This is a genomic window from Leifsonia soli (assembly GCF_013408745.1).
GTDB classification, from domain to species: domain Bacteria; phylum Actinomycetota; class Actinomycetes; order Actinomycetales; family Microbacteriaceae; genus Leifsonia; species Leifsonia soli.
The window spans coordinates 170,270-392,250 of the sequence record NZ_JACCBJ010000001.1; the positions used below are offsets into that span (position 1 = coordinate 170,270).

Below are 221,981 nucleotides of genomic sequence, written 5' to 3' on the forward strand. Positions count from 1 at the left end.
CTGGGACGCCTTGATCGTGCAGATGATCAGCAGCATCCAGCCGGACTCCACCAGGATCGAGCTCTCGAACACACTCGTGACGAGCAGGGCGACCAGTACGAGCGGGGCCCAGGCGTAGACGACGCTCCGACGATTGGATGCGAGGAGCCAGGAGCGGCTGAACGCCAGCGCGATCAGGACGATGAACAGCAGCAGACCGATGATGCCGACCTGGAGGTACACGTCCAGATAGGCGTTCAGGCCGTCGGAGTGGTAGACCCCGGTGTTCGCCTGGATGGCCGTGAACGGGTAGAGGTCCGTCGGCCAGGCGCCGACCCAGCCCCATCCCACCGTCTGCTGCACCGGGATGAGCTCCCAGATCTGGATCCAGAGCTGGTAGCGCACCTGGAAGTCGGAGCGCGCGTTCAGGATGTCGATGACGCGCGTGCGGTAGATGTATGCGACGACGAGCACCGCGACGGTGAGGATGGCGAGCCCCCACTGATAGTACGGCCGCTGCTGCGCCCGCGCCTTGCGCATCAGATACAGCGCAAGCGTGGCGAGCCCGACGACGACCGACACGGCGGCGATCACGGGGGAGTGGGCGAGCAGGATGCACACGCCGGCGAGTGTGATGGAGTACGCGGCGACGGGCGGACGCACCGATCGGGTCCGGAGTTCGACGAGGAACGTCACGAACGCGATGAGGGCGACGATGCTGAGCTGGTTGCGGGTGCCGAACAGTCCCTGGATGGGACCGCCCAGCCCGATGTTGCCCTGGATGCCGAGGAAGCGGATGGGCGCGTCGAGCAGCAGTCCGCTCAGCACCTCGAGCGAGAGCGAGAGGGTGAGCAGGAACCGCAGGGCGTCGCCGACGACGCGGACGATCTGGATCGCGTCGCGCACGAGCGCGATGTAGACGGCGAGGAACGCGAAGATCAGCTGGTAGATCACCCCGGTGAGCGTCGCCCACTGGTACTGGCTCCACAGGATCGAGGCGGCGCACCATCCGACGAACACCAGGGCCGAGATCGGGAGCAGGCCGTGCCACTCGATGAGCCGCCACTGCGCCGCGAACGACAGGGCGGCGAGCACCACAAGCACCGCGAGGGCGCCGATCAGTCCTGGCCAGCCGATGAGACCGCGGATGGCGTGGGTGGAGAAGCCGGTGATCACCGCGAGCAACGCCAGGGTGGAGGTGAAACGGGCGGAGCCGAGGAACTCGATGGCCGCGGGCGGCACCAGGGTTCGACGGGGCGTTGCCATGCTCACAGACTACGGGGCGGGGGCGTTCGCCGCCCGCTTGGTGGCGACCGAGAGCGCCACCAGGAGCGCCCAGCCGCCCTCGATGAGGATGCGGCTCTCGGCGAAGCTCTGAGCGATCAGAGCGCCGAGCACCAGCAGGGGCAGTAGGGCGACCGCACGGTACGGCTGGTCGTCGGCGATCGTGGAGCGCGGGCGGTCGATCGCGAGGAACCAGGCCCGGCCGAACGTGGTGAGCACCAGCAGGATGAACACGACGAGTCCGACGATGCCGAGCTGCAGCCACACGTCGAGCCAGGCGTTGTGCGCTTGCAGGTACTCGACGCCGTTCCGGGTGGCGAGCCCGTCGAAGGGCTTCACCCACGGAGCCCAGTAGCTGACCCATCCCCAGCCGAACGCCGGGCGCTCTTGCGCCAGACGGGTGACCGCCGCCCAGATGTCCAGGCGGCCGGTCAGGTCCTCGCTCTTCCCGAACAGCGCGGGGATGCGCGAGGAGAACAGCGAGACGCCGACGATCGCAGCGGCGACCACGACGATCGCCACCAGGTAGACGGGCCCGCGCCGGTCGGGGCCCGCCCGGCGCGCCCACAGTGCGAAGCCGAGCACGACCGCGGTGACGAGGGCGGCCGCGATGACCGTCGCGGACCGGGTCAGTGCCAGGGTGAGGACGGCGACGACGAGCCATCCCAACGCCGAGCCGTGACGCGTCGTCCGGTCGGCGACCTGGATGCCGAACACGACGATCGCCAGGAGCGCGATCATGGCGAGCAGGTTGCTGTTGCCCACGATGCCCTGGACCGGGCCGCCGTGGAAGAGCAGGTCACGGCTCCAGTAGAAGGCCTGGGGCAGCTTCCCCTGCGGCACCGCGTAGACCGGAGTGAGGGGGAGGACCGGCTGCCGCACGAAGATCGCGACGACGAGCTCGAAGACCAGCGACAGCCCCAGGATCCAGCGGAACGCGTTGCCGAGCGCGCTGAGCAGTCCCGGCCATCCCAGCCGCAGCCCGAGGAAGACGCCGGCGATCGTCGTCACCAGCGTCGAGAGGGCGCCGAGGGCGCTGGCGCCCGGGTACGCCGACCAGGCGATCGAGACGACGGCCAGCGCCAGGAAGAGCACGAGGGTCTTCGGGGTGGTGCGCCAGCGGAACCGCGGACGCGACCGGATGATGAGCGCCGCGCTGACGACGGCGAGCACCGCAGCCAGGAGGAAGTAGCCGGGCCAGCTGATCGTGTTGCGCCAGAAGTCTCCGGCGAACAGGGTGAAGAGCACCAGTGCGGCGAACGCGTTCTCCGCCGTGCCCGTCGCGGTGCGCGCGAAGGCGATGCGGGCGGGGAGCGTGGCGCGGGGCGTTGTCACCTGGGAAGGATAGCCGACAGCCGCCCGCGATCCCCTCGGAGGCTCAGGAGTTCGGGTGCGCGACGAACACCGTGCCCCGGCCGGTGACGGTGAGCTCCGTCTCGTCGGTGATGACCGCGGCCTCCCCGCGCGCCAGGGTCACGGAGCCGGCGCGTCCGCGGAGTTCGACCTCGCCGTCGGTGACCAGCGCGATCGCGGTGCCCGGGAGGGCCACGGTGGCGGACGCGGTCGCGGCCGTCAGCGCGATGTGCTCGAGGGCGAAGTCGGGCACGTCCGGGCGGAAGGTCTCCACCCCGGCCGCCGGGTGCTCCGGCGCGAGCGGCGTCGCCCGGATCGGCGTGAAGTCGAGCACGCTCACCAGTTCGGGCACATCGATGCGCTTGCGGGTCAGTCCGCCGCGCAGCACGTTGTCGGAGGCGGCCATGAGCTCGATGCCGAGACCGCGGAGGTACGCGTGGATGTTCCCGGCCGGCAGGTAGAGCACCTGCCCGGGGCGCAGGGTGGCGCGGTTGAGCAGCAGTGCGAGCACGATCCCCGGGTCGCCGGGGAACGCGTCGTCGAGCATGCGTACCGTGTCCGCGTCGCGGTCGTCGGGGAGCGCACGTGCCGCGCGGACCACCTCGGCGACGAGGAGGTCGACCTCCGGGTCCTCGCCGAGAAGCCACTCGGTCGCCCGCCGCAGCACGGCGCCCGGCTCGCCGACGAGGGTGCCGGCAAATCCGGCGAGGACGGCGCCCCCGGTCGTGGCCGCGGCGAGACGCTCGAAGGCGGCGCGGCTCTCCTCCGGATCGCGGAAGCCGCACAGCGCCTCGAAGGGGTCGCTCAGGGCGAAGATGAGCTCCGGCTTGTGGAACGGGTCCTTGTAGTTGCGCTCCGCCGAGTCGGCCGGAAGCCCCGCCGCGTTCTCCCGATCGAAGCCGGCGCGGGCCTGCTCGGGGGAGGGATGCGCCTGCAGCGACAGCGGTCCTGCGGCGGCCAGCACCTTCAGCAGGTAGGGGAGGTTCTTCGTCCGCTCCCAGGAGGCCAGGTCGGCCGCCCCGTCTGCGATGGCGGGATCGAGCACCCGCGCGGGAGAGCCGGGATGCGCGCCCAGCCACAGCTCCGCCTCCGGTCCGCCGCTCGGCCGCGTGCCGAGCAGGCCCGCGATCGCGGTCGTGGAGCCCCACGCGTAGTCGCGCGGGGTGTTGCCGATGCGCACAAACATCCGTCGCCGTCCCTTTCGTTCCGTTGGACCAAACTACCAATCGCTTTGTCCGCGCCGTGCCGGGTCCTTAGGCTGGCGGCGGCCCGACCATCCCTGTGGACGCACTGGAGCACACATGCCCTTCGAGACCATCGCCGGCGACTTCTACGGCTTCGAGACCCTCCTCTCCGACCGGGAGAAGGACTTCATCACCACCCTGCGCGCACAGCTGGAGTCCGAGGTGAAGCCGATCGTCAACGAGTACTGGGAGAAGGCGGAGTTCCCGCACCAGATCATCGACGTGCTGCACCGCAACGGCGCGATCGGCCTCGGTTTCCCGGAGACCGCCCCGTTCGAGAACTCGGCGGTGTTCCGCGGCTGGGTCGCGCTGGAGCTGGCCAGGGTCGACGCGTCGGTGAGCACCTATGTCGGCGTGCAGAACGGCCTCGCGCTCGGTGCGGTCGGCGTCTGCGGCTCGGACGAGCAGCGGGCGGAGTGGCTGCCCAAGCTGGCGAGCGGCGAAGTGCTCGGAGCGTTCGGGCTGACGGAGCCCACGTCCGGCTCCGACTCGGCGCAGGGGCTCAAGACCGTGGCGACGCGCGACGGCGGCACCTGGATCCTGAACGGCTCGAAGCGCTGGATCGGCAACGCCACCTTCAGCGACATCACCGTGATCTGGGCGAAGAGCGCGGAGGACGGTCAGGTCAAGGGCTTCATCGTCCCCACCTCGACCCCGGGCTACACGGCGACGAAGATCGAGGGGAAGCAGTCCCTCCGCATCGTGCAGAACGCCGACATCACGCTCGAGAACGTCGTCGTGCCCGAGTCGCTCCGGCTGCAGAACGCGAACAGCTTCAAGGACACGGCCCGCGTCCTCCGCCTCACCCGCGCCGAGGTCGCCTGGGCCGCGGTCGGCGTCGCGGTCGGCGCCTACGAGGCCGCGCTGCGCTACACGAAGGAGCGCGTCCAGTTCGGCAAGCCGATCGCCTCCCACCAGCTGATCCAGGACCTCCTGGTGAAGTCGCTCGGGAACATCACCGCGTCGATCGGCCTGTGCACCCGCGTCTCGCAGATGCTCGACGACGGCGAGCAGCGTGACGAGCACTCCGCCCTGGCGAAGGCCTTCGCGACGGCACGCATGCGCGAGACGGTCGCCTGGTGCCGCGAGGCCCTCGGCGGCAACGGCATCGTGCTCGACTACGACGTCGCGCGGTTCTTCGCCGACGCCGAGGCGCTCTACTCCTACGAGGGCACGCGCGAGATGAACACGCTCATCGTCGGCCGGGCGATCACCGGGCAGGCCGCGTTCGTCTGAGCCCCTCCACGTCCTCCGTCGGAAACGGAGGACGTCCCTCCCACACGCGCGCCGGACTCCTCCCTTCCTGAACATTGAGGCGGTTATCGTCCCTCTTCACCTCCCTTTTTTCCGCGAGTCGGCACGAGCGAACTCGCATCTCCCGCTGCGCTGAAAGGGAGGATGTCGCGCTCGACACGCCGGGGATGGTCGGGCAAGGGAGGACAGCGGCGGGAGGCGGGCCGGGAAAGCCTCCGTTTCTCCGGCCGATAGGGTGGGCGAAGGCCGGATGAGGAACGAGGAGGACCCCCGTGGCGTGGTTGGTGACCGGAGGCGCAGGCTACATCGGAGCGCACGTCGTGCGGGCGTTCCGCGACGAGGGGATCGACGTCATCGTCGTCGACGACCTGTCGAGCGGTCATGAGGAGTTCGTCCCGGAGGATGTTCCGTTCTACCGGGGCACCATCCTCGACGCCGAGCTGCTCGCGCGCATCTTCGCCGAGAACACCGTCAGCGGTGTCGTGCACGTCGCCGGCTTCAAGTACGCGGGCGTCTCCGTCCAGCGTCCGCTGCACACCTACGAGCAGAACGTGACGGCGACCGCGGTGCTGCTGGGGGCGATGCAGGACGCGGGCGTCGACGCCATCGTGTTCAGCTCCTCCGCGGCCGTCTACGGGACGCCGGACGTCGACATCGTCACCGAGACCACGCCGAAGAACCCCGAGTCGCCCTACGGGGAGTCGAAGCTGATCGGGGAGTGGCTGCTTCGCGACCAGGGCGTCGCAGCCGGTCTGCGGCACACCTCTTTGCGCTACTTCAACGTGGTCGGATCGGGCGATCCGAGCCTGCGCGACACCAGCCCGCACAACCTGTTCCCGCTGGTGTTCGACGCACTGGTCGCCGGGCGAACGCCGCGCATCAACGGGGACGACTATCCGACGCCGGACGGCACCTGCGTGCGCGACTACATCCACGTCGCCGACCTCGCCGTCTCCCACGTCGCCGCCGCGAAGCGCCTCGACGCGCACGACACGATCGAGCCGGTCTACAACCTCGGGAGTGGCGACGGCGTCTCCGTCGGGCAGATCATGGCGACCGTCGCCGAGGTGACGGGAATCGCCTTCACCCCAGAAGTGGGGCCTCGACGGGCGGGGGATCCCGCGAGGATCGTGGCATCCGGAGAGCTCGCATCCCGCGATCTCGACTGGAAGATGCGCCACTCGCTCGAGGACATGGTGCGCAGCGCCTGGGAAGCACGCCAGGCGGCGTCCTGACACCGCTCCCCGGCACACCCGTCAACCGGGCGTGTCGGGATTGTTGTCGTTCTCCGGCGCGTCGCGAACTCTCGACCAGCGGTCAAGGCTTTACGATTCGCGACTTGACGTGAGCGAATGACAACGGTGTAATTAGGGCAACGCGGGAATCTCGTGTTTCAGCAGTTCATGGGTGGGGAGACCGATATGCCAGTTCCTGAATATCGTTCTGGGGTACCCGACGACTGGTTCATCGACCCGGTCCGGCTCGGGGTCCCGGGCGTCCGTCCGGCGGAGGTCGAAGACGACAATCCGCTCGCGTGGCAGACCGACGCTCTGTGCGCCCAGACGGATCCGGAGGCGTTCTTCCCGGAGAAGGGCGGCTCCACCCGCGACGCGAAGCGCATCTGCACCTCCTGCGAGGTGCGCTCGCAGTGCCTCGAGTACGCCCTCGCCAACGACGAGCGCTTCGGGATCTGGGGCGGACTCTCCGAGCGCGAGCGCCGCAAGCTCCGCAAGCGCGCCGTCTGACCCGGCCGCCGAAACCACGCCGCGCCCGACCCAAAGACGGGATCGGCGCGAGGCCGACCTAGGCTGACTGGCGATGTATCCGAGAGTCACCGCCATCGTCGTCGCCCACAGCGGCGGCCCCCGCCTGCAGCGCACTCTCGACGCCCTCGCGGAGCAGACCCGTCGACCGGACGCCGTGATCGCCGTCGACTGTGCGACGTCGGACGACGCTGCGCGCCTGCTCGCCGAGTCCCGGCCCACCCAGTTGCTCAGCGTGCCGGAGAAGCTGCCGTTCGGTGCGGCCGTCGCCACCGCCGTCCGCGTCCTTCCCCCCGCATCCGACGCCGGGCAGCTCCTCTGGCTCCTGGCGCAGGACACCGCTCCGGAGCCGCAGGCGCTGGAGGCGCTGCTCGCCGCTCTCGAGGTGTCGCCCTCTGTCGCCGTGGTCGGACCCAAGCTGGTGGACTGGGACGACCCGGCGCTCATCCGCGAGTTCGGCGAGGCGATGACGCCGTTCGGCGCCTCGGTTCCTCTCGTCGAGAACGAGCTCGATCAGGCGCAGCACGACGGCCTCAGCGATGTTCTGGCCGTCTCGAGCGCCGGGATGCTCGTCCGGCAGGCGCTCTGGGAGCGGCTCGACGGCTTCGACCCGGCCCTCCCGACCGTGGACGACGGCCTCGACTTCTGCACGCGGGCCCGCCTCGCCGGGTTCCGCGTCACCCTCGTCGCCCAGGCGCGCGTCGCCATCGCGGGCGACGGTGTCGCGGGCCCGAACCTGTCGTCCAAGTGGACCGTGCGCCGCCGTCTCTCGGGGGAGCGCCGCAGAGCCCAGCTGCACCGCCGGATGGCCTACGCTCCCGGCTGGGCCGTCCCGCTGCACTGGCTGACCCTGGTGCCCCTCGGCATCCTGCGCGGGCTCGTACGCCTGCTGCGCAAGGAGCCCGGCTCCGTCGGCGGAGAACTCGGCGCCGCCTTCCGGGTCGCGTTCTCCGGCATGGCGGTGGGCAGCGCCCGCCGCAGGCTCGCATCCGCACGCGAGGTGGGCTGGGCGGCGGTGGCTCCGCTGCGCATCCCCTTCCCCGAAGTTCGCCGCGCGCGTGCCCTCAAACGCGAAGCCGCGATGGTGCGCCAGCAGGGCGAGAAGCAGGACCTCGACTTCTTCGGGACGGGCGGTGGATGGGCGGTGCTCGCCGCGCTCCTCGTCGGCGTCGCCCTGTTCTTCCCGCTGATCGGCTCTGGCGCGCTCGCGGGAGGCGGACTCCTCCCGCTCGACACCTCGGTCGGCCAGCTGTGGGCGAACCTCGGGTACGGCTGGCGCGACGCCGGCCTCGGCTTCGTGGGCGCCGCCGACCCGTTCTCTGCGGTGCTCGCCGTGCTCGGAACGCTCACCTTCTGGCAGCCGTCGCAGTCGCTCGTCCTGCTCTGGGTCCTCGCCGTCCCGCTCGCGGCGCTCGGAGCCTGGCTGGCGGCAGCGCGGCTGACGACCCGCGCCACCCTGCGCGCCTTCGCCGCTCTGGCCTACGCCCTCGCGCCGACCCTGCTGGTGGCGCTGCAGGGCGGGCGCCCATCGGCCGTGCTCGCGCACATCCTGCTGCCCTGGCTGTTCTTCGCCGGCCTGGCCGCTCGCCGTTCGTGGGCGGCCAGCGCCACGACGGCCCTGCTCGCAGCGGCGACCGCCGCGTGCGCGCCCGTCCTCATCCCCGCTCTCGTGATCGCCTGGATCGCCGCGATCGTCTTCGCCGGCCGTCGCGCCGCGCGGATCGCGTTCATCCCGTTGCCCGCCGTCGTGCTGTTCGCGCCGCTCGTCTGGCAGCAGGGAGCACGGGGAGCGTGGCTGTCGATCTTCGCGGATCCCGGCGTTCCGCTGGATGCACGCCAGACGCCGGCCTGGCAGCTCGCGCTCGGCTTCCCGGACGGCGCCCTCGGCGGCTGGCACGCGCTCGCCACGTCGCTGCATCTTCCTTCGGCGTCGGCCAGCCTGATCGTCCCGATCCTGCTGGCGCCCCTCGGCGTGCTGGCCATCCTCGCGCTGTTCCTGCGGGGGACGGTCCGCGCGATCGTCGCCCTGCTCGTCGCCCTCGCCGGCTTCCTGACGGCCGTCGCCGCCCTCCATGTGCAGATCGCCGTCTCGGGTGCGACCGTCGTGCCGATCTGGCCGGGCAGCGCGGTGAGCCTGTACTGGCTGGGGCTGATCGCCGCGGCCGTGCTGGCCCTGTCCGCCGTCGGACGTGCCGCCGTCTACCCGGCGTGGGTCGCGATCGTCACACTGACCGTCGCGATTGTTCCGGTCGGAATCGCCACCCTCACCGGCCATTCCGACGTCCAGGAGAGCGACGGCCGCACCATGCCCGCCGTTGTCACGGCGAAGGCGGCGACCCAGCCGCGCACCGGGACGCTGCGCATCGTCCCGCAAGGACAGGGCGGCATCCGCGCGGAGATCGTGCGGGGGAGCGGTCAGACGCTCGACGACCAGTCGACGCTTGCCGACACCCAGCGCTCGATGACAGCCGACCAGCGGGCGCTCGCTCAGCTGGCCGGCAATCTCGCCTCGCGCAGCGGGTACGACGCCTCCGCACAGCTGAAACGTCTCGGAATCGACTTCGTCCTGCTGACTCCCACCGAGACGGCCCTCCCTGGTCAGGACGACGCCGCCGGCGTCGCCACACGATCGCGCGCAGCCGTCGCGATGGATGCGAACCCCCTGCTCGCGCCCGTGGGCATCACCTCCTCCGGCCGGCTCTGGGCGTTCGACCGCGGGACCTCCGATCTCCCGGCCGCCGCGCAGATCCCGGCCGACGCCGGCGGCATCTGGCGCGTGCTCGTGCTGCTCGTCCAGGGCATCGTCATCGGTGTCACCGTGCTGATGGCCATCCCCACCACCCGGTCCGCCGACCGGGTGTCGGAGCTGTCCGCCCGCCGACCGGAGCGGCGACGCGACGACGAGACCGCGGTCGAGCCCGACGACGAGCCGGAGGAGCCGGCCGTCGCCGACGGCGTGGCGGCCGAGAGCCTCGACGAATACGAGGCGGAGCCCGACGACGAGGCGGTCGTGGAGTCCGCCGAGGTCGACGACGTCCCCGAAGTCGAGCCGGTCGCAGAGGTCGAGCCGGTCGCGGAGTCCGAGCCGGTCGCAGAGCCGGAGCCGGTCGACGAGGCCGAGCCGGTACCCGAGCCGGAGACGGCCGCGGAGCGTCCGGAGGATGCGCCGGCGTCCGCCGAGGACCCGGCCGCCCCCTTCGACGAACCCGGCGTCCACGACACCGATCGCCCTGTCGAGCGGGACGTCGAGCGTGTGACGACGCCTCCCGCGCCGACGACGCTCGAAGACGGACTGGAGGAGACCATCATCCGACCCCGACGAACCTCCGACGGAGGCGACCGTGGCTGACCGCAGAGGCCTCGCCCGCATCGGCGTCCGCGCGGTCGGCGGGGTGATCGGCGTCGGCATCGCCGTCGCGGCGGTCGCGGGGGCGACCCTGCTCCCCCTCCCGGACTTCGCGATCGGGGCCCCCGCCCAGACCGTCACCCCCGTGCCCGCCGATCAGCAGCGTGTCTGCCCCGGCCCTCTCCTCCAGCTGGCGGCAGACGCCGGAGAGGCCACTCGCCCGAGCGCCGTCGGCACCCCCACCTTCGCGTCCGCCGCCGACGACGCGGACGTGGACATCACCTCCCTGAAGCCCGATGCGGACACGGCGTCGCGGGATCAGGCTCCGCAGGTCGCCTCCGTCGCGACTCCGCGGAACGCGACGAAGCCGCCCCTCTTCGCGGCCGCTCAGATGCAGAGCGCGGACGCCGACGATCTGGCCGGCCTGGCGGCCGCCGCCTGCGCGGAACCCGCAGCCGATACGTGGCTGGTCGCCGGCTCCACGGCTCTCGGGCAGACCAGTCTCGTGCTGCTGAGCAACCCGAGCGAGGTCGACGCGACCGTCGACCTGACGGTCTTCACCGAGACCGGGGCCGTCGACGCCCCCGGTGCGGCGGGGATCCTCGTCCCGGCTCGGTCTCAGAAGGTCGTGCCGCTCGCCGGCCTCGTCCCGTCCGCGGCGGCGACCGTCGTGCGTGTGCAGACCACCGGCGGCCAGGTCGCCGCCACGCTCCAGCAGAGCTTCGAACAGGGCATCCAGCCGCGAGGGGCCGAGCTCGCCGGCCCGACCGGCGGTCCCGCGCGGCAGCAGATCGTTCCCGGCGTGACGATTACCTCCACGGACGCCATCCAGGGCGAGCAGTCGGCCGAAGGCGTAGGGTTCGCCTTCCCCGTCGTGCGGTTGCTCGCCCCGGGGCAGGCCGACGCGCAGGTCACCGTCGGGGCCGTCGGAGAGACGGGGACGGCCGTCGGCAACTCGTACGCGACCACGGTCAAGGCCGGACAGGTCGCCGAGATCCCGCTCGATCACCTCAAGGACGGCAGCTACACGGTGACGGTGAACTCCAACGTTCCCGTGGTCGCCTCCGTCCGCACCTCTGTGATCGGTACGAAGGCGCGCGATTTCACCTGGTTCGCGTCGGCGCAGGAGTTGCAGGACGACCTGCTGGCGTCCATCCCCTCCGGGGCCGATGCGACCATCCACTTCGCCAACGCCGGCGAAGCGGACACGACGGTCACGGTGTCCCGCACACGTCCGGGAGGCACGCCGACGAAGATCGTGGTTCCCGCTGAAGGGGGATCGCACGCCCGTCTCGGCCCCGGCGCCTACGGCATCACGGGTGCCGACGGGCTGCGGGGCAGCGTCAGCTTCGCGGCGGACGGTCGCGCGAGCAGTTTCGCGCTCAGCCCGCCCGGACCGCTCGCCGCGCCGATCACGGTCTACCCGAACTGACGTAGGCGCGGAGGGCCGCCGCCGGTCAGAAGTGCCGGTACCGGTCTGGCGCGAGGTCCCACGGGTCCTTGCCGAGAAGCTCGGCGACGGCGCGGAAGACGCATCCCTCGATGTACATGCGCCGGTGCAGCTCGTCGTCGTGGTGCAGCTTGGTCAGACGCTGGATGGGCACCCGGTACAGCACGATCCGCCTGCGGGCCGCATCCACGCGCCACCGGTCGACGCCGTCGGCGCCCGAGTTGCCGATGGGGGTCGCCGCGACCTCGAAGTGGACGTTCGCCAGCTCCTCCGGCCAGACGCCCTTGAGGTAGTCGGCGGTGGACGCGACCGTCATGTCGAAGAAGTCGATCCGGTTCTGCAGCATCGGGAGGTGCGGGCCGGTCACCGGCCCCCGTGCGCCCCGGCCGTGCCTGCTCCGCCAGCGGCTGGTCGCCGGGGTCTGACTGCTGGTGCGGCGGTTGCGGGGCATGTCGCCATCCTACGTCGGACGCTGTCGGGTAGTCTGAGCCCGATGTTGAGCCGCCCGTGTTCCCGTGTCGCGTGTCCGCGCGACGCCGTGCAAACGCTCACCTACGTCTATGCCGACTCGATGGCCGTGCTCGGACCCCTCAGCCTGAAGCACGAACCGCACTCCTACGACCTGTGCGCGATCCACGCGGAGCGCCTCTCCGCTCCCCAGGGTTGGCAGATCGTCCGTCACGTCAGCGTCACCGACGCGTGAGGCGGTCGTCGCGGTAGGTTAGGGGCCATGAGCATCACCGACCCGCGCCTGCAGTCCGTCGTCAAGACCTACGACATCCGTGGACTGGTCGGGAAGGACCTCACGGAGGAGGTCGTCGAGGCCATCGCCGCGGGGTTCGTCGACGAGGTGCAGGCCGCGGGGACCGACGTCATCGTCGGCCACGACATGCGCGACTCCTCTCCGGCTTTCGCTGCGGCGTTCGCGCGCGGCGCGCAGACCCGCGGGGCCGACGTCGTCTCGATCGGGCTGTGCTCCACCGACGAGTCCTACTTCGCCTCCGGTTACCTGCAGGCGCCCGCCGCGATGTTCACCGCGAGCCACAACCCGGCGACCTACAACGGAATCAAGCTGTCCCGGGCCGGTGCGCAGGGCCTGAGCATGGACACGGGCCTCGGCGCCGTCCGCGACCGGGCCGCCGAGTACCTGCGCGACGGCATCCCCGCCGTGGAGCGTCCGGGGACCTTCCGCGAAGAGGATGTGCTGGAGCGCTACGTCGCGTACCTCCGCTCGCTCGTCGACCTCAGCGGCATCCGGCCGATCACGGTCGTCGTCGACGCGGGCAACGGGATGGGCGGGCTGACCGTCCCCGCGGTCCTCGGAGAAGCCGCCGGGCTCCCCGCGCTGCCCATCACGGTCATCCCGCTCTACTTCGAGCTCGACGGGACCTTCCCCAACCACGAGGCCAACCCGCTCGAGCCGAAGAACATCGTCGACCTGCAGCGCGCGGTCGTCGAGCACGGGGCCGACCTGGGACTCGCCTTCGACGGCGACGCCGACCGCTGCTTCGTCGTGGACGAGCGCGGGTCCGCCGTCACTCCGTCGGCCGTCGCCGCGATCGTCGCCGTGCGGGAGATCGCGCGTGCCCGCGCGGAGGACCCGGACGCGGAGATCACGGTCATCCACAACCTCATCACCTCGAACATCGTGCCGGAGACCATCGAGGCGGCGGGTGCCGTTCCGCTGCGGACGCGCGTCGGCCACACCCTGATCAAGGATGCGATGCGCCGCTCCGGGGCCGTGTTCGGCGGCGAGCACTCGGCGCACTACTACTTCCGCGACTTCTGGAGCGCCGACAACGGGATGCTCGCGGCGATGCACCTGCTCGCCGAGTTCGGCGCGCAGGACCGCCCGCTGTCCGAGCTCTCCGCCCGCTACACCCCGTACGCGATGTCGGGAGAGATCAACTCGACCGTGGACGACGTCCCTGCCGCGTTCACGCGGATCGTCGAGGCCTTCACGCCGCGCGCCGACTTCGACGAGCTGGACGGCCTCACCGTCACCGGCCGCGTGGCGCAGGACGAGCCGTTCTGGTGGTTCTCGGTGCGTCCATCCAACACGGAGCCGCTGCTGCGGCTCAACGTCGAGGCGGCCGACCAGGCCACCATGGCGCGCATCCGCGACGAGGTGCTCGCGCTCATCCGCGGCTGAGCGTCATGCCCGGCTCAGAACGGGGAGGGCATGCCACAATAGAGCCCATGCCAGCTAGCGCCACAACCGCCCTGCCGTTCAAGGTCGCCGACCTCTCCCTCGCCGCCGCGGGACGCCACCAGATCCGCCTCGCCGAGAACGAGATGCCCGGCCTGATGGCCCTCCGTGCCGAGTTCGGCGACGCGAAGCCGCTCGCCGGAGCGCGCATCGCCGGCTCGCTGCACATGACCGTGCAGACAGCTGTGCTGATCGAGACCCTGGTGGCTCTCGGCGCCCGCGTGCGCTGGGCGAGCTGCAACATCTTCTCCACGCAGGACGAGGCCGCTGCCGCGATCGCGGTCGGGCCGACCGGCACCCCCGGCGCGCCCGCCGGCGTTCCCGTGTTCGCCTGGAAGGGCGAGACGCTGGAGGAGTACTGGTGGTGCACCCAGCAGATCTTCGACTGGTCGGCCGAGGCCGCCGCCGACGGAGCCGACTACCTCGGCCCGAACCTCATCCTCGACGACGGCGGCGACGCGACCCTGCTCGTCCACAAGGGGCGCGAGTTCGAGCTCGCGGGAGCCGTGCCCGACGACGCTGCCTCCGACAGCCACGAGTACCGCGTCATCCTGGCCGCCCTGCGCGAGTCGCTCGCCGCATCGACGGACCGCTGGACCCGCATCGCCTCCGACATCCTCGGTGTCACCGAGGAGACCACCACGGGCGTCCACCGGCTGTACGAGCTGGCCAAGGAGGGCGGGCTGCTGTTCCCGGCGATCAACGTCAACGACTCGGTCACCAAGAGCAAGTTCGACAACAAGTACGGCATCCGCCACTCCCTGCCGGACGGCCTGAACCGCGCGACGGACGTGCTCATCGGCGGCAAGGTCGCCTTCGTCGCCGGCTACGGAGACGTGGGCAAGGGCGCCGCTGAGGCGCTGCGCGGACAGGGCGCGCGCGTCATCGTCAGCGAGGTGGACCCGATCAACGCGCTCCAGGCCGCCATGGACGGCTACCAGGTCGCCCGGCTGGAGTCGGTGATCGACCAGGTCGACATCCTCGTCACCGGCACGGGCAACGTGAACGTCGTCACGCTCGACCACCTGCTCGGCCTCAAGCACCTCGCCGTCGTCGCCAATGTCGGCCACTTCGACAACGAGATCGACATGGCGTCGCTCGAGGCGCTCCCCGGTGCGGAGAAGGTCGAGATCAAGCCCCAGGTGCACGAGTGGCGCCTCCCCACCGGCCGCAGCATCCTCGTCCTCTCCGAAGGGCGCCTGATGAACCTCGGGAACGCGACCGGCCACCCCAGCTTCGTGATGAGCAACTCCTTCACCAACCAGGTGCTCGCCCAGCTCGAGCTCTACGTGTCGCCGGAGAACTACCCGGTCGGCGTCTACGTGCTCCCCAAGCACCTCGACGAGAAGGTCGCGCGTCTGCACCTCGACGCGCTCGGGGTCGAGCTGACGACGCTCACCGACGAGCAGGCCGCCTACATCGGCGTCCCGGTCGACGGACCGTACAAGGTCGACCACTACCGCTACTGATGGCCCTCGACTTCGCCGACCGGGAGCTCCCCGGCGGCCTGATCCTCCGGGTGCGGAGAGAGCAGGACGCCGGTGCGCTCGCCGCCGCCTACCAGCGCAACCGCGGCCACCTCGCCCCGTGGGACCCGACCCGCACCGAGGACTTCTTCACCGAGGCGGGACAGCTCGCCCAAACCCGCGAGCTGCTGGCGCTGCGCGAGATGGATGCGGCCCTCCCGCTGGTGATCGCGGAGGGCGACCAGATCGCCGGCGGGTTCACGCTCAGCCAGCTGGTCCGCGGCGCGTTCCAATCGGCGAACGTGGGGTACTGGCTCGACCGCGACCACGTGGGCCGGGGCCTCGCCTCCGCTGCGCTCATCACCCTGGTCGATGCCGCGCGCGACGACTACGGCCTCCACCGCCTGCAGGCGGCGACGCTGCTCGCCAACCATGCGTCGCAGTCGGTGCTGACCCGTGCCGGGTTCGAGCGCATCGGGGTCGCCCCGAACTACCTCAACATCGCCGGCCGCTGGCAGGACCACGTCCTGTTCCAGCGCATCCTGCACGACTGACCGCCGGCGCGTCAGCGCCGCCGTCAGTCTGCGGCCGGCAGCTCCGCGTAGGCGCGCACCGGAAAGGTCCCGAATCCTTCGATCGCCGGAGGGGCCGCCGTGAACAGCGCTCCGTGCTCCGGCACCCCGGCGAGCCCCGTGAGGTGCTCGACGACGTGGACGCCCGCGGCCAGCAGGATGCTGTGCGCCGGCCGGCTGCCGCCCGACTCGGTGTCGTCGATGTTGAGCGCGTCGATTCCGACCAGCGCGACACCGGCGTCGGCCAGCATCCGGGCGCCCTCCTCGGTGAGGTAGGGCGAGCCGGTGGCGTAGGCGGGCGTCCCGAAGTGCTCGTCCCAGCCGGTGTGCAGCAGGACGGCGCCGCCCGGTTCCGTGCGTCCTTCCAGAGCCGACACCGGGATGCCGCGCTCCCCGCGCCCGGTCAGACGGATGACCTCCGCGGGCAGACCGACCAGAGTCTCGAGGTCGAGACCGGCGAGGTCCGGTCCGTCCGCGTAGCGGTGGAAGGGGCTGTCGAGGTACGTGCCGGTGTTCCCGATCAGGGTGATGACGTCCATCGCGAACTCGGTCCCCGGGGCGTACAGCTGCCGGGACGCCTCGCGCGTGAGGTGCGGCTCGATCGTGGGCGCCGGGAGGCCGGGATAGGTCACGAGGCCGGCGCGGATGCGGTGGCTGAGGTCGACGATGCGGCGGTGGTGCGGCATGCGCTCTCCGATCGGAGTGGGCGGTGGGCAGAGAGGATCGCGTGGTTCGCCGGTCAGCGGTCGGGGAAACCGTGCGGCAGGGCGCCGAGCACCGGCTCCAGCCGGTCCAGGCGCTGCTTCTCGAGCGCCAAGCCGCGGGCGTCGCGGTCGCGACGCAGCACGGCCACGGCGACGAGGAAGGTCTCGGCATCGACCGGGGGCAGCGGCGAGACGTACGGGGCCGCCTCGCGGGCGAGCTCGGTGCTCAAGCCGTGCCGGGCCGCCGGGGTGAGGTCGGGCGCCTGGCGCACGAACTGGGCGATGCGGCGCGAGAGCCGGTCGGGGAGGCGTGCCACATCCGCTGTGGCCGCCCAGGCGGTCAGGTGCGGCGCCAGGTAGAGGGGGAGCGGCTGCGGCCGTGGCACGCGAACCAGCTGGCTGTATGTGCCCGCGAGCAGGTCGCCGAGGCGCTTCGACCGGCTGTTGAGGAGCCCGGTCAGCGCGGCGATCGATCCGAACGTCAGGAAGATCTCGAGCACGCCGACCAGGGCGCGGATGAACGCGTGGCGGAACCCGGTCGCGCCGCCGTCGTCGCGGACGATCCGTGCCCCGACTGCCAGCTTGCCGAGGGACCGGCCGCGCGACAGCAGTTCGACCGTCGTGGGCAGGACGACCATCCCGAACACCAGGATGAGGATGACGAGGGCCCGGGCGATGGCCTCGTCGAGCCCGGCGCCCGTGGAGACGAGCAGCATGATGCACCCGAACATGACGAGCAGGTAGGTGAGCCAGTCGATGATGGTGCCCGCGGCCCGGAGGATGTAGCTGGCGGGCTTCACGTCGAGCGCGACGGCCTCGCCGGTGATCAGCTCCCGGTCGTCCTGAGACCCGTTCCCCGCCCCGGCCTGCATCATAGATATCATCTAAGCAGATGGACCTCGACGCTTACACCGCCGCACGCAGCGCCGACTGGGAGGAGCTCTCCCGGCTGGCGTCGAAGCGACGCCTCGACGGCCCGGAGACGGACCGCCTGATCGACCTCTACCAGTCCGGAGCGGCCGACCTCTCGGCCATCCAGACGAGCGCAGGCTCGACCGCGGCGGGCGACCGGCTCTCGCTCGCGCTGTCGTCCGCCCGGTTGCGGTTCACCGGCGCCGGAGCGAACCTGTTCGCCCAGCTGCCGCGCTTCTTCGTGCTGCAGCTGCCCGCAGCGCTCTACCGGCTGCGGTGGATCGTGCTCGGTGTGGCGGTCGCCACGATCGTGATCGCCACCCTGTACGCGCTGTGGATCACCGGCAACCCGGATGTCCTGCGCAACCTGGGTGACGACGCGAACCTCCGGAAGTACGTCGAACACGACTTCATCGACTACTACTCCAACAACCCCGCGGCGTCGTTCGCCGGACAGGTGTGGACCAACAACGCGTGGATCGCGGCGCAGTGCATCGCCTTCGGGATCACCGGCCTGTACGTGCCGTACGTGCTCATCCAGAACGCCGTCGGCGTCGGCACCGCGGCGGGCGTGATGTTCGCCTACGGGCGCGGCGACGTGATGTTCTCGTACATCCTCCCGCACGGGCTGCTCGAGCTCACGAGCGTCTTCGTGGCCGCCGCGGCGGGCCTGCGCATCTTCTGGGCCTGGATCGCCCCGGGCGCACGCACCCGCGGACAGGCGCTGGCGGAGGACGGCCGCGCTCTCTTCGCGGTCGCCGTCGGGTGCGCGATCTCGCTCTTCGTCTCGGGACTCATCGAGGGCTTCGTGACACCGTCCGGGCTGCCGGTCTGGGCGAAGATCGGCATCGGCGCCCTCGCGCTCGCCGCCTTCCTCGCCTACATGCTGGTGCTGGGCCGGCGCGCGGTGCGTGCGGGCGAGACCGGCGACCTCGAGGAGTTCGAGGCGGGCGCGCGCCGCATCGTCGCCGCCTGAGGGCGGGTCACACGTGCGGCTCAGAGCCGTCCCGCCGCCTTCAGGGCCAGGTAGCGATCGGCCAGCGCAGGCGGGAGATCGGCAGGGGAGCCGGTGACGACGTCTCCGCCGAGGCGCCTGACCGCCGCGGCGACGCGGCTGACATCGAGCAGTGACCGTTCCGCCGCCGCAGCGCGGTACACCTCGGTGCGGTCGCGCCGCTGAGCCGTGGCCGCGAGCGTGTCCGGATCCGTCACGCTCGCCACGACCACCAGGTGCTTCGCCGTGAGCTGCGGGAGCACGGAGAGCAGACCACGGGAGCCGCCGGGGGACTCGATGGAGGTCAGCAGGACGACGAGCGAACGCTGCGACGTCAGCGAGGACACGTTGGCGGGGATGGCGGACCAGTCCATCTCGATCAGCGCGGGCTCGATCACGGCCATCGCATCCACCATCCGCGACAGCAGCTCCGGACCGGTCGCCCCGTGCACGCGCCCGCGCACCATGCGGTCGTAGGCGAGCAGATCGACGCGGTCGCCCGCGCGCGAGGCGAGCGCCGCGAGGAGGAGGGCCGATTCGAAGGCGGTGTCGATGCGCGGCTCGTCGGCCACGCGGGCGGCGGAGGTGCGGCCGGAGTCGATGACGACGATCACCCGGCGGTCCCGCTCCGGACGCCAGGTGCGCACCATGACACGGGCGCCGCGCCCACCGGACGGATCGTGGCGCCGGGCCGTCGCACGCCAGTCGATGGATCGCACGTCGTCGCCGCGCACGTACTCGCGCAGCGAGTCGAACTCCGTACCCTGGCCGCGGAGCAGGACGCTCGTCGTGCCCTCCAGCTCCTGAAGCCGTGCCAGCCGCGACGGCAGGTGCTTCCGGGCGGTGAACGGCGGGAGGACGCGGATGCGTCCCGGAGCGTCGAGGGTCGCCTGTCGTGCCCAGAGGTGCAGCGGACCCCACGATCGGACCGTCACGTTCGTCACCCGGCGCTCGCCGCGGCGCCATGGGCGGAGCGACGCGACGAGACGGCGTCGCTCGCCGGGCGGGATGTCCACCCCGGTCCGCGTCGGCTCGGCGGCGGCCGATGGCTCCCACGCGTCGCGGACCGTCCCGCGCAGCGTCCGCCGGCCGGTGTTCGTCACGAAGAGCTCCGTGGGGGCCTCGGCGCCGAGCCGCACGCGGGCGGGCACGGTGCGCTCGAGCGCGACAGCGCGCGGGGAGGCGGCCAGCAGGAGATCGAGCAACCCGAGCAGAACGCACAGCACCAGCCATCCGCCGAGCACGGCGTACGCCGTCCCCGTCGCAGCGCCGAGGAGCACGACAGGGAGCACGCCGAGCGCGAGCAGGGCGACGAAACGTCCGGATACGGTCATGTCGGGACTTAGATCGGTACCTGGACCTGCTGCACGATCGACCGCAGGATCGCGTCAGCGCCGACGCCTTCGAGCTCGGCCTCGGGCCGGAGCTGGATGCGGTGCCGCCACACGGGCACCAGCATCGCCTGCACGTGGTCAGGGGTGATCGAGTCGTAGCCCGAAAGCCAGGCCCACGCCTTGGCGGCGGCCAGAAGAGCGGTGGTGCCGCGCGGGCTCACGCCGAGGCGCACGGACGGGCTGCGCCGGGTGGCGCGCGCGAGGTCGACGATGTAGGCCAGCACATCGGCGTTCGCGCCGACGCGGGCCGCCGACTCACGAGCGGCCTGCAGCTCCGCGGCGCCGAGGACCGGCGTCACGCCGGCGGCGGCGAGGTCGCGCGGGTTGAACCCGGCGGCGTGACGGCGGAGCACCTCCACCTCGGTGTCCCGTTCCGGGACATCGAGCGTGAGCTTGAGCAGGAACCGGTCGAGCTGCGCCTCCGGGAGCGAGTACGTGCCCTCGTACTCGATCGGGTTCTGCGTCGCGGCCACGATGAACGGGTCCGGCAGGCGGCGGCTGACGCCGTCGACGCTCACCTGGCGCTCCTCCATCGCCTCGAGCAGCGCGGACTGGGTCTTCGGCGGCGTCCGGTTGATCTCGTCCGCGAGCAGGATGTTCGTGAACACAGGTCCTTCGCGGAACACGAAGCCGCCGGTCTGGGCGTCGTAGACCAGCGAACCGGTGACGTCGCCCGGCATCAGGTCGGGGGTGAACTGGACGCGCTTGGTGTCGAGGCTGAGCGCCTGGCTGAGCGATCGGACCAGCAGGGTCTTCGCCACGCCGGGCACGCCCTCGAGCAGAACGTGGCCGCGCGCCAGCAGGGCGATCATGAGGCCGGTGACCGCGCCGTCCTGGCCGACGACCGCCTTTCCGACCTCCGTCCGCACGGCGGCGAGAGCGGAGCGGAGGCGCGCCGCGTCAGCGGGTGCGCCGGGGGAGGAGGGGGACGCCGTCCCCGTCGTGACGTCTGTCATTCATCCATTCTTCCGGTCGGGCCCTGCAGAGGGCGAAACGGCGGAGGCGGTGGCTCTCTCGAGCTCCGCGAGATCGTCGGAGAGCGCGACCAGGTCGCGGTCGGTCTGGGGGATGCGCTCCACCAGCACGTCGCGGACGGCCAGCCGGTCGCGGCGCGTGAGTGCGGCGACCGCCTCGGCGACCTCGGCGACGGTGGCGGTCGTCGGCAGGCCGGCCAGGGCGGAGAGCCGGCCGATGGTGCCGACGCGCAGCGCGTCGGCCGCTCGGAGCCGCGCCGACGACCGCTGGTAGAGCCGCGCCCGGCCCTCCCGCGTCTCGCCGGCGCGGACGATCACCGGCAGGTTCTCGACGACGAGCGGGCCGAAGCGGCGTCCGCGCCAGATCGCCGCCGCCACGAACACGGCGACGAGGAGCAGCATCACCGGGGTCACCCAGCCGGGCGTCAGCTGGGCGATGTCCGGCGGCCCGCTCACCGGGCGGTCGTCGAGCGACGGCAGGTACCACACCAGGGTGCGGTGGCCGCCGAGCAGGTTGAGCGCGAGAGCCGCGTTGCCGAGACGGTCGACGCCGTCGTTGGTCAGCACGGCCGCCGACCCGAGCAGATAGACGGGGGAGGCGTTGAAGGAGGTGCGCACGAGCGAGGCGCGTCCACCGGCGTCGGCGAAGCAGGTCGCCGCGTCGTCGGACACCCGGAAGGTGCCGGGCAGAGCGATGTCCTCCGTGGCGGTCGTCGCTCGGGGGTCGATCCGCTCGGCGCGTTCGGCCGCAGGAACGGTGCAGCCGGCGCTCGCCGTTCCGCGCGGGGCGCCCGCGGCCGTCACGTCACGGTCGAGGGTCTGCAGCGCCTCGAAGTCCGGCTCGACCACCACCAGGGTCCGTCCCTCTCCGGTGAGGGCGCGATAGCCGTCGGAGGTCAGGTTGCCCAGCGGGTCGTAGACCAGCACGGTCGCGCCATCGGCGGCCGCCGCGGTGGCGCGGCCGATAGTGGACACCGTCCGTACGTCGACCCCCTGGCTGCGCAGGACCTGGGCGACCGCCTTGGCTCCCGCGGGGGCCGCATTGGTCGCATCGAGGGTGGTCCCCGGCCCGACACGGCCGCCGGTGAGCAGCGAGCCGCCGAGCGCGATCACCACGGCGATCAGCGCGAGCACGATCCAGGGGACGGCCCGCCGCGCGGTCTGCCGGACGGTCGGGGTCTGCGCCGTCGGAACCGCGGGACCGGGGCGCGCTTCGCCCAGCGTGTCCGGTCCGCGGACGGGGGCCGGGGCGCTCACGCGGTCACCGCCGGCACGGAGACGCGCACCCGCTGCAGTCGCTGATCCAGCGCGACCAGATGCTGATACGCGCTCTCGCTGCCGGGCCGGTCGAGGTAGCGCACCTCGTCGAACGCGCGTGCTGCCCGACGCAGCGCCTCGCTCTCGTCGGTCGCGATCCGGGCGGTCTGCAGCGCGAACTCGTTCGCCGTCGTGCCGGGTGTCACGTGGACGAGGGTGCGCTCATCGAGCGAGACGGCGATCGCACGGAACTGTTCTTCGACGGCGGTCACCCAGTCGCCCTGCCGTGCCGCCTGCTCGGCCGAAGCCCGGAGGTCGGCGGCGCTGCGTGCCTCGTCGGCGCCGAACAGCGCGCGGCGGTCCAGAGCGGACCGTCGATTGATCCGGGGCCGGCCGAAGAGGAAGAACGCGGCGACGATGAGGCCGGCGATCACTACGACGACGACCAGCAGGAGAACGGGGGCGGCATCGCCGCCCGGGCCCTGGAACAGCGAGCCGATCCAGTCCTGAACCGCCTTGGAGGCGAGATCGAACCAGGTGGGCTTCGCCGACTGGTACTCCGGGCGCGACAATTCTCCGCGCAGCCAGTCCTGCGCTTCCGGCGAGCTGGGGTCGACCGGGACGTCGAAGCGGATCACGGTCTGGCGGTCGGCCATCCCGCGGGTGGCTGCGGGGGCTGGTACGTCTGCTGCGGCCGCTCAGTCGGCGGAAGGTACGGGTCGGGGAGGTCCTGACCGGTCTGCCGGCCTTCGACGAAGCGCACGAGCTGGAGGTCGAGGCCCTCCTTGCGCATCCGGAGGTCGATGTAGAGCAGCGCCACGGCGGCCGTCTGGATGACGCTGCCGATCGCCCCGATGATCGACGTGACGATGCTCGAGAGCACGTTGACGCTGAGCTGGGTGACGAGCACCTCCTGCATCGGATCGGCCGAGGTCGCCGAGGTCGGGGCGAACACGCCGCCCGCCAGGCCGCCGATGATGCCGAACGGGATGGCGACCGTCTGCGTGATGGCATAGACGATGACGCCGACCAGCAGGATGATGCCCAGCGTCCGCCAGAAATAGCCGGTGGTGAGCCGCCACGACCGCGCGACCGCCTGCGTCAGGGGCAGTCGCTCCAGCACGATCACGCTCGGCACCATCGCGAGCTTGGTGTTGATCCAGAAGGCAAGGGGGATCAGGGCGAGGCCGCCGATCACTCCCACCAGCACCGCTCCGATCGCTCCGGCCGTCCCTCCGATCGCGGCGAGGGCGACGACGACGGCGACGACCAGGGCGATGGCGACGATCCAGGCGAGGGCGTACAGCAGCGTCCAGCCGATGAGCGCGCCGATCCGCCCGCGGACGAGCTGCCACAGCGCGCGGAAGGTCAGCTTCTCTCCGAGGGATTCGCGAGCGATATCGCCGACGATGACACCCTGCAGCAGGGCGCTGAACACGGTGGAGATGACGATCGAGAGCACGCCGAGCAGAATCGTGCCGCCGATGAATCCGGCCTGGAGCGTCGGCTGGTCCTGGGCCTCGCCCGAGAAGACACGGCCGGCCAGCAGACCGATACCCCCGGCGATCACCACGCTGACCACGATGGACGGGATGCCCTGCAGCAGAAGAGCCGCGCCGACGGTGATCCGCGGATTGCGTCGGAGTGCCTGGAACGGTGCGGCGAGCAGCGGACCGAGCGTCAACGGCCGCAGCGGGATCAGACCGGGCTTCGGCGGGGGAGTCCACGCCGGCTGCGTGCCGCCCTGCGGGGAGGACTGCTGCCAGCCCGGCTGCTGGCCGTACTGCCCGTACTGCGGAGGCTGCTGCTGCCCGTACTGCTGCGGGGAGGGCGCGCCCTCCGGCGCGGGCCCGCTCGAGCCGGGCGCCTGCCAGTTCTGTTCGTCGCTCACGCCGTCCCTCTCGTCCCCCGTGCGTTGCTCCCATGCTGGCACAGTCGTTCCCGAGCCCGCTGTCCCATCCACAGGGCACGTCGTGCTTTCATTCAAGCTGGTAGCAGACTGCTCCATTACGCTGTTGATGTCACTTCACGGCCTGAGGCCGCTCGAGAGGGGTTCGGGGAACTTCGCACATGACTAGTCGCATCCTGGTTGTCGACGACGACACCGCGCTTGCGGAGATGATCGGCATCGTTCTCCGGACCGAGGGATTCGACCCTGTCTTCTGCGAGGACGGAGCACTCGCAGTGGACATCTTCCGGTCGTCCAAGCCCGACCTCGTCCTGCTCGACCTGATGCTCCCGGGCCTCGACGGCATCGAGGTGTGCGGTCGCATCCGCTCGGAGTCCGGTACGCCGATCATCATGCTCACCGCCAAATCCGACACCGCCGATGTGGTCAAGGGACTCGAGTCCGGTGCAGACGACTACATGGTGAAGCCTTTCAACCCGAAGGAGCTCGTGGCCCGCATCCGCACCCGGCTGCGTCCGGCCCCGGCCGCCCCGCCGACCGACGAGCTGTCTGTTGGCGACCTGGTCGTCGACGTCGCCGGGCACGAGGTGCGGCGGGGAGAGACCCGCATCGCTCTCACTCCTCTGGAGTTCGACCTCCTGCTCGCGCTCGCCTCCAAGCCGCAGCAGGTCTTCACGCGCGAGATGCTGCTCGAGCAGGTCTGGGGCTACCACTACAAAGCCGATACCCGGCTCGTGAACGTGCACGTCCAGCGGCTGCGCGCCAAGGTGGAGCAGGACCCGGACAACCCGAAGATCGTCATGACCGTGCGCGGCGTCGGCTACCGCGCCGGCGCGGCGGCCTAGCGACCGGAGGGCCGGATGGGCGCGCGGTGGCCGACGCGGGACTGGTGGCGCCAGACGCCCGCCCGTCTCGCCCGGCTGTGGCGCAGTTCGCTGCAGCTGCGGACCGTCGCCATCACGCTGCTCCTGACCGGCGTCGCCATCCTCGTCACCGGCATCTACATGTCCCTGAGCATCAGCAACGACCTGTACCAGTCGCGGCTCGACCAGGCGCTCCGCGACTCCAGCCGCGCGACCACAACGGCCCAGTCGACGCTGAACGCCTCCGACGTCTCCTCCGGGGATGCGGGCAAGAACCTGTTGAACACCGTCCTGCAGAGCGTCCAGGCGTCGACCTCGAGCCGTCTGGTCGCGGCCTACCGGGTGCCGGGACAGGACACGGGCATCCTCGCGCCCCCCGACCGCGGCAGCCCCGCCATGAACTCGGTCATCTCTCCCGAGCTGCGCGAGAAGGTGCAGAACGGCGGCTCGAAGCAGTACTACCAGTCGGTGGCGCTGCCCGCCGGGAGCGACAGCGATCCCGGCATCGTTGTCGGGTCGCAGCTGACCCTTCCGTCCTACGGCGAGTACGAGCTCTACATCGGATACAACCTGCGCGACTCGGAGAACACCCTGCTCTTCGTGCAGAACACCCTGCTGCTGGCCGGCCTTGCGCTCATCCTGCTCATCGGCGCCATCACCTGGGTGATCGTGCGGTTCGTGGTGGAGCCGATCCGGGTGGCCGCGCGCACCAGCGAGCGGCTCGCCGCGGGCGATCTGGCCGTGCGCATCCCGGAGCGCGGGGAGGACGTGTTCGCGTCTCTCGCCCGCTCGTTCAACGGCATGGCCGACAGCCTCCAGAGCCAGATCAACCAGCTCGCGACGTTGTCGCAGCTGCAGCAGCGCTTCGTGTCCGATGTGTCCCACGAGCTGCGCACCCCGCTGACCACCATCCGCCTGGCGGGTGACGTGATCTACGACCAGCGCGAGGGCTTCGCGCCGGCGACGGCCCGCACGGCCGAGCTGCTGCACACGCAGATCGAGCGGTTCGACCGCCTGCTCTCCGACCTGCTCGAGATTAGCCGCTACGACGCGGGCTCCGTCGTGCTCGACGCAGAACCCACCAACCTGGTCCGGCTCGCCGAGGACTGCGTCGACGAGCTCAGGACGCTCTCCGAGCAGAACGGCTCGGAACTGACGCTGGACGCCCCCGGCGGCTACTTCGACGTGCCGATGGACCCGCGGCGCATCCGCCGTGTCGTGCGCAACCTCATCGGCAACGCCATCGAGCACGGCGAGGGACGTCCGGTCGTCGTGACGGTCGACAGCAACGAGAGCGCGGTCGCCCTCACCGTCCGCGACTACGGCATCGGGATGAGCCCGCAGGACACCGGCCACGTCTTCGACCGGTTCTGGCGGGCGGACCCGTCGCGCAAGCGGACCCTCGGCGGCACGGGCCTCGGGCTCGCGATCTCGCTCGAGGACGCGACCCTCCACTCCGGCTGGCTGCAGGTGTGGTCGGCGCCGGGCGCCGGCTCGTGCTTCCGGCTCACCCTTCCGCGGGTGGTCGGTCGGGAGATCACCGCGTCGCCGCTGCCCCTTCCGCCGGCCGACGCGGGCGCGACGATGCCCCAGGAGAGCGGGACCCCGACCGGGAGCGAGGCCCACGCATGAGCGAACGCACGCGATCCTGGGGCCTGCGCGTCGCGGTGGCATCGGTGACCGCCCTGGTGCTGGTCGCGCTCGCCGCCTGCGCCAGCATCCCGGACTCGGGGCCGGTGCGTCAGGGAGCGCCGGTCGCCCAGGTGAACGACCCCCTCGACCTCGATTTCAACCCGTCGAAGCCCGAGAAGGGCGCGAGCCAGCAGCGGATCGTTCAGGGGTTCATCGACGCGGCCTCCAGCCCGAAGAACAATTTCGCCATCGCGCGCGAGTACCTGACGCGGTCGATGGCCGCGAACTGGAACCCGGACGAGTCGGTGACCGTCGACGACGGGCGCAACCGGAGTTACGACGATCAGGGCACTCTCTGGCGCGTGGAGGTCACCCCGGTCGCCAACATCGACTCCATCGGCATGTACCACCCGGTGAGGAGCACGGCTCCCGTCGGTCTCAACTACCAGCTGGTCAAAGAGGACGGGGAGTGGCGCATCTCGGTGGCACCGGACGGCGTGGTCATCGACGATCCGACGTTCCGCGCCGTGTACACGCAGCAGACCTTGTACTTCTTCAGCCCCGGCTATTCCTACCTCGTGCCGGATGCGCGCTGGTTCCCGGCCCGGGTGGCGTCGGCGGCGACGCGCGTGGCGAGCTCGCTGCTCGCCGGGCCGGCGCCGTGGCTGAGCGGGGCGGTGACGACGGCGTTCCCCAAGGGCACCCAGCTCGCCGTCCCCTCGGTGACGACCGCCGGCGGTGTCGCCCGGGTGGACCTCAGCTCGGAAGCGGGTCAGGCCGACCCGACGCAACTGCAGCGGATGCAGTACCAGCTGGAGCAGTCCCTGGGCAGTCTCGCGCAGAGCGTCCAGTTGTCCATCGAGGGCAACGCCCAGCAGGTCCCGTCGCTCAGCACCGCCGCTCTGCCCATCCGGAACCCGTCCGTCGACGCGCATCCGTTCGTGGACCGCGGCGATGTGTTCGGCCCGCTCAACGGGGACACGGTGGCAGCGCTCAGCGGCCTGAGCGACAAGGTCGTGTCTCTGCACCCGTCGGCCGTCACCCTCAGCGCGTCGCGCGACCAGGCCGCTGTCCTGTCGCAGGCGGGCGTGTACTCGGTCCGCAAGAGCGGCGATCCGGTCCGGGTGGATGCGCGCCCCGGTCTCATCGGTCCGTCGCTGGACGCCGACGGCTGGGTCTGGTCGGTGCCGGCGGCGGCCCCGAACGCGATCCAGGTCGCGTCCGCCACCGGAGGAGAGCCCCACGCCGTCACCGTCAACTGGCCGAACGCGACCGCCATCCTCTCGCTCGCCGTCTCGCGGGACGGCACCCGGGTTGCGGCCCTCGTTCAGACCGCGACCGGCTATTCGCTCATGGCAGCGGGGATCGTCCGCGGCGGAAACGCATCGCCCGTCTCGCTGACGGAGCCGGTCGAGCTCGCTGTGCCGACGTCGGTGCCGCGCTCGGCCGCCTGGACGAGTGATCTCACCATCGCGGTGCTCAGCTCGACCAACGGGGAAGCGACCAGCATCGCGCAGCAGACCGTCGGCGGCGAGCAGACCACGACCTCCGGTCCTGCGGGCGGTCGCGTGATCGTCGGGGCGTCCGGACTGGCGCCCTACGTGGTGCTCGGTGCGGATGGCACGCTGCTCGCGCCGACGGGCACCGGCTGGCAGGCGCAGATCGACAAGGTCGGGGCCGTGGCCGTGCAGCAGGGTCAGCCGTAAACCGCTCTCCCTGCGTGTCCACAGCCGCCGCCACCAGCCGGTTCTCCACAGATTCCGCCTCGACGGCCCGCCCGGAACCGCGCCCCGGGATGCTCGAACCATGACAGCCAACACCCTGGTCCGCGAATCCCTGCTCGACGCCGCCGCGATCGTCCTCCCTGTGCGATGCGCCGGGTGCCGTCGTCCCGACCGCTCTCTCTGCGACGACTGCGACGCGGCGCTGCGCCCGGTCGCCCGGCTCGATGCGATAGGCGACATCCCGGTCTGGTCCGCGCTCAGCTACGAGGGCGTCGCGCGGCGCGTGCTGCTGGCCTACAAGGACGGCGGCCGGGTGGACGTGGTGCGAGCGCTCGCGCGCGCCCTGCGCTGTGCGGTGGCGGAGGCGCAGAGGCAGACCGCCCGCGCGCCCGGCGAAGCCGACGCCGGCGACGCGGCCCTGCTGCCCGTTCTCATCCCGTCCACCCGGTCCGCCTGGCGCCGGAGGGGCTACCACCCGAGCCGCTCGGTCCTCGCCCGGGCGCACATCCTGGTCCCTCCGCTCTGGCGAGCGCTGCGACTGTCGCGCCAAACGGCGGACCAGGCCGGGCTCACGGCCACGCAGCGTTCCGGGAACCGGCGGGGCAGCTTCGTCGCCTCGAGGCGGCTGGCCGGCCGCACCTGCCTGATCGTGGACGACATCGTGACCTCTGGGGCGACCATCGCCGAAGCGGCCAGAGCGATCCGAGCCGTCGGCGGCCGGGTAGCGGGTGCGGCCGCGATCGCCCGGACGCCGCTCCGCGGTGGAGGGCGTGTCCAGCAACCACACAGCGGACCCTGGGGAGATGCCGCCTGTTTTCCGGTTTCTAAATGAGGTCGGCGGCACTACGGTAGTCGAAAAGGTGTGGTCGATCCGCCCTTCGTGATCCGGGCGGTCGTCACGCCGGAACAGGGAGGTCTCCATGGACATCAACATCATCGGACGCAACCTGGGTATCACTGATCGCTTCCGGGAGTACGCCACCGAGAAGTCCGAGAAAGTGGCGCATCTGGCCGAGAGGGCGATCTCGTTCGAGATCAAGGTCAGCAGGCACAACGAGAAGCTGGGCAGCCAGAACGGCGACGATCGGGTCGAATTGACCCTCGTCGGTCCGAAGGCCGTCGTGCGGTCCGAGGCGACAGGGCAGGACAAGTACGCCGCCTTCGACATCGCCCTCGGCAAGCTCCTCGAGCGCGTGAGGCGAGCGAAGGACCGACGCAAGGTCCATCGCGGGCAGCACCGACCGACCTCGTTGCGTGAGGCGAGCACGGACGGTTTCAGTGCGGTCGGACTCGCGGCGGCTCCCGTCGCAGTGCTCGACCAGGTGAGAACCGGCGCGATGCCCGCCGTGTCCGATGAAACGGAGGAGAAGGCGGAGGCGGAGGAGGAGTACTCTCCCGTCGTCATCCGCAAGAAGGTGTTCGCCTCCGTACCGATGACCGTGGACGACGCTCTGTACTACATGGAGCTCGTCGGACACGACTTCTATCTGTTCGTCGACCAGGAGACCATGCGTCCGAGCGTCGTCTACCGCCGCAAGGGCTGGGACTACGGCGTGATCGCGCTCGACGACGAGGCCGAAGAGCTGCAGGAGGTCGCGACCGCGGCCCGCAAGCTGGGCTGACCGCGGCGCACGCCGTGGAAGCGTCGATGGCGGCCGCCCGGGCGGCGGCCGCCATCGACTCGCCCGATCAGCATTCCCGAGGCTGCGCCGAGCGGGCGTCCAGACTCCTCTCAGGCCGGGCAGGTCGAACGTCAGGGCGGAACAAGTAGCATGTCTCTAGCGTCGGCGGAGTATGCCGTCCGGCGTGCGTCCGCCGGGGCGCCGGGCTGTCCGCCCGACCGAGCGTAAGTGGAGTGCATCAGTGGCCTCAGTTCTTGAAAAGGTCCTCCGTGTTGGCGAGGGCCGAACCCTCCGTCGGCTGGAGGCGTACGCGAAGGCGGTCAACGCCCTCGAAGACGACTTCAGCGAACTCACCGATGAGGAACTCGCGCACGAGACCGTCGAGCTGCGCGAGCGCTATGGCAACGGCGAATCGCTCGACGACCTGCTCCCCGAGGCGTTCGCGGCCGTCCGCGAGGCGGCGAAGCGCACCCTCGGGATGCGTCACTTCGACGTGCAGATCATGGGCGGCGCCGCGCTGCACCTCGGCAACATCGCCGAGATGAAGACGGGAGAGGGCAAGACCCTCGTCGCCACGACGGCGGCCTACCTGAACGCGATCGCCAGCCGCGGCGTCCACATCGTCACGGTCAACGACTACCTGGCGAGCTACCAGTCCGAGCTGATGGGCCGCGTGTTCCGCGCCCTCGGGATGACCACCGGCGTGATCCTCGCCGGCCAGACGCCGGAGGAACGCCGCGAGCAGTACGCGGCCGACATCACCTACGGCACCAACAACGAGTTCGGCTTCGACTACCTGCGCGACAACATGGCGTGGCAGGCGAGCGACATGGTGCAGCGCGGCCACTTCTTCGCGATCGTGGACGAGGTCGACTCGATCCTGATCGACGAGGCCCGCACGCCGCTCATCATCTCCGGTCCGTCCTCCGGCGAGGCGAACCGCTGGTTCAACGAGTTCGCGAACCTGGCGAAGCGGCTCACCCCCGACGTGGATTACGAGGTCGACGAGAAGAAGCGCACCGTCGGCGTGCTGGAGCCGGGCATCGAGAAGGTCGAGGACTACCTCGGCATCGACAACCTGTACGAGTCGGCCAACACCCCGCTCATCTCGTTCCTCAACAACGCCATCAAGGCGAACGCGCTGTTCAAGCGCGACAAGGACTACGTGGTGATGAACGGCGAGGTGCTCATCGTCGACGAGCACACCGGCCGCATCCTGGTCGGCCGCCGCTACAACGAGGGCATCCACCAGGCGATCGAGGCGAAGGAGGGTGTGGAGGTCAAGGCCGAGAACCAGACCCTCGCGACCGTCACCCTGCAGAACTACTTCCGTCTCTACAAGAAGCTCTCCGGCATGACTGGTACGGCCGAGACCGAGGCCGCCGAGTTCATGAGCACCTACAAGCTCGGCGTCGTCCCCATCCCGACCAACAAGCCGATGCAGCGCATCGACCAGTCCGACCTCGTCTACAAGAACGAGAAGGCGAAGTTCGATCAGGTGGTCGAGGACATCGTGAAGCGGCACGAGAAGGGCCAGCCGGTCCTGGTCGGCACGACCTCCGTCGAGAAGAGCGAGTACCTGTCGCGGCTGCTCGCCAAGCGCGGCGTGCGGCACGAGGTGCTGAACGCGAAGAACCACGCGCGCGAGGCCGCGATCGTCGCCCAGGCCGGGCGCCTGGGCGCGGTGACCGTCGCCACCAACATGGCCGGCCGTGGTACCGACATCATGCTCGGCGGCAACTCCGAGTTCCTCGCCGTCGCCGAGATGAACGCGCGCGGCCTGTCGCCCGTCGAGACGCCGGACGAGTACGAGGCCGCCTGGGAGGGCGTGTTCGACAACGTCAAGGCGCAGGTCGCGGAGGAGGCCGAGAAGGTCATCGCGGCGGGCGGGCTCTACGTGCTCGGCACCGAGCGCCACGAGTCGCGGCGCATCGACAACCAGCTCCGCGGTCGTTCCGGCCGACAGGGCGACCCGGGCGAGAGCCGGTTCTACCTGTCGCTCACGGACGACCTGATGCGCCTGTTCAACGCGGGAGCCGCCGAGAGCCTGATGGGCCGCAGCAGCGTCCCGGACGACATGGCCATCGAGTCGAAGGTCGTCAGCCGCGCCATCCGCAGCGCGCAGTCGCAGGTCGAGGCCCGCAACGCCGAGATCCGCAAGAACGTCCTCAAGTACGACGACGTGCTCAACCGCCAGCGCGAGGCGATCTACAGCGACCGCCGGCACATCCTCGAGGGCGACGACCTGCACGAGCGCGTGCAGCAGTTCCTCACCGACGTGATCGACGACATCCTCGACCAGCACACCGGCGAGGGCAGCGGCGACGACTGGGACTTCGACGCCCTCTGGGCCGAGCTCAAGACGCTGTACCCGGTCGGCGTGAGCATCGACGAGGTGATCGCCGAGGCCGGCAACAAGGGCAAGATCAACCGCGAGTTCATGCGCCGCGAGATCATGTCGGACGCCCGGATCGCCTACCAGCGTCGCGAGGAGTCGCTGGGCGCCCCGGCGATGCGCGAGCTGGAGCGTCGTGTCGTGCTGTCGGTGATCGACCGCCGCTGGCGCGACCACCTCTACGAGATGGACTACCTGAAGGACGGCATCGGCCTGCGGGCGATGGCGCAGCGCGACCCGCTGGTCGAGTACCAGCGCGAGGGCTACGCGATGTTCCAGCAGATGATGGGGGCCATCCGCGAGGAGACCATCGGCTTCCTGTTCAACCTGGAGGTCGAGGTGAACCAGGCACCGGGAGAGGTCGAGGCGCCCGCGGTCGCCGCGAAGGGACTGGCCCGCGGCGAGAGCGACACCGCGCTCAGCTACTCCGCCCCCGCCGAGCAGGGCGGTGTCGAGGTGCGCAACCAGCGCGGCCAGCTGGAGCAGGCTGCGACGGCCCGTGCGCAGCGGGCGCAGCAGCAGGCCGCCCCGGCGGCTCCGCCGGCGCAGGCGGGCAACCAGCGCGGTGCGTTCGGCCAGCGCGTCGAGAACGCCGACGACGCGGCTCCCGTCAACCGCGCGGAGCGCCGCGCCCAGGCGAAGAAGCGCTGATCGGGAACTGATCGCACGACGATGGCGGCCCCGCGGGGCCGCCATCGTCGTCTCCGCCGCTACAGGACGTTGATGGCCGTGGCGCGCCACCGGGTACGGTGGCGCTCCAGCCGGATGGCAACGGCCCGTGACCGACCGGGCTGGTGCACCATCACGACCGCTTCGACGACGCCCTCGACCGGGAACGCCAGCAGAGGATCGCCGATGGTCATACGCGGTCGCAGCGGATTGTCGGCCGCGGTCGTCCGCGCCTGGACGGTCAGCATGGTGCGACGCAGAAGGTGGACGTAGACCGAGTCGCTCACCCAGCGGCCGATCTGATCGAGCGGGCGGGCTCCCGCGAGGATCTCCACCACCGACCGCGCGAGGTTCGAGCACAGGGTCGCCGGACTCGGCTCCCCGTTCGTCGGAAACTCGACGAGGTCGCCGGGGCGCCCCTCCCGTCGTGCGATGACCCTGTCCATAAGCCCCGCGTCGGCCAGCGGCTGGGCCGGCGGCCGGTCCGATGACGGATCTCCGAGGAGAGCGCCCGGACGGCCGGCGGCTGCCGGCCGTCCGCCGGGCAGTGCCGAGGGGGACGGGGTCGCGGGGGCGAGGGCGAGGTGGTGCATGTGATCTCCCGGAGGGGTGTGTCGGTGGTCTGTGCTGAAATAGAGTCGTGATATGTGCGATTCCTCACTCAAACAGGTCGACGGGCGTCGGACCAGGGCACAAACGCGTTGTGGATAACTCTCGTCATCCCTGTCGGAGCGCCGTTTAGGATGGGGAGGTGTCGACCCTCAGCGATCTCGTCCATGCCCATGGCCGCTCCTCGGAAGAGGACGTCGAGTGGCTGCACGGCCTCGTCGGCGACTGGCAGCTCCTGGCCGATCTCGCCTTCGCGGACATCGTGCTGTGGGTGCCGACCGCCGACGACGACTTCGTCGCGGTGGCGCACGCCCGCCCCTCCTCGGCGGCGACGCTCTTCTACCGGGATTTCGTCGGCCAGCGCATCAAGCCGGAGTGGCGCCAGCAGGTGACCGACGCGTACCGGTCGAAGCAGATCATCGACACGTCGGCTCCCGACTGGTACGAAGAGACGCCGACGCGCGTGCGCGCGGTGCCCGTGATCCGCCGGCTCACCGTCCACTCGCCGGACACCGCTCCGGAGCCCGTTGCGGTGATCACGCGCCACACCAATCTGAGCGAGGCGCGCACCCCGAGCCGCCAGGAGCTCACCTTCAACGAATGCGCCAACGATCTCTTCAACATGATCGCGACGGGCGACTTCCCCGACCTCGGAGCCCCGGCTGCCCCTCGACGCGGCGCCCCGCGCGCTGCCGACGGCCTGATCCGGCTCGACGTCGACGGCATCACCACCTTCGCCAGCCCCAACGCGCTGAGCGCCTTCAACCGCATGGGCTTCACCGGCGAGCTGGAGGGCGAGTCGCTCGCCACGGTGACGACCGGCCTCCTGGCGGGCACCATCACCGTCGACGAGTCCCTGCCGCTGGTCGTGACCGGCCGTGCGCCTTGGCGCACCGACATCGAGGCGCGCGGCGTGACGGTGTCGCTGCGTGCCATCCCCATCCGCAACCGCGGCGAGCGGGTCGGCGCCATCGTGCTCTGCCGCGACGTCTCAGAGCAGCGGCACCAGGAGCGGGAGCTCATCACCAAGGATGCGACGATCCGCGAGATCCACCACCGCGTGAAGAACAACCTGCAGACCGTGGCATCCCTGCTGCGCATCCAGGCGCGCCGCACCCACTCGGAGGAGGCGCGCGAAGCCCTCAGCCAGGCCATGCGGCGCGTGGCGGCCATCGCCGTGGTGCACGACACCCTGTCGACGGGCCTGGCGCAGATCGTGGACTTCGACGACGTGTTCGATCGCGTGCTGCTGCTCGTCGCCGAGGTCGCGGCGAGCCACACGACGACGGTGCATCCGAAGAAGTCGGGGACCTTCGGCAAGCTGCCGTCGGAGTACGCGACACCGCTGGCGCTGGCGCTCACCGAGCTCGTGACCAACGCCGTGGAGCACGGCCTCGCCGGCCGCGAGGGCGAGGTCGAGATCGTCGCCAACCGGTCGGAGGAGTCGCTGACCGTCAAGGTGGTCGACAACGGGTCCGGCCTCCCGGAGGGCAAGGTCGGGACGGGTCTCGGAACCCAGATCGTCCGGACGCTCATCCAGGGGGAGCTCGGCGGAGCGATCGACTGGCACACGATGATGGGGCAGGGCACCGAGGTGACCATCGAGGTCCCGCTACGGTACCTGACCAAGATCTGACCGGCGGACGCTCCCGCAGAAAGAAAAATGCCGAGGGGCGCTCGGTGCTAGGTGTGTGAGCGCCGCCTCGGCTGTGTCGGACGCGCGGGTGGGTAGGGCCCGCGCCGACGATGGGGGATGGGGTGGAGCGTCAGGATGCGCGACGTGCGCGTGCGGCGCGGCGCTTGAGAGCGCGGCGCTCATCCTCGGAGAGACCGCCCCAGACGCCCGAGTCCTGTCCGGTCTCGAGGGCGTACTGCAGGCAGATCTCGGTCACGGTGCAGCGTGCGCAGACCGCCTTGGCCTTGTCGATCTGGTCGACCGCAGGGCCGGTGTTGCCCACCGGGAAGAAAAGCTCAGGGTCCGCGGTGAGGCAGGCGGCTTTGTCGCGCCAATCCATGAAGATGTGCTCCTTGTTTACTGGGGTTCCTGACCCGAGAGGGCCATAGAATGCAGATAAGCAGTCGGGTTGCAGGGTGCTTAGATCCGTGGGGAATCAGACCTGCCCACGACCCTGTGAGCGTTAACTCGACCGTTGAATATGCTCCCATAGCCCTTATTGCGAATCAATAGTTTTGTATGGGATAACGCTGAGAACACGAGCCGGAAACGTCAGGATGCTATAGTGCCCGACCCCCAGAACGCCCCGGAGGCGGCCGCTCAGCACCGCCCGGCGCGCCCGCCCCTCCTCACGGTGCTGACCGTGATCCTCGCGCTCGAGACGGCCCTCGTGGCCGGTGTGGCGTGCTGGCTGGTCTACGAACTGCTCACGCAGACGCCGGAGTCGTACCCCTCCGCGGTCGCCATCGTGATCCTCGTCCTCCTCGCCGCGGCCTGGCTGATCGCGACACTCGTCGGCCTGCTGCGCCGCCGGGGCTGGGCGCGTGCGTCCGCCCTCACCATCCAGATCCTCCAGCTCGCGGTCGCCGTCGGCTGTTTCCAGGGCTTCTATGCGCGCCCGGACGTCGGCTGGGCCCTCCTGGTGCCCGCGGTCGTCGCCGGCGTCCTGGCCGTCTCCCCGGCCGTGGTCCGCGCCACGGCGCGCAACACGGAGCAACACGAATAGCGTCCGGCGGGAACAAGCCGGAGACTCGAATGGTTATGTCCGGCATCGTGACTGATATCTCCACACAGACCTCGGCGTCCACCGCGACCATCGAGCGTGCCCGCGCAGGCTGGGACGCCTGGCGAGCGGGCCGGCTGAGCAGCGTGACCGCGCCCACCGGCAACCTCGCCCTCATCGAGACGCGGTGGCTGCCCGCCGGCCACACCACGACGCCGGACGAGGCGCTGGCCGGGCAGCCGGAGTCGGTCACCGCGACGGAGCTCACCCGTCGCAGCCTCGAGACCGGCGAGGTCGAGCGCGGCATCCGGCTCTGGGATGCCGCATCTCCCGCCATCCGCGACTTCGAGACCATCGACGTCTTCCCGTTCGACCCCAGCTGGGTCGTCGAGGCCACCTTCACGCCGGTCAGCGACGACCGCACCATCCCCTTCGAGCACATCCGCGACAACGGGCTCACCCGCGACCTCGTCGTCCCCGGCGACATCGCCTTCCGGCGCGATGGCGTCGAGTACACCCTGAGCGCCTTCGACGACGACGGCACGCTGCTTCTGGTGTTCGGCGACCCGACCAACGGCGCCGACGGGGAGGACGGGACCTACGCGTCCGGCCGGTTCCTCTTCGTCGAGCACGTGGACGACCACGTCGTCCTGGACTTCAACCGCGCGTTCGTGCCGCCCTGCGGGTTCTCGGACCAGTACAACTGTCCGCTGCCGCCGCGCAACAACCGCTTCCCCGTCGCGGTCACCGCTGGGGAGAAGCGCGTGGCGTTCCGCGGCGGCGCACACCACGAGGCGGCGCACACCCCCTGACGGGCCGAGCGCCCGGACATCCTTCGCATTCACCCCCACAGCACTGGAGAACCACCGTGAGAAAGACCCCCTTGTTCGCTGCGCTCGCGATCGGCCTGGCGACGGCCCTGACGCTCGCCGGCTGCGCGGGCGGCTCGTCGTCCGCCGGCGGAAGCGATGCGACCATCGCGATCGGCTCGCTCTACGAGCCGGTCAACCTCGACAACACCGCGGGCGGCGGTCAGGGCGTCACCGAGGCGCTCAACGGCAACGTCTACGAGGGCCTGTTCAAGCTGACCGACCAGGGCAAGGTCGAGCCGCTGCTCGCGACGAAGTACACCACGAGCGCCGACGGCCTGACCTACACGTTCACGCTGCGCGACGGGGTGAAGTTCCACTCCGGCAAGCCGCTCACGAGCGCCGACGTCAAGCGGAGCATCGAGCGCGTGACCTCCGACGACTCGCAGTCGGCGCGCAAGTCCCAGCTCGAGGTCATCAAGAGCATCGACACCCCGGATGACAAGACGGTGACCATCACCCTGTCGTCCCGCTCCATCTCGCTGCCCTACAACCTCAGCTACATCTGGATCTACGGTCCGGGCACGTCGAACTACAAGACCGCCGAGGACGGCACCGGCCCATACACCCTGGGCACGTGGAAGCGCGGGAGCTCGCTCAGCCTCGAGCGCTGGAGCGGATACTGGGGCGACAAGGCCAAGAACAAGGAGGTGGAGTTCGACTACTTCACCGACGCCTCCGCCCTGTCGAACGCGCTGCAGACCAAGCAGGTCGACATCGTGACGAGCATCCAGAGCCCGGACGCCCTCAGCACGTTCACGGGCAACAAGGACTACACGATCTCCGACGGGAAGTCGACGACGAAGGAGCTGCTGGCGTTCAACGACAAGGTCGCCCCCTTCGACAACGTCCAGGTCCGCAAGGCGGTCTACTCGGCCATCGACACCAAGAAGCTGCTCAACTCCATCTGGGGCGACTACGGCACGCTCATCGGTTCGATGGTTCCGCCGAGCGACCCCTGGTACGAGGACCTCACCAAGGTGAACCCGTACGACGTGAACCTGGCGAAGAAGGAGCTGGCCGAGGCCGGGTTCGCGAACGGCTTCACGTTCACGCTGGACACGCCGACGTACGACCCGCACCCCGCGGTGGCCGAGTTCCTGAAGAGCGAGCTGGCGAAGGTCGGCATCACGGTGAACATCAACTCCATCTCGGCCGACGAGTGGTACACGAAGGTGTTCAAGAACCACGACTTCACCGCGACGCTGCAGGAGCACGTCAACGACCGCGATGTGGTCTGGTACGGAAACCCGGACTTCTACTGGGGCTACGACAATCCCCAGGTGACCGCCTGGGTGAACGAGGCCGAGCAGGCCACGACCACGGCCGAGCAGACCGCCAAGCTGAAGCAGGTCAACGAGCAGATCGCGAAGGATGCGGCCAGCGCCTGGCTGTACCTGTACCCGCAGATCGTCGTGGCGGACAGCGACGTGAGCGGATACCCCGTCAACGGCCTGAACTCGCAGTTCTTCGCCTACGACATCGTCAAGAAGTAGCCGGTTCTCCACAGGAACCGTCTTCCACCACCCGAGTGCTCGGGGAGCCGACCGGCTCCCCGAGCACCTACGCTTAAAGGACCATGGCCCTCTATCTCGTGCGTCGCACCGCGTTCCTCGTGGTGTCGCTGCTGCTGGCCATGGTCGTGCTGTTCTTCCTCCTCCGGGTGCTGCCGGGCGACCCGTCGAACGCCCTGCTCTCCGTCGGAGCGACGAAGGAGCAGATCGCGGCGGCTCAGCGCCAGGTGGGCAGCGATCAGCCGCTGCTGCAGCAGTTCTTCTCGTGGTTGGGCAGCCTGCTGTCGCTGAACCTCGGCGAGTCGTTCATCAGCTCGCTGCCCGTCGGCCCCGAGATCGCGGCCCGTCTGTCGGTGACCATTCCGCTGACGCTGCTCTCGTTCGTGCTCGCCCTCGTTCTCGCCCTGCCCATCGGGTTCGTCGCGGCGTGGAAGGCCGACCGCTGGTACGGCATCCTGCTGTCCGCGTTCTCCCAGCTGGGCATCGCCGTCCCCGTGTTCTGGGTGGGCATCCTGCTCGTCGATGTGTTCGCCATCACGCTGGGCTGGTTCCCGTCGGGCGGCTTCCCACGCGACGACTGGTCCGATCCCGCCGAGGCCCTCACCTCCCTCGCCCTCCCGGTCGTCACCATCGCCCTCGTGATGAGCGCGTCCATCTCCCGCTACGTGCGGAGTGCGACGCTGGATGTGATCGGCAGCGACTACCTGCGCAACGCCCGCGCGCTGGGGTCCGGATTCGCCGGCGCGATGTGGCGTCACGGTCTGCGCAACGGAGCGGTTCCGGTGATCTCCGTCCTGGGCATCGAGCTGGCCACGACGTTCCTCGGCGCCGTCGTCGTCGAGAGCGTCTTCACGCTCCCGGGTCTCGGCAGCATGCTGCTGAAGGCCATCGAGCAGCACGACTACCCGAACATCCAGGGCATCCTGTTCGTCTCGACGCTGCTGGTCCTGATCGTGGGCTTCCTGGCCGACGTCGCCCAGCGCCTCGTCGATCCGCGACTCCGTCGCAGTATCTCGGGGAACGCATGAGCGCGATCGTGGAGCAGGCGGCGGAGGCCGCCGCGCCGGACGCCGCGCACCGGCGGCGACGTCGCCGGTCGCTGACCCTCGGCATCGGCCTCGTGCTGGTCGGTCTCGTCGTCATCGTCGCCGTCGTCTCGTTCTTCTGGCTGCCCTACGCGCAGTCCGACACGTCCGGGACACGGCTCGAGCAGCCCAGCGCATCCCACTGGCTCGGCACGGACCGGTTCGGCCGCGACCTGGCGACCCAGCTGATGATCGGCGCGCGGATCGCCCTGGCCGTCGGCCTCGGATCCGTTGCGATCGGTGCGGTGGTCGGCGGTACGCTCGGCCTGCTCGCCGCGTTCGCCACGAAGTGGCTCGACGACACGCTCTCGGCCGTCCTCGACATCCTGATCGCGTTCCCGACGCTGCTGCTGGCCATGCTGATCGTGGCGGCGCAGGGCGCCTCGCTCGGCACCGCCATCGTCGCGATCGGGCTCGCCATGTCCGCGGTCGTCGCCCGGCTGACGCGTGTGCTCGCCAAGCGGGTGCTCGCACAGCAGTTCGTGACGGCGGCGCGAACCTCGGGCACTTCGTGGTCCGGGATCATCGCGCGGCACATCCTGCCGAACATCTGGCCGACCCTCAGCGTGAACCTGGCCCTGCAGTTCGGGGTGGCCGTGCTCGCCGAAGCGAGCCTGTCGTACCTCGGGCTGGGCGCCCCGCCTCCGAACGCGTCGTGGGGGCGGCTGCTGCAGGAGGCGCAGGGCACGGTGTCCACCGCGCCCGCCGGCGCGATCGCACCCGGTGTGGCCCTGGTGGTGCTGGTGATCGGCGTCAACCTGGTCGCCGACGGCCTGCGGGATGTGGCCGATCCGACGCGGAGGAGGTCACGATGAGCGCGAACACGGTGGGCGCGCAGAAGCAGGCGACTCCGCGGCTCCTCGAGGTCGACAACCTGACGGTCACGACGCGCGGCGGTGACGTCCTCGTGCGGGACGTGTCGTTCCGTCTGGACGCGGGGGAGCGGCTCAGCCTGATCGGCGAGTCCGGCTCGGGGAAGTCTCTGACATCGTTCGCCCTCACCGGTCTGCTTCCGGACGGACTGCAGGCGACGGGCAGCGTGCTCCTCGACGGCGTCCCGGTGATCGGGGCGCGGGAGCGCGACCTGGTCGCGCTGCGCGGCCAGGTGGCGTCGACGGTCTTCCAAGAGCCGATGACCGCCCTGGACCCGCTCATGCGCCTCGGCCGGCAGGTCGGCGAGCCTCTCCGCCGCCACCTCGGGCTGCGCGGGGACGCGCTGCGGCGGGCGGTGCACGACGCGCTCGCCGAGGTGGGCCTCCCGGAACCGGAGCGCATCGCGCGCGCCTACTCGTGGGAGATCTCCGGCGGCCAACGGCAGCGCGTCGCGATCGCGGCGGCCCTCGCCTGTCGTCCGCGGCTGCTGATCGCCGACGAGCCCACGACCGCGCTCGACGTCACCGTGCAGGCCGACGTGCTCGCCCTGCTCGAGCGCCTGGTCGCGGAGCGGGGAATGGCGCTCCTGTTCGTGAGCCACGACCTGGCCGTGGTGTCCCGCATGGCGCAGCGCGCCATCGTGCTGCGTCAGGGCCGCGTGGTCGAGGAGGGCGCCATCGGTGGGCTGCTGTCGGAGCCGCGCGATCCGTACACCGCGGAACTCGTGCGGAGCGCCCGCGAGCTGGATGCCGCACTGGAGCTGCCATGACCCCGATCCTCGAACTCCGCAACGCAGGCTTCCGCTACCGAAAGGCCGCCACCGCTGCCCTCGACGACGTCTCGTTCGCCGTCGAGCCGGGTCGCAGCCTCGGCCTGGTCGGCGAGTCGGGAGCGGGCAAGACGACGGCGCTCTCGCTCCTGCTGGGGCTGACGACGCCGACGAGCGGCTCCGTGCTCTTCGACGGCGAGCCCCTGAACCCGCGCGACCGGGCGCAGCTGCGCGCCTTCCGCCGCAGCGTCCAGCCGGTGTTCCAGGACCCGTACTCCTCGCTCGACCCGCGGCAGAGCGTCGGCCGCATCGTCGGGGAGCCCCTCGCGTCCCTCGGGCTCGCGAGCGGCGAGGAGGCGCGCGAGCGCATCGCTCACGCCTTGGACTCCGTCGCCCTGCCCGCCGACGCGGCGCGCCGCTACCCGCACGAGTTCTCGGGAGGCCAGCGGCAGCGCATCGCCATCGCCCGGGCGATCGTGTCCCGCCCCCGGGTGCTGCTGGCCGATGAGCCGGTGAGCGCGCTGGATGTGACGACGCGCATCCAGATCATCGACCTGCTGGGAGAGCTCGCCGCGAACGAGGGGATGACCGTCGTCATGGTGTCGCACGACCTCAGCGTCGTCGCTGCGCTCTGCGCCCACACCGTCGTGCTGCGCGGCGGCCGCATCGTGGAGCAGGGCGCGACCGCCGAGGTCCTCAGGACGCCGAGCGACGACTACACGCGCCGTCTGCTGGCGTCGGTGCCGCGCCTCCCCGCTTAGGAGTCGATGCCGAGCTTCTTGCGCAGCGATGCGACATGGCCGGTGGCCTTCACGTTGTACAGGGGCAGCCGCACCGTGCCGTCCGGGTCGACGACGAAGGTCGACCGGATGACACCCTCTACCGTCTTGCCGTAGAGCTTCTTCTCGCCGTAGGCGCCGTATGCCCGGTGCACGGCCAGGTCCTCATCGGACAGCAGCGGGAAGTTGAGGCCGTCCTGCTCCTGGAACTGCTTGTTCTTCGCCGGTGCGTCCTTCGAGATGCCGATGACCTGGTAACCCGCCGACTTCAGCGAGTTCAGGTTGTCGCGGAAGTCGCAGGCCTCCGTCGTGCATCCCGGCGTCATCGCGGCCGGGTAGAAGTACACGATCACGTTCTGGCCGGCAAAATCGGAGAGCGAGACGGCGGCGCCGTCCTGGTCGGTGAGCGTGAAGGAGGGAGCCGGTGTTCCGGCCTCGAGTCGAGCGTCAGTCATGGCTCCATTCTCCCAGCCGGAGGACCGTTCAGCGCGCGAAAGTGGCGAGCAGGCGCTGCAGCGAGTCGAGGCGCGCCCGGCCGGCCTCGCCGAGCTTCCCCGCCTCGACGGCCTCGATGATCGCGCAGTCCGGAGCGTCGGGCAGGTGCGTGCACCCCCGCGGGCAGTCCTCGGCGAGCTCGGCGAGGTCGGTGAACGCCTTCAGGATGCTGTCGGTGTTCACATGCCCGAGCCCGAACGAGCGGACGCCCGGGGTGTCGATGACCCAGCCGTGGCGGCCCTCGTCGTCTTCGACGCGGAGGGAGACGGTCGACGAGGAGGTGTGCCTGCCGCGCCCGGTGACCACGTTGACATGACCGGTCGCGCGGTGCGCGCTGGGGACGATGGCGTTGACCAGGGTCGACTTGCCCACCCCGGAGTGGCCGACGACGACCGTGTCGTGGCCGATCAGCGCCGCTGTGATGTCGTGCAGGGGGATGTCGTCCTGGCGGCTCGTGAAGACCGGGAGGTCGAGGCCGGCGAAATTCGACAGGAACGGCTCGGGGTCGGCGAGATCGGTCTTCGTGACGCACAGCATCGGCTCGATGCCGGCGTCGTAGGCGGCGACGAGATAGCGGTCGACCAGCCGTGTCCGCGGCTCCGGGTTCGCGGCCGCGACGACGATGAGCATCTGGTCGGCGTTCGCGACGACGATCCGCTCCACCTCGTCCGTGTCGTCCGCGCTCCGCCGAAGCAGCGTGGTGCGCGGCTCCACCCGGACGATGCGGGCGAGGGTGCCCTCTTCGCCCGTCGTGTCGCCGACGACTGCGACGCGGTCACCGGTGACGATCGGATTCCGCCGCAGCTCGCTGGCCCTGGCCGCCGTGACCTGCCGCTCCTCGGGGGTGTCCTCGTCGAGCAGGACCGTGTACCGGCCGCGATCGACGCCGAGCACCCGGGCGATCTGCGCATCGGCGTGCTCGGGGCGCGTCTTCGTCCGGGGGCGGTTGCCCTTCGGATTCGGGCGGCTGCGGATGCTGGACTCGTCGTAGAGGTCGAGCTCGTCGTCGTCCTCGTCGTCCGCCCACCAGGAGCCGCTGTTGTCCGTCACGCGATGCCGGCGCCCTTCTGCAGCATCCGGGTCCAGAGCTGCGTGAACTGCGGGAGCGTCTTCGCCGTGGTGGCCACGTTCTCGATCTCGACCCCCGGCACGACGAGCCCGACGATCGCCCCGGCCGTCGCCATGCGGTGGTCCTCGTAGCTGCGCCACACGCCGCCGTGGAGCGGGCGCGGGTCGATCCGCAGGCCGTCCTCCAGCTCCGTGACGGCGCCGCCGAGGCCGTTGATCTCGGCGGCCAGGGCGGCGAGGCGGTCCGTCTCGTGATGACGGATGTGCCCGATGCCGGTGATCTCGCTCGGGCCGTCCGCGAGGGCGGCGATCGCCACGAGCGCAGGAGCGAGCTCGCCGCCCGTCGTCAGATCGAGGGTGACGCCGGTCGGGCGCTCCGGGCCCGTCACGGTGAGCCGGTCGCCGTCACGCGTGACCGTCGCCCCGAACAGCGGAAGCAGGTCGGCCAGGTCTGCGCCGACCTGCGTCGTCGACGCGGGCCAGCCGGTGATCGTCACCGTGCCTCCGGTCGTGACGGCCGCGGCGAGGAACGGGGCGGCGTTGGAGAGGTCCGGCTCGATGGCGACGTCGCGGGCGGCGATCGTGCCGGGGGAGACGATCCAGCGTCCGACCTCGGGCGACTCGACGGTCACTCCACGGGCGGCGAGGGCCGCGATCGTCATCTCGATGTGCGGCAGGCTCGGCAGCCGCTCGCCCTTGTGCGTCAGGTCGAGGCCGTCGTCGAAGCGGCTGGCCGAGAGCAGGAGGGCGCTCACGAACTGGCTGGAACTGGACGCATCCACCCCGATCGCGCCGCCCGCGACGCGACCGGTGCCGTGCACGGTGAACGGGAGGGAGCCGCGGCCGTCGTCGTTCACGTCGACCCCGAGCGCGCGGAGTGCCGCGATGATGGCGCCCATCGGGCGGCCGCGCGCCGAGTCGTCCGCGTCGAACATCGTCGGGCCGAGGGCCAGCCCGGCGATCGGCGGGACGAACCGCATCACGGTGCCCGCCTGTCCGCAGTCGATCGTCGTGCTGCCGAGCAGCTCCTCGGCCGGGGTCACCAGCAGGTCGGCGCCGAACTCGCCGTCGCCCGCGCGCTCCTCGATCGTGACGCCCAGAGCGCGGAGGGCCTCCACCATGTTGGCGCTGTCGCGTGAGTGCAGGGGAGCACGGAGCAGCGACGGCCCGTCGGCGAGGGCGGCGAGCACCAGCTCCCGCGCGGTCAGCGACTTCGAGCCGGGGAGGGACACCGTCGCGACGACCGGACCGTCGGCCACAGGGGCGGGCCACAGCGTGTTCGGCTCCTCGACGCGGTTGTCGCCGTACGGGTCGAAGTCGGGGGCGGAATATTTCGAGATCAGCATTGTTGTCCAGATTATCCGTGTTCCCGGTATCAGGAAGGATCCGCCCGTGGCCGCCACCGCCGTGCTCGACGCTCCCAGCGTCACCCCGCACGGCCTCGTCGACCCCGATGGCCTTCTCAGCACGTCGCTGGCGTCGCAACTAGACTGGCCGGTGATGAGCACCGAGACCGAGGATCTGGGCCACCTCTTCGAGGATCAGGCCCTGCCTTTCATGGACCAGCTGTACGCGGCTGCCCTGCGCATGACACGCAACCCGTCCGACGCGCAGGACCTCGTACAGGAGACGTTCGTGAAGGCCTACGCGGCGTTCGGCCAGTTCCAGCAGGGCACGAACCTGAAGGCGTGGCTGTACCGCATCCTCACCAACACGTTCATCAACACGTATCGCAAGAAGCAGCGCGAGCCCTACCAGGGGACGATCGACGAGCTCGAGGACTGGCAGCTCGGCGGCGCGGAGTCCATGTCCTCGTCGTCCAGCCGCTCGGCCGAAGCCGAGGCGATCGACCATCTGCCGGACAGCGCCGTCAAGGACGCGCTGCAGGCCATCCCGGAGGACTTCCGGCTGGCCGTGTACCTCGCCGATGTCGAGGGATTCTCCTACCAGGAGATCGCCGACATCATGAAGACCCCGATCGGCACCGTGATGAGCCGCCTGCACCGCGGCCGCCGGATGCTCCGGGAGCTTCTGACCGACTACGCGCACGAGCGCGGCCTCTCCGCCGTTCAGGGAGACCGGGCCGTGCAGACCCCCAGGAGCAAGAAATGACCGACTGCGGCTGTGAGAAGGCGAAGGCCGAACTCGAAGAGTACCTGCGTAACGAACTGTGCAGCGAGGATGCTGCCGACGTGCGCGAGCACCTGGCGAACTGCACCGGATGCTCCGACGAGGCCCACCTGAACGTCGTGCTCACCGAGGTGGTGCAGCGGGCGTGCAAGGAGACGGCGCCCGAGACGCTGCGCACCGAGGTGCTGCTGCGCATCCGCTCGTTCCAGGCGAGCGTCCACTGAGCGTCCACTCGTGACGAATGGGCGCGACTGGTGACGAATGGGCGCGATTCGTGACGAATGGACGCCACGCGTGACGAATCGTACCGAGGTGCTGCTGCGCATCCGCTCGTTCCATGCGAGCGTGCACTGAGCGCCCATTCGTGACGAATGGGCGCGATTCGTGGCGAATGGGCGCGATTCGTGACGAATGCGCGAGCCTGACGAATGCGTGAGCCTGACGAACGGGCGCGATTCGTGACGAATGGGCGCGATTCGTGGCGAATGGGCGCGATTCGTGACGAATGCGCGAGGGTGACGGCGCTAGGCGCCGCCGCCTGTTCCGACCTCGTGGAGGAAGAACAGGCCGCCCAGCGGGTCGGTGACCTGCGCGAAGCGGCCGAACTCGCTGTCCCAGGGATCGCGGATGACGGTTCCGCCCAGGTCGATCACACGCTGTGACGCCGCTGCGGCGTCGGCGACCCCGAAGTAGACGACCCAGTGCGACGGGACGCCCTCCGGCAGCATGCCGTTCGCGTCGTACACGCCGCCCGCCGGCGCATCCGGGTCGCCGAAGGTGACGTACCGGAAGTCGGCGGTGTCGCCCAGGACCTGGGTCCTCCAGCCGAACACGCGGGTGTAGAAGTCGACCTGCACCGCGTAGTTGCGCGCGTACAGCTCGTGCCAGGCCAGGCCGCCCACCGCGGCGACCAGTTCGTAGCCGCGGTGCTGCTCCGGCTCCCAGAGACCGACGACGGCCCCGCCCGGATCGGCGATCACGGCGAGCCGGCCCTGGTCGCCGACCGTCATCGTCGGCGCGATCACCTGGGCGCCGTTGTCCAGCGCGGCCTTCTCGGCCGCGTCCGCATCCTCGACGAGCAGATGGGTGAGCCAGGTGTTCGCCTGGGCGTCGCCCATCCGCGGGCCGAGGCCGGCCACCCTCCGGCCGTCGCGGCGGAAGGTCACGTAGCCGCCGTACTCCTCGCCGGCGGTCTCGGCCGTCCAGCCGAACAGGGCCGTGTAGAACTCGGTCGCGCGCGGGACATCGGAGGAGGTGTAGTCGACCCAGCAGGGCTCGCCGAGGCGGTGGGTGGTGACGACGGTCATGGGCTCACCATACGCCGCGGTCCGCCGGGCGTGCCAGCCGCACCAGGGGTCTGTCCGGGAGCGGCATCGGGTCGCTAGCGTGAGGCCATGGACGACATGGTGGCCCTTCCGGGCGGACGGTTCCGGATGGGCTCCGCCGAGTTCTTCCCGGACGAGCAGCCCGTGCACGAACGCACGGTGGCCGCCTTCCGCATCGACCGGTTCGAGGTGACGAACGCCGACTTCGCGGCGTTCGTGGCGGACACCGGCCACGTGACCGTCGCCGAGCGTCCGCTCGACCCGGCCGAGTTCCCGGAACTGCCCGACGACGACCTCCTTCCCGGAGCCCTCGTGTTCACGGCCACGGACGGTCCGGTCGACCTCACCGACTGGCGGCAGTGGTGGCGGTGGCAGCCGGGGGCCGACTGGCGGCATCCCGAGGGCCCCGCATCGGACATCGACGCCCGGATGGACCGGCCCGTCGTCCAGGTCGCGTACGCGGACGCCACGGCGTATGCGGAATGGGCGGGGAAGCGCCTCCCGACCGAAGCCGAGCACGAGTACGCGGCACGCGGCGGAGTCGACGGTGCGCGTTTCGCCTGGGGCGACGAGGCCTATCCCGGCGGAGAGCCGCAGGCGAACTCGTGGATCGGGCCCTTCCCGTACGAGAACCGGGGTCGCTTCGGCGCGACGCCCGCGCCCGTCGGTTCGTACCCGGCGAACGGGTACGGACTGTACGACCTGATCGGAAATGTCTGGGAGTGGACGAGCGACTACTACGCACCGCGCCACATCGTGCCGGGCCAGCGGGCGCCGGAGGTCGGCGGGCGGGTGAACCTGCTGGGTGCGAGCAGCGCGGAACCCGGCTCGGACATCCCGCGCCGGGTCTTGAAGGGCGGCTCGTACCTGTGCAGCCCCGAGTACTGCCTGCGCTTCCGTCCAGCGGCGCGCTCACCGCAGGCGGAGGACAGCGCGACGACGCACATCGGTTTCCGCTGCGCCGCCGACGCCTGAGCCGCGGGCGGAATGACGGGAGCCCCGATCCTGTTCGGACCGGGGCTCCCGTGATTCTGTCGCGGACTACAGCGTGAGCGCCCGCTGGATCAGCACCTGCTGCTCCTGCGCGTGACGCTTCGCGGAACCCGCGGCGGGCGACGCCGACGGCGGGCGCGACACCACACCGAGCGGGCGCGGGCCCAGCTTCGACGTCTCGAGGATCATGAACGGCCACGCGCCCTGGTTCTCCGGCTCGTCCTGCACCCACACCAGCTCGGCGTTGGGATAGGAGTCCACGACCGCCTTCAGCTCGGCGGCAGGGAGCGGGTAGTACTGCTCGACCCGCACGAGCGCGATCTCGGGGTTGGGGTTCTTCTCGAGCTCGTTGAGGAGGTCGTAGTAGAGCTTGCCGGCCATCAGCAGCACCCGCTTCACGGAACCCTTGTCGGCGATGCGCGCATCGTCGATCACCGGCTCGAAGCGGCCGTTCGTGAAGTCCTCGACGTTGCTCGCGGCTCCGCGCAGTCGCAGCATCGCCTTCGGGGTGAAGACGATGAGCGGACGGCGCGGGCGGGCGTAGGCCTGGCGGCGCAGCAGGTGGAAGTACGACGCCGGTGTGGACGGGCGTGCGACGGTCATGTTGTTCTCGGCGCACATCTGCAGGTACCGCTCGATGCGGGCACTGGAGTGGTCCGGCCCCTGACCTTCGTAGCCGTGGGGGAGGAGCAGCACCAGCGACGAGCGCTGGCCCCACTTCTGCTCTGCGGACGAGATGAACTCGTCGATGATCGTCTGGGCGCCGTTGGCGAAGTCGCCGAACTGCGCCTCCCACAGCACCAGCGCGTCCGCGCGCTCGACGGAGTAGCCGTACTCGAAGCCCATGGCGGCGTACTCGCTGAGGAGCGAGTCGTAGATCCAGAACTTCGCCTGGTTGTCGCTGAGGTTCGCGAGCGGCAGCCACTCCTGGCCGTTGACCCGGTCGTGCAGCACCGCATGGCGCTGCACGAACGTGCCGCGGCGCGCATCCTGGCCGGCGAGGCGCACCGGTGTGCCCTCCACCAGGAGCGAGCCGAGCGCGAGCAGCTCGCCGAAGCCCCAGTCGATGCCGCCGTTGCGGCTCATCTCGCTGCGCTTGTTGAGCAGCTGCTGCAGCTTCGGGTGGACGGTGAAGCCGGCGGGCGGGTTGTTGAACGCGTCGCCGATCATGCCGATGACCTGTGCGCTGACCGCGGTCGTCTCGGGCTCGCCCACGTTGTCGTCCTCGGTGGCCGTCTGCGCGAGGTCGCCGGAGCCGTCGGCGTCCAGAACGGGCGTCGAGTTGGTCTGAGCCGCGTGCGTCTCCATGAACGCGCGCTCCAGGCGGTCCTGGAAGTCGCGGTGCGCCTGCTCGTACTCCTCCTCGGTGATGTCGCCGCGGCCGACGAGCGCCTCGGTGTAGAGGCGTCGCACCGAGCGCTTCGCCTCGATGAGGCTGTACATCAGCGGCTGGGTCATCGAGGGGTCGTCGCCCTCGTTGTGCCCGCGGCGGCGGTAGCAGACGAGGTCGATGACGACGTCGCGCTTGAACTCCTGCCGGTAGGCGAAGGCGAGCTCCGCGACGCGGACGACGGCCTCGGGGTCGTCGCCGTTCACGTGGAAGATCGGCGCCTGGATGGTCTTGGCCACGTCGGTGGAGTACACCGAGCTGCGGGCCTCGCCGGGAGGGGTGGTGAAGCCGACCTGGTTGTTGATGTTGACGTGAATCGTGCCGCCGGTCTTGTAGGCGCGCAGCTGCGACATCTGCATCGTCTCGACCACGACGCCCTGACCGGCCATCGCCGCGTCGCCGTGGATCAGGATCGGCAGGGTGGGGAACGTTCCGGCCGGGCGGCGGTCCTGCTTGGCGCGGACGATGCCCTCCAGGACGCCGTCGACGGCCTCCAGGTGGGAGGGGTTCGCGGCCAGGTAGACCGGGATCTCCTCGCCGCCCGCTCCCTTGAAGGTGCCCTCGGTGCCGAGGTGGTACTTGACGTCGCCGGAGCCCTGCACGGTGCGCGGGTCCTGCGTCCCCTCGAACTCGCGGAAGATCTGGCCGTACGTCTTGCCCGCGATGTTGGTCAGGACGTTGAGGCGGCCGCGGTGCGCCATGCCGATGGCGACCTCGTCCATGCCGGCCTCCGCCGCGCCCTGCAGGATGGAGTCGAGCAGCGCGATCGTGGACTCGCCGCCCTCCAGGCTGAAGCGCTTCTGGCCGACGTACTTGGTCTGCAAGAAGGTCTCGAACGCCTCGGCCTCGTTGAGCTTGCCGAGGATGCGAAGCTGCTCGTCGTGGGTCGGCTTCTCGTAGGGCCGCTCCAGCTTGTCCTGGAACCACTTGCGCTGGGCCGGGTCCTGGATGTGCATGTACTCGATGCCGACGGTGCGGCAGTACGAGTCGCGCAGGACACCGAGGATGTCGCGCAGCTTCATCTTCCGCTTGTCCCCGCCGAACTGGCCGGTGACGAACTCGCGGTCGAGGTCCCAGAAGGTGAGGCCGTGGCTCTCGATCTCGAGGTCCGGGTGCGACCGCTGCTTGTACTCCAGCGGGTCGATGTCGGCCATGAGGTGGCCGCGAACGCGGAACGAGTTGATCAGCTCCTGCACGCGGGCGGTCTTGTCGACGGCGCTGGCCAGGTCGACGCTGATGTCCGGGTTCCAGTGGATCGGCACGTAGGGGATGCGCAGCTCGGCGAAGATGTCCTCGTAGAAGCTGCGCTTGCCGATCAGCATCTCGTGCACGATCTTGAGGAACTCACCAGAACCGGCGCCCTGGATGACGCGGTGGTCGTAGGTGCTCGTCAGCGTGATCGTCTTGCCGATCGCGAGTCCGGCGAGGGTCTTCTCGCTGGAGCCCTGGAACTCGGCCGGGTACTCGAGGGCGCCGGCGCCGATGATGCAGCCCTGGCCCTTCATCAGGCGCGGGACCGAGTGGACGGTGCCGATGCCGCCCGGGTTGGTGAGCGAGATCGTCGTCCCGGCGAAGTCGCCGGCGGCGAGCTTGTTGTTTCGGGCCTTGGCGACGAGCTCCTCGTAGGCGGCGAGGTACTCGCCGAAGCGCATGGTGTCGGCGCGCTTGATGCTGGGGACGAGCAGAGCGCGGGTGCCGTCGGGCTTCGGGATGTCGATCGCGATGCCGAGGTTGATGTGGGCCGGGGCCACCACCGAGGGCTTGCCGTCGACCTCTTCGTAGTAGACGTTCTGGCTCGGGAACTCCTTGAGCGCCTGGATGAGCGCCCAGCCGATGAGGTGCGTGAACGAGACCTTGCCGCCGCGCGCGCGCTTCAGGTGGTTGTTGATGACGATGCGGTTGTCGATCATCAGCTTGGCCGGGATGGTGCGGACGCTGGTCGCGGTCGGGACGGTGAGCGACGCGTCCATGTTGGTGGCGAGTGTCTTGGACATACCGCGGAGCGGCGTGACCTTGTCCTCTTCCGTCGCCTCGAGGGTCGCGTTGGGGGCGGTCACCGGCGCGTCAGCCGGAACCGGCTGCGGCTTGGCCGCCACCGAAGTGGTGCGGGCGACGGGCTGCTGGCCGATCACCGGGATGGGAGTCGTGACGGGCTTCGGCTCGTTCGGGTGCGGGGCGGGCGCTCCGCCCGCCGGGGGAGCCGGTGTCGACGGCTCGGACGGGCTGGGCGCCGTCGGCTCCGCCGGGCTCGGGACGGAGGGTTCGGCCGGGCTGGGGACCGTCGGCTCCGACGGGGCCGGCACGCCGGGCTCCGACGGGGTCTCGGTGGGGGTCTCACCCGGCGACGGGATCGACTCGTCCTTCACCGCCGGATGGTAGTTCTCGAGGATGGGCCACCACGACCTGTCGACCGAGTTCTTGTCGTGCACGAACTGCTCGTACAGCTCGTCCACCAGCCATTCGTTGGCTCCGAATTCGCCCGCGGCGCCGTCTTCGGTCCCTACTCCGGTCAATTGGCTCGACACAGCCGATCGCCCACTCTCTCCATCGATTCGTCGTGACCGGGCGGCCTGTCACCGCCCGCTTCCATCCGATCCTCAAGCCTAATCCCATCGGTGCTCGCGTGCGGGCGCTCAGCCGAGCGGGATAGCGTTATTCCCATGCAGTTCTATGGAACATCGCCGCGCCACGATCTCACCTACTCCGATGTGTTCCTCGTGCCGTCGCGGTCGAACGTCACGAGCCGTCTCGACGTGTCCCTCGCCCCCAACGACGGCACCGGCGCGACCATCCCGATCGTGTCCGCGAACATGAACTCGGTGACAGGCAAGCGGCTCGCCGCGACGCTGGCCCGCCGCGGCGGTCTCGGCGTCCTCCCGCAGGACATGCACCTGCAGGACCTCGACGACGCGATCCGCTGGGTCAAGGCTCAGCCGGTGATGTACGACACCCCGTACGAGGCGCACCCCGACGAGAGCGTCGCCGACGTGCTCCGCCGCATCCCGGCGGTCGAAGGACACGGGATTGTGGTCACGAATGCGGACGGCGCGTACCTCGGCTGCCTCGCGGCCGTCCAGCTCGGCTCTGCGCTCGCGGACGCGCGGGTCGGCGACCTGCTGCACGGCGCGCTGACCTCGCTCGACGCCGAGGACCTCTCGGACGGGCGTCAGGCCTTCCAGGTGATGGATGCTGCCGGCATCGACTTCGCGCCGGTGCTCGACCACGGTCGCGTCGTCGGCACCCTGTCGAAGCGCAGTGCCCTCCGCTCCACGATCTACACGCCCGCACTGGATGCGCACGGCCGGCTCCGCGTCGCCGCGGCCGTCGGGATCAACGGCGATGTCGCGGGCAAGGCGAAGGCGCTCGCGGCAGCGGGCGTCGACGTGCTCGTCATCGACACCGCGCACGGCGACCAGGACGGCATGGTCCGCGCTATCCGCACGGTCAAGGAGCTGGGCCTCGGGCTGCCCATCGTGGCGGGCAACGTCGTCACCGAGCAGGCCGTCCGCGACCTGGTCGCGGCGGGCGCCGACATCCTCAAGGTCGGCGTCGGCCCCGGCGCCATGTGCACGACGCGCATGATGACCGCGGTCGGCCGCCCGCAGTTCTCCGCAGTGCTCGAGACCAGCGCGGCCGCACGGGAGCTCGGGGCGCACGTCTGGGCGGACGGCGGTGTGCGCTATCCCCGCGACGTCGCGCTCGCGCTCGCCGCGGGCGGTGCGTCCGTCATGATCGGCTCCTGGTTCGCCGGCACGATCGAGGCGCCCGGCACTCTCGACCGGGACGCGAACGGCGGCCTCTACAAGGAGAGCTGGGGCATGGCGTCCACCAAGGCGGTGAAGGGCCGCTTCGAGCGGCTCGACGCCTACGAGCTCGCCCGCAAGGAGCTCTTCGCCGAGGGCATCTCCAGCTCTCGCATCTACCTGGACCCGCTGCGGCCGTCGGTCGAGGATCTGCTCGACATGATCACGACCGGGGTGCGCAGCTCGTTCACCTACGCCGGCGCGCGCACCCTCGCCCAGTTCCACGAGCGAGCGCTCGTCGGCATCCAGTCCGCCGCCGGCTACGAGGAGGGCAAGGCGCTCCCCGTCAGCTGGTAGCCCCCCGTCGCCCCCACCGTCGAGTACGCACAAACTGCACGCCGAGCGGGTGTCCGGCGTGCAGTTTGTGCGTACTCGACGGAGGGGTCAGTTGGAGCGGGAGCGGACAAGTGCCGTGATCGCCGCTCCGACGACCGCGAGCACCGCGACGCCCAGGAACAGCAGGAGGAATCCGCCGGCGGCGGCGTCCGCCGCGCCGCTTCCCGCGTCCAGCAGTGCGGAGGTGCGGGCCGAAGCGATGCCGCCGAGGACGGCGAGGCCGAGCGCGCCGCCGATCTGCTGAGCGGTGTTGACCAGGCCGCTGGCAAGGCCGGACTCCGACTCCGGCACACCGCGCACGGCGAGCTGGGTGACCGTGACGAAGGAGGCACCCAGACCGAGACCGATCACGATGCTCGGCAGGATGAACCCGGCGACGAATTTGGTGCTCCCGGCGAGGGCGAACCAGACGACCCCGGCGGCGAGCACGACGAGCGCACCGGCCAGCGTCGTGCGCAGCCCCGCCCGGGCGACCACGGCCGGGATCACGCCGGCGATCGCCACGAGTGCGACGGCGAGCGGCAGCTGGCTGAGTCCGGCCGCCAGAGCGTCCAGGTGCAGCACCTCCTGCAGGTAGACCGAGAGGGCGAAGAACAGCGCGACCGTGGCGCCGCCGACCAGCAGCATCACGATGTCGCCGGCCAGGGCGTCGCGATTGCGGAAGAAGGAGAACGGCAGCAGGGGGTGCGCGGTGCGGCGTTCGATCAGCACGAACGCGGTGAGAAGGACGACAGCGGCGGCAACGAGCCCCAGGACGATCGGGTTCGTCCAGCCGAGCGTGCCGCCCTCGCTGAGGGCGGCGACGGCCGCCGCGAGTCCGAGGGTCGCGGTCGCGGCTCCCGCCGCATCCATCCGCTCGGCTCGTGCCGCCGGGTCGCGGCCGATGAGGAACGGGATGACCGCGAGCACGAGGATGCCGACGGGCACGTTCACGAAGAAGACGGCGGACCAGCCGAATGCTGCGGTGAGCACCCCGCCGAGCAGGACGCCCGCCGCGCTGCCCATTCCGGCCACAGCACCCCACAGGCCCAGGGCCTTCCCGCGCGCTTCGGCGTCGGGGAAGAGCTGCGTGAGGAGTGCCAGGGATGCGGGCGCCAGCAGGGCGGCGAACGCCCCCTGAACGGCTCGTGCACCCAGAAGCATGGTGCCGTTCGCTGCGAGACCGGCCGCGAGCGACGCCAGTGCGAAGCCGGCGACGCCGATGAGGAACACCCGGCGATGCCCGAACCGGTCCGCGAGACGTCCGCCCAGCAGAAGGAGACCGCCGAAGGGCAGGACGTAGGCCGTCACGACCCAGGCGAGCGCTGCGGTGTCGAGTCCGAGCGCGGTCCCGACGGTCGGGAGGGCGATGTTGACGATGGATGCGTCCAGCACCACGAGGAACTGTGCGAGGGCGAGAACGCTGAGCGCCCACCAGCGGTGCGTGCTGCGGGGGGTGGGAGCGGCGAGAGGTGCCGCTGCGGTGGCGAGAGGCGTTTCCATGAGACTGTCCTTTCGTTGTGAGTGATCGATCAATCACTCTCGGGAGCCGGGTGATGGCGAGGGGAGGGAAGGGGGATCAGGGGTGCTGGATGCCGTTCGTGAGCGTGCGCGCCCACTCCTCGGGCACATCCTCGAGGCCGGCCGTGACCACCAGGTGGCACAGCTGCCCGTAGGCGATGAAGCGCTGGACCTCGTCGGGCGATGCGCCGGAGCGGATCGCCGCGAACCGGGTGATGCGCGCGAGCCCGCGCCGCAGGGCCTCGCGGATCTCCGGGACATCGGACGCGGACTGGGCGTGAACCTGGAGCATGAGCAGCGAGCGGTCGCCGATGAGCTCCGCGTACGCGTCGCCCATGCGGTCGAGGATCACCGTCGGCGTCTCGCCGTCGGCCCCGCGTGCACCGGCCTCCAGCGCCTGCTCGATCCGCTCGAAGCAGCGCTCGAGAGCCGCCACGAACAGCCCCTCCTTGCTGGGGAAGAGCTTGAAGACGTACGCGGGCGAGATGTCCGCGTCCTTGGCGACCGCGGCGATCGGAGTGCCGAGGTACCCGCCGACGGCGAAGACGGCGATGGCGCTGTCGAGCACCGCTTCGCGGCGGTCGTCGGCGGTGGAGAGGGTTCGTGGCATGTGAGTGACTGTACACTCACTCTTCCTGTCGAGTCAAGCAGCTCAGCCTCAGGTGGCCTTTCCGAAAGCACACGCAGTGCACAGCGCGCCGAAACATAGTAGATTGAACGTGTTGTTCCCCGCCGTCTACGGATTGGCGGGGATTTTTTTATCCCGGGAGCGATAGTGCTGCGAACATCCGTGGTGATCGATTATCAAAACGTCCACATGACAGCTCACGACGTGTTCGACCCGCGGGGTGAGCTGCACGAATCGCTCATCCATCCGGTGCAGTTCGCCAACCGCGCTGTCCGGGAGCGCAACGATCGTCAACGAGCAGGCATGGACCCCGCTGTGCTGGCTCGAACGATCGTCTACCGCGGGCGCCATCACGTCGACCACCATTGGGAGCAGCACCGACGCTGCAATGACCAGGCCGAGCAGTGGAAACGCGACGGTGCGATTGTCGAATTGCGGGATCTCAAGTACACCTATGAGCTAGGCGCCGACCGGGCGCCGATTCGCGACATCACCGGCAAGAAGGTTCCGAAGGGGCGGCCAAAGGAGAAGGGCATCGATGTCCTGTGTGCCTTGGCATTGGTGCGCGAGGCGGCACGTCCGGATATCGACGTCGTAGTCCTCGCCTCTCGCGACACAGACCTCGTGCCCGCCCTGGACGAGGTCTACGACCTGCGCGGAGCAGACCCTGCCAGATACGCCAAGGTCGAGACTTTCGCCTGGTACAACCGACGGTTTCGAGAGGAGGACACCGTCTCCGGCGGCGGTCTGAGACCGACGAGCCCCCGCCGCATCTGGAACACGAATCTCGATCGGGCGTGCTTCGAATCCTCAATCGATCGAAACCAGTACCGATAGCGGCGGACTCAGCTGCGCCGGGTCGCGTCCTGGACCTCGCCGACCAGCTCCTCGATGATGTCCTCCAGGAACAGCACGCCGGCCGTGGCGCCCTCCGCATCCACGACGCGGGCCAGGTGGCTGCCCGAGCGGCGCATGGTCGCCAGGGCGTCCTCGAGGTCGCTTCCGGCGAAGACGGTCACCAGCCGGCGGATGCGCTTGGCCGGGACGGGGAGCTCGAAGCCGGTCTCCTCCAGGTCGAGAACGTCCTTCAGGTGCAGGTAGCCGGTGGGCTCTCCGTCGGCGTCCGGCACGACGTAGCGCGAGAAGCCGTGCTTGGCGACGGCCTTCTCGACATCAGCGGGAGTGGGGGCGGCCGGCAGGGTCACCAGCGCGTCGAGCGCGACCGCCACATCCCGCACCTTCTTCTCGGTGAACTCGAACGCCGCCGTCAGCGCGCCGGTGCGGTCCGTGAGCACGCCCTCGCGCGTCGACTGCGACACGATGGTCGCGACCTCGTCGAGCGTGAAGGTGCTGGCCGCTTCGTCCTTCGGCTCCACTCGGAAGAGGCGGAGCACCGCGTTCGCGGTCGCGTTCAGGGCGACGATGATCGGGCGGACGGCGCGGCCGATCCCGACCAGCGGGGGCGCCAGCAGCAGCGCGGCCTTGTCCGGCATCGAGAACGAGATGTTCTTCGGGACCATCTCGCCGAACACGACGTGCAGGAACGACACGACGACCAGCGCGACGATGAACGCGATGGTGCCGATGACCTCCTCGGACCACCCGGTCGCGTGCAGCGGCACCTCCAGCAGGTGGTGGATGGCCGGCTCCGACACGTTCAGGATCAGCAGCGAGCACACGGTGATGCCGAGCTGCGTCGTGGCGAGCATCAGCGTCGCGTGCTCCATGGCGTAGAGAGCGGTCTTGGCGCTGCGCTTCCCGCGCTCCGCCAGCGGCTCGATCTGCGAGCGGCGTGCGGAGATGACGGCGAACTCCGCGCCGACGAAGAAGGCGTTGACCGCGAGCAGCACGACCAGCCAGGCGATTCCGGCCCAGTCACTCATGGGAGGCCCCCTCTCCGTTCGCGCTCTCGGCGACAGGCACCGGATCGGGTGTGTAGCGGATGCGGTCGACCCGGCGGCCGTCCAGGCGCTCGACGCGCAACGTGCCCCCGTCGATCACGACCTCGTCTCCGACCTTCGGCAGCCGGCCGAGCTCGTTCATGACGAAGCCGGCGACCGTCTCGTACGGGCCCTCCTCCGGGACGGTGACGCCGGCGCGCTCCTCGAGCTCGTCCGGGCGCAGGATGCCGGGGAAGGTGATCGAGTCGCGTCCGCGGATCACGCCGGCGCGGGTGCGGTCGTGCTCGTCCGCGACCTCTCCGACGATCTCCTCGACCAGGTCCTCCAGAGTGGCGATGCCCGAGGTCCCGCCGTACTCGTCGACGACGACCGCGAGCTGGTATCCGCGGGCCCGCAGCTCGCCGAGCAGGGTGTCGAGGCCCATGGTCTCCGGTACGCGCAGCGGGTCGGTCATCAGGGCGGACGCGGGGACCCGGGAGCGCCGCTGCCGGGGAACGGCGACGGCCTGCTTCACGTGGACCACGCCGAGCACGTCGTCGATGTCGTCGCCGATCACCGGGAACCGGGAGTAGCCGGTCTTCCTGGCGAGCTCGCTGACCGCCTGGGCCGGGTCCGTGCGCTGCACCGCCTCGATGCGGGGCCGGGGCGTCATCACGTCGGACGCGGTGCGGCTGGAGAAGGCGAGCGTCCGGCTGAGCAGGGTGGCCGTGTCCTCCTCCAGCACCCCCGCGCTCGCCGAGCGGCGCACCAGCGACGACAGCTCGTCCGCGGTGCGGGCACCGGACAGCTCCTCCTTCGGCTCGATGCCGAGCAGGCGGAGGAACCCGTTGGCGGTGCCGTTCAGCAGCGCGACGAACGGCCGGAACACCGCCGTGAACACGGTCTGGAACGGGATCACCAGCTTGGCCGTCGCGAGCGGGAGGGCCAGGGCGAAGTTCTTGGGCACCAGCTCGCCGAGGATCATCGACAGCAGGGTCGCCACCACGATCGCGACGATCGATGCGATGGGCGTCACGGCGCCCTCCGGGAGGCCGGTGGAGGTGAGCGGGCCGCGCAGCAGCGAACTGATGGCCGGCTCCATCGTGTAACCGGTGAGCAGCGTGGTCAGCGTGATGCCGAGCTGGGCGCTCGACAGATGCGTCGAGGTGATCTTCAGCGCCGCGATGGTCATGGCGAGGCGCGACTCGCCACGCTCACGACGCGCCTCCAGATCGCCGCGATCCAGGTTGACGAGGGCGAACTCGCTGGCGACGAAGAGCCCCGTCCCGACGGTCAGCAGGAGACCGACGCCGAGCATGATCCACTCAGAGAGCACGGCCGTCACCTCGCTCGCATCCCAACGGGCTCGATCCGGGCAACGGGCTGGCAGAGGGAGGGTCGTCCATTTGCCCGCAAGTATATCGAGGGGGGATGCCGGGGGACCGTGGATTCCGGGGCGGATTCCCAGGCGGCGTAGACGCGGGATTCCAGTGGCCCCGATACCGGTGCATGCGCGTATGGTGCCGCCTGGATGAAGGAGGATCACCATGTTGGAGTCGTATGTGACGTACTCCGTCCTTCCTGCCTCCGACCTGCAGCGGGCCGTCGAGTGGTACCGCGACAAGCTGGAGCTCGAACCGGAGCGGACGACCGAGGGCGGGGTGCTGTACGGCACCGGGTCCGAAGCGAAGATCTACGTGTACGAGACCGGGAACGCCGGGACGGCGCAGAACACCGCGATGTGCTGGCTCACGCCCGACATCGAGGCCACGATGGCCCATCTGAGGGAGAGGGGTGTCGTGTTCGCGGACTACGACTTCCCCGGTCTGCACACCGAGAACGGGATCGCGACGGACGACATGGGCCGGTCGGCGTGGTTCCAGGACAGCGAGGGCAACTACCTCTGCCTCACGCAACCGGCCTGACCGGCCCCGTCGCTCAGCGCCAGCGGGCGCGGAGGTACTGCGGCGGCCAGTAGCCGATCTCGACGCCGAGCTCGTGGGCGGCCCGCAGGGGGAAGTGCGGGTCGCGCAGGAGCTCGCGCGCCAGCATCACGGCGTCCGCCTGACCGCTCTCGACGATCTCGGCCGCCTGCTGGGGCGAGGTGATGAGACCGACCGCGCTCACATCCACGTCGGAGGTGCTGCGCACGTGGTGCGCGAACGGCACCTGGTAGCCCGGGCTGAGCGGGATGCGGATGCCCGCCTGGATGCCGCCGCTGGAGATGTCGAAGAAGTCGGCGCCGGCCTCCTGCGCCCAGGTGGCCACCGTCGCGGTCTGGTCCTCGTCCCAGCCCCCCTCCGTCCAGTCGCTCGCCGAGAAGCGCACGAAGAGGGGCGCGTCCGGCGCCTCCTCGCGGACGGCCGCGATCACGCGCAGCAGGAGTCGCGCGCGGTTCTCCAGCGAGCCGCCGTACTCGTCGGTTCGCCGGTTGGAGATCGGGGAGAGGAACTGGTGCAGCAGATAGCCGTGCGCCGCGTGCAGCTCGATCACCCGGAATCCCGCCTCGGTCGACCGGCGCGCCGCCGAGCGGAAGTCGTCGACGACCGTGTCGATCCCGGCAGCATCCAGCTCGTCCGGGACATCGAGCCCGTCGAACGCGATGGGCGACGGAGCGACCGTGCGCCAGCCGCCCTCCGTCTCCGGGACGGAGCCGGTGCGGCCGTCGAAGCCCCACGCCGGCCACGACGACGCCTTGCGGCCGGCATGGCCGAGCTGGATGCCGGGAACGGCGCCCTGGCTCTCGATGAATGCGGTGATCGGCTTCCACGCGTCGCGCTGCTCGTCCGTCCAGATGCCGGTGTCGCGCGGGCTGATCCGACCCTCCGGGTCGACCGCGGTCGCCTCGGTGAAGACGATTCCGCTGCCGCCGGTCGCGAACGACCCCAGGTGGATCAGGTGCCAGGTGCCGGGGACTCCGGACTCGTCGAGCACCGAGTACTGGCACATCGGGGAGGTCCAGATGCGGTTGCGCGCGGTGACGCCGCGCAGGGTCAGGGGGTCGAAAAGAGAGGGCATATGACCATCTAAGCCGCGAGACCGTCCAGATATGCCCGGAGGTCGCTCGGCGACGTGAAGACGTGCCCGGCGATGCCGAGGGCTTCCGCCCCGCGCACGTTCGCCTCCTTGTTGTCGATGAATACCGTCTGCTCCGCCGTCACGCCGAGCTCGGAGAGCACGTGCTCGAAGATCTCCGCGCTTGGTTTGATCGTGCCGAGCTCGCCGCTGACGAACACCTTCTCGAAGAGGTCGCCGAGGGTGCCGTGGCGGAAGTAGGAGCCGAAGTCGCGGCCGGCGTTGGAGAGCAGCGCCATCCGCGTTCCGCCCTCCTTGAGGTCGAGGAGCACCTGGAGCGTGTCGTGGTCGATGGTCAGCCAGCTCCGGAAGTCGGCGAGCCACAGGCGGTGGATCTTCGCATCGCCCCAGTTCTCGCCGAGCTCGCGCTCGATGCCGCGCCAGTACGACTGGATGCTCAGCGTGCCCTGGTCGAGCGCGTCCCTGTGCCGCCAATAGGCCGGCCAGAACACCTTCGGGTCGCCGCCGGCGAGCTCGGTCAGGGCGGTGCGGTCCTCGTCGGACGGGGTCACCGAGATGACCTCGCCGTAGTCGAACACGATCACCTTTCCGGGGATGCTGATCGCCATGTTCACAACCTATCGTGAGGTCGGTAGGGGTTCGATGGGCCCGGGTCGCGGTGCGCGGCCGACGGGAGCGACGACGGGAGGCGCCGGTGAGCGACTGGCAGAGCTGGGACGAACGGGATGCCGCGGCGTGGATCGCCGTTCCGCAGGAGTCGAGCGACAAGTACTCGCGTGGCGTGCTCGGGGTGGTGACCGGATCCGACCGCTATCCGGGCGCTGCCGTGCTCGGGGTGGAGGGCGCCTCCCGGACCGGGGTGGGGATGATCCGCTACCTGGGCGCCGACCGTCCGGCCGAGCAGGTGATGCGCCGCCGCCCGGAGGTGGTGACGGCTCCCGGGCGCGTCCAGGGCTGGCTGATCGGCTCGGGGATGGATGCGGCGAGCCGCCCGGCGGACGACGCGCATCGCCTGCGCTCGGCGCTGCGTGACGGCACGCCGCTCGTCATCGATGCGGGAGCCCTCGACCTCGTCGGCCGTGCTTCGGCCCCGGTCGTCGTCACGCCGCACTTCCGCGAGCTCGCGACGATGCTCGCGGCCGGAGCGGACGACGACTCCGACGCGGTGACGGCCGACGACATCGCCGCCGATCCAGCCGCGTGGGCGGTCCGCGCGGCCGAGAGCCTCGGTGTGACCGTCCTGCTCAAGGGCCACACGACGTACGTCGTCGCGCCCGGCGGACCGCGCTACGCCGTGACCGCAGGACCCGCCTGGCTGGCGACGGCCGGGAGTGGGGACGTGCTCGGCGGTGTCCTCGGCGCCCTGGTCGCGACGCACGCCCGCGAGATCGACGAGGACGGCCACGCCGCGCTCGCCGCCCTGGCGGCGACAGCGGCCTGGATCCACGGGCGCGCGGGGGAGCGGGCGTCGGACGGCGGTCCGATCGTCGCCCTCGACATCGTCGGGGAACTCCCTGGCGTGGTGCGCGAGCTGGTGCGCGCGGCCGGCTGATCGGTTCAGGGACGCGTCAAGCGCATCCCCTAGGATGTGGCGCTATGGGGATGGATGCGGTGCCGCTGAGCGCCGCGCCGACCCCTCGGGCCGAGGCCGGGCTGTTGCGCCGCGTCGCCTTCAGCCCGCTGTCGCTCTGGATCGCGTTCCTCGCCGTCCACCTGATCATCAGCGGCCTCGCGCTCGACCAGGGCAAGGGCCTCGGCGACGTCTTCCTCGTCTACAAGCCGTGGGCGCAGCTCGCCGCCCAGGGCACCCAGATCGTCGGCGTCGACTCCGACTGGGTGTACCCGTTCGGCGCGATCGTCCCGGTCATGCTCCCTCTGCTGTTCGGCGCGGACGGTTATGTCTGGGCGTGGCTCAACATGGTGCTGCTGCTGAACGCGGCCGCCTTCGCGGTGCTGATCGTCGGCCGCGAGCCGCGTCGGCTGATCGCGGCCTGGTGGTGGCTGGGCTTCCTGCTCCTGCTCGGGCCGATCGCGGTCGGGCGGCTGGACTCGGTCTCGGCCTCCCTCGCGATCGTCGGGCTGCTCTGGCTGACGCTCCACGAGCGGGCGGCGGTCGTCGTGCTGACGGCGGCGACCTGGGTCAAGGTGTGGCCGGCGGCGATCCTGCTGGCCGCCGTCGTCGCGCTGCGCTCGCGCTGGCACATCGTCCTCGTCGCCGTGACGACCTCGGCGGTGATCGCGGCCGTGCCGCTGATCTTCGGCGCCGGGTGGCACATCCTGAGCTTCATCACCATGCAGACCGACCGCGGCCTGCAGATCGAGGCGCCGGTGAGCACGTTCTGGATGTGGCAGGCCGCGTTCCACGTGCCGGGCGCCGAGGTCTACTACGACCGGCAGCTGCTCACCTTCCAGGTCAGCGGTCAGGGGACGGCCACGGCCGGAGCCCTGATGAACCCGCTGTTCGCCTTGACGGCGATCGTCGTGCTGCTGATCGGCGTGCGGGCGTACCGGAGGGGAACGCCGTACACGCGCATCCTGCCGGAGCTGTCGCTGGCTCTGGTGACCGCCTTCATCGCGTTCAACAAGGTCGGCTCCCCGCAGTACGTCGTGTGGCTGGCCGCTCCCGTCGTGGTCGGGCTCGTCTACCAGGGCCGCGGTTTCCGCACCCCGGCGGTGCTGGTGCTGATCACCGCGGCGCTCACGCAGGTCTTCTACCCGTTCCTGTACGACTGGCTTCTGGTGCCCGATCCGAGCATGGTGGCCGTCCTGACCGTGCGGAACCTCATGTACTTCGTGATACTGGGCTGGACCGTCGTGGCGCTCTGGCGCCGGCGCCACCGCCAGGAGGCGGCCGGCGACCTGGTCCCGGCCCACGCGTGGCCGTTCCGCTCGACCCCCGGGGCTCACCCCGAACCGGTCGGCGGAAGCGCACGCTGAGAGAAGGAGGAACACATGCTGGTGGCATTCTCTGTCGCGCCGAGCGGTGGCGAAGGGGCCGACGCGTCCGTCCATGACGCGGTCGCTGCGGCCGTCCGCGTCGTGCGCGAGTCGGGCCTCCCGAACCGGACGGACGCGATGTTCACGACCATCGAGGGGGAGTGGGACGAGGTCTTCGATGTCGTCCGCCGCGCCACGGAGGCGGTCGGCCGCTACGGGACGCGGGTCTCCCTGGTGCTGAAGGCGGACATCCGGCCGGGGTACTCCGGCGAGCTCGACGGCAAGGTCGAGCGGCTCGAGGCCGCCCTGGAGCGGGGCGACTGACGTGGATGTCGACACCCTCCTGCTTCTGCTCTTCGGCATGTTCGTGCAGTTCGGGCCGTTCCTGATCATCGTCGCGGTGCTGGTGGGCGGCGTTCTGCTCGGCTGCGTCGTCGTCGCCATCGTGGGCGCCGTGCGCGCCGGCGTCTCGAAACCGGAGGAGACCCGCGACGTGGACGTCGCCCAGTTCTTCGAGGAGCAGGCCGCCGAGGCCGGGGCCGCGCCCTCGGCCCCCTCCGCACCGCGCCCCTAGACGCCACCGGCCGAGATGTGCGCCACATCGCGGTTCTGAGCCGCCCATTCGCGAGATGTGCGCCAAATCTCGTGCTGTGGAAGAGGGGTGCGGCGGCGGGTCGAAACGATTCGATATAGGCTGAGCGGGTGACCCCGCTTATCGACGGGCCGACGAAGCTGTCGTCGGCCCGTATCCGTCTTGCGCTGCTGGCGCTCGCCCTCGGTGGATTCGGCATCGGATCGACCGAGTTCGTCGCGATGGGCCTTCTGCCCAACATCGCCCACGACCTGCTGCCGCAGCTGTACGCCGCCTCGCCGACCGACGCCAACGCGCAGGCCGGCTGGATCATCTCGGCGTACGCGCTCGGCGTCGTCGTCGGCGCCCCGACGATCGCGGCGGTCGCCGCCCGCTGGCCGCGGAAGAAGCTGCTGCTCTGGCTGCTCGTCGCGTTCACCGTCGGCACCCTGGCGTCGGCGGTCGCCCCGACGTTCCAGCTGGTGATGGTCGCCCGCTTCGTCTCCGCGCTGCCGCATGGTGCCTACTTCGGCATCGCTTCGCTCGTCGCCGCATCCCTGATGGGGCCGGGCAAGCGCGGGCGCGGGGTCGCCTTCGTGCTGTCGGGGCTCACGATCGCGAACGTGATCGGCGTTCCGACCATCACCTGGATCGGCCAGCACAGCGGGTGGCGCATCGCCTACCTGGTCGTCGCGGCCATCTTCGCCCTGACCTTCGTGGCCGTCGCCCTGCTGGTGCCGTGGCAGGCGGGCGATGCGAAGGCGACCATGCGGAACGAGCTGCGGGCGTTCACCCGGCTGCAGGTGTGGGTGGCGCTGCTCATCGGGGCCGTCGGCTTCGGCGGCTTCTTCGCCGTCTACACGTACATCGCCCCGATCGTCACGACCATCACCGGGATGCCGGAGTCGACCGTTCCCCTCGTGCTCGTCCTCGCCGGGCTCGGGATGACGATCGGCAACATCCTCGGAGGCCGCGCGGCCGACCACAGCGTCCGGCGCAGCATGCTGCTGTTCTTCGTGATCCTGCTGGTGGGCCTCGCGGCGCTCTGGCTGACCGCATCCACCGTCGTCGGCCTGCTCATCTCGGTGTTCGTCGTGTCGGGCGCGTGCTCGGCGCTCTCGCCGACCATCCAGACCCGGCTGATGGATGTTGCACGTGACAGCCAGTCGATCGCCGCCGCGCTCAACCACTCGGCGCTCAACATCGCCAACGCCGCCGGTGCCTTCTTCGGCGGCCTCACGATCGCCGCGGGGCTCGGCTACCTGTCGCCGGTCGTCGTCGGAGGGCTCCTCGCGCTCGGCGGCATCGCGCTGGCGCTGATCTCGTTCGGCATCGACCGCTCGCGCATCCGCCGCGGCGTCGCCACCGGCTCGGTCGCGGCTCAGCGGCCGGCGGAGCGGACCCCGGTCTCCGCGCCCATCGACTGACGGACGCGGACGGCCGTCAGTCGTTCTGGAGCAGGATGCCGTCCTGGATGGCGCGCTTGCGCAGGGCGACCTTGGTGCCGACGTCGTAGCCGGCCACGCGGTACTTCTCGCGGATGCGCTTGAGGTAGCTCTTGGCGGTCTCGTCCGAGATCCCCAGCTGGAAGGCGACGGCCTTGACCGGCTCGCCTGCGCCGTAGAGCGCCATCACGCGCCGCTCCTGCGCGCTCAGCTTCGGGGCCCCGCCGACCTCGCCGGCGTTGAGCGCCAGGTCGAGCTCGGCCGAGATGAACGACTCGCCCATGCGCGCCGCGCGGATCGCCTCGACGATCATCTCGGCGTCCTCGCTCTTCACCAGGTAGCCCATCGCCCCGGCCGCCAGGGCCTCGCGGACGACCGCAGGCTCCGAGTACGTGCTCATGAGAACGGTGGCGACCCCGGTCGTCTTCAGCGTCGAGAGCTTCAACGAGATCGGGATGTTGTCCTTCAGGTCGAGGTCGAGGAGGACGACATCCACCGGGAACTCGGGATGCGTCAGCAGCTCCGGCCAGCTGGCGACGGCCGCGACCATCCGGATGTCGTCCGCCGCACTGCGGATCCACTCGGTCAGTGCTCCCAGCAGCATCTTGTGGTCGTCGACGATCGCGATCCTGATCGGGGGTTCCTCGCCCATGGGGTGCCTCTCTCTGTATCGAACCGGCTGGATCAGACCAGCTCGGCTGATGTGTCGCTCACCGTGGTGATCTCGATGCGCAGGGTCGAACCCGAGAACGACTCGACGTAGCGGCCCACCTTACGGATAGCTTGCCATGCCGCAGGGTCTACCCCGTTTCGCGGCACACCGCTGGTCGAGATCACGATAGCCATTGTGGCCCCCGGATTGGCGGTACGCGGGTAGGTGCCGACCGGCCGTGTCAGATCCAGGGTGAGCGTGCGCGGCTGGCCGGCTCCGCTGCGGACGGGGTCGCTGATCAGCAGCCAGACGGCGGTGAGCAGGCCGTCGCGCTGGTCGCGGCTCAGCCCGGCGGCGAGCCCGTCCGGATCGGTCAGGGTCACCGACGGGCCGAGGAGCGCCGATTCGGTGACGGCGTGGTAGAGCCAGGTCTCGCGGCGGCCCTGGATGAGGTGGAGGCGCAGCTCCGTCGCGATGGAGGCGGCGGCGTCCGCGGTGTCCTCGTCGAGCGGCAGCGCCGTGCGGCCGGTGGCGACGCCGTCCAGCAGGCGCTCAGCGGCGAGGTCGAGGCGGGCGAGCTCCTCCGAGGCCAGCATCCCGATGGCGTAGCCGGGCGAGACGACGGTGCTCTGCACCTGGACGAGGTCGAGCTCCAGCTGCACCAGGGTGCGCAGCGACCGCACGATCTGCACGCCGACGAGCGGCGGCGCCACCGCGATGGCCACCGTGACCAGCCCGGGGCCGAGGAGCTGCATGTCCGGCAGCGACCTCCAGACCTCGACGACCGCGAGGACGACGCCCAGCACCGCGGTGGCGAGGACGATGTCGCGCGCCGGGCGGACGGGAACGCACAGCAGAAGGGCCGGCCCGACGGCAGCGGCGGCGGTCAGGGGCACGATGGCGCCGCCGACCGGCCATGTCCCAGCGATGTCCAGCGCGACCGCGGCTGCCCAGACGCCCAGGGCGCCGAGGAAGAGCCAGGTGGGCAGTTCGTCGGGGAGCCGGAAGCGGAGCACGAGCGCGGCCACCAGCGTCACGGCCATGAGCACCCACGCGGTGACGGTGAAGCCCAGCAGCGGGTACTCGGCGATGTTCAAGCCGAACAGGGTGACCAGGAATGCGATCAGGGCGACCGTGGCCACGTTGAAGCCGAGGTCGAGGCGTGCGCGGCCGAGCGCATCCCGCTCGTCCCCGGCGGCGCCGCGTGCCAGCGGGCTGCGCGGAACCGTCCGCTCGTCGACCCCGGTCACTTCGGCACCTCCAGCACGACGGTCGTCCCGCTGCCGGGCGACGAGAAGAGGCGCGCGTTGCCGCCGACATCGCGCAGCCGCGCCACGATCGACTCGGTGAAGCCCAGCCGGCCGGTGTCGATGGATGCGACGTCGAAGCCTTTGCCTGCGTCCGTCACCATCGCCCGCACGTTCGTCTCGTCGTCGGTGATCGTGACGTGCGCCTCGTTGACGCCGGAATGCCTGCGCACGTTCTCCAGGCACTCGCCGAGGGCGAGCAGGAACGCGTCGAGCACGTCGCTCGGGAGCAGCACCTGGCCGGCGCCGTGCCAGTTCACCTCGAGTCCCATGCGGCGGAAGCGCTGTTTCACCGACTCGAGGGTGTTGCCGAGCGTCGACTCCTCCACCGGCTTGAGCTTGTAGTCGCCCGACCGCGCCGGGTCGGGGGTGAAGCCGAGGCGCAGCTGGCGCAGCAGCGCGGCGTCCTCGGCGGCCTGCTCCCGCAGCGCTCCGTGGCTGACGCCGACGCCGGAGTGCGCGAGCAGGGTGAGGGTGGCGAGCACCGTGTCGTGCAGCAGCCGGGCGCTCTGCCGGCGTCGCGCCTCGGTCTCGCTCGCCTGGCGCTCGACCCGATAGGCCCGGCTCATCGTCGAGATGCGCTTCAGGGTGCGCGGGACCGTGCGGGCCAGCCAGACGCCCGTCGCGGTCAGGGCGATCCAGCCCGTCACGGTGAAGACGAGGGTCTCGACCATCCGGGAGTGCGTCATCCCGAGCGTCACGCCCTGCGCGGTGACGGTCGCGGCCGCGGCCGCCACCAGCAGCACCAGACGACTGCGCGAGCTCACGCCGACCACGCACACGCAGGCGACGGAGGCGGCGCCGATCACGCTGACCGCACTGATCGCCGACGGCCCGAGTGCGGTCCCCGGCAGCAGGTGGATGAGGATGAGCGCGACGCCCGCGACGACGATGACCCACATCCACAGGGTCAGCCGCAGCAGGCCGGCCAGCTGCCACTGCGCGTAGCCGAGGCACACGATGAGGACCAGGGACGCCAGGTACAGGGGGAGGGGGAGCGAGCCGGGGATGCTCAGGCAGAAGAGCGCCGTGACCGTGGCCGTCAGCCCGACGGTGCGGGCCGTCGCAGCGAGGAGACGATCACGCTCCTTCTGGATGCGCGACATGCCCCTCCGTCCTCCATCACACGTCGAGCAGTCGCCTCAGCTGGGCGCTGACGACGTCGTCCTCGATCAGGAACCCGTCGTGGCCGAAGTCCGACCGGATCACCACTGGAACTCTACCGTCCAGCGTGTCCGGAACATGGTAGGCGATCTGCTCCTGTCCTTCGACGGGGAACAGCCGGTCGCTGTCGATGCCGACCACCAGGGTGCGTGCGGTGACGCGGGAGAGCGCTGCAGCGATTCCGCCGCGCCCGCGGCCGACATCGTGCGAGTTCATGGCCTCCACCAGCGTGATGTAGCTGTTCGCGTCGAAGCGGCGGGTGAACTTGTTGCCGTGGAAGTCGAGGTACGACTCGACGGCGAACCGTCCGCCGCCTCCGAGCGGGCTGATCTCGCTCTGCCAGGCCCGCTGGAAGCGCTCGTTCAGCTCGGACGGGCTGCGGTAGTTGAGCAGGGCCATGCGCCGGGCGAGCGCGAGCCCACGGTGCGGTCCGTCGCCGTCCTCGGCGTCGTAGTACTGGCCGCCGCGGAACAGCGGGTCGGTGCGCACCGCCTCGATCTGCACCGAGTTGAGGGCGATCTGGTCGGCGGTCGAGTACGGGGGAGCGGCGATGACCGCGAGCCGTTCGACCCGCTCCGGGAACATGACGGCCCACTCCAGCGCCTGCATCCCGCCCATCGAGCCGCCGACGACCGCGGCCCAGCGGTCCAGGCCGATGGCGTCGGAGAGGGCGGCCTGCGCGGCGACCTGGTCGCGGATGGTCGTGAACGGGAACCGGGCACCCCACTCGGCGCCGTCGGGCGCGAGCGACGCAGGACCGGTCGTCCCCTGGCAGCCGCCCAGCATGTTCGGGGCGACAACGAACCAGCGGTCGGTGTCGATGGCCTTTCCTGGTCCGATGATGCCCTGCCACCAGCCGGGCGTCCGGTGGCCGCGACCGGCGGGGCCGGCCGCGTGCGAGTCGCCCGTCAGCGCGTGCAGCACCAGCACGGCGTTGTCGCGCTCCGGCGAGAGGGCCCCCCACGTCTCATACGCGACACGGACGAACGGCAGGGTCTCGCCGCTCTCGAACGAGAAGGCGCCGATGCCCGCGAACTGCCGATCGCCCGCCGGGTCGGACTCCTTCCAGGCGCCGCTCGCCGGAGGCTTCCCGAGCAGCGTCCTCGCCTGCGCCTCCGTGATGAAACTCGACGGCGCCGTGTCGGCGGATGTCTGCCACTCCATAGCGACCATTCTCCCGGACCCCGCGCCGACCGCCCGCTCTGTTACGCCGCGCACCGCGCCCACCGTCGAGTACACAAAAACTGCACGCGAAACCGGAGTTTCGCGTGCAGTTTTTGTGTACTCGACGGGGGCGCCTAGGCGCGGGCGGCCTCGGCGACGGAGCGGGCGGCGGCCAGGCCGGCGCTGAGGTCGGCCTTCAGGTCGTCGACGTTCTCGAGGCCCACCGACAGGCGGACCAGGCCCGGCGTGACGCCGGCGGTCAGCTGCTGCTCGGGGGTGAGCTGCGAGTGCGTTGTCGATGCCGGGTGGATGACGAGGCTGCGGACATCGCCGATGTTGGCCAGGTGGCTGAACAACGAGAGGTTGTCGACGAGAGCGGCTCCCGCATCCACCCCGCCCTTGAGCTCGAACGAGAGAACGGCGCCGACGCCCTTCGGGGCGTACTTGTTGGCGGCCGCGTACCAGGGGCTGGTCGGCAGGCCCGAGTAGTTGACCGACGCGACGTCCGGGTGCGACTCGAGGAACTCGGCGATCTCCTGCGCGTTCTGCGTGTGACGCTCGACGCGGAGCGACAGCGTCTCGATGCCCTGGATGAGCTGCCAGGCGCTCGCCGGGGCGATCGCCGCTCCGAGGTCGCGGAGCAGCTGCACGCGCGCCTTGATGATGTAGGCGAGGGCGTCGCCGACCGCGGCGGTGTAGCTCGCGCCGTGGTACGACGGGTCCGGCTCGGTGAGGCCAGGGAACTTCTCGACGTTCTTCGACCACTCGAACGAGCCGCCGTCGACGATGATGCCGCCGATGACCGTGCCGTGGCCGCCGAGGAATTTGGTCGCCGAGTGGACGACGATGTCGGCGCCGTGCTCGAACGGACGGATCAGGTACGGCGTGGCGATCGTGTTGTCGACGATCAGGGGGACGCCGGCCTCGTGCGCGACCTCCGCGACGAGGGCGATGTCGAGGATGTTGATCTTCGGGTTGCCGATGGTCTCGGCGAAGAACAGCTTGGTGTTCGGCCGGACGGCGCGGCGCCACTCCTCGGCGTCGTCCTGGTTCTCGACGAAGGTGGTCTCGATGCCGAGCTTCGCGAGCGTGTACTTGAAGAGATTGTAGGTGCCGCCGTAGATCGAGCTGGAGGACACGATGTGGTCGCCCGCCTGCGCGATGTTGAGGACAGCGAAGGTCTCAGCGGCCTGACCGGAGGCGACGAGGAGGGCGCCGGTGCCCCCTTCGAGCGCGGCGACGCGCTCCTCGACGACCGCCTGGGTCGGGTTCTGGATGCGGGTGTAGATGTTCCCGAACTCGGCGAGGGCGAAGAGGTTCTTCGCGTGCTCCGCGTTGTTGAACACGTACGAGGTGGTCTGGTAGATCGGGGTGGCGCGGGCGTTGGTCACCGGGTCGGGAGCAGCGCCGGAGTGGATCTGCTTGGTTTCGAACTGCCAGTCGGCGGCGTCGGTCATGGCGTCTCTCCTTCGGGTCTGTGAGCGCGCGATGCGCACGGTATGCGAGCGGTCGGCCACCGCCGTTGTCAGCAGGCTAGACGCGCCGTCGCACCCGGGCAACGTATCCGAAACACGCCGTAACCCGCGACAATGAGGGCATGAACAGACGTGTGGTCGTGACGGGAGCGAGTTCGGGCATCGGGGCGGCGACGGTCCGCGCTTTCCGGAGCGATGGCTGGGACGTGGTCGCCGTCGCCCGCCGGGAGGACCGCCTGCGCGCGCTGGCCGACGAGACCGGCGCCGAGTTCGTCGTCGCCGATCTGACCAGGCAGGACGACGTGGATGCGCTCCGCGACCACCTGGCGGCGACCGGCGGCATCCACGCCCTCGTGAACAACGCGGGCGGTGCGCACGGGCTCGACTCCGTCGAGTCGTCCAGCGTCGACGACTGGGTGTGGATGTACGAGATCAACGTCATCGGCACCAAGCGGGTGATCTCCGCCCTCCTGCCGCTGCTGCGGGCGGGCGCGGCCGGGACCGGCCACGCCGACATCGCCGTCGTCACCTCCATCGCCGGCCTCACCGCCTACGTGGGAGGCGGAGGGTACAACGCCGCGAAGTTCGCCGAGCACGCCCTCACCGAGGTGCTGCGGCTGGAGCTGAACGGCGAGCCGATCCGTGTCGTCGAGATCGCGCCGGGGATGGTCGCGACGGAGGAGTTCTCGCTCGTCCGGTTCGGCGGCGACCAGGCGCGCAGGGACGCCGTCTACGAGGACGTGCCCGAGCCGCTCTCGGCCGAGGACGTGGCCGAGACGATCGTCCACGCGCTCACCCGCCCCCGCCACGTCGACCTCGACCTGATCGTGGTCAAGCCGGTCGCCCAGGCGGCGCCGTACCGGCTGCACAAGGGCGAGCTCCGGGTGAAGGGGTGAGATGGACGACGACGACGAGAAGCGCGAACGCTGGGAGCGGGCCACCGCCTGGCCGGGCATCACGGCCAGCGCCCTCTTCCTGGTGGCGTACTCCTGGAACATCCTGGATGAGACCAAGCCCCAGGCGCTGAAGGTCGCGCTGCTCGCCGTCCTCCTCGTCGTGTGGCTGTTCTTCCTCGTCGACTACGTCGTCCGCTTCTCGCTCGCACGGCACAAGCTCCATTTCGTCCGGAAGTATCCGATCGACCTGCTCTCGGTGTTCCTCCCGATGACCCGGCCGTTCCGCCTGCTGACCACGCTGCGGCGCATCCCGGGTCTCCGTGGGAACACGGCGTCCCACCTGCGCCGGCGGGTGCTGATCATCGCGGCGAGCTTCGTGCTGATGTTCCTCTACGTGATCGCGCTCGCCGAACTGCAGGCGGAGCGGGGCGCGCACGGAGCGAACATCCTCACCTTCGGCGACTCCCTGTGGTGGGCCTGCGTCACCCTGGCGACCGTCGGCTACGGCGACTACTACCCGGTGACCCTGCAGGGGCGTCTGCTCGCCGTGGTGCTGATGGCCGGCGGCATCGTCATCGTCGGAACCGCCAGCGCCACGATCGTGAGCTACCTGGCGGATCACACCCAGCACCTCCGTCGTGCCGGGGCGCAGCAGGAGGACGCGGAGCACCCGCACGACGGCAGGAACGACCGGGGCTGAGCACCCTCTCCCGGCCGGCCGTCAGCCCTCGGCGACCGCCACGCACGAGCGCAGCAGCGCGAGGGCCTGCCGGGCGTCCCGCACCGTGAACTCCTGGCGCTCGCCCGCCCGGTCGCGCACCGTCCGCTCCAGCAGCTCGGCGTGCTCGGGCCAGCGTTCCGCGGCGAACGTGGCGGCCGCCGTCTTCGAGAGCACGTCGCCGGTCTCGATCGTGGCGACCAGCCGGATGGGGCCGAGCGCCACCCAGCGCACGGTCTCGGACCGCACCGGGCCGTCGTCGGGCCGGTCGGCGATCTCCGCCTCGAGGCCGTCGCCGATGCGCTGCCAGTAGTCGAGGAGGTTGTCGCGCGAGAACGACACGATCCCTTGCGCGGTGCGCGGGTGGCGGTCGGCGACCGGCGACCAGATCACATCGCCGCCGTCGACGATGCCCTGAACGCCCGACTCCAGCTCCCGCCAGGTGATCCAGCTGAGCTGCGCGCCGGCCAGAGCGGAGACGAGGACGCCCTCGACCACCTGCGGAGCGGTCTGGACCACGTCGGGGCCGCGGGCGATCTCGGACTCGGTCAGGTAGACGCCGTCGATGTGCGGCTGGGATGCGGCGTGCAGCTCGGCGAGGGCGGGGAGGTCGTCGACCGGGTCGCGGGTGACGATGAAGACCACGTCGATGTCGCTGACCCCGGGATGCCAGTCCCCGGCGACGGCGGATCCGGTGACGACCGCGCGGCTCACCAGCCCGGGCGCGATGCGTCTCTGCTCCAGCAGGAACGCGGTGAGGGCGTCGGCGACGGCGGGTGGAAGCTGCTGCTCGGTCATGGTCACTCCAGGGCGGGTTCCGGATCCGCGAACGCGAGCCGCGGCACGAAGAAGAGCAGCACAGCGGCGACGAGTGCGCCCAGACCGCAGATGGTCCAGACGAGCATGTAGCCGACGAGGCTGGCGGCCGTGGCCGTCACGGTGGCGGCGCCCGCGAGCAGCACGACGCCGAAGACGGCGGACGCGAACGACCCGCCGATGGTCTTGGTGGTGTTCGTCAGGGCGGTCGCGACGCCGGTCTGCCCCCGGGGCGCCGCCGCGGCGGCCGCGGCGGGGAGCGCGCCGACGAGGGCGCCGGAGCCGATGCCGGCGATCGCCATGTTCGTGAACACCTGCCACGTCTCGAGGTGGAACGGCAGGAACATCAGGTACCCGACCGCCACGAGGAAGGCGGCGCCGATCAGGGTCACCCGCGGCGTCAGCCACGACGACACGAGCGGGAACAGCAGCGCCCCCACGATCATCGAGATGAGGTACGCGCCGATCAGGATGCTGCGCTGGCCGGCCGAGAGCCCCAGACCGTAGCCGTTGGCCGGGTCGGTGCCTGCGTAGGTGCTGAGCGGCGCCTGCGCGCCGAGCAGGCTGATCCCGATCAGACCGGCCGTGAGCTGCACCGGCCACATGGTGGGGCGGCGGAGCACACGGAGGTCGATGGCGGGATCGGCCTGGCGCAGCTCCCAGCGGCCGAACGGCACGAAGGCAAGCACCCCGACCGCGATCAGCACCCACACCCACCACGTGCCGACCCCGTTGAGCCGGAGGAACGTCAGGCCCGATGTGATGAGCAGCAGCCCGAGCGCCAGCAGCGTGAACCCGACGCCGTCGAGGCTGCGGCCGGGGACCGGTTCGGACTCGGGCACGCCGAACAGGATCGCGAAGAACACGAGCGTGACCGCGACGGCCGGCACCATCAGCGTGAGCGCGACACTCCCGCCGAGCGCCTCGAAGAGCAGTCCGGCGCCGATCGCGCCCACGATCGCCCCGGCCTCCAGGGCGACGACGAGCAGACCGGCGGCGCGCCGGGTTCCCGATGCGGCCGTCCCCGTGCGGCGTCCGCGATCGAAGATGAGCGCGACCTCCAGGGGAAGCCACACCACGTAGAACCCCTGCAGCGCGAACGCCAGCAGGTAGGTCGTGAAGTCGCCGGCGAAGGCGAGCCACCAGGTCGACAGCGCGGTGAGGGCGGTGGCGATGAGCAGGATGCGCTTGTGGCCGAACATGTCGCCGAGCTTCGCCAGCACGGGGACGACCAGGGCGGAGACGAGCAGCTGGGCGGCCTCGAACCAGTTGTAGTCGGCGTCGTGGATGCCGAGGTGCTTCACGATGTCGGAGATCAGCGGGACGTAGTAGCCCTGCAGGATGCCGCTGGTCAGCTCCACCAGGGCGAGCCAGCCGATCAGCCCCGCCGTGGTGCCGATGACGACCGCCGCCCGGCGTTGGGCCGACGTCTTCTCCGAAGTCATGCGCGGATGCTAACACCCGGGCGGCCCCGGTACGGTAGAGCAATGGCCAGCGAACTCGACGATTCCGGTGCAGACGTCCTTCAGGAGGCGGAACGGGAGGTCCTCGGCTGGTTGGAGTTCGGCGAGGCATCGCGTCATCTGGCCGGCGAGGTCGTCGAGTCCGGGTTCGAGCCGGACATGGTGGTCGCGATCGCGCGAGGCGGACTGCTGCTCGCCGGAGCCATCTCCTACGCGCTCGGCATCAAGGCGTGCGGCGCGCTGAACGTCGAGTTCTACACGGGTGTCGATACGCGGCTCCCGGAGCCCGTCGTCCTCCCGCCGATGCTCGACTCGGCAGCGCTCCAGTCCAAGCGCGTCCTGCTCGTCGACGACGTGTCCGATTCGGGCCGGACCCTGGCGATGGTCGTCGACCTGATCGCCGCCTCCGGCGCCGACGTCCGCACGGTGTGCCTCTACTCCAAGCCGCGGACCGTGCTGGAGCCCGACTTCGTCTGGCGCCGCACCGATCGCTGGATCACGTTCCCGTGGTCGGCCCTTCCGCCCGTGACGGCCGCGACCCACTGAGCGGCACCGTGCCGAAGACGCTGGCGGAGCTCGCCGCCGACGGTTCGATGGATCCGGGGTGGGCGACCGCCCTCGAGCCCGTCGCCGACCGGATCGCCGCGATGGGGGAGTTCCTGCGCGCCGAGGTCGCCGCGGGGCGGCACTATCTGCCCGCCGGCGACGCCGTCCTCCGGGCGTTCCGGGCTCCACTCGCCGATGTCCGCGTGCTGATCGTCGGCCAAGACCCGTACCCGACGCCCGGGCATCCGATCGGGCTCTCCTTCGCCGTCGAGCGGCACGTGCGGCCCCTCCCGCGCAGCCTGCAGAACATCTACCGGGAGCTGCGCGACGATCTGGGCATCACGCCGCCCCCGCACGGCGACCTGAGCGCGTGGTCCGACCACGGGGTCATGCTGCTCAACCGGGTGCTCACGGTCCGCCCGGGGGAGCCGGCGTCGCACCGCGGACAGGGCTGGGAAGCCGTCACCGAGCACGCCATCCGCTCGCTCGTCGCGCGCGGCCGCCCGTTCGTGTCGATCCTGTGGGGGAGGGATGCTGCGACCCTCCGGCCGCTCCTCGACGGCAACCCCGCGATCGAGTCGGCGCACCCGAGCCCTCTGTCGGCGTCACGCGGCTTCTTCGGTTCGAAGCCGTTCTCGCGAGCCAACGCGCTGCTCGCCGAGCGCGGCGGGAAACCGGTCGATTGGTCGCTCGAACCGTAACGCGCCCGCAATGCGGGCGACGTAGGCTGGACGGGTGCTGGAAGAGGAATACCAGGAGCGTCGGGTGCTGCCGCGGCACCTGCGCAAGCCGCCGCCCGCCGAGGCGCCGTTCGAGTACGCGATCCGCGAGGCGCGACCGGAGGACCTCCCGCACATCCGGGAGATCTACAACCACTACGTCGCCAACAGCACCGTCACCTTCGACGAGGATGCGATGACGCTGCGGGAGTGGAAGAGCAAATACGCGTACCTGACGAAGCTCGGGATGCCGTTCATCGTCGCGGAGTCGCCGACGGGGCAGATCCTCGGGTACGCGCTCGTGCAGCCGTGGAAGCAGAAGCGCGCGTACCGGTTCACGGTCGAGAACTCGATCTACCTGGGTGCCGCGTCCACCGGCAAGGGGCTTGGGCCGGTGCTGATGCAGGAGCTGATCGACCGGTCGAAGGCGGCCGGCCTCAAGGAGATCATCGCCGTCATCGCCGACAAGGGCGCGGAGGCGTCGATCCGGATGCACGAGAACTTCGGCTTCACCGAGATCGGCCGCATGGGCCGCGTCGGCTACAAGTTCGACCGCTGGCTCGGCACCGTGCTGATGCAGAAGTCGCTCAAGTGACGCGTGGTGGCGGCTGTGCGGCGCTAGGCTCGCCCTCGTGACCACCGTCAATCCCGAGACCGCCACCGGGACGGCTCAGGCCCCCTCCGCGGCGACGCCCGTGAATCTGCCCCTGCGCAAGCGGCCCTTCGACATCTTCTTCATCGTGATGTTCTCGCTGTTCATCGTGACGTGCATCATCAGCGATGCGATCCCCACGCTGGGGATCCCGCAGACGGCGACGACGACGAACATCCTGGCGCAGTGGAACTACACGTACTCGTCGCAGTACGACCCGCTCTACATGCAGGAGCCGCTGTGGCTGCGGTTCATCACCGGCACCAGCGCCTTCGTCTACCTGCCGTTCTACGTGCTGCTCGTGATCTGCCTGGTGAAGGGGTTCAACTGGATCCAGCTGTTCGCCGTGATCTACGCCACGATGATCATCAGCCTCACGGCGATCCCGATCTTCGGCGTCGAGTTCTTCGGTCCGGTGGGGCAGCGCACGCCCAACCCGGTCGTCTTCCTGCTCTACAACGGGCCGTACGTGCTGGTGCCGTTGCTGCTGCTCATCCGGATGCGCAAGCCGCTGCCGTTCACGAGGAGGTTCTGATGCCCCTGCTGGAAGACCTGACCGTCTACGAAGACGGCGACCGGTACGACGTCTACGACCACTCGTTCCCGGATGAGGACGCCGAGCTCGGCCGCGGCCGGCTGCTCGGCGCGGTGACCGTCACGCCGGAGGGGGAGTACGTGCCGACCGGCGAAGGTGCGCGCTACGAGTACATCGCCCCGGCCCGGACCCTGGACGAGGCTCTCGGGGCCTTCGTCGGCTCCGCCTGACGCGCCGTCAGGCCGGGTGCTTCGCGCCCAGCTCCAGCAGGCCGACGCCGCCGATCACGAGCACGAGCCCGGCGATCTGCACCCAGGTGAGCGACTCCTTGAAGAACACCCAGGAGATGATCGCGATCGCCGCGACGCCGACGGCCGACCAGATCGCGTAGGCGATCCCCAGCGGCACGCCGCGGCCGAGCGCCAGCGAGAGCGCGAAGAACGACGCGACGTACCCGACGACCACGATGACGAACGCCCACCACTTGGGGTTGTCGCCGGAGGTGAACTTCAGGAAGGTCGTCGCGACGACCTCGGTCGCGATGGCGACGGCGAGAAACAGGTAGCCCAGCACGGAACACACGCTAGCGAACGACAAAGCGCTCTCTGGCATCCCGCTATGAGTTCACCGCACGTTCTGTCGCGCGTCGCCGCAGCGGCTTAGCCTGACGGCGACGACATCGTCGGACGGCGTGGAGACCGCGCCGGCCGAGTGAGGCCGATGGCATGAAACCGTGGCCGGGAGCGCGAGACTCCCGGCCACGTCCATGTCCGGCGCCGGAACCCTCAGCTGCGCCGGACCCCTCAGCTGCGCGGGGTCGCCCGGCCCAGCACCGCGTACCCGGCGACAGCGGCGAGGGCGGTCGGCAGCAGCAGCCACGCCGTCACGCCGATCGGCCCGTTCGCGGCGAACCAGTCGCCGACCGCCGGCCAGCTCTGCGTGAATGTGATCAGCGCGATCGCGCCGACGACCAGGAGGGCAAACGCCGCTCCGGCCGCGAGGATGCCGTTCATCCGCCACCGCATGAAGAGCGCGGCGGAGAACGCACCGACGGCGAAGAAGAACAGCATGGCGGCGAACACGGTGAACAGGCGCCCGCCCAGGCTCTCCCCGGAGAAGTACACCGACGTGAACAGATGGCCGCCGAGGCCCCAGCCGTTCGTCCACTCCTCGATGGCCGAGAGCAGAGTGAAGCCGACGGCGTATCCGGCAGCGAGAAGCAGGAAGGTCAGCCCGGAGCCGAGCGCGAAGTCGCGTCGGGTGCTGCTGTAACCGAGCGCGAAGGGGAACGTCGCCGAGATCACCTGGATGCCCACCACCAGCATGTAGACGAAGATGTAGAACGCGCCGCCGCTCCACTGCGTGCCGTCCATGGCGTCGGCGCGGTCGGCGGGGGCGGTGGCGGCCCAGATGATCCACCAGATCAGCCAGTTCACCACCCCGATGAAGAACATGATCATGGCCGGGATCCAGATCACCGTCCACTTGTTGACGAGGTTGAGGCGGACGACGCGCCAGATGCGGCGCCCCGCCGGGGGCGCGGCGATCAGCGCGGGGGCCGGGGTCGCGGTGGTCATGCGGTCTGCTCGATTCCTGTGTCACGGACGTCCGTCCTGCGGACGATCAACTGCTGGAGGGACACCGGCGCGAGCTCGAGGCCCGCCGCCGCTGCCTGGGAACGCTCGGAGGCGCTGAGGCCGGCGACCGTCACGGAGGCGAGGCCTCCGATGCCGTCGCGATGCAGCACGTCCCGTGCGTGCACGAACTCGTCGACGGCCTCGCGCGGGCCCACGACCGTGGTGGCGGAGGTGCGTAGCGTCTCGGCGTCCTCATCCATCAGGATGCGGCCCTGGTCGATGACGATGACGTGCTCGAGGAGGTTCGCCACCTCGTCGATCAGGTGCGTCGACAGCACCACCGTGCGCGGGTGCTCGGAGAAGTCTTCGAGCAGCCGGTCGTAGAACAGCTGGCGGGCCACAGCATCGAGGCCGAGGTACGGCTCGTCGAAGAAGGTCAGCGGAGCGCGCGACGCGAGCCCCACGATGACCCCGATGGCGGAGAGCTGGCCGCGGGAGAGCTTCTTGATGCGCCGGGTGAGCGGCAGCCGGAACTCGTCGACGAGCTGCTCCGCGTACTCGGCGTCCCAGTTCTCGAAGAACCAGGGCGCGCTGCGCAGCACGTGCTTCGGCTGGAAGTCCTCCGGGTAGCGCTGGCTCTCCTTGATGAAGCAGAGGTTCTGCAGCACCCGCGCGTTCTCGGTGGGCTTCTCGCCGAACACGTGGATGTCGCCCTGCGTGGCGAAGTCCTGCCCGGTGATGAGCTGCATCAGGGTGGTCTTCCCTGCGCCGTTGCGGCCGAGGAGGCCGTGGATGCGGCCGGGCGTGATGGTGAGGGACACGTCGTCGATCGCGGTGAACGATCCGAACCGTTTGGTCAGGCCCGACACCTGCACCGCCGGGGTGATGGAGGTCGGGGCGGGGGCGGCGCTCATGCGCGCACTCCTTTCGACGGGGACGCCGCCGACGGCGTCGTCCGGGGTTCCGGGGTGGCCGGCCGCTGGTCCGCGGCCGCCTGGATCATGTGGGTGAGCTGCTCCGCGCCGATGCCGAGCTTCGCGGCCTCCGCGAGGAGCGGGCGGAGGTACTCGTCGCTGAACGCGTCGCGTCGTTTGGTGACGAGCCGCTCGCGTGCGCCGTCGGAGACGAACATGCCGATGCCTCGTTTCTTGTAGAGGATTCCGTCGTCGACCAGGAGGTTCACGCCCTTGCCCGCGGTCGCCGGGTTGATCCGGTAGAAGGCGGCGAACTCGTTCGTGGACGGCACCTGCGTCTCGGCGGGGTAGACCCCGTCGATGATGTCGTCTTCGATCTGCTCGGCGATCTGGACGAAGATCGGCTTGCCTTCGTCGATCACGCGAGCTTCACCGGTTCATTACTCATGTAACTAACCAACCAGGCGACCTCGCGTTTGTCAAGAGCCGGCTTCCGCGTCACGAAGCGGGTCCTCGGTGCGTCCCCCGGGTATGGGCTGGATTCTCGTGACTCTCGCAGCGCTCGGCCTCGCGTGGGCCGGCGTGCTGTGGGGCGTGCGCAGTGCAGGACTGCGTCTGGCGCGCGCGGTGGTCCGGCCGCGCGAGCGGCGGGCGACCCGCATCCACCGGATCTCCGACACCAGCGTGACGCTCGACGCCGACCGCCGGACCCTGCACCGCGGCCAGTTCGGGCTGTGGTTCGGAGACGGCGGTCACGCGGTGATCGGCCACCTGCGATCGCACGACGTCCGCGCGCGGACGGTGACGCGTGAAGTGCTGACGGTGACCGGCGACCTGGCGTCGGCCGGCGCCGGCTACTGGACGGGGCACCTGCATGCGGGCCCGGCCGCCCTCGGGCGCGACTTCCAGGAGGTGCTGCTGGCGGTGCCCGCCGGCACCGCGCCGGCGTGGCTGATCGAGCCGGCGCGGCCGGCGCTTCCGGCGACCTGGGCGGTGCACATCCACGGACGCGGGACCAGCCGGGTGACCAGCCTGCGCTCCGTTCCGGCGGTCGACGCGCTGGGCATGGTCTCGCTCGTCGTCAGCTACCGCGGAGACGGAGAGGCGTCCCCGTCGCCAGGAGGAGCCTCGACGCTCGGGCTGCGGGAGTGGGAGGACGTGGATGTCGCGATCGGCTACGCCGTCGCCCACGGCGCCCGGCGCGTGGTGCTGGTCGGGTGGTCGCTCGGCGGCGCGATCGCCCTGCAGCTCGTCGAGCGCAGCGCCTTCCGCGCGCTCATCCACCGGTTGGTGCTCGTCGGGCCCGTGACGGACTGGCGGGCCGCGATCCACTCCGGCGCGGCCGAGCGCGGGCTGCCACGATGGGCCGGGACCGCGGCCATCCGAGCGCTCTCGGACCCGCGCAGGAGCACAAGGCTCGGCCTCCCCGAGCCGATCGACTTCGAGCGGCTGGACTGGTCGCGTCCTGGGCGCCTCCCGGTCCCGACGCTGGTGATCCACTCCGAGGGCGATCGACAGGTCCCCCTCGCCTCGTCCGTCCTGCTGGCCATGGCGAACCCGCGGACGGTCCGGCTGGTCGAGCTCTCGCCGGCCGACCACTGCTGGGAGTACAACGTCGACCCTGCGGCGTTCAACCGGGCGGTGATCGACTTCCTCCAGGCCGACCACGACCTCGGCTAGCCTGGCCCCATGGCCGACCTCCACGAGCTGACCGCGCTCGCACTCTGGCAGGAACTCCAGTCCGGGCGCGTGTCGCCCCGTGAGCTGGCCTCGCACTACCTGGACCGCATCGAACGCCTGAACCCCGAGCTGGGAGCGTTCGTCACGGTCACCCGGGAGCTCGCGCTCGAACGGGCCGACGAGGTGACCGAGCGGGTGCCGAAGACCGCGCCGCTGTGGGGGCTGCCGTCGGGCGACAAGGACCTGTGGATGCGCGCCGGCGTGCCCACCGGGTTCGGCTCCCGTGCGATGGCCGGCTTCGTGCCGGACACCAGCGACGAGATCGTCGAGACGCTCGACGCGGCGGGGGCGGTGAGCCTCGGCAAGACCAATGCGCCGGAGTTCGGACTCCCCGCGTACACGGAGTCGCTGGCCGCGCCGCCCGCGCGCAACCCGTGGAATCCGCAGCTCGGCGCGGGCGGATCGAGCGGGGGAGCGGCGGTCGCCGTGGCGGCGGGGATGCTGCCGTTCGCGCCGGGGTCCGACGGCGGCGGCAGCATCCGCATCCCCGCCGCCGCGTGCGGGCTGGTCGGGCTCAAGCCGTCGCGCGGGCTGGTGCCCGCCGGCAGCGGGATCGATTCGCTGGCGGGGCTCGTGGTGGATGGCCCGATCGCCCGGACGACAGCGGATGCGGCCCTGCTGCTGGACGGGATCATCGCGAAGCGCAACGGCCGCATCGATCACCACTACACGCTACGCGCGCCGTACGACGACGACGGCCCCTTCCTCGGAACGGCCGTGCGCGGCGAGGGCCGGTTCCAGCTCGGGGTGATGACCACCTCCGCCTGGGACGGCGCGTACGACATCCGGATCGCTCCGGAGGCGCAGGAAGCGCTCGCCGTGGCCGTCGACGCCGTCAGCTCCTTGGGCCACGGGGTCGAGGAGACCGCGCTCGAACCCGACGACACCTACGCTCCGGCGTTCCGCACGATCTGGCAGGCCGGTGCGGCGCGCATCCCGGCCGAGGGGGACGCGCTCGCCCTGCTCGAGCCGTTGACCGCGTGGCTGGTCGAGCGCGGTCGCTCCCTCAGCGCACGGGAGCTGAGCGAGGCGCTCTCGGCCCTCACCGCGTACGAGCGGAGCTTCATCCGCCAGTTGTCGTCGTTCGACGCCGTCCTGACGCCCGCGATGGCCCTCACCCCGCGTCCGGTCGGCTGGTACGACCAGGAGGACGGGGAGCGGAACTTCGAGCAGCAGGTGCAGTACACGCCCTTCACCTCCATGCTGAACGTCACCGGCCTGCCGGCGATCGTCCTCCCGGTGTCGCAGACCGCCGACAGCCTGCCGATGGGGGTGCAGTTGATCGGCCGCCCCGGCGGCGAGCGGACGCTGCTCTCGCTGGCCGCCCAGCTGGAGCGCCGCCTCCGCTGGGCGGAGCGACGCCCGCCCGTCTGGTGACGAGATGCTCGCAGGTGCTGCCTTCCGCCCCGAAAAGGCAGCAACAACGAGCACCTCGGCGGCCACTAGCATGCGCGTGTGAGTGATCGGGAGGGATTTCGGGAGCCGCTCGCGGAAGCGGTGCGGTCGGCGGAGCGGTGGCTCGACGGCGTCCGCGACGGACGCATCCCGCCCGAGGCGGACGTGGAGCAGGTGAAGGATGCGCTGGGACGCGCGCTGCCCGACCGCGGGCCGGCCCCGGTCGAGGTGATCCGCAGGATGTCTGCGGCGATCGAGCCGGGCCTGATGCGCATCCACTCGCCGCGCTTCCACGGCTGGGTGATGGGAGGGGCTCAGCCGGTCGCGCTGGCCGCCGACTGGCTGACCTCTGCGTGGGACCAGAACAACGGCCTCCGCTCCGTCACGCCCGGGGTCGCCGGCGCGGAGGAGCTCGCGGCGGAGTGGCTTCTCGACCTGCTCGGGCTGCCCGATACCGCGGAGGTGGGGTTCGTCACGGGCGCCACCGTCGCGAACGTCGTCGGGCTGACCTGCGGCCGGGACGAACTGCTGCGACGGGCCGGATGGGACCCCGGCGACGGACTGGCCGGGTCTCCGCGCATCCGCGTCCTGGCCGGCGCGGAGCGGCACGGCTCGGTGGACAGCGCCGCGCATCTCGCCGGGCTCGGACGCGCGCGGGTCATCGTGGCGGACACCCAGGGGCGGATGCTGCCCAACGCCCTGCGCGAGGCGCTGGCGGACGGCGACGGGCCGGCCCTCGTCGTGCTGCAGGCGGGCAACATCCACTCGGGAGCGTTCGACCCGTTCCCCGAGCTGATCCGGATCGCGCGCGACGCCGGCGCCTGGGTGCACGTGGACGGCGCGTTCGGCCTCTGGGCGGCCGCCGCCCCCGGGCTGCGCGCGCTGACCGACGGGATCGACGGCGCGGACTCCTGGGCGACGGATGCGCACAAGACGCTCAGCGTCCCCTACGACTGCGGTATCGCCGCCGTCGCCGATCCGGCCGCACTGCACGGCGCCATGGCGCAGCACGCCGCCTACCTCGCCTCCTCCGCCGACGTGGCCGACCCGAGCGACCGCGTCCCGGAGCTGTCCCGCCGCGCCCGCGGGCTGACCACGTACGCGACGCTCGCTCAGCTCGGCCGCCTCGGGGTCGCCGACCTGGTCCAGCAGCTGGCGGACGCGGCGGCGGTGATCGCCGACGGCATCCGCGGCATCCCCGGTGCGGAGGTGCTCAACCAGGTCGTCTACACGCAGGTGTGCGCGTCCTTCGGCAACGACGACCGCACCCGTGCGGTCGGAGCGGCGCTCCTCGCCGACGGGGCGGCGCTGGCATCCCCGTCGACGTGGCAGGGCAGGGCGGTGCTGCGCTTCTCGGTCAGCAACTGGCTCACCGACACCGAGGAGGCCGGCCGCACCGTGGCAGCCGTCCGCCGCGCGGTGGACGCGGTGGGCTGACCGGCGGGTGGGCTGACCGGCGGGTGGGCTGACCGGCGGGTGGGCTGCGGCGCGCGGGTCGACCGGGGTTCTCAGCGTCCCGCGGCGTACCCCTGCTGGCCGCGGGGGTTGGCTGCGGCCGTGAGCACGCCGGTCTGCGGGTCGCGGCCGACCGACGACAGACGGCCGAGCGTCCAGTCGCCTGCGCGGGTGACGCGGTGGCCGCGCGCCTCCAGTCCCGCGATGACGTCGTCGCCGAGGCGATCCTCGACGACCGCGCCGGCCGGCTCCCAGGTGCGCGGCCAGAACGACTCCGCGATGGCCGTCGTGTGCAGCGCCGGCGCATCGATCGCCTGCTGCGGGGAGTAGCCGCCCACGATCGTGCGCAGCAGGTACAGCAGCTGCCACTGATCCTGCTGGTCGCCGCCGGGGGAGCCCAGCGCGGTCACGGGGACGCCGTCGCGCAGCACCAGCGTCGGCGTGAGCGTGGTCCGCGGTCGGCGGCCGGGCGTGAGCGTCGACGCCGATCCCTCCTCCAGCCAGGTCATCTGCAGGCGGGTGCCGAGGCAGAATCCCAGCTCCGGGATGGTCGGCGACGACTGCAGCCAGCCGCCGGACGGCGTCGCCGAGACGATGTTGCCCCAGCGGTCGACCACATCGATGTGGCAGGTGTCGCCGCGGGTCTCGCCGGTCCGCGAGACGGTCGGCTCGCCGACGCCCGCCGTCGTGACGCCGGACGGCGGGGTGTACGCGGTGCGCAGCGGCGGCGCGAAGGGCTCGCGGCCGGGCAGCGCGCCCGGACGGAACCCGGTCGAGGCGCGATCGCCGATCAGGGCGCGGCGCTCGGCGGCGTAGGCGGGCGACAGCAGCGTGTCGAGCGGCACGTCGTCGTCGCCGAAGTAGGCGTCCCGGTCGGCATAGGCGAGCTTCTGCGCCTCCAGAATCGTGTGGGCGCCGAGCTCGGTGGACGGGTCGAGTCGGTCGTCGTCGAAGCCGTCCAGGATGGCGAGGGTCGCGAGCAGAGCGGGGCCCTGACCCCAGGCGGCCGTCTTCGCGATCGTGTGCCCGCGGAACTCCGAGGTGATCGCCGGTTCGTAGGACGCCCGGTACGCCGCGAAGTCGGACGCGGCGATGACACCCGCGTGGTCGCCGCCGTCGGAGTGGCGGTGCGGCGTTCGCACGAACGCATCGACGGCCTGCGCGACGATTCCCGTCGCCCACTCCGTGCGCGCTGCCTCGATGCGCTCCTCCCGCCGCGCCGCGCCGTCGCCCGCGGCGATGAGGCGGCGCAGCACCCGCGCGTACGCCGGGTCGGTGATCAGCTCGCCGGGCTGCGGGATGCGGCCGCCCGGCATCCACCGCTCCGCCGACGTCGGCCAGTGCTCGGCGAACAGCGGTGCTACGCGCTCGATCGTCGCGCACACGCGTTCCAGCACGGGATGGCCGCCCTCCGCATAGCCGATCGCGAACGCGAGCACGTCCGCGAGCTCCCAGGTGCCGTGATCCTTCAGCAGCAGGAGCCACGCGTCCACGGCGCCCGGGACCGCCGCGGCCAGCGCGCCGGAACCCGGGACCAGCTCCAGTCCCTCGGCGAGGTAGTGCTCGCGGGTCGCCCCCGCGGGCGCCGGCCCCTGGCCCGAGAGCACGACCGGGGCCGGGTCGTCCGCCGTCGCGACGAGGGCGACGAGGTCGCCGCCCGGTCCGTTCAGGTGCGGCTCGACGACGTGCAGCACGAAGGCGCCGGCCGCCGCAGCGTCGAAGGCGTTGCCGCCGCGCTCCAGCACGGCCTGCGCGGCGGCCGTGGCGAGCCAGTGCGTCGACGCGCTCATTCCGAACGTGCCCTGGAGGGTGGGGCGCGTTGTGAACGCGGGAGGCGGCGTGAACGCCATGGTCAGCTGACCGGGCCGGTGTACTTCTCGCCCGGCCCCTTGCCGATCTCGTCCGGGATCGCCGATGCCTCGCGGAAGGCCAGCTGCAGGGAGCGGAGGCCGTCGCGGAGGCTCCTGGCGTGCTGGTCGCCGACGTGCGGCGCGCTCGCCGTGACCAGGCCGGCGAGGGCGTCGATGAGCTTGCGGGCCTCATCCAGATCGGTCTGGTGCTCCGGGTCGTCCGCCAGCCCGCACTTGACGGCGGCGGCGCTCATCAGGTGCACCGCGGTGGTGGTGATCACCTCGACGGCGGGCACCTCGGCGATGTCGCGGGTGGCCTCGGCCACGCCGTCCTCGCCGTGGCCGGAGTCGTCGAAAGTGAAGGATGTGTCGCTCACTGCATTCCTCTGTTAGAATCGTTGGGCTCCGGGACTTCTGTCCCGGTACGAAAGTGGAGATTCCTCCCACCCGCGCTTGACCGTTTTCTAGGTTACCGGGTCGTTGCACTCCGCCACCGCGTGCGAACGCAGGGGTAGTCAGGGTGTTGTACCAGGCCTGTGATCCTCGGATCGCAGGCCGCGCTGGTGCGTGGAACCTCCTCTTTCGCCGGAACGTCACCGACGATCCGTGGCTCGCGAAGAATCGCTTGATCAGAGGAGACAGACATCAGCGAACCCCGTACGAATGACCGTATCCGCGTCCCCGAAGTACGACTCGTCGGCCCCAGCGGAGAGCAGGTCGGTGTCGTCAAGATCGAGGTCGCACTGCGACTCGCGCAGGAGGCCGACCTCGACCTGGTCGAAGTCGCGCCCAACTCCAAGCCGCCGGTCGCCAAGATCATGGACTACGGCAAGTTCAAGTACGAGGCTGCGCAGAAGGCCAAGGAGGCCCGGCGCAACCAGGCGAACACCATCCTCAAAGAGGTGCGGTTCCGCCTCAAGATCGACAAGCACGACTACGAGACCAAGCGCAAGCGCGCAGAAGGCTTCCTGAAGGCCGGCGACAAGGTGAAGGCCATGATCCTCTTCCGAGGCCGTGAGCAGTCGCGTCCGGAGCAGGGCGTCCGTCTGCTGCAGCGCTTCGCGGAGGACGTCGCCGAGCTCGGCACGGTGGAGTCCAACCCCACGATCGACGGGCGCAACATGGTGATGATCATCAGCCCCGTGAAGAACAAGTCCGAGGCCAAGGCCGAGGCCAACGCAGTACGTGCCGCATCCAAGGCGCGCGCCCAGGGGCGCGACCAGGACGCGGTTGCTGAGACAGCCGACGCTGCTCAGTCCGATGAGAGTTCGCCCGCCCAGGCGACGAACGAGGAGAAGTAATGCCCAAGCAGAAGACCCACTCCGGCGCCAAGAAGCGCTTCAAGATCACCGGCAGCGGCAAGGTCATGAAGCAGCAGTCCGGTATGCGCCACAACCTGGAGCTCAAGTCCAGCCGTCGCACGCGCCGGCTGAACCAGGAGCAGGTCGTCCCCGAGGTGGACGCCAAGGTCATCCGCCGGATGCTCGGCAAGTAACTCGCCCGCTCAGATCTTTTATCAGCACTAAGGAAATCGACTAATGGCAAGAGTGAAGAGGGCGGTCAACGCCCACAAGAAGCGTCGGGTCATCCTCGAGCGCGCCGAGGGCTACCGCGGTCAGCGGTCGCGCCTCTACCGCAAGGCCAAGGAGCAGGTCACCCACTCCCTCGTCTACGCGTACCGCGACCGTCGTCAGAAGAAGGGCGACTTCCGCCGTCTCTGGATCCAGCGGATCAACGCGGCGAGCCGCGCCAACGGCCTCACCTACAACCGCTTCATCCAGGGCCTGGGCCTGGCGGGCGTCGAGGTCGACCGTCGCATCCTCGCCGACCTGGCCGTGAACGAGCCCGCGACCTTCGCGGCTCTCGTCGAGACCGCCAAGAAGGCGCTGCCGGCCGACACGTCGGCCCCGAAGGCGGACGCCGCCGCGTAACACGCGCATCCACGAACGGCCCGGTCGACTCACGTCGGCCGGGCCGTTCTGCGTCTGTGCAGCGGTCAGTCGCCCGCGATCGCGTCGAGCCGCTCGACCTGGTCGTCGGTGAGGCGCACGGAGCCGGCGGCCACGTTCTCCTCCAGGTGGGCGACGCTGCCGGTGCCGGGGATGAGCAGGATGTCCGGTGCGTGCGCGAGCAGCCAGGCGAGGCCCACCTGCGCCGGCGTCGCGCCGGCCTCGGCGGCGACACTCCGCACCACCGCGTGGTCGGCGACCTTCGGCAGCCCGGGGAAGCCGCTGCCGAGCGGGAAGTACGGCACCCAGGCGATTCCTTCCGCGCGGCACAGGGCCACCATGTCCTCGAAGTCGCGGGTGAGCACGGAGTAGCCGTTCTGCACGCACGCGATGCCGGCGGGAAGCGCCCGCCGGACGGTGTCCACCCGGACGGCGCTCAGGCCGATCCCGCCGATGACGCCGGCGTCGCGCAGCGCCATGAGCTCGGCGAGCTGGTCGTCCAGATCGACGAGTTCGTCGTCGGGCACGGTGAGGCCCGGTCCGACCTCCGGGCGGCGCAGATTGACGACGTCGAGATGGTCGCGACCGAGCGTGCGCAGGTTGGCGTGCACCTGATCCCGCAGCTCGTCGGGCCGCTGGGCGAGGGCGAGCGGAACCGGCGCATCCACCCGCACGGCGCCGACCTTCGTGGCGACCGCGATCGCCGGGTCGTCGCCGAATGCCCGCCGGATGATGTCGTTCGAGACGCTGCGACCGTAGAAGTCGGCCGTGTCGAGGTGGTCGACGCCGAGCTCCGCCGCGCGATGGAGGAGCGCCGTTCCCGCCTCCGGCTCGTGCTCGAATCTCTCGAGGGCCATCGCGCCGTACCCGATGCGGGCGACCTCCCGGCCGCCCAACCGGTACACGCCGCCGGGTCGGATGCTGCTCGCGGTCATGGAACCTCCTACACTGGGATGAAAGCGGAGGAGCCTCCGCTATTCCGACCGTAACACTTAACCGGAGGGACCTCCACTTTGACGGAGACGCCGGCGCATCCCCGACGCCCGCGAGCGGATGCGGCGCGCAACCGCGCGGCCATCCTCGACGCGGCACGCGACGCACTGACGTCGTCGGGGGAGGACCCCGCGCTCGAAGCCATCGCACGCGCCGCGGGCGTGGGGATCGGGACGCTGTACCGCAACTTCCCGACCAGGGAGGAGCTGGTGGCCGCGGTCTACGCGAGCGAGCTGGACGCCGTGCTCGGCACGGTGGGACCGCTGCTGGAGAGGATGCCGGCGGACGCGGCGCTGCGGGAGTTCATGCGCCGGTACGCCGGGTTCATCGCCACGAAGCGCGGAATGGCCGAGTCGGTCCGTGCCGGAGCCCTCCGCTCGGCCGCGGCGTCGGCCGACACGCGGCGCCGGGTCAACGAGGCGATCGGGCTCTTCCTCGCCGAGGGAGCTCAGCAGGGCGTGCTCCGTTCGGACGCCGTCGCCGACGACGTGACCGCCGCCATGATCGGGGTGTTCCTCTCGACGGCGCAGAGCTCCGACCCCGGTCAGGTGGACCGGCTGCTCGACCTGGTGGTGCGCGGCCTGCGGGTGGACGGGTGATCCGCCCGTAGCCCCGCGGGGTCAGTCGTCGGCGCCGTGGCCGCCTGAGCCGTGATCGTCGCCCGCGTCGTGACCGGCGGGATCATCCGCGCCGTGGCCGCCGGACCCGTGGTCGTCGCCGAGGTCATGGGCGGCCGGGTCGTCTGCGCCGTGGTCGTCGGGTGCCGGAACCGATACCGCCGTGGGCGGATCGCTCGGCGTCGGGCGCTGAATACGGTCATCGAGCACCGGCGACGGTGTCCCGCTCTGGTGGACACTGTGGAGACGATCGTCTCCGCCGGCACCGGCCGTCGCGGCCACCGCCGCGGCCGTCCCGAGACCCAGGGCGACGACCGCCGCGCCGCCGATCCACGCCATCCTGATGCTGTTCCTCATCGTTCAGCCTCCATCCGTTCTCCCTTAACACGAGACGCGAGGCCGTCCGGATCACCGGCACCCTAAGCTGGTGCCATGCTGGACAACCCGCGCTCGCCGCGCGTCAGGGCCGTCGCCAAGCTCGCCAAGCGTCCCGCCCGTGCCGAGACGGGACTGTTCCTCCTCGAAGGGCCGCAGGCCGTTGAAGAGGCGCTCGCGTTCCGGCCGGAGCTCGTCGTCGACCTCTTCGCCACTCCGACGGCGCTCGAGCGGTATCCCGAGATCGCCCGCGCGGCGTCCGACGCCGGCATCGAGGTGGAGTTCGTCTCAGAGCACGTGCTGGATGCGATGGCCGACACTGTGACGCCCCAAGGCTTCGTCGCCGTCGCGCGCCAGTTCCCGACCTCGATCCGCGACATCTTCGCCGGGTCTCCGCGGCTCGTCGCCGTGCTGGAGGAGGTGCGCGACCCGGGCAACGCCGGGACGATCATCCGCGCAGCCGACTCGGCCGGAGCGGATGCCGTGGTGCTGAGCGGCCGGACGGTCGACCTGTACAACCCCAAGGTGGTGCGGTCGACCACCGGCTCCCTGTTCCATCTGCCGGTCGCGGTGGGGGCCGACCTGGCCGACGTCGTCGGACGCGCGCACACCGCGGGCCTGCAGGTGCTCGCCGCCGACATCAAGGGGGAGGACCTCCTCTCCGCGCGCCGGGACGGCGAGCTCACCCGGCCGACCGCGTGGGTGTTCGGCAACGAGGCGCACGGGCTCGACGACGAGCTGCTCGGGCTGGTGGACCGCGTGGTCACCGTCCCGATCTACGGGAAGGCCGAGTCGATGAACCTGGCGACGGCCGCCTCGGTGTGCCTCTACGAGTCGGCGTTCGCGCAGCGCTCCTGAACGGTCCTTCTCCACAGGCGGGCACCATCCACAGCCCGGGCTCCGCGCTGAGTCGACGCCGTCGCGCCGACTAGACTGGGTGACCGTGTCAGATTCCACGGAGATCACCGAATCCGCGGTCGAGTCGGCGGTCGGTGCGGCGCTCGCCGCGATCGATGCCGCGCACGACTCGACGGCGCTGAAGGCGGTGCGCCACGACCACACGGCCGAGGGTTCGCCGCTCGCCCGGCTGAACGCGAGCATCCGGTCGCTCCCCGGCGACCAGAAGGCGGCGGCCGGCAAGCTCGTCGGCGGTGCACGCGCACGCGTGAACCAGGCGTTCACCGCCAAGGAGGCCGAGATCGCCGCGGCGGAGGAGGCCGCGCAGCTCGCCGCCGAGACCGTCGACGTCACGGCGCTGCCCTCGCGCTGGACGCCGGGCGCCCGCCACCCGCTGAGCCTGCTCCAGGAGCGCATCGCCGACGTCTTCGTCGGGATGGGCTGGGAGGTCGCGGAGGGGCCGGAGCTCGAGAGCGAGTGGTACAACTTCGACGCCCTCAACTTCGACGCCGACCACCCGGCGCGCGCGATGCAGGACACCTTCTTCGTCGAGCCGACGGACGCGCACCTCGTGATGCGCACGCACACCTCGCCGGTCCAGCTGCGTGCGCTGCTCGGCGACGACCTGCCCGTCTACCGGATCGCTCCCGGCCGCGTCTTCCGCACCGACGAGTTCGACGCGACGCACCTCCCGGTGTTCCACCAGACGGAGGGCATCGCGGTCGACAAGGGCCTCACCATGGCGCACCTGCGCGGAACGCTCGACCACTTCGTGAAGACGCTGTTCGGCGACGAGGCGCGCGTGCGGCTGCGCCCCAACTACTTCCCGTTCACCGAGCCGAGCGCCGAGCTCGACCTGTGGCACCCCACCTTCACGGGCGGCGCCCGCTGGATCGAGTGGGGCGGCTGCGGCATGGTCAACCCCAACGTCCTGCGCTCCGCCGGGATCGACCCGGACGTCTACTCGGGCTTCGCGTTCGGGATGGGCGTCGAGCGCGCCCTGATGTTCCGCAACGACGTCAAGGACATGCGCGACATGGCCGAAGGCGATGTCCGTTTCTCCCAGCAGTTCGGAATGGTGGTCTGATGCGCGTCCCCCTGAGTTGGCTCGGCGAGTTCGTCGACCTGGAGCCCGGCACGACGCCGGAGGAGGTGCACGCCGCCCTCGTGTCCGTCGGGCTCGAGGAGGAGGACATCCACACCTTCGAGCTGAGCGGTCCGATCGTCGTCGGCCAGGTGCTCGAGTTCGTCGAGGAGCCGCAGAGCAACGGCAAGACCATCCGCTGGTGCCAGGTGCGCGTCGCCCCCGATGGTGAGAAGGCGGCCGACGGCGGCGCCGACGTGCGCGGCATCGTCTGCGGCGCCCGCAACTTCTTCGAGGGCGACAAGGTCGTCGTGACGCTGCCCGGCGCCGTGCTTCCCGGACCCTTCCCCATCGCGGCACGCAAGACGTACGGGCACGTGTCCGACGGCATGATCGCCTCGGCCCGCGAGCTCGGCCTCGGTGAGGACCACGACGGCATCCTCCGCCTGTCGACGCTCGGCCTCGACGCGGAGGTCGGCACGGACGCGGTGAGCCTGCTCGGGCTCGACGACGCGGCCGTCGAGGTCAACGTCACGCCCGACCGCGGCTACGCGTTCTCGATCCGCGGCATCGCGCGCGAGTACTCGCACGCGACGGGTGCGGCCTTCCGCGACCCCGCCGACGCGGTCCCGCTCGGCTCCGTCGCCGACCACCCGAGCGGCTTCAGCGTCACGGTGGACGACACCGCTCCCATCCGCGGTCGTGTCGGCGCGAGCGTCTTCGTCACCCGCGTCGTCCGCGACGTCGACGGCTCACGCCCCACCCCGCCGTGGATGATCGCGCGGCTCACGCTCGCCGGCATCCGGTCGATCTCGCTCATCGTCGACATCACGAACTACGTGATGCTCGAGCTGGGGCAGCCCATCCACGGCTACGACCTCGACAAACTGTCCGGCGGCATCGTGGTCCGCCGCGCGACGCCGGGGGAGACGCTGGTCACCCTCGACGGCCAGACCAGGAAGCTCGACCCGGAAGACCTCGTGATCGCGGACGCCTCCGGGGCGATCGGCCTGGCCGGCGTCATGGGCGGAGCATCCACCGAGATCGGCGACGGCACCCGCACCGTGCTCGTCGAGGCGGCGAACTTCGACCCGGTGTCGATCGCGCGGACGGCCCGCCGCCACAAGCTGCCCAGCGAGGCGTCCAAGCGCTTCGAGCGCGGTGTCGACCCGCAGGTCGCCGTGGCCGCGGCCGCGCGCGTCGTGCAGCTGCTCGAGCAGCTCGCCGGCGGTCGTGCGGACGAGCTCGGCTCGCTGCTGGACGACTCCGAGGCCGCCGAGCCCATCCGCCTGCCGAAGGGGTACATCGCCTCGCTCGTCGGCGTCGAGTTCTCCGACGACGAGGTGCGCGGAGCGCTCGCCGAGATCGGCGGCACGGTGACCGAGACGGCCGACGGCCTGCTGGTCGCCCCGCCGACCTGGCGCCCGGACCTCCGCGACAAGTCGGACCTGGCGGAGGAGGTCGCCCGCATCGTCGGCTACGACCGCATCCCGTCGGTGCTGCCGGTCGCGCCTCCCGGCCGCGGGCTGACGCGCGAGCAGCGCCTCCGTCGCGCGGTCGCCCAGACGCTCGCCGACAACGGCGCCACCGAGGTGCTGTCGTTCCCGTTCGTGAGCGAGGCCCAGAACGACCTGTTCGGCTCCGCCGAGCCCGGCGGCGTCCTCGCGGTCCGCCTGGCCAATGCTCTCGACGCGACCGCGCCGTACCTGCGCACGTCGCTGCTCCCCGGCCTGGTGGATGCGGCGAAGCGGAATCTCGCGCGCGGGCTCGTCGACCTCCGCGTCTACGAGCTCGGCACCGTCTTCCGGCCGTCGGAGGGGTCGATCGGCAGCGAGACGCTCCCGCCCGGCGCCGCGCTGCCCGGTGCCGACATCCTCGCCGGACTGAATGCGGGCATCCCGGCGCAGCCGCGACACCTCGCCGGCCTCGTCGTCGGCAACGCCGTCGAGAAGCAGCCGGGGCTCGCCGCCGTGCCGGCCGGCCTGGTCGACGCGCTCGACATGGTGCGCCAGACCGCTGCCGCCGTCGGCGTGACCGTCGACCTGGTGCAGTCGTCGCACCAGGCGCTGCACCCGGGTCGCACCGCGCGGCTCGTCGCCCGCGGTGCCGACGGGTCCGAGACCCCGGTGGGATACGCGGGCGAGCTGCTCCCGGCGCTGGCCGACGACCTCGATCTGCCGCGCGTCGTCGCGGTCTTCGAGCTCGACCTCGACGCCCTGATCGCCGTCGCCCCCGCCGACATCGTCGCGGGCGTCATCGCGGGCTTCCCTGCCGCGACGCAGGACCTGTCGCTCGTGGTGCGGGAGGACGCCCCGGCCGGCGAGGTGCTGCGCGCCGTCCGCGAGGGTGCAGGGGAGCTGCTCGAGGACGTCCGGCTGGTCGACGACTACCGCGGACCCGGCCTGCCGGATGCGCACAAGAGCCTGACCTTCGCCCTGCGCTTCCGCGCGGCGGACCGCACCCTGACCGCCGCAGAGGCGAGCGAGGCGAAGCTGGCCGGCGCGGCCCGGGCCGGCGAGCTGTTCGGCGCGGCGATCCGGGAGTAACCGCCACGAGCCCGGTTGCCGCCACCAGCACCCCTGGCCGGTCCCTGACCGCAGCGATGCACCCGCATCCGCTGCGCGACGGGGCCGGCCGCGTGCGTCCCCGCCCGGATTTGGTGGCCGCCGGGGAAGGGGCGCTAGGGTTGTCCCATGCTTTCCGTCCGGCGCACCGCTTCGACGCGTGCGGCTCTCGCCGCTCGCGCGATGCGCCGACGCCTGCGCGACCGCCGAAGCTAGGCGGCGTTCCGGGCGGTCCTGACCAGTGGATCGACGTGGGCGCCGCCGTCGCCGAGACAACCGTCGTCCACTCGAACAAGGAACAAGCATGACTTTCTCGGTCGCCGTCGCAGGCGCTTCCGGATACGCGGGCGGTGAGCTGCTGCGCATCCTCGCCGGGCACCCGGAACTCGAGGTCCGCACCGTCACCGCGCACCAGAACGCGGGCCATCCGCTGATCGCGCACCAGCCGCACCTGCGCTCGCTCGCACACCTCACCCTGCAGGACACGAGCGCGGAGACCCTGAGCGGGCACGATGTCGTCTTCCTGGCGCTGCCGCACGGCACCTCGGGCGAGATCGCCGCTCAGCTCCCGGCCGACACGATCGTCGTCGACTGCGGCGCCGATCACCGGCTGGAGGACCCGGCCGACTGGGCGGCCTTCTACGGCGGCGAGCACTTCGGCGCCTGGGCCTACGGTGTTCCGGAGCTCCCCATCGGCGGGAGCGCGGGGGGGCCCGGCAAGCAGCGCGACCACCTCGTCGGGGCCCGGCGGATCGCCGCCCCCGGCTGCAACGCGAGCGCGGTGTCGCTCGCTCTCGCCCCGGGCATCCAGGCCGGGCTGATCGACGACGAGGACATCGTCGCGGTGCTCGCAGTCGGCCCGTCGGGTGCGGGCAAGTCGCTGAAGACGATGTACCTGGCGAGCGAGATCCTCGGGTCCGCGAACCCGTACGCGGTCGGCGGGACGCACCGGCACATCCCCGAGATCCAGCAGAACCTGCGGAAGGCGGGCGCAGGATCGCCGACCGTGTCGTTCACGCCGGTGCTCGTCCCGATGTCGCGCGGCATCCTCGCGACCTCGACCGCGCGCGTGAAGCCCGGCGTCACCGCCGAGCAGGTCCAGGCCGCCTGGGAGGACGCATACGCGGGGGAGCCGTTCGTGCACGTGCTGCCCGCCGGAGTCCTGCCGCGCACGTCCGATGTGCTCGGGGCCAACACCGTCCTGATCGGCGTCGCCCTCGACGCCGCCGCCGGCCGGGTCGTGACCGTGCTCGCGATCGACAATCTCTACAAGGGGACGGCCGGAGCGGCCATCCAGTCCGTCAACATCGCCCTCGGACTCGACGAGACCGCGGGCCTGACCGTGAACGGAGTCGCACCGTGACGCGTACGCCAGCCATCGCACCGACGGCGACGGGAGCACGGTCGTGAGCGTCACCGCCGCATCCGGGTTCGCCGCAGCGGGCGTCGTCGCCGGCCTCAAGGCGAGCGGCCGGCGCGATCTCGCCCTCGTCAGGAACCTCGGCCCGCTGAACGCCGCTGCCGCCGTCTTCACCACCAACCGCTGCAAGGCGAACCCGGTGCTGTGGAGCCAGCAGGTCATGCAGGACGGCGTGGTGTCCGCGATCGTCCTCAACTCGGGCGGTGCCAACTGCTACACCGGGTCGCAGGGCTTCCAGGTCACGCACGCCACCGCCGAGGCCGTCGCGACCGAGCTGGGCGTCTCAGCGGGTGACGTCCTGGTCTGCTCCACGGGCCTGATCGGTGAGCAGCTGCCGCTGGACAAGCTGGTCGCCGGAGTCACGACGGCCGCCAACGCGCTCGCCCGCGACGCGGGGCTCGGAGCGGCGGAGGCCATCATGACCACCGACACCCGGGCCAAGGAGGCGCAGTTCCGGTCGCCGAACGGCTGGACGGTCGGCGGCATGGCGAAGGGCGCCGGGATGCTCGCGCCCGGGCTCGCCACGATGCTGGTCGTCGTCACGACCGACGCGGTGCTCACCTCCGGACGGCTGGATGCGGCCCTGCGCCGTGCGACGCGGGTCACCTTCGACCGCCTCGACTCGGACGGCTGCATGTCCACCAACGACACCGTCGCCCTCCTGGCCTCCGGCGCCAGCGGCGTGGAGCCGGGCGACGAGGAGTTCGCGCTGGCGCTCACGGCCGTCTGCCGCGACCTCGCCGAGCAGCTGCAGGCGGACGCCGAGGGCGCGTCGCACGACATCGCGATCGAGGTCGTGAACGCCGCGAGCGAGGACGACGCGGTCGTCGTCGGCCGGGCCGTGTCGCGCAGCAACCTGTTCAAAGCCGCGATCTTCGGCAACGACCCCAATTGGGGCCGCGTGCTCGCCGCCGTCGGCACGACCGACGCGGAGTTCGACCCGTACGGCATCGACGTCGCCATCAACGGCGTCCAGGTGTGCACGTCGGGCGAGCCCGACCAGCCGCGCGACCTGGTCGATCTCACGCCGCGCGCCGTCCACGTCCTCATCGACCTGCACGCGGGCGACGAGACGGCGACCATCCTGACCAACGACCTCACGCACGACTACGTGCACGAGAACAGCGCGTACGCCAGCTGATGACGACGACGGACGACATGGACACGCCGGCGACAGGCACCGACGAGGCAGCAGAAGCCGCCGAACGCGACCACGCGGATGCGGCGGCGAAGGCCGAGACGCTGATCGAGTCGCTGCCCTGGCTGAAGACCTTCCACGACCGCATCATCGTGGTGAAGTTCGGCGGTAACGCGATGGTGAACGAGGAGCTGCAGCGCACCTTCGCGGAGGACATGGTCTACCTGCGCTACGTCGGTCTGCGGCCGGTCGTGGTGCACGGAGGCGGCCCGCAGATCTCGGCCATGCTCGACCGGCTCGGGATCGACTCCGAGTTCCGCGGCGGCTACCGCGTCACGACCCCCGAGGCGATGGAGGTCGTCCGGATGGTGCTGACCGGGCAGATCAACCGCGACATCGTCGGCAACATCAACAAGCATGGTCCGCTCGCCGCCGGTCTCTCCGGCGAGGATGCGGGGCTCTTCCAGGGCAGACGGCGCGCAGCGGTCATCGACGGGGAAGAGGTCGACCTGGGGCTCGTCGGCGATGTCGTCGCGGTGGACCCGGAGGGCGTGCTCGCGCAGCTGGCGGCGGGGCGCATCCCCGTCGTGTCGTCGATCGCGCCGGACATCGACGACGCGGGCCAGGCACTGAACGTCAACGCGGATGCGGCCGCGGCAGCGCTCGCGGTCGCGCTCGGCGCGGCCAAGCTGGTCATCCTGACCGACGTGGCCGGGCTCTACAGCGACTGGCCGAACCGCGACTCGCTGCTGTCGAAGATCGGGGCGGACGAGCTGCGCGAGCTGCTGCCGTCGCTGGAGTCGGGCATGATCCCGAAGATGGCGGCCTGCCTGGACGCGGTCGACGGTGGAGTGGAGAAGGCGGCGATCATCGACGGGCGGGTGCCGCACTCGATCCTGCTCGAGGTGTTCACGCAGTCCGGCATCGGGACGGAGGTGGTGCCCGCGTGAGCGAGGACCAGGAATTGAACAGGACCATGACGGAAGAGCCCGAGAACCGGGTGCCCGGTGCGCAGTGGCGTGACGGGGCCTGGCGTGCGCCGTTCGGCGACGCGATCATGCGCACCCTGGCGACGCCCAAGGTGATGCTGTCGCGCGGCGAGGGCTGCCGGGTGTGGGACGTCGACGGCAACGAGTACCTCGACTTCCTCGCCGGGATCGCCGTGAACTCGCTCGGACACGCGCATCCCGCCCTGGTGGATGCGGTGGGCCGGCAGGTCGCGACGCTCGCGCACGTCTCGAACTACTTCTCGACCGCTCCGCAGCTCGAGCTCGCCGGGCGCCTCCGGGCCATCACGGGTGCGGGCGACCGCGGCCGGGTGCTGTTCGGAAACTCGGGCGCAGAGGCCAACGAGGCGGCGTTCAAGCTGGCGCGGCTGAACCGCGGACCGCACGGGCGGAAGACCCGCGTCCTGGCCCTCCACAACGCGTTCCACGGCCGCACGATGGGGTCGCTCGCGCTCACCGGCAAGCCGCCGATGCGGGAGGCCTTCGAGCCCCTCCCCGGCGGTGTCGAGCACATCGACTCCACCATCGCCGCTCTCGAGGCGGCCATCGACGACCATGTCGCCGCGCTCTTCGTCGAGCCGATCAAGGGCGAGGCCGGCGTCCTCGACCTGCCTGCCGGCTTCCTGAAGCGGGCGCGCGAGCTCACCGAGCAGCACGGCGCCCTGCTGATCATCGACGAGATCCAGACCGGCGTCGGCCGCACCGGCGCGTGGTTCGCGTACCAGCACGAGGGCATCCTCCCGGACGCGGTCACCGTCGCGAAGGGCATGGCCGGCGGCGTCCCCATCGGCGCTCTCGTGACCTTCGGCTGGGCCTCCGACCTGTTCACCCAGGGCCAGCACGGGTCGACGTTCGGCGGCAACCCGCTCGCGACCGCGGCGGGCAACGCCGTACTCGCCGAGATCGAGCGCTCCGACCTCGTCGGCAACGCGGCGCGTCGTGGGGAGGAGCTGAAGGCGATCATCCGGTCGCTCGAGTCGCCTCTGATCGACGATGTCCGCGGCCACGGCCTGCTCATCGGCATCGGCCTGACGGACGGCGAGGCGCACCGCCTCTCGGACGCCGCGCTCGCCAACGGGCTGATCATCAACGCGCCCAACGAGTCGAGCATCCGGCTGGCGCCGCCGCTCATCGTCGGCGACGCCGAGCTGGCGGAGTTCCGCGACCGCTTCGCGCGGGCTCTCGCCGCCCTCTGACCCCGGGCCGACCAGCGGCCGACCACCCCCACATCCACGAAAGGGCCAGCATGACCCGGCACTTCCTCCGTGACGACGACATCACGCCCGCCGAGCAGGCGGAGATCCTGGACCTCGCGGCCGAACTGAAGCGCGACCGGTTCTCGGCGAAGCCGCTCGCCGGCCCGCAGACCGTCGCCGTGATCTTCGACAAGACCTCCACGCGCACCCGCGTCTCGTTCTCCGTCGGCATCGCAGACCTCGGCGGCAGCCCGCTGATCATCCAGAGCGGCGAGAGCCAGCTCGGCGGCAAGGAGTCGCTCGCCGACACCGCCCGGGTGCTGGAGCGCATGGTCGCGGCGATCGTCTGGCGCACCTACGCGCAGGCGGGGCTGGAGGAGATGGCCGAAGGGACGCGGGTTCCCGTGGTCAACGCGCTGTCGGACGACTTCCACCCGTGCCAGATCCTCGCCGACCTGCTGACCGTGCGCGAGCACAAAGGACGCACCGCGGGCCTCGTCATGAGCTACTTCGGCGACGGCGCGAACAACATGGCGCACTCGTACCTGCTGGGCGGGGCGACGGCGGGCATGCACGTCCGCGTCGCGGCGCCGGCAGGCTACGCGCCCGCCGCGGCCATCGTCGCGGACGCGCGGGCGATCGCCGAGCGCACCGGCGGCTCGGTCACGGTGCTGACCGACCCGGCCGAAGCGGCGGCCGGCGCGGATGTCATGGTCACCGACACCTGGGTGTCGATGGGCAAGGAGGACGAGAAGGCCGAGCGCGTCGCCGTCTTCGGCGACTACACGGTCGACGCGCGCCTCATGGGGCTCGCCGCCCCGGACGCCGTGTTCCTGCACTGCCTGCCCGCCTACCGCGGCTACGAGGTGACCGCCGACGTGCTCGACGGCCCGCAGTCCGTGATCTGGGACGAGGCCGAGAACCGCCTGCACGCGCAGAAGGCGCTGCTCGCCTGGCTGCTCGCCAAGAACGAGGAGGCCGCAGCATGAGCGATACGGAGCAGACCGGCGGAGTCGGCCGGACCGGGGAGGGCTCCCTCTGGGGCGCGCGCTTCGCCGGCGGGCCGTCGCCAGAACTCGCCGCGCTGAGCAAGTCGACGCACTTCGACTGGGAGCTCGCGGTCTACGACATCGCCGGATCCCGCGCGCACGCCCGCGCCCTCGCCGCGGCGGGGTACCTCTCGCCGGAGGAGCTCGACGGCATGCTGGCCGCCCTCGACAAGCTCGACCGCGATGTCGCCTCCGGTGCGTTCGTGGCGGCCGAGACCGACGAGGACGTTCACGGCGCCCTCGAGCGCGGCCTGATCGAGCGGGCGGGGGCGGAGATCGGCGGAAAGCTGCGCGCCGGCCGCAGCCGCAACGACCAGATCGCCACGCTGGTGCGGATGTACCTCCGCGACCACGCGGGTGTCATCGCCGAGCAGCTCATCGCCCTGATCGACGCGATCGCCTCCCAGGCGGACGCGCATCCCGCCGCCGTGCTCCCGGGGCGCACGCACCTCCAGCACGCCCAGCCCGTCCTGCTCGCCCACCACCTGCTCGCGCACTGCTGGCCCCTGGTGCGCGACCTGGACCGCCTGGCCGACTGGGACCGCCGGGCGGACGTCTCGCCATACGGGTCGGGGGCGCTCGCCGGCTCGACGCTCGGACTCGACCCGCTGCTGGTCGCCCGGGAGCTCGGGTTCGCCCGCAGCTCCGAGAACTCGATCGACGGCACCGCCGCCCGGGATGTGGTGGCCGAGTTCGCATTCGTCGCCGCCCAGATCGGTGTCGACCTCTCGCGGTTCGCCGAGGAGATCATCCTCTGGAACACCCGGGAGTTCGGGTTCGTCACCCTCGACGACGCGTACTCGACGGGCTCGTCGATCATGCCCCAGAAGAAGAACCCGGACATCGCGGAGCTCGCGCGCGGCAAGGCCGGCCGGCTCATCGGCAACGCCACGGGCCTGCTGACCACCCTGAAGGGCCTGCCGCTCGCGTACAACCGCGACCTGCAGGAGGACAAGGAGCCGGTGTTCGACTCGGTGCGGACGCTCGAGACGGTGCTGCCGGCGTTCACCGGCATGGTCGCGACCCTGCGCTTCCACACCGACCGGATGGCGGAGCTCGCTCCCCAGGGCTTCTCGCTCGCGACCGACGTCGCGGAGTGGCTCGTGAAGCAGCACGTCCCGTTCCGGACCGCGCACGAGCTGAGCGGCAGCCTGGTGCGCTTCGCCGAGGAGAACGGACTGGAGCTGCACGAGGTCGACGACGAGCAGCTGGCGGCTATCTCGCCGCTGCTCACTCCCGAGGTGCGCACGGTGCTCTCGGTGGAGGGGTCCGTCGCCAGCCGCGACGGTGTCGGCGGGACGGCCCCTGCCCGGGTCGCCGAGCAGCTCGCGGCGCTCACCGATCACGTGAGGAAGGCCGCGCTGGCCCTCCGCGCATCCAGAAGGGACCTGGTCTGATGGCGCGTTTCGAACCGGAGCGGAAGCGGCCGTGGATCATCCCGGCCGTCGTGGTGCTGGCCGTCGCGGTCATCGTGATCGGCCTGGTCGTCGCCGTCGCCGCGGGCGGCCGGATCTTCTGACGTGACGCTGTACCGCCCGGAGCGCGACATCTTCCTGGCGTCGTCGCTGGAGGTCGCGCCCCGGCTCCTCGGCGCCGTGCTCCGGCACGAGACGCCCGAGGGCACGGTGGGGCTGCGGATCACGGAGGTCGAGGCGTACATCGGCGACGGCCTCGACCCCGGGTCGCACGCCTTCCGCGGCCGCACCCGGCGGAACGCGGTCATGTACGGGCCGCCCGGTCACCTCTACGCCTACTTCACGTACGGGATGCACGTGTGCGCGAACATCGTCTGCTCGCCGGAGGGGGAGGCGTCCGCTGTGCTGCTGCGAGCGGCCGAGGTCGTCGAGGGGGTGGATCTCGCCGAACTGCGGCGCATCGGGACGAGCGGCCGCACCATCCCGCATCGCGACCTCGCGCGCGGGCCGGCGAGACTGGTCGTCGCCGCGGGCATGAGCCTCGCCGACGACGGCGCGGATCTCTTCCTCCCGCCGTTCGAGCTGCTGCTGCCGACGGAGCAGGCGGAGTTCTCCACCGGGCCGCGGACCGGGGTGTCGGGCGCGGGCGGCGGGGCGGCCTATCCCTGGCGCTACTGGCTGACCGGCGACCCGACCGTGTCGCCGTACAAGCGGCACCCCCGGTCGGACGACTGAGCGGATGGCGTCCGGGCCGGCGTCAGCCCGCGACGATCCGGAAGACGGCCGCGCAGGCGCACGCCCAGATGATGCTCGTCAGGGTGCCGATGATGAAGCGCTCACGCGCCTCGGCCTCCTCGAGCTCCGTGAACCGGCCGACGCCCTTGATGGCGACCAGGACGGCCAGCCCCTCCGGGAAGCCGGCCATGATCGTGCCGGCGGCCGCCAGCCGCTCCAGCAGGCCGATGGTGGTCCCGCCGCGGAGCACCTCGCGGGTGGTCTCGCCCTCGGGCGTCATCGCCCGGACCAGGATGCCGCCGTGCGCGCTCGGCTCGGTCGTGCTCCGCGTCGCCAGGGCCAGAACGAGCTGGGAGACCGGCCAGCCGCCGAGGACGGCCAGGGCGAGGGCGGCGGCGCCGATCAGCAGGCGCAGCGCGAAGGGCGCGTGCTGCGCCGGGATGAGGACGACCACGAGAGAAGCGGCCAGCAATCCGGTCGCGCAATAGACCAGGGGGCGGCGCGGCGTCCGCAGGGTGGCGACGATGCAGCCGAGGGCGGCGAGCAGCAGGAGGAGCGCGAGCACCCAGAGCGCGTGCGGCGCCACCTGGTTCAGCAGCACGGGAACCGGCGGCCACGTCGTCATGCGTCCTCCTCGGGTGTCCGCCGATCGGCCTGGGCCGCGTCGGCACGTGCCAACAGCCTAGTCAGCGCGGGGATCGCCGCCAGCTCGGCGCGGATCGCCCCGGCCCGCGCGCGATCGCTGGCCGACTGCGGGGTGATGCCGAGGCGCGCGCCGGCCTCGGCCTGGGTCAGACCGGACGAGACGAGGTCGTAGAGCTCCCAGCCGGCGGCCGTCCGGCCCTCGCGGAGGGTCAGCAGCAGGACGAGCAGCGCCTCCGCGTCCGCCGCCGGCTCCTCGGCGGCGACGGCCTCGACGGCGAACCGCGCGGGGGAGCGCTTGGCACGCGTGACGGCGGAGCGCGCCGCGATGAAGGCGTCGCCGGTGGCCTCTCGGGTGCTCTCCGGGAGCGGCAGGCGAACGTCGCCGAGGCCGAGCCCCACGCTCCACGCGCCCTCGCGGGTGAGGTGGAGGACGAGGTCGAGGGCGGTGGCGGGATCGGCCGTCAGCGCCTGCAGTTCGTCCCCGGCGTTGCGGTCGGGCGGCAGGGCGAGGCGCTCGCCGTAGCGGTCGCGGATCGTCTCGAGTGCCGGGGCGACGATGTCGGCGCGGCGCCGGCTGTCGACCTGGTCGGCGGTGATCACGAACATGCGAGCTCCTTCATCAGGGCTGTGGGCCTGATGACAACCGTATCAGGTCTCTGAGCCTGATGTCCAGGTGATCAGGCCTGTGGCCCTGATCCTGCTCCGGTTCCGCTCCGGCCCCGCGCCCCACCGGGCCGGAGACCCGCTGATAGCCTGAACGGGTGTCAGAAACCGCCCTCTCCCGCGACCCGAGCACCAGCGCACGCGACCTCCGTGCGCACGGCCTCGCCGCGCAGACCAACGACGCGTCCTTCGACGACGTCTGGGACGAGCTGAAGTGGCGCGGACTCATCCACGTGTCGACGGATGAGGCCGCCCTCAAGGAGCTCCTGGCCGGCGACCCGATCACCTACTACTGCGGCTTCGACCCGACCGCGCCGAGCCTCCACCTCGGCAACCTGGTGCAGCTGCTCACCATGCGCCGCCTCCAGCTCGCCGGCCACCGGCCGCTCGGACTCGTCGGCGGCTCCACCGGCCTGATCGGCGACCCCCGCCCGACCGCCGAGCGCACGCTCAACACCAAGGAGACCGTCGCCGAGTGGGTCGGCTACCTGCAGGCGCAGGTCACCCGCTTCCTCTCGGACGACGGCGAGAACGCCGTCCGGCTCGTGAACAACCTCGACTGGACCGCGCCGATGTCGGCGATCGACTTCCTGCGCGAGATCGGAAAGCACTTCCGGGTCGGCACCATGCTCAAGAAGGATGCGGTGGCCGCGCGCCTCAACTCCGACGAGGGCATCTCCTACACCGAGTTCAGCTACCAGATCCTGCAGGGGATGGACTTCCTCGAGCTCTACCGCCAGTACGGCTGCATCCTCCAGACCGGCGGCAGCGACCAGTGGGGCAACCTGACCAGCGGGACCGAGCTCATCCGCAAGGTCGAGGGCGCCCACGTCCACGCCATCGGGACGCCGCTGATCACCAACAGCGACGGCACGAAGTTCGGCAAGAGCGAGGGCAACGCGGTCTGGCTGGACCCGGCGCTGACGACGCCGTACGCCATGTACCAGTTCTGGCTGAACACCGACGACGACGACGTGATCGACCGGCTGAAGATCTTCACCTTCCTCACGCGGGCCGAGATCGAGGAGCTGGCTCAGAAGGTCGCCGACGAGCCGTTCAAGCGCGAAGCGCAGCGCCGGCTGGCCTTCGAGGTGACGGCGCTCGTCCACGGCGTCGCCGCGACCGAGGCGGCGATCGCGGCCTCCCAGGCCCTCTTCGGCCAGGGCGACCTCGCCGACCTCGACCCGGCGACGCTGGAGGCCGCGCTGCGCGAGCTCCCCAACACGACCACCACCGAGCCGTCGACGACGGTCGCGCAGGCGCTCGTCGACACCGGCTTGACGTCGAGCCTCGGCGAAGCCCGGCGTGCGGTCGCCCAGGGCGGCGTCTACGTCAACAACGGGAAGGTCGAGGATGCGGAGCAGCCGATCGGCTCCTCGGTGCTGCCCGGCGAGATGGTCGTGCTGCGACGCGGGAAGAAGACGCTCGCCGGTGTCTTCGTCGCGTGAGCCTCTGACGTACGGTTGAGCCATGTCCGATGAACCGCAGGGATCGGCCGACCAGGACGGCCTCGTCGACCGGCTGGATGTGATCGAGGAGCAGCCGCTGGCCGTGCGGGCCGACGCCTACGCACAGCTCCACGAGCAGCTCCGACGCACCCTGGAGGGCGACGACGACCATGGCCGGAGCTGACCGCAGACTCGACGTCGCTCTGGCCGAACGCGGCCTCGCCCGCTCGCGATCGCACGCGGCCGCCCTGATCGCGGACGGGCTGGTCACGGTCGACGGGCAGCCGGTGGTCCGTGCGGCTGCGAAGGTCGGCGACGGGCAGGAGCTCGTGGTCGCCGGCGCCGACCAGTACGTCAGCCGCGGCGCGCACAAGCTGATCGCCGCCCTGGACGGGTTCGGGGTGGACCCGGCCGGACGGGTCGTGCTCGACGCCGGTGCGTCCACCGGCGGCTTCAGTCAGGTGCTCCTGGAGCGCGGGGCCGCCCGCGTGATCGCCGTCGATGTCGGACACGGCCAGCTCTCGCCCGCCCTGGCGGGGGAGGAACGGCTGGAGTCGTACGAGGGGGTCAACGTCCGGTCGCTCACCCCCGAGGTGCTCGCCGGCCTGACCGGGGACGATGCGCGCCCCGAGCTGGTCGTCGCCGACCTGTCCTTCATCTCGCTCACGCAGGTCCTTCCCGCGCTCGTGGCCACCGCCGTCCGCGGCGCGGACTTCGTGCTGCTCATCAAGCCGCAGTTCGAGGTCGGGCGTCAGGGTGTCCGCGAGGGCGTGGTCCGGGATGCGGGCTTGCGGGCCGACGCGGTGTCCGATGTGCTGTGGGCTGCGCACGACCTCGGCCTCGGGACGGCGGGCCTCATCCCGTCGCCGATCGCCGGAGGGCACGGCAACCGCGAGTTCCTGGTCTGGTTCCGCGTGGGTGCTCCGGACCCCTCCGGCCTCCGCGACGAGGTCGTCCGGCTTTCGCGCTAGGTGAACGTTCTCCACAAACCTGGCCGCGTGGCCTCGCCCTCCGCGTGAAAACAGACAGAATGGGAGAACGGCTTTCGACAGGAGGGAACGTGACACTGATGGGTGCAGCGACGCGGTACATCCTCGTCGTCGCGCACACCGGTCGTCAGGACTCCCTCGAGGCGGGTGTCCGGGTGTCCCGGCAGCTGCTCGACGCGGGCGTCGTCCCGGTGCTGAGCGCCGATGAGCGACGGGATCTGCTGGAGGCCGATCCGTCGCTCGATGCGGTCGCCGTGCTCGGCGACGATGTCGCGCCGAGCGACCTCGAGCTCGTCATCGTCCTCGGAGGCGACGGCACGATCCTCCGTGCTGCCGAGCTGGTGCGCGGGTGCTCGGCCCCGTTGCTCGGCGTGAACCTGGGGCACGTCGGCTTCCTCGCCGAGAGCGAGCGCGACGACCTCGAGACCGCGGTCGCCCGCGGGCTCGAGAAGGACTACGAGGTCGAGGAGCGCATGACGCTGTCGGCCCGCGTCAAGGTGGGCCGCGAGGTGGTCTACGAGAGCTGGGCCCTCAACGAGGCCACGGTCGAGAAGGCCAGTCGCGAGCGGATGCTCGAGGTCGTGATCGAGGTCGACGGCCGTCCGATGTCGAGCTTCGGCTGCGACGGCGTCGTGATGTCGACGCCCACCGGTTCGACGGCGTACTCGTTCTCGGCGGGCGGGCCGGTCGTCTGGCCCGGTGTCGCTGCCCTGCTCCTTGTGCCGCTGAGCGCGCACGCGCTGTTCTCCCGACCTCTCGTGGTGGATGCGGACTCCTCCCTCGCGGTCGAACTGCTCGATCGCGCGGGCGGCGCCGGCATCCTGTGGTGCGACGGCCGCCGTCCCTTCGACCTCCCGCCGGGCGCGCGCGTCGTCGTCCGGCGCTCGCCCATCCCGGTGCGGCTGGCGCGCCTCCACCCCGGGCCGTTCACCGACCGCCTCGTGCACAAGTTCGACCTCCCCGTGACGGGTTGGAGGGGGCCGGTCGGTCGTGACTGACGCGCGCGGCGGCATCGAGGAGATCTCGATCAAAGACCTGGGCGTCATCGCCGACGCCTCCCTCCCGCTCGGTGCCGGCTTCACAGCGATCACCGGGGAGACCGGCGCGGGCAAGACCATGGTGGTGTCGGCGCTCGGCCTGCTGCTCGGCGAGCGCGCCGACACCGGGGCGGTCCGACTCGGCAGTTCGCAGGCGTGGGTCGAGGGCCGCTGGCGCGTGCCATCGGCCGGCGACGTCGTCTCGCGCGTGCGCGACGCCGGCGGCGACGTCGACCCGATCGATGCGGAGGAGGCGGAGCTGGTGCTGAGCCGCTCCGTGTCCGCCGAGGGCCGTTCGCGCGCCGTGGTCGGCGGGCGGAGTGCGCCCGTCTCGGTGCTGACCGAGCTCGGCGAGCAGCTCGTCGTCGTCCACGGCCAGTCCGACCAGATTCGGCTGCGGTCGGCGATCGCTCAGCGTGCCGCCCTCGACCGCTTCGCCGGCCCGCAGTTCGCCGAGCAGCTCGGCACGTACGAGCAGGTCTTCCACCGGTGGCGCGACAACCGCGCCGAGCTCGACGAGCTGATCGCCGATCAGGACCGCCGCGCGCGCGAAGCGGAGGACCTGCGGGTCGCGATGGCCGAGATCGAGTCGGTCGCCCCGCAGCCGGGCGAGGACGACGAACTGGCCGAGCGCGCAGAGCGGCTCACCAACCTCGAAGACCTCCGGCTCGCCGCGGCTGCGGCCCGCGAGCTCCTGAGCGCTGAGGAGTCGGAGGGCACGGACGCCCTGGGCCTGCTGGACAACGCCCGCCGTCAGCTCGAGCGGGTCGCGCCGCACGACAGCGCGCTCCAGCCCCTGTCCGAGTCGGTCGCAGAGGCCACGTACCTGATCTCCGACATCGCCGCCCAGCTGTCGACCTATCTCGCAACGCTCGACGCCGACGGCGCCCACGAGCTGGAGGTGGTGCAGGAGCGCCGCTCGGAGCTGGCGATCCTCATCCGCAAGTACGGTCCGACGCTCGACGACGTCATCCGCACGCTCGAGACGGGCAGCCTCCGCCTGCTGGAGCTCGACGGCGACGCCGACCGCATCGGCGAGCTGACGCAGGAGGTCGAGGCGGACGAGGCCCTGGTGGCCGAACTCGCCGCGGAACTGAGCGCCGAGCGGACCGAGGCCGCCGCCCGCCTGTCGGCGGCGGTCACCGACGAGCTCTCCGCGCTGGCGATGCCGGACGCCCGCATCGTCGTCGAGGTGACGCAGCGCGACGACGCCGACCCGCAGACCTACACCGCGAGCGGCCGCGACCAGGTCGCCATCCTGCTTCAGCCGCATCCCGGCGCCGAGCCCCGCCCGCTCGGAAAGGGCGCGTCCGGCGGCGAGCTGTCGCGCGTGATGCTGGCCATCGAGGTCGTCATCGCGGGCAGCGACCCCGTTCCCACCTTCATCTTCGACGAGGTCGACGCCGGCGTCGGCGGCGCTTCGGCCATCGAGATCGGGCGCCGGCTGGCGCGGCTGGCCGAGACAGCGCAGGTCATCGTCGTCACGCACCTCGCCCAGGTCGCCGCGTTCGCCGGCAACCACCTCACCGTGGTGAAAGGCAGCGACGGCGCCGTGACCGCGTCCTCCGTCCGCCGTCTCGACGGCGACGAGCGCATCGCAGAGATGGCGCGCCTGCTCTCCGGCCTCCCGGACTCCGAGAGCGGTCTCGCCCACGCCCGCGAGCTGGTCGACATGGCGTCGGCCGCGCGCCGCTGAGGTCAGCCGGGCCCCCAGTGGGTGATAGGCTATAAGCCCGTGGTGGATTATTCAGACGCGGGCACTCAGAACGGCACTACCAAGCACATCTTCGTGACAGGTGGTGTCGTTTCTTCGTTGGGCAAGGGCCTCACGGCCGCCTCTCTCGGCAACCTCCTGACGGCCCGCGGACTGCGCGTCGTCATGCAGAAGCTCGACCCCTACCTCAACGTCGACCCTGGCACGATGAACCCGTTCCAGCACGGCGAGGTGTTCGTGACCGACGACGGCGCAGAGACCGACCTCGACATCGGCCACTACGAGCGCTTCCTCGACATCAACCTCGGCCAGTCGGCCAACGTCACCACCGGGCAGATCTACTCCAACGTCATCGCGAAGGAGCGGCGGGGCGAGTACCTCGGCGACACCGTCCAGGTCATCCCGCACATCACCGACGAGATCAAGCGCCGGATGCGGCTGCAGGCGCAGCCCGGACCGGACGGCGAGCCCGCCCCCGACGTCATCATCACCGAGATCGGCGGCACCGTCGGCGACATCGAGTCGCAGCCGTTCATCGAGTCGGCCCGCCAGGTGCGCCACGAGCTCGGGCGCAAGAACTGCTTCTTCGTGCACGTCTCGCTGGTCCCGTTCATGAACGCGTCCGGCGAGCAGAAGACCAAGCCGACGCAGCACTCGGTCGCCGCGCTCCGCTCCATCGGCATCCAGCCGGACGCGCTCGTGCTCCGCAGTGACCGCCCGGTGTCCGACAGCAACAAGCGCAAGATCGCGCTGATGTGCGACGTGGACGAGCAGGCCGTCGTGAACGCCGTCGACGTCCCGAGCATCTACGACATCCCGACCATGCTGCACGAGCAGGGGCTCGACGCGTACATCATCGACCAGCTCGGCCTCGACAAGGCCGGCGACGTCGACTGGGACGGCTGGGCGCGCCTGCTGGAGTCGGTGCACGACCCGAAGCACGAGGTCACCATCGGCCTGGTCGGCAAGTACATCGACCTGCCGGACGCCTACCTCTCCGTCACCGAGGCCCTCCGCGCCGGCGGTTTCGCCCACCGCACCAAGGTGAAGCTGAAGTGGATCGCCTCCGACGAGTGCCAGACGCCGGAGGGCGCAGCAGCGCAGCTGTCGGATGTGGATGCGATCTGCGTGCCCGGCGGCTTCGGCGTTCGCGGCATCGAGGGCAAGGTCGGCGCGCTCCGCTTCGCCCGCGAGAACGGCATCCCCGCGCTCGGCCTCTGCCTCGGCCTGCAGTGCATGGTCATCGAGTACGCGCGGCACGAGGCCGGCCTCGGCGGCGCGTCCTCGTCCGAGTTCGACCCGGACACCGAGTTCCCGGTGATCGCGACGATGGCGGAGCAGGTCGACATCATCGCCGGGGGCGACCTCGGCGGCACGATGCGCCTCGGCCTCTACCCGGCGACGCTCGCCGATGGCTCCCTGGTCTCCGAGCTGTACGGCTCGAACGAGGCGTCGGAGCGTCACCGGCACCGCTACGAGGTGAACAACAACTACCGCGAGCAGATCGCCGACGCCGGCCTCTGGTTCTCCGGAACCTCGCCGGACGGTCACCTGGTGGAGTACGTCGAGCTGCCGCGCGACGTTCACCCGTTCTATGTCGGCACTCAGGCGCACCCCGAGCTGCGCTCGCGCCCGAACCGCGCGCACCCGCTCTTCGCCGGGCTCGTCGGAGCCGCCCTCGACCGCCAGAAGGCCAGCCTCCTGTTCGAGGTCGCCGAGGCGGATGCCGAGATGGTCGCCGAAGCCTGATGGCGGAGGACACCGGGACCGCAGGCGCTGTGACCGCCGCTGAGCTGAACGACGAGCCCGTCACCCCGGAGATCGTGTCGTCGCAGACGGTCTTCACCGGAGCGGTCTGGAACATCCGGCGCGATGTCTTCCGCTACAACGGTGATGAAATCACGCGCGAGTACGTCGACCACACCGGAGCCGTCGCCATCCTCGCCATGGACGACGACGGGCGCGTACTGCTGATCCGCCAGTACCGGCATCCCGTCCGTCACCGCGACTGGGAGATTCCGGCCGGACTCCTGGACATGGCGGGCGAAAGCCCGCTGACCGCCGCGCAGCGCGAGTTGAGCGAGGAGGCCGATCTCCAGGCGGACGAGTGGAACGTGCTCGCGGACATGTTCAGCAGCCCGGGCGGCAACGACGAAGTGGTGCGCATCTACCTGGCCCGCGGGGTCCGGTCGACCGGAAGCGCATTCGCGCGGGAGGCCGAGGAGGCCGATATCGAGGTGCGCTGGGTGCCCCTCGACGAGGCGGTGGAAGCCGTCCTGCAGCGCCGGGTCCACAACGCGCCGCTGATGATCGCCTTATTCGCTGCCCGGGGGGCGCGCGACGGCGGATGGACGACGCTCGGCTCGGCGGACGAACCCTGGCCGAGCCACCCCAAGCTGCCGAGATGACCGTCGCGGCCGATGTCGACGCCTTCCTGAGGCATGTCGCCATCGAGCGCGGCCTCTCGGAGAACACCGTCGCCGCCTACCGGCGCGACCTCGCCGTGTACGCGTCCTGGCTGGAGGAGCAGGGGATCGGGGATGTCGCGGTCGTCACCCCGGCCACCCTGTCCGCCTTCGCCGTGCACCTCGGCACACGGGAGGAGTCGCCGCTGACGGCGTCGTCCCTCGCCCGGATGCTGTCCACGGTCCGCGGATTCCACCGGTTCCTGCTCGAGGAGGGGCGCGTGCCGGCCGACGCCGCACGCGACCTGCGGCCGCCCAAGCTCCCGAGCCGGCTCCCGAAGGCGATCACCGTCGACCAGGTGGCGGCGCTGCTCGCCGCCACGGACGGCGACGACGTCGCCGCGCTGCGAGACAAAGCGCTCCTCGAGCTGATGTACGCGACGGGCGCCCGGGTCAGCGAGGCCGTCGGACTCAACGTCGACGACGTCATCGACACCGACGTCGTGCGCCTGACCGGCAAGGGCAGCAAGCAGCGCATCGTGCCGCTGGGCGGCTACGCGCAGGCCGCCCTCTCCTCGTACCTGGTGCGCGCCCGGCCGGTGCTCTCGTCGAAGGGACGGGCGACGCCGGCGCTCTTCCTCGGCATGCGCGGCGCGCGGCTGTCGCGCCAGAACGTCTGGCTCATCATCCGGGCGGCCGCCGAGCGCGCGAAGCTCGACCAGGAGATCTCGCCGCACACGCTCCGGCACTCGTTCGCCACCCACCTGCTCGCCGGGGGAGCGGATGTGCGTGTCGTGCAGGAGCTGCTGGGCCACTCGTCCGTCGCGACGACGCAGATCTACACGCTGGTCACCGCGGACACCCTGCGCGACGTCTACACCGCCTCCCACCCGCGCGCCCGCTGACCCGCGACTGTGCGCACGCGGGCCCGCGATTCGCGCCGAACCGCATCCATTCGTGCCGAATCGCCGCGATTCGTCACGAATCGCCGGCCCCGCCCTGATTCAGGAAAGGCCCGATTCGTGACGAATGGTCGCGATTCGTGACGAATGGTCGCGATTCGTGACGAATGGCGGCGCGCGGCCGAACGTCAGGCGGGCGAAACGCGGTGGCGGCGGCGGGGGGCGCGGCGGTGCAGCCAGACGTAGACGTTGCCGCCGTCGAGACCGGCGCGGCGCGTCCCGCCGAAGCCGAGCTTCGCGAGCACACCGAACGAGGGCGCGTTCCACGTCGCCACCGTCGCCCACAGGGCCGGGAACGCCGCGTCGAACGCCGCGTCCGCGACGGCAGCCGCGGCCTCGGTCGCGTAGCCGTGCCCGACATGGCCGCGCAGCAGCTCGTAGGCGATCTCCGGCTGGGATGCGCTGGCCCGTCCGACCACGAGCCCGCAGTACCCGACCGCTTCACCCGTCGAAGCGAGCTCGATCGCATACAGCCCGAACCCGAGTTCGTCGAACATCGCGCGCTGTGCGTCCAGCCGCTCCCGCTCGTCCTCCAGCGACCCCGCCGCCCGGCCGAGGGGATGCTCGGCGAGCAGCGCCAGGTTCCACTCGGCGTCACGCCCGTCGCGCGGGCGCAGACGCAGGCGCGGGGTCTCGAGAGCGGACGGCATCGGCTGCACGCCGCCAGCGTACCGAACCGCCGGGCGCGCGCCCCGCAAGCGGGGCACGGCGCGGATAGACTGTCCCCTTGAAAGACCGGCAACGAGAGGGACGAGGAACACCCAGGTGACGCGCAACGACGAGGTCGAGACCGAGCTGCCGGGCATGGATGCCGCATCCATCGCCCCGAAGCCCGGACCCACCGGTCGGCCGCTCCGTGCGTTCCCGGTGCCCGCTCCGCTGAAGCAGCACGGCCCCGCGAAGATCATCGCCTTGTGCAACCAGAAGGGCGGGGTCGGCAAGACGACGACCAGCATCAACCTGGGCGCATCGCTCGCCGAGTACGGCCGCCGTGTCCTCGCGGTCGACTTCGACCCGCAGGGCGCGCTGTCCGCGGGTCTCGGAGCGCACACCCACGACGCGACGACCATCTACGACCTGCTGCTGAACCGCAACGCGGACGTGCACGGCGCGATCCAGACCACGTCGACGCCCGGGCTCGACATCATCCCGGCCAACATCGACCTGTCCGCGGCCGAGGTGCACCTCGTCAACGAGGTCGCCCGCGAGCAGATCCTCGCCGGCGTGCTGCGCAAGGTCGCGAACGACTACGACGTGATCCTGGTCGACTGCCAGCCGTCGCTCGGCATCCTCACCGTCAACGCCCTCACCGCCAGCCACGGCGTCCTCATCCCGCTCGAATGCGAGTACTTCGCCCTGCGCGGCGTCGCGCTGCTCATCGAGACCATCGACAAGGTGCGCGAGCGGCTGAACCCCGCGATCGAGCTGGACGGCATCCTCGCCACCATGTACGACTCGCGCACGCTGCACTCGCGCGAGGTGCTGGAGCGCGTCGTCGACGCGTTCGGCGACCGCGTCCTCGAGACGGTCATCTCGCGCACCGTGAAGTTCCCGGACGCCTCGGTCGCGGCCACCCCGATCACGCAGTTCGCGCCCGAGCACCAGGCGGCGGAGGCGTACCGCCAGCTGGCGCGGGAACTGGTGTTCCGTGGCGCCGTCGCCTGAGATCACCGAGCCCGAGAACGCGGCGCAGGCCGAGTCCGCAGGATTCCGCGTCTCCCTCGGCGACTTCGAGGGACCGTTCGACCTGCTGCTCTCGCTCATCACCAAGCACGAGCTCGACATCACCGAGATCTCGCTCAGCCGCGTGACCGACGAGTTCATCGCGTACCTCCGCCAGCTCGACACCGACGAGAGCCTCGACGAGGCCAGCGAGTTCCTCCTCGTCGCCGCGACCCTGCTCGACCTGAAGGTGGCCGGGCTGCTGCCGCAGGGGGAGCTGGTGGATGCGGAGGACGTCGCCCTGCTCGAGGCCAGGGATCTCCTGTTCGCCCGGCTGCTGCAGTACCGCGCGTTCAAGGAGGCGTCCGCCTGGTTCGCCCAGCGGCTCGAGGCCGAGGGTGCCCGTCACGCCCGGCTGGTGCGCCTGGAGGACAAGTTCCGCCAGCGCACTCCGGAACTGGTGTGGACGCTCAGCCTCGACGACTTCGCGGCGCTCGCCACCCTCGCGATGACGCCGCGGGAGGTCCCCGTCGTCGGGCTCGACCACCTGCATGCTCCGCTCGTCAGCATCCGCGAGCAGGCCGCCGTCGTCGTCGGGATGCTGCGCCACGGCGAGCCGATGAGCTTCCGGCAGCTGGTGGCCGGCGCCGAGCAGAAGGGGGTCGTCGTCGCGCGGTTCCTGGCGGTGCTGGAGCTGTACCGGCGGGCGGCGATCGCCTTCGAGCAGCTGGAGCCGCTGGGCGAGCTGACACTGAGATGGACGGCCGAGCATTGGTCGGAAGAGAACCTGTCGAATCTGGGAGCCGACTATGACGGTTGAGAACACGGCCGAGGCCACGGAGGTCGGAGAGACCACCGAGGTGACCGACACGACGGAGGTCCCCGCGCCGGTCGAGGACGCGCAGATCGAGCGGGCGCTGGAGGCGATCCTGATGGTGGCCGACGAGCCGATGAGCGTCGTCACGCTCGCGACGGCCGTCGGAGCACCGGTGAAGCGCGTCCGCGCCGCCCTGGCCGCCATCGTGGCCGACTTCGACGGAGAGGGCGGCGGCGTCCGCCGCGGCTTCGAGCTGCGCGAGGTGGGCGGGGGATGGCGTATCTACGTCCGCGAGGAGTTCGACCACGTCGTCGCCGACTACGTGCTGCAGCAGAACCCGACCAAGCTCTCCCAGGCGGCGCTCGAGACCCTGGCGGTGATCGCGTACAAGCAGCCGATCAGCCGCGGCGCCATCGCCTCCATTCGTGCCGTGAATGTGGACTCGGTGGTGCGGACGCTGCTCGGCCGCGGCCTCATCACCGAGCTGTTCACCGACAGCGAGACCGGCGCCATCAACTACGGCACCACCGACCTGCTGCTCAGCCAGTTGGGCATCAACTCCATCGACGAGCTGCCGAAGATCTCGCCGCTGCTCGCCGACGGTGCGGACGGGTTCGAGGGCGATGTCCGCTGATTCCGCGCAGGGCGAGCGCCTGCAGAAAGTGATGGCGGCCGCCGGCGTCGCGTCGCGCCGGGTATCGGAGGACATGATCGTGGCGGGCCGCGTGACGGTCAACGGGACGGTCGTCCGCGAGCTCGGGACGCGCGTCGACCCGCTGGTGGACCAGGTGGCGGTGGACGGCACGGCGGTCCAGCTGGACACCTCCCGCCGCTACGTGATGCTCAACAAGCCGGTCGGCGTGGTCAGCTCGATGCGCGACGAGCAGGGCAGGCCCGACCTGTCGCGTTTCACCGCGGACTATCCGGAGCGGCTGTTCAACGTCGGGCGGCTGGATGCGGAGACCTCCGGCCTGCTCATCCTGACCAACGACGGCGAGCTGGCGCACGTGCTCGCGCATCCGTCGTTCGGTGTCACCAAGACGTACATCGCGCGTGTGCGCGGCGTCGTCACGCCCCAGACCATCGGCCGGCTGACGAAGGGGGTCGAGCTGGAGGACGGGCCGATCGCCGCGGACAAGGCCAAGCTGCTCCAGTCGAACCCCCGCGGCGACGACTCGCTGGTGGAGATCACCCTGCACTCGGGCCGCAACCGCATCGTGCGGCGGATGCTCGCCGAGGTCGGGCATCCCGTCGTCGAACTGGTGCGCCGCCAGTTCGGCCCGCTGCACCTCGGGACGCTGAAGTCCGGACAGCTGCGCGACCTGACCGCGGCGGAGCTCGGCCGGTTGCTGACGATCTCGCGCGAGAACCGGCCGTCCGGCTCGTAGCGGACGGCCGCCGCGGAAACGGAGGATGTTCGGCGGGTGCGCGCTGCAGCGACCTCCGTTCCTTGCACGTCGTTGGCGTGTCGCCGTGGAACTCCTCCTTTCGCGCGCATCCGTCTCGGCTGCGGCGAAGGGAGGAATCCTCCCGCGGCGCGCCGGGGGCACGCCGGAAACGGAGGGGATCCGCGACGGATATCGCCGGAGCCTCCTCCCAGACCGATCGAGTGCGAAAACGGGCGGCACGCGCTGGCTAAGGTGGACGGGTGACTGACATCTCCGCCCGCCTCTCCGGCCCCGTCCGCGTCGTCGGCGCGGGGCTGCTCGGCGCCTCCGTCGGACTCGGGCTGCGCGCCCGGGGCGTCGACGTGCTGCTCGCCGATGCGTCGCCCGCGCACCTGCGGCTGGCGGCGGACTATGGGGCGGGCCGGCTCGACGACGGGGGAGCGGAGCCGTCGCTCATCGTGGTCGCGGTGCCGCCGGACCTCACCGGGACGGTCGTCGCGGACGAGCTGGCCGCGCATCCCGACGCCGTCGTCACCGACGTCGCGAGCGTGAAGGTCGCACCGCTCTCCGAGCTGCAGGCCGCCGGGGTGGACCTGGCGCGCTACGTCGGAGGCCACCCGTTGGCCGGGCGCGAGCGCGGCGGTCCATCGTCGGCGCGCGCCGACCTGTTCATCGGGCGGCCCTGGGTCGTCGCCGCTCGGCCCGAGAATCCGCGGGCGGCCGTCAGCCTCGTCGAGGCGCTCATCCTCGACCTCGGCGCCACGCCCGTCGAGATGGATGCGGCCGAGCACGACGCCGCCGTCGCACTCGTCTCGCACGCTCCGCAGCTCGTCTCGTCCCTGATGGCGAAGCGCCTGGCGGACTCACCGGACGCGGCGCTCGCCCTCGCGGGTCAGGGCGTACGCGATGTCACTCGCATCGCCGCCAGCGAGCCGGAACTGTGGGTGCAGATCCTCGGCGCGAACGCGCCCGCCATCGTCGAGATCCTGCGCGCCTACCGCGACGACCTCGACCGCGTGCTGGTCGCCCTCGGCGACGTCGACGCCGCCGGAGCCCGCCGCACCATCGCGGAGGAGATCGCCGGCGGCAACATCGGGGTGTCCCGGCTCCCGGGCAAGCACGGCCAGGACCGGAAATATTCGCGCTTCGTGGTGATGGTGGAGGACCGCCCGGGCGAGCTCGCCCGCCTGCTGCACGAGCTCGGCGACCTCGGCGTCAACATGGAGGACCTGCGCCTGGAGCACTCGCCCGGCGCCGCCTTCGGCCTCGCCGACATCGCCGTGCTGCCCGAGGTGCTGCACCGCACCGTGGAAGACCTGACCGAACGGGGATGGAGGATCACCGGATGACCGAGACGATCGTGGTCGCGGTCGACGGACCGGCCGGCAGCGGCAAGTCGAGCGTGAGCAAGGCGGCCGCCCGGCGGCTCGGCTGGGCCTACCTCGACACCGGCGCCGCGTACCGCGCGCTCAGCTGGTACGTCGTGGAGCGGCAGGTCGACCCCACCGACGCCGCGGCGGTGATCGACGCGCTCCCCGACTTCGACTACCGGATCGGCACCGACCCCGCCACCTCCCACGTGTACGTGGGCGACACCGACGTGACCGAGGCGATCCGAACCCCGGAGGTGACCGCCGTCGTCAGCGCGATCGCCCGCGTCCCGGAGGTGCGGGCGTTCCTCACCGGGCTGTTCCGCGGCATCATCCGGAAGACCGACCGCGACGGCATCGTCGTCGAGGGGCGCGACATCACGACGGTGGTCTGCCCGGATGCGCCGGTGCGCATCCTGCTGACCGCCGACGAAGCCGTTAGAATGGCCAGGCGTTCCGCCGAGCTGGCCGGCCATTCCGCCGCCCACGTCGGCGAGGCACTCCGGAGACGCGACGAGGCCGACGCCCGTGTCGTCGACTTCATGAACGCCGCGGACGGTGTGACCACCGTCGACTCCACCGACCTCGACTTCGACCAGACCGTCGACGCGGTCATCCAGGTCGTACAGAAAGCAGCACATGTCTGACATCGAAAACGAGCCGACCGGCGACGACGACCTCGTCACCCGGCTTTCCGCGCTCGACGAGGAACTCGCCGTCCAGCGCGCCAACGCGCTGCGCAGCGGTCTCGAGGAGTACGAGCTCGACGAGAGCGACCTCGACATCCTCGAGGTCGCCGGCGAGGACGTCGACGGCATCACCTACCTCCCGGCCCTTCCGGTGCTCGCGATCGTCGGGCGGCCGAACGTCGGCAAGTCCGCGCTCGTGAACCGCATCCTCGGCCGCCGCGAGGCCGTCGTCGAGGACACCCCCGGCGTGACCCGCGACCGTGTGTCGTACCAGGCCGAGTGGAACGGACGCCGGTTCACCCTGGTGGACACCGGCGGATGGGAGCCCGACGCCCGCGGGATCGACGCGTCCGTCGCCGCGCAGGCCGAGGTGGCCATCGACCTCGCCGACGCCGTTCTCTTCGTCGTGGATGCGACGGTCGGCGCCACCTCGACCGACGAGCACGTCGTGCGCCTGCTCCGCAAGACCAAGAAGCCCGTGTTCCTCGCCGCGAACAAGGTCGACGACGCGCGCCAGGAGCCCTATGCGACCGAGCTGTGGTCGCTGGGGCTCGGCGAGCCGCATCCCGTCTCCGCTCTGCACGGCCGCGGTGTCGCCGACCTGCTGGACGAGCTCCTGAAGGCCCTGCCCGAGGTATCGGCGGTCGCGAAGCAGGAGGTCGGCGGCCCGCGACGGGTGGCCATCCTGGGCCGCCCGAACGTCGGCAAGTCGTCGCTGCTCAACAAGGCGGCCGGAGAAGAGCGCGTGGTCGTCAACGAGCTCGCGGGCACCACCCGCGACCCGGTGGACGAGCAGGTCGAGCTCGGCGGCCGCATCTGGCGGTTCGTCGACACGGCCGGCATCCGCCGCCGCGTCCACCTGCAGCAGGGCGCCGACTTCTACGCGTCGCTCCGCACCTCCACCGCGTTGGAGAAGGCGGAGGTCGCCGTGGTCGTCCTCGACGTCAGCGAGCCGATCAGCGAGCAGGACGTCCGGATCATCGACCTCGTGCTCGAGTCGGGCCGTGCGCTCGTGCTCGCGTTCAACAAGTGGGACCTCTTGGACGACGACCGGCGCCGCTACCTGGAGCGCGAGATCGAGCAGGACCTCGCGCACGTCTCCTGGGCGCCGCGCGTCAACATCTCCGCGCGCACCGGGCGTCACCTCGAGAAGCTCGTCCCCGCCCTGGAGCTCGCGCTCGACTCGTGGGACACGCGCATCCCGACCGGCAAGTTCAACGCGTTCCTCGCCGAGCTCACCGCCGCGCATCCGCACCCGGTCCGCGGCGGGAAGCAGCCGCGCATCCTGTTCGGCACGCAGGCGTCGAGCCGCCCGCCGACATTCGTGGTGTTCACGACCGGATTCCTCGACCCGGGCTACCGGAGGTACATCATCCGTCGCCTCCGCGAGGTCTACGGCTTCGAGGGCACTCCGATCGTCCTCAACATGCGCGTCCGCGAGAAGCGCAAGCGCTAGCCCCGCCCCCGTCGAGTACGCAAAAACTGCACACAAAACTGCCCCGCAGCGTGCAATTTGTGCGGACTCGACGGTGGGGCGGGAGCGACGTCGGGGTCAGCGCTGGCGGGCGACGTCGAGGATGGGGTCGAAGGCGTCGGGGTCGTGGACGACCGTGACCGGCCCTGTCTCGGCCGGGAACAGCCGGCGCACCATGTCCGGGTCCGCGCGGTCGTCGAGTGTGATGTCGATGGACTCGCGCCAGCGGCCGTCCGAGAGCCGCTGCACCGTCGCCTCCCAGGTGATCCCGGGCGTCGACCGCGCCTGCAGCCGCAGGTGGATGCCGACCGCCCTCCGCCGCGCCAGGAGCGACAGCAGCCCGCGATACACCGCGGTCCGTCCCGCGGCGACCAGCCACGGGTCGAGCTCCCGCACCAGGATGTCCGCGTTCCACAGGATCGTCGTCGCGAACCCGCTGGGCGACTGGTAGACGTCGACCGCGATCACGCCAGGCAGCCGCCGGACCGTCTGCCGCAGCGTCCCGCGCGTGATCCCCTCGTCGACCGTGCTGTGCAGGTACAGCGGAACGGACGGACGCGGAGGCAGCCCGCCGGCCCGCACGGCAGCACGGTCGTGGATGCGCTGACCCGGCGCGAAGAACGGCGCCAGCCCGGCGAGCAGGGCGGCGACGGAAGAATCCGGCGGGTCCGCCTCGATCATCGCCGCCGTGTCCGCGTAGGCGGTCGACTGATGCAGCGCTCCGATGCGGAACCCGAGCGAGAGCGGCGGCCGCGCCTTCACCGTCAGGAACGGGGCGCCGGATTCCGTGCGGAGCGGGTTCTCGCGCCCTTCGATCCGCGGGACCGGGTCGAGCACGTGCTCCAGCGCGAGCACGCTGACCGTCGGCGGCACGGCGATGCGTCCGAGCGGGGAGCCCGCGACCACCAGGTGCGTGACATCGAGTCCCTCGGCGACGGCCGACGCGGCGACCTGGGCGGCCACCATCCCGCCCAGGCTGAACCCGGCGAGCAGCATCGGCTCACCGGGGCGGATGCCCGCCTCCCGCATCGCCGTCAGCGACGCCCGGGTGATCGTCGGCTCGTCCCCGGCTCCGATGAGCAGATCGGCGGTGAGGTCGTTGGGCGCTGCCCCGGCGCGCGGATGCCAGGACTTGGTGCTCGCGAACTGCACGATCCAGCGCCGGCCGGTGGATGCGGAGGGCGGCACCTCGACGATCCGCACCGTGGCGACGTCGGCGCGGTCGTCGAGGTCCGGGTCGCACAGGTCGTCGATCTCGCGCTGGCTGAGCAGCACATCCCGCAGCGAGCGGATCGACCGCCGGCGCATGGCGCCCGCCGCGATGCCGGGCTGCCCGAGCGGATCGGGGGAGGGGCCGAGCGGGAGACCGAGCAGCCCGGCCGGCACGTCGGGAATGCCCGGCGTCGGCACATAGTCGTCACCGGCGAGCGGGTCGTTCCACCAGTCCAGCACGTCGCGGATGAGCGGGAAGGCCCGCCCGAGGAAGTCGTCGTAGCCGGTCAGGACGGCGTCGTGCCCGTCCCGCAGCAGCCCGCGCCTGCGGCCGAGGTTCACCACCTTGCGCAGCAGCGACGGCAGCGTGAACACCGCGAGGTAGGGCTTGGCCCGCCAGCGGGGCAGCACCAGCCCGGCGAGCGAGACGAGCAGGGCGAGCGGCGAGAGCAGCCACCCGGCGACCCGCGCGATGCCACCGACGGTGCGGGGCACGAGCGACAGGTACAGTCCGCTGAGGGCCATCCGCCTGGCGCGGCGGGTCGTCGGTGGTGGTGCGCCGAACGGATACGGGATGCGCCGCCCGCGTTGCACCGCGTACCAGGCCCAGGCCGCCGCGACGGACAGCAGCCAGCCGATCGCGACGAGGACGCCGCCGACCAGGCCGAGCGCCGCCAGCACGATCCCAAGCGCCAGGGCCACCGGGACGCCGGCCAGCAGACCCACCAGGAGAAGGGCGGTGGCCGCCGGACTGCGCCCCCGCCACAGCTGCGGTGACGGCTGCGACGGCATGCGGCCAGCCTAGACCGCACCCTCCGACACCCCGCCGCCACCCCGCCAAACTCCCCTCCGAGGGTCGATGCATATGCATGGGAACGATGCCGCGCAAGCGCGACACACCCTCCCGTTCTGAGAAAGACGACAGACGGGCCACCCCAAAGGAGGGGCGACCCTAAGGGGGGTATTTGTACCCCGGCTTGTCCTCACTAGTGTGGACAACCGGGAGCCACCCGACCGTGCCCACCCGAGGGCCGGGCTCCCGTCTTCTGAAGGACGCATACCCGATCATGAGTTCTGCTACCGCATACACCCCTGCCCGAAAGCGCCAGCTCGGCTCCGAGAAGCGCACAGAACCGCTCCCCACGGTCCACCCGAAACCGTCGGACCGGAAGATCACCTGGAGCCGCGTCGCCATCGTGCTGACCGTCCTCTTCTGGGCGATCTACGTGGTCACCACGATCATCCGCCAGTTCATCGACAGCGGCAGCCAGAACTTCCGCTTCACGATGGAGGCCATCGGCTACACGGTCGTCGTCACCTTCCTCACCTTCTCGGCGCTGATGTACCTGGTGGCCCGGCAGGGAGCGCTTCAGCGCTTCCAGAAGCACGTCCGCGTCCCGCGGGCCGAGCTCGACCGGCACTTCGCCGACAACCAGCCGTCGATCACCGTGCTCGTCCCGTCGTACGCGGAGGAGCCCGAGGTGGTGAGGATGACGCTGCTCTCCGCCGCGCTGCAGGAGTTCCCGTCCAAGCGCGTCGTGCTGCTGCTCGACGACAACCCCGACCCGAGCGACCCGGCCGTGCGGGAGCGCCTCGAGGCCACCCGCGACCTCGCGCACGACATCAGCGCGACGCTGGCGGAGCCGCGCTTCCGCTTCTCGGACGCGCTGATGCGGTACGAGCTCGGCGACACCGGCGTGTACGCGACCGACGAATCCGCGCTGGAGCTCGCCGACCACTACCGGTGGGCCGCTCAGTGGCTGCACGCCCAGGCCGACGCCCACACGATCGAGGACCACGTCGACGTCTTCTTCGCCGACCAGGTGCTCCGCGCCCTGGGCGACGACCTGGCCTTGACCGGCGAGGCCGTCTCCGCGGCGATCGCCGAGGGCGCATCCCTCACCAGCAAGCGCGTCGCCCAGCTCTACCGCCGTCTGTCGTGGACGTTCGACGCCGACCTCGCGGTGTTCGAGCGCAAGAAGTGGGCCTCCCTGTCGCACGAGGCCAACAAGGCCATGAACCTCAACGCGTACATCGGCCTGATGGGCGGCACCTACCGCGTCGAGGAGACGCCGGAGGGGCAGATCCTCACGCCGGTCGCCGCAGGCCAGCGCCGCGCCGGGGACATCGAGATCCCGGACAGCGACTTCCTGCTGACCCTGGATGCCGACTCCATCCTGCTGCGCGAGTACTGCCTCCGGCTCACCTACTTCCTGCAGCAGCCCGACAACGCCCGCGTCGCCGTGACGCAGACGCCGTACTCCTCGTTCCGCGGCGCAGGCACCCGCATCGAGCGTCTCGCCGGCGCGACCACCGACATCCAGCACATCCTGCACCAGGGCAAGTCGTACTACGGCGCCACGTTCTGGGTCGGCGCGAACGCGGTGATCCGCAAGAGCGCCCTCGACGACATCGTCGAGACGGAGTTCGTCGGCGGATTCGAGGTGCGCCGGTACATCCAGGACCGCACCGTCATCGAGGACACCGAGTCGAGCATCGACCTCGGCACCCACGGCTGGACGCTGTCCAACTACCCCGAGCGCCTCAGCTACTCGGCGACCCCGCCGGACTTCGGTTCGCTGATCGTGCAGCGTCGCCGCTGGGCGAACGGCGGTCTGCTCATCCTCCCGAAGCTGTGGCGTCAGGTGAAGGAGCGGAAGCGCCGCGGCGAGACCGTCTCCCGCATCGAGCTGCTGCTGCGCGTCAACTACATGGCGTCGATCAGCTGGGCCAGCTTCGGCCTGATCTTCCTGCTGGCCTACCCGTACGACGGCCGGCTGCTCAGCCCGATGGTGCTGCTCGCCGCGCTGCCGTACTTCATCAGCCAGGCGGCCGACCTCCGCTACAGCGGGTACAAGGCCACCGACATCTTCCGGATCTACGGGTTCAACCTCATCCTGCTCCCGGTCAACCTGGCCGGGGTGCTGAAGTCGATCCAGCAGTCGCTGACCGGCAAGAAGATCCCGTTCGCCCGCACGCCGAAGGTCAAGAACCGCACGGCCTCGCCGCTGCTGTACGTGATCGCGCCGCTCGCGATCGTCGCCTTCTCGCTGTTCACGCTGTGGCGTGACGTCAACGCGCAGAACTGGGGCAACGCCGCGTTCGCCGCGTTCAACGCCACCCTCGCGATCTGGGCGATCGTCGCATACATCGGCATCTGGAACACGATCGTGGACATCTGGATCGGGATGACGAAGCCGCTGTACGTGGACAAGTCGCGGCGCCGCTCGACCGAGGAGGCCGCGCCGCAGACCGCATCCATCGACTGGCGTTCCGTGCTCTACCACGGCCACGCGGGCGGCGAGGTTCCGCACCTCGCCCGCGTCGGCGCGGTCGTCGAGGTTCCGGCAGACGACACCGCGGCGTCCGTGCCCGGTGCTGAGGGTGCGGTCGCCGAGGGTACGGTCGCCGCCAGCGCCTCCGCCGGATCCGCGCACGACGGGACGCTCGGGGCCGAGGGCTCCGAGGCGGCGGCCGCCGTGACCGCGTCCGCTCCGGCCGAGTCCGTCTCGGGCGAGAGGCAGGCCGCCTGATGGCTCGCGTATCCAAGAACGCCTCGGCGGACGCCGTCGAGCGCGCACAGGCTCCCGAGGCCGCGAGCGGCCGCCGCCTGTCGCCGTGGCGGGTGATCGGCGCCGCTCTGGTCGCCATCGTCGTGGTCTCCGCCGGCGCTGTCGGCCTCCAGTGGTGGAGCGCCCGCGCGGCGGTCGACGCGAAGCCGTGGTTCGCCTCGTACGTGGATGTGACGGCGACGCCCCGGTTCGCGTTCGAGAACCTGGGAGGGACGACGACGAAGGACGCCGTCCTCTCGTTCGTCGTCTCGTCCCCGTCCGACCCGTGCGCCCCGAGCTGGGGCGGCGCCTACTCGCTCGACCAGGCGCGCGGCTCGCTCGACCTCGACCGCCGCATCGCCCGCCTGCAGCAGCAGGGCGGAACGGTCGCGGTGTCGTTCGGCGGCCAGCGGAACGACGAGCTGGCCGTGCACTGCGTCGACCCCTCCGCGCTCAAGAACGCGTACGCGTCGGTCGTCGACCGCTACAAGATCGGCACGATCGACCTCGACCTCGAGGGCACAGGGATCACCGACACGGACGCCGCCGCTCGCCGGGCCGAGGCCATCGCCGCGCTGCAGCAGGAGCGCCGCGCCGCGGGCAAGAGCCTCGCCGTCTGGCTGACCCTGCCGGTGGCGCCGACGGGCATGACCTCGGACGGCACGGATGCGATCGCCGCCATGCTGAAGGCGAAGGTCGACATCGCCGGCGTCAACGTGATGACCATGGACTTCGGCGACGCCAAGGATGCGAAGACCTCGATGGCGAAGGCCGCGGAGTCGGCCGTCTCCGCCGCCCAGCGCCAGCTCGGCATTCTCTACGACCGCGCGAAGCTGCACCAGAGCGACCCCAGCCTGTGGGCGAAGCTCGGCGCCACCCCGATGATCGGCCAGAACGACACCGAGGGGGAGGTGTTCACCCTCGCCGATGCGGCATCCTTCAACAGCTGGGCGGTGTCCAACGGCCTGGGCCGCATGTCGATGTGGTCGGCGAACCGTGACAAGACCTGCGGATCGAACTACGTGGACGTGACCGTCGTGTCCGACGCCTGCAGTGGTGTGAACCAGGGCAAGAAGTCGTTCGCCGGCGTCCTCTCGAAGGGCTTCGACGGGCACATCGCGCTGGGGGAGGGCGCCGTCACGACGGCCGAGCCGACCTCCACGGCGACCGCCGACGACCCCGCCCACTCGCCGTACCCGGTGTGGGCGTCGAAGAACTCGTACCTCAAGGGCACCAAGGTGGTCTGGCACCACAACGTGTACCAGGCGAAGTGGTGGACCAAGGGCGATGTGCCGGACAACCCCGTGCTGAACGCGTGGGAGACGCCGTGGGAGCTCGTCGGCCCGGTGCTGCCGGGCGAGACGCCCATCCCGCAGCCGACGCTCCCGGCCGGGACGTACCCGACGTGGACGGGGACCGGCGCCTACGACAAGGGGCAGCGCGTCCTCTTCGACGGCGTGCCCTACGAGGCGAAGTGGTGGACGCAGGGCGACAGCCCGGAGGCCGCCAGCGCCAACCCCGACTCGTCGCCCTGGACTCCGCTGAGCCAGGACGAGGTCGACCAGATCATCGGCGGCTCCGGCCACTGACACCAGCTCGGCGGCGGGACGCTGACTCCCCCCACTCGCGTCCCGTCGCCGACTCAGACCTGGACACCCGCTGCGGGGCGGGGCGCTCCGGGCGCCCGTCCGCGCCGGCATTCGGCCGGCGCGACGGCGCAGTGCCGGCGGGGATGCGCGTGCCTTCGGGTGGCGTGCAGCATCCCTGCCGGCACGAAAGAACACCCGTGATCGGATCGTGACACCGAGGCGGGCGCACGATCCCTAGGCTTGCGTTGCTGCGCGTTGCAGCTCGACAGACTCTGGGGGAACGATGAACCGATGGAAAGCGGTGACGCTGGCGGCCGGGGCTGCTGCGTCCCTTCTCGCGCTGGCCGGGTGTGCGGCGGGTGCGGGAGACGTGCCGACGCCGACAGTGACCGCTACGTCGACGGTGACGGCGACTCCGGCTCCGGCCACCGCGTCGCCGGACGATCCGCTCGACGCCCTGACCGCATGGACGGCGTGCGCGGTGCTTGCCCAGAAGGTGTACGGCACGCAGGCGCCGGACTCGGTGATGAGCCCGTACGATCCAGCGCATCCGCCGACGAAACGGGACGACGGCACCTGGGACGCGGTCGTGGCCTATTCGATCCAGCCACCGGTCGAGGGGGCTGGGGGCGTCATCGTGGACTGCCAGCTCGGCGGCACGCTCGGCTCTCCGAAACTCATCCATTGGGTGGCCAAGGACATCTGACCGGGGCGTGCGCGAGCCGCCTCACAGACACGGTAGGATGGTCGAGTTGCCTCGCGAGGAGCCTCGGTTCAGCGCGGTGACAGCGGGCTGTGGCGCAGCTTGGTAGCGCACTTGACTGGGGGTCAAGGGGTCGCAGGTTCAAATCCTGTCAGCCCGACGTAACGAAAGAGCCGGTGGGCATGAGGTCGCAAAGCGACCGTCATGCCCACCGGCTCTTTCGTTACTCGCTGCTGTCTATGGGGGTCCCCGCGCGCGAGGGGCCCCGGGCGCTGACCCGAGCGCAGCGAGGGCCGGTGTTCGGGGGAGCGGGTGGGGCGCAGCCCGACGTAGCGGGTCGAGCCGCGGGAGCGCCAAGCCGGTGCCCGTGATCTGAAGGGCCGTGGCCTATCCCGGCCGAGACAGATGTTGACCGTGTGGCCTAACGTTGAAAGATGCGGCTTGCTGATCTGGGCGAAAGGATCTGCATCATCGGCCAGTCGGGTGGCGGGAAGTCGACTCTTGCGACCGCGATCGGTGAGCGCCTGGGGCTGCCGGTCGTTCATCTGGACCAGTATCGACACGTGCCGGGTTCGCAGTGGCACCACCGACCGGATGAAGAGTTCGTCGAGCTGCACGATTCGGCTATCCGCGGCAATCGCTGGGTGATCGAGGGGAACTACTCGAAGCTCATGCCGCGGCGTCTCCAGCGCGCAACGGGTCTCATCGTCGTCGACATCTCCACTTCGGTGAGCTTGGCGCGATACTACCGGCGCACCTTGCAGCCAATGTCCAGACGGGTCGGCGGTCTTGAGGGTACGAGGGACAGGCTGTCCTGGTCGATGATCGAGTACATCCTCCGCAACACGCGCGCCAACCGCCAGCGTCGCCGCGCGGTGTTCGAGGAGTCGACCCTTCCGAAGCTGTTCCTCTCCGGTGCGACGGAAATGCAGCGCTTCTGCAGGCGAGAGAGCATCGACCCGCCCTAAGCCGATTTCGTTGGAGACGAACAGGACGCCTGGGGGTGCGTGGCCGTATGCTCGTGGCGAGGATCGGGGGCCGATGGAGGAGTTGCTGGCCGGCGGGAACACGACCGATGGCGTCGTCAAAGCCGGCCGAACGGTTCGGCGTCCGCGCGACCATCGTTCGGACTTCGCCAGCGAGGTTCTTCGCACCCTGAACACCGCGGGCATCGCATGGGCGCCCACCTACCTCGGCATCGACGCGGAAGGCCGCGATACCTTCGCCTACATCCCCGGGGCGACCACCGATCACCCCTCGCAGCGCGACGAGCGCTGTTATGCGGTCGTCGGAGGAATCCTGCGCGAACTTCACGAGTTCAGCCGTGGCATCCCACTTGCGTCCGGCGCCGAGTGTCTGGTCCATGGTGACCCGGGTCCTTTCAATGTCGTCATGGCGGACGGGATGCCGGTGGCGCTGATCGACTGGGACAGCGTCCATCCCGGTGACCCGATGGAAGACATCGGCTATGCGGGATGGAGCTGGTGCATCTACGCCACGGGAAACGTGCCGGTCGCGGATCAAGCGCGGCGGCTGCGTCAACTCGCGCGGGGCTACGACCCTGAACTGCCGGCCGATGTTCTGATCGAGGCGATCTTCGCGTGCCAGGACTCGATCATCCGGATCGAGGGGGCGAACGCCATCGACGAACGCCTCAGCGATGGGCGACGCAACCACGCTCGCGCCGCCGTCGAATGGGCCAGCAGCTGCCGTGGTGTGCTGAGCTCGAACATCGACGTCTTCCACGAGGCCCTCCTGCGCGACTGAGGATGGGAAGAGGTTGATCCGCTCCTCGAAGCGCTAGTAGTGCTCTGGTTCCTTCACCCAGACTGCGGTGTACCGCCAGAAAAGACGGCGCCGCATCCGGATGCCGGGAAGCAAGGCGCTGGCGATCGCGCGGATCTCGTCGAACGACTGGTCGGCCTCTGCCGTCGGAGCCCGCAGGTGCGGCGGTGTCTGGTGCGCTCGTTGTGGGTGGCGGATCAGCCCGACGATCGGATTGAGGAGCAGTGAGATCCACGAGCGCAGGGCATCATCCGGGGTCTCCTTCGCCACTCCGATGATCACGAGGCGTCCACCCGGTCTGAGCGACGTCCGGGCCGCGTTGAGTGCTGCACTCAAGGGCATGTGGTGAAGTGAGGCGGCGAAAACGATCAGGTCGTATGCCTGGGCTGGTTCAACGCCGAAATGGCGCTGTTCGATACGGACGTTGGAGGACTCGCGGAAGCGTTGAACCGCGATAGCCGCAACGTCGCCGTCGGGCTCCAAACCCACGGCCGAAGGGAGCACTGGGGAGAGCCGGACCAGCAGATTGCCCGTCCCGCAGCCCACATCCAGCGCCGTGGTACCGCCGCGGCGGCGAACCGCTCGGGCATTCCGCAGAACGAACCGAGCGTAGGCATCGTTGTGCGACCACGGGTGCGCCGCGTTGATCCGAGCGAGCAGCGCAAGCAGACCCATGCTGACAGCCTACGAGCCCGCTCAACGAGCGGTGCCGATCCTGACGGTGTCCATCGGACTCGACTCCGCCGACAGCAGTCGCGCGCTTACACGGGCGCGTCCGCGATGACCCGATCGATCCACTTCTGTCGGGGAAGCTCCGCGATCGCGGCGCGCTCGAACCAGCCCAGCTCGAAGATCTCCTCCATGTCCGGTGCTGCGGCGGTGAGCAACTCGCACTCGTAGGCGATGGTGACGTAGCCGGCTTGATCACCGTTTCCGTAGGTCCTCATCATCTGTTCGCCTCCATAGGCGCCCACGAGTCCCGTGATCCGGACTTCGGCACCTGTCTCTTCGAGGACCTCGCGAACAAGGGCGTCCGCCGGCTCTTCGCCCGGTTCGATGCCGCCTCCAATGAGACTCCAGTGCTCGCCTGTATCGCGCGCTAACAGAAACCGCTCGCCGTCGCGGATGACTGCGGTCACAGCGGGCAGAAAAAGGAAGTCGTTTCCGATGCGGGCGCGGATGGATTGCACGTACTCAGACATCGGCATGCCTGCAGCTTACGCAGCGATCTCGCTCTGGACTTCGAGGCAGGCAAGAGAGTAGAGGAAGGCAAGCAACGGGTGCCGTCGCGAACGAGCGCAAGGGTTGACCTAGCCGGGGTTCATCAGGGGAGGATGGCGTGTGGGAAACCAGCAGGGTATCGATGACGCCATTCTGGCGTTCTACAGCGAGGTCTTCGACGAGAATGCGCGGCTCACAAGTCGCTCAGCCCAAGGATGTCTTCAGTCCGAGCGTGCGCAGGAGTTCATGCGCGCCGGCACCCGGCGCCAGCGCCGGTTCTTGACGTTGGCGGGGCAACCGGTGTCCACGCAGCAGCAGGCGCCTTCCAGCCCCGCGTGGGCTCGAGTCTAGAAGAAGTGTTGGCTGACGATGAGGAGATTGGGGCACCCTGATATGGAGACCGACCTTCACGGACTCTCCTATGATCATCAGCCACTTGGTGCCTCGTGGGAAGTCGAATTGTGCAATGGAGTCGTCCTCCACATCGAGTCGGATTTCGTGGGCCAAGACGCGGATCCTGTAGACTTCGGAAGTTTGGTGTCGACTGGCGGCAGCGGGCGAACTCTCACTGTCGCGGAGATCGACTCGAGTTTCTACCGTGGATCATTTACGTCGGACGTTGCGTTGAATCCGCCGTGGGCCGACTCTGGTCGGAGGTTTTTCGCTCAACCAGAGCTGCCACGCTGGAACGTCCACTTGTCTGAGGGAATCGCATTCACGATCGCGGCCAACTCAGTGCTGATCGAAGCGGGATTCATGTGCTTCGACCTATCTCTCAGCGGGACGAGTGGCCAATGGAGAGAAACGATCGCCCGCATTCCCGTTGCCCAGGTGAAAGCAATTGACCCTCGTCTCCTGCGCGAAGGACTGGGCGCAGTCTGACGCGACCTCTTTTGCTCGGCGTCTCCGCCCGCGCCCGTCAGTGCGCGACCACCGGCTCCGGCACGTCGGCCGAGTCGCTGCTGCCCGCGCCGCCCGCGGCCGGGGTCGCCGTAGCCGACCGCCGGCGGTACAGGAAGGCGGTCAGCACCGCGCCGAAGGCGAAGAACCCGGCGCCCCACCAGTACGCCGTCGCGTAGCTGTGCACGGCGGCCTCCGCCATCACCTGCGGGGTCGGCGGCAGGTGCGAGGCCACGTAGTCGGTCGCTGCCGTCGCGGCGAGCGTGTTCAGCAGCGCCGTTCCGATGGAGCCGCCGACCTGCTGGCTGGTGTTCACCATCGCCGAGGCGACACCCGCGTAGTGGCGGTCGACGCCGAGCGTGGCGGTCTGGATCGCAGCAGGCATCGTCGAGCCCATCCCGAAGCCGAGGATCATCAGCGGCGGGAGCAGGTCGGCCGCGTAGTTCGCGGTGACGCCGAGGTGCGTGAGGTACACCATCCCGCTCGCGGCGATGGTCATGCCGATCGGCACCATGACCTTCGGGCCGAACCGCGGCACGAAGATGTTCGTCGACAGCTGGGCGGCGAGCACCAGCATCACGATCATGGGCAGGAAGCCGAGGCCGGTCTGGATGGGCGTGAACTTCAGCGTCGCCTGCAGGTAGTAGGTGACGAACAGGAAGATGCCGAACATCCCGGCGCCGGCGATCAGGATCGCACTGTACGAGGCGGCGCGGTTGCGGTGCAGCACGATGGGGAGCGGCAGGAGCGGATGGGTCGCCCGGCGCTGCCAGAGGACGAACGCCACGAGCAGCACGGCCGCCGCGGCGAGGAAGCCCCACGACAGCGGCGAGTCCCAGCCGTCGGACTCGGCGTTGGAGAAGCCGTAGACGAGGGAGAACAGGGCGGCCGAGACGAGGATGGTGCCCGGCACGTCGAGCTTCGGACGCGGGCCGGTGCGCGGCGCGGTCGTGACGAAGACGACGGCTCCCGCAACGGCGACGAGCGCGATGACGACGTTGATGTAGAGGTTCCAGCGCCAGTCCAGCTGCTCGGTGAGCACGCCGCCGAGGAGCAGGCCGACGGCGCCGCCCGCTCCCGCGATCGCGCCGAAGATGCCGAACGCGCGGGCGCGCTCCTTCGGCACGGTGAACGTCGTGGTGAGCACCGCCAGGGCGGTGGGGGCGAGCAGCGCTCCGAACGCTCCCTGCAGGGCTCTGGCGCCCACGAGCAGCCCGAAGGTGCCGGCCGCGCCGCCGAGAGCCGAGGCGCCCGCGAAGCCGATCAGGCCGATGATGAACGCGCGTTTGCGGCCGATGAGGTCGGAGATGCGCCCGCCGAACAGCAGGAGGCTGCCGAAGGCGAGCGAGTACGCGGTGACGACCCACTGGCGGTCCGCATTGGAGAACCCGAGGTCCGCCTGTGCGGAGGGGAGCGCGATGTTCACGACCGTCGAGTCGAGGACCACCATGAGCTGGGCGAGAGCGACCGTGACCAGCGTCCACCAGCGGCGGGTGGAGGGGGCCGGCGCCGCCGGAGAGGACGGCGAGAGGGAGGGGGAGGTCTGTGGCATGGAGGACAGCATATACGAAACCAACTAGTTCCGGATCTCTTTTGTTCAGAAATTCATCTACACTGTCATCGATGGAAACTTCAGCCCCCGCGACGAAGCTCGGGCGCAAGCGGGACCACTCGCGCGACCCGGAGATCCTCGACGCCGCCCTCGACGTGCTCGCCGAGGTCGGCTACGACCGCATGACGATGGACATGGTCGCCGCCCGCGCCAAGGCGGGCAAGGCGACTATGTACCGCCGCTGGTCGTCGAAGGCCGACCTGGTGATCGAGGCGGTCGCGTGCATGAAGAAGGTGGATGTCGACGCGGCGTCCCTGCCCGACACCGGCACGCTCCGCGGCGACCTGGTCGCCATGATGAAGCCGCACACGATCGTCGACGCGGAGAAGAAGCTCCAGGTGATGGCCGGCCTGGTGTCGATGCTCGCGCAGAGCCCGGAGTTCGCCGACGCCGTGAACGCGGCCATCGTCGAGCCGCGCGCCTCGATCAACCGCATCTTCCTGCAGCGCGCCGTCGACCGCGGCGAGATCCCCGCCGACGTGGACATCGAGCAGCTGGCCATCCTGGCCCCCTCGATGGCCGCCTATCGCGTGCTGGTGCTCCGCAAGCCCGTGGATCGGGCGTTCCTGCTCCGCGTGCTCGACGACATCCTGCTTCCGGCGGTCGGCATCCGGGCGACGGCGGAGGCTGGCGGGCGCTGACCCACGACGCGCTGGACGGGGTGCGCTCAGCTCCACTGCTAGGTTGTGGTCATGCGAGCACGTGCCCTTGTCACCGTTGTAGCAGCCGCCGTTCTCCTGGTCACCGCCGGATGCAGCGCCACGACCTCGGGCGCGACCGGGTCGTCCATGCCGCCGGTCGCATCGACGGCGACGGCGACGGACCTTCCGACCGCCACGGGTGCGCCGTCAGCGCTGCCCGAGTGCGCAGCGATGGTCGACGAAGCGACGCAAGCAGACCTGACGGCGATGGGACTGGCCTTGAATCCGTCGTGGCTGGCTGAGACGCCGCTGGCGACGAACGGGTTCGGTCATGGTGAGCTCGCTGCTGCCGTCCACCCCGAGGTCACATGCGCATGGCTCAGCCCCCGCGGGCCGAGCGACGGCGGCATCATCACGAGTATCGCGCGCGTGCCGGCGGGTCAGGAGAAGGCGATAACGGCTCTCGCGGCCCAGTACACCGACGCGGAACAGCATCGTTCGGCCGCAGTCGGATCGGAGTTCGTCGTTGGGACGGTGTGGCTGGACAACCGCCTGGCGGACAGGTACCTCGAGCAGGTCGAGGCCATCGCTTCTTAGACCGGAGAAGCAACCTCGCTACGACGCCTGCTGCCGCATCACCTGGCGAAGCGCCCGGCGCAACTCCGCCTCGATGACGCGCGCCTGCTGCGCGGTCACGCCCTCGTTATGCGCGCGTCGCTCGGAGCCCGCGCAGCGGTCGCCCGACCCCGTGAAGTGGATCGCCGTGCGGCCGTCCGCGAGCACGGGATGCTGCTCGCCGCAGTGTGCGCATTCCCTGAACGTGAACGAGGTCATGAGACCAGGCTACGAAGGCGGTATTTCGGCGGCGTTGCGCGTTGAAGAAGAGACGATGACACCGTGAAGGATCTAGCCTCCCTTCTCCTTCTCATTCACAGCTCAACGATATATCGTTGAGTATCGCTACCTGATCAGGGAGGCTCTCATGTCCACCTCATTCCCCACCGGCGGGTTCGGCGCCCGCATGGACCCGGACGCCATGTGGCAGGCGTTCGAACAGCTGCGGTCGACGTTCGAGAAGAAGGTCGGCACCCGCATGGGCCGCGGCGACGTCCGCGCGGCCGTCCTCTCGCTGCTGAGCGAGAAGCCGATGCACGGCTACCAGATCATCCGCGAGATCGAGGAGCGCAGCGGCGGCAGCTGGAAGCCGAGCGCCGGGTCCGTCTACCCGACCCTGCAGCTGCTCGCCGACGAAGGGCTCATCTCGGCCGAGGAGTCGAACGGGCGCAAGACATACGCGCTGACCGAGGCGGGGCGCGAGGTCGCCGCGGCCGAAGCGTCCACCCCGTGGCAGACCGGCGCGAGCGACTCCGGAGCAACGACCGGAGAACGTCGCGGAGCCAACCTCCCGAAGGCCGGCGCCGAACTCGCGCAGGCGGCAGCGCAGGTGCACCGCAGCGGAACGCCCGAGCAGGTCCAGGAGGCCGCCGCCGTGCTCGACGAGGCACGGCGGAAGCTGTACGCGATCCTCGCCCAGGGCTGACGGGAGTGACGTCGGACGAGGCGCCCGCCGCGCCGTCGAAGGCTCCGGCGGGCACGCCGGCCACCCGTGCGCGCTATCGCCGCATCCTGCGGTTCGCCGGATGGAACCTCACCGTCACCTGGTGGTACGAACTGGTCCTCCCGCGCATCGGTCTCGCCGGCGTCGCCGCGCGCACCCGATCGAAGCGGATGCGGCGGTTCGCGCAGCGGTTCCACGGCCTCGCCGTCGAGCTGGGCGGCCTGATGATCAAGGTCGGCCAGTTCATGTCGTCCCGGCTGGACGTGCTGCCGCCGGAGATCACCAGCGAGCTGGAGGGGCTGCAGGACGAGGTGCCCGCCGTGCCGTTCCCGGCCATCCGGGCGCTGGCCGAGGCCGAGCTCGGGGTCTCACTGGAGAGCGCGTTCGCCGACATCGACGAGACACCGGTGGCGGCCGCATCCCTCGGGCAGGCGCACCGCGGCCGGCTCACCGCCGAGGTGGCGGCGGAGACGGGGCAGGACGCGGTCGTCCTCAAGGTGCAGCGTCCCGGCATCGACACGATCGTGGATGTCGACCTCGCCGCCCTGCGCCGAGTCGGCCGCTGGCTCAGCCACGTCCGGCTGGTCTCCGACCGTGTCGACGCCCCGGCGCTGGTGGAGGAGTTCGCGCGCACCAGCCTGCAGGAGATCGACTACCTGCACGAAGCGGCCAACTCCGAGCGCTTCGCCGAGGAGTTCGACGGCGACGACCGCGTCGCCGTCCCCGCGGTGGTCTGGGAGCGGACCACCCGCCGCGTCCTCACCCTCCAGGACGTCACGGCGATCAAGATCACCGACGCCGATGCGCTGCGCGCCGCCGGCATCGATCCCGCCGACGTCGCCCCGGTGTTCGCCGAGGTCATGTTCGACCAGCTCTTCAGCAACGGCTTCTTCCACGCCGACCCGCACCCGGGCAACATCTTCGTGACACCGCGTCCCGCGGCCGCGGGGGAGCGCCCGTGGGTGCTCACCTTCGTCGACTTCGGCATGATGGGCGAGGTCCCCTCCGGCACGCGCAGCGGGCTCCGCAAGCTGCTCATCGCCGCCGCCTCCCGCGACGGCAAGGGCCTGGTGGATGCGATCCGCGACATCGGCGTCCTGCTCCCCACTGCCGACACGGCCGAGCTGGAACGCGCGATGACCCACCTGTTCGCCCGGTTCGGCGGCATGGGCTTCGCGGAGCTGCGCGAGGTCGATCCGCGCGAGTTCCGCGAGTTCGCGGTCGAGTTCGGCGACGTGGTCCGCTCGCTTCCGTTCCAGCTGCCCGAGAACTTCCTCCTCATCATCCGGGCCATGTCGTTGACGTCAGGGGTGTGCAGCGCCCTCGACCCGTCGTTCAACCTCTGGGACTCGGTCGAGCCGTACGCGGCCCAGCTGCTGCGCGACGAGCGCGGCAACCTCCTGCAGGACCTCGGCCAGCAGGCCATCGAGATCGCCGGGATCGCCTGGGGGCTGCCGAAGCGAGTGGATGCGCTGATCACCCGGGTGGAGGACGGCACGGTGGCGGTCACCTCGCCGCGGCTGGAACAGCGGGTCGGCCGCCTCGAACGCGCCGCGCGGCGCCTGGTCGCGGCGGTCGTGTTCGGCGGCGCGATCATCGCAGGCGCGATCGTGCACGCGACGGACGCGACCCTGGGGTCGGTGCTGATGATCGCGTCGGTCGTACCGCTCGCATTCACCGTCTTCACAGGTCGGCGGGGGAGCTGAGCCGGAATACTGCCTGGTGAGCTTGCGTTTCACCCTGCATGGCAACCACAGAGATCACGTCGACCAACCACGACCAGGCCGTCGCCGACGGCATCGTGCTGCTCGACTTCTGGGCCGACTGGTGCGGCCCATGTCACATGTTCGCCCCCATCTTCGAGAAGGCGTCCGAGCAGCACTCCGACATCACGTTCGGCAAGATCGACACCGAGGCCCAGCAGGCGCTCGCCGCGTCCTACGGTATCCAGTCCATCCCGACCCTCGTCGCGTACCGCGACGGCATCCCGCTGTTCTCGCAGGCCGGTGCCCTCCCGGGCGAGGCCGTCGAGAACCTCATCGAGCAGATCCGCGCCCTCGACATGACCGAGGTGCGCAAGCAGTACGACGAGCTGAAGGCGGCGCAGCAGCAGAGCTGAGCGCAGCGATAGCACCAGGGCGCGGCCCCGTCCCCCGACGGGCGCCGCGCCTTCGTCGTATCGGCACCGTCCCTCGCCCGCCGGGGCGGAAACGGAGGCGATTCGCGCCGAACGGGCAGGGATCGCCTCCGTCTCCGGCTCGGCGGCGGCGTGTCGGGCGGGAGGTCCTCCGTTTCGCGCCCGGGCGGAACCGGAGGAGATACGGCACGACGCGCCGCGTGTCGACCGGAAACGGAGGCTCGAGCGACGTGGGATGGCCGGGTGCCCTCCGTCACGGGAGTCACCCCGCGGCGGACTCCCGCCCCCACTCCTCGATCTCGCGCGACAGGAGGGCAAGAGGGCCAGCACACGCCAGCCGTCCGTGCGAACGTCGGCGGCGCCGATCTGGGGTGCGGTGTCGTCGCTCACCGCTGCGCCGTGTCGGCCGACGGCTCGTCCGTGGACGCGCCCCGCGCATCCCGGATGCCGTCCGCCACCCCACGGCGGACTGCCCAGTACAGCGCATACAGAGCAGCGCCGGAGAGAACCACGGTCAGGGCGAGAGCGCTGAACGGATCCACGTCAGCTCTCCGGGACGCCGGTTTCGTCGGCTTCCACATCCGCGCGCATCCCGAGCAGTCCGGCGATGTACGCCATCACGACCGAGGCGGCGATCAGGGCGATCCCGAGCGGCAGCAGCGTCTGTCGGATGAGGTCGAGCACCACACTCAAGGCCGTGAGCATCCCCTGGTCGACACGGGTCGATGCATTCACCTGCACGGTCAGCGCGTAGCCGACCTGCGGCAGCAGCAGGTTCAACAGCAGGCCCGCCACAGCGAGGCCGATGCCCCACCACAGCACCACCTTCGGTCGCAGCTTGGATTCGGTCACGAGCGTCCCCCTTCGTCGCGGTGTCCACGTCGAGACTAGCGGGCCACGCCGATCCGGGGAGAGCGCACGGACGGCCGGGCTAGTCCGTCGCGTCCGCCGAACTGCTCCCGCGGACGACGAGCTCCGGCTGGTACAGCACATGGCGCGGCTCGCGGTCCGGGTCCTGCGCCTCCTCGATGAGGATCTCGACCCCTGTCCGCCCGATCAGCGCGCTGGGCTGCCGGATCGAGGTGAGGGGAACGACGGACGCGCTGGCGAACATGATGTCGTCGTAGCCGACGAGCGAGATGTCCTCGGGGATGCGGATCCGGCCGTTGATGAACAGTCCCTGCAGCAGGCCGACGGCGACGAGGTCGTTGGCGGCGAACACCGCGTCCGGGCGGCGGTTCGCGCCGCGCTGGACCAGCTCTTCGCCGGCCCGGCGTCCTTCGAGCACGGTCAGCGCGTCGACAGGGACGATTTCGAGGGAGACACCGGGGTGCTTCTCCACCTCCCGGCGCGCCGAACTCGGCCCCCACCACGTCACCCAGTTCACCCGCCTCCACCCCCTCCGCCCCACCCACACCGACACCGACGCCTGACCACCCCGCACGCCACCTCCCCGCGTGAGATTTGCGCCAAATCGCGGTAATGCGGCGCCCAAAACCGCGATTTGGCGCAAATCTCACACCCCGCGAAGGGGACAGGGGCCGCACATTCGTGCCGAATGTGCGCTTTGCGCGCCGCATTCCGCACATTCGGCACGAATGCCGCGGGGGTCAGGGGAGGCGGTAGGTCGTGCCTGCTCCGTCGGTGGAAGGGGTCCGGATCTCCGACGCACGTGGGCAGATGTCCGACGCGGCCGGGAGGCGACCCGCCGAGGGCCGGGGCGGCTCAGTCGTCCGGGGTGAAGATCGCCTCGATCGGGCGGTCGAAGAGGCGCGCGATGCGGAAGGCGAGGGGGAGGGACGGGTCGTACCTCCCGGTTTCGAGGGCGTTCACCGTCTGGCGCGAGACGCCGAGCCTCTCCGCGAGCGCGCCCTGCGAGAGGGCGTGCTCCTCGCGCAGGCTGCGCAGGGTGTTCTTCATCGCAGCTTGAGCACGATGGTCGCGATCAGCCAGGTCAGCATCCCTGCGCCGTAGAGCCACCATCCGGCTCCGGGGATGCTCAGCCCGGCGATGTCGAGGAACCCGGCGACCACCGCGAGCAGCATCGTCACGACGAAGCCGACAGCGAGACCCTTGAGCGTCTGCACCGTCTCGTACTCGTCGGACCGCACGACGTAGCGGATGAGCACCCCGGCCACCAGGACCACCGGAACAACGGGCGCCAGCGCCCAGGCGAACCGGATCGGGTCGTCGCCGTCGAGGCCGCCCCAGAGCAGGGAGGCGCACAGGACGAGAACGTACGCGAGCATGCCGGCGCCGAACTGCACGGCGAAACGCTGCGTCCGCCGTCGTTCGCTCGGGCCGGTCCGGGTGTCAAGTTCACTTGTCATACCCACAGCCTGCCCGACGGCCGCCCGGCTGTCAAGTGTGCTTTACAGTCAGCGCGGGGTGTACTCGTACACGACGGCGGACCAGTGGTCGCCGAGCTCGTCCCACGACTCGGGGCCGTGGAACGCCAGCCGGTACTGCAGGTTGAGGAGCGGGCCGAGCACGTCGAGCACGTCCGGCTGGAACGGGGTGCCGGCCGGGAAACCGAGGCCGAAGCTGTGGATGATGCTGTCGTCCGCCGCGCGCAGCCACACGCCCCAGCCCTGCGCGACCGGCGTCGCGACCACACGGAAGACGTGCGCCGGGTCGTAGTCGTGGGGGAGGGCGTCGGGCAGCTCGCTCATGGTGCAACGGTACAAGGCGCGCGCGAGGTCGGGAACAAATCCGCCCGGGGTGCGGTTGATTGACATGTCAGCTATCCGGCTGGCGCGATCGAGAACGAGGACCGCATGAGCCCCACACAGACCCCGGAGCGACTCACCGACCGTGAACTCGCGGTGTGGCGGTCGCTGCTCGACACCACCGGCGAGCTGCGCCGGCTGCTGTCCTCCGAGCTGAACCGGGTGGAGCTCTCGCCCGGCGACTACGCCGTCCTGCTGGCCCTCACCGAGGCGCCCGACCGCACATTGCGGTCGTCCGAACTGGCCGACGCGATCGACTGGGAGCGCAGCCGGGTCTCGCACCACCTCGGGCGCATGGAGAAGCGCGGCCTCATCCGCCGCACCGAATGTCCCGGCGACAACCGTGGCGCGCTGGTCGTTCTCACCGAGGACGGCTACGAGGCGATCCGGCGGGCCTCCGGACCGCACCTGCGGGCCGTGAAGCGGCTCTTCGCCGACGCGCTCCGCCCCGACCAGCTCGACGCCCTCGCCGGGGCGCTCGAGAGCATCCAGAACCATCTCGACCGCACAGCGGCCGACCCGGACTCGACGGAAGGACACCGCCCATGAGCACCGCCACCGCGCGACCCCGCGTCGCGATCCTCGGCGTCGGGCACGTCGGCTCGGCGCTCGCGCGCATCCTGCTCGACGCCGGCTACGAGGTGGATGTCGCGGCCTCCGGCGACCCGCAGCGCATCCAGCTCATCGCCTCGGTCGTCATGCCCGGCGCCCGCCCCGTGTGGGCGGCGGAGGCGGTCGCCGCCGCGGATGTCGTCATCCTCGCCATCCCGCTGCACCGGTTCGCCGGACTCGACCGCGGGATGCTCGACGGCAAGCTCGTCATCGACTCGATGAACTACTGGGCGCCCACGGACGGCGTCCAGCCGCTGTTCGAGGACACCGCCCTGACCAGCAGCGAGATCGTCCAGCGCGAACTCCCGCTCTCCACCGTGGTGAAGACGTTCAACCACATCGGCTACCACGAGATGGAGGAGGACCGCCGCCTTCCCGGCGACCCGGACCGCCGCGCGCTCGGTGTCGCCTCCGACGACCCCGAGGCCGCCGCGCTCGTCGCCTCGCTCATCGAGGACGTCGGCTACGACACCGTCCTTGTGGAGAGCCTGCGCGACGGCGTCGCGTTCGAGCCGGGCGGCCCCGTCTTCGGTGCGCGCCTCGGCGCGGCCGACTTCCGCGCCGCCGTCTCTGGCGAGGCCGTCGAGACGGCGCTCGCCTCCGCCGAGGTCGCCGCCTGACCGGCAGCGACCCGCATCCCACCCCCACCCCACCAGCACTCCCGCACCGAAAGCACACCCATGAGCACCGCACCCCAGAGCTTCCCGCTGACCTTCGGGCTGAACACCTTCGGCGACGTCACGAGCGACGCCGACGGCCGTCCCATCTCCCACGCCCAGACCATCCGCGACCTGGTCGGCCACGGTATCGCCGCCGAGCAGGCCGGTCTCGACTTCTTCGGCATCGGAGAGCACCACGTCGACGACATGCCGCTCTCCGCCGCCGACATCGTGCTGAGCGCGATCGCCGCACGCACCGAGCGCATCCACGTCGGGTCGGCCGTCACCGTGCTGAGCTCGGACGACCCCGTCCGCGTCTTCCAGCGCTACTCCACCCTCAACGCCGTCTCGGACGGCCGCGCCGAGATCATCCTCGGCCGCGGTTCGAGCATCGACTCGTTCCCGCTCTTCGGCTTCGACCTCTCCGACTACGAGCAGCTGTTCGAGGAGAAGACCAACCTGTTCGCCCACCTCCGCGAGGGCGGGCCGGTCACCTGGGAGGGGAGCACCCGCAGCGGGCTCCGCGACCAGGATGTGGTGCCGCATCTCGAATCGCCGCTGCCCACCTGGATCGGCGTCGGCGGCAGTCCCGAGTCCGTCATCCGCACGGCCCACTACGGCTTCTCGCTCATGCTCGCCGTGATCGGCGGACCGGCGTCGCGGTTCGCCCCGTACAGCGAGCTGTTCCACAAGGCGCTCGAGCAGTTCGGCCGGGAACCCCAGCAGATCGGCCTGCACTCGCCCGGGCACGTCGCCGCAACCGACGAGCAGGCGCGGGAGGAGTTCTGGCCGCACTACCGCGACATGATCACCAAGGTCAGCGCGACGCGCGGGTTCGCCATCCCGACGGAGGCGTCGTTCCGGCGAGAGCTCGGACCGGACGGCAGCCTCTACGTCGGGTCGCCGGAGACCGTCGCCGCGAAGATCGCCGCCAACCTGCGTGTGGTCGGCGCCAACCGGTTCGACCTCAAGTACGGCATCCCCGGGATGACGGACGAGTCGCTCCTCACCGCCATCCGCCTGTATGGCGAGGAGGTCGTCCCCCGCGTCCGCGAACTCCTCGCCTGACCGCCTCCCTCACGGATCCGCCCACCGTCGAGTCCGCACTCTTTGCACACTCCGACGGCGCGTCGCGTGCAGAGTTCGCGGACTCGACGGCTGGTAGCGTGCACCCAACCGACGCACCGACCTCAGGAGGACGCATGACGACGCACGCCGACAAGACCTACGCCCGCATCACCGGCTCCCCGGCTCCGCGCGACCTGGAGTGGACCGAGTTCATCAGCTTCTGGCAGGACCGCGCCGACCAGGTGGAACAGGAGACCGGCGATCGCCTCGCGGTGAAGCTGAACGGACACCGCGAGGTCTTCCGCCGCCAGCACGACGGCCGCGTCTCCATCGAGGACATCGAGCGGGCCCGCCACCTGCTGGCGGCGACTCCGGAGCCGAAGGGCCACGGCGAGCTGCTCGCCGTCGCGATCGACGCCGAGCACGCCCGCATCTTCGACTTCGATCTGGATGCGCGCACGGTCAGCGACACGGAGTGCACGGTGACCGACGAGGACCGCCGCGCCGACCACCTCCGCACGGTCGAGCGGCACACCGGCCATGACGACGAGCGCGACCTGGACCACTTCTTCGACGCCGTCGCCGAGGCGCTGCGGTCGACCGCTCCCGACCGCTCGTTCGTCGTGATCGGGCACGGGTCGGGCAAGGCGGATGTCGCCGCCGAGTTCGTCGAGCGCCTGCGCGCCGCGCACGCGGATGTCGCTGCGCGCGTGACCGCGCTCACCGAGCTCGACCTCAGTGCAGCGACCGACGCCGACATCTAGTCCGCCGCCCAGGCCGCCGTCCGCCTCTAGCCGCCGCCCGCGCCCTCCCGCCTCACGCCCCCACCGTCGAGTCCGCAAACTTTGCACGAGACGCGCCGTCAGAGCGTGCAAAGTTTGCGGACTCGACGGTGGGGGGAGGGGGCTACTGCTCGAGGGGGGCGCGCTTCAGGATGAGGAAGCGGGCTCCGTAGGCGGGGACGCTGACCGGGAAGCTGGCCAGGTCGTCCACGGTCCCGACCTCGCTGCCGTCGGCGGCATCCGTCACCGTTGCGCGGTGGGGGAGCGCCTCCGAGCGCACGGTGCCGTCGACGGCGGTGTCGGTCATGTTCAGCACCGTCAGCTGCACCACGGGCAGCTCCTGCTCGTCCAGCGTCTCCAGCTCGTGCACCAGGACGAGCATGCCCGGGTGCGCGACGTCCGGGACGTCGACCTGGCGGGCGCTCGCGATGCCCCAGCGGTCGCGGATGCGGAGGAGCTCCCGCAGGCGGTTCGCGAACGAGTCGCGCTTCCGCAACTGCTCGGGGAGCGGCCCGTACAGCGAGCGGGCCCGCGGCATCCCGTAGGCGGAGCGGTCGGCATCGGGTGCGGATCCGAGCAGGTCGTGCGCTCCCCGCTCGACCCAGCGGGTGTCGCCCTCCGCGATGAGGTCGGCCACCTCGGCGCGGGGGACCGTGAGGGCGCCGAGCAGGTCCCATCCCGACAGAGCGAAGACGCCCGGCTGCCAGGCGTTGAACGCGGCGAGCAGCAGGTGGGCGTCGCGGATCGCCGGGATGTCGTCCTCGGTGATCGAGTCGAGCGTCGCGTGCCCCTGGGTCGCAGCGATGAGGGAGGCCGACGTGCAGGCGATGCCGTTCGTCGTGAACACGAGGTTGTAGTCGGCCGTCGGCTCGGTGATCGCCTCGACGAGATCGGCGCGGATGCGCTGGGCCAGCTCCCCTCCGCTGATCTCCTCCCCGCGGAACGTGTAGACGTCGTTCTGGTGCAGCGTGGCCCAGTGCACGAGCTCGTAGGTGAGCTCGTCGTGGTTCTGCATCCCGTGCACCAGGCTCACGGGCTCGACCCCGAGTTCCAGCGAGGTGCGCAGGGTGAGGCGCAGGAACTCGGTGTCGCCGGTGGCGAGGGCGTGGTGGTACGCCGGACGGTTGATGAAGTCGTACGAGAGGTCGGCGCCGACAGCCCCGGTGTCGCGGATGTCCTCGACGGTCAGGTTGAGCTCCTGGAAGGTGAAGCCGCCGACCTTGCGCACCATGCCGGCGATGATGTGGTTCGCCGCGTGCGACAGCGGGTGGCCCTCCGACCAGGCCGGCATCCCCTCCGCGCTCTTCTCGACGCCGAGGAAGCCGTTCGCATCCAGCCGCAGCGCGCTCGTGCCGAGGTCGCCGAGCGAGTGCAGGGCGTCGCCGATCACCAGGCGCATGCCCGAGAACGTCGGGTCGAGCCAGTTGACCGACGGCTGGCCCTCCTTGAAGTAGTGGAGGTAGACCCAGCGGCGGGTGACGCCGTCGACGCCGATCACCGGCGCGGTGGCGCTCCAGTTCGTCTCCTTGACTCCGGGCGCGTAGAAGATCACGCGCTGCAGCTCGCCGATGATGTAGCCGCGCTCGGCGAGCGCCGCCTCCGTCGACGGGTCGAGGTTGACGGAGTCGCGGCCCTCCGGCACCTCGGGCAGCAGGTGCCACTCGTCCGGCGGGATCTCGACCATGTGGTAGATGCCGGGGTAGTCCTTGTACGCCATCTCGGCGAGCCGGAAGTCGGCTCCCTTGCCGGTGTGACCCGGCACGATGTCGTCGATGACGCTGCCGCCGTGCTCCTCGGCGACGTCGGTCAGGCGGCGGAAGGTGTCCTCATCGCCGAAGGCCGGATCGATCTGGGTGCCGATGCGGTCGAAGTGGCCGTCGACGCTCGGGGTCTCCTGCCAGCCGCGGATGCCGCCGGCCCGCTTCACCGGACCGGTGTGGATGCCGTTGATCCCGATCCGCTGGAACGCGCGCCACAGCTCCGGGTCGGCGAGCGCCGTGAGGAACGACTCGCCCGGTCGCGTGATCAGCGAGATCGGGTACGCGGTGAACCAGACGTCGGATGTGGAGACCGCACGGCGGGCGTCCGGCCGGGCGTACGGGTTGCGCCACATGCTGGGCGAGCCGGAGAGCTGCCGGCTGAGCACGTCCGCATCCTTCAGCATGGACTGCCGCACCAGCCATTCGACGTACGCGGGGTTCTGGCCGTTGGCCGCCCGGGGGTCGGAGAACGTGCGGCGGATGCTGCCTCCGCGGAGGTTCGCACGCGGGCGCAGCCGGCGCGGTCTCGCGGGGTAGAGCTGTTCGTCGTAGGTGATCTCCTCCGGCGCCGCCTGCTCCTCCGCAGGGGTCTCGCCGGGTGCCGTCGCCGTGTCCTGCTCCGTCGCCTCGAGTGCCTCGTCGTCCACGTGGTCTCCTTCCGTGACTGCCAACGTAACCCCCGAAACGGCCGGCGTCTTCCGACGACCGTTCCCCACGCCCCGGGAGGCGCGCGACTCGCTAGAGTTTTTCCCGTGACCACTCCGCTCACGCTCATCCAACGTTCGCCCGATCCCGAGTCGGCCGGGCAGTCGCGCGACCGGCGGCCGAGCATCGCCGAGCGCTTCCGCTCGATGGGGCGCAGCCGCATCGGCGCGCTCCTGCTCGTCGCGGCGACGCTCATCGCGATCGTGTGGGCCAACATCTCGTTCACGGGCTACGAGCAGTTCTGGGACACCCACCTGATCGTGGGGGTCGGCGATCTGCACCTCGACTTCACCCTCCACGCGCTCGTCAACGACGCCCTCATGGCGATCTTCTTCTTTACCGTCGGGCTGGAGGTGCGGCGCGAGTTCGCGATCGGCGAGCTCACCAGCTGGTCGCGCGCCGTCGTCCCGGTCGTCGCCGCGGTCTTCGGGCTGGCGGTTCCCGCGCTCATCTTCGTGCTGTTCACCCTGGGGACGGGGATGGAGCACGCCTGGGGTGTCGTGATCTCCACCGACACGGCGTTCCTCGTCGGCGCGCTCGCCCTCGTCGGCCCGCACGCGACCGGGCGCCTCCGAGTGTTCCTCCTGGCGCTCGCCGTGGTGGACGACATCGGCGCCCTGAGCATCATCGCCCTGGTCTACACCGAGAACTTCAACCCGTATCCGCTGATCATCGCCGCGGTCGGACTGGTCGGCGTCTACTTCACGCGCTATCTGCGCGGAGGCCGGGGGCCGGTGTACGCGACGCTCGCGATCATCGTGTGGCTCGCGTTCCTCGCGTCGGGCGTGCACCCCACGCTGGCCGGCGTGGCGATCGCCCTGCTCGTGCCGGTGTACCGGCCCAACCGGCGGGATGTGGAGCACGCCCTCGATCTCGCCCGCACCTTCCGGCAGTCGCCGAACACGGAGTACGCACGAGCCGCGGCGAACAGCCTGCGCGAGTCCATCTCGATCAACGAACGCCTGCAGTCGGCGTGGGGCCCGTATGTGGCATACGTCGTGCTGCCGCTGTTCGCCCTCGCCAACGCGGGCGTTCGGCTGGACGGCGACATCCTCGCCGGCGCGCTCGTCTCGCCGATCGCCTGGGGTGTGCTCGCCGGTCTCGTCGTCGGCAAGTTCGTCGGCGTGTTCGGTTCCACCGCCGTGCTGCGCCTGCTCAAGATCGGCGACTTCGGGCCGGGCCTCACCCTCGACCGCCTGGCCGGCGGAGCGGCGCTGTGCGGGATCGGCTTCACCATCTCGCTGTTCATCGTCGACCTGGGAGTGCGTGACGAGGCGGCGCAGAACGCCGCCCGCGTCGGCGTGCTCGCGGCGACGATCGTGGCCTTCGTCGTCGCGACCATCGTGTTCCGCATCTCGGACGCCCGCCGTCCGAAGGACGAGGCCGGCCTGACCCTGGTCCGTCCGGTCGACCCGGCGCGCGACCACATCTTCGGGTCGCTGGATGCGCCGTACGAGATCGTCGAGTACGGCGACTTCCAGTGCGGCTTCTGCCTCAAGGCGACCGGGTCGGTGTTCGAGGTGCAGCGCGAGCTGGGCGACCGCCTCCGGTACGTCTGGCGGCACGCGCCCCTCACGCGGTACCACCCCAACGCGCTCGCGGCTGCGGAGGCGTCGGAGGCCGCGGCGCGTCAGGGCAAATTCTTCGAGTTCGAGCGCGCTTTGTTCGCCGACCAGGAGCACCAGCTCCCGTCAGACATCCTGCGCCGTGCGGAGGAGCTCGACCTCGACCTCGAGCGCTTCGAGGCCGACCTCAGCTCCCCAGAGGTGGCCGCCCGTGTCCGCGACGACATGCTGGATGCGGAGGCGATGGACATCACGGCCGTACCGACGTTCTTCATCAACGGCCGCCGCCACGTCGGCCCGTATGACGCCCAGTCGCTCATCCGCGCGATGCAGGCGTCCGAGGGGACGGACACCGCCGCGACCGCGCAGCCGTAGCGCGCTCGCGCTCGGCGGTCGTCCTGCGGCCGACCGCCGGCCGGCAGCCGACTAACGGCCACGCCGCCGAGGGACGTCGGTGGCCGGCCCTACGATCGGGTCATGGCCGACGACCCCCAGCGACCCTCGCCCGACCTCCTCGTGGTCGCCGACCAGGCCGCGTGGCGTGCCTGGCTGGACGAGAACGAGCGGAGCTCCGACGGCGTCTGGCTGGTGCTCGCCAAGAAGGGCGTCACCGACCCGACGTGCCTCACCTACCAGGAGGCCCTGATCGAGTCGCTCTGCAGCGGCTGGATCGACGGGCAGCGCCGATCCCGCGATGCGACGACCTTCGTGCAGCGCTACACTCCGCGGCGCAAGACGTCGCTGTGGTCGGAGCGCAACATCCGGCTCGTCGAGGGCCTCATCGCCGAGGGCAGGATGCGAGCGGCCGGCCATGCGGAGATCGAGCGGGCGAAGGCCGACGGCCGCTGGGAGCGCGCATACGCGGGGCCCGCATCGATCCAGGTGCCGGACGACCTGGCGGCCGCCCTCGCCGCCTCACCGACGGCTGCCGACACGTTCGCCGGACTGAACGGCCAGAACCGCTACTCCGTCCTGCACCGCATCATCACGGCGCCCAGCGAGACGAGTCGAGCGAACCGGCTGGCCAAGCTGGTGGGGATGCTGGAGCGCGGCGAGACGCCGCATCCGCAGTGACCCGATCCCACCATCCTCGATCCCGCCATCCTCTCGGACCGGCCCACCCGGAACAAGCGTTGATCGGCGGCTCCGCGGCCCCATAGGTTGGGGGTGACACCCCGACGAAAGGACCCGCATGCCGTCCAGCCCCTCGCCCCATGTCGCCTCGCTCACCGATGCCGCGGACACCTACGAGAACGACTTCGGCCGCATCTCGCAGCTCACCGCCGCCGACTTCCCCATCCTGAAGCGGATGTCGCTGAAGCGCATCGTCCTCGAGCCGGGCGGTGTCCGCGAGCCGCAGTGGAACGTGAACGCGAACCAGATCGCCTACGTGGTCCGCGGGACCGTGCTGGTGTCGATGCTGGCCAACGCGGACGAGTTCGCGTCCTTCGTCGTACAGCCGGGTCAGATGTACCACGTCGCCTCCGGCGCGATCTACCACATCGAGAACGTCGGCGAGGAGACGGCGGAGATCATCGCGTCCCTCCGCACCGCGCGGCCCGCGCACTTCTCGCTGCAGAACAGCTTCAACGCGATGACGGACGCCGTGCTCGGCAACACCTACGACCTCCCGTCGTCCGCGTTCGCCGCGTTCGACCGGCACGACGCGCAGCAGATCGTCCGCCGCGAGGGCCCCGCGCGCATCCCGGACACCGCCGGCCTTCCCAACGCGCACCTCTTCGACATCGCCGGGCAGAACCCGCCGCTGTCGTACGACTACGGCAGCGCGCGGCTGGGCCGCAAGCAGTTCTGGGCCGCCCTCGACGACCTCTCGATGTACTCGCTCGAGATCGGCCGCACGGGCATGCGCGAGCCGCACTGGCACCCGGTGACGGCCGAGCTCGGCTACGTGCAGAGCGGGCACGCGCGGATGACGGTGCTCGACCCGGACGGCTCCCTCGACACGTACGAGCTGGAGCCGGGGAACGCCTACTTCATCCCGCGCGCCTACCCGCACCACATCGAGGCGCTGGGCGACGAGGGCATCCACTTCCTGATCTTCTTCGACCAGCCGACACCCGGCGACATCGGCTACCGCGCCACCGCGTCCGCATTCTCGCGCGAGGTGCTGTCGTCGGCGTTCGGCGTTCCCGAGGCGCAGCTCCCGCAGTTCCCGTTCACGCCGATCGACCCGCTGATCGTCGGGCGGACGAACCCGGTCGATCCGGTGGAGTAGGCGCGACGGCTTCGGCCACGCCGACACCGTACAGCCGGGGTCAGGCCGCGAGCGCGCCCGTCAGATACGTGCGCAGGATGCGGCGGAGCCGCGGCTCCAGGTCGATCAGCGCGTGGCCGAGCCGCGGATCGGAACGGTACAGTTCCGCGATCTCCGGGGGCGGGGTGGAGATCTGCCAGAAGGTGCCGGCCAGCGAGGTCGCGGCGGCGACCAGATCGCGTGCCGCCGGATCCGAGAGGCCGGGCAGCGCCTCCCGGACGGCGTCGGCGATCTCGGCGAGGCTCTCGCCGCTCGTCAGCTTGTAGCTGCGCACCGCCTCGACGGAGACGTTGCGCTCGAGGTTCAGCGGGGCCTGCGCGAGCAGGTCGCAGAACGCCCCGCGCGCGGCGAGCGTGGAGGCGAACGCGGCGGCGACCCCGTCGGCGGTGGATGCGCGGCGGACGCGATCGCACAGCACGGGTGTCCACTCCCTCCAGGCCTCGGCGGTGAGGCGGAGGAAGATCTCCTCGCGGGTCTCGAAGTAGCGCAGCATGGCCGACTTGTGCATCCCGACCGCGTCGGCGATGTCGGTCAGGGTGACCGTGCGGATGCCGCGCTCCCGGCCGAGCGCGCGGGCGGCGTCGAGGATGGCGTGCTCGCGCGCCGCCTTGGCTTCGGGGGAGCGGGCTCGGCGGGGACCGCTCACCGACGTCTCCTGCTGGGTCATGTGTCCAGCTTAGCGCAACGGAGTTGCATTAGTTAAAGAAACGGTGTTTCATTAACGCCATGGAACAGACATGGTTCATCACAGGCTCCTCCCGCGGCTTCGGCCGCTCCCTCGTCATCGCCGCGCTCCGGGCGGGTCATCGCGTCGCCGCCACCGCGCGCCGCCCCGAACAGCTCGACGACCTCGTCGCCGAGTACGGCGACCGCATCCTGCCCCTTCGACTCGACGTCACCGACGCCGCCCGCGCCGCCGAAGCGCTGCGCGAGGCGTACGAGCGCTTCGGCCGGCTCGACGTGATCGTGAACAACGCCGGCTACGCCAACGTCTCGCCGATCGAGACGACGGACGACGACGACTTCCGCACCCAGTTCGAGACGAACTTCTGGGGTGTCTACACCATCAGCAAGGCGGCCATCCCGCTGCTGCGCCGACAGGGCGGAGGGCTCGTCATCCAGTTCTCCTCCGTCGGCGGGCGGGTCGGAGGCTCTCCCGGCATCGCGTCGTACCAGGCGGCGAAGTTCGCGATCGACGGCTTCAGCCGGGTCCTGCGGGTCGAGACGGCTCCGTTCGGGGTGAAGGTCCTCGTCGTCGAGCCGAGCGGCTTCCGCACCGACTGGGCCGGTTCGTCGATGGAGGTGCGCGCGATCCCCGCGGGGTACGAGAGCACCGTCGGCGCGATGAATCGCCGGGTGCGGCAGTCCGACGACGGCCCGGCCGGCGACCCGGACCGCGCGGCCGAGATCCTGGTGCGCCTCGCGCAGACCGACGACATCCCGCACAACCTCCCGCTGGGGGTGAACGCGACCGAGATGAGCGTCGCGCAGGATCGCCGCCTCCTGGCCTCCGACCTCGCCTGGGCGCCCGTCTCCCGCTCGGCCGACGCCGCCGAGCCCTACCCCGCCCCTTTCCCGTCCGCCTGACCCCCGCTCCGCTCCCGCCCCTCCCCACCGTCGAGTCCGCGATCTTTGCACGCGCGCACGGCGTGTCGCGTGCAATTCGTGCGTACTCGACGGTGGGGGGAGGGGTCGGTAGGGTTCAACGTCACGACCAGCTACCTCTGGTTCGCCCTCACCTTCTGGGTCTACCTCGAGACCCGGTCGGTGCTGGCCACCGGGATCGTCGGAGGAGCGTACATGCTCCTCGTCGCCGTGTTCTCGATCCTGTTCGGCACGGTCGTCGACCGCCATCGCAAGCAGCACGTGATGCTGCTCGCCTCCCTGCTGACGCTGGCCGCCTTCTCGATCGCCGGCGTGCTCTACCTCGTCTTCCCGGAGGAGGCGCTGCTCGATCTGGGCGGTCCGATGTTCTGGATCTTCGCCGGCATCATCCTCTTCGGTGCGGTGGTCGAGAACCTCCGCAACATCGCGCTGTCGACCACGGTCACTCTGCTCGTACCGGTCGAGCGGCACGCCAACGCCAACGGCCTCGTCGGTACCGTCCAGGGGCTCGCGTTCATCGTCACCAGCGTCTTCAGCGGACTGTCCATCGGCCTGCTCGGGATGGGATGGACACTGGTGATCGCGATCGTGCTGACCGGGCTGGCCGCTTTCCACCTGCTCATGCTGCGCATCCCCGAGGAGCTCCCGGAGCGCGACGCGTCGGCCTCGGCCGTCGATCTGCGGGGGAGCATCGCGGCGATCCGCCAGGCGCCCGGACTGTTCGCCCTCATCGTCTTCTCGACATTCAACAACCTCATCGGCGGGGTCTACCTGGCCCTGATGGACCCGTACGGACTGGAGCTCTTCGAGGTGGAGATGTGGGGCATCGTGCTCGGCGTCGCCTCCACCGGCTTCATCATCGGAGGCCTGGTGGTCGCGAGGTTCGGACTGGGCGCGAACCCCATCCGGACGATGCTGATCCTGGTCGCCGTCATGGGGCTGCTCGGCGCGACCTTCACCCTCCGGGAGTGGTGGCCGCTGTATGCCGCGGGCATCTGGGCGTACATGGCGCTCGTGCCCGCCGTCGAGGCCTCCGAGCAGACGGTGATCCAGAAGATCGTGCCGTTCGCGCGCCAGGGCCGCGTCTTCGGGTTCGCACAGGCGCTGGAGTCGGCCGCCGCCCCGATCACGGCGTTCTTGATCGCCCCGGTGACGCAGTTCCTGATCATCCCGTACATGGCGTCGGACGCGGGCGCAGCCACCTGGGGATGGCTGCTGGGCGACGGAAGCGCGCGGGGGATCGCGCTGGTGTTCCTCGTCTCGGGGCTCGTCATGGTGGGGCTCTCGCTCGGCGCCTTCCTCACCCGCTCCTACCGACGGCTGTCGGCCGAGTACCAGGGGAGCGCGAACGACACGGTCGTGACGGCTCGGTGAACAGGCCGAATGGGGGTCTGCCCCGTAAGCTGTGCACTGGCTATGCTTCGGATCGTTCGGGGGAAGGCCATTCGGAGGGGGAAAGGCCATGTACGGTCTGTCATCGGCGGGAGCATTCGCCGCGGCGGTCGCTGTCGCAGCGATCGTGTTGCTGCTCGCGCCCATCGGCGAGGTGGTGACGCCGGCGGTCCAGGCGGTGGATCTGGTGGTCGCCGGGGTCGCGGGGGCGGCTGCTGCGACGTTCTTGAGCATCGCGGGAGGCCAGCGGCACCGCCGACGGCGGGCGCGCTAGCGCCACACCCCCGTTTTCCGCAAGGGGGCCCTCAAAAGTTGACAACCTCTCCTTCGGTGGGAATCATCACGAAGGTGACGTTGGTGGACGGGACCCTCGAGGACTTCGCCCGCGATTTCGAGATCGCGCTGGCGCAGCGCCAGGTCACGGCCGCCTACCAGCCGCAGATCGACGTGGCGGACGGCGCGGTCGTCGGCGTCGAGGCGCTCGCGCGCTGGACCCATCCGGAGCACGGTGAGGTAGCGCCCGACGTCTTCGTCGACATCGCGCAGAAGACGGGTCTGCTCCCGCTGCTGACGGCGAGGATCATCTCCGATGTGACCTCCCAGTACATTCCGGGATGCACCATCGACGTCGCCGTCAACGTCTCGGCGACCCAGTTGGAGGATCCGTCCCTCTACGACATGTTCGAGGGCGCGTTCGCGACCGGCCGCTGCGACCCGGAGACGCTCACCGTCGAGGTGACGGAGAGCTACAGCATCGAGCACCCGGAACGGGTCGCCGCGCCGCTGGAGGCGCTCGCCGCGGCGGGAGTCACGATCTCGGTGGACGACTTCGGCACCGGGCATTCGTCGTTCGCGCGGGTCGAGTCCCTGCACGCAAGCGAGCTGAAGCTCGACAAGAGCCTGGTGCAGGCGGACGACCGTGTGCGCGAGGTCGCCCAGATCATCACCGAGGCGCACCGCCGGGGCATCCGCGTGGTCGGCGAGGGCGTCGAGAGCCGTGCGCAGCTGGATCGGCTGGCGTCCGCCGGCTGCGATCGCGCCCAGGGCTACTTGATCGCCCGGCCGCAGCCCGCTCCGGCGCTGCTGTCGTGGTACCGGATGCGCACGCGCGAGTCCTGACGCAGAACGCGCCCGGCCTGCGATGAGGCCGAGCGCGTGCGGGATGTCCGATCAGCGGATCAGAGGGCGTCGAACGAGTCGATGTCGACGCGCGACTCCTCCTGACGGGGAGCGGGCGGATCGACCTCGATCTGCGCCCAGGTCACGGGCATGCCCGGGGAGAACAGCACATCGACGCCGGGCCCGCCCCGGAGCGGCGGGATCGTGACGTAACCGCCGCCGGCGCGCACGGCCTCCAGGATCTTCCCGCGCAGGTCGTCCACCGGATCGGGGAGGAAGTAGTCCTTTCCGTCGACCGTGAGGCGGTGAACGATCATGCGGCGATCCTTTCCGAGGGGATGATGTAGAACACTATCGCGGCGTCACGATACACCCGTATTCCGGACGAGTATGCTCGCAGCAGCCTCTGAGGGCGACACGAACGACCACACGAAAGGCATCCGTGGGCACACTCCGCTACGACGGCGAAAGCTACGAGCTCGACGACCGCCTCCTGTTCCACATGCAGATCGCGATCAGCACCAAGCTCCGCCGCGGGGAGAACTTCTTCCTCACCTGGCCGGTGCCGGCCGAGCTCGGCAGCGGGCGTCACACCGTCTGGGTCGACAACGGCGTTCCCCTGCACATCTTCTTCTCCGGCTCCAAGGTCCCGACGCTCAACAAGGACTGGATCGAGGCCATGATCCAGACCGCCAGCCGGGCCTCCGGGATGATCGTGATGGAGGAGTCCGAGATCCGCCCGAACCCCGGGCGTTGAGCGTGGCCCAGCGCTTATAGCGGAAGCGTTTCGCGAAAACAAGGCCCCCCGGATTTCTTGCTTCACCGAGCGGGTAGTTCGATCATCTAACTAGATCTTCGAATCGCCCCCGACGGATGAGGAAGTAAGGAAGAAGCCATGGCCGAGTCACTCGCAGACATCATCGACCTGCCCACCGAGTACGTCTCGTGGCACTCGCCCGCGGCCGCGCTGTGGGTCGCGTCGACGCCGACCGCGTACGTGGGCATGGTCGACCGCAACCACGACGGTTTCGTGGCCACCGACTGCACCGGCCGCGAGCTGGGCGTGTACGGGACGCTGGAGTCCGCACGCGTCGCCGTGTACGGAGCCTGGGTCGCACCGGCCCCCGCCGAGGAGCAGGCGCTCATCGCCTGACCTCGCCAGACCATCCCGGCCGGCGTTTCGGGTGCGCCACCCGGGATTCGACGGAACCCCGGCACCTTTCCCGGTGCCGGGGTTCCCATCGTTTCGGGACCCGTCCGCTCAGTTCAGGCTCGGCTCCGAGAGCGCCTCGGCGACCGCCTGCTCGACGCTGAGCTCGCGGCCCTCCGCGACGGCCGCAGCCAGCCGGCCCGCCGGCGCGACGGCGGCGAGACGGTCCAGGTACCGCTGGTGGAAGGTGAACGTGGGGCCGTTGTGCGTGCCCGACCGCTCCCGCAGGGCGTGCGCGGCACCGGCGAGGCGCCCGGCACGCTCGACATCCCCGGCGAGGGCCGCCACCGCGGCCAGGCCCTCCAGTCCGTACGCGATCCCCTCGATGTGGCCGAGTGAGGTGGAGAGCGTCACGCTGAGCGCGAAGTCCTTCCTGGCGTCCTCCGGCGACCCGAGCAGTAGGTGCGCCCAGCCCAGGTGGTAGGCGGCGATGCGGCCCCCCACGGCGTCCCCGGCTCGTTGGGTGAGCGCGAGGGACTCGTCGAACCGCTCGAACGCGGCGTGCAGCTTCTGCTCCAGCAGCGCCACCCGGCCGAGCAGGACGAGCGCCATCGCCTCGCCCCACACATCGCCGGTCTCCCGGAACAGCCGCAGGCTCCGCTCCATCACGTCGGTGGCCCGCGCTGTGTCCGGTCTCTCACCGGCGAGGAGGGCCAGTGCCAGGGAGATCTGCGCCATCGCCTCTCCGGAGCGGTCGGCGCAGCGGCGGAAGAGGTCGGCGCTCTCCGCGAGGTCGGCGGCGACGCGTCCGTCCGGGTCCTTCCAGAACCGGATGGTCCGCGTGAAGTACAGCGCGACGGCCCGCGTGCGGTCGTGGAGCGCCTCGCCGGATTCGAGCGGCTCGTCCATCCAGGTGCGCACCTCGCCGAGCAGGCCGATCACCCAGAAGTAGAGGAAGAGGTTGAAGGCGAGCTCGGCGGCGCGATCCCAGTCGCGGGCGTCCAGGAGGTAGCGCTCGGCGGCACGGAGGTTGTCGCGCTCGTCGCCGAGGCGCTGCATCCACTCGCGCTGCCCTCCGCCCTTCAGCGGAAGGCGAGCCCGGGCCCCGAGGTCGATGAAGTACCGGGCGTGGGCGTCGCGCGCGCGCTCGATCTCGCCGTCGCCCTGCAGCTGCTCTCTGGCGTACTCCCGGACGATCGCCTGCATGGTGAACCGCGGCCGGTCGTCGCTGTCATGCTGCGCGACGAGGCTCGAGTCGACCAGCACGGCGAGGTCCGACAGCACGTCGGCGGCGTCGTCGCCGTCCGCGCCGACGAACTCGGCCGCCTCCAGGGTGAAGCCGCCCTCGAAGACGCCGAGCCTGGCGAGAAGGCGGCGCTGTTCCGGCGCCAGCAGCTGCGTGCTCCACTCGATGGTGCGGCGGATGGTCTGCTGGCGCTCCGGGAGGTCGCGCGAACCGCCGACGAGCACCGACAGCCGGCGGTCGAGGCGGTCCAGCAGCTCGGCGGGGGAGAGCACGCGGATGCGCGCGGCCGCGAGCTCGATCGCGAGCGGGACGCCGTCGAGGGCCGTGCAGACCCGGGCGACGGCGTCGGCGTTCTCCGCGGTGATCTCGAAGTCGGGCTTCACGGCGTGCGCCCGCTCGACGAAGAGGTTGACGGAGGAGTCCTCGGCGAGCGGCCCGACGTCGTAGCTCTGCTCGGCGCTCACGCGCAGCAGCGTCCGGCTCGTCACCAGCAGCGACACCCCGGGTGCGGCCGCGAGCAGCCCGGTCAGGAGCGGAGCCGCATCCAGCACTTGCTCGAAGTTGTCGAGCACCAGCAGGATGCTGCGGTCGCGCAACGCGGTGGCCAGATTGTCGAGGATGGGCGCGTCTCCTGTGTCGCGCACACCCAGAGCCTGCGCGATGCGGTTGGGCACCCGTTGCGGATCGTGGACCGCCGAGAGATCGACGAAGACCGCGCCGTCCTCGAAGTGCTGGGCGGCGGCACGCGCCGCCGCGATGGCGAGCCGGCTCTTGCCGATCCCGCCGGGACCGACCAGCGTCACCAGGCGCGTGCCGTGCGCGAGCCGGTCGCCGATGGCTGCGATGTCCGCATCCCGCCCGACCAGCCCGGTCAGGGGGACCGGCAGCCGGACCGGCTCGACGACCCGGTCTGCGTCGCTCGCCACATCGGCGGTGATCAGTGCCCGACTCTGGTCGAACCGCTCGGCCAGGAGCGTTGCGAGGTCGTTCTCGATCAGCTGCGCCAGCTCCTTGGGCGTCTCGAAGTACTTGTACGCGGCGCGGTCGTCGTCGCGGATGCGCGCGAGCAGCGTGGCGAGTCGCGGCTCGCGGTTGTCGGCGGGGCTCTTGACGTAGAGCAGGCGCGGCAGTTCGGGCGGGCACAGGTTGTACTCGTCTTCGAGCCCCGAGACATCCTCCTCCGGGGCGACCCAGCCGTAGCGCTCCCAGTACAGCCCGAGGAACACGTCGCTCTGCTCCAGGTAGGCGCGGTACAGCTCGCGGGGTGGATGCGGACGGGCGCCCAGTTCGAACATCACGGGCGCGAGGTGCAACCGCTCGATGGCGGTGCGCGCGGCGCGGCGCTCGGCGGCGAGCTCCTGCAGCGTCGAGGAGACGAAGATCCGCAGCCGCTGGTCCGGCGTGCGGATTACATGAGGGTGGCTCATGTCACGTCATTGTGTTGCGTTCCTGTGCAAATGTACAGAGGGCGTGCCGGGGGACGCCCGCTAGCACTCCTCGACGGGTCTGCGCAAGGCGGTTCAGACAGATCGTGATCGGAGGTTAGCTAGGAAGGTGAAGGAATTGGCGTGGTACGTACTGGGCTTCGCGTCGGCGGTCACCGCCATCGCGGTGGGGCTGCTCCTGGCCCCCGACGCCGCTGACGCCACCGAGGGGCCGGGTGGTCTGTTGCAGCATCTGAACTCCGCCGAGTGGGCGGACTTGGTGGTGGCGCTGGTGTTCGCGGCGATCGCGTTCGTCAGCGGGAGCTACCTGTCGTCGCGTGCCGCCGCTGCGGCCGACGACGCGGCGCCGACCGTCGATCTGGTCACGGCGGAGAGCGCGGGCTAGAGCCGGCCGCGCCGGCGGAGCGCGCCGGGTCGACGCGCTCCGAGCCGGCGGATCGGCCGTCCCGCTACCGCTTCGCGGCTGCCAGCGCCTCGCGCAGACCGGCGACGTCGAAGCGGGGGCCGTAGGCGGGCATGTCGCGCTGCGCGCGCCATCCCTCGGCGAGCTCGCCGATGTCGACGGCGTCGAAGCCGAACTCGTCGACCAGCGCGGCGACCCGCTCGCGTGCGGCGGGGTCGTTCCCGGCCACGATCAGGGCGCGGCGGTCGGGGGTGCCGGCGGGGAGGCTCTGGCCGGTCAGGTCGGCCGCGCCGATGTGGTTGAACGCCTTCACGACGTGCGAGGTCGGCAGCACCTTCTGCAGGCGCTCGGCCACCGTCGTGGACTCGTCGTCCAGCTCCGCGATGTGGCCGTCGCGCTGCGGGTAGTAGTTGTTCGTGTCGATGACGATCTTGCCGGCGAGCTCCTCGACGGGCAGCGTCGCCTCGGCGGCGAGCGGTGTCGTCACGACGACGAGGTCACCGGCGGCGGCCGCCTCCGCCGGGGTGCCGGCGCTGGCATGCTCGCCGAGCTCCTCCACCAGGCTGCGCAGCGTCTCCGGGCCGCGCGAATTGCTGAGCACCACGTCGTAGCCGCGGGCGACCGCGAGCCGGGCGAGCTGCGAGCCGATGTGTCCTGAACCGATGAATCCGATTGTCGTCATACTCGCGAGAACCGGGCCAGGCCCCGGATGATTCCCGCGTGCGGCATCCGCTCAGCCGCAGAGGCCGACTCCCGCCGAGGTGAGGATGACGGTGCGGTTCTGCTCGGCCACGGCGTCCGAGTATGCGCCCGACGCGTCGGTCTCCTTCTTCCAGCCGCACCACTCGAACCCGACCCCGGCCGTCTGGAGCAGGGAGGCCGGGACGCCGAGCCCGACGAGCGCGGCCTTCACCGTCTCCGCCCGCTTCAGCGAGAGGGCCGTGTCTGCGGTGTTGTCGGTGGCCTGATCCTTGGACGCGGTGCCCGTGATCGTCACCGGCTTGCCGTTCTGCTCGATGGCGGGCACCAGCGTCGCGAGCACCGTCTGGGCGGCGGCCGGATCGGAGAAGGACGCCGTGTCCTTGGTGAACAGCAGCTCGCTGTTGCGGATCACGACGGGCTTCGACCAGTCCGTCTTCGTCGAAACGGGCTCGACGGTCACCGCCGTCACGGCCGGGAGCCCGGCGGCGGCGCTCCCGGAGGCGGGTTCCGGCAGCAGCGACAGGGTGCCGCCCGCTGCGGCGATCACGGCGGACCAGATCGCCTCCAGATTGCTGCGCGCCGGGACGGTCAGCGGCTGCTGTGCGCCCGCGGTGTCGCCCATCCCCGACCAGTACACGGTCACGCCCTTCAGGTCGGCGGGAAGCAGCTTGCGGGCGGTCAGGTCGGCGACCACCTGCGCCGGGTCGGCGTAGAGCAGCCCCGTTCCCGCGAAGTTCAGCGGGTCGGTGGTCTGCAGCCCGCTCCCGACGACGATGACGCCCATCGGGTCGCTGCCGAGGTTGCGCGCCGCCTGGTCGATGGCGCCCAGGAAGTCGACTTCCGGGGCGGACGCCTTCAGCCCGTCGATGTAGGACGTGATCTGCGTGAGCTTGGTGCGCTGGTCGTTCTGGCAGACGATCGCATCCTGGGCCGACGACCCGAGGGCGGTCGTTCCCATCACCTGCGGGGTGCCGGACGGCACGACGACCGTCACGCTACCGTTGGTCTTGCCCGCCGCCTGTACCTGGGCGGATGCGGAGGCGGGGAGGGCGACGGCCGGGGCGTTCGCCGTGCTCCCGGCGACGACGCCCAGATTGCGCTTGTGGGACTGATCGCACGCCTGCCCCGACGCGGTCGCCGGCGCACACGCCGTGAGCCCCGCCGCGACCACAAGCACCACTCCCACCGCCGCACCCACCCGCGTCCCCCACCGTCGAGTCCGCGAAGACTGACCGCTCTCGCGGCGCGTCGTGTGCAATTTGTGCGGACTCGACGGGGGGAGGGGCATGCTGAGCGCTTTCATGAGGGGGAGGAGGTGTCGGGAGCCTCGACGCTCCGGCGGGCGCGGAGCTCGCGGATGATCTGGCTGGTGCTCTCCGGGTTGCGCTCGCGCTGCGCCAGGCGGGTGGCGAGCTGGGCGCGCACCACATCCATCCGGGAGTGGAACGTCACCCGGGCGCCCGTGTAGCGGACCGCGTCGTGCGCGTCGAGCTGCAGGGCCAGCCGGGTGCGCTCCTCGGCGGCGACCGCCTCGCCGTGCAGGCGATCGCGGAGCAGCCGCAGGCGGGCGGCCTGGGCGTGCGCCTTCTCGGCCGCGGTGAGGAGCGGCTTCGTGGTGAGCCACGCCGTGATGAAGCTGAGCGCGCCCGACGTGGCCAGCACGCCGAGCATGAGGAACGCCATGATCGTGTCAGGAGCGGTCCACGAGAACCCGGCGGGCGCGGCGGTCTGCGCGCCGCCGACGAGGCCGGTGAGTCCGCCCGCGTTCTGCGCGTCGATGCCCGCTTTGATCCGGGCGATCGTGATCGCGGCGAGGATGGCCGCCCAGACGAGCCCCAGCACGACGGCGGTGGCGATCCACCTCCGCGACATGACGCCCGCCTGCACGCGGCGCAGCACGATGGCCACGACGTGCGGGAGCGTGACGACCGCGAGCGAGATCCCGAGCGTGATCACGTACATCTGCAGCCCGATGGAGCCGTACTGGCTGTCGTTCCGCAGAAGCAGCGTGAGCGCCTGGGCGAGCAGGATGTAGTCGACCGCGATCATGGCGACGAGCAGCACGTAGACCAGGACGTGGGCGAGCGGGGAGACGTGGCCGACGCGGGGGCGCAGGCGCGGAGGGCGGGTGACGATGTCGCGTGCCATGGGCGGCCTCTCAGGCGTAGGAGTGGAAGTCGGGATCGTGGCCGGCGAGCTTCGCGTCGAGCCGTGCGACGTCCTGGTCGGCCCGGCGGATGTCGTCCTCGGCGCGCTCGAGCGCCCGGCGGATCAGCTCCTGCCGCGCCTGGGCTTCCGCGACGAGGGCGGAGGCCGCGGCGACATTGCGGGTGCGCTGCCGCTCGAGCTCCGCAACGCCCGCGCGCTCGAAGGCGGCGAGCTCGTGCTCGAACACCTCGAGGGTCTCGACGTCGACCGCGTGGCGCATGCGCCGCAGCCGCCGGAGCAGCCGACGGCGGAGGCCGCCGGTCGCGGGGACGCGGTAGTCGGTCAGTCGCTCACGCCGGGGCATCGGTCCTCCTGTGGGGGTCGTCGTGGCCGGCGGGGACGCCGGCCGTCTCCTCGCCCGCCGTGCGGGCGGCCGCGATGGGATGCAGTGCGTCGACGGCTGTGCCGCGCGAGGTCAGCCAGTCGGAGCGGTGCAGCGCGGGTGGATGCGCGGAGACCCGTCCGGAGGTCGCCTGGCGCAGGGCGCCCCAGTACACGGCGGCCTTCTCGTCGGAGCGGTCGAACATCCGCGCCGCGCGCAGCTGAGCGACGGTGAACCGCGCGTTGATCGAGGCGCTGAGCTCGTTGCTCCGCCGATGGGCGGTCCGGATGCGCCGCTCCAGCCTGCGGAGTTCTTCGAACGCCGTTCCCCGGCCCTCCGCGATGCGGAGCCGATCGCTCTCGGGCAGCCGGTCGATCCGCTCGTCGTAGGCGTCGAGGTCGGCGCGCAGGGAGCCGGTGAGGACGCGGTGCTCGGTCAGCTCGCGGCGCATACTGCGGAAGAAGCGCTGTTCCTCGCGGCGCGCGAACGCGTCGGCCCTGGCCTGCAGGGCCGCGACGGTCGGCGACGACCGGTCGCCGGAGTCCACCCCGGAGTCGGGGACGGTGGCCGCGTCGCGGCGCGCCAGGAGCATCAGCCGGCGTCGCGCGAACGGCCCGAGTCTCAGCGGCTGCGTCGTCATAACGGGCGAGCGTAAGGACCCGGCCTGTGCGTCCCCTAGGTGTACGTCGAAGGAACCCCGAACGTGACCGAACCGTGACCGCGCTCGCGGTCGGCCGCCAGCGCCTCCAGATAGCCCGCGTATCCCTCGGGCGCGCGTCCCCGCAGCCGGGCCGAGGTCACGACCGGCTCGTGCTCCGAGGAGAGCATGAGGACCCCGGCGTCCCGCAGCCGTGCCGCCAGGCGCACGTCCTCGGCGGTGGCGAGCGGAGGGAACCCGCCCGCCCGGAGGTAGGCGGACGCCCGCATCCCGAGGTTCGCCCCGTGCACGTGCCCGAGCGTCGCGCCGGGTGGGTGCCGGTCCTCCCAGACGCGCCGGCGCTCGGCGTCCAAGTCGTCGAGCACCGGGACGACCGCCCCGGTGTACGCGTCGGCGTGGCGGGCCGCACGCAGATGCTCGGCGAGCCAGCCGCGCGGGACGGTCCCGTCCGCGTCGGTGAACGCCAGCCAGACGCTCTGCGGGTCGTGCGGGCTGCCGGCGAGCGCGGTCTCGACACCGTGGGCGCGGCTGCGCCCGACGTTGCCGAACGCGACCGCGACCGTGCGGACGGCGGGATGCCGGACAGCGATCGTGGCGGAGTCGTCCGTGCAGGCGTCGAGCACCAGCACGATGTCCGTCGGCACGTCGACGATCGTGCCGGCCGCCTCGACCGACGCGAGGCACGCGTCGAGGGTGGCCGCCTCGTCGCGGGCAGGGATAACCACGACCGCCCGCCGGATCGCCGGCCTCATCGCAGCACCTCCAGCACGAACTCCTCGTCGCGGTGCACGACCGCGGCGCGCAGCTCCGAGCGTTCGCGGAACCGGGCGTGCGCCGCCTCGCCCGGCTGGGCGAAGTCGTCGGAGTCGCCCGTCCAGTGGCAGAGCAGCACCTCGCCGCCCGGGTTCAGCGAGCCGAGGATGCGGTCGATGACGGCATCCCAGTCGTCCTCGGCGAGGTAGTACGCGAGCTCGGACACGACGACGAGGTCGGCGCCGCCGGGGACCGCGGGCCACTCGTGCGGGATGCGCATCCGCTCGACGACGACGTTTGCGTGGTCCCGCAGCCGCGCGGCCGCGGCCTCGACGGCCGACGCAGAGCCGTCGACCGCCACGAGCTCGTCGCACCGATCGGCGAGAACGGCGGTCGTCTCGCCGATCGAGCAGCCCAGCTCGATGGCCCGGCCGTAGCGCTCCCGGGGGAGGGACGCGGTGAGCACCGCCCGCCTGCGCCGCTCGTACCAGCGGCTGCGGACGCTCCACGGATCGCCCAGCTCCCGGTGCATCCGCTCGAAATGCTGCTCGGCGGGTTCGGGCGGCTCGATCACCGCCTCCCGACCGTCGGCGGCTCGCGCAACGAAGCCCGGCTCCAGCACACCGTCCGGGGTGGCCGGGGTGCGCAGCTGCGAGGAGAACCGGGCGAGCGCCGCGCGCTTGCGGATGCGTTCCTCCGGGGTGAGGACCACCTCGCGCACCCGTCGCCACGGCACGTCGGCGGGCGTGCCCCACTGCCAGAGCCAGACCGGGTACAGCATGACGCGGAGCCCGCGTTCGCGCGCCGCAGCGACGACCTCGCGGCCCAGGGTGCGGTGGTCCCCGTGGCGGTCGCCGGTCCACGGTGCGAGCACGAGGCGGTCCTGCGCGCCGGATGGCGCGTCGAGGGCGTCGGCGATGGCGGCGCGGAGTTCGCTCGCATGGTGCTTCAGGGCGCCGTCCGGCAGCCCGAGCGCAACGACGGACGGCGCAGTGTCGTCACAGGTCAATGCCGGGTCCGGTATGGAGAGCCCGAGCGCCGAGAGCGCTGCGTCCAGCTCGTCCAGCCGCTCGGGATCGCACGCGGCCGCCACCACCAGACGCACCGGGGTTCCGGCGGCGCCTGCACGCGCGAGCAGGCCGCCCACGCCGAGCGTCTCGTCGTCGGGGTGGGCGGAGAACACGATCAGCTCGTCCGGGAGGTCGTCGACGGCGGGGACGTCCGTCCACTGGTCCAGCGCCTCCCAGGCATCCGGGTCGGTCACCGCTGTGCGCGGGTCGAAGCTCACCACCAGACCGACCGCGCATCCAGTCCGCCGATCCGCTTCGCGAGCGATTCATCGTCGCGGCCGCGGTGGTACTGCGCGGCATACAGTTCGAGGTCGGCCACGCGGCGGGCGTGCCCCTCGTCGAAGGCGAGGGCGGCAGGGCCGAGCAGGTCGCGCACCGCCGCGAGCGTCTGCGCGACGGCATTCGCGACTGCTCCGCGGACGGTGTGGGAGAGCACGGCAGCATCGTCGCCGTCCACTCCGGCATCGATCAGGCCGGCCGCGCGGTCCAGCTGGATGCGGGCGGACTCGAGCGCGCGGTACAGCTCTCCGACCCGGGCGGCCAGGAGCGGATTCCCCGGGGCGGCGGCTCGATCGGCCAGGGCGCGGAACAGGCGGACGCAGCCTCCCCACCAGCACGCGGCGACGCCGATGCCGCCCCAGCGGAAGCCGGGTCGTTCGAGATACCAGCCGGCCTCGCCGACGGGTTCGGCTGTCGCCCCCTCGAAGCGGAGCGGTCCGCTCTCCACCTCGGCGAGGCCCCGAGCGACCCAGGCGTTGGGCTCGGCCGTCACGGCGTCCTGCCGCAGGTCGACCGCGAACATCCTGCGATCCTCCCCGACGCGGGCGGTGACGAGAGCATGGGTCAGGCGACCGCCGAGCGAGCACCACGGTTTGACGCCAGCGAGCGTCCATCCGTCATCCCGCGGGACCGCCTCCAGCGCCGTGCCCGGCGCCTCCGCGGCGAACACGCCCCAGGTCGTGCCGGCCTCGGGACGCGGGAGGCCGGCCTCGGCGAGGATCGCCAGAGCGTCCAGGTGCGGTTCGAGGACCCGGGCGGCCGTCAGGTCGATCGCGGCGATGTGCGAGAGCGTGCGGAATCGCTCCTCCGTCCGACCGGCGCCGGGCAGCGGGACGGCGTCCGGTTCCGACCGGGACAGCGCGTCCAGAAGCGGCCCGACCCGGCCCGGTGACTCCGCCGCGGCCCGCTCGAACGCGGTGAGGGCGGTGGGCGTCGGGGTCGTCATGCTCACACCGTCGCACGATGCGGGCATTCGGACGAGTCCCTTGACGGAGGCCGTATGGGTGCGCAAGCTCCGGTTCCCGGCCCGGATAGGGTGAATCGGTGACCTCCATCGCCCCCGCCGAGACCGTCCTCGAACTCCGCGACGTGACGTTCCGCCGCGACGGCACGCAGATCCTCGACGGGATCGACCTCACGGTCCGGGCGGGCGAGCACTGGGCGCTCCTCGGCCCGAACGGCGCGGGCAAGTCGACCGTGCTCGGGTTCTGCGGCGCACTCACCTTCCCGACCTCCGGGACCGTGGATGTGCTGGGCCGCCGGCTGGGCCGGGTGGAGCTGCAGGAGCTGCGACGCCACATCGGGCACGTCAACCCGCGGCACCCCGTTCGGTCGCCGCTGACCGTCACCGAGGTCGTCCTCACCGGCATCACCGGGACGCTGGAGTTGCCGATGCGGTGGGAGCCGACGGGGGAGGAGGTCCGTCGCGCTCACGACCTCATCCACGCGGTCGGCCTCGACGAGCGCAGGGAGGCCCGGTGGCCGACGCTGTCGCAGGGGGAGCGCGGCCGCTCCCTGATCGCGCGCGCCCTCATCGCGGAGCCGCGGCTGCTGCTCCTCGACGAACCGACCACCGGCCTCGACGTGGCGGCGCGGGAGCAGCTGCTGGAGACCATCGACGGACTCTCGCACTCGGCGCCCGAGCTCGCCAGCGTCCTCGTCACGCATCACCTGGAGGAGCTTCCGGAGACCACGACGCACGCCCTCCTGATCGCGCACGGGCGAATCGTGGCCCGCGGCAGCATCGACGATGCGGTCACGACGGAGACGGTCACCCGGGCGTTCGAGCACCGCATCCGTGTCGAGAAGGCCGATGGCCGGTGGAGTGCGCGGGCAGTGCGCGAGCGCGCCGGCGCAGCACGCTCCTAGGAGCGCTTGCTCTCATCGTCTTCCTGTCGCTCCAGCCATCGGGCGAACATCCCGAGGGGAACCAGGAGGAGCAACGTGCACAGGTAGAGTCCGATCGCCAGGACGTTCGCCGGGTTCGTCACTCCACCGGGCAGGACGCCGATGAGCAGCCCGAGGATGAACGTCCACATCGGCGCGACCACGTTGATCCACCGAATCATCCCTCTTCTCCGTTCGCCGGGAACGACGGGCCTCGGCCGAGCGCCCGTCCTCGACCTAATAGACGTGAGGGAAGTGCGAACATGACGCGGCGACGACACCGCGCAGCCCCGGACGCCCGTCAGGTGACGGCGAAGCCTCCCGCCCTCGCCACCTCGACGAACTCGCGGTAGTCGGCCTCCGCCTGGTCGGCGTAGCGCTCCGCCCAGGCCGTCGCAGCACGCGAGAAGGCCGGCCCCGAGCCGAGGTAGCCCGAGATGAACGCCGCCTTCGGCGAGCGCGCGTGCGCCCGGGCGAGGGCGACGGCGCACACGCGGACGTAGTCCGAGAACTGCGCGGCGTTCATCGAGGGGATGTCAAACGACGCGTTGCGGTTGCGGAACAGGCGCAGGTAGAAGGCGAAGCCCTCCACCCGCAGGAACCCGAGGAACGGATCGGACACCGCCTGCAGGATGCGCTGGCAGGCGACGACGCGGTACCCCTGGTCGTCCGGAAGCAGGGAGAGATCGAGGTAGCCGGGAAGCGGCGCAACCCCGCCGAAGCGCTCGACCACCGACGCGCGCGCCTCCTTGAGCTGCAGGATCACCGGCTCGCCGACCGGCCCGCGCAGCGCGATCACGAAGCAGCGCGTGCCGACGCTTCCCACGCCGACGACGCGGCGGGCCACGTCGTCGAGGCGCAGCTGCGAGGCGAGCAGCGCCGTGTTCGGCGGAAGGGTGCGGCGGTATCGGTCGTACGCGTCCTGTGCGAGCGCCTGGACCTCCGGCTCCGCGCGCCGCAGGATCGGGGGCCGCTCGATGAAGCGCAGCACACCGTTCTCGTCGGCCTGGAGGGTGCGTCGAGCGGCATGCTCGGCGGTCCGCTTCTTCGACTCCTTGGTGACCTGGCGGATGAGCCGCTCCATGTCCGGGCTGAGCCGCCCGCGACCGGAGGTGACGGCCATCGGCGTGAAGAACCGGGCGGTCAACGGCTCGGTGAGAGCCTCCTCCAACCAGCGCCGGTAGGCCTCACCCGCCGCCCACGTCGCGTCCCGCACGAACGTCGGCGACATCCCGAGCGCCCGCCCGGCGAGGACGACGCTGGTCAGCAGCCGCTTGACGTCCCACTCCCAGGGCCCGACGGTGGACTCGTCGAAGTCGTTGATGTCGAACACCATCGCGTTCTCCGGCGAGCGGTACACGCCGAAGTTCGAGATGTGCGCGTCGCCGCAGACGACGACCTCGGCGCCCGTCGTCGGCGCCCCCGCCAGATCGGCGGCCTGGATCGCAGCCGTGCCCCGGTAGAAGGCGAAGGCGTCAGCGCTCATCCGCTCCACCCGCAGGTCGACGAGGTTCTGCAGCCGGTCGCGGTGCTGGGAGCGGAGGATGCCCATCGGATCGCGCCCGGGCGGCGGCGCGTACTCCGCGTGGGCGGAACGCGGCAGCGCGGCGCGGGCGGCCCGCCCGGCCGCGGCCAACTCCTCGGGGGCGAGCGGTGTCGCTGCGCGCTCACCCGCTTCTGCGACATCCAGAGTCATGCCGCGCCTCCTTCGGGAGCGACGTGCCCGCCCTCGCCGTCGGCTCATCCGGCGAGCACGCGTTCATCATAGGTCGCGGTCTGCCGCTACGGTAAGCAGAATGCGGGAACAGATCGAGCAGGAGTGGATCGAGCACCGCCGGGAGGACGGCGAGCGCGTCGGCTGGCTGCGCCCCGACGGCGACGGCTTCGTCCCGATCGACCTCCTCGGCCGGGAGCTCGGCGGTCCGACCGACTGGCTCACCGGCGAGGAGATGCTGGAGGCGGCCGGGATCGGCTACCTCGCCGACCGCTACGAGCTGCGGCTGGACGACGGCCGGTGGATGCGCGTGCGCATCACCGAGGTCTCCACCGAGCGCATCGTGGTCAAGAAGGACGACTTCGGCGCGATCGACGCACCCCAGCTGATCTACACGCTGCCGTTCCCCCTCCCGGACGACCTGCGGCCGGCGTGAGCGCCGCCTGGAGGGTTCCGGTCTGTCCGCGACGGGGGTCCGCGCGCTAGCATCGGCGCCACGCGGACGGCACGCGACCGCAGAACGGGGGACGAGCCGGATGATCCCGCTCACCGTCGGCACCACGGTGGAGACACCGGAACGGCCGGCTGTCATCGACGGCTCGCGCTTCAACCGGCACACCTTCTGGTGCGGCCAGAGCGGCTCGGGCAAGACCTACGCCCTCGGCGTCGTGCTCGAGCAGCTTCTGCTGAACACCGAGCTGCCCGTCGCCATCCTCGACCCGAACGCCGACTTCGTGGAGCTCGCGCGCACGAGCACGGGAGCCGACGGTGCGGCGGCCGAACGGTGGGAGGCCTTCGACATCCGTGTGCTGCACTCCAGCACGGAGCGCGAGCCGCAGGTCCGCATCCGCTTCGTCGACCTCAGCGTGCCCGCGAAGGGCGCCGTCGGCCGGCTCGACCCGATCGTGGACGCGGAGGAGTTCAACGCCCTCCTGCACCTGGAGGCGCAGCCGGAGCACTTCGAACGCGGGACCTTCCTCAACGCGCTGCTGGAGTCCGATGACCCCGCGCGACGGCGGCTCGGCCTGCGCATCGACAACCTGCAGATCCTCGACTGGCCGCTGTGGGCGCTGGGCGGAGGGTCTGCCGCGACGGTGGTCGACGAGCGCCCGCGCGCCACCGTGCTCGATCTCGGCGGGTTCTCCCACCCCGGCGAGCCGCAGGCCGCGGCCCTCGGCATCCTCGAACAGCTCTGGGAGCGCCGGATGGAGCGGCGGCCGCTCCTCATCGTCATCGACGAGGCGCACAACTTCTGCCCACCCGTCGCCCGCACCACGGTGGAGGCGCAGCTCACCGAGCAGCTCATCCAGATCGCCGCGGAGGGCCGCAAGTTCGGCCTGTGGCTGTTCCTGTCCACGCAGCGCCCGACCAAGATCCACCCGAACGTGCTCTCGCAGTGCGACAACCTCGGACTGATGCGGATGAACTCGCCGCGCGACCTCGCCGAGCTGGCCGAGGTCTTCGGGTTCGTCCCGCACCACCTGCTCGAGCAGTCGCCGACCTTCCGGAAGGGCGAGGCGCTGTTCGCCGGCGCGTTCACCGAGGAGCCGCAGCTCGTCCGCATCGGCCGGCGCCTGACGGCCGAGGGCGGAGGAGATCTGGCCGTCCAGAGCAGCAGCGCCTAGCTCGTCGAGAGGGCGACCTGCCTACTCCTGACCCGGCGTCTGCGGCTGCGCCTGCTGCTGCCGACGCTGCGTCTTGCGCTCGTCGGCCTGGGCCTTCATCAGCTCGCGGGTGTGCGCCAGGTCTCCGATGATCGGCCGCCACAACCGCGACCGGGGGTCGGAGTCCACAAGCACGGCCCGGACCAGGAGCGTCAGCGGGATCGCCAGGATCGCCCCGATCGGGCCGAGGACGACCGCCCAGAACAGCACGGAGAAGAACGTCAGGGTCTGGCTGAGCGCGACGGCGTTCCCCACCACCTTGGGCTGCACGACCGACTGGACGACGGCGTTGATGAGCCCGTACACCACGATGATCGCCACGACCGTGCCCCACCCGCCGGTCAGGAAGCCGAACACGAGCGGCGGCACGAGGGCGATGAAGTAGCCGACGTTCGGGATGAAGCTGCACAGGAACGACAGGATGGCCCACAGCAGCGCAGCGGGAACGCCGAGCAGCCACAGGGCGACGCCGTTGATCACGCCCTGCACGACGCCGAGCAGCGTGGTGACCACCATGTAGCGGCGCACCGAGTGCGCGAAGCCGCCGAACGCGTAGACCAGGTTCGGCCGGGTGGGCTGCAGTTGACGCAGCAGGGTCGGCGTGTACGCGGCATCCGCCGGCATGAGGATGAGCATCGTCAGCACGATCACGAGGAAGGCGATCAGCCCGAACGCATTGCCCAGGAGGCCGGAGAAGAACGACAGGAAGGTGCCGGGGTCGAAGCCCGCCTTGATCTGCTGGACCTGCTGCGGCCCGACCCCGATGCTCTGCAGCCAGGTCGTGAACTGGGACCCGAGCTGCTGGAGCTGCGGTTTGTACTGGGGCAGCATCCCGATGAACTGCGCGGTTGCCACCCACAGCACCGCGATGAACCCGGCGAGGAGGGCGAACACGGTCAGGCCGACCGCACCCGTGGCGAGTCCCTGCGGGGTGCCATGGCGCTCCAGCCAGACCCTCACCGGCTGGGCGCAGATCGTCAGGACGAGTGCGAGCAGGGTCGGGGCGAGAATGCCGCCGATCGCGGCCATCCCGAACGAGATCACCACCCCGGCGGCCAGGCCGAGCAGGATGCGCACGCCGCGTCCGACACCCCCGGCCGCGCCGAGCTCGGTGTCCGGGTCGACCGGCTCCGCGGGTTCGGCGGGATGCTTCCGGGTGCGCGAGAAGGGCCAGCGGCGGCCGCTCCGCCGGCCGGGCTCGGGAGCGGATGCTGCCGCGCCGGGATCGCCCTGGGTCATGAGCCGCTCCCTTTCTGCGTCAAGGGCCGCGAAACGGCCCGTGTGTGCGCCGGCTCATCCCACGCGAGGGCGAGGCCGGACCGGGCGCGACGCGGCAGCCGCCTGGCGACTGCTGCGCCGCGTCCGTTCGTCACGACGAGCGCCCGACCGCGAGGTCAGACCGTTGGTGCTGCCGGCGGCGGCGTCGTCGGTGCGGCCGGGGCCGTCGGTGCTGCGGGCGCCGCGGTGGAGGCGGCGGTGCCGCCCGTCGTCCCGCGGCCGGCGAGTGCGTGCGCCTTGAGGTGTGCGAACTCGTCGGGAGTGATCGCGCCGCTGTCGAGCAGCGCTTTCGCTTTGGCGATCTCGTCGGCGGGGCTCGATCCGGCGACCTGCCGGATGTAGTCGTCCGTGGCCGACTGGTACTGCCGCGCCTCCTTCTGGCTGCGTTCCGCCATGCCGGGGCCGCGTGCGATGAGGTACACCAGCGCCGTGAGGAAGGGCACGAAGATCAGGAAGATGATCCACAGCGCCTTCCACCACCCGTTCAGCTTGTGATCACGGAACAGATCGCTGATGATCGCGAACAGCGCGAACAGATACGCCACGAAGGCGAAGCTCCAGAAGAAGAGCCAGATGACGCTCCAGAAGTTGCTCCAGTCCATGTTCGGTTTCCCCTCTCCACTCCAGCTCGGCGAGCCTGGATGTGGGCTGAGAGTATCGCTGCGCACGTTCGCGCGGCTAGACATGTTCCGCACGAACACCCGGTGGATCGGCCTCCCGCGTCAGGAGAGGGCGTCGAGCTCCACGGTCAGGCGGTCGACGATCTCCGAGGCCAGGTAGCCGAGCCGGCCGACGCTCCCGGCCAGTGCGTCGCCCGAGACGGCGTGCAGAAACGTGCCCCACGCCGCCGCCTGCAGCGGGTCCGCGCCGCGTGCGGCGAGCCCGGTGATCGCGCCGGCCAGCGCATCCCCGCTGCCCGAGGTGCCGAGGCCGGGGTCCCCGTCGCCGACGGTCAGCAGCCGGCCGTCGGGTGAGGCGACCCGCCCGAAGCAGCTCACGGTCGCGCGGTACCGGCGGGCGAGCTCGACGGTGTCGGCATCCAGGTCGTCGGCGTCGCGGCCGAGCAGCCGGGAGGCCTCCTCGGTGTTCGGCGTGAGGATGCGCGGCACGTCGCCCGCGAGGCGCGGATGCCCGGCGAGGGCGCCGAGGGCGAACGCGTCCAGGACGAGCACGGTGTCGTGGCCGACCGCGCGGGCGACCCGGGGGATCATCCGGGCGGTCTCCGTCGCGTCGTCCAGGCCCGGCCCGAGGAGCACGGCATCGGCGGCGCCGAGGTCGCCGGCCGCCGCGCGGACGCCGGTGCCGCGCACACTCCCGGATGACGTCTCGGGGAGCGGCACGACCCCGCTCTCCGGCAGCGCGACGGCCATCGGTCCTGCGACGGACGCGCCGACCGCGAGGGTGAGCCGGCCGGCGCCGACCCGCAGGGCCGCCCGCCCGGCGAGAAGGGCGGCACCGGGGGAGCGCAGGGCGCCCCCGACGACGACCACCTGGCCGCGGGACCGCTTCGATCCGGTCGGCTCGGGCAGCGGCCAGGTGCGCAGCAGCTCGGGGGTGACACGCTCGGCCGCCGCGGCCGTCCTCCGCTCACGCATCGGTGCGCGCCTGGCCGGGATGCTGCGTGGCCGGGAGCCCGGCGACCGCGACGTGGGCGTCGTCGGCGAAGGTGCGAAGCGTCCACTCGGAGCCGTCGCCGCTCAGCTCGGTGACCGACGCGTTCGCGACGGGATGCGTCAGCAGGTGCTCGGCGAGCTGCGCCTCGGTCAGGCGCAGCAGCACGGAGAGGAAGAGGCTGACGACGGCGTCATGCGCGAACACCACCACCGTGTCGGCGTCGGGCAGATCGCGCAGGAACGAGCGGATGCGCAGCGCCACATCCGTCCACGCCTCGCCTCCCGGCGGCCGGTAGTAGAACTTGCCCGCCCAGCGCCTCCGCTCCGCCTCCAGCGGCAGACGCCGCTCCACGCCGAGGGCGGTGAGGCGGTCGAGGATGCCGAGCTCGCGGTCGCGCAGACGCTCGTCGAGCCGGAGCGGCATCTCTTCCCCCAGGGCCAGGCGCGCCGTCTGGACGGCACGGCGGTAGGGCGAGCTGAACAGGACGGCGTCCGAGGGCAGGGCGTCGCGGAGCCGGGCGCCGAGCGCGGCGGCCTGCAGCTCGCCGAGGGGGGAGAGCGTGATGTCGGGGTCGCGCGCGTCGACGGCGATGACGTCGGCGCCCGCGGCCTCCGCTGCGGCCGCGGCGACGTTCGCCGTGCTCTCGCCGTGCCGGATCAGGAGCAGGGTGCGAGCGGTCATGCCCCGGACTGTACGCCCGCCCAGTCGAGCACGCGCAAGGCTCGCAGGGTGTTCCAGCGGCTGGGCTCTCCGATCTCTTCGAGCGGGAGGGCCGGGCGGCCCGGGAGCACCCGGTCGAGGGGCCAGCGGCCGTCCGGCGCCCGCCGGGAGAGCACCACCTCCACGGCCTCGGCGATGCGCTCCGCGACCCGGCCCTCGGCGCGGAGGCCGGAGGCGCGCAGGTGATCGAGGCCGCGCAGCACGTCGTAATGCCAGTAGTACGGGAAAGTGAATCGCAGCCACTGCTCGTCGATCAGCTCGCCGGTCGACCGGCGGCGCATCATCCCGCGCACCAGCAGGTAGTCCTGTCCGCGCTTCAGGGGCTCGTCCAAATCGGTGCGCCCGGTCGCGGCGCGATACGCCGCGAGACCCTCGATGACGCAGATCGTGCTGTGGAACGAGCCGGGTGCATCCGTGGTCTCGGCATAGCAGTTCCAGCCTCCGTCGGTCTGCTGGCCGTCGAGGAGCTTGCGGACGAGCACGTCGGCCGGCCGGTCGAGGGCTGCGGCGGCCGTGAGCACCCGGCCGTTGATGCACGGTTCGACCTCGCCGTCGAAGAACGGGCTGTCGTCCCACTCCTCACCCCAGTCGACGTTGGCGGCGACGCGATCGATCGCCTCCCTGGTGCGCTCGCCCTGTGCGCCGAACAGCCCGAGCAGCAGCACGATGTCGTCCGTCGCGTCGCGATCCTCCGGCTTCCACACCGTGCCGCCCCAGGTCCCGCGGTCGTCCTGGCGGCTCAGCAGCTCGGCGCCCCAGCCCTCGCGTTCCACCCGGGAGCGCTCCTCGGCGACCTCGTCCGGCGGCGCGCCCAGCACATCCTGCATGGTCTGCCAGCGGATGGCCGGGTCGCCCTCCAGCAGCCAGCGGATGACGGCGTCGTCTCGGCTCCCTCGCCCTTCGCTCACGCGGCCAGGCTACTCCCGCGGTGTGGCGGCGGCGAACGACTGGGTGCCGAGCACGCCGAGGAGCGCCAGCTTCTCGGCGGCCTCCGTGCGCGGCGCGGCCGTCAGCACGAGCAGGCACTGCGACTGGTCCTCGGTGAACAGGGCCTGGCAGTCGAGCTCGATGGGTCCCAGCTCCGGGTGGAGCAGGGTCTTGTGGTCCTCGAAGCGGCGGGCGACCTCGTGGCGCTCCCACAGCTCCGCGAACTCCGGGCTCTCCGCCAGCAGCGCACGCACCAGCTCACCGGCCCGGGAGCGCGGACCGAGGGCGCCGTACGCATCCCGCAGGGAGGCGACCTGCGCTCGGCTCTGCCGGGCGCGGTCCTCGGGCGGATACTGCGTGCGGGCGTTCTCGGGATCGGTGAACCAGCGGTAGTACTCGCTGCGTGCGAGGCCGGTGTACCCGGAGCGGTCGCCGAGCAGCGCGACGGCCATGCGGTTCTGCACGAGCGTCTCGCCGAGATTCGAGAGGACCAGCGCCGGGGTGTCCTCCAGCCGGTCGAGCACGCGTTGCAGGGCGGGGGAGACGTGGCCGCCCCCGGAGAACCGGTCGGGGGTGTTGTGCCCGGCGACCCGGTACAGGTAGTCGCGCTCGTCGTCGGTGAGGCGCAGGGCCCTGGCGAGCGACGACAGCATCTGCTCGCTCGGCTGTGGTCCTCGTCGCTGCTCGAGGCGGGTGTAGTAGTCGGTGGACATGGCCGCGAGCAGCGCGACCTCCTCGCGCCGGAGCCCGGGAGCGCGACGGCGCAGTCCGTTCGGGAGTCCGACGTCCTCCGGGCGCAGCGTCTCGCGGTGGCGGCGCAGGAAGTCGGCGAGTGCGGCACGGTCCATCCCTCCATGATGGCGGTCGCGGCCGGCGCGAACCAGGGACGCCCGATCCCTGGATGACTGCTCCACTTCCTCGCCCTGTCCGGCCCCCGCACAGTGGAGCCATGAACATCACAGGGAACACCGTCTTCATCCCCGGCGCCACCAGCGGCATCGGGCTCGCCCTCGCCGTCGCCCTCCACGAGCGCGGCAACTCCGTCATCGTCGGAGGGCGGCGCACCGAGCTGCTCGAGCAGATCGCCGCCGAGCACCCGGGCATCGACACCGTGCGGATCGACACGGCGGATGCCGAGAGCATCCGCTCAGCGGCAGCCGAGGTGCTGGCCGCCCACCCGGATCTCAACGTCCTCGTCGCCATGGCGGGCATCATGCGGGTCGAGGACTGGCACACGCCGGCCGGCTTCCTCGACTCGGCCGAATCGATCGTGGCCACCAACGTCCTCGGCCCGATCCGCCTGATCGCCGCGTTCGTCGAGCACCTGCAGACCCGTCCGGATGCAACGATCGTCACCGTGTCGTCCGGCCTGGCCTTCAGCCCGCTCAAGGCGACGCCCAGCTACAACGCCAGCAAGGCGGCCATCCACATGCTCAGCGAGAGCATCCGGCTGCAGTTGGCCGACACGACCGTGAAGATCGTGGAGCTGGAGCCGCCGGCTGTGCGCACCGGACTGCTGCCCGGGCAGGAGGAGAGCGAGTTCGCCATGCCGCTCGACGAGTTCGTCGCCGAGGTGATGACCCTCATCGAGACGCAGCCGGACGCGAAGGAGCTCCAGGTGGAGCGCGTCAAGTTCCTGCGCTACGGGGAGGCCCGCGGCGACTACGACCGGGTGGTCGAGGTGCTCAACGCCTCCGACCCGCACGGCAAGGACGCGGCCTGACCACGCTCACGAGCGGGCGACCGTCAGCCCCAGCCACGCGGCGAGTTCGTCGATCGCCGCGTCGACGGCGTCGCGTGTGCCCGGGCTGAACGGCTCGTCCTCGTGGACGGCGGCGACCCGCAGCAGGCCGGCCTTCCTGTCGGCGGTGGCGTCGAGCTTTCCGACCAGGCGGTCCTCGTGCAGGATCGGCAGCGCGAAGTAGCCCCAGCGGCGCTTCGCCGCCGGCTTGTACATCTCCAGCAGGTACTCGAAGCCGAACAGCTCCTGCGACCTGACCCGGTCGTGGATGAGCCGATCGAACGGCGACAGGAGTGCCGTGCGGCCTGCGAACGGCCTGCCGACCGCGGCGGGATCGACCCGCCACTCGCGGTCGCTGCCGTCGACCCGCACGGGGACGCCCGCCTCCCCGACGAGCTGCGGGCGCGCGATCCCGAGCGCCCGCAGCCGGCGCTCGTCCCGCAGGCGGGTGGCCTCCGGCTCGGGGACGACCTCGATGTCCGCCGGGTACACCCGCTCGGCGAGGTCCCAGGTGCGCTGGCGGCCGATCCGCCCGGCGACGGCGACCTCCCCGAGCCCCTGCAGCAGCTCGAGCATATGGGTGACGTTCTTCTCGTGCGTCCAGCCGCTCGACTGCCACGGCACCTCCGCCGTGTCCGGGATGTCCTTCGACAGCAGCGGCCCCGCCTCGCGCAGCCGATCCAGGACGTCGCGCCGGAACCTCGGATTCGCCGCAAGCCAGTCGCGCCATCCGCGGTGGATCGGGCCCGCCGCCATCCGCGCCAGGTTCAGCCCGAGGTCGGCGACCGGGCGGACCATGGCGAACGGAGGCTGCACGGGGTCGTCCTGCGCCTTCAGCTCGTAGAGCGCCCTGTCGCGCTCGACCGCCTGCAGCAGCTGCTCCGGGTCGTACGACGCACCGAGGCGTGTGAACGCGATCAGATCGGCGCTCGGCGCGACGGCGGCGGTCGGGTCGAGCTGCAGGAACGTCAGGTGCTCGACGAGCGGCACGAGGCCGGCCGGCCACTCGGCGTCGAGCCGCTGCGCGCGCACGGCGATGCGCCGCGCCTCGTCGCGATCCAGCACCCCCGCCATGGGCTCAGCGGTCGGCGAGCTCGGCGAGCAGGGCGCCGAGCTCGGACGGTCGGGTGAACATCGGCCAGTGGCCGGTCGGCAGCTCCACCACGTCCCACCGCTCCAGCCGCCCGACCTCCGCGACGGCCGGCTCGCCGCCGTCGAGCCACGACCGCAGGTCGGCCGGCGTGAACTCGCAGGCCACGATGGTCGCGGGCACGGCACGGCGGTGCGCGTCATCGGTCAGCTCGATCGGGCCGGCGACCACGTCGGCCGGCTCCGGCACCGCGATGCGGCGGAACTCGTCGCGCTGCTCGTCGGTGAGGTCGACGAGGTCGGCGTCCTCGAAGTCCTCCCAATCCGGGAGCTCGACCTGGCCGTCCGCCGCAGGCAGATCGGGTGCGACCGAGCCGCCGGGGCCGAGCGGCCAGGAGTCGACGTACACGGTCCGCGCGATGCGGTCGGGGCGGAGGCCGGTCGCCGCGTAGGCCAGAGGGCCGCCGCCGGAGTGCCCGACGAGCACCACATCCCGCTCGTCGCCGCCGGTCTCGTCGATCGCTCGGACGATCGCGTCCACGTGGTCGCGCACGCGGATGCGGCTGCGATCGGCGTCGCGCGACTCGAGGCCGGGCAGTGTCAGCGGGTGCGCCGTATGGCCCGCCTCCTCGATCGCGGGGATCACCTCCCGCCACGCGTCGGCGCCGAGCCAGAATCCGGGGACCAGAACCATCTGCATGGGGCGACGCTACCGCGGGGCGCCGACATCGGGCAGGGGCGTCCGTCGGGCAGGGGTGCCCGGCGGGCTCAAAGCAGGGCGAGCCGCCCGACGATGCGGTCGACGCGGTTCCTCGGGCCGACCACGCTCACCGCGTAATAGGGGAGGGCGTCGGATGCTGTTCCTGCGACCGCGTCGAGGTATTCGTCGTAGACCCGCGTCAGCTGCGCGGCGGCGGGCATGTCGGCCACGAACACGTCGTCCGCCGCGGCCGCCTTCGCCCGGATCGCCGTCAGCTGCTCTGCGCTCGCCCGGAGCACCGAGACCCCCGCCCAGGGGAGACCGGGATGCGCACCGCCGTCCGCATCCACCGCGTCCGGACCGAGCAGGCCGGTCACACCCGACGCCGTCGCCGCCGCTGTGCAGATCGCCGCATTGGCCGCGATGCCCGCGGGGAGGGACTCGTCGACGACCACGACCCACTTCAGCCGCGCCGCACGCGTCGGCGCCGCTGTGTCCACGTCATCGGGCAGGAAACCGATCAGATCCGCCACCTGTCTTCCTTTCATTCGGTTGAATGCGCTCGAAGCTACAGATAACGGGAGCTGCGCGCTGGAACTCCGAACGAAATTCGATAGCGACGCTATTCTGGGCGTCGTGGACGAACTTGATCGGGCGATCCTGCGGGAACTGCAGTCGGATGCGCGGAAGAGCAACCGCGATGTCGCCGCCGCCGTCGGCGTCTCGCCGAGCACAGCCCTGGAACGGACCAGGGCGCTTCGGCGCAGGGGCATCATCCGCGGGGCGCTGCTCGACGTCGACCTCGCCTCCATCGGCCGGCCGGTGCAGGCGCTCATCGCTGTGCGCATCCGGCCGCCGTCGCGGCCCGTCATCGAAGGCTTCCGCGACTGGGTCGCCTCACTGCCGGAGACGCTCGGCGTGTTCGTCACGAGCGGCAACGAGGACTTCATCGTGCACGTCGCCGTCCCCGACAACGACAGCCTGTACGCGTTCGTCATCGACCGCTTGACGCAGCGGCGCGAGATCGCCGACGTGCGCACCAGCGTCGTCTACGAGCACCTGCGCAACGGGAGCCCGGAGCCGGTGGACTGAGTCCGCCCGCGGGTTACCATGTGCGGCACCGCATCCTTTCCGAGAGGGGAACAGCCCATGCCCGCACTGACCGACACCTTCACCCTGTCGAACGGCGTCACCATCCCGAAGATCGGCTTCGGCACCTGGCAGATCCCCGACGGCTCCGAGACCTACGACTCCGTCCGCACCGCTCTCGACGCCGGGTACCGGCACATCGACACCGCGCGCGCCTACGGCAACGAGGCGAGCGTCAGCCGGGCGGTGCGCGACAGCGGCGTGCCGCGCGAGGAGATCTTCATCACGACCAAGTGCCCGGCGGAGGTGAAGGATGCGGAGGGCGCCCGGCACGCCTTCGACCGCTCCACCGCCCTGCTCGACCTCGGCGCGATCGACCTCTACCTCATCCACGCGCCGTGGCCGTGGAACGCGATCGGCAGCGACCACCGCGCCGGCAACATCGAGGTCTGGAAGGTCTTCGAGGAGCTGTACGAGCAGGGCCGCACCCGCGCGATCGGCGTGAGCAACTTCGAGGTCGCCGACCTCGAATCCCTGATCGACGCGACCGACGTCGTCCCGCACGCGAACCAGATCCGCTGGTTCGTCGGCAACACCCAGCCCGAGACCACCGCGTACAGCAAGGAGCACGACATCCTCGTCGAGGGCTACTCGCCGCTCGCGACCGGGCGACTGCTCGACAACGCCGACATCAAGGAGATCGCCGACAAATACGGAAAGTCGGTGGCGCAGGTGAGCATCCGCTACCTCCTGCAGAAGGACATCCTGCCGCTGCCGAAATCGACCACCCCCGAGCGCATCCGCGAGAACGCCGACGTCGACTTCGAGCTCTCGGCGGAGGACGTCGCCGCTCTCGACGCCCTCGACGCGGGTGAGTGACGGGTCGCGGCCGCATCCGGGCATGACGGAATTCGGGCTCACGGGAATACGGGTGTCCCTCCTGCGTTGGACTTGAGTGCACAAGGCTCAACTTTCAGAAACAGGAGAACACGTGCCTGAGAACTTCACTCCCGACGGTGACGGCGCCAACTCGTTCGACGAGTTCCTCGCCCGGTACCTCGCGGGTGAGCGTGCGCGTAACGCACGCTCCATCGACATCAGCCGCTTCCTCAGCCGGCGCACCCAGGAGATCCTGGCGGAGGCCGGACGGTTCGCGCTGCAGCACGGCCACAGCGAGCTCGACGCGCTGCACGTGCTGCGCGTGATGGCCGAGCAGGAGCCGGCCGCCGACGCCATGCGCCGCATCGGCGTCGACCCCTCCCGGGTGGCCGAGGCCGCCGAGTCGCGCCTGCCCGCCCCGGGCGACGTGATCGAGGCGGACGGCGCATCCATCACCGGGCCGCTTCAGCGCGCCCTCTTCCACGCGTACCAGGTGGCTCAGGCCTCCGGCTCGACCTACATCGACCCCGAGCACGTGTTCTTCGCGCTCGTGATCGGGCGGGACGCCCCGGCCGGCCGTGTGCTGCAGGCCGCGGGTGTGACGCCGGAGGCGCTCACCGAGGCGATGCGCCAGAGCACCACCGTCGGCGCCGGTCAGCCCGGCGACCCCGATGCGCAGGGCGACTCGCAGACCCCGATGCTCGACCAGTTCGGCACCGACCTGACCGCGCTCGCGCGGGACGGCCGCCTGGACCCGGTGATCGGACGTCTGGACGAGATCGAGCAGACCGTCGAGATCCTCTCCCGCCGCACCAAGAACAACCCGGTGCTGGTCGGTGAGGCCGGCGTCGGCAAGACCGCGATCGTCGAGGGCCTCGCCCGCGCGATCGTCGCGGGCGACGTGCCCGAGCAGCTGCAGGACAAGAAGGTCGTCTCGCTCGACCTCGCCGGGATGGTCGCAGGTACCCGGTACCGCGGCGACTTCGAGGAGCGGCTCACCAAGCTCATGGACGAGATCAGCGACGGCAAGGACGAGCTGATCGTGTTCATCGACGAGCTGCACACCGTGGTCGGCGCCGGAGGGTCCGGCGAGTCCGGCGGAATGGACGCGGGCAACATCCTGAAGCCCCGTCTCGCCCGCGGCGACCTGCACCTGGTCGGTGCGACCACGCTCAAGGAGTACCGCCGCATCGAGAAGGACCCTGCGCTGGAGCGCCGCTTCCAGCCGGTGACCGTCGGCGAGCCGTCGGTGGAGGACGCCGTCCTCATCCTCGACGGGCTCCGCGGCGCGTACGAGGAGCACCACGGCGTGACCTACACGGCCGACGCGATCCGCGCCGCCGTCGAGCTCTCCGACCGGTACATCTCGGACCGCTTCCTCCCGGACAAGGCGATCGACCTGATCGACCAGGCCGGTGCGCGCCTGCGCCTGTCGCTGGGCAAGCGCGTCGACTCGTCCGCCCTGATGGAGCGCCTGGCCACGCTGGAGTCCGAGAAGAACTCCGCCGTCGCGGCCGAGCACTACGAGGAGGCCTCCCGCCTGCGCGACGAGATCGAGGCCGTGCAGCGTTCGCTGGACGAGCTCGGTTCCGCTCCGCGGGTGGACGCGGTCGTCGGCGAGCCCGAGATCGCGGCCATCGTCTCCCGGTCGACCGGCATCCCCGTCTCGCGCATCGGCGAGGCCGACCGTGAGCGCCTGGCGCGGCTCGAGTCCGAGCTGCACCACCGCGTGATCGGCCAGGACGACGCGGTCGTCGCGGTCGCGAAGGCCGTCCGCCGCAACCGCACCGGCCTCGGCGACGAGCGTCGCCCGGTCGGCAGCTTCCTCTTCCTCGGCCCGACCGGCGTGGGGAAGACCGAGCTGGCGAAGTCGCTCGCGTCGTCGCTGTTCGGCGACGAGAAGGCGATGCTGCGATTCGACATGAGCGAGTTCGGCGAGCGTCACACCGTTGCCCGACTGGTCGGCGCCCCTCCCGGGTACGTCGGCTACGACGAGGCCGGTCAGTTGACCGAGCGCGTCCGGCGCAACCCGTACTCGGTCGTCCTGTTCGACGAGATCGAGAAGGCGCACCCCGACGTGTTCAACCTGCTGCTGCAGGTGCTCGACGACGGCCGCCTCACCGACGGCCAGGGCCGGACGGTCGACTTCCGCAACACGGTCGTCATCATGACCTCCAACCTGGGCTCGGAGTTCCTGGCATCGAAGAGCGGCGCGCTCGGCTTCGTCCCGATGGGCTCGGACGGCTTTTCCTCGGAGAAGGACATCCGCGACCGGGTCATGGGCAAGCTGCGCGAGGCCATGCGCCCCGAGTTCCTGAACCGCATCGACGAGATCGTGCTGTTCCGGAAGCTGGACGCCGAGCAGCTGCGCGACATCGTGCGCCTGCTGCTCACCGCGACGGCCTCCCGGCTGTCCGCCCGCGACATCGCCTTCGAGGCGACGGATGCGGCGGTCGCCTGGATCGCGGACGCGGGCTACGAGCCGGAGTACGGCGCCCGTCCGCTCCGCCGGGTCATCCAGCGCGAGGTCGACGACCGCATCGCCGAGCTCATGGTGTCGGGCGAGCTGGAGGAGGGCGGCCGCGTGATCGTGGACGCCGAGGCCGGCGACCTGCGGGTCGCCGCCGCTCCCGCGGCCTTCCCCGTGGCGGCGTAACCCGCCGCGTTTCATACAGAAGGCACCGACCCGCAGGGGTCGGTGCCTTCTGTATGCGGAGGGAGCCCTAGGCGTAGCGCCGAACCGCCGCCCGAATATCCTCGGCGAAGCCGTAGATCTCGTCCAGCGAGGCCAGCTCGTGACGGGTCTCGTTCTTGTCTTCGTCGAAGAGGCCGAGGTACTTCTTCGATTTCCCATTGAAATGAAGCCGTGCCAGCGGCTTCCGATTGTTGTCGTCAAGGATGACCGCAAAGTACGACTTGGAATCCCGCTGCGCGACCCGCTGTGGCTTCACTTCGCTGCAGGCGATCGCCTTGATGATCTGGTAGCCCTCGAGCTCTTCGAGCGTGGTCTCGATCTCGGTGTCGCGGTTCAGATCGTCCTCGGCAGCAGGCTGGCTGCTCACGGTCTCGCCGGGGGCGGGCTCGACCGAGGCGTAGCTCGCGCCCCCGAGCGCCGTCTTGAGCCGCTCGTTGGCTTGGTCGTTGAGGAACTGCTTTGTTGCCTTCGTGACCAGGGGCGTGAACTGATCGCGCACGCGCTGCGTGATGACGCCGTCATAGACCCGGCTGATGAAGAATCGGGTCCACTCGTCTTCCGGCTCCCGGAACTGCGTGGCAAGGACCCGCTTGATCTGACCGATGTACTTGAGTTCCCCCGCCGCGTTGATGACGGATTCCAGATCGAATGAGTCCTTCGTGAGCTTGCGAAGCTCGGCGATCAAGGTCTCGTCGATATCCAGTAGATCGAGCACCAGGAAGGGTTTGTCGTCCATCCGGTTCGGAGCGTCGAGGTCTGTATAGAACTGATAGACCTGGCCGTTCGTCAGCACCGCGACGCGCGCGTTGGTCACCGCGAAGTACCGGAAGAGTTGCGAAGCATTCTCGATCGTCAGAGCTTCCGTCGACTTCTTCGTCTCGATCAGCATCTGAACCTCGCCATCGCGAACGATGGCGTAGTCGATCTTCTCGCCCTTCTTGATTCCGACGTCCGCGGTGAATTCCGGGACGACCTCCAGCGGGTCGAAGACGTCGTACCCCAGCACGTTCGAGATGAACGGCATGACGAAAGCGTTCTTCGTTGCTTCCTCGGTGTGAATGGCCTCCCGCTGGTTGGCGACCTTCTGCGCCATAGCAGCCAAGACTTCTGCAAACTCCATGTGGAACTCCCCGATTGAATCTCACAGAGACACTAGCGATGGTCGGCCCATGGGCGGACCTACGCGGCCCTATTGGCACCCCAACTGGGGGCGGCTCGCGCGCAGCATGCGGGATCCGTCCGATCAGGCTGGCGTCTGCCCTCGCCGTCATGAGATCGAGTTGACGCAACACGCCGTCCGTCTCGCACGCGCGACGGCGTGTTGCGTCAACTATGCGGGCGGCCGGAGCGTTCGCATCCTGAACGTCTCCAAAGGCATGCACATGCAAACCCCTGGACTCGTCCAGGCGCGGCTGGTTTGTTGGAAGGCGTGCCCGCATCCGATCGACCCCGCAATCCCCGCCTGGCCGCCATCGACGAGCGGCTGGAGCCCGTCAAGCGCTTCGAGCTGAAGCCCGCCCGTACCCGCGGCGGGCTCGTCGCGCAGTTCCTCGGCCTCGCGCTGGTCGCCGCGGTGCTCAGCTCGCTCTTCCTGCTGCCCGGCTTCCTGGGAGTCGGCGTCACGGCGGCGGCCGGGGTCAGCGACTTCAACGCGCTGCCCGCGAACCTCCACATCCAGCAGTTCGCGCAGAACTCGACCGTCTACGCCAAGCAGGGCGGCCAGGATGTGCCCATCGCCACGTTCTACGCCCAGAACCGGCAGGACGTCACCTGGGACCAGATCGCGCAGACGGTGAAGGACGCGACCGTCTCGGCCGAGGACCCCCGCTTCTACACCGAGGGGGCCGTCGACATCTGGGGCACCCTCCGCGGCGCCGTCGCCACGGTCGCGGGAGGCGACGTGCAGGGCGGATCGTCGATCACGCAGCAGTACGTGAAGAACGTCGAAGTGGAGAAGTGCGAGGCGCTCACCAGCCAGAAGAAGGTGGAGGCGTGCTACGCGGACGCCGCGGGCGTGACCCTCCAGCGCAAGGTGCAGGAGATGCGCTACGCCGTCGAGGTGGAGAAGACCTACAGCAAGAAGGACATCCTCACCGGGTACCTCAACGTCGTCGGCTTCGGCGGCCAGGTGTACGGGGTGCAGGCGGCCGCGCAGTACTACTTCAACACCACCGCGGCGAAGCTCGATCTCGCCCAGGCGGCCACCCTCGCGGCCATCCTGAACAACCCCGCGAACCTGCGCATCGACCAGCCGTCGAACGCGGACAACGGTGCCGCCAACGGCTACAAGCTCACCAAGGAGCGCCGCGACTACGTGCTCGACCGCATGTACGTCACGCACACCATCACGAAGCAGCAGCGCGACGCGGCGAAGGCGACCCCCATCCAGCCGACGATCACCCCGACGACGCAGGGATGCGCGGCAGCGCAGCAGTTCAACGCCGCGTTCTTCTGCGATTACGTCCGCGACGTGATCCTCAACGACCCGGCGTACGGCGCCACCGGGGACGACCGCTGGCAGACGCTCAACCGCGGCGGCCTGAAGATCTACACCACCCTCAACCTCGACCTGCAGCAGGTGGCGCAGGCCTCCCTCAACGCGTACATCCCCGCCTCCCGCCCCGGCATCGACCTGGGCGCCAGCAACGTGGCGCTGGAGCTGGGCACTGGGCGCATCGTGACCATGGTGCAGAACCGCACCTTCAACAACACGGACACCCCGATCGACGGGACGACCGCCGTCAACTACAACACCGACGAGGACTACGGCGGCTCGCAGGGATTCCAGACCGGCTCGACGTTCAAGGCGTTCGACCTGGCGGCGTGGCTGGAGGCCGGCCACGGGCTCTACGAGACGGTGAACGCCTCGCAGCACGTCTTCCCGACATCCGACTTCACCAACACCTGCGCGAACATCGACGGTCCCGACTGGCCCGTCACGAACGACGAGGGCTCGGCGAGCCGGCTGTCCGTGATGGCCGCCACCGCCCAGTCGGTCAACACCGCCTTCGCCGAGATGGGCACCAAGGTCGACCTCTGCTCGATCGTGAACGCCGCGAAGGCGCTCGACGTGCATCCCGCCTCGAAGAGCAACGCCTGGGTGCAGACGCCGTCGCTGATCCTCGGGACGAACTACATCTCCCCGCTGACGATGGCGACCGCGTACGCGGGCATCGCCGACAACGGCACGGTGTGCACGCCGGTCGCGATCGACCGCGTCGTCAACGCCGACGGCACCGACCACAAGGTCAGCAAGACCACGTGCACGCAGGGGCTGAAGCCGGACATCGCCGCGGGCGTGACCTACGCGCTGCAGGGCGTCATCAAGGGCGGGGGAACCGCCGCGAGCGCCAACCCGTACGACGGCACCCCGATCATGGCGAAGACGGGAACCACCGACAACTCGCTGGAGAACTGGCTGATCACATCCACCACCAAGGTCGCCACCGCCACCTGGGTCGGGAACGTGTCCGGCTCCACTCCGCTGCGATCGCTGTCCTTCAAGGGGGTCGGCGGCGGCAACGTGAAGTTCTCGATCGCCAAGCCGATCCTCAAGGCGGTGAACGCGCTGTACGGCGGAGACGCCTTCACAAAGCCGACGAGCGCGGTGCTCTACGGGCAGCAGATCACGATGCCGGATGTGACGGGCAAGGCGCCGGACGTCGCGCAGAAGCTGCTCGAGGGGCTCGGCCTCGACGTCGCCGTCGACCCGACACCCGTGGCCAGCGACCAGCCCGCGGGCACGATCGCGGCCAGCGACCCGACGGCGGGGACCGAGCTCGAGGACGGGGACACGGTGACGCTGACGGTGAGCAACGGGCAGGGGGGTCAGGCCACGGACAACCCGGCTCCCGGTGGCAGCAGCAGCACACCGACGCCGACGCCGCCGGGCAAGAAGAAGGGCGGCTGACCCGCCCGCCCGCCCGGTTCGATCAGGCGGCCCCGACCCTGTCGCCCTGCCAGGCGGCGAGGATGAGCGCCCGCAGCGCGTTCGACCGCTCGGCGAAGGCGCGCTGGCGCCGGACATACTCGGCCTTGCCCTCCGGCGTCTCGATGGCGACGGGCTCGGCGCCCCAGGGGCGCATGTCGTAAGGCGAGGCCCGCATGTCGAGAAGCCGGATGTCGCGAGCCAGCTCGAAAGCGTCCAGCAGCAGCTCGCCGGGCACGAGCGGGCCGAGCTTCATCGCCCACTTGTAGACGTCCATGCCCGCGTGCAGGCATCCCGGCTGCTCCAGCTCGGGCTGCGTCTCGCGTGTCGGCGCGAAGCGGTTCAGCGGGACCGCGTCGGGGGTGAAGAAGCGGAACGCGTCGATGTGGGTGCACCGCAGTTCGTGCGACTCCACCACCGCATCCGTCGCCTCCCGGCCGAGCCGCAGCGGAACGGGATGCCGGTGCTCGTCCTGCCGGTAGACCATCGCCCACTCGTGCAGACCGAAGCAGCCGAACCGGCCGGGTCGCGCAGCGGTCGAGCGGAGGATGCGCTCCACCCCGCGCACGAGCGGCGCCTTCTCCCGCTCCAGGGCGGCGTGGTCGACGGCCAGCGATCCGGGCGTCGACCCTGCCGTGTACCAGCGCCAGGCGGAGCGCGCATCCCGGTCCGCCCCCTCCAGCTCGACGCCCGGTCCGGGGTGCCAGCGCCGCAGCTGCGCGGGGGAGTAGGAGTAGTAGGTGAACAGGAAGTCCCAGACCGGGTGCTTCTCGCCGCGGGACGCCCGCTCACGGTGGGCGGCCGTCAGGGCATCGGCCCGCTCGGCGTGCGCGCGCTCGCGCGAACGCCAGTCCGGCTCCGCCAGCCGGGTGGGCGGCAGCGTCGGGCGCTCGAGGGAGGTCAGGGTCACCCTTCGAGGATACGTTCCAGCGGGTTGTCGCGGAGCTTCCGCTGCACCCCGCCGTCGACGAGCCGGCGGGCCGACGTGTCCGGCTTCCGCTCGGCCTGGTCGGCGACGCACGAACCGAACTCGGCCGCCAGCTCCAGCCGCGGGAACGCTGTCACGACCTCGCGGAGGAACTCCGCGGGGAGCTCGCCGTCGCGCGCACCCGAGATGTCGAGCGCGGTCGCGATCTCGAGCAGGTGACCCTCGACATCCATAGCCGGGTCGACCTCCGGCCAGTTGTGCCGCACGATGACCTCGTGGGCGCGCACGCGTCGGTCGGCAGGCCAGCCGGCGCCCGCGGTGAGGGCGATGGCGACGTGACCGGCGGCATCCTCGTAGGCGAGGGTGTTGTTGTCGAACTCCGGGACGATGCCCAGGTCGTGGAGCAGCGCGGAGACATAGAGCAGCTCGTGGTCGGGGGTGAGGCCGCGCACCGTGGCGAACGCCTCGGCCCACAGCCACGACCGCTGCACGTGGTTCAGCAAGGACGGCGAGTGGTACGCGGTCGCGATCTCGAGGGCGGCACGGGAGGCGGCGGTGTCGGGGCGGGGGACGTCGGCGATGCGCATGTGCTCATCCTGCCGGATGCGGGCGGCCTGCGGGCCGGGCGTGCGGGGAACGCGGGGCCGGAGGTCGCCCGGGGCGGACGAGGGAACGGAGGCGGTTCGGGAGGCGATGAGCCCGAGCGCCTCCGTTTCCCGCCGTCTCCGCCCGGGACGGGCCGGAACGCCTCCCTTTGCGCCAGATCGCGGCCCGGGAGGCTGCGCCCCGAGCGCCGCGGTGCGTCGGTGAGAAACGGAGGACATCCTGCCGGACACGCCGAGTGGATGCGGGAAACGGAGGAGGGACCGGGCCGCAGGGCCGGCAGCACCTCCGTTTCGGTGCGGCGAGCGGCCGGCCGGCCGGCGCCTCAGCCCGCGGGGTGCAGCACCGCGATGCCGGTCGGCGGCGCGGTGTCCGCCGTCTCGAGCAGCTGCGCGGCCTCGGCGAAGCCGACGGCCCCGCCGACCAGCTGCTGCGGGTTCAGCCGACCGGAGGCCACGAGGTCGAGCATCTCGGGGTAGGCGGCCGCGGCCATGCCGTGGCTGCCCAGGATCTCGAGCTCCCATCCGATGACGCGGTCCAGCGGCAGCTCGGGGACGGCGGTCGCGAGCAGCCCGACCTGCACGTGGCGGCCGAGCCGGCGGAGCGACCGGACGGCCGTCGTCGCCGTGTCGGGCGAGCCGACGGCATCGATCGTCGCGTCGGCGCCTCCGCCGGTCAGCTCCCGCACCCGGTCGTCCGTGTCCGGTGCGGCGACGACCGTGTGCTCCGCTCCGAGACGCGCGGCCAGCTCCAGCGCCGCGGTGGAGCGGTCGACGGCGACGACGCGCGCGCCGAGCGCGGAGGCGACCATCACGGCGCTCAGCCCGACGCCGCCGGCGCCGTACACGGCGAGCCAGTCGCCGGGCCGGATGCGCGCACGGGCCGTCACCGCCCGGTACGCCGTGGCGAACCGGCAGCCCAGGCTCGCGGCCGCATCGGCGGAGAGGCCGTCCGGCACCCGCACCAGGTTGGTGTCCGCCGCGCGGACGGCGACGAGCTCGGCGTGCGATCCCCAGTGCGTGAAGCCGGGCTGGGTCTGCTGCGGGCAGACCTGCGCCTGCCCGGCGCGGCACCACTCGCACGCGCCGCATCCGTTGACGAACGGCGCGGTGACGCGGTCGCCCGGCCGCCAGCGGGTGACGCCGGCGCCGACGGTCTCGACGACCCCGGCGAACTCGTGGCCGGGCACGTGCGGAAGGGCCACGGAGTCGTCGTGGCCCGCCCAGGCATGCCAGTCGCTGCGGCAGAGGCCGGACGCCTCGACCCGGATGACCGCGCCGCCGTCCGGGACGGCCGGGTCCGCAACCTCCGCGACCTCCACCGGTCCGCCGAAGCGCTCGTAGTACAGGGCTCTCACGTGTCCTCCCGGGTCAGTGCGGCGACGGCGGCGAGGTCGGCCTCCGCCCAGTCCAGCTCGTGGAGACGCCGGACCGGCATCCAGAGCAGCTCGTCGTGGTCGGTGCTCTCGACGGGTGCGTCGCCGTCGAGCCGGCAGTCGTAGCAGGCGAGGTCGATCGCCCGGCCGCCGTTTCTCTCGGTCACGGTGCGGTCGAGCAGCGCACCGACGTGGATGCGCACCCCGAGCTCCTCCGCGATCTCGCGGGCGAGCGCGGCTTCCGGGGACTCGCCGGTCTCGACCTTGCCGCCGGGGAACTCCCACCGGCCGGCGGCATCCCTCCCGGGAGCACGGCGGCAGGACAGCACGCGGTCGCCGTCGCGGACGACGGCCGCGACGACGACGAGGGGCTGCACCACTCCATCCTGCCCTGCGCGGGGAGGGGGCAGGACACCGCTAGCATCCAGGTATGTCGCAGAGCGCGCCCGTGCGACGGCCGACGGCCGTCCTCGGCCTGGCCGCGAGCCTCCTGGCCCAGCTGGCCATGATCGTCGTGGGCGTGTGGCTCTACGTCGATGAGGGTGACGATGGCACGACGCTCGGGCTCCTCGCCATCTGGTGCGGGATCGGCACTCTCTACCTGATCGTCGTTTTGATCGTGCTGGGTCGTGTCGCTCGGCGCCCGGCGCCTCCGGGCGGTCGGCTGTCCCCCTGGGAAACGGGACGCCTCGCCCGCATCGTGTCATGGTCGGCCACGGTGTTCTCGAGCCTGATCGGGCTGGCGGCCGCAATCCAGGTGCTCGGATTGCACAACGACCCCGAGGTCGGGACCGCTACCGACGTCGTCGGCGTGTGGTCGATGCTCCTCGCGTGGGGCTTCCTGCACTGGGGCTTCTCGCAGATCTACTACCAGCGCTACTTCGCCGCGGCCGAGCCGATGCTGCGCTTCCCGCATCCCGACGGTGCACCCGCGCCGGTTCCGCGGTTCGTCGACTTCGTGTACTTCGCCTTCACCATCGGAACGACGTTCGCGGCGTCGGACGTGGAGGTGCTCAGCACCCGCATGCGGTGGACCATCGTCTGGCACTCCGTGCTGAGCTACTTCTTCAACGGGCTGATCATCGTGCTCGCGCTGAACACGATCATGTCGGGCGCGCGGTAGCCGTCAGAGCAGGGTCTCGACGCCGATCCGCACCCGGTCGCCGAGCTCGACGCCCTCCGCCCGGCGCACGGCGCCCTTGATCGGAACCACGTACGTGCCGTCCGCCTGCGGGAAGATCGACGTCGCCCAGCGCGAGCCGCCCAGCGTCACCGACACCTTGACGGAGTCGAAACCGGCGGGTGGATGCGGCTGCAGCCGGATCTCCTCGGACACCTCCGGCGGCAGCTGCGCGAAGACCCACAGCTCCCGGCGGGAGGCCCAGCGGAACAGCTCCGCCTCGAACTCGTAGCGATAACCGGCCATATCCGCCAAGCTACCGGTGAAGCGCCCGGGCGAGAAGAGCGCCGCGGCGGAGCGGAGGAGTCGGCATGGCGGCACGTCCAGGATCGGTCACGTTCGTGGCCGTCCTCACCTACATCAACGGCATCCTGAACGTCGTCGGCGGCGTCATCCTGCTGATCGCGCGCGATCAGGTGGCCGCGCCGACGGGCGGCGGGGTCGCCGGCGTCACCACGGCGGCGATCGTCTCGATCCTGCTCGGCGTGATCGTCATCATCGTGGCCCGTGGTCTGCTCCGCGGGAGCTCCGGCGCGCGCGTGGTGGTCACGGTCGTCATGATCGTCGACATCCTCAACGGCGTCCTGCTGCTCTTCACCAACCAGGTGGCGAGCGGCGTTGTGCAGATCCTGTGGTCGCTGCTCATCGTGGTCCTGCTGTTCACGCGCCGGGCGAACGGGTTCTTCGCGGGCCGCTGAATCCCGGGGGCCGATCGGCCAGAATGGGAGGACGGCGTCGTACGGCGCCGGATTCGAGGAGTCCCATGCGCTGGCCGAAGTGGTTCCGCAGGCGCGTCGAGAAGACGACGCGCACGCGTCCGTTCGACGAGCACGCCCTGCCCGAGCCGGTCGCGCCCACGCTCGAGCAGTCCGTCGAGGAGGGCATGCTGCTCGCGGAATACGCCACGCGCATGGCGGTCAAGAACCACATCGTCGTGGACACCATCCAGTACGGCACCGCGTACGACCCGGCGATGCACGCCATGGAGGCGGCGGCGATGCTGCGCGAGCTGGCCTCCGAGCAGGGAGTCGCGGCCGGGCGCATCGAGGAGGAGCTGGAGGCGGCCGAGAAGCTGAGCGGCGACGCCGAGCACCCCCACGACTACCGCCGGGTGGATGCGGACAACCTGCGGTTGCGGCGGGATGCGGCCATCCGGCTGGCGGCGGCGCTGCGGGCGAAGGCGGACTCGGAGGAGGAGCTGCTCGCCCTCGTCGAGCGCGGGCGTCAGGACGCCTGGGACGAGGTCGGCCGTGCCATCGAGGCAGGTCTCGACGCGTTCTCGGGGGCGGAGGCGCTGAAGGCGGACTACGAGCGGGAGAAGCCGGCCCGGCTGAAGCTGCTCATCTGGCGCGACCTCGCCCGCCTGGAGGAGGAGCGCACCGGCTACTGACGGCCGCGCAGGCTCACCGGCGGCACCAGATCGCCGACCTCCGACCGCACCCAGATATCGCCCGTCCGCCGTTTCTCGGCGCGCGTGCTGAAGCGGTAGAGGAACATGCGGGCGCGGATGGCGCGCGGCGGCTCCCCGTCGAAAGGATCGCACCGCAGCAGCTTCAGGGTCGGCGTGTCCGCCTCCAGCAGGCGCAGCAGGAGCACCTCGAACCAGGGCGAGTCGCGCGAGCCGAGGGCGAGGAACCACATCAGCCAGTCGAGCCGCAGGTGGTACGGCGCGAACTGCCTGGGCAGTCGGCGAACGTCGCCGGGTTTGCCCTTGAAGCCGTACTCGAGCCAGTGCGCGCCCGGGTCGGACGGGTCGTCCGCCGTCCCCTCCACGACCACCTCGTACCGTTCCTTCGTCACGCTCCCGAAGGCTCCGTAGGCGTTCACCAGGTGCCAGCGGTTGAAGCTCGCGTTCATCAGCTGGCGGCGTGCGAACAGGTTCTTCAGCGGCGGCCAGCTGAGCACCACCAGGAAGACGGTCACCGCGACCGCGACGAGGGCGTACCAGAGCGGCACGTCGGAGGCGCCGATCCCGCCGACGTCCGCCCCGCCGAAGAGCCACGAGAACACCGGGTCGCTGATGCCGGCGAACGCCAGCACGATCGTGATCCAGTTCAGCCACGCGAAGTTGCCCGTCAGCACCAGCCACAGCTGCGTGAGGATCATCACGGCGGCTGCGACGCTCGCGACCGGTTGCGGGAAGAACAGGAACCACGGAACGACCAGCTGCGCGACATGGTTGCCGAGCACCTCCAGCCGGTGGAACCACTTCGGCAGCAGGTGCGCCGTGCGGCTGAGCGGATTCGGCATCGGCTGGGTCTCGTGATGGTAGAACAGCGCCGTGAGGTCGCGCCACGACCGGTCGCCGCGCATCTTGATCATCCCGGCGCCGAACTCCAGCCGGAACACCAGCCAGCGGACGAAGAAGACGATGGTGATCGGGGGAGCGGTGTCCCACGCGCCCAGGAAAGCGACGACGAACCCGGCCTCGCAGAGCAGGCTCTCCCAGCCGAAGCCGTAGAAGGTCTGCCCGACGTTCACGATCGAGAGGTACAGGAACCATACGATCAGGAACACCGGGACGAAGACGTACGTCGGGGTCGGCTGGAGCACCCCGGCGACGATGAGCGCGGAGAGCACCGCGCCCGTCCAGGCCACCGTGCGCAGCAGCCGGTCCGAGTAGCGCCGGCGGAAGAGCGTCGGCTGCTTCCTGGCGTAGGGATGCCGCAGGAAGCGTCGTACGGGCAGGAGCCCGTTGTCGCCGAGCAGCGCAGGGAACTGGTTCACCGCGGACACGAACGCGACCAGGTACAGCGCGGCCACACCGCGCTCGAGGATCTCACGCGCGATCGTGTAGTCGTCGCCGGCCAGCCAGGCGGTCAGCCACGCCGGGAATTCCACCGGCACCACCCCCGTCGTCGAACGCCATCACCGTACGCCGCCCGCGGCGGCGCGACGAGTCCCCGGTGACCTCAGAGCGGGACGGATGCGGACTCGGCGACGCCGAACAGCTGGCCCGGGTAGCGGAGCCCGTCGAAGTACCGGTTGGTGTGCGCGACGATCTGCTCGCCGGTGATCTCGACGCCGTCCCACTCGGTGTCCGTGGTCGTGTGGGCGTCGGAGACCAGCACGACGTCGTAGCCGCGCACGGCCGCGCTCTGCGCCGTCGTGCGCACGCAGTAGTCGCTCTGCGCGCCCGTGACGACCAGGCGGCCGACGTCGAGGCGCTCCAGCACTTCGTCCAGGTCGGTGTCGGCGAAGGCGTCGCGGTAGTGCTTCAGGATGCGCCGCTCGCCCTCGGATGGGACGAGTCCGTCGGCGAGCTGCCACGGTTCTGAGCCCTCCTCCATCCCGTCCTCCTCGTGCTGCACCCACACCACCGGCGTCCCCGCCGCGCGGGCGCGGTCGACGAGCTGCCGGACGCGCGCGAGAACGCCGTCGGCGTCGAAGCACCCGGGCAGGACGCCCTTCTGGAGGTCGATGACGAGCAGGGCGGAGGGCACGGTGTCGGTCACGTCACCATCCTGCCAGCGCCGGCGCGTCGAGGCGCGGCGTCAGGCCGCGAGCTCGGCGTCCAGCCGGATCGGCCGGTGGTCCGACGCCCCGGCGGGCAGCACATCCACCCGCTCGATCTCGAAGCCGGTCGACGTGACGAAGTCGAAGTAGCCGGAGAAGAACTTGTAGCGCAGGTAGGTCGGCTGCGTCGTGCGCTTGAGCGTGTACCCGGAGGTCGTGAGGTGCCGCTCCAGGCCGCGGATGAACCACGGGTAGTTGAAGTCGCCGACCATCACCGCCGGGGTGCCGGGGGCGAGGGAGCGCATCCCGTCATGGGCCGCCGCGATCTGCTTGCGCCGCAGCGAGTTCAGGGCGGTGAGCGGAGCGGCGTGGAACGACCCGACCAGGATCTCCTCGCCGTTGTCGCGGTCGCGCAGGTGCACGGCGAGCAGCCGCTCGTTCGCCGGAGCGAGCACCCGGTCGTGCAGCGACTTCTGCACGGCGAAGACCTGGCTGTGCAGGATCTCGTAGCGGTCGTCCCGCACGTAGATCGCGAGTCCGAGGCGGTTGGCCCTGGTCGTGTCGGCGAGCACCAGGTGGTGCAGGCGCTCGGGAAGGGCGTCGCTGTCGCATTCCTGCAGGCACAGGACGTCGACGTCGTACGCCTCTGCGATGCCCGTCAGCTCCCCGCTCGCGGCGTGCTTGCGGAGGTTGTAGCTCACGATCCTCAGGGTCATGCACCTCTTCTCGAAGGACCTCGATCGCGGGCGGCACGGATGCGCGCCCGCTCTGCCATTCTGGCCCACTTGTGAGACCGCTCAAGCGACGACGTGTGATCCCACAAGGAATTCACATCGCGGACACCGGCGGTTCGGGCGGTACGGTGGTCGCATGGCAGGCGGCGCTGTAGTCCTCACGGTCCCCGGTCCCGATGGCGACCGAGAGGTGCGGATCTCGAGCCCCGAGCGGGTGATCTTCCCCGAGGCCGGCATCACGAAGCTCGATCTGGCCACCTACCTCGTGGAGGTCGGCGAGGCGTTCGTGCGCGCCAACGGCGACCGCCCGGTGTCGCTGCAGCGCTTCCCGGACGGGATCGACGGCGAGCAGTTCTTCTCCAAGAACCCGCCGCGCGGTGTGCCGGAGTACGTGCGCTCCGTCACCGTCACGTATCCGAGCGGACGCTCGCATCCCCAGCTCGTGATCGACGAGCCGGCGGCGGCCGTCTGGGCCGCGCAGATGAACACGGTGGTGTTCCACCCCTGGCCGTCGCGGGCGGAGGACTCCGACAACCCCGACCAGCTGCGCATCGACCTCGACCCGCAGCCGGGCACCGGGTTCGCCGACGCCGTCCCCGCCGCGATCGAGCTCAGGGACGTGCTCCGGGAGGCCGGGCTCACCGCGTTCATCAAGACCTCCGGCAACCGGGGGCTCCACGTCTTCGCGCCCATCGTCGCCGAGCGGGAGTTCCTCGACGTGCGGCACGCCGTGATCGCGGCGGCCCGCGAGCTCGAACGGCGGATGCCCGACCACGTCACCACGGCCTGGTGGAAGGAGGAGCGCGGGGAGCGGATCTTCGTCGACTTCAACCAGGCGAACCGCGACCGCACGATGGCGGGCGCGTACAGCCCGCGCGCGCTGCCGCACGCCTCCGTCTCCGCCCCGATCACCTGGGACGAGCTGGAGCATGTCGACCCGCGCGACTTCACCGTGCTGACCATGCCGGAGCGCCTGCGCACCGTCGGTGACCCGTGGGAGGACTTCGGCGCGGATCCCGGGACGATCGACGTGCTGCTCGGCTGGTGGGAGCGCGACCTGTCGGACGGCCTCGGGGAGCTGCCGTTCCCGCCCGACTACCCGAAGATGCCGGGGGAGCCGCCGCGCGTGCAGCCGAGCCGCGCGAAGAAGGCGTAGCGGGTCCCGTTCCGCCTCCGCTCCCGCCGGAGATCCGTCGTCGACCGCTGCGGCGGCGTCAGGTCAGGACGTCGCCCAGGTCGTACGCGATCGGCCGGTCGAGCTGCTCGAAGGTGCACGATCGCGCCTCGCGGTCGGGACGCCAGCGCTCGAACTGCGCGGTGTGCCGGAAGCGCATCCCCTCCATCTGGTCGTACCGCACCTCGAGCACGCGCTCGGGCCGCAGCCGGACGAACGACACGTCCTTGCTTCCCGAGAAGCGGCTCCGGTCGGTCTCGCCGGTGACAGCGGCGCCGCTCTCGTCGCGCTCCACCAGCGGCTCCAGCTCGTCGATGAGGGAGAGCCGCTTCGCGTCCGTGAACGCCGAGACGCCGCCCACGTTGCGCAGCTGGCCGTCGTCGCCGTAGAGCCCGACGAGCAGGGAGCCGACGCCTCGCCCGCTGGTGTGGATGCGGTACCCGAGCGCGACGACGTCGGCGGTGCGGTGGTGCTTGATCTTGAGCATCGTCCGCTTGTTCGGCGCGTACGGACCGGCGAGCGGCTTCGCCACCACCCCGTCCAGCCCGGCGCCCTCGAACTCGACGAGCCAGCGGCGGGCGAGGTCGACGTCCGTCGTGGTGCGGGTCAGCTGGAGCGGCGCGGGCAGGTCGCCCGCTAACTCCTCGAGCGCCGCGCGGCGGTCGGCGAACGGCCGGTCGACGTACGACTCGTCGCCGATCGCGAGCAGGTCGAACGCGACGAACGTCGCCGGTGTCTGCTCCGACAGCAGGGTCACGCGGCTCGCGGCCGGGTGGATGCGCTGCGACAGCGCCTCCCAGTCCAGCCGCTGCGCCCCGGCCGGCCCGGTGGGCACCACGATCTCGCCGTCGAGCACGCACGGGCCCGGCAGGAGATGGCGGAACGCCTCCACGAGCTCGGGGAAGTAGCGCGTCAGCATCTTCGAGCCGCGGCTGCCGATCTCCACCGACTCCACGGCGCCGTCGCCCTCGGCGTAGACGATGGCCCGGAAGCCGTCCCACTTCGGCTCGTAGCTGAGACCGCCCGCCACGCTGTCGGGCTCGGGGACGGCGGGAACCGCCTTCGCGAGCATCGGGGCGATCGGGGAGGAGGCGGAGGGGAGCATGCTCCGATCATGCCGCGAACGACCGACCTCGGGAAGGGATGCGGTGCCCCGTGCACATGCTGAGGATGCCGTCGGAGCCGTTGGTTCTGAGGTTAGGCTCACCTATACTCGATCGCGAGATGTACCGTCCCGATCACGCCACCCACACCGCCACGACCGCGCACCACGACGACCGCGTGCAGTTCCTGGTCGTCGGCGACGAGTCCTCGCTCACCGAGCTGGAGGCAGAGCTCGCGCTCCTTCCGCTGTGCGCGCGGGGCCGGGTGTTCGTCGAGGTCGGAGACGAGTCGCAGATCGCCCCGCTCGCGACGCCGATGCGCATGACCGTCACCTGGCTGGTCCGCTCGCGCCGGAGCGGACGCCCCGGCACCGGTGAGCTGTGCGCCCGCGGCGAGGCAGGCGCGCGCGCCGTGCGCGCCTGGTGCGACGAGATGCTGTGCGACGGTCCGGGTGAGACCCGCGCGATCGTCACCGGCGGATTCGCGCTCGCCACCGAGGTGCGCGACCACCTCGTCCACGCGGTCGGCATGTCCGCCGACGCGGTGGCGGCGCCCTCCTTCCGCTGACATCGGTCAGCTGGTTGACGCGACACGCCGTGATGCGCCCGCCTCGCACGGCGTGTTGCGTCAACTCGGCGCTCAGGCCGGGACGTCCAGCCCCACCAGCGCCTCGCTCGCGGCCCACAGGTCGCGCCCGAGCTGCGCGTTCCGCGCCTGCGGATTGACGCGGCCGTTCGCCGTCAGGCGGTCGAAGTACGTCCCGCTCGGCGCGCCGACGCGCGCGGGGCCGGCCAGGAAGAGCAGGGGAGCGGCCCCCGCGGCGACGGGGATGCCGAAGCTGCTCCGCGTCACCAGGTGGCCGAAGCGGATGAGCGGCGACGAATTGCCGAAGTTGGTCGCGATGGTTCCCGGATGGAACGAGTAGGCGGTCACGCCCGTCCCGGTCAGGCGCTCGGCCAGCTCGGCGGCGAACAGGATGGTCGCCAGCTTCGCCGTGCCGTACGCGCGCCAGCCGCCCTGCCAGGGGCGGCGTTCCCAGTCCAGGTCGTCCACGCGGAGATTCCCGAAGCGGTTGGCGAGGCTCGCCGTGGAGACGACCCGCACATCCCGTCCGGTCGCCGCGGTCTCGACGAGCCGGGGGCGCAGCAGTGCGGTCAGCAGGAAGGGCGCCAGGTGGTTGGCCTGGATGGTGCGCTCGTGCCCGTCCACCGTGAGCTCGCGGTCGTGGTAGAGCCCGCCGGCGTTGTTGGCGAGCACGTCGATCGTCTCGTACCGGTCGAGCAGGGCGGCCGCGAGAGACCGGACGTCGTCCAGGCGCTCGAAGTCGGCGAGGAACGGCGTCGCACCGATCCGCTCGGCGACCGCGCGCGTGCGCTCCGGGTTGCGGCCGACCACGGCGACCTCGTCCCCGCCGGCCTTCAGCTGTTCGGCGGCGACGGCGCCGATGCCGGAGCTCGCCCCCGTGATCACGATGGTGCGCGTCATCGGTACCCGCCCTTCTCGAGGCCCGCCTCGATCTCGAATCGGTTGCGGAGCGGATCGCGCCCCGCGAGGAAGTAGAGCAGCGGGAACAGCATCCCGTACCGCTGCCATTGCCGTTTGTGGACCGCCTCGTGCTCGAGCACGTCGTCGGTGACGTTCTGGTCGGTCAGGTAGACGCCGCCGACGCACGAGCCGCCGCGCCCGAAGGTCGCCTTCGGCATGCCGCGGAACACGGTCAGCCCGGCGCGGCGCTCGATGCGCCCGGTGCTCCAGAGGAAGCCCCAGGTCAGGCCGACCGCGGTCGCGTACAGGTATCCGGCGCGGCTCAGGGGCGAATCGAGCAGGATGCGCCCGAGCGGCCCGCGGTCGAAGCCGCTCACTTCTCGGGTCTTCCGTAGGTCTCCAGCAGCCGCAGCCAGACCTCGCTGACCGTCGGGTACGAGGGGACGGCGTGCCAGAGGCGGTCCAGCGGCACCTCCCCGACCACGGCGACCGTCGCCGAGTGCAGCAGCTCGCCGACATCCTGACCCACGAAGGTCACGCCGAGCACGACCCCTCGGTCCTCGTCGACGACCATGCGGGCCTTGCCCTCGTAGCCGTCGGCCACGACGTGCGCCCCGGCCACGCTGCCGATGTCGTAGTCGACGACACGGATGCGGTAGCCGGCCTTCTCCGCCCGTGCGGCGGTGAGCCCGACCGACGCGACCTCCGGGTCGGTGAAGGTGACCTGGGGGACCGCCTGGTGGTCGGCCGTCGCGACGAAGGCGCCCCACGGCTCCAGCGAGACGTCGTGTCCGTGCGCGCGGGCGGCGATGGCGTCGCCCGCCGCACGCGCCTGGTACTTGCCCTGGTGGGTGAGCAGCGCGCGGTGGTTCACGTCGCCGACGCCGTAGAGCCAGCCGCCGTCGACCGGGCGGCCGTCGGCTCCGAGCACGCGCATGCTGTCGTCGACGTCGAGCCAGGCGCCGTCCTCGAGACCGAACGCGTCGAGCCCGATGCCGAACGTCCGGGGGAGGCGGCCGGTGGCGACGAGGAACTCGTCCGTCTCGAGCACGCTGCCGTCGTCGAGGCGGATGCGGAAGCCCTCGTCCTCCGTGCGCTCCACCTGCTCGGCGCCGGAGTAGAGGTGCAGGGTGACGCCGAGCTTCTTCAGCGACTCGACGACCATCTCGCCGGCGAACGGCTCGTCGCCGGTCAGCAGTCCGCTGCGCGCGATGAGGTGCACCTGGGTGCCGAAGCCGGCGTAGGCGGTGGCCATCTCGGTGGCGACGACGCCCCCGCCCAGGATGGCCAGGGAGACCGGGACGCGCTGGGCGCTCGTGGCCTCACGGCTCGACCACGGCTCGCTCTCGCGCAGCCCCGGGATATCGGGCATCAGGGCGGCGGACCCGGTGGAAACCGCGACCGCGTGCTTCGCGCGCAGCACGGTGACCGTTCCGTCCTCCGCCGTGACGGTGACCTCGCGCGGGGCGGTGATGACGCCCCAGCCGCGCTCCAGGTCGATCCCGGCGCCGGTCAGCCATTCGACCTGGCCGCTGTCGTTCCAGTTGCTGGTCATGTCGTCGCGCCGCTTGAGCACGGCCGCGACGTCGAGCGGACCGGTGACCGCTTCCCGCGTCCCTCCGACCTTCTGGGCGGCGCGCAGCAGCGCTCCGCTCCGCAGCAGTGTCTTGGAGGGCATGCACGCCCAGTAGGAGCACTCGCCGCCGACGAGCTCGGACTCGACGATCACCGTCCGCAGACCGCCCTGGACCGCTCGGTCGGCGACGTTCTCGCCGACGGCGCCCGCTCCCAGCACGATGACGTCGTAGTCCTTGATCTCGCTCATGTCTTCTCCCTGCCGCCTGCCGGCCGCCTTCGATCGTGTGTCGGATGTGTGTCGTGTGATGCGTGGTCGTCGTCCGTGGAGTTCGTCGCGCGCTCTGGATCGGATGGCTACCGCCCGACGAACCGCGCCTCCGTGCGGGTCAGGAACGCCTCCATGCCGATCCGGGCGTCCTCGCTGCCGACCAGCCGCACGAGGGCCGGCTGCAGCTCGGCCTCCGCCGCGGCGTCGCCGTCGCGCACGGCGCGCTTCGCGTTGGCGAGCGCGGCCTGGACCGCCAGGGGCGCCTGCGCGGCGATCCGCTCCGCGAGCTCGAGGGCCCGGTCGAACTGCTCGCCGTCCTCGACGACCTCCTGCACCAGGCCGATGCGGTGCGCCTCGGCGGCGTCGAACAGGTCGCCCGTGAGGATGTACCGCATCGCGTTGCCCCAGCCCACCGCGCGGGGGAAGCGGAGCGTGGCGCCGCCGAACGGCAGGATGCCGCGGGTGACCTCGATCTGCCCGAACCGGGTGCCGCGGGCGGCGACCGCGATGTCGGAGGCGAGGATGAGCTCGATGCCGAGCGTGAGGCACGTGCCCTGCACGGCGATGACGACGGGCTTGCTGAGCGGTGTGCCGGAGACCTGCCAGGGGTCGATGCCGTCCTCGTCCACGAAGGAGAGGCCGTCTCGGCCGATCCGCGGGCCGAGGTCGGCGAGGTCGAGGCCGGCGGTGAAGTGCTCGCCGACGGCGTGCACCAGGCCGACGCGCAGGTCGGGGTCGCGTTCCAGCTCTCCGTACGCCAGCGCGAGCCGGCTCAGCAGCTCGAAGTCGGCGGCGTTGCGCTTCTCGGGCCGGTTCAGGCCGATCAGCAGCACGTGTCCGCGCCGTTCGGTCAGGATCTTGGGCTCGCTCATGGCTCCCAAGCTACCGCGCCCCGTCCGAGCCGGCCGGGGCCTGCGACGCGGTCGGGCCGGTCAGCGCCCCGAGGATGCGGAGGATGACCGGGAGGTCGTGCGCCGCGGCGTCAGGGTTCTCCGGCGCGAACTCCATGAGGCCCGCCCCGGCGAGCTCGAACCGGCGGCGGAGCGCACGGATCGCCTCGGTGAGGCGCTCCGGGAGCACGCCGAACGGCTCGGGGTAGCCGATCCCGTCGATGGCGGACGGGTCGAGCACATCGAGGTCGATGTGCACGTACACCGCCGTCGCTCCGGTGGCCGCCACGGCGTTCACGATCGCCTCCGGGTCGTCCAGCTCGCCGGGGGAGACGACACGGATGCCGTTCTGCTCCACGAAGGCGGACTCCCCGTCGTCCAGTGCTCTGACGCCGGCGAGGACCAGCTGGGCGGGTGCGAGCCGCGACTCCCCGGCGGACGCGAGCCCATCGGGCCCGTCGCCGAGGAGCGCCCGCAGCACCATGCCGTGGAAGGCGCCGGACGGCGACGAGTCGACGTCGTTGAGGTCGCCGTGGGCGTCGAACCACACCACCGCCACCGACCCGGGTGGATGCGCGGCGAGCGCGTGCTGGACGGGCGCGAGCTCCGCCCCGCAGTCGCCGCCGACCGTGACGACCGGTGCCTCCAGCAGGGCGAGCTCGGCCTCGGTCGCCTCGCGGACCGCCGCGAGGGACGAGAACCGGTTCACCCCGCTGCCCAGCGACTCGCCCGCGGCGGCCGGCACCGGCACCTGGTGGGTGCGGGCGCCGGGGAGGTCGCCGCGGATGGCGTCGGCGCCGTCGATCAGGCGCATGGCCCGCGACGACCCCGACCCCTGCCACTGCGGGACGACGAGGAAGGACGCGCCGCTCACCCCTGGGCGCCCGAGGTCACGGCCCCCTGCGACCCTCCGCCGGACTTGAGCGCGGCGAGCCTGGCCTCCACCTCGGTCAGCTCGCCGAGGTCGTCGAGCTGCTCGAACTGCGCGTCGAGGCTCGAGGCGGCGAGCTCCTGCGCGCCCCGGACCTTGGCCTCCTCGCGGCGGATCTTCTCCTCGAAGCGTGCGACCTCGCTCGTGGGATCCATGATGTCGACGCTCTTCACGGCATCCATCACCTGGGCCTGCGCCTGGGCGCTCTTCGCGCGGGCGATCAGCTCGGAGCGCTTGCTCTTCAGCTGCTCCAGCTTCTCCTTCATCGCGTTGAGGCCGGTCTTGAGCTTCTCGACCACCTCGGTCTGCGCGGCGATCTGTGGCTCCGCGGCCTTCGCCTCGTTCTCGGAGGAGATCTGCCGCTGCAGGGCGACCTTGGCGAGGTTGTCGAACTTGTCGGCGTTCGCGGCGTCGCCGGAGGCGCGGTACTGGTCGGCCTGCCGGCTGGCGGCGAGCGCCTTGTCGCCCCACTCGGCGGCGGCCTCCACATCTTCGCGGTGGTCGTCCTCGAGCAGCCGCAGGTTGCCGATCGTCTCGGCGATCGCGCTCTCGGCGTCGGCGATGCTGTTGGTGAAGTCGCGGACCATCTGGTCCAGCATCTTCTCCGGGTCCTCCGCCTGATCGAGGAGCGCGTTGATGTTCGCTCGCAACAGTTGCGAGATCCGTCCGAAGATGGACTGCTTCGCCATGTGCTCTTCCTTTCGCTCCCGCCCCCGTTGGGCGCTTGTGAGGTGTGTCCGGCGGTTCAGAACCGTCCGCCGCCACGTCGGCTGCGGGTTCCCCCGCCGCCGAAGCTTCCTGCGCTGAAGCCGCCGCCGCCGCTCCTGGTGCGGCTGCCGCCCCCGCCGAACCCGCCGCCGCCCCAGCTCCCGCCGCCGAATCCACCGCCGCCCATGCCGCCGCGCAGCACGGAGTCGATGAGGATGCCGCCGAGGATGGCGCCCATCGCCCCGCCGCCGCCGCGGCCGGAGGTGCCGCCGCCGAAGATGTCGCCGAGGCCCCCGCCCATCCCGCCGGGGTCGGGCTGGAAGCCGCCGACGTCCTGCTGGGCGAGCTGCGTCGCCTGGTCGGCGAGTTCGGCCGCGCGTTGCGCGAGGGCCAGGGCGGACACCGCATCCGTCGCCGCCGTCTGCTCGGCCTGGACGACGAGCCGGGCGGCCTCCGCCAGCCGTGTGCGGGCCTCGGCCCCGACGGCTCCGCGTCGTGCGGTGATGAAATCCTCGCACGCGGACACGCGCGCCTTCGCGGTCATCAGGGTCTGCTGCAGCGCCGACTGGGCGCGCTGCGCCTGTGCCCTGGCGTCGCGGACGCCCCGGAGGACGCCGTCGATCGAGCGGTTGGCGGCGTCGAGCCGCTGGGCGAGTTCGAGCGGGTTGACCCGGCCTGCGGACAGGGCCGTCTGGACATCGGTCACGGTCTGCTCCGTGCCGGCGACCGCGGCCGCGATGGCGCCGCCGGGGTCGCTGGTGCCGGCCAGGGCCCGCGCCTCCGCCAGATCGCTGCGGAGCTCGGCGAGCGTGCCGTCGAGCGACTGCTGCGCAGCGGTCAGGTCGGCGCCGAGCCGGTCGACCGCATCGAGGAGCAGACCCGCCTGGTCCGCCGACTCCTCCGCCGCGCGGACGCCGACGGCCGCGGCTCCGGCGTCGCCCGACGCCGCCTTCTGCGCCGCGCCCGCCAGCGCGGTGCCCGTGAAGTCGAGGCGCTGCGTCGCCTGGTCGATGTTGTCCCGGACGGTGCCGAGCGCGGCGTCGGTGTAGCGCTCGGCGAGCCCGTCGAGGGTGGCGCGCGTCGCCGCCAGCCGCTGCCGCAGCGCGGTGGCCTGCCCGGCGATCTCCGCACTCGCCTCGGGGATGCGCTTCTCGATCGACCGCAGCTCGTCGAAGGCATCGGCCTGCGCATCCAGCGCCTGGTTGGCGGTGGCGCAGAGCTGCACGATCCGGATGTTCCACTCGCGCCGCTGCTCGTCCGTGTCCGGCTCTGCGTCGTCGAGCCGCTGCTTCAGCGTGAACGCCTCGCGCAGCTGCCCCTTCGCCGTGTCGAGGGCGGACTGGAACGGCACCACCGCCTCCGCCCCGTACTGCGCTGTGGCGAAGCCGAGCTCCTCCTCGCTGGTGCGGATCGCGTCGTCGGTCTGCACCAGTGCGGAGCCCGCGCGTCGTTCGAGGTCGGCGAGGGAGATGGTCTGCAGCTCGCTCTGCGGAGTGGTGGGCCCCTCCGCCGCCTTCTTCTTCCGCGAGCCGCGCGAGCGCACCACCAGGAACACGACGAGCCCGATGACGAGGACGCCGATGACGAACACCCAGAAGAACGCCGCGCCGCCGCCCCCTCCGACCGCGTCGCCGAGCCCGTTGGCGGCAGCGACCGCCGCCCCGGTCCAGTCGCCGGCGTGGAGCTTGGGCTCGACGTCGTTCCGCTCGATCGCGTCGAGCTGGTCGGCGCTCACCGGGCCGTTGTCGTCTCCGGACAGGTAGTACGTGCGACCGTCGGTCGAGACGGCGAGCAGGTAGTCGCGCTGCCCGAGGCCGTTGCGCGCCGCCGTCTCGTTGGCCCAGTCCGCCGCCTCGGTCGGGTCGGTGAACCGGTCGACATAGACGACGTAGAGGTCGATGCGGTGGTCGTCGTACAGCTTCTTGGCGGCCGCCGCGATCGTGGCCTCCTGCGTCCCGCTGAGCACCTGCGCCTGGTCGACGACGTGACTCGGACCCAGATCGACCGGGTCCTGGGCGGAGGCCGGAGGCGCGGCGAGCAGCGCCGGCCCCACTACGAGCCCGAGCGCCAGCAGGGCTCCGGTCAGCAGACGTCGCAAGCGCATCCACCCACTCTCTCGGGTCCGGCTGATACCCAGCCGAGTCTATTGGTGCTCTCCGACAGTGTCACTGTTTCCGCCTGTTACGGCCACCCGTGCGCACGGCCGGGAGTGCTGCTGTGATGGTGTCAGCCGGTCGAGAGGAGGAGCGCATGCAAGAACAGCCGACCCTCGCCGTCGTCGAGGCCACGCGCTTCCGCCGTCACGATCCGGCCTATCACGACTACGTCCAGCTGCTCGTCGGCAATGTCATCGCCGAGGCGGAGGAACAGGGCTGGCGCGTCGACCGGCTTGCGGCCGACCGCGGGGCCGACGCGCTCCTGGCCGAGACGGAGACCGCCGACGCGGTCGTCATCGTCGGCGGGGAGGACATCCACCCCGACTTCTACGGCGGCCGGACCGGCTACGCCAACGAGTCGCGTCACCTCCCGGCGGCCGACGCGGCGCAGATCGCGCTGGTGCACGCCGCCCTGGTGCGCGGGACGCCGCTCCTCGGCATCTGCCGGGGGCTGCAGATCGTGAACGTCGCACTGGGCGGAACGCTGGTGCAGGACCTCGGCGAGGAGTGCGCCCACGTGAACCGCGGCGTCCCCATCCCGCAGGTGCTCACCACGCACACCGTGCGGGTCGATGCGGGCAGCCGGGCTGCAGACCTGCTCGGCGCCGGATCGCTCGAGGTGCGCAGCGCCCACCACCAGGCCGTGGATGCGCTCGGCGCCGACCTGCTCGTGACCGCCCGGTCGCACGACGGGCACGTCGAGGCGATCGAGCACGCCGACGCGCCGCTGCTCGCGGTGCAGTGGCACCCGGAGGACATCGCGGCGCCGGCCGGACAGCTCGCCGCGCTGCTCGGAGCGCTGCGGCTCGCCGCCCCGGCGCGCGAGGTGGTCGCTGCCTGAACCGCCCGCGCACTCCGCCCGCGCACTCCGGACGCGCCGCCCGCGCTCAGCCGCGGGGAGGACGCTCCGGCCAGCCCTGCTCGCCCAGCAGCGGAACGAACGCGACACCGCCGAGGTCCGTCTCGCGCACCGACCCGTCGTCGGCGCGCGTGAACAGCGCGAGATGCTGCGCGCCTCCCGGCCGGCCGACCGGCATCACCACCCGGCCGCCCGGCGCCAGCTGCGCCCACCAGGCATCGGGGACGTCCGGGCCGGTCGCCGCTGCGAGGATGACGTCGTACGGAGCACCGGACGGCCAGCCCAGCGTCCCGTCGCCGGTCACGACCTCCACCCGGTAGCCGAGCGCGTCCAGCGTCGCCGCGGCGCCCACCGCGAGGCCGGGATGCCGTTCGATGCTCACGACACGATGCCCGAGCAGCGACGCGACGGCCGCCGCGTATCCCGACCCCGTGCCGACGTCCAGCACCACGTCCTCCGGGCCGATCCGCGCGGCCTGCAGCATCAGCGCCACGATGTACGGCTGCGAGATGGTCTGGCCGTCGCCGATGGGCATCGGGTGGTCCTCGTAGGCGTACGGCGCCGCCGACGGCTCCACGAACAGGTGCCGGGGCACACGTCGCATCGCGTCGAGGACGCGCTGGTCCTCGATCCCGCGCGGGACGAGCTGCTGCTCGACCATCCGCGCCCTCTCGACGTCGCGATCGTTGTCCGTGAGGCTATTGAACCACCGCGGCCGGTCGCTCCTCCAGAGTGCGTCGCGCGGCAGCGAGGGCCGAACGGCCCGCGCCGGCGGACTCCAGCGCCAGGAGGGCGGCACCGAGGATGGGCGCTGCCGTGACGAGCTCCATGCGTGCCGCGGGCGCGCGTTCGGCGAGCAGCCGTTCGATGGTCCCGAGCAGCCGTTCGTCGCGGCCGCCGATGACACCGCCGCCGAGCACCACCGGCACCGGCCGGTCGAGCAGGTCGAGCCGGCGCAGCGTCGTCACGGCCAGCGTCGCGATCTCCTCCGCCTGCTCGTCGATCAGTGCGGCGGCGACCGCGTCGCCCCCGCGGGCGACGGCGAACACGGTCGGGGCGAGCCGCGCGAGGTCGCGGTTGGGAAGGCGGCCGAAGTGCAGGGCCTCGATGACCCCCTGGACGCTGTCCAGCCCGAACGCCGCGGGGACCGCCCGCGCGAGCTCCGTCGCCGGACCGCGCCCGTCGACCGCCCTCGCCGCATGCCAGAGGGCGCGCTCGCCGAGGTGCCAGCCGCCTCCCCAGTCGCCCGAGATGGTGCCGAGCGACGGATAGCGGACCACGGCGCCGTCCGCGCGGACGCCGACGCAGTTGATGCCCGTTCCGCAGACGACGGCGACGGCGTCCGGCTCGTCGGTTCCCGCCCGCAGCAGGGCGAACAGATCGTTGTCGACCGTCGCGGCCGCCCACGGCGTGCCGGCGATGCTCGCCCGGAAGTCGACGATCTCGGTCGGCAGGTCGAGGCCCGAGAGGTAGAGATTGGTCGCGGCGATCGGCCGGGGCCCGGTCTGTTCGAGCAGGCGGCCGATGAGGGCGGAGACGAGATCGGCCGAGCCGCGCATCCCGATGAGGTGCGGGCTGGATGTCGTGCCTCTCGCCTCGGCCACCACCGTCCCGTCGAGCTCGAGCGCCACCGCGTCCGTCTTCGATCCGCCGCCGTCGACGGCGATCACGAGAGGCGCGTCGAGGGGCGCGTCGTCGTCGGTCACTTGGCCCACTCCAGGTGGTCGCGGTTATGGGAGATCAGCAGGTCGGTCAGCCGCTCGGCCCGATCGTACTGACCGACCAGGGGATGCGCGAGCATCGCGCGCAGCACCCGGTCGCGTCCACCGTTGACCGCGGCGTCGAGGGCGAGCCGCTCGTACCCGGCGACGTGTGCGATCAGCCCGGCGTGGTCGGCGGGCAGCGGCTCGATCGGCAGGGCGGTGACGCCGCCCGCATCCACCGTCGCCGAGACCTCGATCACGTGGTCGTCGGGCAGGAACGGCAGCGCGCCGTCGTTGCGGAGGTTCACCACCTGCACGTCGCCGCGGTCGCCGGTCAGCGACGCGATCAGGTCGACGGCGGCCTCCGAGTAGAAGGCGCCCCCGCGCTGGGAGAGCTGCTCTGGCTTGGTGTCGACCGCGGGGTCGCCGTACAGCTCCAGCAGCTCGCGCTCGACGCGCTGCACGGCTTCGGCGCGAGTGGGGGAGTCGAGCTGCTCGCGCAGCACCTCATCGTGCGCGTAGTAGTAGCGCAGGTAGTAGCTGGGCACATCGCCGAGCAGCCGGATGAGCGAGGCGGGCAGCTCGACCTCCTCCGCGAGCTGCTCCAGCCGTGTGCCGAGCAGCTCGGGCAGGGCGTCGCGGGTGCCGGAGTCGTCGGTGACGAGGGCCGACCGCTCCCACGTCAGGTGATTGAGGCCGACGTGACCGAGCTGCACCTGTGCGGGCGCGACGCCGAGCATCCCGGCGAAGCGCCGCTGGAATCCGATGGCGACGTTGCAGAGGCCGACCGCGCGGTGGCCCTCCTGCAGGAGGGCGCGGGTGACGATGCCGACCGGGTTGGTGAAGTCGACGATCCAGGCGCCGGGCTTCGCATGCCGGCGGACGGCGTCGGCGACGCGCAGCACCACGGGAACGGTCCTGAGTGCCTTGGCGAAGCCGCCGGGGCCGGTCGTCTCCTGTCCGATGCAGCCGCACTCGTGCGGCCAGGTCTCGTCGCCGTGACGCGCCGCCTGGCCGCCGACCCGGAGCTGGATGAGCACCACGTCGGCATCCGAGACGCCCGCCACGAGGTCCGAGGTGGGCACGACGCGGCCCGGGTGGCCGGCCGCGCGGAACATGCGCCGGCTCATCCCGCCGACCAGGCGCAGGCGCTCCGGATCGGGGTCGACCAGCCAGAGCTCCTCGATCGGGAGCAGGTCGCGCAGCCGCGCGAACCCGTCGATGAGCTCGGGGGTGTAAGTGGAGCCGCCTCCGACGACCGTCAGTTTCACGTGTTATCCCTTCACGCCGGTGAGTGTGATGCCCTCCACGAAGACGCGTTGGGCGAAGAAGAAGATGAGGACGACCGGGACGGTGACGAGCATGGTCATCGCCATGGTCAGCCCCCAGTCGGTGCCGTGGACGCCGCGGAACGACGCGAGGCCGTAGGCCACCGGCCAGGCGGCCGGGTTCTCCGAGGTGTAGAGCAGCGGCCCGTAGTAGTCGTTCCAGGAGGCGAAGAACAGGAAGATCGCTGTCGCCGCGATGCCCGGCTTCGCCATCGGCAGCACCACCCGCCACAGCACCCCGAACTCCCCGTTGCCGTCGATGCGGGCCGCGTCGGCGTACTCGCTCGGAATGGTGAGGAAGAACTGCCGCAACAGGAAGATCGAGAAGGCGTCGCCGAGCAGGTTCGGCAGGATAAGAGGCCACAGCGTGCCGGTCAGCCCCAGCTGCGACCACATCACGTAGATCGGGATCGCCGTCACCTGCGGCGGGAGCAGCATGGCGATGATGATCACGGTGAACAGCACGCCGGAGCCGCGGAAGCGGATCTTGGCGAGCGCATACGCCGCGGGAACGCTCGAGATCAGCATGAAGGCCGTGGCGAGCACCGCATACATCGCGGAGTTGGCGAACCACTGCGCCAGCGGCACCGTCGTGAACACCTTCACGTAGTTGTCCCAGTGGAACGGCTGCGGCCAGAGCGAGGCGGTCAGGGTCTGCTCGCTCGACATCAGCGAGGTGAGGAAGACGAAGACCACGGGCGCGATGAACAGCACCGCCAGCACGACGAGCACGGCGTGCTCGGCGATCCAGGCGAGGATGCGGCGGGCCCGGGCCGAGCGCGGTGTCGGGATGCGGCGGGGCGGCGGCGCCGGGCTGTCCGTCGTCGCGCTGCCGGGGGTGAGGGTGGCCGAGGTCATTGCGCGCCTTCCGGGGTGAACGCCTTGAAGCGGCGGAGCAGCAGGATGAGGACGACGGCCGCCACCACGAACAGCAGCACCGCGAGGGCGGATGCGTAGCCGAGCTGGTACGTGCCGAAGCCGCGGACGTACAGCCACTGCGTGTAGGTGAGGAGCGAGCCGTCCGGGTAGCCGAGGTTGGAGCTGATGCCCTGCCCCACGACGGCTTTGCCCGACGCGACGGAGGAGGCGACAGCCGCCTCCGTGAAGTACTGGATCGCAGCGATGACGCCCGTCACCGCTGCGAAGAGCAGCACGGGAGCGATCGACGGCAGCGTGACGTACCGCACCTTCTGCGCACCGCTCGCGCCGTCCAGCGAGGCCGCCTCGTACTGCTCGCGGGGCACATCCAGGAGGGCCGCCAGGAAGATGATCATGACGTCGCCCATCACCCAGATGCCCAGCAGCACCAGGGAGGGTTTCGACCAGGCAGGGTCGTTGAACCACAGCGGTCCCTGGATGCCGAAGAAGCCGAGGATGTGGTTCACCGGCCCGGTGCCCGGGTTGAACAGGAAGACGAACGCGACGACGCTCGCCACCGGCGGCACCAGGGCGGGCAGGTAGAACACCGTCCGCCAGAAGCCGGATGCGCGCCGCGCCCGGGCGAGGAGCCCGGCGACGATCAGCGCGAACGCCGTCTTCACGGGAACCCAGATCACGACGAACCACAGCGTGTTGAGGGTCGCCAGCCACACGTTCGGGTCCTGCGTGAACAGGTACTGGTAGTTGCGGAGGCCGATCCACTGCGGCGGCGAGACGAGGTCGAACCGGGTGAACGAGTAGTAGACGGAGGCGATCAGCGGGTAGACGAAGAAGATGAGCAGCCCGAGCAGGGCGGGCGCGAGCAGCGCGAGCGTCACCAGGGAGCGCCGGCGGCGGGCGGGGGAGCGGCGCGTGGGGCGGGCGGTGGCCCGCCCCACGCGTTCTGCGGTCGCGGTCATGGCGTCCGGCTCACGGCCCGGTGCTCAGCGCGAGGGCGTCGTCGATCTGCTTGTCGACCGACTTCAGTCCGGCATCCAGGTCGCCGCCCTGGCTCTGGTACTTGTTCCACCAGTCCTGGAGCGACTGCTGGTAGCCGGGGCCGAGCGGGCTCGGCGGCGTGGTCTGGACGTTCTTGTCCGACGCGATGTCGAGGAACGTCTTGTACTGCTCCGAGACCTCCAGCTTCGGCGAGGCGAGCGCATCCTTCGTCGTCGGCACGTTCTTGAGGCCGTTCGCGAGCTTCACGATCGCGTCCGTGTCGGTGGTCAGGTAGCGCAGCAGCGCCCAGGCGAGCTCCGGCTGCTTCGAGCCCTTCGAGATGCCGATGATGTTGCCGGTGATGTAGCCGCCGCCGTACAGCTGCGACTGGTCGTCGGCCGTCGGGAACGGCGCCGTGCCGTAGTGCAGGTCCTTGGCCTGGTCGTCGATGAACGCCGTGCGGTATTCGCCGTCGAGGTTCATGGCGACCTGCCCGGTCTGGAAGGCGTTGTCGGCGGAGAACTCCTGGCCGAGCCCGGAGGTGAAGGCGTTGAGCTTGTCCCAGCCGATGGTGTCGACGAACTTCTTCTGCCAGTCGATCAGCTCCTTCCAGCCGGCGCTGGAGCCGACCGCGCTGGTGCCGTCGGACTTCAGCCACTTCGCGTCGGCGGCGGGGCCGACGTGGGCGGCCGAGTTCTCGTACCAGCCCATGGTCGGGTTGAAGCCGAGGGTCTTGATCGAGCCGTCCGTGTTGAACGTCGTCAGCTTCACGGCCATCGACTCCAGCTCGCTCAGCGTCTTCGGCGGAGCGGTGTAGCCGGCGGCCTTGAGCAGGTCGGTGTTGTAGTAGAGGCCGTAGACGTCGGCGAGCATCGGCATCGCGCAGCGGGTGCCCTTGAACTCGGTGTACGACTTCACGGTGTCCGAGAACTGGCTCATGTCGACGCCGTCGCGCTCGATCACCTTGTTGAGGCTGCGGAAGGCGCCGTTCGAGCAGAAGTTGCCGACGATGTCGGTCGAGTACGAGAGTCCGACGTCGACCTTGCTGCCGGTGGCGATCGCCTTCTGCAGCTTCTCGTCGTCCTGCCCGGAGTGGACGTCGACCTTGATTTTCGGGTACTTCTTCTCGAAGTCGTCGACGACGGACTGGATGACCTTCGCCTCGCGGTCGGAGAAGAAGTGCCAGAACGACACGGTGCCGCTGAGGTCCTTCGGGGTGCTCGCGGCGAAGTCGGTGCCGCCTCCGCCGCCGGAGCAGCCGGAGAGGGCGAGCGCGGCGGCGGCGGTGACCGCTGCCGCGGCGATGAGATGGCGGTGTTTCACGGGTGGCTCCCTCACTGTCGGTGGGTGCAGGTGTGGTGGTGCGGGATGCGGTGGTGCGGGTGGATGCGGTGATGCGGTCGCGGGGCGCTACGGTGCGATTCGCGACACTTCGGCGAAGAGCGCGTCGCGCACCTCGCCGATGAGGTGCTCCCGGGCTCCGCGGAGCACCGGGTGGGCGTCGACGCCGGTCGCGACGACGCTGCGCTCGCCCCAGGCGGGGCGGAGTTCTGCGGTGACGAGTTCGGCGAGGCGGTCGCCGCCCGCCGAGCCGGTGGGGCCGCCCAGCACGACCAGCTCCGGGTCGAGCAGGGCGAGGACGGGGACGACGCCGACGGCGACGCGCCGGGCGAGCTCGCCGAGGAACGCCTCCCGCGCGCCGGGGTCGCCGTCGACGTGGCCGTCGGACGTCGGCGAGACGCCGTGACGAGCGGCGAGCCGGGCGACGGCGGGGCCTCCGATGAGGTCCTGCAGGTCGTCGGCGTCCGGGTCGAGCTCGGCGGCCGAGCGGGGGATCGGCAGGTAGCCGATCTCGCCGGCGCCGCCGGACGCGCCGCGGTGGACGCTGCCGCCCTGGTCGACCGACAGGCCGAGGCCGTCGCCCATCCAGAGCAGGGCGAAGCCGCCGGTTCCGTGTCCTGCGCCGTCCGTCCGCTCGGCGAGCGCCGCCAGGTTCACGTCGTTGTCGATGCGCACGTCGATGCCGAGCGCGTCGCGCAGCCGCCGGCCGATGCCCTGCTTGGGCCAGCCCGGGAGCGTCTCGATGTAGGTCAGCTCGTCCGTGCGCGGGTCGAGCGCGCCCTGCACGCCGATGCAGACGGCCCGGACCTGGTGGGGGTCGGCGTCGGCCGCGGCGCACGCTGCGTCGACGGCCGTGCGCACATCCTCTTCCGGGGAGCGGCCGGCGAGCGGGGTGACGGCGATGGGCTGTTCCGCGCCGGAGGCGTCGACGACGGTCGATCGCAGGACCTCCGCGTCGATGTCGACCGCGACGCCGAGCATGCGATCCGTCCGGACGGCGTAGCTGGCGGCGTTGGGGCCGCGTCCACCGGAGACCTCGCCCACGACGTGGATGAGCCCGGCCGTCTCGAGCCGTGCGACCATCTGCGCCGCGGTCGGCTTGGAGAGTCCGGAGAGCTCGCCGATGCGGCTGCGGGTGAGGACGCCGTGCTGCAGCAGCAACGACAGCGCCGTGCGGTCGTTGGTCTCGCGCAGCCACCCGGGGGTGCCCCGAACCGGTCCGGTCATCCTCATCCCTTCGTTGGAACGATGCTCTCGCGGAAATGTATCAGGAAAGTTTCTTTATAGTAAAGCTCCTGTTTCCGAAATCCTGTCTGATGGTCCTCTCAGAAAGCCCCGCAGGGTGAACCATCCGCCCCTCGGGCGGCGTGCCCCAGGTGGAAGGGAGCATCCGCTCATGAGAAACACCACCTCACCCACGCGCTTCGCGACGCTGGCGGCCGGAGCCGCCGCCGTCCTCCTGGCGCTCGCCGCCTGCTCGACCACCGGAGGCGGGGGATACTCGGCGCCCGGTTCCGGCGCGTCGACGCCGTCGAGCCCGTCCACGTCGTCCGGTACCTCCGCCGTCGCCCTGAAGACCGGCTCGACCACGCTCGGCACCGTCGTGGTCGACGGAAAGGGTCTCACCGCCTACGTCTTCGACAAGGACACCGCCGGCTCCGGCATGAGCGTCTGCTCCGGGCAGTGCGCCACCCAGTGGCCGGCGATCGAGACCGGCAGCGCGCATCCGACCGTCCAGGGCGTCACCGGGACCGTCGGCACGATCACCGGGGTCGACGGCAAGAAGCAGGTCACCCTCGACGGCCACCCGCTGTACACCTACGCGGGCGACTCCTCCGCCGGAGACGTCACCGGCCAGGGGTTCGGCGGCATCTGGTGGGTCGTCGGCGCCGACGGCGCGAAGATCACGTCGTCCTCCTCGACGCCGGGCTCCGGAGGCGGCTACACCAAGTGACGCATCGCGCCCGCGCGCTCAGCCGAATGCGCGGGCGTGCTCGACGAGACGGTCGAACGCCGCATCCAGATCCGGGTCCACTCGCTGGCGCTCCTGGTCGGCGAGGTACCACTCCACGATCTCCCCGGCGCCGCGCGCGAACGGGACCCGCGCGCTGAACCCGGGCACCATCGCCTTGATCTTGCTGTTGTCGAAGTGCATCGAGTGCGCCTTGTCGCCGACGAGACCGGGGCCGGCCTCCGGGATCACGGCGGCGATCGACTCGCTCGCCACGTGGACGAGCTCCGCCTCCACCCCCAGCGCCTCCGCCAGATAGCAGTAGATCTGATCCCACGTCGGAGCCTCGTCTCCGGTGATGTGGAACGCGTCGCCGACGGCCTCAGGGCGGCCGAGCAGTCCCACGAAGGCCACCGCGAAGTCGGTGTTGTGCGTGATCGTCCAGCGGCTCGTCCCGTCGCCGTGCACCACGACGGGGGCGCCGCGCCGCATCCGCTCGAGGTCCGTCCAGTGCCCGGTCGTCGGGATCATCGTGCGGTCGTAGGTGTGCGACGGCCGCACGATCGTGACGGGGAAGCCGCGCTCGCGGTACGCCTCCATCAGCGCATCCTCACAGGCGATCTTGTCGCGCGAGTACTGCCAGAACGGGTTGCGCAGCGCGGTGGACTCGGTCACCGGCACGCGCGACGGCGGCTTCTGGTAGGCGGAGGCGGAACTGATGAAGACGTACTGCCCGACCCGGCCCTCGAAGAGGTTGAAGTCGGTCGAGATGTGATCGGGCGTGAACGCGAGGAACTCGGCGGCGACATCGAAGCTGCGCTCGCCCAGAGCGCTGTGCACGCTCTCCGGGTCGCGGATGTCGGCGTGCAGCACCTCGACGCCGTCCGGGAGGGGACGCGTCGAGCTGTTCCCCCGGTTCACGACGGTGACCTCGTGGCCCTGCTCGAGCGCCTCCGCCACGCACGCCGAGCTGATGACGCCCGTCCCGCCGATGAAGAGTGTCCGTGTCGCTGCCATTCCCGCTCCTTTACGCGTCCTGCGTCCCCGATCGGCGGACGTCCGCCCGAATGGCCAGGCTAGTCCGCTGGCCCCGCGCCCGCGAGGCCGGGTCGACCGTCCGCCGGTCCGCGCGTACACTCCTTCGCGAATTCGACCAGAGGAGTCCTCCCACCCGTGTTCCCCCTCCACAGCTGGCCCGGCCTCGCCGTCGCCTGCCTTCTGGCCGTCGTCGTCGCGGTCGCCGTCACGGCCGTTCTTGCGCTGATCCTGCGCCTGATCGGGCGGAGGAGGCAGTGGCCCGAGCTGCTGATCCGCCATGTCCGCGTGCCGTTCCGGCTGTTCCTGGTCGTGATCGTGCTGTGGATCGCGGTGACGGTCAGCATGCCTCCGGAGGTCTCGACCGCCTGGCGGAACGGCATCCACCACACCTTCCTGATCCTCACGATCGCCACGGGCGTGTGGTTCGCCGCCGCCTTCGTCGTATTCGTGGCCGACCTCGGGCTGGCGCGCTATCGGCTCGATGTGCCCGACAACCGGTACGCCCGCCGGGTGCGCACACAGGTGCTCGTCCTCCGGCGGCTCACCATCGTCGCGGCCGTCGTCATCGGCCTGGGCGCGGTGCTGCTGACGTTCCCCGCGCTGCAGGCGGCGGGCGCGAGCCTGCTGGCCTCCGCCGGCGTCATCGGCATCATCGCCGGTGTCGCCGCCCAGTCGAGCCTCGCCAACCTCTTCGCGGGCATCCAGCTCGCCTTCTCCGACGCCATCCGCATCGACGACGTCGTGGTGGTCGAGCAGCAGTGGGGGACCATCGAGGAGATCACGCTCACCTACGTGGTGGTCCACGTCTGGGACGACCGCCGGCTCGTCCTCCCGTCGACCTACTTCACGACCAAGCCGTTCGAGAACTGGACGCGCCAGCACAGCGAGCTGCTCGGCTCCATCGAGTTCGACCTGGACTGGCGGGTGTCCACCGGCGGGATGCGCGCCGAGCTGAACCGCATCCTCGCCACCACCGACCTCTGGGACCACCGCACCGCCGTGCTCCAGGTCACCGACGCCGTCGGCGGCTGGGTGCGGGTGCGCGTGCTCGTCACGGCCAAGGACGCACCGACCCTGTTCGACCTGCGCTGCCTGGTGCGCGAGCGCCTCATCGACTGGATGCAGCGGTACTCGCCCGCCTCCCTCCCGCGGCAGCGCGTCGAGCTCGTCGAGCCCGCCGAGCCACGTGAGCGGCCGACCCGCGCCCGCAGCGAGGAGGAGGGACGCCTGTTCAGCGGCACACCGGAGAACGAGCAGCGAGCCCAGCAGTTCACGGATGCCATCCCGATCGTGCGCGACGGGGCGGACGACGGCGAGCCGGGATCCGATCGCGGTGACGGGCTGATGACGAGCGACGAGGAGAACCGATGACCGACGGACCGGACGAACAGCACAGACGACCGGACGGCGTCGACGACGCGACGGTGGATGCGCTCGGCAGCCTGAGTGAGGCGCTCGAGGTGGTCGAGCACGCGCGCGGACTGCTCTACGGCTTCCACCGGCTCACCGGGAAGGCCGACTTCACCCTCGGCGAGGCCGTCGGCAAGCTGCGCGACGCCGGCCACGCCGATCTCGCCGACCGCATCGAGCGCGAGCTGGTCGGGCGCAATGTCATCGAGGGGCGGTGGACGTTCCAGATCGTCGAGGACTTCGACGACGGGTACTACGCCCTGTTCCGCGAGCTGGAGCGCGAGGCGCGCGACCGGCTCGCCGGCGGCCGGCGCCACCTCTACGAGGCGGAGCTGAAGGAGCAGCGGCGGACGCACGGCGAACCGGGCCACGAGGCCCGGCCGTGACTCAGGAGAGGGATTCGGCCGCCGCGACGATCGTGCCGGTCACGACATCCGGGGCGGCCAGCATCGACACGTGCCCTGCGGCCGTCTCGATGATCGTCGCCTGCGCACGCTCGGACATCCGCCGCTGGAGTGCTGGCGGGATGATGCGGTCCTCGGTGCCGACGACGGACCAGACCGGGAGGCTCTGCCAGGCGGGCGGGCCGGCCGCGATGACGTTGGCGGCGAGCGCGATCGGCCGCTGACCGGCGGCGATCAGATCCTGGTCGGTCTCGGAGAGGTCCTGGGCGAAGAAGTCGCGGACCGTCGATGCCTTCAGGTAGGCGTCCGCGTCGCCCTCCGGAGCCCCGGGGTAGCCGACGATGTCGAGCACCGTCGTCGGGTCCGGGACGTCGAGGGCGGAGCCGGAGCCGCCGAGCAGGCCGACGACGTTCTCGCCCTCGTCGGGGATGAACGCATCCACGTAGACGAGGGCCCGCACATCACCGCCGCCGAGCCCGGCGCCGCTGATGACGGCGCCGCCGTACGAGTGCCCGGCGAGAACGACCGGCCCCTCGGTGTGCTGCGCGAGGAAGGCGGCGACGTACGCGGCATCCCCTGTCACTCCGCGGAGCAGGTTCGGCGGGGCGTACACGGTGAATCCCCGCGCGCGGAGGTCCGAGATGACGGGGTTCCAGCTGGAGGCGTCCGCCCAGGCGCCGTGGACGAGGACGATGGTGGGGTTCGGCATGGATGTTCCTTCGCTCTGTGCTGTGAACGGATGGGTGACGCTCTCGGAACGCCGCCAGGCTAGGGGGAGGCCGCGGCGCGCGTCTACCCCTCTGCCGCTCATCGTCGGAGCGCACTCGGCGAACTCACAGGATCAGCGGGACCAACCCGGAGTGCCCGCGTGTTCCATCTACTGACGGCGTCGCAGCCAGCGCGCCGCACGAGGAGGAAACGTGACACAGGACTACCGCAAGGACCCGGAGGCCCTCGCTCAGCTGACACCGCGCCAGTACGCGGTGACGCAGGAGGCCGCCACCGAGCCCGCCTTCCGCAACGAGTTCTGGAACAACCACGAGGAGGGGCTGTACGTCGACATCGTGTCGGGGGAGCCGCTGTTCGCGTCCGTGAACAAGTACGACAGCCGCTCCGGGTGGCCGAGCTTCACCGTTCCGGTCGAGCCGGGGAACATCGTCGAGAAGGTCGACCGGACCTACGGGATGGTGCGCACCGAGGTCCGCTCCGCCCACGGTGACAGCCACCTGGGTCACCTGTTCGACGACGGGCCCGCCGAGGCGGGCGGCCTGCGCTATTGCATCAACTCCGCCGCTCTCCGCTTCGTCCCGCTCTCCGAGCTCGACGCCGCGGGCTACGGCGACTACACCACGCTCTTCGAGAAGTAAGGACACAGACAATGACTGAGAAGGCCATCCTCGCCGGTGGGTGTTTCTGGGGCATGCAGGACTTGATCCGCAAGCTCCCCGGCGTGACCAGCACCCGCGTCGGCTACACCGGAGGCGACGTCCCCGACGCCACCTACCGCAACCACGGCACCCACGCCGAGGCGATCGAGATCGAGTACGACCCCGAGCGGACCACTTACCGCGACCTGCTCGAGTTCTTCTTCCAGATCCACGACCCGTCGACCAAGAACCGTCAGGGCAACGACGTCGGCACCAGCTACCGTTCCGCGATCTTCTACGAGAACGACGAGCAGCGCCGCGTCGCCGAGGACACCATCGCCGACGTGGACGCGTCGGGGCTGTGGCCAGGGAAGGTCGTCACCGAGGTGAGCGCCGCGGGTCCGTTCTGGGAGGCCGAGCCGGAGCACCAGGACTACCTGGAGCGCATCCCCTGGGGCTACACCTGCCATTTCGTGCGCCCGGGCTGGAAGCTGCCGAAGCGCGAGACCGCCGCAAGCTGATCCGATACGGGTGCGCGACCGGCCGGGGGACCAGCGTCCACCGGCCGGTCCGCGCCATACTGGGGCCGTGAGCAGCGACAGCGCGGTGACGGTCCGAGGGCTTCGGAAGTCCTACGGGTCGTTCGACGCCGTCCGGGGAATCGACTTCGACATCCGCCGCGGAGAGACCTTCGCCCTGCTGGGCCCGAACGGCGCGGGCAAGAGCACGACCATCGAGATCCTCGAGGGATACCGCGACCGGTCGGCGGGCGAGGTCTCCGTGCTCGGGGTCGACCCGGCCGCGGGCGGGACGAGGTGGAAGGCGCGGCTCGGGATCGTCCTCCAGACCGGCGCGGAGGCGACGAACGTCACCGTCCGCGAGCAGCTCGCGCACTTCGCGCGGTTCTACCCGTCGCCGCGCGACGTCGACGAGGTCATGGCGGCGGTCGGGCTCACCGAGAAGGCGAAGGCCCGGCTCCGCAGCCTCTCCGGCGGCCAGCGGAGGCGGCTCGATGTCGCCCTCGGGGTCATCGGACGGCCCGAGCTGCTGTTCCTCGACGAGCCCACCACGGGGTTCGACCCGGAGGCACGCCACCGATTCTGGGAGCTGATCCGCTCGCTGAAGCGCGAGGGTACCACCATCCTGCTCACCACGCACTACCTCGACGAGGCCGCCCAGCTCAGCGACCGCGCAGCCGTGATCGCCGAGGGCCGCCTGGTCGACATGGGCGCCATCGACCAGCTCGGGGGAGCGGAGGCCCGCGTCCCGATCGTGCGCTGGCGGGAGGCCGACGGCACCCCGCGCTCCGAGCGCACCGACACGCCCGCCGCCCTCGTGGCGCAGCTGACCGCCGCGGCCGGCGGCGAGCCGTCCGACCTCGAGGTCATCCGGCCGAGCCTGGAGGATGTCTACCTCGACCTGGTCCAGCGGGTGGGAGCAGAGTCGTGAGCGCCGTCGGTCTGGGTCTCGAACGCGCCAGGTACGAGACGATCGTGTACTTCCGCCAGCCGGACACGATCTTCTTCACCTTCCTCTTCCCGGTCGTGATGCTCGGCATCTTCTCCGTGGCGTTCCAGGGAATGGGGAACGTCGGCGCGGCGCCGGACGGCACGGGCGGGATCACCCAGGCCGCGTACTACCTCCCCGCCATGATCGCCGCGGGCATCCTGCTCTCCGGCGTCCAGAACCTCGCCGTCGACATCGCGGGGGAGAAGAGCGACGGCACCCTCAAACGGCTCGGCGGCACCCCGCTGCCGGTGATCTCCTACTTCATCGGGAAGATGGGCCAGGTGCTCGCCACCAGCGTGCTGCAGATCGGCCTGCTGCTCGTCGTCGCCCGGCTCGCCTTCGGCGTCGCCCTCCCGGCCTCCGCCGACCTCTGGCTGCGCTTCACGTGGATCTACCTGCTCAGCATCGTGACGTCCGCCGTGCTCGGGATCGCGCTCTCCGCCATCCCGCGCACCGGCCGCAGCGCGACCGCCGTCATCATCCCGATCGTCCTCATCCTGCAGTTCATCTCCGGCGTCTACATCCCCTTCGGCGTGCTGCCCACCTGGCTGCAGAACGTCGCGAGCGTCTTCCCGCTCAAGTGGATCGCCGAGGGGATGCGCAGCGTCTTCCTGCCACAGAGCTTCGAGTCCCGGGAGCCGAGCGGCAGCTGGCAGCTCGGCGGGATCGCGATCGTGCTCTCGGTGTGGCTGGTCGCGGGCCTGCTGGCGAGCAGGATCACGTTCCGCTGGATCCGCAAGGACGCGTGAGCCGGGAGCGGATGGACGCGCGAGCGCTCAGCCCCGCTCGAGCAGCACCGCGACCTCCATGTGCCCGGTCTGCGGGAACATGTCGAGCACCCGCCCGGCCCGCACCCGGTAGGAGGGCATCCGCGCGAGGTCGTGCGCGAGGCTCTTCGGATTGCAGCTGGAGTACACGACGCTTCCGACGCCGGATCCCTCGAGCCACCCGGCGAGCTCGGCGCCGATCCCTCGGCGCGGGGGATTGACGATCACGAGCTCCGGAGGCGTCGCGGCGGAGAGGGCGAACGCCGTCGCGTCGCCGGCCCGGAACGCCACCTGCGGCAGGCCGGCGGCGGCCGCCGTCGCCCGCGCACTCCGCACGGCCTCACGGCTGGTCTCCACGCCGACGACCCGTCGTCCCGGCGCGGCGACATGGAGGGCGAATCCGCCGACGCCGCAGTACAGGTCCCACACCGAGGCCGGGCCGATCTCGTCCACCCAGGCCGCCACCTGGCCGTACAGGGCGGTGGCGACCTCGGTGTTGGTCTGGAAGAAGCTCTGCGGGCGCAGTCGGAGAGACACCGCCCCGACCCGCATGGTGAGCGTCGACTCCCGGGTGAGTACGACCTCCGTGTCGCCCTCGACGACCGCCTTGTGCTCCGGCTGCACGTTGACGGTGACGACGCGGGCGCTCGGCAGGTCGGCGGCCAACCGGCCGAGACCCGCGCGGACCCGCGCGACGGTCTGATCGGACCGCGCGACGAACCGCACCATGAGCTCGCCGTCCGGCGACTCGGTGACGAGCACGTACTTCAGCTCGCCCCGGCGCTCCGGCACGCGGTACGGCTCCAACCGCTGCCGAGTGATGAACCGCGCCAGCACGGGAAGGGCGGCGCGGATCCCGGGCGAGCAGATGCCGCACTCGCGGAGGTCGACTCCGCGTCCTGCCTCGTCGAGGATGCCGATCGTCGGCTGGTCGACCGTGCCGCCGACGACCATCTTGGCCTTGTTGCGATAGCCCGCCTCCGCACTTGCGACCGGCGCGAGCCAGGCGGCGTCGCCGTAGGGGGCGAGCAGCTCCCGGGCCTGGCGGTCCTTGCCATCGAGCTGCTCGGCGTACGGGACGCCCATGAGCGTGCATGACCGGCACACGCCGGCGTCGAAGTACGAGCAATCCATCGGAGTGCCGATTCTACGGGCACGTGCTGTGACACGGTTCGGGCGCACGATCACAACAAAAACCACATCTGAATGTTGTTTTCTCTGTGAACGTGTTGTAACGTGTGGGAAACCAACGGAGGGACACCGCGTGTACGCAATGGAGCGCCAGGGGCTGATCGAGCGGATGCTGCTCGATGACGGCCGCGTCGCCGTCGTCGACCTCGCCCAGCGCTTCGGGGTCACCACCGAGACGGTCCGCCGCGATCTCGACGCTCTCGAGCAGTCCGGGGCCCTCCGCCGGGTGCACGGCGGAGCCGTCGCGGTCGACCGGGTCAGCACCTCCGAGGTCTCCGTCTCCGAGCGCACCGCGCTGCGGGCGGACACGAAGCGGCGCATCGCGGCGCGGGCGCTCGACATCCTCGGAGACGGCTTCCGCGGCTCCCTCTACCTCGACGCGGGAACGACCACCGCCGCCGTCGCAGAGCTCCTGCCCGACCGGCTGACCGGGACGCGCGGCGAAGCCGAGGTCGTCACCCACTCTCTGGCGGTCGCACCGGAACTCGCGGGTGCCGATCGCGTGGCGCTGACCGTGATCGGCGGACGGATCCGCGGCGTCACCGCGGCCGCCGTCGGCGCGGGAACCGTTCGGTCCATCCACTCGCTGCGACCGGACATCGTCTTCGTCGGAGCCAACGGCGTCTCGGCGGGTTTCGGCCTGAGCACGCCCGACCCGGAGGAGGCGGCGGTCAAGGAGGCCATCGTCCGCGCTGCACGCCGGGTCGTCGTGGTGGCCGACTCCAGCAAGTTCCAGCAGGAGTCCCTCGTCGCCTTCGCGCCGCTCGAAGCCATCGACCTGCTCGTGACGGATGCCGCGCCGGAGGGCGAGCTGGCCGAGGCGCTCGCCGCGGCGGATGTCGAGGTGTGGTCCGCATGATCGTCACGCTCACTGCCAACCCGTCGCTGGACCGCTCCGTCACGCTCGACGCGCCGCTGCTGGC

226 protein-coding genes and 1 tRNA gene (3 of these 227 only partly in view) are annotated in these 221,981 nt (G+C 70.9%); 124 read left to right on the forward strand and 103 right to left on the reverse strand.

Annotated elements, in window-relative coordinates; genetic code table 11:
• A protein-coding gene (locus tag BJ963_RS00780; RefSeq protein ID WP_343037202.1) for a polysaccharide biosynthesis protein crosses the window boundary here: on the forward strand, nucleotides 1–14 show its end. Its footprint begins 1,168 nt before the window's first position; only the last 14 of its 1,182 coding nucleotides appear in the window; its start codon lies beyond the left edge, outside the window; it ends in the stop codon at nucleotides 12–14.
• Here the strand turns inward: BJ963_RS00780 and BJ963_RS00785 are convergent.
• The 3 genes from BJ963_RS00785 to manA form a co-directional block, all read right to left on the reverse strand.
• On the reverse strand, nucleotides 1–1,245 hold the 5' portion of the coding sequence (locus tag BJ963_RS00785; RefSeq protein ID WP_179453906.1) for an O-antigen ligase family protein. The gene continues 45 nt to the left of window position 1, outside the view; 1,245 of the gene's 1,290 nt are visible here — the first part of the coding sequence; its start codon is at nucleotides 1,243–1,245; the stop codon falls past the left edge of the window. The two genes, BJ963_RS00780 and BJ963_RS00785, sit on opposite strands and share 59 nt — an antisense overlap.
• 9 nt (nucleotides 1,246–1,254) lie before the next feature.
• Nucleotides 1,255–2,004: an O-antigen ligase family protein gene (locus BJ963_RS19585; RefSeq protein ID WP_246298124.1), complete on the reverse strand. Its 750-nt coding sequence runs from the start codon at nucleotides 2,002–2,004 to the stop codon at nucleotides 1,255–1,257.
• Nucleotides 2,005–2,641: 637 nt separating this feature from the next.
• The gene (gene manA / locus BJ963_RS00795) at nucleotides 2,642–3,802 is read right to left on the reverse strand and encodes a mannose-6-phosphate isomerase, class I (RefSeq protein WP_179453910.1); all 1,161 of its coding nucleotides are present in this window, start codon (nucleotides 3,800–3,802) and stop codon (nucleotides 2,642–2,644) included.
• Nucleotides 3,803–3,917: 115 nt separating this feature from the next.
• Here manA and BJ963_RS00800 point away from each other — a divergent pair, with 115 nt between their 5' ends.
• The 5 genes from BJ963_RS00800 to BJ963_RS00820 all read left to right on the forward strand — a co-directional run bounded on the left by BJ963_RS00800 (nucleotide 3,918) and on the right by BJ963_RS00820 (nucleotide 11,655).
• Nucleotides 3,918–5,096, forward strand: coding sequence for an acyl-CoA dehydrogenase family protein (locus BJ963_RS00800; protein WP_179453912.1), 1,179 nt, complete (start codon nucleotides 3,918–3,920; stop codon nucleotides 5,094–5,096).
• 290 nt (nucleotides 5,097–5,386) lie between these two features.
• Entirely contained in the window at nucleotides 5,387–6,349 is a 963-nt protein-coding gene (galE, locus tag BJ963_RS00805) for a UDP-glucose 4-epimerase GalE (RefSeq protein ID WP_179453914.1), read from the forward strand.
• A 186-nt stretch (nucleotides 6,350–6,535) separates the two neighbouring features.
• On the forward strand, nucleotides 6,536–6,859 hold the full coding sequence (locus BJ963_RS00810) for a WhiB family transcriptional regulator (RefSeq protein WP_089913217.1): 324 nt from the start codon (nucleotides 6,536–6,538) through the stop codon (nucleotides 6,857–6,859).
• A gap of 73 nt (nucleotides 6,860–6,932) precedes the next feature.
• Nucleotides 6,933–10,226, forward strand: a complete 3,294-nt coding sequence (locus BJ963_RS00815) for a glycosyltransferase (protein ID WP_179453916.1) — start codon at nucleotides 6,933–6,935, stop codon at nucleotides 10,224–10,226.
• Nucleotides 10,219–11,655 (forward strand): DUF5719 family protein, encoded by a 1,437-nt coding sequence (locus BJ963_RS00820; RefSeq protein ID WP_179453918.1) that lies wholly within the window; start codon nucleotides 10,219–10,221, stop codon nucleotides 11,653–11,655. Before BJ963_RS00815 ends, BJ963_RS00820 begins: the two co-directional genes overlap by 8 nt.
• 25 nt (nucleotides 11,656–11,680) lie before the next feature.
• Here the strand turns inward: BJ963_RS00820 and BJ963_RS00825 are convergent, their stop codons facing one another.
• On the reverse strand, nucleotides 11,681–12,124 hold the full coding sequence (locus BJ963_RS00825) for a metallopeptidase family protein (protein ID WP_179453920.1): 444 nt from the start codon (nucleotides 12,122–12,124) through the stop codon (nucleotides 11,681–11,683).
• 42 nt (nucleotides 12,125–12,166) lie between these two features.
• On the opposite strand from BJ963_RS00825, the gene BJ963_RS00830 reads away from it, so the two are divergent.
• The 4 genes from BJ963_RS00830 to BJ963_RS00845 are packed head-to-tail and all read left to right on the forward strand — an operon-like array spanning nucleotide 12,167 to nucleotide 15,902.
• A complete protein-coding gene (locus BJ963_RS00830) occupies nucleotides 12,167–12,376 on the forward strand; it encodes a DUF3499 family protein (RefSeq protein WP_089913204.1) in 210 nt (69 codons plus the stop codon).
• A 27-nt stretch (nucleotides 12,377–12,403) separates the two neighbouring features.
• Nucleotides 12,404–13,825 (forward strand): phosphomannomutase/phosphoglucomutase, encoded by a 1,422-nt coding sequence (locus BJ963_RS00835; RefSeq protein ID WP_179453922.1) that lies wholly within the window; start codon nucleotides 12,404–12,406, stop codon nucleotides 13,823–13,825.
• Nucleotides 13,826–13,872: 47 nt separating this feature from the next.
• Nucleotides 13,873–15,351 (forward strand): adenosylhomocysteinase, encoded by a 1,479-nt coding sequence (gene ahcY, locus BJ963_RS00840; RefSeq protein ID WP_179453924.1) that lies wholly within the window; start codon nucleotides 13,873–13,875, stop codon nucleotides 15,349–15,351.
• Nucleotides 15,351–15,902, forward strand: coding sequence for a GNAT family N-acetyltransferase (locus BJ963_RS00845; RefSeq protein WP_179453926.1), 552 nt, complete (start codon nucleotides 15,351–15,353; stop codon nucleotides 15,900–15,902). Before ahcY ends, BJ963_RS00845 begins: the two co-directional genes overlap by 1 nt.
• Before the next feature lie 23 nt (nucleotides 15,903–15,925).
• Here the strand turns inward: BJ963_RS00845 and BJ963_RS00850 are convergent, their stop codons facing one another.
• Both BJ963_RS00850 and BJ963_RS00855 read right to left on the reverse strand, forming a co-directional pair.
• Complete coding sequence (locus tag BJ963_RS00850; RefSeq protein ID WP_179453928.1) at nucleotides 15,926–16,606, reverse strand: cyclase family protein; 681 nt, start codon at nucleotides 16,604–16,606, stop codon at nucleotides 15,926–15,928.
• 53 nt (nucleotides 16,607–16,659) lie between these two features.
• Entirely contained in the window at nucleotides 16,660–17,499 is an 840-nt protein-coding gene (locus BJ963_RS00855) for an RDD family protein (protein ID WP_179453930.1), read from the reverse strand.
• A 17-nt stretch (nucleotides 17,500–17,516) separates the two neighbouring features.
• Here BJ963_RS00855 and BJ963_RS00860 point away from each other — a divergent pair, with 17 nt between their 5' ends.
• Nucleotides 17,517–18,512 (forward strand): stage II sporulation protein M, encoded by a 996-nt coding sequence (locus BJ963_RS00860; RefSeq protein ID WP_179453932.1) that lies wholly within the window; start codon nucleotides 17,517–17,519, stop codon nucleotides 18,510–18,512.
• Between the two features lie 20 nt (nucleotides 18,513–18,532).
• Here BJ963_RS00860 and BJ963_RS00865 read toward each other — a convergent pair whose 3' ends face one another.
• The 5 genes from BJ963_RS00865 to BJ963_RS00885 are packed head-to-tail and all read right to left on the reverse strand — an operon-like array spanning nucleotide 18,533 to nucleotide 24,046.
• Complete coding sequence (locus BJ963_RS00865; protein WP_089913183.1) at nucleotides 18,533–19,864, reverse strand: DUF58 domain-containing protein; 1,332 nt, start codon at nucleotides 19,862–19,864, stop codon at nucleotides 18,533–18,535.
• A gap of 8 nt (nucleotides 19,865–19,872) precedes the next feature.
• Complete coding sequence (locus tag BJ963_RS00870) at nucleotides 19,873–20,880, reverse strand: AAA family ATPase (RefSeq protein ID WP_179453934.1); 1,008 nt, start codon at nucleotides 20,878–20,880, stop codon at nucleotides 19,873–19,875.
• On the reverse strand, nucleotides 20,881–22,155 hold the full coding sequence (locus BJ963_RS00875; protein WP_343037203.1) for a DUF4350 domain-containing protein: 1,275 nt from the start codon (nucleotides 22,153–22,155) through the stop codon (nucleotides 20,881–20,883).
• Nucleotides 22,152–22,811, reverse strand: a complete 660-nt coding sequence (locus tag BJ963_RS00880; protein ID WP_179453936.1) for a DUF4129 domain-containing protein — start codon at nucleotides 22,809–22,811, stop codon at nucleotides 22,152–22,154. Before BJ963_RS00880 ends, BJ963_RS00875 begins: the two co-directional genes overlap by 4 nt.
• Complete coding sequence (locus BJ963_RS00885) at nucleotides 22,790–24,046, reverse strand: DUF7847 domain-containing protein (protein WP_179453938.1); 1,257 nt, start codon at nucleotides 24,044–24,046, stop codon at nucleotides 22,790–22,792. Before BJ963_RS00885 ends, BJ963_RS00880 begins: the two co-directional genes overlap by 22 nt.
• Nucleotides 24,047–24,225: 179 nt before the next feature.
• Here BJ963_RS00885 and mtrA point away from each other — a divergent pair, with 179 nt between their 5' ends.
• The 6 genes from mtrA to secA all read left to right on the forward strand — a co-directional run bounded on the left by mtrA (nucleotide 24,226) and on the right by secA (nucleotide 32,951).
• A complete protein-coding gene (gene mtrA / locus BJ963_RS00890) occupies nucleotides 24,226–24,909 on the forward strand; it encodes an MtrAB system response regulator MtrA (protein WP_089913168.1) in 684 nt (227 codons plus the stop codon).
• 15 nt (nucleotides 24,910–24,924) lie between these two features.
• Entirely contained in the window at nucleotides 24,925–26,559 is a 1,635-nt protein-coding gene (mtrB, locus tag BJ963_RS00895; RefSeq protein ID WP_179453940.1) for an MtrAB system histidine kinase MtrB, read from the forward strand.
• Nucleotides 26,556–28,265, forward strand: a complete 1,710-nt coding sequence (locus BJ963_RS00900) for an LpqB family beta-propeller domain-containing protein (protein WP_246297969.1) — start codon at nucleotides 26,556–26,558, stop codon at nucleotides 28,263–28,265. The genes mtrB and BJ963_RS00900 overlap by 4 nt, the downstream gene beginning before the upstream one ends.
• 100 nt (nucleotides 28,266–28,365) lie before the next feature.
• Complete coding sequence (locus BJ963_RS00905; protein WP_179453942.1) at nucleotides 28,366–29,115, forward strand: ComF family protein; 750 nt, start codon at nucleotides 28,366–28,368, stop codon at nucleotides 29,113–29,115.
• Nucleotides 29,116–29,203: 88 nt separating this feature from the next.
• A complete protein-coding gene (hpf, locus tag BJ963_RS00910; RefSeq protein ID WP_089913158.1) occupies nucleotides 29,204–29,905 on the forward strand; it encodes a ribosome hibernation-promoting factor, HPF/YfiA family in 702 nt (233 codons plus the stop codon).
• A 241-nt stretch (nucleotides 29,906–30,146) separates the two neighbouring features.
• The gene (gene secA, locus BJ963_RS00915) at nucleotides 30,147–32,951 is read left to right on the forward strand and encodes a preprotein translocase subunit SecA (protein WP_179453945.1); all 2,805 of its coding nucleotides are present in this window, start codon (nucleotides 30,147–30,149) and stop codon (nucleotides 32,949–32,951) included.
• A gap of 59 nt (nucleotides 32,952–33,010) precedes the next feature.
• Here the strand turns inward: secA and BJ963_RS00920 are convergent, their stop codons facing one another.
• Entirely contained in the window at nucleotides 33,011–33,562 is a 552-nt protein-coding gene (locus BJ963_RS00920; RefSeq protein ID WP_246297970.1) for an Rv3235 family protein, read from the reverse strand.
• 158 nt (nucleotides 33,563–33,720) lie between these two features.
• On the opposite strand from BJ963_RS00920, the gene BJ963_RS00925 reads away from it, so the two are divergent.
• A complete protein-coding gene (locus tag BJ963_RS00925; protein WP_179453948.1) occupies nucleotides 33,721–35,214 on the forward strand; it encodes a histidine kinase N-terminal domain-containing protein in 1,494 nt (497 codons plus the stop codon).
• Nucleotides 35,215–35,344: 130 nt separating this feature from the next.
• On the opposite strand, the gene BJ963_RS00930 is transcribed toward BJ963_RS00925, so the two are convergent.
• Nucleotides 35,345–35,593: a WhiB family transcriptional regulator gene (locus BJ963_RS00930; protein ID WP_018190103.1), complete on the reverse strand. Its 249-nt coding sequence runs from the start codon at nucleotides 35,591–35,593 to the stop codon at nucleotides 35,345–35,347.
• A gap of 225 nt (nucleotides 35,594–35,818) precedes the next feature.
• Between BJ963_RS00930 and BJ963_RS00935 the strand changes: the two genes are divergently transcribed.
• The 7 genes from BJ963_RS00935 (at nucleotide 35,819) to BJ963_RS00965 (ending at nucleotide 42,127) form a co-directional block, all read left to right on the forward strand.
• Nucleotides 35,819–36,259, forward strand: coding sequence for a hypothetical protein (locus BJ963_RS00935; protein ID WP_179453950.1), 441 nt, complete (start codon nucleotides 35,819–35,821; stop codon nucleotides 36,257–36,259).
• A 35-nt stretch (nucleotides 36,260–36,294) separates the two neighbouring features.
• Nucleotides 36,295–37,068 (forward strand): DUF1684 domain-containing protein, encoded by a 774-nt coding sequence (locus BJ963_RS00940; protein ID WP_179453952.1) that lies wholly within the window; start codon nucleotides 36,295–36,297, stop codon nucleotides 37,066–37,068.
• Nucleotides 37,069–37,124: 56 nt separating this feature from the next.
• Nucleotides 37,125–38,621 carry an ABC transporter substrate-binding protein gene (locus BJ963_RS00945; RefSeq protein ID WP_343037204.1) on the forward strand — a complete coding sequence of 499 codons (1,497 nt, stop codon included), beginning with the start codon at nucleotides 37,125–37,127 and terminating at the stop codon, nucleotides 38,619–38,621.
• 83 nt (nucleotides 38,622–38,704) lie between these two features.
• Nucleotides 38,705–39,667, forward strand: coding sequence for an ABC transporter permease (locus tag BJ963_RS00950; protein ID WP_179453954.1), 963 nt, complete (start codon nucleotides 38,705–38,707; stop codon nucleotides 39,665–39,667).
• A complete protein-coding gene (locus tag BJ963_RS00955; protein ID WP_179453956.1) occupies nucleotides 39,664–40,539 on the forward strand; it encodes an ABC transporter permease in 876 nt (291 codons plus the stop codon). Before BJ963_RS00950 ends, BJ963_RS00955 begins: the two co-directional genes overlap by 4 nt.
• A complete protein-coding gene (locus BJ963_RS00960; protein WP_179453958.1) occupies nucleotides 40,536–41,366 on the forward strand; it encodes an ATP-binding cassette domain-containing protein in 831 nt (276 codons plus the stop codon). The genes BJ963_RS00955 and BJ963_RS00960 overlap by 4 nt, the downstream gene beginning before the upstream one ends.
• The gene (locus BJ963_RS00965) at nucleotides 41,363–42,127 is read left to right on the forward strand and encodes an ABC transporter ATP-binding protein (RefSeq protein ID WP_179453960.1); all 765 of its coding nucleotides are present in this window, start codon (nucleotides 41,363–41,365) and stop codon (nucleotides 42,125–42,127) included. Before BJ963_RS00960 ends, BJ963_RS00965 begins: the two co-directional genes overlap by 4 nt.
• Here the strand turns inward: BJ963_RS00965 and bcp are convergent.
• Genes bcp through aroA form a run of 3 tightly spaced genes read right to left on the reverse strand, consistent with a single transcriptional unit; the run spans nucleotide 42,124 to nucleotide 45,054 of the window.
• On the reverse strand, nucleotides 42,124–42,600 hold the full coding sequence (bcp, locus tag BJ963_RS00970) for a thioredoxin-dependent thiol peroxidase (protein ID WP_179453962.1): 477 nt from the start codon (nucleotides 42,598–42,600) through the stop codon (nucleotides 42,124–42,126). The two genes, BJ963_RS00965 and bcp, sit on opposite strands and share 4 nt — an antisense overlap.
• A gap of 28 nt (nucleotides 42,601–42,628) precedes the next feature.
• A complete protein-coding gene (gene rsgA, locus BJ963_RS00975) occupies nucleotides 42,629–43,690 on the reverse strand; it encodes a ribosome small subunit-dependent GTPase A (RefSeq protein ID WP_179453964.1) in 1,062 nt (353 codons plus the stop codon).
• Nucleotides 43,687–45,054: a 3-phosphoshikimate 1-carboxyvinyltransferase gene (gene aroA, locus BJ963_RS00980; protein WP_179453966.1), complete on the reverse strand. Its 1,368-nt coding sequence runs from the start codon at nucleotides 45,052–45,054 to the stop codon at nucleotides 43,687–43,689. Before aroA ends, rsgA begins: the two co-directional genes overlap by 4 nt.
• Before the next feature lie 154 nt (nucleotides 45,055–45,208).
• Here aroA and BJ963_RS00985 point away from each other — a divergent pair, with 154 nt between their 5' ends.
• Both BJ963_RS00985 and BJ963_RS00990 read left to right on the forward strand, forming a co-directional pair.
• Nucleotides 45,209–45,820 carry a sigma-70 family RNA polymerase sigma factor gene (locus tag BJ963_RS00985; RefSeq protein ID WP_172824349.1) on the forward strand — a complete coding sequence of 204 codons (612 nt, stop codon included), beginning with the start codon at nucleotides 45,209–45,211 and terminating at the stop codon, nucleotides 45,818–45,820.
• Nucleotides 45,817–46,062 carry a zf-HC2 domain-containing protein gene (locus tag BJ963_RS00990; protein ID WP_018190122.1) on the forward strand — a complete coding sequence of 82 codons (246 nt, stop codon included), beginning with the start codon at nucleotides 45,817–45,819 and terminating at the stop codon, nucleotides 46,060–46,062. Before BJ963_RS00985 ends, BJ963_RS00990 begins: the two co-directional genes overlap by 4 nt.
• 300 nt (nucleotides 46,063–46,362) lie before the next feature.
• Here the strand turns inward: BJ963_RS00990 and BJ963_RS00995 are convergent, their stop codons facing one another.
• Nucleotides 46,363–47,145, reverse strand: coding sequence for a VOC family protein (locus BJ963_RS00995; protein ID WP_179453968.1), 783 nt, complete (start codon nucleotides 47,143–47,145; stop codon nucleotides 46,363–46,365).
• A gap of 87 nt (nucleotides 47,146–47,232) precedes the next feature.
• On the opposite strand from BJ963_RS00995, the gene BJ963_RS01000 reads away from it, so the two are divergent.
• Nucleotides 47,233–48,138 carry a formylglycine-generating enzyme family protein gene (locus BJ963_RS01000; RefSeq protein WP_179453970.1) on the forward strand — a complete coding sequence of 302 codons (906 nt, stop codon included), beginning with the start codon at nucleotides 47,233–47,235 and terminating at the stop codon, nucleotides 48,136–48,138.
• Between the two features lie 66 nt (nucleotides 48,139–48,204).
• Here BJ963_RS01000 and BJ963_RS01005 read toward each other — a convergent pair whose 3' ends face one another.
• A complete protein-coding gene (locus BJ963_RS01005) occupies nucleotides 48,205–52,071 on the reverse strand; it encodes a multifunctional oxoglutarate decarboxylase/oxoglutarate dehydrogenase thiamine pyrophosphate-binding subunit/dihydrolipoyllysine-residue succinyltransferase subunit (protein ID WP_179453972.1) in 3,867 nt (1,288 codons plus the stop codon).
• 135 nt (nucleotides 52,072–52,206) lie between these two features.
• On the opposite strand from BJ963_RS01005, the gene guaB1 reads away from it, so the two are divergent.
• The gene (gene guaB1 / locus BJ963_RS01010) at nucleotides 52,207–53,646 is read left to right on the forward strand and encodes a GMP reductase (protein WP_179453974.1); all 1,440 of its coding nucleotides are present in this window, start codon (nucleotides 52,207–52,209) and stop codon (nucleotides 53,644–53,646) included.
• Nucleotides 53,647–53,733: 87 nt separating this feature from the next.
• Here guaB1 and BJ963_RS01015 read toward each other — a convergent pair whose 3' ends face one another.
• Together BJ963_RS01015 and BJ963_RS01020 are read right to left on the reverse strand one after the other, a co-directional pair.
• Nucleotides 53,734–55,167, reverse strand: coding sequence for a DHA2 family efflux MFS transporter permease subunit (locus tag BJ963_RS01015; RefSeq protein WP_179453976.1), 1,434 nt, complete (start codon nucleotides 55,165–55,167; stop codon nucleotides 53,734–53,736).
• A gap of 76 nt (nucleotides 55,168–55,243) precedes the next feature.
• A complete protein-coding gene (locus tag BJ963_RS01020; protein ID WP_179453978.1) occupies nucleotides 55,244–55,795 on the reverse strand; it encodes a TetR/AcrR family transcriptional regulator in 552 nt (183 codons plus the stop codon).
• Nucleotides 55,796–56,002: 207 nt separating this feature from the next.
• Here BJ963_RS01020 and BJ963_RS01025 point away from each other — a divergent pair, with 207 nt between their 5' ends.
• The gene (locus BJ963_RS01025; RefSeq protein WP_218856993.1) at nucleotides 56,003–56,650 is read left to right on the forward strand and encodes a PIN domain-containing protein; all 648 of its coding nucleotides are present in this window, start codon (nucleotides 56,003–56,005) and stop codon (nucleotides 56,648–56,650) included.
• A gap of 8 nt (nucleotides 56,651–56,658) precedes the next feature.
• Here the strand turns inward: BJ963_RS01025 and BJ963_RS01030 are convergent, their stop codons facing one another.
• Both BJ963_RS01030 and BJ963_RS01035 read right to left on the reverse strand, forming a co-directional pair.
• The gene (locus BJ963_RS01030) at nucleotides 56,659–57,696 is read right to left on the reverse strand and encodes a hemolysin family protein (RefSeq protein ID WP_089913108.1); all 1,038 of its coding nucleotides are present in this window, start codon (nucleotides 57,694–57,696) and stop codon (nucleotides 56,659–56,661) included.
• Nucleotides 57,689–59,011: a hemolysin family protein gene (locus BJ963_RS01035; RefSeq protein ID WP_179457989.1), complete on the reverse strand. Its 1,323-nt coding sequence runs from the start codon at nucleotides 59,009–59,011 to the stop codon at nucleotides 57,689–57,691. The genes BJ963_RS01030 and BJ963_RS01035 overlap by 8 nt, the downstream gene beginning before the upstream one ends.
• A 229-nt stretch (nucleotides 59,012–59,240) precedes the next feature.
• On the opposite strand from BJ963_RS01035, the gene BJ963_RS01040 reads away from it, so the two are divergent.
• A complete protein-coding gene (locus BJ963_RS01040; RefSeq protein WP_089913102.1) occupies nucleotides 59,241–59,618 on the forward strand; it encodes a VOC family protein in 378 nt (125 codons plus the stop codon).
• Between the two features lie 13 nt (nucleotides 59,619–59,631).
• Here the strand turns inward: BJ963_RS01040 and BJ963_RS01045 are convergent, their stop codons facing one another.
• Together BJ963_RS01045 and BJ963_RS01050 are read right to left on the reverse strand one after the other, a co-directional pair.
• Nucleotides 59,632–60,711, reverse strand: coding sequence for an NADH:flavin oxidoreductase/NADH oxidase (locus tag BJ963_RS01045; protein WP_179453982.1), 1,080 nt, complete (start codon nucleotides 60,709–60,711; stop codon nucleotides 59,632–59,634).
• Nucleotides 60,712–60,719: 8 nt separating this feature from the next.
• Nucleotides 60,720–61,337 carry an HAD family hydrolase gene (locus BJ963_RS01050; protein ID WP_089916849.1) on the reverse strand — a complete coding sequence of 206 codons (618 nt, stop codon included), beginning with the start codon at nucleotides 61,335–61,337 and terminating at the stop codon, nucleotides 60,720–60,722.
• A gap of 86 nt (nucleotides 61,338–61,423) precedes the next feature.
• Between BJ963_RS01050 and BJ963_RS01055 the strand changes: the two genes are divergently transcribed.
• From BJ963_RS01055 to BJ963_RS01075, 5 genes are all read left to right on the forward strand, one after another.
• A complete protein-coding gene (locus BJ963_RS01055; RefSeq protein ID WP_179453984.1) occupies nucleotides 61,424–62,281 on the forward strand; it encodes an NAD(P)H-hydrate dehydratase in 858 nt (285 codons plus the stop codon).
• A 44-nt stretch (nucleotides 62,282–62,325) separates the two neighbouring features.
• The gene (locus BJ963_RS01060; RefSeq protein WP_179453986.1) at nucleotides 62,326–63,666 is read left to right on the forward strand and encodes a glycosyltransferase 87 family protein; all 1,341 of its coding nucleotides are present in this window, start codon (nucleotides 62,326–62,328) and stop codon (nucleotides 63,664–63,666) included.
• Between the two features lie 15 nt (nucleotides 63,667–63,681).
• A complete protein-coding gene (locus tag BJ963_RS01065; RefSeq protein ID WP_089913090.1) occupies nucleotides 63,682–63,990 on the forward strand; it encodes a thiamine-binding protein in 309 nt (102 codons plus the stop codon).
• A gap of 1 nt (nucleotide 63,991) precedes the next feature.
• The gene (locus BJ963_RS01070; RefSeq protein WP_179453988.1) at nucleotides 63,992–64,240 is read left to right on the forward strand and encodes a hypothetical protein; all 249 of its coding nucleotides are present in this window, start codon (nucleotides 63,992–63,994) and stop codon (nucleotides 64,238–64,240) included.
• Nucleotides 64,241–64,368: 128 nt separating this feature from the next.
• On the forward strand, nucleotides 64,369–65,664 hold the full coding sequence (locus BJ963_RS01075; protein WP_179453990.1) for an MFS transporter: 1,296 nt from the start codon (nucleotides 64,369–64,371) through the stop codon (nucleotides 65,662–65,664).
• A 16-nt stretch (nucleotides 65,665–65,680) separates the two neighbouring features.
• Here BJ963_RS01075 and BJ963_RS01080 read toward each other — a convergent pair whose 3' ends face one another.
• From BJ963_RS01080 to BJ963_RS01100, 5 genes are all read right to left on the reverse strand, one after another.
• Nucleotides 65,681–66,334: a response regulator transcription factor gene (locus BJ963_RS01080; protein ID WP_089913082.1), complete on the reverse strand. Its 654-nt coding sequence runs from the start codon at nucleotides 66,332–66,334 to the stop codon at nucleotides 65,681–65,683.
• A 32-nt stretch (nucleotides 66,335–66,366) separates the two neighbouring features.
• Entirely contained in the window at nucleotides 66,367–67,584 is a 1,218-nt protein-coding gene (locus tag BJ963_RS01085; protein WP_089913079.1) for a hypothetical protein, read from the reverse strand.
• Nucleotides 67,581–68,747: a sensor histidine kinase gene (locus BJ963_RS01090; RefSeq protein ID WP_089913076.1), complete on the reverse strand. Its 1,167-nt coding sequence runs from the start codon at nucleotides 68,745–68,747 to the stop codon at nucleotides 67,581–67,583. Before BJ963_RS01090 ends, BJ963_RS01085 begins: the two co-directional genes overlap by 4 nt.
• Nucleotides 68,748–68,763: 16 nt before the next feature.
• A complete protein-coding gene (metX, locus tag BJ963_RS01095) occupies nucleotides 68,764–69,969 on the reverse strand; it encodes a homoserine O-acetyltransferase MetX (protein WP_179453992.1) in 1,206 nt (401 codons plus the stop codon).
• A 134-nt stretch (nucleotides 69,970–70,103) separates the two neighbouring features.
• Nucleotides 70,104–71,426, reverse strand: a complete 1,323-nt coding sequence (locus BJ963_RS01100) for a bifunctional o-acetylhomoserine/o-acetylserine sulfhydrylase (protein ID WP_089913070.1) — start codon at nucleotides 71,424–71,426, stop codon at nucleotides 70,104–70,106.
• A 140-nt stretch (nucleotides 71,427–71,566) separates the two neighbouring features.
• Between BJ963_RS01100 and BJ963_RS01105 the strand changes: the two genes are divergently transcribed.
• Complete coding sequence (locus BJ963_RS01105; RefSeq protein ID WP_179453994.1) at nucleotides 71,567–72,340, forward strand: SDR family oxidoreductase; 774 nt, start codon at nucleotides 71,567–71,569, stop codon at nucleotides 72,338–72,340.
• Nucleotide 72,341: 1 nt separating this feature from the next.
• Nucleotides 72,342–73,040, forward strand: a complete 699-nt coding sequence (locus BJ963_RS01110) for a potassium channel family protein (RefSeq protein ID WP_179453996.1) — start codon at nucleotides 72,342–72,344, stop codon at nucleotides 73,038–73,040.
• A 21-nt stretch (nucleotides 73,041–73,061) separates the two neighbouring features.
• Here BJ963_RS01110 and BJ963_RS01115 read toward each other — a convergent pair whose 3' ends face one another.
• Both BJ963_RS01115 and BJ963_RS01120 read right to left on the reverse strand, forming a co-directional pair.
• Entirely contained in the window at nucleotides 73,062–73,856 is a 795-nt protein-coding gene (locus BJ963_RS01115) for a nucleotidyltransferase domain-containing protein (protein WP_179453998.1), read from the reverse strand.
• Nucleotides 73,857–73,858: 2 nt separating this feature from the next.
• On the reverse strand, nucleotides 73,859–75,319 hold the full coding sequence (locus BJ963_RS01120; protein ID WP_179454000.1) for an MFS transporter: 1,461 nt from the start codon (nucleotides 75,317–75,319) through the stop codon (nucleotides 73,859–73,861).
• A 42-nt stretch (nucleotides 75,320–75,361) separates the two neighbouring features.
• Here BJ963_RS01120 and BJ963_RS01125 point away from each other — a divergent pair, with 42 nt between their 5' ends.
• Genes BJ963_RS01125 through BJ963_RS01145 form a run of 5 tightly spaced genes read left to right on the forward strand, consistent with a single transcriptional unit; the run spans nucleotide 75,362 to nucleotide 78,019 of the window.
• Nucleotides 75,362–75,883, forward strand: coding sequence for a phosphoribosyltransferase (locus tag BJ963_RS01125; protein ID WP_018190148.1), 522 nt, complete (start codon nucleotides 75,362–75,364; stop codon nucleotides 75,881–75,883).
• An 8-nt stretch (nucleotides 75,884–75,891) separates the two neighbouring features.
• Entirely contained in the window at nucleotides 75,892–76,584 is a 693-nt protein-coding gene (locus BJ963_RS01130; RefSeq protein ID WP_179454002.1) for a uracil-DNA glycosylase, read from the forward strand.
• A gap of 34 nt (nucleotides 76,585–76,618) precedes the next feature.
• Nucleotides 76,619–77,197 (forward strand): GNAT family N-acetyltransferase, encoded by a 579-nt coding sequence (locus BJ963_RS01135; RefSeq protein WP_172824207.1) that lies wholly within the window; start codon nucleotides 76,619–76,621, stop codon nucleotides 77,195–77,197.
• A gap of 37 nt (nucleotides 77,198–77,234) precedes the next feature.
• Nucleotides 77,235–77,789: a DUF2781 domain-containing protein gene (locus BJ963_RS01140; protein WP_179454004.1), complete on the forward strand. Its 555-nt coding sequence runs from the start codon at nucleotides 77,235–77,237 to the stop codon at nucleotides 77,787–77,789.
• Entirely contained in the window at nucleotides 77,789–78,019 is a 231-nt protein-coding gene (locus BJ963_RS01145; RefSeq protein ID WP_089913041.1) for a hypothetical protein, read from the forward strand. Before BJ963_RS01140 ends, BJ963_RS01145 begins: the two co-directional genes overlap by 1 nt.
• Before the next feature lie 7 nt (nucleotides 78,020–78,026).
• Here the strand turns inward: BJ963_RS01145 and BJ963_RS01150 are convergent, their stop codons facing one another.
• From BJ963_RS01150 to BJ963_RS01165, 4 genes are all read right to left on the reverse strand, one after another.
• Nucleotides 78,027–78,401 (reverse strand): DMT family transporter, encoded by a 375-nt coding sequence (locus BJ963_RS01150; protein WP_157696937.1) that lies wholly within the window; start codon nucleotides 78,399–78,401, stop codon nucleotides 78,027–78,029.
• A 191-nt stretch (nucleotides 78,402–78,592) separates the two neighbouring features.
• Nucleotides 78,593–79,366 (reverse strand): hypothetical protein, encoded by a 774-nt coding sequence (locus tag BJ963_RS01155; protein WP_179454006.1) that lies wholly within the window; start codon nucleotides 79,364–79,366, stop codon nucleotides 78,593–78,595.
• Nucleotides 79,363–80,280, reverse strand: a complete 918-nt coding sequence (locus tag BJ963_RS01160) for an ABC transporter ATP-binding protein (RefSeq protein WP_179454008.1) — start codon at nucleotides 80,278–80,280, stop codon at nucleotides 79,363–79,365. The genes BJ963_RS01155 and BJ963_RS01160 overlap by 4 nt, the downstream gene beginning before the upstream one ends.
• Complete coding sequence (locus tag BJ963_RS01165; RefSeq protein ID WP_179454010.1) at nucleotides 80,277–80,702, reverse strand: GntR family transcriptional regulator; 426 nt, start codon at nucleotides 80,700–80,702, stop codon at nucleotides 80,277–80,279. Before BJ963_RS01165 ends, BJ963_RS01160 begins: the two co-directional genes overlap by 4 nt.
• A 124-nt stretch (nucleotides 80,703–80,826) precedes the next feature.
• Here BJ963_RS01165 and BJ963_RS01170 point away from each other — a divergent pair, with 124 nt between their 5' ends.
• The 3 genes from BJ963_RS01170 (at nucleotide 80,827) to BJ963_RS01180 (ending at nucleotide 84,852) form a co-directional block, all read left to right on the forward strand.
• Nucleotides 80,827–81,960, forward strand: coding sequence for an alpha/beta hydrolase family protein (locus BJ963_RS01170; protein WP_343037205.1), 1,134 nt, complete (start codon nucleotides 80,827–80,829; stop codon nucleotides 81,958–81,960).
• Nucleotides 81,961–81,969: 9 nt separating this feature from the next.
• Nucleotides 81,970–83,397, forward strand: coding sequence for an amidase (locus tag BJ963_RS01175; protein WP_179454014.1), 1,428 nt, complete (start codon nucleotides 81,970–81,972; stop codon nucleotides 83,395–83,397).
• Nucleotides 83,398–83,475: 78 nt separating this feature from the next.
• Complete coding sequence (locus BJ963_RS01180) at nucleotides 83,476–84,852, forward strand: aminotransferase class V-fold PLP-dependent enzyme (RefSeq protein ID WP_179454016.1); 1,377 nt, start codon at nucleotides 83,476–83,478, stop codon at nucleotides 84,850–84,852.
• Nucleotides 84,853–84,923: 71 nt separating this feature from the next.
• Here BJ963_RS01180 and BJ963_RS01185 read toward each other — a convergent pair whose 3' ends face one another.
• Together BJ963_RS01185 and BJ963_RS01190 are read right to left on the reverse strand one after the other, a co-directional pair.
• Nucleotides 84,924–86,720 (reverse strand): gamma-glutamyltransferase family protein, encoded by a 1,797-nt coding sequence (locus BJ963_RS01185; RefSeq protein ID WP_179454018.1) that lies wholly within the window; start codon nucleotides 86,718–86,720, stop codon nucleotides 84,924–84,926.
• 2 nt (nucleotides 86,721–86,722) lie between these two features.
• Nucleotides 86,723–87,097: a DUF1844 domain-containing protein gene (locus BJ963_RS01190; RefSeq protein ID WP_089913019.1), complete on the reverse strand. Its 375-nt coding sequence runs from the start codon at nucleotides 87,095–87,097 to the stop codon at nucleotides 86,723–86,725.
• A 267-nt stretch (nucleotides 87,098–87,364) separates the two neighbouring features.
• On the opposite strand from BJ963_RS01190, the gene infC reads away from it, so the two are divergent.
• From infC to rplT, 3 genes are read left to right on the forward strand one after another with little or no spacing between them, the layout of a single operon-like run.
• The gene (gene infC, locus BJ963_RS01195) at nucleotides 87,365–88,021 is read left to right on the forward strand and encodes a translation initiation factor IF-3 (protein ID WP_089913016.1); all 657 of its coding nucleotides are present in this window, start codon (nucleotides 87,365–87,367) and stop codon (nucleotides 88,019–88,021) included.
• Nucleotides 88,021–88,215: a 50S ribosomal protein L35 gene (gene rpmI / locus BJ963_RS01200; protein ID WP_018190164.1), complete on the forward strand. Its 195-nt coding sequence runs from the start codon at nucleotides 88,021–88,023 to the stop codon at nucleotides 88,213–88,215. Before infC ends, rpmI begins: the two co-directional genes overlap by 1 nt.
• Before the next feature lie 43 nt (nucleotides 88,216–88,258).
• Nucleotides 88,259–88,651, forward strand: coding sequence for a 50S ribosomal protein L20 (gene rplT / locus BJ963_RS01205; RefSeq protein WP_089913014.1), 393 nt, complete (start codon nucleotides 88,259–88,261; stop codon nucleotides 88,649–88,651).
• Between the two features lie 65 nt (nucleotides 88,652–88,716).
• Here rplT and BJ963_RS01210 read toward each other — a convergent pair whose 3' ends face one another.
• A complete protein-coding gene (locus tag BJ963_RS01210; protein ID WP_179454020.1) occupies nucleotides 88,717–89,604 on the reverse strand; it encodes an aldo/keto reductase in 888 nt (295 codons plus the stop codon).
• Between the two features lie 78 nt (nucleotides 89,605–89,682).
• On the opposite strand from BJ963_RS01210, the gene BJ963_RS01215 reads away from it, so the two are divergent.
• The gene (locus tag BJ963_RS01215) at nucleotides 89,683–90,261 is read left to right on the forward strand and encodes a TetR/AcrR family transcriptional regulator (protein WP_179454022.1); all 579 of its coding nucleotides are present in this window, start codon (nucleotides 89,683–89,685) and stop codon (nucleotides 90,259–90,261) included.
• A gap of 21 nt (nucleotides 90,262–90,282) precedes the next feature.
• On the opposite strand, the gene BJ963_RS01220 is transcribed toward BJ963_RS01215, so the two are convergent.
• Nucleotides 90,283–90,636, reverse strand: a complete 354-nt coding sequence (locus tag BJ963_RS01220) for a hypothetical protein (protein ID WP_179453681.1) — start codon at nucleotides 90,634–90,636, stop codon at nucleotides 90,283–90,285.
• Nucleotides 90,637–90,711: 75 nt separating this feature from the next.
• On the opposite strand from BJ963_RS01220, the gene BJ963_RS01225 reads away from it, so the two are divergent.
• The 11 genes from BJ963_RS01225 to BJ963_RS01270 all read left to right on the forward strand — a co-directional run bounded on the left by BJ963_RS01225 (nucleotide 90,712) and on the right by BJ963_RS01270 (nucleotide 103,159).
• Nucleotides 90,712–91,512 (forward strand): TrmH family RNA methyltransferase, encoded by an 801-nt coding sequence (locus tag BJ963_RS01225; RefSeq protein ID WP_179454024.1) that lies wholly within the window; start codon nucleotides 90,712–90,714, stop codon nucleotides 91,510–91,512.
• An 85-nt stretch (nucleotides 91,513–91,597) separates the two neighbouring features.
• The gene (gene pheS / locus BJ963_RS01230; protein WP_089916846.1) at nucleotides 91,598–92,638 is read left to right on the forward strand and encodes a phenylalanine--tRNA ligase subunit alpha; all 1,041 of its coding nucleotides are present in this window, start codon (nucleotides 91,598–91,600) and stop codon (nucleotides 92,636–92,638) included.
• Entirely contained in the window at nucleotides 92,638–95,181 is a 2,544-nt protein-coding gene (gene pheT, locus BJ963_RS01235; RefSeq protein WP_179454026.1) for a phenylalanine--tRNA ligase subunit beta, read from the forward strand. The genes pheS and pheT overlap by 1 nt, the downstream gene beginning before the upstream one ends.
• A gap of 322 nt (nucleotides 95,182–95,503) precedes the next feature.
• On the forward strand, nucleotides 95,504–96,562 hold the full coding sequence (argC, locus tag BJ963_RS01240) for an N-acetyl-gamma-glutamyl-phosphate reductase (RefSeq protein ID WP_179454028.1): 1,059 nt from the start codon (nucleotides 95,504–95,506) through the stop codon (nucleotides 96,560–96,562).
• Nucleotides 96,563–96,605: 43 nt separating this feature from the next.
• Entirely contained in the window at nucleotides 96,606–97,760 is a 1,155-nt protein-coding gene (argJ, locus tag BJ963_RS01245; RefSeq protein ID WP_179454030.1) for a bifunctional glutamate N-acetyltransferase/amino-acid acetyltransferase ArgJ, read from the forward strand.
• Nucleotides 97,760–98,707, forward strand: a complete 948-nt coding sequence (gene argB, locus BJ963_RS01250; RefSeq protein ID WP_425484706.1) for an acetylglutamate kinase — start codon at nucleotides 97,760–97,762, stop codon at nucleotides 98,705–98,707. Before argJ ends, argB begins: the two co-directional genes overlap by 1 nt.
• Nucleotides 98,708–98,733: 26 nt before the next feature.
• Complete coding sequence (locus BJ963_RS01255; protein WP_179454032.1) at nucleotides 98,734–99,960, forward strand: acetylornithine transaminase; 1,227 nt, start codon at nucleotides 98,734–98,736, stop codon at nucleotides 99,958–99,960.
• Between the two features lie 50 nt (nucleotides 99,961–100,010).
• Complete coding sequence (gene argF / locus BJ963_RS01260; protein ID WP_179454034.1) at nucleotides 100,011–100,949, forward strand: ornithine carbamoyltransferase; 939 nt, start codon at nucleotides 100,011–100,013, stop codon at nucleotides 100,947–100,949.
• A complete protein-coding gene (gene argH, locus BJ963_RS01265) occupies nucleotides 100,946–102,406 on the forward strand; it encodes an argininosuccinate lyase (protein ID WP_179454036.1) in 1,461 nt (486 codons plus the stop codon). Before argF ends, argH begins: the two co-directional genes overlap by 4 nt.
• The gene (locus tag BJ963_RS19325; protein ID WP_018190175.1) at nucleotides 102,406–102,528 is read left to right on the forward strand and encodes a hypothetical protein; all 123 of its coding nucleotides are present in this window, start codon (nucleotides 102,406–102,408) and stop codon (nucleotides 102,526–102,528) included. The genes argH and BJ963_RS19325 overlap by 1 nt, the downstream gene beginning before the upstream one ends.
• 1 nt (nucleotide 102,529) lies before the next feature.
• Nucleotides 102,530–103,159, forward strand: coding sequence for a DNA-3-methyladenine glycosylase (locus BJ963_RS01270; protein ID WP_179454038.1), 630 nt, complete (start codon nucleotides 102,530–102,532; stop codon nucleotides 103,157–103,159).
• A gap of 22 nt (nucleotides 103,160–103,181) precedes the next feature.
• Here BJ963_RS01270 and BJ963_RS01275 read toward each other — a convergent pair whose 3' ends face one another.
• Nucleotides 103,182–103,784 carry a hypothetical protein gene (locus BJ963_RS01275; protein WP_089912983.1) on the reverse strand — a complete coding sequence of 201 codons (603 nt, stop codon included), beginning with the start codon at nucleotides 103,782–103,784 and terminating at the stop codon, nucleotides 103,182–103,184.
• On the reverse strand, nucleotides 103,781–104,410 hold the full coding sequence (locus BJ963_RS01280; protein WP_179454040.1) for a DNA-binding protein: 630 nt from the start codon (nucleotides 104,408–104,410) through the stop codon (nucleotides 103,781–103,783). Before BJ963_RS01280 ends, BJ963_RS01275 begins: the two co-directional genes overlap by 4 nt.
• Nucleotides 104,411–104,565: 155 nt before the next feature.
• On the opposite strand from BJ963_RS01280, the gene tyrS reads away from it, so the two are divergent.
• From tyrS to xerD, 8 genes are all read left to right on the forward strand, one after another.
• Nucleotides 104,566–105,915 carry a tyrosine--tRNA ligase gene (tyrS, locus tag BJ963_RS01285; protein WP_179454043.1) on the forward strand — a complete coding sequence of 450 codons (1,350 nt, stop codon included), beginning with the start codon at nucleotides 104,566–104,568 and terminating at the stop codon, nucleotides 105,913–105,915.
• Nucleotides 105,916–105,937: 22 nt separating this feature from the next.
• Nucleotides 105,938–106,099 (forward strand): hypothetical protein, encoded by a 162-nt coding sequence (locus BJ963_RS01290; protein ID WP_179454045.1) that lies wholly within the window; start codon nucleotides 105,938–105,940, stop codon nucleotides 106,097–106,099.
• On the forward strand, nucleotides 106,086–106,886 hold the full coding sequence (locus BJ963_RS01295; RefSeq protein ID WP_179454047.1) for a TlyA family RNA methyltransferase: 801 nt from the start codon (nucleotides 106,086–106,088) through the stop codon (nucleotides 106,884–106,886). Before BJ963_RS01290 ends, BJ963_RS01295 begins: the two co-directional genes overlap by 14 nt.
• A gap of 98 nt (nucleotides 106,887–106,984) precedes the next feature.
• Nucleotides 106,985–107,902: an NAD kinase gene (locus tag BJ963_RS01300; RefSeq protein ID WP_089912972.1), complete on the forward strand. Its 918-nt coding sequence runs from the start codon at nucleotides 106,985–106,987 to the stop codon at nucleotides 107,900–107,902.
• Complete coding sequence (gene recN / locus BJ963_RS01305; RefSeq protein WP_179454049.1) at nucleotides 107,895–109,637, forward strand: DNA repair protein RecN; 1,743 nt, start codon at nucleotides 107,895–107,897, stop codon at nucleotides 109,635–109,637. The genes BJ963_RS01300 and recN overlap by 8 nt, the downstream gene beginning before the upstream one ends.
• Before the next feature lie 39 nt (nucleotides 109,638–109,676).
• Nucleotides 109,677–111,404: a CTP synthase gene (gene pyrG / locus BJ963_RS01310; protein ID WP_343037206.1), complete on the forward strand. Its 1,728-nt coding sequence runs from the start codon at nucleotides 109,677–109,679 to the stop codon at nucleotides 111,402–111,404.
• Nucleotides 111,404–112,063 (forward strand): NUDIX domain-containing protein, encoded by a 660-nt coding sequence (locus BJ963_RS01315; RefSeq protein WP_179454051.1) that lies wholly within the window; start codon nucleotides 111,404–111,406, stop codon nucleotides 112,061–112,063. The genes pyrG and BJ963_RS01315 overlap by 1 nt, the downstream gene beginning before the upstream one ends.
• Nucleotides 112,060–112,965, forward strand: a complete 906-nt coding sequence (xerD, locus tag BJ963_RS01320) for a site-specific tyrosine recombinase XerD (protein ID WP_179454053.1) — start codon at nucleotides 112,060–112,062, stop codon at nucleotides 112,963–112,965. Before BJ963_RS01315 ends, xerD begins: the two co-directional genes overlap by 4 nt.
• Before the next feature lie 185 nt (nucleotides 112,966–113,150).
• On the opposite strand, the gene BJ963_RS01325 is transcribed toward xerD, so the two are convergent.
• On the reverse strand, nucleotides 113,151–113,672 hold the full coding sequence (locus tag BJ963_RS01325; protein ID WP_218857180.1) for a GNAT family N-acetyltransferase: 522 nt from the start codon (nucleotides 113,670–113,672) through the stop codon (nucleotides 113,151–113,153).
• Nucleotides 113,673–113,787: 115 nt separating this feature from the next.
• Between BJ963_RS01325 and BJ963_RS01330 the strand changes: the two genes are divergently transcribed.
• From BJ963_RS01330 to der, 7 genes are all read left to right on the forward strand, one after another.
• Entirely contained in the window at nucleotides 113,788–114,687 is a 900-nt protein-coding gene (locus tag BJ963_RS01330) for a ParA family protein (protein ID WP_089912958.1), read from the forward strand.
• The gene (locus BJ963_RS01335) at nucleotides 114,671–115,504 is read left to right on the forward strand and encodes a segregation and condensation protein A (protein WP_343037207.1); all 834 of its coding nucleotides are present in this window, start codon (nucleotides 114,671–114,673) and stop codon (nucleotides 115,502–115,504) included. Before BJ963_RS01330 ends, BJ963_RS01335 begins: the two co-directional genes overlap by 17 nt.
• Nucleotides 115,494–116,135: an SMC-Scp complex subunit ScpB gene (gene scpB / locus BJ963_RS01340; RefSeq protein WP_179454055.1), complete on the forward strand. Its 642-nt coding sequence runs from the start codon at nucleotides 115,494–115,496 to the stop codon at nucleotides 116,133–116,135. Before BJ963_RS01335 ends, scpB begins: the two co-directional genes overlap by 11 nt.
• Nucleotides 116,125–116,889, forward strand: a complete 765-nt coding sequence (locus BJ963_RS01345) for a pseudouridine synthase (protein WP_179454057.1) — start codon at nucleotides 116,125–116,127, stop codon at nucleotides 116,887–116,889. Before scpB ends, BJ963_RS01345 begins: the two co-directional genes overlap by 11 nt.
• Nucleotides 116,890–117,149: 260 nt before the next feature.
• A complete protein-coding gene (locus BJ963_RS01350; RefSeq protein WP_179454059.1) occupies nucleotides 117,150–118,238 on the forward strand; it encodes a prephenate dehydrogenase in 1,089 nt (362 codons plus the stop codon).
• Nucleotides 118,235–118,906 carry a (d)CMP kinase gene (gene cmk, locus BJ963_RS01355; RefSeq protein WP_179454061.1) on the forward strand — a complete coding sequence of 224 codons (672 nt, stop codon included), beginning with the start codon at nucleotides 118,235–118,237 and terminating at the stop codon, nucleotides 118,904–118,906. The genes BJ963_RS01350 and cmk overlap by 4 nt, the downstream gene beginning before the upstream one ends.
• Nucleotides 118,899–120,404 (forward strand): ribosome biogenesis GTPase Der, encoded by a 1,506-nt coding sequence (gene der, locus BJ963_RS01360; RefSeq protein ID WP_089912942.1) that lies wholly within the window; start codon nucleotides 118,899–118,901, stop codon nucleotides 120,402–120,404. Before cmk ends, der begins: the two co-directional genes overlap by 8 nt.
• Nucleotides 120,405–120,500: 96 nt before the next feature.
• Here der and BJ963_RS01365 read toward each other — a convergent pair whose 3' ends face one another.
• Nucleotides 120,501–122,426, reverse strand: a complete 1,926-nt coding sequence (locus tag BJ963_RS01365) for a hypothetical protein (protein ID WP_179454063.1) — start codon at nucleotides 122,424–122,426, stop codon at nucleotides 120,501–120,503.
• A 275-nt stretch (nucleotides 122,427–122,701) separates the two neighbouring features.
• Here BJ963_RS01365 and BJ963_RS01370 point away from each other — a divergent pair, with 275 nt between their 5' ends.
• The 6 genes from BJ963_RS01370 to BJ963_RS01395 all read left to right on the forward strand — a co-directional run bounded on the left by BJ963_RS01370 (nucleotide 122,702) and on the right by BJ963_RS01395 (nucleotide 129,244).
• Complete coding sequence (locus tag BJ963_RS01370) at nucleotides 122,702–125,167, forward strand: glycosyltransferase family 2 protein (protein WP_179454065.1); 2,466 nt, start codon at nucleotides 122,702–122,704, stop codon at nucleotides 125,165–125,167.
• Entirely contained in the window at nucleotides 125,167–126,774 is a 1,608-nt protein-coding gene (locus BJ963_RS01375; protein WP_179454067.1) for a chitinase, read from the forward strand. The genes BJ963_RS01370 and BJ963_RS01375 overlap by 1 nt, the downstream gene beginning before the upstream one ends.
• A gap of 301 nt (nucleotides 126,775–127,075) precedes the next feature.
• Entirely contained in the window at nucleotides 127,076–127,480 is a 405-nt protein-coding gene (locus BJ963_RS01380) for a hypothetical protein (protein ID WP_179453683.1), read from the forward strand.
• 83 nt (nucleotides 127,481–127,563) lie between these two features.
• Nucleotides 127,564–127,637: transfer RNA gene (locus tag BJ963_RS01385), tRNA-Pro, on the forward strand.
• A gap of 274 nt (nucleotides 127,638–127,911) precedes the next feature.
• Entirely contained in the window at nucleotides 127,912–128,445 is a 534-nt protein-coding gene (locus tag BJ963_RS01390) for an AAA family ATPase (RefSeq protein ID WP_179454069.1), read from the forward strand.
• Between the two features lie 73 nt (nucleotides 128,446–128,518).
• Nucleotides 128,519–129,244, forward strand: coding sequence for an aminoglycoside phosphotransferase family protein (locus BJ963_RS01395; RefSeq protein ID WP_179454071.1), 726 nt, complete (start codon nucleotides 128,519–128,521; stop codon nucleotides 129,242–129,244).
• Nucleotides 129,245–129,277: 33 nt separating this feature from the next.
• On the opposite strand, the gene BJ963_RS01400 is transcribed toward BJ963_RS01395, so the two are convergent.
• From BJ963_RS01400 to BJ963_RS01410, 3 genes are all read right to left on the reverse strand, one after another.
• Nucleotides 129,278–129,937: a class I SAM-dependent methyltransferase gene (locus tag BJ963_RS01400; protein ID WP_179454073.1), complete on the reverse strand. Its 660-nt coding sequence runs from the start codon at nucleotides 129,935–129,937 to the stop codon at nucleotides 129,278–129,280.
• 86 nt (nucleotides 129,938–130,023) lie between these two features.
• Complete coding sequence (locus BJ963_RS01405) at nucleotides 130,024–130,464, reverse strand: NUDIX domain-containing protein (protein ID WP_179454074.1); 441 nt, start codon at nucleotides 130,462–130,464, stop codon at nucleotides 130,024–130,026.
• Nucleotides 130,465–131,402: 938 nt separating this feature from the next.
• Entirely contained in the window at nucleotides 131,403–132,935 is a 1,533-nt protein-coding gene (locus BJ963_RS01410; protein WP_089916839.1) for an MFS transporter, read from the reverse strand.
• Nucleotides 132,936–133,006: 71 nt separating this feature from the next.
• Between BJ963_RS01410 and BJ963_RS01415 the strand changes: the two genes are divergently transcribed.
• Both BJ963_RS01415 and BJ963_RS01420 read left to right on the forward strand, forming a co-directional pair.
• Nucleotides 133,007–133,636, forward strand: a complete 630-nt coding sequence (locus BJ963_RS01415) for a TetR/AcrR family transcriptional regulator (RefSeq protein ID WP_179454076.1) — start codon at nucleotides 133,007–133,009, stop codon at nucleotides 133,634–133,636.
• A 51-nt stretch (nucleotides 133,637–133,687) separates the two neighbouring features.
• Complete coding sequence (locus BJ963_RS01420) at nucleotides 133,688–134,233, forward strand: hypothetical protein (protein WP_179454078.1); 546 nt, start codon at nucleotides 133,688–133,690, stop codon at nucleotides 134,231–134,233.
• 18 nt (nucleotides 134,234–134,251) lie between these two features.
• On the opposite strand, the gene BJ963_RS01425 is transcribed toward BJ963_RS01420, so the two are convergent.
• Nucleotides 134,252–134,470 carry a hypothetical protein gene (locus tag BJ963_RS01425; RefSeq protein ID WP_179454080.1) on the reverse strand — a complete coding sequence of 73 codons (219 nt, stop codon included), beginning with the start codon at nucleotides 134,468–134,470 and terminating at the stop codon, nucleotides 134,252–134,254.
• A 148-nt stretch (nucleotides 134,471–134,618) separates the two neighbouring features.
• On the opposite strand from BJ963_RS01425, the gene BJ963_RS01430 reads away from it, so the two are divergent.
• Genes BJ963_RS01430 through trxA form a run of 3 tightly spaced genes read left to right on the forward strand, consistent with a single transcriptional unit; the run spans nucleotide 134,619 to nucleotide 137,313 of the window.
• The gene (locus BJ963_RS01430) at nucleotides 134,619–135,176 is read left to right on the forward strand and encodes a PadR family transcriptional regulator (protein WP_179454081.1); all 558 of its coding nucleotides are present in this window, start codon (nucleotides 134,619–134,621) and stop codon (nucleotides 135,174–135,176) included.
• A 5-nt stretch (nucleotides 135,177–135,181) separates the two neighbouring features.
• Nucleotides 135,182–136,900 (forward strand): AarF/UbiB family protein, encoded by a 1,719-nt coding sequence (locus tag BJ963_RS01435; protein ID WP_179454083.1) that lies wholly within the window; start codon nucleotides 135,182–135,184, stop codon nucleotides 136,898–136,900.
• A gap of 38 nt (nucleotides 136,901–136,938) precedes the next feature.
• Nucleotides 136,939–137,313, forward strand: a complete 375-nt coding sequence (gene trxA, locus BJ963_RS01440) for a thioredoxin (RefSeq protein ID WP_018190217.1) — start codon at nucleotides 136,939–136,941, stop codon at nucleotides 137,311–137,313.
• 404 nt (nucleotides 137,314–137,717) lie between these two features.
• Here trxA and BJ963_RS01445 read toward each other — a convergent pair whose 3' ends face one another.
• From BJ963_RS01445 to BJ963_RS01470, 6 genes are all read right to left on the reverse strand, one after another.
• Nucleotides 137,718–137,873: a hypothetical protein gene (locus BJ963_RS01445; RefSeq protein ID WP_246298411.1), complete on the reverse strand. Its 156-nt coding sequence runs from the start codon at nucleotides 137,871–137,873 to the stop codon at nucleotides 137,718–137,720.
• A gap of 1 nt (nucleotide 137,874) precedes the next feature.
• Nucleotides 137,875–138,183, reverse strand: coding sequence for a hypothetical protein (locus tag BJ963_RS01450; protein WP_179454087.1), 309 nt, complete (start codon nucleotides 138,181–138,183; stop codon nucleotides 137,875–137,877).
• Between the two features lie 79 nt (nucleotides 138,184–138,262).
• Nucleotides 138,263–138,718, reverse strand: coding sequence for a substrate-binding domain-containing protein (locus tag BJ963_RS01455; protein WP_343037208.1), 456 nt, complete (start codon nucleotides 138,716–138,718; stop codon nucleotides 138,263–138,265).
• Nucleotides 138,719–139,056: 338 nt separating this feature from the next.
• Nucleotides 139,057–139,251 carry a helix-turn-helix transcriptional regulator gene (locus tag BJ963_RS01460; protein ID WP_089912873.1) on the reverse strand — a complete coding sequence of 65 codons (195 nt, stop codon included), beginning with the start codon at nucleotides 139,249–139,251 and terminating at the stop codon, nucleotides 139,057–139,059.
• On the reverse strand, nucleotides 139,248–139,661 hold the full coding sequence (locus BJ963_RS01465) for a hypothetical protein (protein ID WP_157696934.1): 414 nt from the start codon (nucleotides 139,659–139,661) through the stop codon (nucleotides 139,248–139,250). The genes BJ963_RS01460 and BJ963_RS01465 overlap by 4 nt, the downstream gene beginning before the upstream one ends.
• Nucleotides 139,662–139,709: 48 nt before the next feature.
• Complete coding sequence (locus BJ963_RS01470) at nucleotides 139,710–140,003, reverse strand: hypothetical protein (RefSeq protein ID WP_089912865.1); 294 nt, start codon at nucleotides 140,001–140,003, stop codon at nucleotides 139,710–139,712.
• Nucleotides 140,004–140,108: 105 nt separating this feature from the next.
• Between BJ963_RS01470 and BJ963_RS01475 the strand changes: the two genes are divergently transcribed.
• From BJ963_RS01475 to BJ963_RS01490, 4 genes are all read left to right on the forward strand, one after another.
• A complete protein-coding gene (locus BJ963_RS01475) occupies nucleotides 140,109–140,609 on the forward strand; it encodes a MarR family winged helix-turn-helix transcriptional regulator (protein WP_179454089.1) in 501 nt (166 codons plus the stop codon).
• On the forward strand, nucleotides 140,606–141,292 hold the full coding sequence (locus tag BJ963_RS01480) for an NADPH-dependent F420 reductase (RefSeq protein ID WP_179454091.1): 687 nt from the start codon (nucleotides 140,606–140,608) through the stop codon (nucleotides 141,290–141,292). The genes BJ963_RS01475 and BJ963_RS01480 overlap by 4 nt, the downstream gene beginning before the upstream one ends.
• 60 nt (nucleotides 141,293–141,352) lie before the next feature.
• On the forward strand, nucleotides 141,353–142,399 hold the full coding sequence (locus BJ963_RS01485; protein WP_179454093.1) for an LLM class flavin-dependent oxidoreductase: 1,047 nt from the start codon (nucleotides 141,353–141,355) through the stop codon (nucleotides 142,397–142,399).
• Nucleotides 142,400–142,533: 134 nt separating this feature from the next.
• The gene (locus BJ963_RS01490; protein ID WP_179454095.1) at nucleotides 142,534–143,163 is read left to right on the forward strand and encodes a hypothetical protein; all 630 of its coding nucleotides are present in this window, start codon (nucleotides 142,534–142,536) and stop codon (nucleotides 143,161–143,163) included.
• Nucleotides 143,164–143,305: 142 nt separating this feature from the next.
• Here BJ963_RS01490 and treS read toward each other — a convergent pair whose 3' ends face one another.
• Entirely contained in the window at nucleotides 143,306–145,588 is a 2,283-nt protein-coding gene (gene treS, locus BJ963_RS01495) for a maltose alpha-D-glucosyltransferase (protein ID WP_089912851.1), read from the reverse strand.
• Nucleotides 145,589–145,693: 105 nt separating this feature from the next.
• Between treS and nhaA the strand changes: the two genes are divergently transcribed.
• The 3 genes from nhaA (at nucleotide 145,694) to BJ963_RS01510 (ending at nucleotide 149,447) form a co-directional block, all read left to right on the forward strand.
• The gene (gene nhaA / locus BJ963_RS01500; protein WP_179454097.1) at nucleotides 145,694–147,586 is read left to right on the forward strand and encodes a Na+/H+ antiporter NhaA; all 1,893 of its coding nucleotides are present in this window, start codon (nucleotides 145,694–145,696) and stop codon (nucleotides 147,584–147,586) included.
• Nucleotides 147,587–147,688: 102 nt separating this feature from the next.
• Nucleotides 147,689–148,285, forward strand: a complete 597-nt coding sequence (locus BJ963_RS01505) for a YdeI/OmpD-associated family protein (protein WP_179454099.1) — start codon at nucleotides 147,689–147,691, stop codon at nucleotides 148,283–148,285.
• Between the two features lie 118 nt (nucleotides 148,286–148,403).
• The gene (locus BJ963_RS01510) at nucleotides 148,404–149,447 is read left to right on the forward strand and encodes a cupin domain-containing protein (RefSeq protein WP_179454101.1); all 1,044 of its coding nucleotides are present in this window, start codon (nucleotides 148,404–148,406) and stop codon (nucleotides 149,445–149,447) included.
• A 40-nt stretch (nucleotides 149,448–149,487) separates the two neighbouring features.
• On the opposite strand, the gene BJ963_RS01515 is transcribed toward BJ963_RS01510, so the two are convergent.
• Entirely contained in the window at nucleotides 149,488–150,153 is a 666-nt protein-coding gene (locus BJ963_RS01515) for a TetR/AcrR family transcriptional regulator (RefSeq protein ID WP_179454103.1), read from the reverse strand.
• A 59-nt stretch (nucleotides 150,154–150,212) separates the two neighbouring features.
• Between BJ963_RS01515 and BJ963_RS01520 the strand changes: the two genes are divergently transcribed.
• From BJ963_RS01520 to BJ963_RS01535, 4 genes are all read left to right on the forward strand, one after another.
• Nucleotides 150,213–151,073, forward strand: a complete 861-nt coding sequence (locus BJ963_RS01520) for an SDR family NAD(P)-dependent oxidoreductase (protein WP_179454105.1) — start codon at nucleotides 150,213–150,215, stop codon at nucleotides 151,071–151,073.
• Between the two features lie 78 nt (nucleotides 151,074–151,151).
• Complete coding sequence (locus BJ963_RS01525; RefSeq protein WP_179454107.1) at nucleotides 151,152–152,465, forward strand: MFS transporter; 1,314 nt, start codon at nucleotides 151,152–151,154, stop codon at nucleotides 152,463–152,465.
• A gap of 88 nt (nucleotides 152,466–152,553) precedes the next feature.
• Nucleotides 152,554–152,757 carry a hypothetical protein gene (locus BJ963_RS01530; RefSeq protein ID WP_089912832.1) on the forward strand — a complete coding sequence of 68 codons (204 nt, stop codon included), beginning with the start codon at nucleotides 152,554–152,556 and terminating at the stop codon, nucleotides 152,755–152,757.
• A gap of 83 nt (nucleotides 152,758–152,840) precedes the next feature.
• Entirely contained in the window at nucleotides 152,841–153,602 is a 762-nt protein-coding gene (locus tag BJ963_RS01535; RefSeq protein WP_343037209.1) for an EAL domain-containing protein, read from the forward strand.
• Nucleotides 153,603–153,661: 59 nt separating this feature from the next.
• Here the strand turns inward: BJ963_RS01535 and BJ963_RS01540 are convergent, their stop codons facing one another.
• Nucleotides 153,662–153,919 carry a hypothetical protein gene (locus BJ963_RS01540; RefSeq protein ID WP_018190251.1) on the reverse strand — a complete coding sequence of 86 codons (258 nt, stop codon included), beginning with the start codon at nucleotides 153,917–153,919 and terminating at the stop codon, nucleotides 153,662–153,664.
• A 125-nt stretch (nucleotides 153,920–154,044) separates the two neighbouring features.
• On the opposite strand from BJ963_RS01540, the gene BJ963_RS01545 reads away from it, so the two are divergent.
• Together BJ963_RS01545 and BJ963_RS01550 are read left to right on the forward strand one after the other, a co-directional pair.
• A complete protein-coding gene (locus BJ963_RS01545) occupies nucleotides 154,045–154,359 on the forward strand; it encodes a DUF7882 family protein (RefSeq protein WP_089912826.1) in 315 nt (104 codons plus the stop codon).
• Between the two features lie 138 nt (nucleotides 154,360–154,497).
• Entirely contained in the window at nucleotides 154,498–154,755 is a 258-nt protein-coding gene (locus BJ963_RS01550) for a hypothetical protein (protein WP_179454111.1), read from the forward strand.
• 108 nt (nucleotides 154,756–154,863) lie between these two features.
• Here the strand turns inward: BJ963_RS01550 and BJ963_RS01555 are convergent, their stop codons facing one another.
• Entirely contained in the window at nucleotides 154,864–157,425 is a 2,562-nt protein-coding gene (locus BJ963_RS01555) for a DUF4062 domain-containing protein (protein WP_179454113.1), read from the reverse strand.
• 127 nt (nucleotides 157,426–157,552) lie between these two features.
• Here BJ963_RS01555 and BJ963_RS01560 point away from each other — a divergent pair, with 127 nt between their 5' ends.
• Entirely contained in the window at nucleotides 157,553–157,828 is a 276-nt protein-coding gene (locus BJ963_RS01560; RefSeq protein WP_179454115.1) for a hypothetical protein, read from the forward strand.
• Nucleotides 157,829–157,892: 64 nt separating this feature from the next.
• Here BJ963_RS01560 and BJ963_RS01565 read toward each other — a convergent pair whose 3' ends face one another.
• From BJ963_RS01565 to BJ963_RS01600, 8 genes are all read right to left on the reverse strand, one after another.
• Nucleotides 157,893–158,528 carry an NADPH-dependent F420 reductase gene (locus BJ963_RS01565; protein WP_179454117.1) on the reverse strand — a complete coding sequence of 212 codons (636 nt, stop codon included), beginning with the start codon at nucleotides 158,526–158,528 and terminating at the stop codon, nucleotides 157,893–157,895.
• A 51-nt stretch (nucleotides 158,529–158,579) separates the two neighbouring features.
• The gene (locus BJ963_RS19500) at nucleotides 158,580–159,734 is read right to left on the reverse strand and encodes an OmpA family protein (RefSeq protein ID WP_343037210.1); all 1,155 of its coding nucleotides are present in this window, start codon (nucleotides 159,732–159,734) and stop codon (nucleotides 158,580–158,582) included.
• 113 nt (nucleotides 159,735–159,847) lie between these two features.
• The gene (locus tag BJ963_RS01575; protein WP_231946821.1) at nucleotides 159,848–160,696 is read right to left on the reverse strand and encodes a hypothetical protein; all 849 of its coding nucleotides are present in this window, start codon (nucleotides 160,694–160,696) and stop codon (nucleotides 159,848–159,850) included.
• Between the two features lie 10 nt (nucleotides 160,697–160,706).
• The gene (locus BJ963_RS01580; RefSeq protein ID WP_089912815.1) at nucleotides 160,707–161,060 is read right to left on the reverse strand and encodes a hypothetical protein; all 354 of its coding nucleotides are present in this window, start codon (nucleotides 161,058–161,060) and stop codon (nucleotides 160,707–160,709) included.
• The gene (locus tag BJ963_RS01585; protein WP_089912812.1) at nucleotides 161,047–161,718 is read right to left on the reverse strand and encodes a hypothetical protein; all 672 of its coding nucleotides are present in this window, start codon (nucleotides 161,716–161,718) and stop codon (nucleotides 161,047–161,049) included. The genes BJ963_RS01580 and BJ963_RS01585 overlap by 14 nt, the downstream gene beginning before the upstream one ends.
• A gap of 35 nt (nucleotides 161,719–161,753) precedes the next feature.
• Nucleotides 161,754–162,488 (reverse strand): glycosyltransferase family 2 protein, encoded by a 735-nt coding sequence (locus BJ963_RS01590; protein WP_179454119.1) that lies wholly within the window; start codon nucleotides 162,486–162,488, stop codon nucleotides 161,754–161,756.
• A complete protein-coding gene (locus BJ963_RS01595; protein WP_343037211.1) occupies nucleotides 162,485–163,777 on the reverse strand; it encodes a PIG-L family deacetylase in 1,293 nt (430 codons plus the stop codon). The genes BJ963_RS01590 and BJ963_RS01595 overlap by 4 nt, the downstream gene beginning before the upstream one ends.
• Complete coding sequence (locus BJ963_RS01600) at nucleotides 163,774–164,784, reverse strand: acyl-CoA dehydrogenase family protein (protein WP_246297973.1); 1,011 nt, start codon at nucleotides 164,782–164,784, stop codon at nucleotides 163,774–163,776. Before BJ963_RS01600 ends, BJ963_RS01595 begins: the two co-directional genes overlap by 4 nt.
• Nucleotides 164,785–164,882: 98 nt before the next feature.
• On the opposite strand from BJ963_RS01600, the gene BJ963_RS01605 reads away from it, so the two are divergent.
• The gene (locus tag BJ963_RS01605; RefSeq protein ID WP_179454125.1) at nucleotides 164,883–165,707 is read left to right on the forward strand and encodes an ATP-binding cassette domain-containing protein; all 825 of its coding nucleotides are present in this window, start codon (nucleotides 164,883–164,885) and stop codon (nucleotides 165,705–165,707) included.
• Here the strand turns inward: BJ963_RS01605 and BJ963_RS01610 are convergent.
• Nucleotides 165,704–165,907 (reverse strand): hypothetical protein, encoded by a 204-nt coding sequence (locus BJ963_RS01610; RefSeq protein WP_179454127.1) that lies wholly within the window; start codon nucleotides 165,905–165,907, stop codon nucleotides 165,704–165,706. The genes BJ963_RS01605 and BJ963_RS01610 overlap by 4 nt on opposite strands.
• 119 nt (nucleotides 165,908–166,026) lie before the next feature.
• Nucleotides 166,027–167,421 carry a DUF2252 domain-containing protein gene (locus BJ963_RS01615; protein WP_179454129.1) on the reverse strand — a complete coding sequence of 465 codons (1,395 nt, stop codon included), beginning with the start codon at nucleotides 167,419–167,421 and terminating at the stop codon, nucleotides 166,027–166,029.
• Nucleotides 167,422–167,521: 100 nt separating this feature from the next.
• On the opposite strand from BJ963_RS01615, the gene BJ963_RS01620 reads away from it, so the two are divergent.
• Nucleotides 167,522–167,875: a hypothetical protein gene (locus BJ963_RS01620; protein WP_089912793.1), complete on the forward strand. Its 354-nt coding sequence runs from the start codon at nucleotides 167,522–167,524 to the stop codon at nucleotides 167,873–167,875.
• Nucleotides 167,876–167,975: 100 nt separating this feature from the next.
• The gene (locus tag BJ963_RS01625; protein WP_179454131.1) at nucleotides 167,976–169,064 is read left to right on the forward strand and encodes an ATP-binding protein; all 1,089 of its coding nucleotides are present in this window, start codon (nucleotides 167,976–167,978) and stop codon (nucleotides 169,062–169,064) included.
• A gap of 21 nt (nucleotides 169,065–169,085) precedes the next feature.
• Here BJ963_RS01625 and BJ963_RS01630 read toward each other — a convergent pair whose 3' ends face one another.
• From BJ963_RS01630 to BJ963_RS01655, 6 genes are all read right to left on the reverse strand, one after another.
• Complete coding sequence (locus BJ963_RS01630) at nucleotides 169,086–170,342, reverse strand: AI-2E family transporter (protein WP_179454133.1); 1,257 nt, start codon at nucleotides 170,340–170,342, stop codon at nucleotides 169,086–169,088.
• A gap of 155 nt (nucleotides 170,343–170,497) precedes the next feature.
• Entirely contained in the window at nucleotides 170,498–170,983 is a 486-nt protein-coding gene (locus BJ963_RS01635; protein WP_179454135.1) for an SHOCT domain-containing protein, read from the reverse strand.
• Nucleotides 170,984–171,103: 120 nt separating this feature from the next.
• On the reverse strand, nucleotides 171,104–171,976 hold the full coding sequence (locus BJ963_RS01640; protein ID WP_179454137.1) for an NAD(P)H-hydrate dehydratase: 873 nt from the start codon (nucleotides 171,974–171,976) through the stop codon (nucleotides 171,104–171,106).
• Entirely contained in the window at nucleotides 171,969–172,676 is a 708-nt protein-coding gene (locus tag BJ963_RS01645; RefSeq protein ID WP_179454139.1) for a histidine phosphatase family protein, read from the reverse strand. The genes BJ963_RS01640 and BJ963_RS01645 overlap by 8 nt, the downstream gene beginning before the upstream one ends.
• Entirely contained in the window at nucleotides 172,673–173,623 is a 951-nt protein-coding gene (locus tag BJ963_RS01650) for a hypothetical protein (RefSeq protein ID WP_179454141.1), read from the reverse strand. Before BJ963_RS01650 ends, BJ963_RS01645 begins: the two co-directional genes overlap by 4 nt.
• A gap of 9 nt (nucleotides 173,624–173,632) precedes the next feature.
• Nucleotides 173,633–174,490, reverse strand: a complete 858-nt coding sequence (locus BJ963_RS01655) for a helix-turn-helix transcriptional regulator (RefSeq protein WP_089912773.1) — start codon at nucleotides 174,488–174,490, stop codon at nucleotides 173,633–173,635.
• Nucleotides 174,491–174,591: 101 nt separating this feature from the next.
• On the opposite strand from BJ963_RS01655, the gene BJ963_RS01660 reads away from it, so the two are divergent.
• Nucleotides 174,592–175,365: an SDR family oxidoreductase gene (locus BJ963_RS01660; protein WP_179454143.1), complete on the forward strand. Its 774-nt coding sequence runs from the start codon at nucleotides 174,592–174,594 to the stop codon at nucleotides 175,363–175,365.
• A 6-nt stretch (nucleotides 175,366–175,371) separates the two neighbouring features.
• On the opposite strand, the gene BJ963_RS01665 is transcribed toward BJ963_RS01660, so the two are convergent.
• From BJ963_RS01665 to BJ963_RS01675, 3 genes are all read right to left on the reverse strand, one after another.
• Nucleotides 175,372–176,457 (reverse strand): DNA glycosylase AlkZ-like family protein, encoded by a 1,086-nt coding sequence (locus BJ963_RS01665; RefSeq protein WP_179454145.1) that lies wholly within the window; start codon nucleotides 176,455–176,457, stop codon nucleotides 175,372–175,374.
• Between the two features lie 4 nt (nucleotides 176,458–176,461).
• Entirely contained in the window at nucleotides 176,462–177,172 is a 711-nt protein-coding gene (locus BJ963_RS01670) for an alpha/beta fold hydrolase (RefSeq protein ID WP_089912765.1), read from the reverse strand.
• Between the two features lie 68 nt (nucleotides 177,173–177,240).
• Entirely contained in the window at nucleotides 177,241–177,705 is a 465-nt protein-coding gene (locus tag BJ963_RS01675; RefSeq protein ID WP_179454147.1) for a DUF2000 family protein, read from the reverse strand.
• Nucleotides 177,706–177,808: 103 nt separating this feature from the next.
• On the opposite strand from BJ963_RS01675, the gene BJ963_RS01680 reads away from it, so the two are divergent.
• The 3 genes from BJ963_RS01680 to BJ963_RS01690 all read left to right on the forward strand — a co-directional run bounded on the left by BJ963_RS01680 (nucleotide 177,809) and on the right by BJ963_RS01690 (nucleotide 181,796).
• Nucleotides 177,809–178,264, forward strand: a complete 456-nt coding sequence (locus tag BJ963_RS01680; protein ID WP_089912759.1) for an Lrp/AsnC family transcriptional regulator — start codon at nucleotides 177,809–177,811, stop codon at nucleotides 178,262–178,264.
• 57 nt (nucleotides 178,265–178,321) lie between these two features.
• On the forward strand, nucleotides 178,322–179,140 hold the full coding sequence (locus BJ963_RS01685; RefSeq protein ID WP_179454149.1) for an aldo/keto reductase: 819 nt from the start codon (nucleotides 178,322–178,324) through the stop codon (nucleotides 179,138–179,140).
• A gap of 112 nt (nucleotides 179,141–179,252) precedes the next feature.
• Complete coding sequence (locus BJ963_RS01690; protein WP_179454151.1) at nucleotides 179,253–181,796, forward strand: AAA family ATPase; 2,544 nt, start codon at nucleotides 179,253–179,255, stop codon at nucleotides 181,794–181,796.
• A 67-nt stretch (nucleotides 181,797–181,863) separates the two neighbouring features.
• Here BJ963_RS01690 and BJ963_RS01695 read toward each other — a convergent pair whose 3' ends face one another.
• Nucleotides 181,864–182,955, reverse strand: a complete 1,092-nt coding sequence (locus BJ963_RS01695; protein WP_089912750.1) for a type I restriction endonuclease — start codon at nucleotides 182,953–182,955, stop codon at nucleotides 181,864–181,866.
• Nucleotides 182,956–183,264: 309 nt separating this feature from the next.
• On the opposite strand from BJ963_RS01695, the gene BJ963_RS01700 reads away from it, so the two are divergent.
• Complete coding sequence (locus tag BJ963_RS01700) at nucleotides 183,265–185,745, forward strand: transglycosylase domain-containing protein (RefSeq protein ID WP_179454153.1); 2,481 nt, start codon at nucleotides 183,265–183,267, stop codon at nucleotides 185,743–185,745.
• A gap of 22 nt (nucleotides 185,746–185,767) precedes the next feature.
• Here BJ963_RS01700 and BJ963_RS01705 read toward each other — a convergent pair whose 3' ends face one another.
• The 4 genes from BJ963_RS01705 to BJ963_RS01720 form a co-directional block, all read right to left on the reverse strand.
• On the reverse strand, nucleotides 185,768–186,673 hold the full coding sequence (locus BJ963_RS01705; RefSeq protein ID WP_179454155.1) for a 3-methyladenine DNA glycosylase: 906 nt from the start codon (nucleotides 186,671–186,673) through the stop codon (nucleotides 185,768–185,770).
• Nucleotides 186,670–187,278: an HD domain-containing protein gene (locus BJ963_RS01710; RefSeq protein WP_179454157.1), complete on the reverse strand. Its 609-nt coding sequence runs from the start codon at nucleotides 187,276–187,278 to the stop codon at nucleotides 186,670–186,672. The genes BJ963_RS01705 and BJ963_RS01710 overlap by 4 nt, the downstream gene beginning before the upstream one ends.
• A gap of 341 nt (nucleotides 187,279–187,619) precedes the next feature.
• Nucleotides 187,620–188,651: a zinc-binding dehydrogenase gene (locus tag BJ963_RS01715; protein ID WP_179454159.1), complete on the reverse strand. Its 1,032-nt coding sequence runs from the start codon at nucleotides 188,649–188,651 to the stop codon at nucleotides 187,620–187,622.
• On the reverse strand, nucleotides 188,648–189,046 hold the full coding sequence (locus BJ963_RS01720) for a (deoxy)nucleoside triphosphate pyrophosphohydrolase (RefSeq protein WP_343037212.1): 399 nt from the start codon (nucleotides 189,044–189,046) through the stop codon (nucleotides 188,648–188,650). The genes BJ963_RS01715 and BJ963_RS01720 overlap by 4 nt, the downstream gene beginning before the upstream one ends.
• Nucleotides 189,047–189,099: 53 nt before the next feature.
• Here BJ963_RS01720 and BJ963_RS01725 point away from each other — a divergent pair, with 53 nt between their 5' ends.
• Nucleotides 189,100–189,792 (forward strand): DUF1345 domain-containing protein, encoded by a 693-nt coding sequence (locus BJ963_RS01725; RefSeq protein WP_179454163.1) that lies wholly within the window; start codon nucleotides 189,100–189,102, stop codon nucleotides 189,790–189,792.
• Nucleotides 189,793–189,795: 3 nt separating this feature from the next.
• Here the strand turns inward: BJ963_RS01725 and BJ963_RS01730 are convergent, their stop codons facing one another.
• Complete coding sequence (locus BJ963_RS01730; protein ID WP_179454165.1) at nucleotides 189,796–190,095, reverse strand: DUF1905 domain-containing protein; 300 nt, start codon at nucleotides 190,093–190,095, stop codon at nucleotides 189,796–189,798.
• Nucleotides 190,096–190,160: 65 nt separating this feature from the next.
• Here BJ963_RS01730 and BJ963_RS01735 point away from each other — a divergent pair, with 65 nt between their 5' ends.
• Both BJ963_RS01735 and BJ963_RS01740 read left to right on the forward strand, forming a co-directional pair.
• Nucleotides 190,161–190,547 carry a DUF7144 family membrane protein gene (locus BJ963_RS01735; protein ID WP_089912729.1) on the forward strand — a complete coding sequence of 129 codons (387 nt, stop codon included), beginning with the start codon at nucleotides 190,161–190,163 and terminating at the stop codon, nucleotides 190,545–190,547.
• Between the two features lie 65 nt (nucleotides 190,548–190,612).
• Nucleotides 190,613–191,239, forward strand: coding sequence for a hypothetical protein (locus tag BJ963_RS01740; protein WP_089912725.1), 627 nt, complete (start codon nucleotides 190,613–190,615; stop codon nucleotides 191,237–191,239).
• On the opposite strand, the gene BJ963_RS01745 is transcribed toward BJ963_RS01740, so the two are convergent.
• From BJ963_RS01745 to BJ963_RS01755, 3 genes are all read right to left on the reverse strand, one after another.
• Nucleotides 191,233–192,699: a lipase maturation factor family protein gene (locus BJ963_RS01745; protein WP_179454167.1), complete on the reverse strand. Its 1,467-nt coding sequence runs from the start codon at nucleotides 192,697–192,699 to the stop codon at nucleotides 191,233–191,235. The genes BJ963_RS01740 and BJ963_RS01745 overlap by 7 nt on opposite strands.
• Before the next feature lie 62 nt (nucleotides 192,700–192,761).
• Entirely contained in the window at nucleotides 192,762–193,304 is a 543-nt protein-coding gene (locus BJ963_RS01750) for an isochorismatase family protein (RefSeq protein ID WP_179454169.1), read from the reverse strand.
• A 39-nt stretch (nucleotides 193,305–193,343) separates the two neighbouring features.
• Nucleotides 193,344–194,021 (reverse strand): endonuclease/exonuclease/phosphatase family protein, encoded by a 678-nt coding sequence (locus tag BJ963_RS01755; RefSeq protein WP_089912717.1) that lies wholly within the window; start codon nucleotides 194,019–194,021, stop codon nucleotides 193,344–193,346.
• A gap of 154 nt (nucleotides 194,022–194,175) precedes the next feature.
• Between BJ963_RS01755 and ligD the strand changes: the two genes are divergently transcribed.
• The gene (gene ligD, locus BJ963_RS01760) at nucleotides 194,176–195,195 is read left to right on the forward strand and encodes a non-homologous end-joining DNA ligase (protein ID WP_179454171.1); all 1,020 of its coding nucleotides are present in this window, start codon (nucleotides 194,176–194,178) and stop codon (nucleotides 195,193–195,195) included.
• Between the two features lie 58 nt (nucleotides 195,196–195,253).
• Here ligD and BJ963_RS01765 read toward each other — a convergent pair whose 3' ends face one another.
• The gene (locus BJ963_RS01765; RefSeq protein ID WP_179454173.1) at nucleotides 195,254–196,318 is read right to left on the reverse strand and encodes an ATP-dependent DNA ligase; all 1,065 of its coding nucleotides are present in this window, start codon (nucleotides 196,316–196,318) and stop codon (nucleotides 195,254–195,256) included.
• Nucleotides 196,319–196,437: 119 nt separating this feature from the next.
• Between BJ963_RS01765 and BJ963_RS01770 the strand changes: the two genes are divergently transcribed.
• Nucleotides 196,438–196,884, forward strand: a complete 447-nt coding sequence (locus tag BJ963_RS01770; protein WP_179454175.1) for an SIP domain-containing protein — start codon at nucleotides 196,438–196,440, stop codon at nucleotides 196,882–196,884.
• Between the two features lie 72 nt (nucleotides 196,885–196,956).
• Here BJ963_RS01770 and BJ963_RS01775 read toward each other — a convergent pair whose 3' ends face one another.
• The 7 genes from BJ963_RS01775 to BJ963_RS19330 form a co-directional block, all read right to left on the reverse strand.
• A complete protein-coding gene (locus BJ963_RS01775) occupies nucleotides 196,957–197,802 on the reverse strand; it encodes an SDR family NAD(P)-dependent oxidoreductase (protein ID WP_179454177.1) in 846 nt (281 codons plus the stop codon).
• The gene (locus BJ963_RS01780; protein WP_089912701.1) at nucleotides 197,799–198,179 is read right to left on the reverse strand and encodes a Fe-S oxidoreductase; all 381 of its coding nucleotides are present in this window, start codon (nucleotides 198,177–198,179) and stop codon (nucleotides 197,799–197,801) included. The genes BJ963_RS01775 and BJ963_RS01780 overlap by 4 nt, the downstream gene beginning before the upstream one ends.
• The gene (locus BJ963_RS01785; protein ID WP_179454179.1) at nucleotides 198,176–199,627 is read right to left on the reverse strand and encodes a dihydrolipoyl dehydrogenase family protein; all 1,452 of its coding nucleotides are present in this window, start codon (nucleotides 199,625–199,627) and stop codon (nucleotides 198,176–198,178) included. The genes BJ963_RS01780 and BJ963_RS01785 overlap by 4 nt, the downstream gene beginning before the upstream one ends.
• 107 nt (nucleotides 199,628–199,734) lie before the next feature.
• On the reverse strand, nucleotides 199,735–200,520 hold the full coding sequence (locus BJ963_RS01790; protein WP_089912697.1) for a crotonase/enoyl-CoA hydratase family protein: 786 nt from the start codon (nucleotides 200,518–200,520) through the stop codon (nucleotides 199,735–199,737).
• A 10-nt stretch (nucleotides 200,521–200,530) separates the two neighbouring features.
• Entirely contained in the window at nucleotides 200,531–201,412 is an 882-nt protein-coding gene (locus tag BJ963_RS01795) for an arginase family protein (protein ID WP_179454181.1), read from the reverse strand.
• Complete coding sequence (locus tag BJ963_RS01800; protein ID WP_089912693.1) at nucleotides 201,409–202,158, reverse strand: PspA/IM30 family protein; 750 nt, start codon at nucleotides 202,156–202,158, stop codon at nucleotides 201,409–201,411. Before BJ963_RS01800 ends, BJ963_RS01795 begins: the two co-directional genes overlap by 4 nt.
• Nucleotides 202,159–202,214: 56 nt before the next feature.
• On the reverse strand, nucleotides 202,215–204,281 hold the full coding sequence (locus BJ963_RS19330) for a TPM domain-containing protein (protein ID WP_179454183.1): 2,067 nt from the start codon (nucleotides 204,279–204,281) through the stop codon (nucleotides 202,215–202,217).
• A gap of 146 nt (nucleotides 204,282–204,427) precedes the next feature.
• Here BJ963_RS19330 and BJ963_RS01810 point away from each other — a divergent pair, with 146 nt between their 5' ends.
• Nucleotides 204,428–205,174: a gamma-glutamyl-gamma-aminobutyrate hydrolase family protein gene (locus tag BJ963_RS01810; protein ID WP_179454185.1), complete on the forward strand. Its 747-nt coding sequence runs from the start codon at nucleotides 204,428–204,430 to the stop codon at nucleotides 205,172–205,174.
• A gap of 46 nt (nucleotides 205,175–205,220) precedes the next feature.
• Here the strand turns inward: BJ963_RS01810 and BJ963_RS01815 are convergent, their stop codons facing one another.
• The 7 genes from BJ963_RS01815 to BJ963_RS01845 form a co-directional block, all read right to left on the reverse strand.
• Complete coding sequence (locus tag BJ963_RS01815) at nucleotides 205,221–205,853, reverse strand: protein-L-isoaspartate(D-aspartate) O-methyltransferase (protein WP_179454187.1); 633 nt, start codon at nucleotides 205,851–205,853, stop codon at nucleotides 205,221–205,223.
• A gap of 37 nt (nucleotides 205,854–205,890) precedes the next feature.
• Nucleotides 205,891–206,898, reverse strand: coding sequence for a BadF/BadG/BcrA/BcrD ATPase family protein (locus BJ963_RS01820; protein WP_179454189.1), 1,008 nt, complete (start codon nucleotides 206,896–206,898; stop codon nucleotides 205,891–205,893).
• Nucleotides 206,895–208,166: a family 4 glycosyl hydrolase gene (locus BJ963_RS01825; RefSeq protein WP_179454191.1), complete on the reverse strand. Its 1,272-nt coding sequence runs from the start codon at nucleotides 208,164–208,166 to the stop codon at nucleotides 206,895–206,897. The genes BJ963_RS01820 and BJ963_RS01825 overlap by 4 nt, the downstream gene beginning before the upstream one ends.
• Before the next feature lie 3 nt (nucleotides 208,167–208,169).
• Entirely contained in the window at nucleotides 208,170–209,081 is a 912-nt protein-coding gene (locus BJ963_RS01830) for a carbohydrate ABC transporter permease (protein WP_179454195.1), read from the reverse strand.
• Nucleotides 209,078–210,061 carry a carbohydrate ABC transporter permease gene (locus BJ963_RS01835; RefSeq protein WP_089912672.1) on the reverse strand — a complete coding sequence of 328 codons (984 nt, stop codon included), beginning with the start codon at nucleotides 210,059–210,061 and terminating at the stop codon, nucleotides 209,078–209,080. The genes BJ963_RS01830 and BJ963_RS01835 overlap by 4 nt, the downstream gene beginning before the upstream one ends.
• A gap of 10 nt (nucleotides 210,062–210,071) precedes the next feature.
• On the reverse strand, nucleotides 210,072–211,403 hold the full coding sequence (locus tag BJ963_RS01840; protein ID WP_179454198.1) for an extracellular solute-binding protein: 1,332 nt from the start codon (nucleotides 211,401–211,403) through the stop codon (nucleotides 210,072–210,074).
• An 87-nt stretch (nucleotides 211,404–211,490) separates the two neighbouring features.
• A complete protein-coding gene (locus BJ963_RS01845) occupies nucleotides 211,491–212,648 on the reverse strand; it encodes an ROK family transcriptional regulator (RefSeq protein WP_089912666.1) in 1,158 nt (385 codons plus the stop codon).
• A 169-nt stretch (nucleotides 212,649–212,817) separates the two neighbouring features.
• On the opposite strand from BJ963_RS01845, the gene BJ963_RS01850 reads away from it, so the two are divergent.
• Nucleotides 212,818–213,375 carry a COG4315 family predicted lipoprotein gene (locus tag BJ963_RS01850; protein ID WP_179454201.1) on the forward strand — a complete coding sequence of 186 codons (558 nt, stop codon included), beginning with the start codon at nucleotides 212,818–212,820 and terminating at the stop codon, nucleotides 213,373–213,375.
• An 18-nt stretch (nucleotides 213,376–213,393) separates the two neighbouring features.
• Here BJ963_RS01850 and BJ963_RS01855 read toward each other — a convergent pair whose 3' ends face one another.
• On the reverse strand, nucleotides 213,394–214,389 hold the full coding sequence (locus BJ963_RS01855) for an SDR family oxidoreductase (protein WP_179454203.1): 996 nt from the start codon (nucleotides 214,387–214,389) through the stop codon (nucleotides 213,394–213,396).
• Between the two features lie 156 nt (nucleotides 214,390–214,545).
• On the opposite strand from BJ963_RS01855, the gene BJ963_RS01860 reads away from it, so the two are divergent.
• Nucleotides 214,546–215,781 (forward strand): mechanosensitive ion channel domain-containing protein, encoded by a 1,236-nt coding sequence (locus BJ963_RS01860; RefSeq protein WP_179454205.1) that lies wholly within the window; start codon nucleotides 214,546–214,548, stop codon nucleotides 215,779–215,781.
• Entirely contained in the window at nucleotides 215,778–216,206 is a 429-nt protein-coding gene (locus BJ963_RS01865; protein ID WP_089912656.1) for a hypothetical protein, read from the forward strand. Before BJ963_RS01860 ends, BJ963_RS01865 begins: the two co-directional genes overlap by 4 nt.
• A 1-nt stretch (nucleotide 216,207) precedes the next feature.
• Here BJ963_RS01865 and BJ963_RS01870 read toward each other — a convergent pair whose 3' ends face one another.
• Complete coding sequence (locus tag BJ963_RS01870) at nucleotides 216,208–216,933, reverse strand: alpha/beta fold hydrolase (protein ID WP_179454207.1); 726 nt, start codon at nucleotides 216,931–216,933, stop codon at nucleotides 216,208–216,210.
• 211 nt (nucleotides 216,934–217,144) lie between these two features.
• Between BJ963_RS01870 and msrB the strand changes: the two genes are divergently transcribed.
• The 4 genes from msrB to BJ963_RS01890 all read left to right on the forward strand — a co-directional run bounded on the left by msrB (nucleotide 217,145) and on the right by BJ963_RS01890 (nucleotide 219,849).
• A complete protein-coding gene (gene msrB / locus BJ963_RS01875) occupies nucleotides 217,145–217,591 on the forward strand; it encodes a peptide-methionine (R)-S-oxide reductase MsrB (RefSeq protein ID WP_179454209.1) in 447 nt (148 codons plus the stop codon).
• An 11-nt stretch (nucleotides 217,592–217,602) separates the two neighbouring features.
• Entirely contained in the window at nucleotides 217,603–218,112 is a 510-nt protein-coding gene (msrA, locus tag BJ963_RS01880; RefSeq protein WP_089912648.1) for a peptide-methionine (S)-S-oxide reductase MsrA, read from the forward strand.
• Nucleotides 218,113–218,179: 67 nt separating this feature from the next.
• Complete coding sequence (locus tag BJ963_RS01885) at nucleotides 218,180–219,040, forward strand: ATP-binding cassette domain-containing protein (protein ID WP_179454211.1); 861 nt, start codon at nucleotides 218,180–218,182, stop codon at nucleotides 219,038–219,040.
• Nucleotides 219,037–219,849 (forward strand): ABC transporter permease, encoded by an 813-nt coding sequence (locus tag BJ963_RS01890; RefSeq protein WP_179454213.1) that lies wholly within the window; start codon nucleotides 219,037–219,039, stop codon nucleotides 219,847–219,849. The genes BJ963_RS01885 and BJ963_RS01890 overlap by 4 nt, the downstream gene beginning before the upstream one ends.
• Before the next feature lie 27 nt (nucleotides 219,850–219,876).
• Here BJ963_RS01890 and rlmC read toward each other — a convergent pair whose 3' ends face one another.
• A complete protein-coding gene (gene rlmC, locus BJ963_RS01895) occupies nucleotides 219,877–221,001 on the reverse strand; it encodes a 23S rRNA (uracil(747)-C(5))-methyltransferase RlmC (RefSeq protein WP_179454215.1) in 1,125 nt (374 codons plus the stop codon).
• Between the two features lie 130 nt (nucleotides 221,002–221,131).
• Here rlmC and BJ963_RS01900 point away from each other — a divergent pair, with 130 nt between their 5' ends.
• Nucleotides 221,132–221,917, forward strand: a complete 786-nt coding sequence (locus BJ963_RS01900) for a DeoR/GlpR family DNA-binding transcription regulator (protein ID WP_343037213.1) — start codon at nucleotides 221,132–221,134, stop codon at nucleotides 221,915–221,917.
• Nucleotides 221,914–221,981, forward strand: the start of a protein-coding gene (locus tag BJ963_RS01905; RefSeq protein ID WP_179454217.1) for a 1-phosphofructokinase family hexose kinase. The gene runs 883 nt beyond the window's last position; 68 of the gene's 951 nt are visible here — the first part of the coding sequence; it begins with the start codon at nucleotides 221,914–221,916; its stop codon lies off the right edge, out of view. Before BJ963_RS01900 ends, BJ963_RS01905 begins: the two co-directional genes overlap by 4 nt.

Bases quoted from the DNA above. Each gene is read 5' to 3' on its own strand.
- BJ963_RS19585 (WP_246298124.1), bottom strand. From the start codon at position 2,004: ATGATCGCGCTCCTGGCGATCGTCGTGTTCGGCATCCAGGTCGCCGAC.
- manA (WP_179453910.1), bottom strand. From the start codon at position 3,802: ATGTTTGTGCGCATCGGCAACACCCCGCGCGACTACGCGTGGGGCTCC.
- BJ963_RS00800 (WP_179453912.1), top strand. From the start codon at position 3,918: ATGCCCTTCGAGACCATCGCCGGCGACTTCTACGGCTTCGAGACCCTC.
- BJ963_RS00810 (WP_089913217.1), top strand. From the start codon at position 6,536: ATGCCAGTTCCTGAATATCGTTCTGGGGTACCCGACGACTGGTTCATC.
- BJ963_RS00815 (WP_179453916.1), top strand. From the start codon at position 6,933: ATGTATCCGAGAGTCACCGCCATCGTCGTCGCCCACAGCGGCGGCCCC.
- BJ963_RS00825 (WP_179453920.1), bottom strand. From the start codon at position 12,124: ATGCCCCGCAACCGCCGCACCAGCAGTCAGACCCCGGCGACCAGCCGC.
- BJ963_RS00830 (WP_089913204.1), top strand. From the start codon at position 12,167: ATGTTGAGCCGCCCGTGTTCCCGTGTCGCGTGTCCGCGCGACGCCGTG.
- BJ963_RS00835 (WP_179453922.1), top strand. From the start codon at position 12,404: ATGAGCATCACCGACCCGCGCCTGCAGTCCGTCGTCAAGACCTACGAC.
- ahcY (WP_179453924.1), top strand. From the start codon at position 13,873: ATGCCAGCTAGCGCCACAACCGCCCTGCCGTTCAAGGTCGCCGACCTC.
- BJ963_RS00845 (WP_179453926.1), top strand. From the start codon at position 15,351: ATGGCCCTCGACTTCGCCGACCGGGAGCTCCCCGGCGGCCTGATCCTC.
- BJ963_RS00850 (WP_179453928.1), bottom strand. From the start codon at position 16,606: ATGCCGCACCACCGCCGCATCGTCGACCTCAGCCACCGCATCCGCGCC.
- BJ963_RS00855 (WP_179453930.1), bottom strand. From the start codon at position 17,499: ATGATGCAGGCCGGGGCGGGGAACGGGTCTCAGGACGACCGGGAGCTG.
- BJ963_RS00860 (WP_179453932.1), top strand. From the start codon at position 17,517: ATGGACCTCGACGCTTACACCGCCGCACGCAGCGCCGACTGGGAGGAG.
- BJ963_RS00865 (WP_089913183.1), bottom strand. From the start codon at position 19,864: ATGACCGTATCCGGACGTTTCGTCGCCCTGCTCGCGCTCGGCGTGCTC.
- BJ963_RS00870 (WP_179453934.1), bottom strand. From the start codon at position 20,880: ATGACAGACGTCACGACGGGGACGGCGTCCCCCTCCTCCCCCGGCGCA.
- BJ963_RS00880 (WP_179453936.1), bottom strand. From the start codon at position 22,811: ATGGCCGACCGCCAGACCGTGATCCGCTTCGACGTCCCGGTCGACCCC.
- mtrA (WP_089913168.1), top strand. From the start codon at position 24,226: ATGACTAGTCGCATCCTGGTTGTCGACGACGACACCGCGCTTGCGGAG.
- mtrB (WP_179453940.1), top strand. From the start codon at position 24,925: ATGGGCGCGCGGTGGCCGACGCGGGACTGGTGGCGCCAGACGCCCGCC.
- BJ963_RS00900 (WP_246297969.1), top strand. From the start codon at position 26,556: ATGAGCGAACGCACGCGATCCTGGGGCCTGCGCGTCGCGGTGGCATCG.
- BJ963_RS00905 (WP_179453942.1), top strand. From the start codon at position 28,366: ATGACAGCCAACACCCTGGTCCGCGAATCCCTGCTCGACGCCGCCGCG.
- hpf (WP_089913158.1), top strand. From the start codon at position 29,204: ATGGACATCAACATCATCGGACGCAACCTGGGTATCACTGATCGCTTC.
- BJ963_RS00920 (WP_246297970.1), bottom strand. From the start codon at position 33,562: ATGCACCACCTCGCCCTCGCCCCCGCGACCCCGTCCCCCTCGGCACTG.
- BJ963_RS00930 (WP_018190103.1), bottom strand. From the start codon at position 35,593: ATGGATTGGCGCGACAAAGCCGCCTGCCTCACCGCGGACCCTGAGCTT.
- BJ963_RS00940 (WP_179453952.1), top strand. From the start codon at position 36,295: ATGTCCGGCATCGTGACTGATATCTCCACACAGACCTCGGCGTCCACC.
- BJ963_RS00950 (WP_179453954.1), top strand. From the start codon at position 38,705: ATGGCCCTCTATCTCGTGCGTCGCACCGCGTTCCTCGTGGTGTCGCTG.
- BJ963_RS00955 (WP_179453956.1), top strand. From the start codon at position 39,664: ATGAGCGCGATCGTGGAGCAGGCGGCGGAGGCCGCCGCGCCGGACGCC.
- BJ963_RS00960 (WP_179453958.1), top strand. From the start codon at position 40,536: ATGAGCGCGAACACGGTGGGCGCGCAGAAGCAGGCGACTCCGCGGCTC.
- BJ963_RS00965 (WP_179453960.1), top strand. From the start codon at position 41,363: ATGACCCCGATCCTCGAACTCCGCAACGCAGGCTTCCGCTACCGAAAG.
- bcp (WP_179453962.1), bottom strand. From the start codon at position 42,600: ATGACTGACGCTCGACTCGAGGCCGGAACACCGGCTCCCTCCTTCACG.
- aroA (WP_179453966.1), bottom strand. From the start codon at position 45,054: ATGCTGATCTCGAAATATTCCGCCCCCGACTTCGACCCGTACGGCGAC.
- BJ963_RS00985 (WP_172824349.1), top strand. From the start codon at position 45,209: ATGAGCACCGAGACCGAGGATCTGGGCCACCTCTTCGAGGATCAGGCC.
- BJ963_RS00990 (WP_018190122.1), top strand. From the start codon at position 45,817: ATGACCGACTGCGGCTGTGAGAAGGCGAAGGCCGAACTCGAAGAGTAC.
- BJ963_RS00995 (WP_179453968.1), bottom strand. From the start codon at position 47,145: ATGACCGTCGTCACCACCCACCGCCTCGGCGAGCCCTGCTGGGTCGAC.
- BJ963_RS01000 (WP_179453970.1), top strand. From the start codon at position 47,233: ATGGACGACATGGTGGCCCTTCCGGGCGGACGGTTCCGGATGGGCTCC.
- guaB1 (WP_179453974.1), top strand. From the start codon at position 52,207: ATGCAGTTCTATGGAACATCGCCGCGCCACGATCTCACCTACTCCGAT.
- BJ963_RS01015 (WP_179453976.1), bottom strand. From the start codon at position 55,167: ATGGAAACGCCTCTCGCCACCGCAGCGGCACCTCTCGCCGCTCCCACC.
- BJ963_RS01020 (WP_179453978.1), bottom strand. From the start codon at position 55,795: ATGCCACGAACCCTCTCCACCGCCGACGACCGCCGCGAAGCGGTGCTC.
- BJ963_RS01025 (WP_218856993.1), top strand. From the start codon at position 56,003: ATGACAGCTCACGACGTGTTCGACCCGCGGGGTGAGCTGCACGAATCG.
- BJ963_RS01030 (WP_089913108.1), bottom strand. From the start codon at position 57,696: ATGAGTGACTGGGCCGGAATCGCCTGGCTGGTCGTGCTGCTCGCGGTC.
- BJ963_RS01035 (WP_179457989.1), bottom strand. From the start codon at position 59,011: ATGCTCGGCGTCGGTCTCCTGCTGACCGTCGGGACGGGGCTCTTCGTC.
- BJ963_RS01040 (WP_089913102.1), top strand. From the start codon at position 59,241: ATGTTGGAGTCGTATGTGACGTACTCCGTCCTTCCTGCCTCCGACCTG.
- BJ963_RS01045 (WP_179453982.1), bottom strand. From the start codon at position 60,711: ATGCCCTCTCTTTTCGACCCCCTGACCCTGCGCGGCGTCACCGCGCGC.
- BJ963_RS01050 (WP_089916849.1), bottom strand. From the start codon at position 61,337: ATGGCGATCAGCATCCCCGGAAAGGTGATCGTGTTCGACTACGGCGAG.
- BJ963_RS01060 (WP_179453986.1), top strand. From the start codon at position 62,326: ATGGGGATGGATGCGGTGCCGCTGAGCGCCGCGCCGACCCCTCGGGCC.
- BJ963_RS01065 (WP_089913090.1), top strand. From the start codon at position 63,682: ATGCTGGTGGCATTCTCTGTCGCGCCGAGCGGTGGCGAAGGGGCCGAC.
- BJ963_RS01080 (WP_089913082.1), bottom strand. From the start codon at position 66,334: ATGGGCGAGGAACCCCCGATCAGGATCGCGATCGTCGACGACCACAAG.
- BJ963_RS01090 (WP_089913076.1), bottom strand. From the start codon at position 68,747: ATGTCGCGCATCCAGAAGGAGCGTGATCGTCTCCTCGCTGCGACGGCC.
- metX (WP_179453992.1), bottom strand. From the start codon at position 69,969: ATGGAGTGGCAGACATCCGCCGACACGGCGCCGTCGAGTTTCATCACG.
- BJ963_RS01100 (WP_089913070.1), bottom strand. From the start codon at position 71,426: ATGACCGACGCCGCCGACTGGCAGTTCGAAACCAAGCAGATCCACTCC.
- BJ963_RS01105 (WP_179453994.1), top strand. From the start codon at position 71,567: ATGAACAGACGTGTGGTCGTGACGGGAGCGAGTTCGGGCATCGGGGCG.
- BJ963_RS01110 (WP_179453996.1), top strand. From the start codon at position 72,342: ATGGACGACGACGACGAGAAGCGCGAACGCTGGGAGCGGGCCACCGCC.
- BJ963_RS01115 (WP_179453998.1), bottom strand. From the start codon at position 73,856: ATGACCGAGCAGCAGCTTCCACCCGCCGTCGCCGACGCCCTCACCGCG.
- BJ963_RS01120 (WP_179454000.1), bottom strand. From the start codon at position 75,319: ATGACTTCGGAGAAGACGTCGGCCCAACGCCGGGCGGCGGTCGTCATC.
- BJ963_RS01125 (WP_018190148.1), top strand. From the start codon at position 75,362: ATGGCCAGCGAACTCGACGATTCCGGTGCAGACGTCCTTCAGGAGGCG.
- BJ963_RS01145 (WP_089913041.1), top strand. From the start codon at position 77,789: ATGCCCCTGCTGGAAGACCTGACCGTCTACGAAGACGGCGACCGGTAC.
- BJ963_RS01150 (WP_157696937.1), bottom strand. From the start codon at position 78,401: ATGCCAGAGAGCGCTTTGTCGTTCGCTAGCGTGTGTTCCGTGCTGGGC.
- BJ963_RS01155 (WP_179454006.1), bottom strand. From the start codon at position 79,366: ATGACCACCGCGACCCCGGCCCCCGCGCTGATCGCCGCGCCCCCGGCG.
- BJ963_RS01160 (WP_179454008.1), bottom strand. From the start codon at position 80,280: ATGAGCGCCGCCCCCGCCCCGACCTCCATCACCCCGGCGGTGCAGGTG.
- BJ963_RS01175 (WP_179454014.1), top strand. From the start codon at position 81,970: ATGGCCGACCTCCACGAGCTGACCGCGCTCGCACTCTGGCAGGAACTC.
- BJ963_RS01185 (WP_179454018.1), bottom strand. From the start codon at position 86,720: ATGGCGTTCACGCCGCCTCCCGCGTTCACAACGCGCCCCACCCTCCAG.
- rpmI (WP_018190164.1), top strand. From the start codon at position 88,021: ATGCCCAAGCAGAAGACCCACTCCGGCGCCAAGAAGCGCTTCAAGATC.
- rplT (WP_089913014.1), top strand. From the start codon at position 88,259: ATGGCAAGAGTGAAGAGGGCGGTCAACGCCCACAAGAAGCGTCGGGTC.
- BJ963_RS01210 (WP_179454020.1), bottom strand. From the start codon at position 89,604: ATGACCGCGAGCAGCATCCGACCCGGCGGCGTGTACCGGTTGGGCGGC.
- BJ963_RS01220 (WP_179453681.1), bottom strand. From the start codon at position 90,636: ATGAGGAACAGCATCAGGATGGCGTGGATCGGCGGCGCGGCGGTCGTC.
- BJ963_RS01225 (WP_179454024.1), top strand. From the start codon at position 90,712: ATGCTGGACAACCCGCGCTCGCCGCGCGTCAGGGCCGTCGCCAAGCTC.
- pheT (WP_179454026.1), top strand. From the start codon at position 92,638: ATGCGCGTCCCCCTGAGTTGGCTCGGCGAGTTCGTCGACCTGGAGCCC.
- argC (WP_179454028.1), top strand. From the start codon at position 95,504: ATGACTTTCTCGGTCGCCGTCGCAGGCGCTTCCGGATACGCGGGCGGT.
- argB (WP_425484706.1), top strand. From the start codon at position 97,760: ATGACGACGACGGACGACATGGACACGCCGGCGACAGGCACCGACGAG.
- BJ963_RS01255 (WP_179454032.1), top strand. From the start codon at position 98,734: ATGACGGAAGAGCCCGAGAACCGGGTGCCCGGTGCGCAGTGGCGTGAC.
- argF (WP_179454034.1), top strand. From the start codon at position 100,011: ATGACCCGGCACTTCCTCCGTGACGACGACATCACGCCCGCCGAGCAG.
- argH (WP_179454036.1), top strand. From the start codon at position 100,946: ATGAGCGATACGGAGCAGACCGGCGGAGTCGGCCGGACCGGGGAGGGC.
- BJ963_RS19325 (WP_018190175.1), top strand. From the start codon at position 102,406: ATGGCGCGTTTCGAACCGGAGCGGAAGCGGCCGTGGATCATCCCGGCC.
- BJ963_RS01275 (WP_089912983.1), bottom strand. From the start codon at position 103,784: ATGACGACGTGGCCGCCGGTTCCCGTGCTGCTGAACCAGGTGGCGCCG.
- BJ963_RS01280 (WP_179454040.1), bottom strand. From the start codon at position 104,410: ATGTTCGTGATCACCGCCGACCAGGTCGACAGCCGGCGCCGCGCCGAC.
- BJ963_RS01290 (WP_179454045.1), top strand. From the start codon at position 105,938: ATGTCCGATGAACCGCAGGGATCGGCCGACCAGGACGGCCTCGTCGAC.
- BJ963_RS01295 (WP_179454047.1), top strand. From the start codon at position 106,086: ATGGCCGGAGCTGACCGCAGACTCGACGTCGCTCTGGCCGAACGCGGC.
- BJ963_RS01300 (WP_089912972.1), top strand. From the start codon at position 106,985: ATGGGTGCAGCGACGCGGTACATCCTCGTCGTCGCGCACACCGGTCGT.
- BJ963_RS01315 (WP_179454051.1), top strand. From the start codon at position 111,404: ATGGCGGAGGACACCGGGACCGCAGGCGCTGTGACCGCCGCTGAGCTG.
- xerD (WP_179454053.1), top strand. From the start codon at position 112,060: ATGACCGTCGCGGCCGATGTCGACGCCTTCCTGAGGCATGTCGCCATC.
- BJ963_RS01325 (WP_218857180.1), bottom strand. From the start codon at position 113,672: ATGCCGTCCGCTCTCGAGACCCCGCGCCTGCGTCTGCGCCCGCGCGAC.
- scpB (WP_179454055.1), top strand. From the start codon at position 115,494: ATGACGGTTGAGAACACGGCCGAGGCCACGGAGGTCGGAGAGACCACC.
- BJ963_RS01345 (WP_179454057.1), top strand. From the start codon at position 116,125: ATGTCCGCTGATTCCGCGCAGGGCGAGCGCCTGCAGAAAGTGATGGCG.
- cmk (WP_179454061.1), top strand. From the start codon at position 118,235: ATGACCGAGACGATCGTGGTCGCGGTCGACGGACCGGCCGGCAGCGGC.
- der (WP_089912942.1), top strand. From the start codon at position 118,899: ATGTCTGACATCGAAAACGAGCCGACCGGCGACGACGACCTCGTCACC.
- BJ963_RS01365 (WP_179454063.1), bottom strand. From the start codon at position 122,426: ATGCCGTCGCAGCCGTCACCGCAGCTGTGGCGGGGGCGCAGTCCGGCG.
- BJ963_RS01370 (WP_179454065.1), top strand. From the start codon at position 122,702: ATGAGTTCTGCTACCGCATACACCCCTGCCCGAAAGCGCCAGCTCGGC.
- BJ963_RS01375 (WP_179454067.1), top strand. From the start codon at position 125,167: ATGGCTCGCGTATCCAAGAACGCCTCGGCGGACGCCGTCGAGCGCGCA.
- BJ963_RS01390 (WP_179454069.1), top strand. From the start codon at position 127,912: ATGCGGCTTGCTGATCTGGGCGAAAGGATCTGCATCATCGGCCAGTCG.
- BJ963_RS01395 (WP_179454071.1), top strand. From the start codon at position 128,519: ATGGAGGAGTTGCTGGCCGGCGGGAACACGACCGATGGCGTCGTCAAA.
- BJ963_RS01400 (WP_179454073.1), bottom strand. From the start codon at position 129,937: ATGGGTCTGCTTGCGCTGCTCGCTCGGATCAACGCGGCGCACCCGTGG.
- BJ963_RS01405 (WP_179454074.1), bottom strand. From the start codon at position 130,464: ATGTCTGAGTACGTGCAATCCATCCGCGCCCGCATCGGAAACGACTTC.
- BJ963_RS01410 (WP_089916839.1), bottom strand. From the start codon at position 132,935: ATGCCACAGACCTCCCCCTCCCTCTCGCCGTCCTCTCCGGCGGCGCCG.
- BJ963_RS01415 (WP_179454076.1), top strand. From the start codon at position 133,007: ATGGAAACTTCAGCCCCCGCGACGAAGCTCGGGCGCAAGCGGGACCAC.
- BJ963_RS01420 (WP_179454078.1), top strand. From the start codon at position 133,688: ATGCGAGCACGTGCCCTTGTCACCGTTGTAGCAGCCGCCGTTCTCCTG.
- BJ963_RS01425 (WP_179454080.1), bottom strand. From the start codon at position 134,470: ATGACCTCGTTCACGTTCAGGGAATGCGCACACTGCGGCGAGCAGCAT.
- BJ963_RS01430 (WP_179454081.1), top strand. From the start codon at position 134,619: ATGTCCACCTCATTCCCCACCGGCGGGTTCGGCGCCCGCATGGACCCG.
- trxA (WP_018190217.1), top strand. From the start codon at position 136,939: ATGGCAACCACAGAGATCACGTCGACCAACCACGACCAGGCCGTCGCC.
- BJ963_RS01460 (WP_089912873.1), bottom strand. From the start codon at position 139,251: ATGAAGAACACCCTGCGCAGCCTGCGCGAGGAGCACGCCCTCTCGCAG.
- BJ963_RS01465 (WP_157696934.1), bottom strand. From the start codon at position 139,661: ATGACAAGTGAACTTGACACCCGGACCGGCCCGAGCGAACGACGGCGG.
- BJ963_RS01470 (WP_089912865.1), bottom strand. From the start codon at position 140,003: ATGAGCGAGCTGCCCGACGCCCTCCCCCACGACTACGACCCGGCGCAC.
- BJ963_RS01475 (WP_179454089.1), top strand. From the start codon at position 140,109: ATGAGCCCCACACAGACCCCGGAGCGACTCACCGACCGTGAACTCGCG.
- BJ963_RS01480 (WP_179454091.1), top strand. From the start codon at position 140,606: ATGAGCACCGCCACCGCGCGACCCCGCGTCGCGATCCTCGGCGTCGGG.
- BJ963_RS01485 (WP_179454093.1), top strand. From the start codon at position 141,353: ATGAGCACCGCACCCCAGAGCTTCCCGCTGACCTTCGGGCTGAACACC.
- BJ963_RS01490 (WP_179454095.1), top strand. From the start codon at position 142,534: ATGACGACGCACGCCGACAAGACCTACGCCCGCATCACCGGCTCCCCG.
- BJ963_RS01505 (WP_179454099.1), top strand. From the start codon at position 147,689: ATGGCCGACGACCCCCAGCGACCCTCGCCCGACCTCCTCGTGGTCGCC.
- BJ963_RS01510 (WP_179454101.1), top strand. From the start codon at position 148,404: ATGCCGTCCAGCCCCTCGCCCCATGTCGCCTCGCTCACCGATGCCGCG.
- BJ963_RS01515 (WP_179454103.1), bottom strand. From the start codon at position 150,153: ATGACCCAGCAGGAGACGTCGGTGAGCGGTCCCCGCCGAGCCCGCTCC.
- BJ963_RS01520 (WP_179454105.1), top strand. From the start codon at position 150,213: ATGGAACAGACATGGTTCATCACAGGCTCCTCCCGCGGCTTCGGCCGC.
- BJ963_RS01530 (WP_089912832.1), top strand. From the start codon at position 152,554: ATGTACGGTCTGTCATCGGCGGGAGCATTCGCCGCGGCGGTCGCTGTC.
- BJ963_RS01540 (WP_018190251.1), bottom strand. From the start codon at position 153,919: ATGATCGTTCACCGCCTCACGGTCGACGGAAAGGACTACTTCCTCCCC.
- BJ963_RS01550 (WP_179454111.1), top strand. From the start codon at position 154,498: ATGGCCGAGTCACTCGCAGACATCATCGACCTGCCCACCGAGTACGTC.
- BJ963_RS01555 (WP_179454113.1), bottom strand. From the start codon at position 157,425: ATGAGCCACCCTCATGTAATCCGCACGCCGGACCAGCGGCTGCGGATC.
- BJ963_RS01565 (WP_179454117.1), bottom strand. From the start codon at position 158,528: ATGACGACAATCGGATTCATCGGTTCAGGACACATCGGCTCGCAGCTC.
- BJ963_RS01575 (WP_231946821.1), bottom strand. From the start codon at position 160,696: ATGGCACGCGACATCGTCACCCGCCCTCCGCGCCTGCGCCCCCGCGTC.
- BJ963_RS01580 (WP_089912815.1), bottom strand. From the start codon at position 161,060: ATGCCCCGGCGTGAGCGACTGACCGACTACCGCGTCCCCGCGACCGGC.
- BJ963_RS01585 (WP_089912812.1), bottom strand. From the start codon at position 161,718: ATGACGACGCAGCCGCTGAGACTCGGGCCGTTCGCGCGACGCCGGCTG.
- BJ963_RS01590 (WP_179454119.1), bottom strand. From the start codon at position 162,488: ATGAGGCCGGCGATCCGGCGGGCGGTCGTGGTTATCCCTGCCCGCGAC.
- BJ963_RS01600 (WP_246297973.1), bottom strand. From the start codon at position 164,784: ATGACGACCCCGACGCCCACCGCCCTCACCGCGTTCGAGCGGGCCGCG.
- BJ963_RS01610 (WP_179454127.1), bottom strand. From the start codon at position 165,907: ATGATTCGGTGGATCAACGTGGTCGCGCCGATGTGGACGTTCATCCTC.
- BJ963_RS01615 (WP_179454129.1), bottom strand. From the start codon at position 167,421: ATGACTCTGGATGTCGCAGAAGCGGGTGAGCGCGCAGCGACACCGCTC.
- BJ963_RS01620 (WP_089912793.1), top strand. From the start codon at position 167,522: ATGCGGGAACAGATCGAGCAGGAGTGGATCGAGCACCGCCGGGAGGAC.
- BJ963_RS01625 (WP_179454131.1), top strand. From the start codon at position 167,976: ATGATCCCGCTCACCGTCGGCACCACGGTGGAGACACCGGAACGGCCG.
- BJ963_RS01630 (WP_179454133.1), bottom strand. From the start codon at position 170,342: ATGACCCAGGGCGATCCCGGCGCGGCAGCATCCGCTCCCGAGCCCGGC.
- BJ963_RS01635 (WP_179454135.1), bottom strand. From the start codon at position 170,983: ATGGACTGGAGCAACTTCTGGAGCGTCATCTGGCTCTTCTTCTGGAGC.
- BJ963_RS01640 (WP_179454137.1), bottom strand. From the start codon at position 171,976: ATGCGTGAGCGGAGGACGGCCGCGGCGGCCGAGCGTGTCACCCCCGAG.
- BJ963_RS01645 (WP_179454139.1), bottom strand. From the start codon at position 172,676: ATGACCGCTCGCACCCTGCTCCTGATCCGGCACGGCGAGAGCACGGCG.
- BJ963_RS01655 (WP_089912773.1), bottom strand. From the start codon at position 174,490: ATGGACCGTGCCGCACTCGCCGACTTCCTGCGCCGCCACCGCGAGACG.
- BJ963_RS01660 (WP_179454143.1), top strand. From the start codon at position 174,592: ATGAACATCACAGGGAACACCGTCTTCATCCCCGGCGCCACCAGCGGC.
- BJ963_RS01665 (WP_179454145.1), bottom strand. From the start codon at position 176,457: ATGGCGGGGGTGCTGGATCGCGACGAGGCGCGGCGCATCGCCGTGCGC.
- BJ963_RS01670 (WP_089912765.1), bottom strand. From the start codon at position 177,172: ATGCAGATGGTTCTGGTCCCCGGATTCTGGCTCGGCGCCGACGCGTGG.
- BJ963_RS01685 (WP_179454149.1), top strand. From the start codon at position 178,322: ATGCCCGCACTGACCGACACCTTCACCCTGTCGAACGGCGTCACCATC.
- BJ963_RS01695 (WP_089912750.1), bottom strand. From the start codon at position 182,955: ATGGAGTTTGCAGAAGTCTTGGCTGCTATGGCGCAGAAGGTCGCCAAC.
- BJ963_RS01710 (WP_179454157.1), bottom strand. From the start codon at position 187,278: ATGCGCATCGCCGACGTCCCCCGCCCCGACACCGCCGCCTCCCGTGCC.
- BJ963_RS01725 (WP_179454163.1), top strand. From the start codon at position 189,100: ATGTCGCAGAGCGCGCCCGTGCGACGGCCGACGGCCGTCCTCGGCCTG.
- BJ963_RS01730 (WP_179454165.1), bottom strand. From the start codon at position 190,095: ATGGCCGGTTATCGCTACGAGTTCGAGGCGGAGCTGTTCCGCTGGGCC.
- BJ963_RS01735 (WP_089912729.1), top strand. From the start codon at position 190,161: ATGGCGGCACGTCCAGGATCGGTCACGTTCGTGGCCGTCCTCACCTAC.
- BJ963_RS01740 (WP_089912725.1), top strand. From the start codon at position 190,613: ATGCGCTGGCCGAAGTGGTTCCGCAGGCGCGTCGAGAAGACGACGCGC.
- BJ963_RS01755 (WP_089912717.1), bottom strand. From the start codon at position 194,021: ATGACCCTGAGGATCGTGAGCTACAACCTCCGCAAGCACGCCGCGAGC.
- ligD (WP_179454171.1), top strand. From the start codon at position 194,176: ATGGCAGGCGGCGCTGTAGTCCTCACGGTCCCCGGTCCCGATGGCGAC.
- BJ963_RS01765 (WP_179454173.1), bottom strand. From the start codon at position 196,318: ATGCTCCCCTCCGCCTCCTCCCCGATCGCCCCGATGCTCGCGAAGGCG.
- BJ963_RS01770 (WP_179454175.1), top strand. From the start codon at position 196,438: ATGTACCGTCCCGATCACGCCACCCACACCGCCACGACCGCGCACCAC.
- BJ963_RS01775 (WP_179454177.1), bottom strand. From the start codon at position 197,802: ATGACGCGCACCATCGTGATCACGGGGGCGAGCTCCGGCATCGGCGCC.
- BJ963_RS01785 (WP_179454179.1), bottom strand. From the start codon at position 199,627: ATGAGCGAGATCAAGGACTACGACGTCATCGTGCTGGGAGCGGGCGCC.
- BJ963_RS01790 (WP_089912697.1), bottom strand. From the start codon at position 200,520: ATGAGCGAGCCCAAGATCCTGACCGAACGGCGCGGACACGTGCTGCTG.
- BJ963_RS01800 (WP_089912693.1), bottom strand. From the start codon at position 202,158: ATGGCGAAGCAGTCCATCTTCGGACGGATCTCGCAACTGTTGCGAGCG.
- BJ963_RS19330 (WP_179454183.1), bottom strand. From the start codon at position 204,281: ATGCGCTTGCGACGTCTGCTGACCGGAGCCCTGCTGGCGCTCGGGCTC.
- BJ963_RS01810 (WP_179454185.1), top strand. From the start codon at position 204,428: ATGCAAGAACAGCCGACCCTCGCCGTCGTCGAGGCCACGCGCTTCCGC.
- BJ963_RS01815 (WP_179454187.1), bottom strand. From the start codon at position 205,853: ATGGTCGAGCAGCAGCTCGTCCCGCGCGGGATCGAGGACCAGCGCGTC.
- BJ963_RS01830 (WP_179454195.1), bottom strand. From the start codon at position 209,081: ATGACCTCGGCCACCCTCACCCCCGGCAGCGCGACGACGGACAGCCCG.
- BJ963_RS01835 (WP_089912672.1), bottom strand. From the start codon at position 210,061: ATGACCGCGACCGCAGAACGCGTGGGGCGGGCCACCGCCCGCCCCACG.
- BJ963_RS01845 (WP_089912666.1), bottom strand. From the start codon at position 212,648: ATGACCGGACCGGTTCGGGGCACCCCCGGGTGGCTGCGCGAGACCAAC.
- BJ963_RS01850 (WP_179454201.1), top strand. From the start codon at position 212,818: ATGAGAAACACCACCTCACCCACGCGCTTCGCGACGCTGGCGGCCGGA.
- BJ963_RS01855 (WP_179454203.1), bottom strand. From the start codon at position 214,389: ATGGCAGCGACACGGACACTCTTCATCGGCGGGACGGGCGTCATCAGC.
- BJ963_RS01865 (WP_089912656.1), top strand. From the start codon at position 215,778: ATGACCGACGGACCGGACGAACAGCACAGACGACCGGACGGCGTCGAC.
- BJ963_RS01870 (WP_179454207.1), bottom strand. From the start codon at position 216,933: ATGCCGAACCCCACCATCGTCCTCGTCCACGGCGCCTGGGCGGACGCC.
- msrA (WP_089912648.1), top strand. From the start codon at position 217,603: ATGACTGAGAAGGCCATCCTCGCCGGTGGGTGTTTCTGGGGCATGCAG.
- rlmC (WP_179454215.1), bottom strand. From the start codon at position 221,001: ATGGATTGCTCGTACTTCGACGCCGGCGTGTGCCGGTCATGCACGCTC.